Annotated in this window: 182 protein-coding genes, 3 tRNA genes and 10 pseudogenes (1 of these 195 only partly in view); 90 read left to right on the top strand and 105 right to left on the bottom strand. The window is 34.9% G+C overall.

Annotated features, from left to right (window positions below; genetic code table 11):
* Nucleotides 1-1,531: the 3' portion of a lytic transglycosylase domain-containing protein gene (locus BJB63x_RS01755; RefSeq protein ID WP_078718748.1), read on the top strand. Its footprint begins 584 nt before the window's first position; only the last 1,531 of its 2,115 coding nucleotides appear in the window; the start codon falls outside the window, past its left edge; the stop codon is at nt 1,529-1,531.
* Between the two features lie 832 nt (nt 1,532-2,363).
* The gene (alr, locus tag BJB63x_RS01750; RefSeq protein ID WP_078718747.1) at nt 2,364-3,485 is read left to right on the top strand and encodes an alanine racemase; all 1,122 of its coding nucleotides are present in this window, start codon (nt 2,364-2,366) and stop codon (nt 3,483-3,485) included.
* 198 nt (nt 3,486-3,683) lie between these two features.
* Here alr and gcvP read toward each other — a convergent pair whose 3' ends face one another.
* From gcvP to gcvT, 3 genes are read right to left on the bottom strand one after another with little or no spacing between them, the layout of a single operon-like run.
* Nucleotides 3,684-6,479 (bottom strand): aminomethyl-transferring glycine dehydrogenase, encoded by a 2,796-nt coding sequence (gcvP, locus tag BJB63x_RS01745; RefSeq protein WP_078718746.1) that lies wholly within the window; start codon nt 6,477-6,479, stop codon nt 3,684-3,686.
* A gap of 5 nt (nt 6,480-6,484) precedes the next feature.
* A complete protein-coding gene (gene gcvH / locus BJB63x_RS01740; protein ID WP_078718745.1) occupies nt 6,485-6,853 on the bottom strand; it encodes a glycine cleavage system protein GcvH in 369 nt (122 codons plus the stop codon).
* Between the two features lie 6 nt (nt 6,854-6,859).
* The gene (gene gcvT / locus BJB63x_RS01735) at nt 6,860-7,981 is read right to left on the bottom strand and encodes a glycine cleavage system aminomethyltransferase GcvT (protein WP_078718744.1); all 1,122 of its coding nucleotides are present in this window, start codon (nt 7,979-7,981) and stop codon (nt 6,860-6,862) included.
* Nucleotides 7,982-8,499: 518 nt separating this feature from the next.
* Between gcvT and BJB63x_RS01725 the strand changes: the two genes are divergently transcribed.
* The 3 genes from BJB63x_RS01725 to BJB63x_RS01715 all read left to right on the top strand — a co-directional run bounded on the left by BJB63x_RS01725 (nt 8,500) and on the right by BJB63x_RS01715 (nt 11,106).
* Entirely contained in the window at nt 8,500-9,162 is a 663-nt protein-coding gene (locus BJB63x_RS01725) for an LON peptidase substrate-binding domain-containing protein (protein WP_078718742.1), read from the top strand.
* Nucleotides 9,163-9,175: 13 nt separating this feature from the next.
* Nucleotides 9,176-9,370: a Trm112 family protein gene (locus tag BJB63x_RS01720; protein ID WP_078718741.1), complete on the top strand. Its 195-nt coding sequence runs from the start codon at nt 9,176-9,178 to the stop codon at nt 9,368-9,370.
* A 704-nt stretch (nt 9,371-10,074) separates the two neighbouring features.
* Nucleotides 10,075-11,106 carry an aspartate-semialdehyde dehydrogenase gene (locus BJB63x_RS01715; RefSeq protein WP_078718740.1) on the top strand — a complete coding sequence of 344 codons (1,032 nt, stop codon included), beginning with the start codon at nt 10,075-10,077 and terminating at the stop codon, nt 11,104-11,106.
* Nucleotides 11,107-11,192: 86 nt separating this feature from the next.
* Here BJB63x_RS01715 and BJB63x_RS01710 read toward each other — a convergent pair whose 3' ends face one another.
* Complete coding sequence (locus BJB63x_RS01710) at nt 11,193-11,846, bottom strand: SH3 domain-containing protein (RefSeq protein ID WP_078718739.1); 654 nt, start codon at nt 11,844-11,846, stop codon at nt 11,193-11,195.
* A gap of 517 nt (nt 11,847-12,363) precedes the next feature.
* Between BJB63x_RS01710 and BJB63x_RS01705 the strand changes: the two genes are divergently transcribed.
* The 3 genes from BJB63x_RS01705 to BJB63x_RS01695 are packed head-to-tail and all read left to right on the top strand — an operon-like array spanning nt 12,364 to nt 14,875.
* On the top strand, nt 12,364-13,182 hold the full coding sequence (locus BJB63x_RS01705; RefSeq protein ID WP_078718738.1) for a MetQ/NlpA family ABC transporter substrate-binding protein: 819 nt from the start codon (nt 12,364-12,366) through the stop codon (nt 13,180-13,182).
* Nucleotides 13,183-13,188: 6 nt separating this feature from the next.
* Nucleotides 13,189-14,223, top strand: a complete 1,035-nt coding sequence (locus BJB63x_RS01700; RefSeq protein WP_078718737.1) for a methionine ABC transporter ATP-binding protein — start codon at nt 13,189-13,191, stop codon at nt 14,221-14,223.
* Nucleotides 14,216-14,875: a methionine ABC transporter permease gene (locus BJB63x_RS01695; RefSeq protein ID WP_078718736.1), complete on the top strand. Its 660-nt coding sequence runs from the start codon at nt 14,216-14,218 to the stop codon at nt 14,873-14,875. Before BJB63x_RS01700 ends, BJB63x_RS01695 begins: the two co-directional genes overlap by 8 nt.
* Here the strand turns inward: BJB63x_RS01695 and BJB63x_RS01690 are convergent.
* Nucleotides 14,872-15,360, bottom strand: a complete 489-nt coding sequence (locus BJB63x_RS01690) for a MaoC family dehydratase (RefSeq protein ID WP_078718735.1) — start codon at nt 15,358-15,360, stop codon at nt 14,872-14,874. The genes BJB63x_RS01695 and BJB63x_RS01690 overlap by 4 nt on opposite strands.
* Nucleotides 15,361-15,528: 168 nt before the next feature.
* Here BJB63x_RS01690 and BJB63x_RS01685 point away from each other — a divergent pair, with 168 nt between their 5' ends.
* The 6 genes from BJB63x_RS01685 (at nt 15,529) to BJB63x_RS01660 (ending at nt 21,786) form a co-directional block, all read left to right on the top strand.
* Nucleotides 15,529-16,842, top strand: a complete 1,314-nt coding sequence (locus tag BJB63x_RS01685) for an NAD(P)H-dependent oxidoreductase (RefSeq protein ID WP_078718734.1) — start codon at nt 15,529-15,531, stop codon at nt 16,840-16,842.
* Nucleotides 16,843-17,336: 494 nt separating this feature from the next.
* The gene (locus BJB63x_RS01680) at nt 17,337-18,257 is read left to right on the top strand and encodes a siderophore ABC transporter substrate-binding protein (protein ID WP_194284793.1); all 921 of its coding nucleotides are present in this window, start codon (nt 17,337-17,339) and stop codon (nt 18,255-18,257) included.
* Between the two features lie 103 nt (nt 18,258-18,360).
* Nucleotides 18,361-19,317, top strand: a complete 957-nt coding sequence (locus BJB63x_RS01675) for an ABC transporter permease (RefSeq protein WP_078718733.1) — start codon at nt 18,361-18,363, stop codon at nt 19,315-19,317.
* Entirely contained in the window at nt 19,310-20,263 is a 954-nt protein-coding gene (locus BJB63x_RS01670) for an iron chelate uptake ABC transporter family permease subunit (RefSeq protein WP_078718732.1), read from the top strand. The genes BJB63x_RS01675 and BJB63x_RS01670 overlap by 8 nt, the downstream gene beginning before the upstream one ends.
* Nucleotides 20,260-21,018: an iron ABC transporter ATP-binding protein gene (locus BJB63x_RS01665; RefSeq protein ID WP_078718731.1), complete on the top strand. Its 759-nt coding sequence runs from the start codon at nt 20,260-20,262 to the stop codon at nt 21,016-21,018. The genes BJB63x_RS01670 and BJB63x_RS01665 overlap by 4 nt, the downstream gene beginning before the upstream one ends.
* Nucleotides 21,019-21,423: 405 nt before the next feature.
* On the top strand, nt 21,424-21,786 hold the full coding sequence (locus tag BJB63x_RS01660) for a hypothetical protein (protein WP_078718730.1): 363 nt from the start codon (nt 21,424-21,426) through the stop codon (nt 21,784-21,786).
* Nucleotides 21,787-22,046: 260 nt separating this feature from the next.
* Here the strand turns inward: BJB63x_RS01660 and fliQ are convergent, their stop codons facing one another.
* From fliQ to fliF, 15 genes are all read right to left on the bottom strand, one after another.
* Nucleotides 22,047-22,313, bottom strand: coding sequence for a flagellar biosynthesis protein FliQ (gene fliQ / locus BJB63x_RS01655; RefSeq protein WP_078718729.1), 267 nt, complete (start codon nt 22,311-22,313; stop codon nt 22,047-22,049).
* A gap of 3 nt (nt 22,314-22,316) precedes the next feature.
* Nucleotides 22,317-22,826 carry a flagellar hook assembly protein FlgD gene (gene flgD / locus BJB63x_RS01650; protein ID WP_078718728.1) on the bottom strand — a complete coding sequence of 170 codons (510 nt, stop codon included), beginning with the start codon at nt 22,824-22,826 and terminating at the stop codon, nt 22,317-22,319.
* A gap of 17 nt (nt 22,827-22,843) precedes the next feature.
* Nucleotides 22,844-23,287, bottom strand: coding sequence for a flagellar biosynthesis repressor FlbT (gene flbT, locus BJB63x_RS01645; RefSeq protein ID WP_194284792.1), 444 nt, complete (start codon nt 23,285-23,287; stop codon nt 22,844-22,846).
* A complete protein-coding gene (flaF, locus tag BJB63x_RS01640) occupies nt 23,284-23,652 on the bottom strand; it encodes a flagellar biosynthesis regulator FlaF (protein ID WP_078718727.1) in 369 nt (122 codons plus the stop codon). Before flaF ends, flbT begins: the two co-directional genes overlap by 4 nt.
* 17 nt (nt 23,653-23,669) lie before the next feature.
* Nucleotides 23,670-24,752 carry a flagellar hook-associated family protein gene (locus tag BJB63x_RS01635; protein ID WP_078718726.1) on the bottom strand — a complete coding sequence of 361 codons (1,083 nt, stop codon included), beginning with the start codon at nt 24,750-24,752 and terminating at the stop codon, nt 23,670-23,672.
* Between the two features lie 7 nt (nt 24,753-24,759).
* On the bottom strand, nt 24,760-26,130 hold the full coding sequence (gene flgK, locus BJB63x_RS01630) for a flagellar hook-associated protein FlgK (protein ID WP_078718725.1): 1,371 nt from the start codon (nt 26,128-26,130) through the stop codon (nt 24,760-24,762).
* Between the two features lie 29 nt (nt 26,131-26,159).
* Nucleotides 26,160-27,368 (bottom strand): flagellar hook protein FlgE, encoded by a 1,209-nt coding sequence (locus tag BJB63x_RS01625; protein ID WP_078719622.1) that lies wholly within the window; start codon nt 27,366-27,368, stop codon nt 26,160-26,162.
* A 204-nt stretch (nt 27,369-27,572) separates the two neighbouring features.
* A complete protein-coding gene (locus BJB63x_RS01620; protein WP_078719621.1) occupies nt 27,573-28,259 on the bottom strand; it encodes a response regulator transcription factor in 687 nt (228 codons plus the stop codon).
* A gap of 265 nt (nt 28,260-28,524) precedes the next feature.
* Nucleotides 28,525-29,001, bottom strand: a complete 477-nt coding sequence (locus tag BJB63x_RS01615; RefSeq protein WP_236823878.1) for a transglycosylase SLT domain-containing protein — start codon at nt 28,999-29,001, stop codon at nt 28,525-28,527.
* Nucleotides 29,002-29,050: 49 nt separating this feature from the next.
* Nucleotides 29,051-29,827 (bottom strand): flagellar hook-length control protein FliK, encoded by a 777-nt coding sequence (gene fliK / locus BJB63x_RS01610; RefSeq protein WP_153300772.1) that lies wholly within the window; start codon nt 29,825-29,827, stop codon nt 29,051-29,053.
* 149 nt (nt 29,828-29,976) lie between these two features.
* Nucleotides 29,977-30,303, bottom strand: coding sequence for a hypothetical protein (locus BJB63x_RS01605; protein WP_078719619.1), 327 nt, complete (start codon nt 30,301-30,303; stop codon nt 29,977-29,979).
* Entirely contained in the window at nt 30,287-31,627 is a 1,341-nt protein-coding gene (locus BJB63x_RS01600) for a chemotaxis protein (protein WP_236823867.1), read from the bottom strand. The genes BJB63x_RS01605 and BJB63x_RS01600 overlap by 17 nt, the downstream gene beginning before the upstream one ends.
* A gap of 2 nt (nt 31,628-31,629) precedes the next feature.
* Entirely contained in the window at nt 31,630-32,739 is a 1,110-nt protein-coding gene (locus BJB63x_RS01595) for a flagellar motor protein MotB (protein ID WP_078718723.1), read from the bottom strand.
* Nucleotides 32,736-33,497, bottom strand: a complete 762-nt coding sequence (locus BJB63x_RS01590; RefSeq protein WP_078718722.1) for a hypothetical protein — start codon at nt 33,495-33,497, stop codon at nt 32,736-32,738. The genes BJB63x_RS01595 and BJB63x_RS01590 overlap by 4 nt, the downstream gene beginning before the upstream one ends.
* Nucleotides 33,498-33,518: 21 nt before the next feature.
* Nucleotides 33,519-35,183, bottom strand: coding sequence for a flagellar basal-body MS-ring/collar protein FliF (gene fliF / locus BJB63x_RS01585; RefSeq protein ID WP_078718721.1), 1,665 nt, complete (start codon nt 35,181-35,183; stop codon nt 33,519-33,521).
* A gap of 386 nt (nt 35,184-35,569) precedes the next feature.
* Between fliF and BJB63x_RS01580 the strand changes: the two genes are divergently transcribed.
* The 3 genes from BJB63x_RS01580 to BJB63x_RS01570 all read left to right on the top strand — a co-directional run bounded on the left by BJB63x_RS01580 (nt 35,570) and on the right by BJB63x_RS01570 (nt 44,856).
* Nucleotides 35,570-38,566 carry an autotransporter outer membrane beta-barrel domain-containing protein gene (locus tag BJB63x_RS01580; protein WP_078718720.1) on the top strand — a complete coding sequence of 999 codons (2,997 nt, stop codon included), beginning with the start codon at nt 35,570-35,572 and terminating at the stop codon, nt 38,564-38,566.
* 525 nt (nt 38,567-39,091) lie between these two features.
* Nucleotides 39,092-42,082, top strand: a complete 2,991-nt coding sequence (locus BJB63x_RS01575) for an autotransporter family protein (RefSeq protein WP_078718719.1) — start codon at nt 39,092-39,094, stop codon at nt 42,080-42,082.
* Between the two features lie 632 nt (nt 42,083-42,714).
* The gene (locus BJB63x_RS01570) at nt 42,715-44,856 is read left to right on the top strand and encodes an autotransporter outer membrane beta-barrel domain-containing protein (protein ID WP_078718718.1); all 2,142 of its coding nucleotides are present in this window, start codon (nt 42,715-42,717) and stop codon (nt 44,854-44,856) included.
* Nucleotides 44,857-45,645: 789 nt separating this feature from the next.
* Here BJB63x_RS01570 and BJB63x_RS01565 read toward each other — a convergent pair.
* From BJB63x_RS01565 to BJB63x_RS01500, 14 genes are all read right to left on the bottom strand, one after another.
* Complete coding sequence (locus BJB63x_RS01565) at nt 45,646-47,802, bottom strand: autotransporter outer membrane beta-barrel domain-containing protein (protein WP_236823866.1); 2,157 nt, start codon at nt 47,800-47,802, stop codon at nt 45,646-45,648.
* 720 nt (nt 47,803-48,522) lie between these two features.
* Entirely contained in the window at nt 48,523-49,275 is a 753-nt protein-coding gene (fliP, locus tag BJB63x_RS01560; RefSeq protein ID WP_078718717.1) for a flagellar type III secretion system pore protein FliP, read from the bottom strand.
* Nucleotides 49,272-49,772, bottom strand: coding sequence for a flagellar basal body-associated FliL family protein (locus BJB63x_RS01555; protein WP_078718716.1), 501 nt, complete (start codon nt 49,770-49,772; stop codon nt 49,272-49,274). The genes fliP and BJB63x_RS01555 overlap by 4 nt, the downstream gene beginning before the upstream one ends.
* A gap of 118 nt (nt 49,773-49,890) precedes the next feature.
* Complete coding sequence (flgH, locus tag BJB63x_RS01550; protein ID WP_257787821.1) at nt 49,891-50,631, bottom strand: flagellar basal body L-ring protein FlgH; 741 nt, start codon at nt 50,629-50,631, stop codon at nt 49,891-49,893.
* Nucleotides 50,632-50,647: 16 nt separating this feature from the next.
* Nucleotides 50,648-51,316 (bottom strand): MotE family protein, encoded by a 669-nt coding sequence (locus BJB63x_RS01545; RefSeq protein WP_236823865.1) that lies wholly within the window; start codon nt 51,314-51,316, stop codon nt 50,648-50,650.
* A 44-nt stretch (nt 51,317-51,360) separates the two neighbouring features.
* Entirely contained in the window at nt 51,361-52,593 is a 1,233-nt protein-coding gene (locus tag BJB63x_RS01540) for a flagellar basal body P-ring protein FlgI (RefSeq protein ID WP_442855952.1), read from the bottom strand.
* A 5-nt stretch (nt 52,594-52,598) separates the two neighbouring features.
* Nucleotides 52,599-53,051 (bottom strand): flagellar basal body P-ring formation chaperone FlgA, encoded by a 453-nt coding sequence (flgA, locus tag BJB63x_RS01535; RefSeq protein WP_078718714.1) that lies wholly within the window; start codon nt 53,049-53,051, stop codon nt 52,599-52,601.
* Between the two features lie 5 nt (nt 53,052-53,056).
* Nucleotides 53,057-53,845: a flagellar basal-body rod protein FlgG gene (gene flgG / locus BJB63x_RS01530; protein ID WP_194284797.1), complete on the bottom strand. Its 789-nt coding sequence runs from the start codon at nt 53,843-53,845 to the stop codon at nt 53,057-53,059.
* A 42-nt stretch (nt 53,846-53,887) separates the two neighbouring features.
* Nucleotides 53,888-54,163 carry a flagellar hook-basal body complex protein FliE gene (locus BJB63x_RS01525; protein WP_442855951.1) on the bottom strand — a complete coding sequence of 92 codons (276 nt, stop codon included), beginning with the start codon at nt 54,161-54,163 and terminating at the stop codon, nt 53,888-53,890.
* 125 nt (nt 54,164-54,288) lie between these two features.
* Nucleotides 54,289-54,705, bottom strand: a complete 417-nt coding sequence (flgC, locus tag BJB63x_RS01520) for a flagellar basal body rod protein FlgC (RefSeq protein WP_078718711.1) — start codon at nt 54,703-54,705, stop codon at nt 54,289-54,291.
* Nucleotides 54,706-54,707: 2 nt separating this feature from the next.
* Entirely contained in the window at nt 54,708-55,094 is a 387-nt protein-coding gene (gene flgB, locus BJB63x_RS01515) for a flagellar basal body rod protein FlgB (protein ID WP_078718710.1), read from the bottom strand.
* 570 nt (nt 55,095-55,664) lie between these two features.
* On the bottom strand, nt 55,665-57,200 hold the full coding sequence (locus BJB63x_RS01510; protein WP_153300771.1) for a FliI/YscN family ATPase: 1,536 nt from the start codon (nt 57,198-57,200) through the stop codon (nt 55,665-55,667).
* Nucleotides 57,201-57,239: 39 nt separating this feature from the next.
* Nucleotides 57,240-57,977, bottom strand: a complete 738-nt coding sequence (gene flgF, locus BJB63x_RS01505; protein WP_078718709.1) for a flagellar basal-body rod protein FlgF — start codon at nt 57,975-57,977, stop codon at nt 57,240-57,242.
* Nucleotides 57,978-58,013: 36 nt separating this feature from the next.
* Complete coding sequence (locus BJB63x_RS01500) at nt 58,014-58,814, bottom strand: DUF1217 domain-containing protein (protein WP_078718708.1); 801 nt, start codon at nt 58,812-58,814, stop codon at nt 58,014-58,016.
* A gap of 289 nt (nt 58,815-59,103) precedes the next feature.
* On the opposite strand from BJB63x_RS01500, the gene motA reads away from it, so the two are divergent.
* From motA to BJB63x_RS01465, 7 genes are all read left to right on the top strand, one after another.
* The gene (motA, locus tag BJB63x_RS01495; RefSeq protein WP_078718707.1) at nt 59,104-59,979 is read left to right on the top strand and encodes a flagellar motor stator protein MotA; all 876 of its coding nucleotides are present in this window, start codon (nt 59,104-59,106) and stop codon (nt 59,977-59,979) included.
* Between the two features lie 2 nt (nt 59,980-59,981).
* Nucleotides 59,982-60,941: a FliM/FliN family flagellar motor switch protein gene (locus BJB63x_RS01490; RefSeq protein WP_078718706.1), complete on the top strand. Its 960-nt coding sequence runs from the start codon at nt 59,982-59,984 to the stop codon at nt 60,939-60,941.
* Complete coding sequence (locus BJB63x_RS01485) at nt 60,922-61,389, top strand: BAB2_0123 family type IV secretion system effector (RefSeq protein WP_236823864.1); 468 nt, start codon at nt 60,922-60,924, stop codon at nt 61,387-61,389. Before BJB63x_RS01490 ends, BJB63x_RS01485 begins: the two co-directional genes overlap by 20 nt.
* 158 nt (nt 61,390-61,547) lie before the next feature.
* The gene (fliN, locus tag BJB63x_RS01480; protein WP_335617795.1) at nt 61,548-61,958 is read left to right on the top strand and encodes a flagellar motor switch protein FliN; all 411 of its coding nucleotides are present in this window, start codon (nt 61,548-61,550) and stop codon (nt 61,956-61,958) included.
* Between the two features lie 28 nt (nt 61,959-61,986).
* Nucleotides 61,987-63,069, top strand: coding sequence for a flagellar motor switch protein FliG (locus BJB63x_RS01475; RefSeq protein ID WP_078718704.1), 1,083 nt, complete (start codon nt 61,987-61,989; stop codon nt 63,067-63,069).
* An 18-nt stretch (nt 63,070-63,087) separates the two neighbouring features.
* Nucleotides 63,088-64,161 (top strand): flagellar biosynthesis protein FlhB, encoded by a 1,074-nt coding sequence (gene flhB, locus BJB63x_RS01470; protein ID WP_078719618.1) that lies wholly within the window; start codon nt 63,088-63,090, stop codon nt 64,159-64,161.
* Between the two features lie 107 nt (nt 64,162-64,268).
* Complete coding sequence (locus tag BJB63x_RS01465; protein WP_078719617.1) at nt 64,269-64,694, top strand: hypothetical protein; 426 nt, start codon at nt 64,269-64,271, stop codon at nt 64,692-64,694.
* A gap of 731 nt (nt 64,695-65,425) precedes the next feature.
* On the opposite strand, the gene BJB63x_RS01460 is transcribed toward BJB63x_RS01465, so the two are convergent.
* The 8 genes from BJB63x_RS01460 to BJB63x_RS01425 form a co-directional block, all read right to left on the bottom strand.
* Nucleotides 65,426-65,893 carry a hypothetical protein gene (locus tag BJB63x_RS01460; protein WP_078718702.1) on the bottom strand — a complete coding sequence of 156 codons (468 nt, stop codon included), beginning with the start codon at nt 65,891-65,893 and terminating at the stop codon, nt 65,426-65,428.
* Entirely contained in the window at nt 65,890-66,333 is a 444-nt protein-coding gene (locus BJB63x_RS01455) for a flagellar protein FlgN (RefSeq protein ID WP_078718701.1), read from the bottom strand. The genes BJB63x_RS01460 and BJB63x_RS01455 overlap by 4 nt, the downstream gene beginning before the upstream one ends.
* A 79-nt stretch (nt 66,334-66,412) precedes the next feature.
* Nucleotides 66,413-66,982: a rod-binding protein gene (locus BJB63x_RS01450; protein ID WP_078718700.1), complete on the bottom strand. Its 570-nt coding sequence runs from the start codon at nt 66,980-66,982 to the stop codon at nt 66,413-66,415.
* Nucleotides 66,983-67,155: 173 nt separating this feature from the next.
* On the bottom strand, nt 67,156-67,500 hold the full coding sequence (locus BJB63x_RS01445; RefSeq protein ID WP_236823863.1) for a hypothetical protein: 345 nt from the start codon (nt 67,498-67,500) through the stop codon (nt 67,156-67,158).
* A complete protein-coding gene (locus BJB63x_RS01440) occupies nt 67,500-68,285 on the bottom strand; it encodes a flagellar biosynthetic protein FliR (RefSeq protein ID WP_078718699.1) in 786 nt (261 codons plus the stop codon). The genes BJB63x_RS01445 and BJB63x_RS01440 overlap by 1 nt, the downstream gene beginning before the upstream one ends.
* A 7-nt stretch (nt 68,286-68,292) precedes the next feature.
* Complete coding sequence (gene flhA / locus BJB63x_RS01435) at nt 68,293-70,374, bottom strand: flagellar biosynthesis protein FlhA (RefSeq protein ID WP_236823874.1); 2,082 nt, start codon at nt 70,372-70,374, stop codon at nt 68,293-68,295.
* 1,079 nt (nt 70,375-71,453) lie between these two features.
* The gene (locus BJB63x_RS01430) at nt 71,454-72,446 is read right to left on the bottom strand and encodes a bifunctional riboflavin kinase/FAD synthetase (RefSeq protein ID WP_078718697.1); all 993 of its coding nucleotides are present in this window, start codon (nt 72,444-72,446) and stop codon (nt 71,454-71,456) included.
* Nucleotides 72,446-73,291: a TIGR01459 family HAD-type hydrolase gene (locus tag BJB63x_RS01425; protein ID WP_078718696.1), complete on the bottom strand. Its 846-nt coding sequence runs from the start codon at nt 73,289-73,291 to the stop codon at nt 72,446-72,448. The genes BJB63x_RS01430 and BJB63x_RS01425 overlap by 1 nt, the downstream gene beginning before the upstream one ends.
* 980 nt (nt 73,292-74,271) lie before the next feature.
* Here BJB63x_RS01425 and murJ point away from each other — a divergent pair.
* The 4 genes and pseudogenes from murJ to BJB63x_RS01405 all read left to right on the top strand — a co-directional run bounded on the left by murJ (nt 74,272) and on the right by BJB63x_RS01405 (nt 78,152).
* Nucleotides 74,272-75,833, top strand: a pseudogene (gene murJ / locus BJB63x_RS01420) (murein biosynthesis integral membrane protein MurJ).
* A 74-nt stretch (nt 75,834-75,907) separates the two neighbouring features.
* Nucleotides 75,908-76,969, top strand: coding sequence for a tryptophan--tRNA ligase (gene trpS, locus BJB63x_RS01415; RefSeq protein WP_078718694.1), 1,062 nt, complete (start codon nt 75,908-75,910; stop codon nt 76,967-76,969).
* Nucleotides 76,970-77,016: 47 nt separating this feature from the next.
* Nucleotides 77,017-77,508 carry a universal stress protein gene (locus BJB63x_RS01410; protein ID WP_078718693.1) on the top strand — a complete coding sequence of 164 codons (492 nt, stop codon included), beginning with the start codon at nt 77,017-77,019 and terminating at the stop codon, nt 77,506-77,508.
* A gap of 53 nt (nt 77,509-77,561) precedes the next feature.
* On the top strand, nt 77,562-78,152 hold the full coding sequence (locus BJB63x_RS01405; protein WP_078718692.1) for a NifU family protein: 591 nt from the start codon (nt 77,562-77,564) through the stop codon (nt 78,150-78,152).
* Between the two features lie 879 nt (nt 78,153-79,031).
* On the opposite strand, the gene BJB63x_RS01400 is transcribed toward BJB63x_RS01405, so the two are convergent.
* Nucleotides 79,032-79,967: a heme o synthase gene (locus BJB63x_RS01400; protein ID WP_078718691.1), complete on the bottom strand. Its 936-nt coding sequence runs from the start codon at nt 79,965-79,967 to the stop codon at nt 79,032-79,034.
* 396 nt (nt 79,968-80,363) lie between these two features.
* Between BJB63x_RS01400 and BJB63x_RS01395 the strand changes: the two genes are divergently transcribed.
* Both BJB63x_RS01395 and tldD read left to right on the top strand, forming a co-directional pair.
* Nucleotides 80,364-80,894 carry an invasion associated locus B family protein gene (locus tag BJB63x_RS01395; protein WP_078718690.1) on the top strand — a complete coding sequence of 177 codons (531 nt, stop codon included), beginning with the start codon at nt 80,364-80,366 and terminating at the stop codon, nt 80,892-80,894.
* Nucleotides 80,895-81,002: 108 nt separating this feature from the next.
* The gene (gene tldD / locus BJB63x_RS01390) at nt 81,003-82,418 is read left to right on the top strand and encodes a metalloprotease TldD (protein ID WP_078718689.1); all 1,416 of its coding nucleotides are present in this window, start codon (nt 81,003-81,005) and stop codon (nt 82,416-82,418) included.
* A 76-nt stretch (nt 82,419-82,494) separates the two neighbouring features.
* On the opposite strand, the pseudogene BJB63x_RS01385 reads toward tldD, so the two are convergent.
* From BJB63x_RS01385 to BJB63x_RS01355, 8 genes and pseudogenes are all read right to left on the bottom strand, one after another.
* A pseudogene (locus tag BJB63x_RS01385) lies at nt 82,495-83,745 on the bottom strand (class I SAM-dependent RNA methyltransferase).
* Nucleotides 83,735-84,484: a TlyA family RNA methyltransferase gene (locus tag BJB63x_RS01380; RefSeq protein WP_078718688.1), complete on the bottom strand. Its 750-nt coding sequence runs from the start codon at nt 84,482-84,484 to the stop codon at nt 83,735-83,737. Before BJB63x_RS01380 ends, BJB63x_RS01385 begins: the two are co-directional and overlap by 11 nt.
* Nucleotides 84,485-84,486: 2 nt before the next feature.
* Nucleotides 84,487-86,409: a 1-deoxy-D-xylulose-5-phosphate synthase gene (gene dxs, locus BJB63x_RS01375; protein WP_078718687.1), complete on the bottom strand. Its 1,923-nt coding sequence runs from the start codon at nt 86,407-86,409 to the stop codon at nt 84,487-84,489.
* A gap of 474 nt (nt 86,410-86,883) precedes the next feature.
* On the bottom strand, nt 86,884-87,138 hold the full coding sequence (locus BJB63x_RS01370; protein ID WP_078718686.1) for an exodeoxyribonuclease VII small subunit: 255 nt from the start codon (nt 87,136-87,138) through the stop codon (nt 86,884-86,886).
* Between the two features lie 7 nt (nt 87,139-87,145).
* Complete coding sequence (gene ribB / locus BJB63x_RS01365) at nt 87,146-88,264, bottom strand: 3,4-dihydroxy-2-butanone-4-phosphate synthase (protein WP_078718685.1); 1,119 nt, start codon at nt 88,262-88,264, stop codon at nt 87,146-87,148.
* Nucleotides 88,254-88,882, bottom strand: a pseudogene (locus tag BJB63x_RS06490) (chorismate synthase); the annotation flags it as partial. The pseudogene BJB63x_RS06490 and the gene ribB, both read right to left, overlap by 11 nt.
* An 80-nt stretch (nt 88,883-88,962) precedes the next feature.
* On the bottom strand, nt 88,963-89,781 hold the full coding sequence (gene fabI / locus BJB63x_RS01360) for an enoyl-ACP reductase FabI (protein ID WP_078718684.1): 819 nt from the start codon (nt 89,779-89,781) through the stop codon (nt 88,963-88,965).
* Between the two features lie 131 nt (nt 89,782-89,912).
* Nucleotides 89,913-90,803: a DnaJ C-terminal domain-containing protein gene (locus BJB63x_RS01355; protein ID WP_078718683.1), complete on the bottom strand. Its 891-nt coding sequence runs from the start codon at nt 90,801-90,803 to the stop codon at nt 89,913-89,915.
* 317 nt (nt 90,804-91,120) lie between these two features.
* Here BJB63x_RS01355 and pdxH point away from each other — a divergent pair, with 317 nt between their 5' ends.
* Nucleotides 91,121-91,744 carry a pyridoxamine 5'-phosphate oxidase gene (pdxH, locus tag BJB63x_RS01350; protein WP_078718682.1) on the top strand — a complete coding sequence of 208 codons (624 nt, stop codon included), beginning with the start codon at nt 91,121-91,123 and terminating at the stop codon, nt 91,742-91,744.
* A gap of 92 nt (nt 91,745-91,836) precedes the next feature.
* Here the strand turns inward: pdxH and ubiA are convergent, their stop codons facing one another.
* Nucleotides 91,837-92,844 (bottom strand): 4-hydroxybenzoate octaprenyltransferase, encoded by a 1,008-nt coding sequence (gene ubiA / locus BJB63x_RS01345; RefSeq protein WP_078718681.1) that lies wholly within the window; start codon nt 92,842-92,844, stop codon nt 91,837-91,839.
* Nucleotides 92,845-92,936: 92 nt separating this feature from the next.
* On the opposite strand from ubiA, the gene purD reads away from it, so the two are divergent.
* Nucleotides 92,937-94,211, top strand: a complete 1,275-nt coding sequence (gene purD / locus BJB63x_RS01340; RefSeq protein ID WP_078718680.1) for a phosphoribosylamine--glycine ligase — start codon at nt 92,937-92,939, stop codon at nt 94,209-94,211.
* Here the strand turns inward: purD and BJB63x_RS01335 are convergent.
* The 6 genes from BJB63x_RS01335 to BJB63x_RS01310 form a co-directional block, all read right to left on the bottom strand.
* The gene (locus tag BJB63x_RS01335) at nt 94,208-94,612 is read right to left on the bottom strand and encodes a YcxB family protein (protein ID WP_078718679.1); all 405 of its coding nucleotides are present in this window, start codon (nt 94,610-94,612) and stop codon (nt 94,208-94,210) included. The two genes, purD and BJB63x_RS01335, sit on opposite strands and share 4 nt — an antisense overlap.
* A 293-nt stretch (nt 94,613-94,905) precedes the next feature.
* Nucleotides 94,906-95,436 carry a DUF6101 family protein gene (locus tag BJB63x_RS01330; RefSeq protein ID WP_078718678.1) on the bottom strand — a complete coding sequence of 177 codons (531 nt, stop codon included), beginning with the start codon at nt 95,434-95,436 and terminating at the stop codon, nt 94,906-94,908.
* Between the two features lie 156 nt (nt 95,437-95,592).
* Complete coding sequence (locus tag BJB63x_RS01325; protein ID WP_078718677.1) at nt 95,593-97,002, bottom strand: FAD-binding oxidoreductase; 1,410 nt, start codon at nt 97,000-97,002, stop codon at nt 95,593-95,595.
* 2 nt (nt 97,003-97,004) lie between these two features.
* Nucleotides 97,005-97,967, bottom strand: coding sequence for an L-threonylcarbamoyladenylate synthase (locus BJB63x_RS01320; RefSeq protein WP_078718676.1), 963 nt, complete (start codon nt 97,965-97,967; stop codon nt 97,005-97,007).
* Nucleotides 97,967-98,605: a ribonuclease HII gene (locus BJB63x_RS01315; RefSeq protein ID WP_078718675.1), complete on the bottom strand. Its 639-nt coding sequence runs from the start codon at nt 98,603-98,605 to the stop codon at nt 97,967-97,969. Before BJB63x_RS01315 ends, BJB63x_RS01320 begins: the two co-directional genes overlap by 1 nt.
* Before the next feature lie 683 nt (nt 98,606-99,288).
* Nucleotides 99,289-100,044: an energy transducer TonB family protein gene (locus tag BJB63x_RS01310; RefSeq protein WP_078718674.1), complete on the bottom strand. Its 756-nt coding sequence runs from the start codon at nt 100,042-100,044 to the stop codon at nt 99,289-99,291.
* A 251-nt stretch (nt 100,045-100,295) separates the two neighbouring features.
* Here BJB63x_RS01310 and BJB63x_RS01305 point away from each other — a divergent pair, with 251 nt between their 5' ends.
* The 5 genes from BJB63x_RS01305 (at nt 100,296) to BJB63x_RS01285 (ending at nt 106,595) form a co-directional block, all read left to right on the top strand.
* Complete coding sequence (locus BJB63x_RS01305; protein WP_078718673.1) at nt 100,296-102,494, top strand: TonB-dependent hemoglobin/transferrin/lactoferrin family receptor; 2,199 nt, start codon at nt 100,296-100,298, stop codon at nt 102,492-102,494.
* A gap of 254 nt (nt 102,495-102,748) precedes the next feature.
* Nucleotides 102,749-103,792: a hemin-degrading factor gene (locus tag BJB63x_RS01300; RefSeq protein WP_078718672.1), complete on the top strand. Its 1,044-nt coding sequence runs from the start codon at nt 102,749-102,751 to the stop codon at nt 103,790-103,792.
* Nucleotides 103,793-103,807: 15 nt separating this feature from the next.
* On the top strand, nt 103,808-104,692 hold the full coding sequence (locus BJB63x_RS01295) for a heme/hemin ABC transporter substrate-binding protein (protein WP_078718671.1): 885 nt from the start codon (nt 103,808-103,810) through the stop codon (nt 104,690-104,692).
* 77 nt (nt 104,693-104,769) lie between these two features.
* Complete coding sequence (locus tag BJB63x_RS01290; RefSeq protein WP_078718670.1) at nt 104,770-105,804, top strand: FecCD family ABC transporter permease; 1,035 nt, start codon at nt 104,770-104,772, stop codon at nt 105,802-105,804.
* Complete coding sequence (locus BJB63x_RS01285) at nt 105,801-106,595, top strand: heme ABC transporter ATP-binding protein (RefSeq protein ID WP_078718669.1); 795 nt, start codon at nt 105,801-105,803, stop codon at nt 106,593-106,595. Before BJB63x_RS01290 ends, BJB63x_RS01285 begins: the two co-directional genes overlap by 4 nt.
* A 260-nt stretch (nt 106,596-106,855) precedes the next feature.
* On the opposite strand, the gene BJB63x_RS01280 is transcribed toward BJB63x_RS01285, so the two are convergent.
* Nucleotides 106,856-106,946, bottom strand: a tRNA-Ser gene (locus tag BJB63x_RS01280).
* A 298-nt stretch (nt 106,947-107,244) separates the two neighbouring features.
* On the opposite strand from BJB63x_RS01280, the gene BJB63x_RS01275 reads away from it, so the two are divergent.
* The 10 genes from BJB63x_RS01275 to BJB63x_RS01230 all read left to right on the top strand — a co-directional run bounded on the left by BJB63x_RS01275 (nt 107,245) and on the right by BJB63x_RS01230 (nt 120,401).
* Nucleotides 107,245-108,477, top strand: coding sequence for a porin (locus BJB63x_RS01275; RefSeq protein WP_078718668.1), 1,233 nt, complete (start codon nt 107,245-107,247; stop codon nt 108,475-108,477).
* A 553-nt stretch (nt 108,478-109,030) separates the two neighbouring features.
* Nucleotides 109,031-110,857: a phosphomethylpyrimidine synthase ThiC gene (gene thiC, locus BJB63x_RS01270; protein ID WP_078718667.1), complete on the top strand. Its 1,827-nt coding sequence runs from the start codon at nt 109,031-109,033 to the stop codon at nt 110,855-110,857.
* On the top strand, nt 110,854-111,804 hold the full coding sequence (locus tag BJB63x_RS01265) for an FAD-dependent oxidoreductase (protein WP_078718666.1): 951 nt from the start codon (nt 110,854-110,856) through the stop codon (nt 111,802-111,804). Before thiC ends, BJB63x_RS01265 begins: the two co-directional genes overlap by 4 nt.
* Before the next feature lie 3 nt (nt 111,805-111,807).
* Nucleotides 111,808-112,005, top strand: a complete 198-nt coding sequence (gene thiS / locus BJB63x_RS01260) for a sulfur carrier protein ThiS (RefSeq protein WP_078718665.1) — start codon at nt 111,808-111,810, stop codon at nt 112,003-112,005.
* A gap of 5 nt (nt 112,006-112,010) precedes the next feature.
* Nucleotides 112,011-112,784, top strand: a complete 774-nt coding sequence (locus BJB63x_RS01255) for a thiazole synthase (protein WP_078718664.1) — start codon at nt 112,011-112,013, stop codon at nt 112,782-112,784.
* A complete protein-coding gene (locus BJB63x_RS01250) occupies nt 112,781-113,386 on the top strand; it encodes a thiamine phosphate synthase (RefSeq protein WP_078718663.1) in 606 nt (201 codons plus the stop codon). The genes BJB63x_RS01255 and BJB63x_RS01250 overlap by 4 nt, the downstream gene beginning before the upstream one ends.
* The gene (locus BJB63x_RS01245) at nt 113,377-114,135 is read left to right on the top strand and encodes a hydroxymethylpyrimidine/phosphomethylpyrimidine kinase (RefSeq protein WP_078718662.1); all 759 of its coding nucleotides are present in this window, start codon (nt 113,377-113,379) and stop codon (nt 114,133-114,135) included. Before BJB63x_RS01250 ends, BJB63x_RS01245 begins: the two co-directional genes overlap by 10 nt.
* A 127-nt stretch (nt 114,136-114,262) precedes the next feature.
* Nucleotides 114,263-115,084 carry a uracil-DNA glycosylase gene (locus BJB63x_RS01240; protein ID WP_078718661.1) on the top strand — a complete coding sequence of 274 codons (822 nt, stop codon included), beginning with the start codon at nt 114,263-114,265 and terminating at the stop codon, nt 115,082-115,084.
* 84 nt (nt 115,085-115,168) lie between these two features.
* Complete coding sequence (gene pepN, locus BJB63x_RS01235; protein ID WP_078718660.1) at nt 115,169-117,796, top strand: aminopeptidase N; 2,628 nt, start codon at nt 115,169-115,171, stop codon at nt 117,794-117,796.
* Nucleotides 117,797-118,091: 295 nt separating this feature from the next.
* Nucleotides 118,092-120,401 (top strand): sensor histidine kinase, encoded by a 2,310-nt coding sequence (locus tag BJB63x_RS01230; protein WP_078718659.1) that lies wholly within the window; start codon nt 118,092-118,094, stop codon nt 120,399-120,401.
* A 6-nt stretch (nt 120,402-120,407) separates the two neighbouring features.
* Here the strand turns inward: BJB63x_RS01230 and BJB63x_RS01225 are convergent, their stop codons facing one another.
* The 12 genes from BJB63x_RS01225 to BJB63x_RS01170 all read right to left on the bottom strand — a co-directional run bounded on the left by BJB63x_RS01225 (nt 120,408) and on the right by BJB63x_RS01170 (nt 134,844).
* Nucleotides 120,408-120,941 (bottom strand): methylated-DNA--[protein]-cysteine S-methyltransferase, encoded by a 534-nt coding sequence (locus BJB63x_RS01225; protein WP_078719506.1) that lies wholly within the window; start codon nt 120,939-120,941, stop codon nt 120,408-120,410.
* A 791-nt stretch (nt 120,942-121,732) separates the two neighbouring features.
* Nucleotides 121,733-124,666 (bottom strand): bifunctional [glutamine synthetase] adenylyltransferase/[glutamine synthetase]-adenylyl-L-tyrosine phosphorylase, encoded by a 2,934-nt coding sequence (locus BJB63x_RS01220; protein WP_078719505.1) that lies wholly within the window; start codon nt 124,664-124,666, stop codon nt 121,733-121,735.
* Between the two features lie 99 nt (nt 124,667-124,765).
* On the bottom strand, nt 124,766-126,157 hold the full coding sequence (locus BJB63x_RS01215; RefSeq protein ID WP_078718658.1) for a sensor histidine kinase: 1,392 nt from the start codon (nt 126,155-126,157) through the stop codon (nt 124,766-124,768).
* Nucleotides 126,154-126,840 (bottom strand): response regulator transcription factor, encoded by a 687-nt coding sequence (locus BJB63x_RS01210; RefSeq protein ID WP_078718657.1) that lies wholly within the window; start codon nt 126,838-126,840, stop codon nt 126,154-126,156. Before BJB63x_RS01210 ends, BJB63x_RS01215 begins: the two co-directional genes overlap by 4 nt.
* Nucleotides 126,841-126,919: 79 nt before the next feature.
* Complete coding sequence (locus tag BJB63x_RS01205) at nt 126,920-128,425, bottom strand: Do family serine endopeptidase (RefSeq protein WP_078718656.1); 1,506 nt, start codon at nt 128,423-128,425, stop codon at nt 126,920-126,922.
* 196 nt (nt 128,426-128,621) lie between these two features.
* A complete protein-coding gene (locus BJB63x_RS01200) occupies nt 128,622-129,050 on the bottom strand; it encodes a cytochrome c-type biogenesis protein (protein WP_078718655.1) in 429 nt (142 codons plus the stop codon).
* The gene (locus tag BJB63x_RS01195; protein WP_078718654.1) at nt 129,047-131,032 is read right to left on the bottom strand and encodes a heme lyase CcmF/NrfE family subunit; all 1,986 of its coding nucleotides are present in this window, start codon (nt 131,030-131,032) and stop codon (nt 129,047-129,049) included. Before BJB63x_RS01195 ends, BJB63x_RS01200 begins: the two co-directional genes overlap by 4 nt.
* On the bottom strand, nt 131,022-131,519 hold the full coding sequence (gene ccmE / locus BJB63x_RS01190; protein WP_078718653.1) for a cytochrome c maturation protein CcmE: 498 nt from the start codon (nt 131,517-131,519) through the stop codon (nt 131,022-131,024). Before ccmE ends, BJB63x_RS01195 begins: the two co-directional genes overlap by 11 nt.
* A 173-nt stretch (nt 131,520-131,692) precedes the next feature.
* Entirely contained in the window at nt 131,693-132,376 is a 684-nt protein-coding gene (locus BJB63x_RS01185) for a tetratricopeptide repeat protein (RefSeq protein WP_153300742.1), read from the bottom strand.
* A gap of 138 nt (nt 132,377-132,514) precedes the next feature.
* Nucleotides 132,515-133,924: a sensor histidine kinase gene (locus BJB63x_RS01180; protein WP_078718652.1), complete on the bottom strand. Its 1,410-nt coding sequence runs from the start codon at nt 133,922-133,924 to the stop codon at nt 132,515-132,517.
* Complete coding sequence (locus tag BJB63x_RS01175) at nt 133,921-134,589, bottom strand: response regulator transcription factor (RefSeq protein WP_078719503.1); 669 nt, start codon at nt 134,587-134,589, stop codon at nt 133,921-133,923. Before BJB63x_RS01175 ends, BJB63x_RS01180 begins: the two co-directional genes overlap by 4 nt.
* An 18-nt stretch (nt 134,590-134,607) precedes the next feature.
* A complete protein-coding gene (locus BJB63x_RS01170; protein WP_078718651.1) occupies nt 134,608-134,844 on the bottom strand; it encodes a hypothetical protein in 237 nt (78 codons plus the stop codon).
* Between the two features lie 327 nt (nt 134,845-135,171).
* Between BJB63x_RS01170 and BJB63x_RS01165 the strand changes: the two genes are divergently transcribed.
* The 3 genes from BJB63x_RS01165 to BJB63x_RS01155 are packed head-to-tail and all read left to right on the top strand — an operon-like array spanning nt 135,172 to nt 138,467.
* Complete coding sequence (locus BJB63x_RS01165; protein ID WP_078718650.1) at nt 135,172-137,331, top strand: transglycosylase domain-containing protein; 2,160 nt, start codon at nt 135,172-135,174, stop codon at nt 137,329-137,331.
* A 10-nt stretch (nt 137,332-137,341) separates the two neighbouring features.
* Nucleotides 137,342-137,935, top strand: a complete 594-nt coding sequence (locus tag BJB63x_RS01160; protein WP_078719502.1) for a DUF1214 domain-containing protein — start codon at nt 137,342-137,344, stop codon at nt 137,933-137,935.
* Nucleotides 137,928-138,467 (top strand): DUF1254 domain-containing protein, encoded by a 540-nt coding sequence (locus BJB63x_RS01155; protein ID WP_078718649.1) that lies wholly within the window; start codon nt 137,928-137,930, stop codon nt 138,465-138,467. Before BJB63x_RS01160 ends, BJB63x_RS01155 begins: the two co-directional genes overlap by 8 nt.
* Nucleotides 138,468-138,840: 373 nt before the next feature.
* Here the strand turns inward: BJB63x_RS01155 and BJB63x_RS01150 are convergent, their stop codons facing one another.
* Complete coding sequence (locus BJB63x_RS01150; protein ID WP_153300741.1) at nt 138,841-139,332, bottom strand: hypothetical protein; 492 nt, start codon at nt 139,330-139,332, stop codon at nt 138,841-138,843.
* An 818-nt stretch (nt 139,333-140,150) separates the two neighbouring features.
* Between BJB63x_RS01150 and BJB63x_RS01145 the strand changes: the two genes are divergently transcribed.
* Nucleotides 140,151-140,507 (top strand): DUF5330 domain-containing protein, encoded by a 357-nt coding sequence (locus BJB63x_RS01145; RefSeq protein ID WP_078718647.1) that lies wholly within the window; start codon nt 140,151-140,153, stop codon nt 140,505-140,507.
* A gap of 133 nt (nt 140,508-140,640) precedes the next feature.
* Complete coding sequence (locus tag BJB63x_RS01140; protein WP_078718646.1) at nt 140,641-141,051, top strand: SufE family protein; 411 nt, start codon at nt 140,641-140,643, stop codon at nt 141,049-141,051.
* A 108-nt stretch (nt 141,052-141,159) separates the two neighbouring features.
* Here BJB63x_RS01140 and BJB63x_RS01135 read toward each other — a convergent pair whose 3' ends face one another.
* Nucleotides 141,160-141,594: a MucR family transcriptional regulator gene (locus BJB63x_RS01135; RefSeq protein WP_078718645.1), complete on the bottom strand. Its 435-nt coding sequence runs from the start codon at nt 141,592-141,594 to the stop codon at nt 141,160-141,162.
* 525 nt (nt 141,595-142,119) lie between these two features.
* On the opposite strand from BJB63x_RS01135, the gene BJB63x_RS01130 reads away from it, so the two are divergent.
* The gene (locus BJB63x_RS01130) at nt 142,120-144,213 is read left to right on the top strand and encodes a S9 family peptidase (protein WP_078718644.1); all 2,094 of its coding nucleotides are present in this window, start codon (nt 142,120-142,122) and stop codon (nt 144,211-144,213) included.
* Nucleotides 144,214-144,298: 85 nt separating this feature from the next.
* Here the strand turns inward: BJB63x_RS01130 and BJB63x_RS01125 are convergent, their stop codons facing one another.
* From BJB63x_RS01125 to BJB63x_RS01115, 3 genes and pseudogenes are all read right to left on the bottom strand, one after another.
* Nucleotides 144,299-144,901 carry a superoxide dismutase gene (locus BJB63x_RS01125; protein ID WP_078718643.1) on the bottom strand — a complete coding sequence of 201 codons (603 nt, stop codon included), beginning with the start codon at nt 144,899-144,901 and terminating at the stop codon, nt 144,299-144,301.
* 256 nt (nt 144,902-145,157) lie between these two features.
* Nucleotides 145,158-146,634: pseudogene (locus BJB63x_RS01120) on the bottom strand (helicase HerA-like domain-containing protein).
* Nucleotides 146,635-147,195: 561 nt separating this feature from the next.
* Entirely contained in the window at nt 147,196-148,632 is a 1,437-nt protein-coding gene (locus BJB63x_RS01115) for an outer membrane beta-barrel protein (RefSeq protein ID WP_236823862.1), read from the bottom strand.
* A 397-nt stretch (nt 148,633-149,029) separates the two neighbouring features.
* On the opposite strand from BJB63x_RS01115, the gene BJB63x_RS01110 reads away from it, so the two are divergent.
* A complete protein-coding gene (locus BJB63x_RS01110) occupies nt 149,030-149,812 on the top strand; it encodes a DUF1499 domain-containing protein (protein ID WP_078718642.1) in 783 nt (260 codons plus the stop codon).
* Nucleotides 149,813-150,318: 506 nt separating this feature from the next.
* Nucleotides 150,319-150,393: transfer RNA gene (locus BJB63x_RS01105), tRNA-Gln, on the top strand.
* 519 nt (nt 150,394-150,912) lie between these two features.
* On the opposite strand, the gene ppdK is transcribed toward BJB63x_RS01105, so the two are convergent.
* The 3 genes from ppdK to BJB63x_RS01090 all read right to left on the bottom strand — a co-directional run bounded on the left by ppdK (nt 150,913) and on the right by BJB63x_RS01090 (nt 155,009).
* Entirely contained in the window at nt 150,913-153,585 is a 2,673-nt protein-coding gene (gene ppdK, locus BJB63x_RS01100) for a pyruvate, phosphate dikinase (protein ID WP_078718641.1), read from the bottom strand.
* A gap of 189 nt (nt 153,586-153,774) precedes the next feature.
* Nucleotides 153,775-154,425 (bottom strand): DsbA family protein, encoded by a 651-nt coding sequence (locus BJB63x_RS01095; protein ID WP_078718640.1) that lies wholly within the window; start codon nt 154,423-154,425, stop codon nt 153,775-153,777.
* 89 nt (nt 154,426-154,514) lie between these two features.
* Entirely contained in the window at nt 154,515-155,009 is a 495-nt protein-coding gene (locus tag BJB63x_RS01090; RefSeq protein ID WP_078719683.1) for a DUF721 domain-containing protein, read from the bottom strand.
* 207 nt (nt 155,010-155,216) lie between these two features.
* Here BJB63x_RS01090 and mutY point away from each other — a divergent pair, with 207 nt between their 5' ends.
* Nucleotides 155,217-156,275 carry an A/G-specific adenine glycosylase gene (gene mutY, locus BJB63x_RS01085; protein WP_078718639.1) on the top strand — a complete coding sequence of 353 codons (1,059 nt, stop codon included), beginning with the start codon at nt 155,217-155,219 and terminating at the stop codon, nt 156,273-156,275.
* A gap of 65 nt (nt 156,276-156,340) precedes the next feature.
* On the opposite strand, the gene BJB63x_RS01080 is transcribed toward mutY, so the two are convergent.
* Complete coding sequence (locus BJB63x_RS01080) at nt 156,341-157,477, bottom strand: site-specific DNA-methyltransferase (RefSeq protein WP_078719500.1); 1,137 nt, start codon at nt 157,475-157,477, stop codon at nt 156,341-156,343.
* A 303-nt stretch (nt 157,478-157,780) separates the two neighbouring features.
* On the opposite strand from BJB63x_RS01080, the gene BJB63x_RS01075 reads away from it, so the two are divergent.
* The 3 genes from BJB63x_RS01075 to BJB63x_RS01065 all read left to right on the top strand — a co-directional run bounded on the left by BJB63x_RS01075 (nt 157,781) and on the right by BJB63x_RS01065 (nt 163,879).
* Nucleotides 157,781-158,476, top strand: a complete 696-nt coding sequence (locus BJB63x_RS01075; RefSeq protein WP_078719499.1) for an HAD family hydrolase — start codon at nt 157,781-157,783, stop codon at nt 158,474-158,476.
* A gap of 802 nt (nt 158,477-159,278) precedes the next feature.
* The gene (locus BJB63x_RS01070) at nt 159,279-160,562 is read left to right on the top strand and encodes a M16 family metallopeptidase (RefSeq protein ID WP_078718638.1); all 1,284 of its coding nucleotides are present in this window, start codon (nt 159,279-159,281) and stop codon (nt 160,560-160,562) included.
* 431 nt (nt 160,563-160,993) lie between these two features.
* Nucleotides 160,994-163,879 (top strand): EAL domain-containing protein, encoded by a 2,886-nt coding sequence (locus BJB63x_RS01065; RefSeq protein WP_078718637.1) that lies wholly within the window; start codon nt 160,994-160,996, stop codon nt 163,877-163,879.
* Nucleotides 163,880-163,905: 26 nt separating this feature from the next.
* On the opposite strand, the gene BJB63x_RS01060 is transcribed toward BJB63x_RS01065, so the two are convergent.
* On the bottom strand, nt 163,906-164,490 hold the full coding sequence (locus tag BJB63x_RS01060) for a YqgE/AlgH family protein (RefSeq protein ID WP_078718636.1): 585 nt from the start codon (nt 164,488-164,490) through the stop codon (nt 163,906-163,908).
* 70 nt (nt 164,491-164,560) lie between these two features.
* Here BJB63x_RS01060 and BJB63x_RS01055 point away from each other — a divergent pair, with 70 nt between their 5' ends.
* The gene (locus tag BJB63x_RS01055) at nt 164,561-165,439 is read left to right on the top strand and encodes a protein-disulfide reductase DsbD domain-containing protein (protein ID WP_078718635.1); all 879 of its coding nucleotides are present in this window, start codon (nt 164,561-164,563) and stop codon (nt 165,437-165,439) included.
* A 9-nt stretch (nt 165,440-165,448) separates the two neighbouring features.
* Here the strand turns inward: BJB63x_RS01055 and rnhA are convergent, their stop codons facing one another.
* The 3 genes from rnhA to BJB63x_RS01040 form a co-directional block, all read right to left on the bottom strand.
* On the bottom strand, nt 165,449-165,916 hold the full coding sequence (rnhA, locus tag BJB63x_RS01050) for a ribonuclease HI (protein WP_078718634.1): 468 nt from the start codon (nt 165,914-165,916) through the stop codon (nt 165,449-165,451).
* Between the two features lie 456 nt (nt 165,917-166,372).
* Nucleotides 166,373-167,425, bottom strand: coding sequence for a 4-hydroxy-3-methylbut-2-enyl diphosphate reductase (gene ispH / locus BJB63x_RS01045; RefSeq protein ID WP_078718633.1), 1,053 nt, complete (start codon nt 167,423-167,425; stop codon nt 166,373-166,375).
* A 764-nt stretch (nt 167,426-168,189) separates the two neighbouring features.
* Nucleotides 168,190-168,263 (bottom strand) — tRNA-Ile (locus BJB63x_RS01040).
* Between the two features lie 150 nt (nt 168,264-168,413).
* Between BJB63x_RS01040 and BJB63x_RS01035 the strand changes: the two genes are divergently transcribed.
* On the top strand, nt 168,414-169,157 hold the full coding sequence (locus tag BJB63x_RS01035; RefSeq protein ID WP_078718632.1) for an SIMPL domain-containing protein: 744 nt from the start codon (nt 168,414-168,416) through the stop codon (nt 169,155-169,157).
* 27 nt (nt 169,158-169,184) lie between these two features.
* Here the strand turns inward: BJB63x_RS01035 and BJB63x_RS01030 are convergent, their stop codons facing one another.
* The 3 genes from BJB63x_RS01030 to dnaG form a co-directional block, all read right to left on the bottom strand.
* Nucleotides 169,185-169,646, bottom strand: a complete 462-nt coding sequence (locus BJB63x_RS01030) for a YcgN family cysteine cluster protein (protein ID WP_078718631.1) — start codon at nt 169,644-169,646, stop codon at nt 169,185-169,187.
* Between the two features lie 117 nt (nt 169,647-169,763).
* Complete coding sequence (rpoD, locus tag BJB63x_RS01025) at nt 169,764-171,770, bottom strand: RNA polymerase sigma factor RpoD (protein WP_078718630.1); 2,007 nt, start codon at nt 171,768-171,770, stop codon at nt 169,764-169,766.
* A gap of 356 nt (nt 171,771-172,126) precedes the next feature.
* Nucleotides 172,127-174,055 carry a DNA primase gene (dnaG, locus tag BJB63x_RS01020; RefSeq protein ID WP_078718629.1) on the bottom strand — a complete coding sequence of 643 codons (1,929 nt, stop codon included), beginning with the start codon at nt 174,053-174,055 and terminating at the stop codon, nt 172,127-172,129.
* Nucleotides 174,056-174,191: 136 nt separating this feature from the next.
* On the opposite strand from dnaG, the gene BJB63x_RS01015 reads away from it, so the two are divergent.
* From BJB63x_RS01015 to BJB63x_RS00985, 7 genes are all read left to right on the top strand, one after another.
* Nucleotides 174,192-175,424 carry a mechanosensitive ion channel family protein gene (locus tag BJB63x_RS01015; RefSeq protein ID WP_078718628.1) on the top strand — a complete coding sequence of 411 codons (1,233 nt, stop codon included), beginning with the start codon at nt 174,192-174,194 and terminating at the stop codon, nt 175,422-175,424.
* A gap of 294 nt (nt 175,425-175,718) precedes the next feature.
* Nucleotides 175,719-175,970, top strand: a complete 252-nt coding sequence (locus BJB63x_RS01010; protein WP_078718627.1) for a GlsB/YeaQ/YmgE family stress response membrane protein — start codon at nt 175,719-175,721, stop codon at nt 175,968-175,970.
* Between the two features lie 457 nt (nt 175,971-176,427).
* Entirely contained in the window at nt 176,428-176,625 is a 198-nt protein-coding gene (locus BJB63x_RS06645) for a hypothetical protein (RefSeq protein ID WP_236823861.1), read from the top strand.
* Nucleotides 176,626-177,516: 891 nt separating this feature from the next.
* On the top strand, nt 177,517-178,713 hold the full coding sequence (gene carA, locus BJB63x_RS01000; protein WP_078718626.1) for a glutamine-hydrolyzing carbamoyl-phosphate synthase small subunit: 1,197 nt from the start codon (nt 177,517-177,519) through the stop codon (nt 178,711-178,713).
* Between the two features lie 599 nt (nt 178,714-179,312).
* A complete protein-coding gene (gene carB / locus BJB63x_RS00995; protein WP_078718625.1) occupies nt 179,313-182,795 on the top strand; it encodes a carbamoyl-phosphate synthase large subunit in 3,483 nt (1,160 codons plus the stop codon).
* Between the two features lie 248 nt (nt 182,796-183,043).
* Nucleotides 183,044-183,253: a cold-shock protein gene (locus tag BJB63x_RS00990; protein ID WP_078718624.1), complete on the top strand. Its 210-nt coding sequence runs from the start codon at nt 183,044-183,046 to the stop codon at nt 183,251-183,253.
* Between the two features lie 612 nt (nt 183,254-183,865).
* Nucleotides 183,866-185,068 (top strand): pyridoxal phosphate-dependent aminotransferase, encoded by a 1,203-nt coding sequence (locus BJB63x_RS00985; protein WP_078718623.1) that lies wholly within the window; start codon nt 183,866-183,868, stop codon nt 185,066-185,068.
* An 852-nt stretch (nt 185,069-185,920) separates the two neighbouring features.
* Here the strand turns inward: BJB63x_RS00985 and BJB63x_RS00980 are convergent.
* On the bottom strand, nt 185,921-186,826 hold the full coding sequence (locus BJB63x_RS00980) for a LysR family transcriptional regulator (RefSeq protein WP_078718622.1): 906 nt from the start codon (nt 186,824-186,826) through the stop codon (nt 185,921-185,923).
* Nucleotides 186,827-186,883: 57 nt separating this feature from the next.
* Complete coding sequence (trxB, locus tag BJB63x_RS00975; protein WP_078718621.1) at nt 186,884-187,831, bottom strand: thioredoxin-disulfide reductase; 948 nt, start codon at nt 187,829-187,831, stop codon at nt 186,884-186,886.
* 308 nt (nt 187,832-188,139) lie between these two features.
* Here trxB and BJB63x_RS00970 point away from each other — a divergent pair, with 308 nt between their 5' ends.
* A complete protein-coding gene (locus tag BJB63x_RS00970) occupies nt 188,140-189,528 on the top strand; it encodes a TrkH family potassium uptake protein (RefSeq protein WP_078718620.1) in 1,389 nt (462 codons plus the stop codon).
* Nucleotides 189,529-189,795: 267 nt separating this feature from the next.
* On the opposite strand, the gene BJB63x_RS00965 is transcribed toward BJB63x_RS00970, so the two are convergent.
* Together BJB63x_RS00965 and greA are read right to left on the bottom strand one after the other, a co-directional pair.
* Nucleotides 189,796-190,854 carry a glycosyltransferase family 4 protein gene (locus BJB63x_RS00965; protein ID WP_078718619.1) on the bottom strand — a complete coding sequence of 353 codons (1,059 nt, stop codon included), beginning with the start codon at nt 190,852-190,854 and terminating at the stop codon, nt 189,796-189,798.
* A 5-nt stretch (nt 190,855-190,859) separates the two neighbouring features.
* Nucleotides 190,860-191,333 (bottom strand): transcription elongation factor GreA, encoded by a 474-nt coding sequence (greA, locus tag BJB63x_RS00960; RefSeq protein ID WP_078718618.1) that lies wholly within the window; start codon nt 191,331-191,333, stop codon nt 190,860-190,862.
* A gap of 334 nt (nt 191,334-191,667) precedes the next feature.
* Here greA and BJB63x_RS00955 point away from each other — a divergent pair, with 334 nt between their 5' ends.
* The 4 genes from BJB63x_RS00955 to BJB63x_RS00940 all read left to right on the top strand — a co-directional run bounded on the left by BJB63x_RS00955 (nt 191,668) and on the right by BJB63x_RS00940 (nt 196,119).
* On the top strand, nt 191,668-192,033 hold the full coding sequence (locus tag BJB63x_RS00955; RefSeq protein ID WP_078718617.1) for an SH3 domain-containing protein: 366 nt from the start codon (nt 191,668-191,670) through the stop codon (nt 192,031-192,033).
* Nucleotides 192,034-192,309: 276 nt separating this feature from the next.
* Complete coding sequence (gene uvrB / locus BJB63x_RS00950; RefSeq protein WP_442855950.1) at nt 192,310-194,577, top strand: excinuclease ABC subunit UvrB; 2,268 nt, start codon at nt 192,310-192,312, stop codon at nt 194,575-194,577.
* 556 nt (nt 194,578-195,133) lie between these two features.
* Nucleotides 195,134-195,349, top strand: coding sequence for a cold-shock protein (locus BJB63x_RS00945; RefSeq protein ID WP_078718615.1), 216 nt, complete (start codon nt 195,134-195,136; stop codon nt 195,347-195,349).
* Between the two features lie 185 nt (nt 195,350-195,534).
* A complete protein-coding gene (locus tag BJB63x_RS00940; protein WP_078718614.1) occupies nt 195,535-196,119 on the top strand; it encodes a BA14K family protein in 585 nt (194 codons plus the stop codon).
* Between the two features lie 56 nt (nt 196,120-196,175).
* Here BJB63x_RS00940 and BJB63x_RS00935 read toward each other — a convergent pair whose 3' ends face one another.
* The gene (locus BJB63x_RS00935) at nt 196,176-196,820 is read right to left on the bottom strand and encodes an MBL fold metallo-hydrolase (RefSeq protein WP_078718613.1); all 645 of its coding nucleotides are present in this window, start codon (nt 196,818-196,820) and stop codon (nt 196,176-196,178) included.
* 158 nt (nt 196,821-196,978) lie between these two features.
* On the opposite strand from BJB63x_RS00935, the gene BJB63x_RS00930 reads away from it, so the two are divergent.
* On the top strand, nt 196,979-197,680 hold the full coding sequence (locus BJB63x_RS00930; RefSeq protein ID WP_078718612.1) for a response regulator: 702 nt from the start codon (nt 196,979-196,981) through the stop codon (nt 197,678-197,680).
* Nucleotides 197,681-197,688: 8 nt separating this feature from the next.
* A pseudogene (locus BJB63x_RS00925) lies at nt 197,689-199,028 on the top strand (ATP-binding protein).
* Between the two features lie 47 nt (nt 199,029-199,075).
* Here BJB63x_RS00925 and BJB63x_RS00920 read toward each other — a convergent pair.
* Entirely contained in the window at nt 199,076-199,576 is a 501-nt protein-coding gene (locus BJB63x_RS00920) for a YbjN domain-containing protein (protein ID WP_078718611.1), read from the bottom strand.
* Nucleotides 199,577-199,953: 377 nt separating this feature from the next.
* Complete coding sequence (locus BJB63x_RS00915; protein WP_078718610.1) at nt 199,954-200,226, bottom strand: accessory factor UbiK family protein; 273 nt, start codon at nt 200,224-200,226, stop codon at nt 199,954-199,956.
* Nucleotides 200,227-200,420: 194 nt separating this feature from the next.
* Here BJB63x_RS00915 and lgt point away from each other — a divergent pair, with 194 nt between their 5' ends.
* The 3 genes from lgt to pgeF are packed head-to-tail and all read left to right on the top strand — an operon-like array spanning nt 200,421 to nt 203,201.
* Entirely contained in the window at nt 200,421-201,278 is an 858-nt protein-coding gene (lgt, locus tag BJB63x_RS00910) for a prolipoprotein diacylglyceryl transferase (protein ID WP_078719616.1), read from the top strand.
* Nucleotides 201,278-202,363 carry a class I SAM-dependent methyltransferase gene (locus BJB63x_RS00905; protein WP_078718609.1) on the top strand — a complete coding sequence of 362 codons (1,086 nt, stop codon included), beginning with the start codon at nt 201,278-201,280 and terminating at the stop codon, nt 202,361-202,363. Before lgt ends, BJB63x_RS00905 begins: the two co-directional genes overlap by 1 nt.
* 58 nt (nt 202,364-202,421) lie before the next feature.
* Nucleotides 202,422-203,201, top strand: coding sequence for a peptidoglycan editing factor PgeF (gene pgeF / locus BJB63x_RS00900; protein WP_078718608.1), 780 nt, complete (start codon nt 202,422-202,424; stop codon nt 203,199-203,201).
* Between the two features lie 193 nt (nt 203,202-203,394).
* On the opposite strand, the gene BJB63x_RS00895 is transcribed toward pgeF, so the two are convergent.
* Nucleotides 203,395-203,859: a hypothetical protein gene (locus BJB63x_RS00895; RefSeq protein WP_078718607.1), complete on the bottom strand. Its 465-nt coding sequence runs from the start codon at nt 203,857-203,859 to the stop codon at nt 203,395-203,397.
* Nucleotides 203,860-204,520: 661 nt separating this feature from the next.
* On the opposite strand from BJB63x_RS00895, the gene BJB63x_RS00890 reads away from it, so the two are divergent.
* A complete protein-coding gene (locus tag BJB63x_RS00890) occupies nt 204,521-205,453 on the top strand; it encodes a ribose-phosphate pyrophosphokinase (RefSeq protein ID WP_078718606.1) in 933 nt (310 codons plus the stop codon).
* A gap of 526 nt (nt 205,454-205,979) precedes the next feature.
* Here the strand turns inward: BJB63x_RS00890 and BJB63x_RS06775 are convergent.
* Nucleotides 205,980-206,611 (bottom strand): annotated as a pseudogene (locus tag BJB63x_RS06775) (hypothetical protein); the annotation flags it as partial.
* A gap of 274 nt (nt 206,612-206,885) precedes the next feature.
* On the opposite strand from BJB63x_RS06775, the gene BJB63x_RS00880 reads away from it, so the two are divergent.
* Together BJB63x_RS00880 and pth are read left to right on the top strand one after the other, a co-directional pair.
* Nucleotides 206,886-207,512 (top strand): 50S ribosomal protein L25/general stress protein Ctc, encoded by a 627-nt coding sequence (locus BJB63x_RS00880; protein WP_078718605.1) that lies wholly within the window; start codon nt 206,886-206,888, stop codon nt 207,510-207,512.
* 70 nt (nt 207,513-207,582) lie between these two features.
* Nucleotides 207,583-208,163 (top strand): annotated as a pseudogene (gene pth, locus BJB63x_RS00875) (aminoacyl-tRNA hydrolase).
* A gap of 118 nt (nt 208,164-208,281) precedes the next feature.
* Here pth and BJB63x_RS00870 read toward each other — a convergent pair.
* Nucleotides 208,282-208,965, bottom strand: coding sequence for a L,D-transpeptidase (locus tag BJB63x_RS00870; protein ID WP_078719497.1), 684 nt, complete (start codon nt 208,963-208,965; stop codon nt 208,282-208,284).
* A gap of 267 nt (nt 208,966-209,232) precedes the next feature.
* Between BJB63x_RS00870 and ychF the strand changes: the two genes are divergently transcribed.
* Entirely contained in the window at nt 209,233-210,336 is a 1,104-nt protein-coding gene (gene ychF, locus BJB63x_RS00865) for a redox-regulated ATPase YchF (protein WP_078718604.1), read from the top strand.
* A 140-nt stretch (nt 210,337-210,476) separates the two neighbouring features.
* On the opposite strand, the gene BJB63x_RS00860 is transcribed toward ychF, so the two are convergent.
* From BJB63x_RS00860 to petA, 4 genes and pseudogenes are all read right to left on the bottom strand, one after another.
* Nucleotides 210,477-210,923, bottom strand: coding sequence for a PRC-barrel domain-containing protein (locus BJB63x_RS00860; RefSeq protein WP_078718603.1), 447 nt, complete (start codon nt 210,921-210,923; stop codon nt 210,477-210,479).
* Between the two features lie 100 nt (nt 210,924-211,023).
* Nucleotides 211,024-211,872 carry a cytochrome c1 gene (locus BJB63x_RS00855; protein ID WP_236823860.1) on the bottom strand — a complete coding sequence of 283 codons (849 nt, stop codon included), beginning with the start codon at nt 211,870-211,872 and terminating at the stop codon, nt 211,024-211,026.
* A 14-nt stretch (nt 211,873-211,886) separates the two neighbouring features.
* A pseudogene (locus BJB63x_RS00850) lies at nt 211,887-212,957 on the bottom strand (cytochrome b).
* A pseudogene (petA, locus tag BJB63x_RS00840) lies at nt 212,929-213,508 on the bottom strand (ubiquinol-cytochrome c reductase iron-sulfur subunit). The pseudogenes BJB63x_RS00850 and petA overlap by 29 nt, the downstream one beginning before the upstream one ends.
* 244 nt (nt 213,509-213,752) lie before the next feature.
* Between petA and BJB63x_RS00835 the strand changes: the two are divergent.
* A complete protein-coding gene (locus BJB63x_RS00835) occupies nt 213,753-214,229 on the top strand; it encodes a tRNA (cytidine(34)-2'-O)-methyltransferase (RefSeq protein ID WP_078718601.1) in 477 nt (158 codons plus the stop codon).
* Nucleotides 214,230-214,968: 739 nt separating this feature from the next.
* Here the strand turns inward: BJB63x_RS00835 and BJB63x_RS00830 are convergent.
* Nucleotides 214,969-216,222: a CCA tRNA nucleotidyltransferase gene (locus BJB63x_RS00830; RefSeq protein ID WP_078718600.1), complete on the bottom strand. Its 1,254-nt coding sequence runs from the start codon at nt 216,220-216,222 to the stop codon at nt 214,969-214,971.
* 244 nt (nt 216,223-216,466) lie between these two features.
* Between BJB63x_RS00830 and BJB63x_RS00825 the strand changes: the two genes are divergently transcribed.
* From BJB63x_RS00825 to BJB63x_RS00800, 5 genes are all read left to right on the top strand, one after another.
* Nucleotides 216,467-217,498 carry an AAA family ATPase gene (locus BJB63x_RS00825; RefSeq protein WP_078718599.1) on the top strand — a complete coding sequence of 344 codons (1,032 nt, stop codon included), beginning with the start codon at nt 216,467-216,469 and terminating at the stop codon, nt 217,496-217,498.
* Nucleotides 217,498-218,409: a DUF58 domain-containing protein gene (locus BJB63x_RS00820; protein WP_078718598.1), complete on the top strand. Its 912-nt coding sequence runs from the start codon at nt 217,498-217,500 to the stop codon at nt 218,407-218,409. Before BJB63x_RS00825 ends, BJB63x_RS00820 begins: the two co-directional genes overlap by 1 nt.
* Nucleotides 218,406-221,204, top strand: a complete 2,799-nt coding sequence (locus BJB63x_RS00815) for a DUF4159 domain-containing protein (RefSeq protein ID WP_078718597.1) — start codon at nt 218,406-218,408, stop codon at nt 221,202-221,204. The genes BJB63x_RS00820 and BJB63x_RS00815 overlap by 4 nt, the downstream gene beginning before the upstream one ends.
* Nucleotides 221,201-223,297 (top strand): glutamine amidotransferase, encoded by a 2,097-nt coding sequence (locus BJB63x_RS00810; protein WP_078718596.1) that lies wholly within the window; start codon nt 221,201-221,203, stop codon nt 223,295-223,297. The genes BJB63x_RS00815 and BJB63x_RS00810 overlap by 4 nt, the downstream gene beginning before the upstream one ends.
* An 868-nt stretch (nt 223,298-224,165) precedes the next feature.
* On the top strand, nt 224,166-225,050 hold the full coding sequence (locus tag BJB63x_RS00800) for a metallophosphoesterase family protein (RefSeq protein ID WP_078718595.1): 885 nt from the start codon (nt 224,166-224,168) through the stop codon (nt 225,048-225,050).
* 651 nt (nt 225,051-225,701) lie between these two features.
* Here BJB63x_RS00800 and BJB63x_RS00795 read toward each other — a convergent pair.
* Entirely contained in the window at nt 225,702-226,610 is a 909-nt protein-coding gene (locus BJB63x_RS00795; protein ID WP_078718594.1) for a cation diffusion facilitator family transporter, read from the bottom strand.
* A 767-nt stretch (nt 226,611-227,377) separates the two neighbouring features.
* Between BJB63x_RS00795 and BJB63x_RS00790 the strand changes: the two genes are divergently transcribed.
* Nucleotides 227,378-228,193 carry a TrmH family RNA methyltransferase gene (locus BJB63x_RS00790; RefSeq protein ID WP_078718593.1) on the top strand — a complete coding sequence of 272 codons (816 nt, stop codon included), beginning with the start codon at nt 227,378-227,380 and terminating at the stop codon, nt 228,191-228,193.
* A 49-nt stretch (nt 228,194-228,242) separates the two neighbouring features.
* Here the strand turns inward: BJB63x_RS00790 and mnmA are convergent.
* Nucleotides 228,243-229,470 (bottom strand): annotated as a pseudogene (gene mnmA, locus BJB63x_RS00785) (tRNA 2-thiouridine(34) synthase MnmA).
* A gap of 325 nt (nt 229,471-229,795) precedes the next feature.
* On the opposite strand from mnmA, the gene sciP reads away from it, so the two are divergent.
* Nucleotides 229,796-230,071, top strand: coding sequence for a CtrA inhibitor SciP (gene sciP, locus BJB63x_RS00780; protein ID WP_078718591.1), 276 nt, complete (start codon nt 229,796-229,798; stop codon nt 230,069-230,071).
* 122 nt (nt 230,072-230,193) lie between these two features.
* On the opposite strand, the gene BJB63x_RS00775 is transcribed toward sciP, so the two are convergent.
* Complete coding sequence (locus BJB63x_RS00775; RefSeq protein ID WP_078718590.1) at nt 230,194-230,580, bottom strand: flagellar export protein FliJ; 387 nt, start codon at nt 230,578-230,580, stop codon at nt 230,194-230,196.
* Nucleotides 230,581-230,686 lie beyond the last annotated feature (106 nt).

The raw sequence follows: 230,686 nt of genomic DNA, 5'->3' as shown, positions 1-230,686 counted from the left end.
ACAAATAATCGCGCCATGGTGGCACACAGCAGAGCTCAACACTCAAGAAGAAGATCTCATTCTTAAAAATGCAAGTGCTGCATTAACGTCTACTGATCATCTGAAACGTATGAAAATTATGCTTTATGCAAATTGTATCGATTCGGCCCAGCGGGTTGCAAAATTAGCCCATGCTCAATCTCTTTTTAATGCTTTTGCTGCTGTTGAAAAAAATGAATCTCAAGCTGCACAAAAACTAAAAGCTGTTGATCAATCGTGGAGAAAAGATCCTCTCTTACAATTTGCTAAAATTCGTTACTTTAGACGAACTAGACAATACGATATTGCTGCAAAACTCATGATGCAAGCACCACGAGATGAAATAAATCTCATTAACCCTGATGCATGGTGGATAGAACGACGTATTCTTTCCCGGGAAATGCTTGATTTAAACAAACCTAAAATTGCTTATCAACTTGTTTCAGCTCATATTAGAGGAACACCTTCATTAGAAATTGATGCTGCATTTCATGCAGGATGGTATGCGCTTCGATTTCTTCATAACCCCAAAACAGCAATGCGCCATTTTACGCGTATTTCTCAACTCTCCTCTTCTCCTCTCTCAGCATCCCGAGGCTATTATTGGATGGGGCGAACAGCAGAAACCTTAGGTGAGCATAAAAATGCCACACATTATTTTCATCGTGCTGCTTATTTTGGTACGACTTATTATGGTCAATTAGCAGCCTCACGACTTAACAAAAAAAAACTTGAAATTCATTTTCCTAAACCAACAATAAATGAACGGCAAAATTTTAGTGCACGAAAAGGTGTTAAAATCATCCAAAAGCTTGAAGATGCTGGTTATGATAATCTCGCTAAACTTTTTTATAAAGAACTCAGCAAAACAATAGAAAACCCTGGTGAACTAGCTCTTTTAGCTGTTATGTCAGAAAAAAATGGTGATTATTATACCAGTCTTAAAATCGGTAAGAATGCTGTTTTTCGAGGTAAAGCCGTCAGTGCTCTTTCCCATCCTATCGGTGCTATTCCAACATCTGTCAATATTTCTGCAGCAAAAAAAGCACTCATCTATGCTATTGCACGTCAAGAAAGCGAATTTAATCCCATCGCTATATCAAAAGCAGGAGCTCAAGGTATGCTACAATTATTGCCTACCACAGCAAAAGCTTTGGCCAACAAGCATTCAATTGCGTGGTCTCACAAAAAATTCAGCAGTGATGTCAGTTATAACACTATATTAGGTGCTCATTTTCTAAACGAACAATTAAAGCGTTTTAATGGATCTTATATATTGGCTTTTATTAGCTATAATGCAGGCTTTCGTCGCGCAAATGAATGGATAAAACGTTATGGCGATCCTAGAGGACAATCTCTTGATAAAGTTGTCGACTGGATCGAACGTATACCCTATACAGAAACTCGTAACTATGTGATGCGTGTTATGGAAAATTACGAAGTGTACAAAGCCCGTCTCATTGGAACAACGGATATCAAATCTGATCTCGTTTTCGGCTACAAGAATCCATAAGCTCTCTTCTATTTTAAAAATAGTTCTCTTTACCTAATTCAGAGGACGCTTTAATCTTTATACCTTTAAATCAGTATCGATCTCTAGGTAGCCAGTATGTTAGACAGTTTAGAGGCTTGCCTTTCCAGCTTTTGTATATCAGATTAGAGTAAAATATTACATATAACGGTTTAGACTATCTTTAAAACAGAGAGACGGCCTAATTTTGAGAAAATATAATCAAAGTAACAACCAATGCCCAACTTCACTAACTTTTTGAATTCAGTTTTACAGCTTTCAGAATTAACCAAATCAATATCTCTAATAATGTTATTACATACTTAAGAAAATAACATTGTGAATGATTATCGCTTCAATAAAAATATTGAGATGGAAATTAATTGATAAAAAAGTGAGAAATAAAGAAGAAAACATAATAAAATTAATAACTATAAAATCCCTCACCTTTATAATAAAGTATTTATTTTATTTTTATTTATTTTTTCTCTTACATGTAGATGCTCCATAAGAGGCATTATAAAATTCTTTCTCAAATGATTTATCACCCATTAATCTTTCTTATAACATATAGAAGTAGAATTAAGTGGTTTTATTTGATGTAAAAAAGAAAACTTGAAATAAAAAACATTGCTCCATTAGATTCTCACATTCAAAAAAATAATTTCTATTCATTGTAGCAAAATTGTATCTCTCACTTCACTAACTGCTTGCACCACTTATTTATTTCAAAATCAAAGACAATATGCGCATTTTTGTGTATTATAGACAAAATTATAAGAATAATAGCTTAAAAGGAAATTCGTATCTTATTTAATAAAGATAGGATTGCAAAATGGACAAATCCATTGATTATGAAACAAATGCAGTATTACCCTACGCAGCCATAGCAACTATTGATATTGGTGCAATTGTCGCTAATTATAAAACCTTAGCCCAACGCGTTGCTCCTATAGAATGTTCAGCCGTAGTAAAAGCTGATGCTTATGGACTAGGAGTTGAAAAAATAGCCCCTGCACTTTATCAAGCTGGTTGTCGCACTTTTTTTATTGCCCATATTAAAGAAGCACTTCAATTAAAAGCTATTTTACCACAAAATGTCACCCTCGTCCTTCTAAATGGTATTCCTCCTACTGCAGAAGAATTCGTAGCTCAAGCTGGTATTGTTCCTGTTCTTAATTCTTGGCATGCAATTGAAAGTTGGCAAATACATTGTCAAAAAAATGATAAAAAATTTCCCGCAATTGTTCAAATTGATACGAATATGAATCGACTAGGGCTTGATCAAGAAGAGCTACAAAGACTAATCCAAACCCCTACTCTTTTCGAAATAGCAGACATAAAATATATTATCAGCCACCTTGCTAATGGAGATGATGTAACACGCGCATCCAATTACACCCAAAAAAACGCTATGAAAACAGCACTTGCACAACTTCCTGCCTGTAAAGCCTCGCTTGCTAATTCTGGAGGAATCTTCCTGGGCCCAGACTTTTATTTTGATCTTGTTCGCCCAGGTATTGCACTTTATGGAATTGATCCCCATAGAAAACATCGTACATCTCTTAAATCTGTTTTAAAACTTAAAGCTCAAGTTATTCAGAGTCGTTACACTGAAGCAGGAAGCCCCGTTGGTTATGGAGGAAGTTTTATTACCCAGCAACCAAGTATTCTTACAACTATTTCTATTGGCTATGCTGATGGTTGGTTACGTAACCTTTCTAACAAAGGTTCCGTTTATTTCAATGGACACAAACTACCCATCATTGGACAAATCTCTATGGACTCTATTATCGTTGATGCAACCAATCTTAAACATGAAAAACCGAAACGAGGAGATTGGGTAGAGCTTATTGGAATACATCAAACTATTGAAAATGTTGCTGCAGATGCAGCTACCATTCCTTATGAAATTCTTACCTCGCTTGGTTCTCGTTATAAGCGTATATACATTTAAATCTTCAAATTCTCATAAAAGAACAAATTACACTCATCGATTACCTAAACAATCAGTATTAAGCGTGATTTTCGAGATTTTTAATAAAGTTGATCATAAGGTAGCCATGATTAGTCTCAAAAATCGAAATAAATTATGCTCTCTCCCCCCTCATATACTTTATATAAGTTTACCTTATTGAATCATAAACGAATAAATTTAAAATTTGTTCACTAATGGTGGGCAAGAACAAATTAATATTCTATCACCAGAAACATTATCAATGCGTGAAACAGGTGGCCAATATTTATTTGCTGAATCAAGGCAAAGATTAGGAAAAGCAGCTTCTTTTCGCGAATAAACCCGTTTCCAATTATCATCTAAAATATCTGCTAATGTATGCGGTGCATTCACCAATGGATTATCGTCTTTTGGCCAAACACCTGCACCAATTTTTTTAGACTCTTCAGCAATAGATAACAAAGCATCACAAAAACGATCAATCTCTACCTTCGGTTCTGATTCAGTTGGCTCGATCATCAAAGTTCCAGGAACTGGAAATGACATTGTCGGTGCATGAAATCCGTAATCAATGAGACGTTTTGCAATATCATCAACACTGATTCCATATTGCTCTTTTAGCGACCGTGTATCCACAATACATTCATGTGCAACACGTCCACGTTTACCACGATAAAGAATAGAATAAGCCTTTGAAAGGCGCTCAGCAACATAATTAGCATTTAATATTGCTATCTGTGTTGCACATTTTAATCCATCAGCTCCCATCATCCGAATATACATCCATGTAACCACTAAAATAGAAGCACTTCCGTAGGGAGCTGCTGAAACGGCATGCGTTGTCTTATCTTGTTCATGGCCAGGCAAAAATGGCTTTAAATGCATTTTAACGCCAATCGGACCAACACCAGGACCCCCACCACCGTGGGGAATTGCAAATGTTTTGTGAAGATTCATATGACAAACATCTGCTCCCATATCCGCGGGACGCGCAAGACCTACAAGTGCATTTAAGTTAGCTCCATCGAAATAGACCTGCCCACCATTTTCATGAATAATGTCACAAATGTCCTTAATGTTCTCTTCATAAACACCATGTGTTGAAGGATAGGTAATCATTAAAGCTGACAAATGCGTCTTATGCAAGAGTGCTTTTACTTTAAGATCCTCAATATCAACATCACCATCGCTCAAACATTTCACTACCACAACTTCCATCCCTGCCATATGTGCTGAAGCTGGATTAGTTCCATGTGCTGATGCAGGAATAAGACAAATGTTACGTTGATGGTCACCACGAGATTGGTGATATCGGCGAATAGCTAAAAGTCCAGCATATTCACCCTGAGCACCAGAATTTGGCTGGAAAGAAATTTGAGCAAACCCTGTAATTTCACACAACCATGCATTTAACTGACTCATCATTTCCTGATATCCTAACGCATCATCTTTAGGTGCAAAAGGATGTATATTAGCTACTGTAGGCCAACTCACGGGTATTAACTCAGCAGCAGCATTTAGTTTCATTGTACAAGAACCAAGTGGAATCATCGCTCGATCCAGTGCTAAATCCTTATCTGATAAGCGACGTAAAAAACGCATCATATCCGTCTCTGAATGCACTATATGAAAAAATGACTGCGAAAGAAAACTAGCATCTCGCCCCTTACCAAAAAGGCGTGTAGTGGTTTCATCGGCTAATTGTGCGTTAAAAAGCTGTGCTAAAGCAATAGCATCTTCTTCTGTTGACAATTCATCAAAATTGATCGCAACCCAATCATCGTCAAGAACGCGCACAAGCCGGCCACCCATTTTCGCTTGATCCGCAATATTTTGAGCTCTTTTCCTAACAAAAATACTAATACAATCAAAAAAGTTTTCACCTTCACAACGCACACCTGCTGCTTTTAAGCCAGCAACGAAACGACATGTTAAACGATGAACACGTTTAGCAATTTCCTGTAAGCCTTGTGGTCCATGCCAAATAGCATAAGCTGCCGCTATATTAGCCAACAAAGCCTGTGCAGTACATATATTTGATGTTGCCTTATCACGTCGAATATGTTGTTCACGCGTTTGCAATGCTAATCGAAAACCAATACGTCCTTTCGTATCTGTTGATTGCCCAACGATACGCCCTGGAATTAAACGTATTAAAGCATCACCCACTGCAAGATAGCCTGCATGAGGACCACCAAAACCCATTGGAACTCCATAACGCTGCATAGAACCAACAACAATATCAGCACCCCATTTTGCTGGTGCTTCCATAAGAGTAAGTGCTAAAGGATCTGCAACAACAATAACCAAAGCTCCTTTCTTTTTTGCTTCTTTAATGACTTCACTATAATCATTAAAGCATCCCCTTGTATCTGGCCAAGGCAAAACAATGGCAGCCGTATCAGAACAAATTTCGCTCTTTTCACTCATGTGAATGCCTTGTGTTTCAGCACGTGTCTGCGCAACACTTAATACCTGAGGATGCAAAAAGCCCTGAATCGAAATTTTTGTTTTTTTCTCACGTGCAAAGCGGACAGCGATCGCATTGGCTTCAGCTAAAGCCGTTGCTTCATCAAGAAGTGAGGCAGCAGCAATAGGTAATCCCGTCAATTCACTTACCAATGTCTGAAAATAAAATAAAAGTTCTAAACGGCCTTGGCTAATCTCTGCCTGATAGGGGGTGTAAGCAGTATACCAAGCTGGATTTTCAAAAAGATTACGCAAAATAACAGGTGGTACAAATGTTCCATAATAGCCTTGCCCAATAAAACTCTTCCGCACATGATTGCGTTCCATAATCTTTGATAATTCTTCCAAAGCTTGTACTTCACTTGCCGCTTCTGGCAAATTAAGCAACCGTTTCAAATGAATGGACTGGGGAACAGCCTGAGAAACTAATGTTTCCATTGAATCAAGTGCTAACACACTAAGCATTTTTTGTATTTCATCAGGTCGAAGCCCAATATGTCGAGAAACAAAAAGATGTTCTTGCATAATCGTCACCCAATCAGCACATGATAAGCAGCCTCATCTAATAATTCATCAAGCTGTGTTTTATCCTGTATTCTCATTTTCCATAGCCAACCTTCTCTCTCGGCTTTCTCGTTTACCAATGCAGGATCATCCACCAAAGCTCCATTACTTTCAATCACTTCTCCATCAATAGGTGCATAAACATCTGACGCTGCTTTAACTGATTCAACAACAGCAGCTGCATCTCCTTTAGAAAAACGTGCTCCGCTCTGCGGTAAATCAACAAACACTAAATCACCTAACTGCTCTTGAGCATAATTGGTAATTCCAACTGTAGCGATCTGCCCCTCAACGCTTACCCATTCGTGATCTTGCGTAAAATAAATTTCAGACATAGAAAATTATCCCTTAAAATAACGTTGTTCAACAAAAGGAAGCGAATGAACAGACAACATGATTTTTTTGCCACGCACTTCAGTAAAAATTTCTGTTCCTTCGATTTTCCAATCAATAGGAACATAACCCATTGCTACAGGACCATTAAAAGAAGGGCCAAAACCACCAGATGTTACTACTCCAATCTTTTTCCCCTTATCATCCAGAAGAATCGCGCCTGCACGTACAGGCTGACGGCCCTGTGGTTTTAAACCAACACGACAGCAAGAAGGGCCTTTCTGATATGCTCTAAGAAAAGCCTCTGCCCCATAAAATTGAGCTTTTTCCCGAACACTCTTGGACACAGCCCATGTTAGCCCAGCTTCAATAGGAGTGATATCAGGTGTAATGTCATTGCCATGTAAACACAACCCTGCCTCCAATCGAAGACTATCACGCGCAGCAAGACCGATCCATTCAACACGACAGTCATTGAGTAATTTTTCAACTAATGAAAGAGCTTGACTTTTTGGAAGTGCAATTTCAAAACCGTCTTCTCCTGTATAGCCAGAACGTGTCACAAACCAATTTTGTTTCGGCTCAAACCCTTGCATAAATAAAAGTTCATTACCAGGCAAATCTGCATCAACCATAACAGCTGCAGCCTGCGGACCTTGAAGAGCAAGCAATACTCTCTCAAGCGCAATTATTTGACATTCAAAACCAACAGCACGTTTTTTAAGTTCAGCAAAATCAGTCTGTGCGTTCCCTGCATTGACAACCAGCATAAAACGGCACTCATCTAAACGAGTAAGAATAAGGTCATCAAGAATACCAGCTTGCTCATTCAGCAAATAATTATAGCGTGATTGACCTTTTTGTAAAAGTGATGCATCAACAGGAAGTGCATAAGATAAAAATTCAGCCGCTTTTTGCCCTTCGACAGCTATTAACTGCATATGAGAGATATCAAAAAGACCGGCATGAGCACGTGTATGCAAATGCTCTTTCAAAACTCCTAGAGGATAAATTAAAGGCATCATCCAACCAGAAAAACTACCAAATTTCGCTTGTGCTTTTTCATGCAAGTCATGTAAAGGAAGCTTTTTTAAAGGCAATGTCTCAAATGTATGTAAATCTGTGCTCATAATTTCTCCAAAGCCGCACACACCACTATATATTGTGGTTGCCTTTCTCACCCTTTGTCTCAAACCTAAGAGATTGGCGGTTATTTTTCTCTTTGGCGGCAGATGTGAAAGTTCGCATTTTGCACTCTCCCGCAAAGAATGAAAGAAGCAATAACATTCTTTCCAACATATTTTTGCTATAACTTATCTTCTCTACACTGTCATTAAAAAACTGATTATAGTTCTCTAAATTTTTAAGTTTTTTTATAATAATCTTGTTTTTGCAAACAATCATCATAAATTTTTATTTAAAGGGAATTTATATTTTTTAAATATCTTACTAAAGATAACCCAAGATATTGTCGTTTCTCTTCCTTTTCTCTATTAAGGAAAAATTATAGTTTTCCTCATTACGAACAATATAATAACTTATATTATGTGATTTGGTCTCGCTCACAATAATATAATTTTCCTTATAAATGAAAAACTATAATAATTTTACGCATTCAACTGCATCGTATAAAGGTTACAGAACACTCATGAAAGCTGGTAATATCCACTATAATTGTGAAAATGACTTACCAAAACAAATTGCCCTTTTTCCCTTAGAAGGTGCACTATTGCTTCCTGGAGGTTTTTTATCGCTTAACATTTTTGAACCAAGTGCCCTTGAAATGATTGAAGATGCTATGACATCTAATCGTCTATTAGGGATCATTCAGCCATTATCGTCAGGTACAAATTATCCTTCCTCAGAACTTTATGAAATGGGCTGTGTTGGTCGCATCACAAATTATAATGAAACAGGAAATGGACGGCTTCTTATCGTATTACAAGGTGTTTGTCGTTTTACTTTGAAAAAAGAATTAGTGAGCAAAAAGCCTTATCGAATTGCCATTATTCAATTTAATATAAAAGATTTACAAGAACATGAAAATTCAGAGAATGTTAATCGGGAAAATTTACTTAATACTATTGAACATTATCTTATACTCCATGAAATTGAACACAATTGGAATAATATTGTACAAACGCCTACACCTGTACTCGTTAATGCCCTCTCAACTCTTATTCCTTTTGCCCCAGAAGAAAAACAAGCTTTACTGGAAGCACCAGATATTGCAAGTCGCGCCCAAACTCTTCTTGCTTTAACTGAACGTTCACTTATGAAACAAACAGGAGCATATTATCGCTTACATTAACGGATTTTAAAAAATGAAAAAAATGATCACCGACCCTAAGATGCTTGAATTACTGGTCTGCCCAATCACAAAAGAGCCTCTCTCTTTAAATAAAAAAACACAAGAATTAATTTCATTAAAAGCAAAACTAGCCTACCCTATTCGTAGTGGTGTTCCCATTATGCTCGTTTCAGAAGCCCGTCCTTTAGAACATAATGAAAAAAAATAATTTTTATTTTCCTTTGCATAAAACCAATCATAAATTTTATATCAAAACATATTTTCCCTCAATTAGCTCTTTTCAATCCATCTTCTAAAGAGAATTTTTAAAAATTACTCCACTTATTGATAACATGAAATTTTTAATTTTCTCCAACAAGAAATTCATTCTCTAGTTCCATAAAAGTTCAATATTGATTTAAACAGTTGTAATGATGTAACCAATAGTTATTATTGTAAAATTTATCTCAAAAAATGATCTGTACTTTCATCAGAATCTCATACTATTTCTTTGAATATTCATTGACAAATACATAAAAATATCTGGCTTATCATCTGCTTAATTAAAACAGGTTTATTCCTTAAAAATCTGACCATTATAAAACCTAAAATCCTAAAAGAACAACAATTGACAGCAGATTAGGAGCTCCCTAAATCAAAGCCTTGTCAAAAATAATACTTATATGATTTTACATAAAATATTTAAACTTTTTCAGTTCTAAAAGAACCAAGGGACCAGTATATTGTCAAGTAAGGAGATCTATAGTACCCTCATCACAATAATTGTAATAATTGTGTACATACACAATTAGAACTAAGAAAATAATGAAAAAATATTCAAGTTTCTTTACTAATTTACCCTCTTTTTAGGTTTAGCCTAAGAAAAAACTGGTATCATATCTGTTTTTCTAAAATAGAGAAAGAATTGAAAAAATGAATTTTAAAGTCGCAGTTGTTGGTGCTACAGGAAATGTTGGTCGTGAAATGCTAACAATCTTAGAAGAACGTTGCTTCCCAGCTCGCGAAGTAGTTCCTTTAGCTTCACGACGTTCACTAGGACAGAGTGTTTCTTATGGCAACAAAACTTTAAAAATCAAAGCACTTGATACATATAACTTTTCTGATACTGATTTGTGTCTCATGTCTGCTGGAGGAAATATTTCCAAAGAATACACTCCTAAGATTAGTGCCGCCGGTTGTGTGGTCATCGATAACTCCTCCACATGGCGCTATGACATAAATGTTCCCTTGATTGTGCCAGAAGTGAACGCAGAAAGCATTAGAGCATTTTCTAAACGCAACATTATTGCCAACCCTAATTGTTCAACAATTCAACTTGTTGTCGCTTTAAAACCTCTCCACGATGCAGCAATTATCAAGCGTGTTGTTGTGTCTACTTATCAATCGGTTTCCGGAGCTGGTAAGGAAGGAATGGATGAATTATTTGAACAATCACGAGCTGTTTTCGTTGCTGATCCAATTTTATTAAAAAAATTTACTAAACGCATTGCCTTTAATATCATTCCTCATATTGATGTTTTTATGGAAGATGGTTACACTAAAGAAGAATGGAAAATAATGGCCGAAACAAAAAAAATTCTTGATCCCAAGATTAAATTAACGGCTACTGCTGTTCGAGTTCCCGTCTTTATCGGTCATGCTGAATCTGTTAATGTCGAATTTGAAAAACCATTAAGTGTTAATGAAGCGCGCACGCTCCTACGCAATACACCTGGTTGTCAAATTATAGATAAACAAGAAGATGGCGGCTACATCTCCCCCTATGAATGTACAGGAGAGGATGATATTTTTATTAGTCGTATTCGCGAAGATACCACAGTTAAAAATGGCTTAGCTTTTTGGGTTGTTGCTGATAATTTAAGAAAAGGAGCAGCATTGAATGCAGTTCAAATTGCCGAACTTCTCATCTCTCGTAATTTAATCACACCCAAATCAGCTATTTAAACGCAAGTGGCAGTATAAAAATTCTCTTTATGCTGCCATTGTTTCTTGTTTTTTCTTCAAAAAATAAAAGAAAGTCTTCTCTATCTTTACAGAGTAGGATATGTTATAATGCGATAGCGTGTTTCATTGCGTTCAGCATTTTCAAAATTGACATTATCTGGAAATAAAGGGTTATAAGCTGTCACTCGTTTTATAGATATTTCATGTGTATTTTCAGATGGTTTTAAAATTATCCGCTCATCAGTTTTTTTTACACCTGTAGGCACAATATCCTTAATGTCTTTAGGCTTCTTAACCATCACACTTGTTTCATCCTTTTCTTGTATCTTCTTTTCGATTACTCTAGGAATAAAAACATCTTTTGAATTGGAGACAATCTTCTTTTCTTGTATTATTTGTTTTTGAATCACAGACTTCGGTTTACCTTTCATCTGCATAAAAGAAATTACGGGAATATTGTCGATATTAAAATAATTTGCAGATGCCCAACCAACTTTTTCATTATGCTGAAGTAAGCACCATACTTTATTAGCAAGACAGCCATTAATTTGTACCTTCGCTCCAGTAGGAACTATCGCTAAAGTTTTATAATTTGTAACTGGCCCTGCGTGTAAAATTACTGTACCCTTTTCTATTTTAGCGACTGTCCCAGCAGCTGCATCAGAGTTAGCCATTATAAGCCCTGATCCCACCAAAGATGTCAACATCATTGTCGTTGATAAAAAACTCTTTTTAAACATTCTCTCTTTTTCCTATTCATAGTATTAGAGGCTCAAATTTTTTGCAAAAATTTGTCTCGTTTCAATAAAATGGTGGTAAATTTTCTAACTTCTCAAAAATCTGCTACACCTTGAGAAAACTGAAAAAGCTCTCTTACGTATCTCTCACCACCCTATAGACACAAGCTTTTCTCTTGCAAACAGAGCTGACTTTATTGATCATTGCGTGCAAGAACATAATTTGATCACCTGATCATCAGTTCTTAAAGAAGTGTTTAAAATACTATTGGTTCCATAAAAAAGATTACAACATTGAATATATTGATCTAAGTTGCAGTTAAATTCTTCCATCAATAGGATGTGTTTGCTCAAAAATAAAAACTTTGCAACAAAAGACAAAAATAATATTATTTTTTAAATAAAAATGATTGAATATTCTATTAAGCTTTTATATTTTCTAATTTTTTCAAAATAATCTGAGTATACAAAATTTTCTCGAAAAACCGTTTATGAAAAAGCAAAAGAAAGATAAACACATATGACATTGAATAAACTATTCCAGTGCACAATCATCGGATTATTCCTTTCTTTCTCTACCTTTATTTTTCATGCCTCTAGCTCTATAGAAAAAGACAAATCAAAAATTAAACTTGGTGTTATGGAAGGAAAAGAAGCAGTTATTTGGAAAGTGGCCGTTGAACAAGCTAAAAAGGATAATTTAGATATTGAACTCGTTTATTTTTCTGATTACGCTCTTCCTAATGATGCTGTTAATACCGGAGACATTGATGCGAATGCCTTCCAACATACGCCTTATTTGAATAATCAAATTGAACAGCGTAATTATAAACTTTCAATTGCTGGATATACGTTTATTACTCCAATTGGTATCTATTCACATAAAATCAAAAATATAAAAGAGCTTCCCGATAGAGCGACTGTTGGTATTCCTAACGATCCATCAAACGGGGGAAGAGCTTTGCTTCTTCTTGATTCCTTAGGTCTCATTAAATTAAAAAATCCTAAAAATATTCTTGCATCTCCACTTGATATTATTGAAAACCCTAAAAAATTGAAAATTCTTGAATTGGATGCTGGTATTTTAGGACGAGCAATCAATGATTTTGATATTGTAATTGTCAATACGAACTGGGCTTTGACCACTGGATTAGACTTAAACAAAAATGCTATCGCATGGGAAAAAGAAGACAATAATACTTATAACAATATCATTGTAGTACGCACTATCGATAAAGATGAGTTGTGGGTCAAAAAATTGGTTGATGCCTACAATAGCGAACCTGTTCGTGCAAAAATTAAAGAAATTTTTGGTACAACTGCTCAAATATCTTGGTAATCGCAAATGGAAAGTACCACTCTTATTTCCCTAAAAAATATTAGCCGCCGTTTCAAAAAAACAGCAGGTATCCCAGCTATTGATAATTTATCTCTCGATATTCACGCGGGTGAAATTCTTGGTATTATTGGACGCAGTGGCGCAGGAAAATCAACACTTATTCGCTGCTTAAATGGCCTAGAAAAAATTGATGAAGGGCATATTCTTTTTGATGGCATTAATGTTTCCAATCTATCAGATATAGAATGGGCCACTTATCGTAAACGTATTGGAATGATTTTTCAACATTTCAATCTTTTATCGTCGCAAAACATCATTGACAACATCGCTCTACCACTCCAATTAGCAGGCATAAACAAAAAAAAACGTCGTCAACGAGCTGCTGAACTTATTGAATTAGTAGGATTATGTGGAAAAGAATATTGTTATCCTGTAGAGCTTTCGGGAGGACAAAAACAGCGTGTTGGCATTGCTCGTTCTTTAGCAGCAAATCCAAAAATTTTGTTATCAGATGAAGCAACCTCTGCTCTTGATCCTGAAACAACACAATCTATTCTGGAGCTTCTTGCAGATATTAATAAACGTTTCAATCTTACTATTGTGCTCATTACTCATGAAATGGAAGTTGTGCGTACTATTGCGCAACGTGTTGTTGTCCTTAACCAAGGACGAATTGTAGAAAAAGGATATGTAAAAAACATTTTCACATCACCACAAGAAGATACAACCATTGCTATGCTCAAACTTGTAACGCCACAGCTTCCTATGGAATTTGCACAAAATCTGAAACCAACAGGTCAAGAAGCAGTTATCGAAATTAACATTGCTGGTGAAATTGCTCAGCAACCTTTTCTTAATATTCTTGAAGATGAAACAGGTTTAAGAGCGCGTATTCTCCATGGTGGCATTGATACAGTCCAAGGAGAAACTATCGGGCGTCTTTTTTTAGGACTTCCTGGACACAATAAAGTCACTCTAAAAAAAGCCGTCCAATGGTTGACTGAAAAAGGTCAATATTGTGAGGTTTTGGGCTATGTTTAACATTCTTTATCATGAGCTTCCCGTCGCTATTTTTGATACATTATTTATGACAATAAGTGCCTCTTTTATGGCTTTTATTTTAGGATTACCACTTGGCTTGTTACTTCATACAACTGCACGCGAAGGACTTTTTCCGTCATCTATCATTCATTGCTTTTTGACTATTATTGTCGATAGTGTTCGTGCTATTCCCTTTATTATTCTTGCTTTTTATCTTCTACCCATTACCCGTGTGGTGATAGGAAGCGGTGTAGGAATTTCCTCAGTGATTTTTGTGCTCACTATTTCAGCTATTCCTTTTTATGCGCGCATAGCAGAATTATCTTTTAAAACAGTCGAACATAACTTAGTTGAAGCAGTTCGTTCCATGGGTGCCAACCGCTTTCAGATCATCAGACATGTCCTTCTCCCTGAAGCACTCCCCAGCCTCATTACTGGTTTTACAGTTATGGTCATTTCTCTAATCAGTGCAACTTCTCTTGCTGGATATCTTGGTGGTGGTGGTTTAGGTGATATGGCAATTCGCTACGGCTATCAACGCTACAATACCGCTATCATGACGATAGTGATTATTTTTTTAATTATTCTCAATATAATTGTCCAATGGACTGGTGATCGAATTGGACATAAATTGAACAAAAAAAAATATTAAAAAGTCTCACAAACTGAATTTTTTTCCTCAATCATAGCAATAATAAGCCAGTTGGCAGTAAGAGCTGGATTTTTCAACTTTTCAATCTCCATCGTTACTTCATAATGAAAAACAACACGACCAGAGGGACGAACTTTAGCATCACTTAAAATAAAACGGGCACGCACTCGTGTTCCTGTTTTAACAGGACTTATAAAACGAACTTTATCAAAACCATAATTAATCCCCATCGTCGCGCCTTCCAATTCTGGTAATGCCTCATAAGCCAAAGTGGACAAAAGCGATAATGTTAAAAAACCATGAGCAATAGTACCACCAAAAGGTGTCTTTCTGGCTTTTCCTTCATCTACATGAATCCATTGATGATCATCTGTTGCATATGCAAATTGATTAATCATATCTTGTGTAACAAGACGCCACCGCGATAAACCAATTTCTTTCCCAACGAAATTGGCTATATCTTGCACTGCTATTTTTCGTTGCATAACACTATCCCTGTTTTCTTGAACACAAGACTCAATTTCTCCTCTCTTGCTTTTATAAAAGCCATTGTTTAGAGCATCAATAACATAAAGCTTAAATGTCTTATAGGTAAACGCACTTAATAAATAATAAAATGTTTTCTTAAAGAAAAATTTAAATAGGAAACAATAATGACCAGTAATATAAACTTAACAGGTTTAGCACGTGATTTGAAACAGTATGCAGAAACCCATAAACCCATTCGTATTGGATTGATTGGCTGTGGCGAAATGGGAACAGATTTATTATCTAGTATTACACATATAGATGGCATGACAATCGCAGCTGTTGCCACCCGCACACCGTCACGTATTTTTGATGCCGCTGCATTAGCCTATGGAGAAGAAGGACATGTATGTGAAGTTGAAAACACTACTGCCTTAACCGAAGCTATTGAAAAAGGCTTGATTGCTGCCACAAATGATTTAGACCTTGTTTTACGCCATGAACAAATTGACATTATTGTTGATGCAACAGGTCATCCTGAAGCAGGTGCAGAAATTGGTTTCAAAACACTTAGAAACAATAAACATCTTGTCATGATGAATGTGGAAGCTGATGTTACGATTGGTGCTTATCTCAAACATGAAGCAGATAAACAAGGTCTCATTTATACACTTGGAGCTGGTGATGAGCCTACATCTTGTATGGAACTCATTGAATTTGTTTCAGCACTCGGGCATAAGATCGTTGCAGTAGGTAAAGGAAAAAATAATCCACTTATTTTTGATGCTACGCCTGATTCTTACAAAGAAGAAGCCAGACAACGTAATATGAACGTTCGAATGCTGGTTGAATTTATTGATGGATCCAAAACAATGGTTGAAATGGCAGCGATTGCTAATGCAACAGGACTTCTTCCTGATTGCCCAGGAATGCATGGTCCCAAAGCTGCACTCAAAGACTTAAATAAAGTGCTTATTCCAAAACAAGACGGTGGCATTTTAAACAGATGTGGTGTCGTAGATTATTCAATAGGTGAAGGAGTCGCTCCTGGTGTTTTTGTCATTGCGGAAATAACACATCCGCGTTTACGTGAACGTATGGAAGATTTAAAAATTGGTAAAGGACCTTACTTTACCTTTCATCGCCCCTATCACTTAACTGCAATGGAAATTCCACTTACCTGCGCACGCATTATGTTGTATGGAAAAACAGATATGGCACCGCTTAAACAACCAGTAGCGGAAGTTTGTGCTATTGCTAAAAAAGATTTATACCCTGGTGAACAACTAGATTTTATTGGTCTTTATAGCTATCGTGCTTGGACAATGAGCGCTGAAGAAGCACGTATTCACCAAGCTATTCCTTGTGGACTTCTAGAAAAAGCAATAGTTAAGACTGAAATTAAAAAAAATGAGCTCATCACAAAACACAATACAACCATTCGCGAAGATCAGTGGATTGCACGCCTGCGCAATAAACAAGATCTCTTACTACGTTAAACATCTCCAGGTATATAAATCATACTTTAATCTTTCATCACTAAAGAGCACTAACTGAATAAAACAACTCAAGAGTCTATCTCTAAGTAGTATAGAGAAACACATCAGCTTCTCAAGCTTAGAAATAAAATTGCTCGTTCTTTTTTAAATCAAAGTATCTGATAATCAAAAATTTTGTCAATTTCTCATTATTTTAAATAACGGAAATATTAAAAACCCTTATTAATAAAAGGTCTAAAATTATAGATATTCCCTATAATCTCATTCAATCATTTTCCTCAAACTACCCACAAAAGTTTGCACAACACTAAAAATACAAAATAAATTTAATCCTTGATTGGCACTGAATTATACACTAAACACTATATGTCTTAAATCATTTTGACAACATAGTGTGTTCTTACTGTATATTTATTGCATATAAAGAAATTTAATATAAGGGTTTTAATTATAAATAAATTTTGAGAATGTTTTTTTAAGAAAAGGATAAAATAATGATTGTTAAACGTATAATACGGGCAGTTTCTATTTTAACTGTAATAATGAGCTTTATAGCCACTGCGTGGGCAAATCTAACTGTTGAGCATGCTTCAGGCAAAACTTCTGTTCCTAACAACCCAAAAAAGGTTGTGTTTTTTGATCTTGCATCACTCGATAATGTAAATCGTTTAGGCATTAATGCTGTTGTTGGTGTTCCTGAAGGAAAAAAACCCGTATATTTACAACATTTTGATGATGAAAAATATGAAAAAATAGGTACTTTCTTTGAACCTAATTATGAGAAAATTGCTGCTTTTCAGCCTGATCTTATTATTATCTCTTCAAGAACAAAATCTAAATATCAAGATTTATCTAAAATCGCTCCAACAATTGATCTAACAGTAGGGTATGAAAATGCTCTCCAAAATATTGAACGGAATATCAACATTCTCGGAAAAATTTTTGGTAAAGAGAAAGAAGCTGAACGAGAAATTGTAACGCTCAGAGAAAATTTAGCAATGGTTCGTAAAAGCACTGAAGGGAAAGGTAAAGGACTTGTTCTGATGACATCAGGGGGAAAAATAAATGCTTTGGGTCCAAAGTCACGCATAGATATCATTCATACTAACTTTGGGATTGTTGCTGCAACTGATAAAATAGTTGTGCACAAACATGGACAACCTATTTCTCCTGAGTTTATTCTTGAAACCAATCCTGATTGGTTACTAGTTATTGATCGTGATGCTGCAATTGGACGAGAAGGAAAATCTGCAGCAGAATTATTAGACAATGAGCTTGTTCGCCGCACAACTGCTGGAAGAAAAAATCAGATTATCTACTTAGATTCTTGGAGCTGGTATCGTGCAAGCGGCGGTTTAACTGGACTTAACGAAGCAACAAAACAAATCAGTGAAGCTTTTACAAAAAGTAAATAAGGGGAGCTATGTATAAAATAACTTGCTCGTCATAAAAATAAGACTTAATAACAGAGGTTGTTATATAAATAATCCCTGTTATTTTTTTGAAGAAGAATTTGACGTGAAAAATTATTGGATAGCCATAGCGATTATTGCTGTACTTTCTGTTTTTAGCATTTTTGTTGGTTATTCTGATATGACACTTGCTGATTTATTATCAGGTGATTCAAAAGCGTGGCTTCTTTTTTGGCAAACGCGTCTTCCCCGAACAATTGCAGTACTTTTGACCGGTATGTCACTTGCCCTCTCAGGGACGATTATGCAACTATTAACACGTAATCGCTTTGTCGAGCCTTCAACTGCTGGAACCGTTGAATCCGCATCACTTGGCATTCTTTTTGTTATGATTTTTATTCCTGATATACCTGTACTTGCAAAAATGGTTGTTTCTACAACTTTTGCCATGATTGGCACATTGATTTTTATTTTTTTATTATACAGAATTCCTTTAAAATCTGTTCTCATTGTACCGCTTATAGGAATTATGCTGGGATATGTTATTAATTCTCTAACAAATGCTATTGCTGACCATGAAATGCTTCTTCCTTCTCTTCAAGCTCATTTGTTTGGCAGTTTTTCAATGATTATTGACGGGAAATATGAACTTTTATGGCTGTCTTTTCCATTATGTATTCTTGCCTATTTTTCTGCTCACCACTTTACTGTAGCTGGCCTTGGTGAAGATTTAACCAATAATCTTGGCCTTAATTACCGTACTGTCATGTTTTTTGGACTCTTTATCGTCGCATCAATTACTGCCTTGATAACTTGTACTGTTGGTCGTATTCCTTTTGTCGGATTGATTATTCCAAATCTCATCTCAAATTTCATGGGTGACAATATGCGCCATAGCGCTCCTTGGGTGATGATTAGCGGTGCTGGACTGGTATTGATTTGTGACCTTTTAGGACGAGTTTCTCATCATGCTTTTGAAATCCCTATCAGTACTGTGATGGGTGTTATTGGTAGTTTTGTTTTTATTATACTGCTTTTGCATTGGAGACAGCGTCTTGGATAAGAGAAAAAAAGCAACTATACTAATATTGACAGTGCTTACCGTAATGGCGTGTGTCATAATTAGTCTTTATATGCTATGGAACATAACTACTTTTACTTGGAAATTCCGTTTCGCAAAACTTGTTTCTCTTCTTCTCATTGCTTATACAATTTCTGTCTCTACTGTTTTATTTCAAACAGTCGTTAATAATCGACTTTTAACGCCTTCAATCATGGGATTTGATCAACTTTATATTTTAATTAAAACCATTATTCTTTACTCTCTCGACTCTCTTTCTTTACCCTTCCTCAATGAAGAAGGTCAATTAATTCTTGAAACTTTTATTCTTATTATTTTTTCAATAAGTCTCTTTCGCTGGTTATTCTCAGGAAGCCTTCAAGGTCTTCATCTCACCTTATTGATTGGTGTCATCTTTGGTGGATTTTTTTTCAGCTTACGCATGTTTATGCAATTACAACTAAATCCAGATCAAATGATGAACTTAACAGACATTATGTTCGCAAATTTTAATAAATTCAATACGTCATTAATTGGCTTTGCTACAATCATTGTTCTTATCGTAAGCTTAATTGGACGGCGTTTAAGTCACCTACTAGATGTTCTTTCTCTTGGACGCGAAGCTGCTCTTAATCTTGGTATCGATTATCATAAAAGTGCTACATCTATTCTTATTTTCGTCTCTATTTTCGTATCGATTTCTACAGCACTTGTCGGACCAGTCACTTTTTTTGGACTGTTAGTTGCTAACCTTTCTTATGAGCTCTCACCTCAAGCAAAACACCATGTTGTTATACCTATTGCAATATTATTAGCCATAATTTCTTTAGTAAGCGGACAATTTATTTTAGAACAAATCTTAAATATGGGAGGACGACTAAGTTTTATTATCGAATTTTTTGGTGGTATCGTTTTCTTAACCCTATTGATGAAGGGAAAATTAAAATGATTGAAATTGATCATCTTTCCAAAACCTATGGAGCTAGGACGATTATTGATAATTTATCCCTTCATCTACCAGAAGGAGGCATTATTTCTCTTATTGGTCCCAATGGTTCTGGAAAATCAACTCTTTTAATGATGATAAGACGCCTTTTGCCGATTACTAAAGGCACAATTAACGTCGATGGATTTGATATTCAAACAATGTCGCACAATTTTTTAGCTAAAAAACTATCACTTTTACGTCAAGATAATCCTTTATCCGTTCGCCTAACAGTTCGTGATTTAGTAAGTTTCGGACGCTATCCCTATTCTAAAGGTCGATATAACAATGAAGATAAGCAATTTATCAATAGCGCCATTCAATATCTTAGTTTAAAAGATCTAGAAACACGCTTTTTAGATGAACTATCTGGAGGACAGCGTCAACGTGCTTTTATAGCAATGGTCATTTGTCAGGATACTAACTATTGTCTACTAGATGAACCATTGAATAATCTAGACATGAAACATTCGGTTTCCATGATGCAGCAACTACGTCGTACAGCCAATGAATTAAAAAAAACCATTCTTCTTACTATGCATGATATCAATTTTGCCTCATATTATTCAGATTTGATTGTCGCAATTAAAAAAGGTAAAGTTATTTATTATGGAAGTCCAAAAGAAATTATCCGGCCAGAAATTCTTAAAAAAATTTATGATATGGATATTCAAGTCACAACTATTAATGATGTTCCCATAGCTCTTTATTATCAATAATTATGAAGGACTTTTTTTAAACTTATATTTTCTTCAAAATTTGTTAGAAAAAATAAAATTTGAGTGACTTTCAAAGAAAAGAGATTCTTTTCAAAGTAATTTTGATAAGTCTTTAGAAACAATTTGAATAATCCTATTCTATAAATTATTCACAAAAAAATTGTATAAAATAAAAATTCATGTTTTTTCCTAATTATTTTAATTGATCTGATTATCTTATTTATGTAGCCTCTCCTTGTATATAAATACGGCACACTACAAATACTCACTTTTCTAAAAAACTATCAAAATCAGGCTTTTTAATTAAATATAAAGAATATTTATTAGGTGCTTGATTTTATGAAAAAAACCAATTACCCTTACGTGGCTTATATAAGTAATCAATGTAACGAGGGGATAACGATTATGCAGCCAGGGAGAATTGCTTCATCAATGCATTTTACACTGCTAATACCATCAGTGGTATTTTCTAAAAATGGAGTGCAGTCAGTTCAAAAGTTTGAAAAAATGGCTCCTATTGTTGAACCTATGCCCCATTACCCTCTGTCAGCGAATATCTCTGATATGCTTGCACATATTAATGAACTTATCTACCAGAAAATAATGAAATCCGTCACAGAAAATGACGACTCTTCGTTTTTAAATGCTGCAGAAGAGTATAAAAATCAACCAATGCAACAACATAGAATAGTAGAGAAAGCAGAGCTTCATATGACACAAAAAATCGAGGACGAACTAATTGTAATAGAGAAAGAAAGTGTCGCATAAAATAGACGTGATATTTGCAGAATGATAATTTAGCAAAGATAGTTATTGTTTATTAAAGACAAAAAGATCTTCTTTAAAATTTAACTTATAAGCATAAATTAAAGAGGGTACTTTTTTTAAAAATTTTTGCAATGATTGTGAAAATTCAACTTAATATTTCCGAATAGAAAAAATCCTATCAATTAATAGTTTTACACACAAACAAAATACAAAAAAAGAAATGTTTCTGAAATTTTATCTATTACGGTTAATAGAAATCTTTAAAACCCAGTTTCTATTCGATTGTAAACTAATTGCGTGAAAGCATAAATCTGTCCTCCAACAAATGGAGCTGTAAATGCTAATACCAGAAAAATAATAATAATTTTTGGAATAAATGTCAGAGTCATTTCCTGAATTTGTGTTAACGCTTGAAATAAAGCAATGATAATACCAGCAGACATCGCAGCAAGAACTGCTGGACCACTAGCGGTTAAAATGGTCCATATAGCTGCTGTTACCATATCAATAGCATCAGCTTCATTCATACTCTAGAACCCACCAACATAAGATTTATGACGATCAGTATCAGAATTGTCAGCATTTTCATCAGGTTTATAACCCTCTACATCAGGTTTTTCAACCATAACTTTAACACCTGGACCAATAACAACTTTTTCATCATTGTCTAATGTCGCAACTATACCATCACCATAAATATCAATAGATACCACATATCCTCCAATGACTTTGTCTTTTTCATCTGTAAACTGAATATATTTGCCAACATACCCCTCCGCCCCATTAATTGATCCATTAGAAAGCATCTGAGCAAGCGTTTCATTCATTTTTATAGATTGTTCAACAGATGAAAAACTTGCTAATTGCGCTACAAATTCTGTTGAGTCCATAGGTTTTGTTGGATCTTGATTTTTCATCTGTGCTACCAACAGTTTTATAAACGTATCATAATCTGCGTTCTTCTTTGCTCCAGCCGTTTCTGACTGTCCACCACTATTCTGAGAATAACTTCTAGGAGCACTAACCGCATCCAATACCATATTACACCTCGTTAATGTTATATTCCAACTTGTCTTATACTCATATTTGTTGAATGAGTTGAGGATATTTTACCCATAATTTGTTCTTCTCTCTGAAACAAACTACGGAGAACTTTTAGTACCTCAAAAATTTTATTTTGTTCAGTTAAATAGATACATTCCTTTAAGCCTTTTAAAAGGTCACAGTCAGTAAAAGTTTGAAGTAATTTTTTTAATAAATCAACAAACACGGTTAACGCTTTCTCTGCTTCGCTTGGATTAATCAACATAAGCTGAGCAGAAAAATAAAGCTGTTTAAGAGGAGTGTCAGTATCTTCAACTTGTAAAACATGCCCTTCTAAAAGAAAAGTAGCATCATTCAATAATTCAAAAGTTACTTTACGATCCACCCTTAACACAGCACCATTAAGAAAGATTCTTTCATTTGGTTTGAGTGTTAAATGAATTGTTTTTTTGCTCATTCACATATCTCCGCATTTTCTGCCAAACCATTGCGAATAGATTCAGAGATCTCAACAAGAACATCAAAATCAGTAATCTCTCCCTCATCTAATTTCTGAATTTCTTTTAAAATAAAAAAACCAATAGAAATAAGAGAGGCTTTCAATGCCTGCGGTAAAGCATTTGCGGCCTGCCCAAGATCTTCAATAAGAATAACCCAAAGCTTTCGAGCAAACTGAACTGCCTCCTTGGCTTCACACGTGCCAGGACCTTTTGCTTTTGCATCTAAAAGAAGCTTAATACACCGATCAAACAAAAACCGTTCGCGCTCACGTGCGCTCATTGCATCATCTTCCATGACATCTTCATATCGCATTTGATACATTAAACAGCTAAACCTCTTTATTTTAAGTAATTAATAAGACTTAATCGTCTCATCATATTTGTCAAAGTATAAGAAGCTTCTAACATAGCCTCCAAAGCTTTGACTTTTTGAGCAACCTCTGCTGCATCAACACCAATCATATTAATCTGTGCTTCTTTGAGAAGACCTACTTGAGTCTCAATTTGTTGCGTAGCTGCTTTCACCCTTGCTTCTGTATTTCCTACTCTAGAAGCTGTTGCAATAATTTCATCCACCGCACTGCTTGTAGATGTATTATCGGCAGACGCCTGTGCTCTTGAAAAGAGGCTTTCTTGTGCTTCTTTTGATAAACCAATATCACCAAATTCTGCTACCAAAATCAGATTTTTCATAGCATCGCGGAAACCTTTATCATTAGCACTTACCGCAGCATCTACTTCATCACCATTGGGTGCAATATGTTTCTCAATAGAGCCATCTTGAGCATTTGAAAAAAAATCCTTAAAATTCTCTTCATTAAATAAATCGCTAAAAGACCCATCAATAAATTCTTCCATCTCTTCACTAGTGAGATCTTCTGGTTTTTTGCCATTTAGAAAATTCTCAAACGTCTCTTTCACAATTTTACTGGGATCCGTTTCACCACCTACTTTATAAAACTTTAACGGTGGTTCGCTCGTATTTGTCCCACCAAATATGTATTCGCCATTAAAATTGGTATTTAAAGCCGAAATAAATGCACCCAAAGCATTTTGTGCAACAGCTTGTGCTGCAGATGGTGTTGCATTTCCTGCATCGCCTACAAGCATATTATTAAAAATAATCAATGATCCTAGCGTAGCTTCTTTATCACCTGATGCAATTAAACTTTGAATCGCAACCTGCACAGAAGATAATCTTAATGTAAGAAGTTTATTACTTGTACTATAACCTTCGAGATAACTCATTTGGTTCTCAACATCCACTAAGCGTCCTGTTTTACGCCCCAATGCAAGACCTGAATCATACACCTGCCCAGTAGCCATTTCATGGCTGGCTTTCATTAAATCATACTGTCCTTCAGAAATTATATTACGCCGTGCATTGTTTAAAACATACGTCGAAATTGAAGAAACTCTCACTTTACACCTACCTAACTGCTGCTAGAAGATCATCTAACATTTTACCAACCGTACTGATAATACGAGAGGTTGCTCCATATGTCTGCTCTAATTGTAGCATCAAAGCTAACTCATCATCTGCATTAACACCTGTTGCATTGGATAACACCTCAGCAGCATGCAAAAACATTGTACCCTGATATCTAGCTTCTTTACTTGCATTTGATCGTAAACCTTCAAGCCAACCTAATGAATTTTTACTAAAATCCATAATTGATTGATCTGGATCCAAGCCTGTACCCATTCCAAATTGCTGTTTTTCATTAAAAGCATCTACTAATGCTTGAAGATTGTCACCAAAATGTTCCGGACCACCACCTTCTGTTTTGCTATCAAATATAGGATTAAGCCGTATCCGTCCTGCTAAACCCTCAAGGGGGTCAACCTGACCATTTGGTTGATCACCATCTAAAAATAAAGAAGGAGGACCCAAAAACATCTGCATTAAAGCATTTGCCATTTCGTCTAACTGCTTTTGATATTGTGGCACAATATCATCACGTAGCTTCAATAAGCCGCCGAGATTACCTCCTCCATTAGGATCCAAAAAAGATGAATGACCTAAGGGGACACCATCAATAAAAACTTGTTTTCCAGAAATACCAGGTAGCAAAAAATCACTGAATTGAAACGATACTGTCCGTGGCATTTTATCATATAGAGTACTACCATCCATACCATAAATGGATATTGTTCCATCAGAATGGTTAACTGTATTGATACCAATTTCTTGAGATAACTCTTTTAAAACAGCATCTCTTTGATCCATATAAATACTATCATCTCGATTTACATTTCTTTCCCGCACTACCAGCTGATTAAATTCGTGAAATTTTTGCAATAAATCATTGATATAATCAACAGAATCTTGAATATCACTATTCACATCATTGTATAATTTTTCAATTTCACGACTTCCTGCGTTCAACCCTTTGGCCAAATCACGAGCACGATCAACTGCCGCATCTCCATTAGAACGCTGTTGTGGATTATTCGCGTAAAATTGAAGTGCCTTTTGAAATTCACCAAGCAATTTAGAAGGTGAATTTGAAAATTCATCCGCTCCATAAATACCAGATAAACGATTAAGCCCATTGGAAAGACTGCCAGCAGCGGCAGCCTCGCTTGCTTTGATCAAATAATTGTTCAACAAATGGATATCACCATCACGACGCACAATAACATGAACAGCTCCCCCTGGCCCTGATTCTAAATATGAAGTGCGTCTCGTATAATTCGGATCTCCTGCTCTCACGACATTACGCGAAACGGTATCAAGTCGACCTGTAGTCGCTTTTAGTGAGTTCCGGGCTGAGTTAAGTGCTAAGTTAAGCGACATAATCTTATCCCTTTTTGATTGTATTTACATTACCGTTTCAAATTAACAATAACATCCATCAACTCTGAACCCGTCTGAAATACTTTGGAATTCGCTGTATAATTCCGTTGCGCCTCAATCATATCTGTCAGTTCATCGCCCATATCAACGTTTGAATCCTCCAAATAACCAGAAGATAGAACACCAAAAACACCATCACCAGGACGTCCCATCATTTGCCCCCCTGTCTGACTATTTGTTTCAAAAACAGAACCACCTAAAAAAGTCAAACTTTCTGGTGAAGCCACAGTTGTAACGCCTACGTACCCAATAATTCGGGTTTTTTGATTGGAATACATAACCTCAATTTCACCATTTTTACCAAAAGTGAAACCATCAAAGGCACCTGATTCCATACCATCTGCTTCCGCTTCAAAAGCAAATAAATTGCCCTTTTGCGTTACCAAGGAATCTGCCCCCACCCCGCCAAAATTAACATCAACCTCAAAAGTTTTCCCCTCACTATCTGGCAATGTTAATTTAAATTCTTCTGCAGGCTCTATAAGATTCCCTTCTTTATCAAAGTTAAACTCTGTAGAACCAACTTTTTCTCCGTTAGAATAAGCATCGACAATCCATTTATTTTCAGCGGTTTTTCTCATATAGAAATCAACCTGAACCTTCTTACCTTGGCTGTCATAAGTCATCATAGATTTTTTTTGATTATAACTTTTAGGATCCTCAGGATCAATTTCATTACCCTCTGGTTCCAAAACCTTTGCGTTTGGATTAAAATTTGCTTTAAAATCAATCTTTGTCGTCACTTCAGGACCAAATAAATCGGTTGGACCACCTTTAATTTGGATTCTTTCTCCATCTTCATTTAAAAGATAATATCCTGCAGTATTGCGAAGATATCCATCCTTATCGCGCGCAAAAGACCCTGCACGCGTTAAAAATTCTTTCCCATTTTCATCTGCAACACGAAAAAAGCCATTTCCATTAATCATCGCATCACCAGAACGACCTGTTGCATGCGCCGGACCACTAATTGAAATATCATGACCAATATGACTCTTCACTCCACCAGGAACGTAAGCATATTGTCCTGAAGGCGTTACATAATTAGAAAACTGGACATTCGTACGTTTATATCCAACTGTACTAGCATTAGCGACATTATCAGCTACACCAGAAAGCCGCGTCCCCTGAGCGTTCATACCAGAAACACCAGTACGCATCATTCCATAAATACCCATATCATCTCCTATGATTTTTAGCCTATAACACTACCATAAATAAACTTCCTTGTGTGAAGCTTTTGCTTAAATGTTTTTATAAAAATAATTTGATCATAAAAAAAACATAATTTATTTTTAAATTTTATAGAAATATATTCCAATGTATATGTTTTAAGGTGCTAATTTAAATTTTTTAAAATTCAGAGGAGATGTTTATTTAATCTAATTTTTAATTTTTAAACTATAACCTAGAAATCTTTTTGAATCTATAATGTCGTAGCCGATTTTAGATTTTAATTTTTTTCTTAGTTTGCTAATATGGCTTTCTATAACGTTTTCTTCGATTGTATCATCGAAAATGCCGTAGACATTGTTGAATATTTGTGTTTTATTGACACGTTTTCCTGTATTAGTTGTTAGATATTCGAGGATGCGGCGTTCTCTGCGTGGAAGTGGTAAGTTTTTACCATTAATTTGTGGGTCTCGTCCATCATTGAAGACGCTAATAGGTCCGAATTCAATTGCAGCGTTTGCCCCACGTATATTGTTACCAATTCTTCTGCGAATGGCTGCGATTCGTGCTAGAATTTCTCGTACATGGATAGGTTTGCGGAGTACGTCATCCATTCCTGATTGTAAGAGTTCTATTGTATGGTTTAAAATATTCGTCTCTGTCATAGCGAGAATTGGAGCTGAGGTGTAATTTCGAATTTTTTTTGGTAATTCGATTTGGTTTTTGCATTTTCCTAAAAGAATTGCTTCAACTGAGGATATTTCATTATTTGGAGCTGTTGAAATCCACTCGCTAAAATCAGAAGGGGGTAAGCCTGTTGCAGCAACTCCTTCGCGAGAAAATAAGGTAGCATAGCCATCTGTTACCAATTTGCGGTCATCTACTACAACAATCATAAGCACTCATCCAAGCAATATTTAGAACTAAAATTTTAAACGCATACGCAGAAAAGCCTACATATTGTTAAATTTATACAACTTTAATTTTTTAAAATACAAGTTATTTTTACCATTTATTATCTATAAAAGCATAATTACTATTTTTGATAGTATTTTTTAACAAAAAAAACAACTTTTGGTTGTTTTCAACCTAGGATTTTCCCAAAATAGGACAAAATTTCATTATTTTATCAAAATGATTCACTGTTTTTGTCATAATGATTCATTTTGTTCCCTCACAAAATACTCGAGAATTAGAAGTCCATCGACCAAAACCGCTAGCAATCATATTACGCATAACACGGCACACATAACGTTTTTGAGCAGGATCATTATTAGGTCCTGCATGGTAACGTGCAACTGCCATAGTCCAGCTGCCTTCTTTTTGATGTAAATCTTTTAAAAAGTGTGCAGCATAATCAACATTAAGGTGAGGTTTTAACATCTCTGCAACAGAAGAGAAATTTTTTCCATGGTAATAATAATTAATTTGCATGCATCCCACATCAATGAGTTTTGCTCCATGACGTTTGGCATTTTTAAAGATATGTAAAGCTTCTGATTGATTTTTTGCAAAAACAGTTCTGCCATCAATATTCAATGCGTATGGCTGAAGTGATTCTTTATGACCTGTTTCTGTTAACCCAACCGCATACAATATGCCTAGCGGAACATTATAGCGTTTAGAAGCAGTAATCATTTCTGCTTCACAAATATTTTCAGCTATCGCATAATCCAATACTATAATGCTATACAACCAACCGATAAGAAGTATATGGAGAGATATCTTCAAAAGGAAGATCCAAAAGTGATGTATCTGACAACGAAAATTGTTTGAAAAATTGCTTTGTTTCATTTTTTCCATTCTGTTCATTATGATCAAATGATTGACGTTGACCATTAAAATGTTGTCCACTATTATTTTGCTCTAATCCTTGTTCCATTTGCAAAGATTGGTTTTGGTGAATAGTTTGAGTACTTTTATCAACAATACTAATCAATAAATGACTATCATCATGAATATGTGCCTTCTCTAAAACATATGATAACGTCTGTTGATTACTGATCAAAAGGCGAGCTGTTTCCCGATGCTGAGTACACAATTCAATATAAAGTCCTTGCGCAGTCATTTTCACTTTAGCATTAACTGTCCCAAGCTCTACAGGTGTAAGCTTTAAATGCAAAATCCTTACAACTCCAACCTTTTTATTAAACGTGATATCAACATCACTTAACTGTATCATAACATCAGACTTTTCCTCTTGAAAAGAAAGTCTATCACCTATCTCTAAATTCTTAAGAGATTGAGCTCTTTCTGTCTTCATACCCACATTTAGTGTCAAGAATTCACTTCCATGTATAAAATTTTGTGTACCATATTTTGGCATTTTTTGTTGTATGAGAGAATGTTTGTCTACTGCTTTAACTTGAACCTTTTTTTCAACAGCACATGCTTTTTGAATATCTACAATCCACTGATTTTGTATATCACTTTTTATAGGAGCTGTGATGCTTTCATTTTTCACACGCTCACCAACTTTTTCTCCAATTTTTTCTTGCTTTACAAACTGTTGCACTGAACAAAATGGATGTAAAAAATTTTGAAAAGAAATATTTTTTTTATTGCCAATATAACTATGTTTTGGTTTTTGTAGTTTTTCTTCAAAAGCTTTAATTATATTTTTTCTACTATTTCTTCTGATGTTTCCAACTCCATGATTTTATCTAAAGAATCCTGGTCTATAACTTCATTTAAATGCTCCATACTCTCATATAAAATTGTCTGTTCTGCAGACTCTTCTAAAACTTCCTTTACCATATACATAAGTGAAGAATCTTCATGAAGATTTTTATCTTGCACAAATTTATTTTGTTTAAGCAGTGTATCAAAAGCTTTAGATAATTGATTATCCGTGCAATCTTCCAGCTGAACTGAAGTTTTATTTATTGTAGTTTTTTGCATAGAAAGGAAACCACATAATCCATCAGTCCTTATTGTCATTTTTATATCCTAATAATTGGTCGATTTCGTTTATCTTTTCTTTTGTGTTCTGAATAAACTGATTCATCTCTGCTTCTATAGGAGATGTTATATTTTGTTGTTTAGCATCTTTTTCTAAGGTTAACTTCAACTCTTCCTGACTTTGCAATTGTAATGCAGCCTGTGCTTTTTTTTCTTTCTGATCACCTAATGGAGAAGAAATAACTCTTTGCGCAACAGCTTGTGCAGCAGTAAATAAAAAGCGATCTTTTTCTGATAAATCTTTGTAGATGATATTTTGTAATATTTGTATAGATTCTTGTGCAGTGATCGAACCAACCAAACTCATAGCGTAATATAGACGCGCAGATGTATCATCTGCACCGATCTCATGTGCTAATATCAGAGCTTTTTGAGCACTCAATCGTGCCTTTTCCATACGCGCATCAATTAATGCTGCACGACTCACTTCCATATATGTCATAAACTGCACTTTTGTAGGTGCATAAGAAACTAATGTTTCCAATTGCTCAACACTTAACTTTTTATCAACCCGTAATATAGCTGGAGTAAATTCATGCCAAAAATCATGAGCATAAGGTGATTTCCAAAAACGATGCGTATAATGACGAATTAATAAGGCCAAAAGATCAGTCTCACCAAGTATTGATGCAACTTTTAGTTCTCGACGAATAGCTCCCTCTTCAAATAAAGTGCCTGGAGCAAAAAGTCTTATTTGATCAAGCTGTTTCAGAGCCAAAATGGGATCTTTTTCTATGATATTAACAACTGTAGAAAGCACGATAGATGCGAACAAAGCAGGAGGGATAGACCGAACATTTTCTTCAGTCAATTGTGTATATGCTTTTAAAAAAGCTGCTCTTTTATGAGATGCATAAGCTAAAGCACTATCCATTACATTATGCGGTATCACTCCCTTCCCATAATTCTCTAAAATGATTTGCACCACTCGCGGATTTCCACCATTAAAAAGATAGATCAATAAAGCATAAAGATTATTTTCATCTTTCCAAATGTCAGAATCAAAAGTTAAAAATTTATTGCCAATTTCTCCCAAAAGCTGCAGTTGCTTTTGCAATGCGTCTTCTTGTCCTGATATAATTTTATCTTGCAAATTTTGCAAAGAACGCACAAACTGCATTGGCTCAGAGATAACAGCTTCTGATAACATAGAAGATTCTTTAATCTCATGATCTACCTCTGCAACCAAAACTTCCTGAGACTCTGTTTCTGTCTTTTGTAAAGAAGCCTCCCCTTCTTGCACAAGAACTCCTTGAATAAAGACCAAAAAAGACAGAAAACAGACATAATATATCTTTTTCATAATCATAGTGTCTTTTCCTTTTCAAGAAGTGATTTTTCTTGTGTTTCTTCACTCTTTGGATCTCGTATAAAAATAGATATACGACGATTTTCAACTGCATATGGATCCTTTTTATTCTTCAAATCCCGATCTGCATAACCTTCAACACGCAAAATTCGTTTTTCATCCAAACCACCACGTACCAACATATAATAAGCCATCTGCGCACGTGCTGTTGAAAGTTGCCAATTATCATAAACGTTACTGCGATAAGGCCGCGCGTCAGTATGTCCACTAATCACGACATATCCCTGATGCTTTGCAATAATTCCTGCCATGCTACTAATTAAATCAATTGTCTGTGCTGTTGGAACAGATAAGCCAACTTTAAACATTTCATACTTAGGCTGATCCATTAATTCAATCATAACGCCTTCTCTAATTGGCTTCACATGAGCCAATATGTTATTGTTCGTCTCCTTTATTAAATCTGTTAATTCTTTTGCAAGAATACGCGAGCTTTCAGAAGAATTACTTTCCTGTGCGGATTCTTGTGCCATTGTTTTTTGCTTTTGAGTTTTTGCTTTTTGAGAAGAAACAACATTTTTTCTCCAATAATATGGCGAAAAAGGATCATGATACTCTATTCCTAGTTGTAAATTTTCCTGAGAATCACCAGTTCCCTGTCCTACAAGTTTGCCCTTTTCAAACTGCTGCTCAGTAAGATTTTGTGCGTTGTGTTCTGACTGAACAATCTTTTCCAATCCAGAATAAGGATCATGCATTAACTCTGCTTCCTCCGTAGCATTTGACTTTTCTGATTCAGCATTATCTCTACGTTCTTGATCAAGAGAGCTTTTTTTATCTTGCTCAATATCATTGTGCTGAATACCACGATTACTTGTTTGGGGATCTACGAGTTTGATTGGATTAAAATAATTTGCAATCGCTTCTTTTGTCTCATCGTCTTGAACGTTAACAAGCCATAAAACGAGAAAAAGCGCCATCATTGCTGTCATAAAATCAGCATAAGCAATCTTCCAAACACCACCATGATGATCATCATGATCGCCATGTCCTCCACGACGAACAATAATAATTTCAGAAGAAGATTGTTGATCATCAGATTTCACTGTACCAACTCCTTCAATGTCGTCAGAAATGGAGTGAGCTGTGTAGCAATAACCATTTCACCACGATGTAAACGTATCTCTGAACTCTTGGTCGGTTGAAATTCAAACTGAGATGAATCAAAATCACGCTGTTTTTTCAGCTGCTCCAACAATTCTTCATTCCCTTCAAGAACTAAAGGCTGCCCTGCACCAAAAGCCTGATCTGAAATCTTTGTAGCAAATTGCTGAAGCGCTTCTTCTGTAATTTTCTCACCAATAAATATGGAAAGAACCTGTGCAATTTCTTGAGAAATTTCCTGACGTAAATCAGCTAGCCCCTTTGTTAATTGACTCTTTATATTGGCTCCTAGTGATTCAACCACACTTCGTTTAGCAGATTCAATAGCCTTTGCATGCTCTTCTTCCAAATGTTGCTTTTCAACTTCAAATTGTTTTTGCAATTTTTCTGTTGCCTCTTGCATAGCTTGGTCAAAGGCTGCCTTTCGAGCTGATTCAATATCAACAACACCTTCAGAAGAAAGATTGAAAGGTAATATTTCTTCCATATATTCTTTCGGAAACTCAATACTGGATGATGAAAAGTCTCCCTCCTTCTCGTCATTACACATAAGTTCACTTTCATTATCAGAAGGCAAAACCTCTATATCTTCAGAAGAAATATAGCGAGGTGAAAAATCACTCAAAAAAGAAGATAATGGCAAACTTATCTGTTTTTCAAATTTTTCACCTGTTTGTTCCATTCTATTCATCTCGTCCATTTAGCATTTCACCTTACAAATCTAAGCGGCCACAGCTGTACCAGTGTCATTGACCCATTCACGTAAAACTCCAGCAAAACGTTCTTCATCCATTACAATCATTTGCTCAAGACGATTTTGTGGCGGGACGCGCATACGATTACGTAGATCATTAATTGTATCATTACTTGTCCCTGTAATTCCACCAAATTCTGCATTAGTTTGATATTGGTGTTCCAAAGCAGGTATATCTTCAAAATCAGACACAGCATTTCCACTGTTTTCAAGTACCCTTTTTCCTTCCCGCATTTCACGCATCAAGGGACGTACACCTAAAAATAAAATCAAGAGAATAGCGATCACTAAAGCAACCCCATTGATCAAACCAGATGTATAACGTGATAATAATTTCCAAAGAGGCATTTGAACAGGTGTCATATCAGACTCAGTATGACCGACAAAATCAACAGCTGTAACATTAATGATATCCCCACGTTTTGGATCAAGCCCTGCTGCCGTCGCAACCATCTGCTGGATGCGGTTTATTTCATCATTAAGAGCATTTTCAGAAGTTGGCTTTGTAATATCTGGAAGGGTTAAACGCGCACGATCTACCACGATAGCAACAGCTAATTTCTTCACACTATAACCATCACTAACTGTAGAGATAGTCTTAGAGTTAATTTCATAATTAGTGGTCTCTTCACGGCGATCTTTTTTATCCGTTGATCTTTCTCCACCACTATTGGCAATTTCTTCTTGCGGAATATTTTGTTCTACACTTACAGAATCACTATTGCGATTATTTTGACTATCAGCTTGATCACGCACAGAGCGCACAGAACGCACAACTTGTGATTCTGGATCAAAAACAGTCTCATTCGTTTGACGACGATCTGTATCTAAAACAACTTGCACACTGGTTTGAAAGTGATTAAAACCAAGATAAGGAACCAATTGCTTACGAATATTCGCATCAATTTGCGAAGCAACCTGCTGCTCAAGAGATGCCATCATCATTGAAGTTCCATTCATTGCATCCATCCCAGAAGCAAGCAATTGTCCACGTGTGTCCATCACCGTCACTGAACTTGCTTCAAGTGAAGGAACTGCTGCTGCCACTAATTGACGGATAGACTGAGCAGATTCGACTGCAAAACCACCATTAGTACGAATCACAACAGAGGCAGTAGGCTTCTGATTAGCCTTACGGAATGATCCTTTGTCTGGTAAAACAATATGGACACGTGCTGCCTTTACACCTTGTACAACTTGAATCGTCCTTGCAATTTCACCCTCTAAAGCACGTTGGCGCGTAATTTCTTGCATAAAAGATGTGAGCCCTAAGGATCCCATATTATCAAACAATTCATATCCTGCATTGTTTGATGTCGGCAGCCCTTTTTCTGCAAGAAACATTCGCGCTTGTTCTGCTTGTCCCACTGGAACCTGAACAGTACTGCCATCAGCAGAAACATCAAAAGCAATCCCCGCCTCACCCAAAGCCATTCCCATTCGATTTACATCATCACGTGAAAGGCCAACATAAAGTGTTTCATAAACAGGACGCGTCAAATAAAAGCTGGAAAATAAAATTGTTCCAAATAAGGTTAATCCAATCATACCAAGCGCAATAAGGCGCTTCGCCCCTAGTTTATGGAGAGCATTCCCAGAAGAAGAAAGAAAAGCCAAAAATTTATCAAGCATAGATTTGCACCATATATATTGAGAAAAAAACTCACGTAAAATAAAGAAAAACAGCTGCTTAACAGCTGTTTTCCCACTCTTACTACTCAAATCATAAAAAACAAAACTTGCGTGAAAATGATGTCTACTTTTAAATAGAAAATCCCATAATACAATTATATTATTAAGTTTATTAAAGGTAACGTCGTCCTATCCTGCCATCTTTTTTTATTTTTTAAATACATATTAAAAAAATAATTTGTTTAACAAAATCAAAACACATTTTAATCTTAGAAATTCCATATTTACCTTTATCACTTTGGTACAAAGTCATTCGTTTATTATTTATTTTAGCTTATTCTTATAAGCAAAAAGTAAAAGAGTTTATAAATTATGGAAAATTCTTTATGAGTAAAAATTATCTTTTGTATTGCACAACCGTAGCAGCTGTCATCTTGTTTGGTACTAATTTTGCAAGGGCTGAAAATAGCAGCTTTATTGAAATGGAAACTTTACTAAATTTACTAATGATGAATCAAGCTCTTTTTGTTGATGAAGGCAAAACCATTGTAATGGAAAGTGGTGCCATCAAAACAGAAAAGAATGGCGTGCATGCTCAGGGTTCAGGAAGTAAAATTGAATTAGGTGATGTACGAATCGAGGCAAAAAACGGTCTTTTTGCTCAAGACAATAACACTATAATAATGAAAAAAGGCTCTATTAAAGCATCAGAGAACGGTGTGCAAACTTATAATTCAGGAAGTAAAATTGAATTAGGTGATGTATGGATCGAGGCAGAAGAAAAAGGTCTTATTGCTTCTGAAAACAGCACCATAACAATGGAAAAAGGTTCTATCAAAACAAAAAAGAATGGCGTGCATGCTCAGGGTTCAGGAAGTAAAATTAAATTAGGTGATGTACAAATCGAGGCAGAAGAAAAAGGTCTTATTGCTTTTAAAAACAGCACCATAACAATGGAAAAAGGTTCTATCAAAACAAAAAAGAATGGCGTGCATGCTCAGGGTTCAGGAAGTAAAATTGAATTAGGTGATGTACGAATCGAGGCAGAAGAAAAAGGTCTTATTGCTTCTGAAAACAGCACCATAACAATGGAAAAGGCTTCTATTAAAGCAAAAGAAACCGCTGTAGAAGCTCAGAAGTCTGGAGTTAGAATTGAATTAAGTGATGTACGAATCGAGGCAGAAGAAAAAGGTCTTATTGCTTTTGAAAACAGCACCATAACAATGGAAAAAGGTTCTATCAAAACAAAAAAGAATGGCGTGCATGCTCAGGGTTCAGGAAGTAAAATTAAATTAGGTGATGTACAAATCGAGGCAGAAGAAAAAGGTCTTATTGCTTTAAAAAACAGCACCATAATAATGGAAAAGGCTTCTATTAAAGCAAAAGAAACCGCTGTAGAAACTCAGGATTCTGGATCTAGAATTGAATTAACTGATGCAAAAATCGAAGCAGGAAAGACAGGTGTTTCCGTTTACGATGAAAGCACCATAATAATGGAAAGAGGTTCCATCAAAGCAAAAGAAAATGGTATAGAAACTCAGGGTTCAGGAAGCAGAATTAAACTAACTAATGTACAAATTGAAGCAAAAAAAACGGGTATTTTATTAGTAGAATCTGGACAGAGTAATATCCTTCTTAAAGATTCAAGAATCCACGCCGATGTTTTATTAAACACTGAAACAGCTTATGATGAAGCAACTCTCGAATTAAGCGCAAACCACTCACTCTTAGAAGGTGGTGTCAGAACTGGAGAAGAAACTGAAACAGTCTTTAACCTTAACAATGGCACAATTTGGACTCTAAAAATCAGCAAAGAAGAAAAAAATGACGAAAATAAATTACTCGATCTTGGTGATAGAGCTCGTTCTTTTGTATCTAAATTAGATCTTAATAATAGTACTATTGCCTTTGATAAGTCAACAGAAGGCCAGTATCAAACACTATATGTAGGACCTGTAATACCGGAGGTAATAGATAATCGAAGAGACGCAAACAACCCTTCAAAAGTCTACAATGCTCAAGGCAATGCAAAAATTTATTTCAACACTGAATGGATTAGTGGCCTTAAAATAAAAGATCAAAAAACTGATCGGCTTGTGATTAATGGCGATGCATCAGGGACAACTACAGTCTATGTCAACATTATCAAAGGAAATAATAAAACAGAAGAAAACACTTCAGTTCCTGAAAATGAAAATGGCATCTCACTCATCCAAGTTTCTGGAAAAGCAAATAAAGACTCCTTTAAATTGGCACATGGCTACACCACAATAAAGGGGGTACCGTACAAATATACACTAAATGCGTACGATCCTAAAGCTTCCAGTCATAAAGCAGATCAAAGTATGTTTGGCCCAGATACACCATACTGGGACTTCCGCTTACAGAATGCCTATCTTGACTCTCAATCGAAGGTGAAGGCTCTTGTACCACAAATGGCCAGTTATTTGGTGATGCCAAATGCTTTATTCTCTGTCGGTTTCTCTGATATTGGTGAGCAAAATAAAGCATTGACCAATATGCGAACAATTTCATTAGAAAATGACAATAATAAGAAAAATACTTTCTTCTTATCCTCTTACGGCAGTACAGTAACTTTATCATCCAATCACAGTGCTCTCGAGTACGGTTATGGTGCTAATATTCGCTATGGCGGTGTACAAGCAGGTGTTGCATTGGGTGCTCTTGAAAATCAAAATACCATCACACGATTTGGTCTATTAGGCACTTATGGTCAAGTGTCCTTTACTCCAAAAGATATGGAAGGTGCTGTTAAAAGTACACTTGATAAATGGTCAGTCTCAGCTTTCGGCAGTATGCAATACCGCAATGGTTTATATTTGGATACTCTTTTCTCCTATGGTCTCGTAAAAGGACATATTAAAGTTGCTGACATCGGAAATATCGCAAAGTTGGACAATGTAAACACATTGAGTGCTTCTGCTACCATTGGTCAACAATTTACAACCAGTATTCAAGGATTAACCTTTGAACCACAAGCACAACTTGCTTATCAGAGTTTGATTTTTGATAATATTTCAGATGGTAATGATCTTGAAATCAATATGAATAATCCTCATCAATGGTTAGTTCGTATTGGTGGACGTTTGACCAAAACTGTCACTGCAGTAGAAAATGGCCGTGCTATTTCACTTTATGGAAAATTGAATATGATCAACACTTTTGGTGATGATAATACAATACAGGTTAGCGATAGTTTCCATCTTGACCCTATGGGGGCGTCTGTTGAAGGTGGTGTAGGTATCAATGCACAATTAAATCAAAAAATCGGATTACACGGAGATGTTAGCCACCAACACAAGCTCCAAAAAGCAGGTGTATCAGCGACTTCTTTCTCAGGTGGAATACGTTATCGTTTCTAAAACAAACTGATATTAACTCTAATAACAAAGGCAGTACAATGTACTGCCTTTTTATTTTATCCCTCTTCCCTTCTAAAAAAGAATCCAAAATATTAGATTTTCCTTATATTTTTACTTCTTTGATGGACTATTCTTTACCATTCCATCATTTTCTAGAAAAACGAAAAATTTATCAACATTTTAGCAAATAATAATATAAATTAGCAATATGACAGCCTATTAAATATAATATTTTTCTATTATTTAAAATTTATTTTAAGTATAAATATGAAAAATTCGCTCTTTATAAAAAGAAAATTTAATACATTATGTATTAATAATAAATAACATTATGTTTAATATATTAAAAATATATATAAATACATTGTGTATATAAATAATAATTATTTTTATATTTATATAAAATGATTTTTATCTTTACATACAAGAAAAAATAATCTAATCCAATCAATGAAAATTATCTATTCCATATCCTTCTTATAAGCGGGGGGATTAATGTGGGTTTTATAAGTTAGGGAAGTCCTTATGTGTAAAAATTATCTTTTATCGTATACAGCTGCGGCTGCTATAGTTTTGTTTAGTGCTCATTTTAATGCTGCTGTTGCTGAGAACATGGATCAATATAAAGGAGAGGAAGTAGACGCCGGTGAAAACAAAACTTATCAGGCTCCTAGCGACGGAAAGAGTGCTCTTCATGTAGGAGAGAAGTCAGAAGATGGCGAAGAAAGTAATGATAAAAAAGGTGGTAAAATCACTGGTAAAGATTTAACGCTGATTGGCACTGAGGAAAAAAAAGGAAAAGGTACAACAGTTGATGGGTCAGATAGTGAAATCATTCTAAAAGGTAAAACAACTATTAAAGACCTTGATATCGGCGTTAGTGCAACTAAAGGTGGTAAAATCACCATGGAAAGTGGTACAATTGATGTCAGTGATACAGCTATAAAAGCTGAGGATGAAAACACAATTATTACATTAGGCAATGTGGATATTACTTCACAAAAGACAGGTATTGATATAAAAAATGGCGCCGAAATCACCATGGAAAGTGGTACTATTAACGCCAAAGAAGCTGCTATAAAAGCTGAGAATGAAAACACAATTATTACATTAGGTAATGTGGACATTACTTCACAAGGGATAGGTATTGATATAAAAAACGGTGCCAAAATTTTAGCAAATGGTGCTTCTGTTACATTCAAAAATGATAAAGAAGATAATGCTGATAAAGTAGCAATTTCTGCTCACGGGAATGGAAGTAGCATTACATCAAATGATGTAGTAATTTCTTCAGATGCAAGTGGTATTAAAATAAGTGAAAAAGCAATATTAAATATGACCGGTGGCTCCATTGTAGCTAAAAAAGACGGTATTGTTTTTGATGGAAATGAGAATGATGAAAGCAAGATAAAAAATGTGAAAATCACTGTTGAAGAAGGAAGTGGATTATTAGCCAAAAACAGTAAGGTTTCTTTAGAAAATATTTCCATTAAATCTAAAAAAGGTTTTGGGCTTTACGCATCTGGTAATAAAACAGATGTCACAATAGAAGGTGGTATAATTGACGCAAACAATGCTGCATTTTTTGTAGAAAATAGTTCAAAAATCAATATTTCTAATGTTTCTGCAAAAGCTTCTGCAAATGGTCTAGAGTTTAGAAATAATGATGAACAAGGAGCTGTTGTTAATTTTATTAATACAAAGCTTGCTGTTGAAAAAGGCGTAGGTATTTTTGGAAACGAATCTGGAAAAGACATTGTAAACCTTAAAAATTCAGAAATACGTGCTGATCTTTTATTAAAATCTACTGCTAAAGAAGAAAAGAAGTCAGTTCTTACACTTAATGCAGACCACTCACTCTTAGAAGGTGGTGTCAGAACTGGAGAAGAAACTGAAACAGTCTTTAACCTTAACAATGGCACAATTTGGACTCTAAAAATCAGCAAAGAAGAAAAAAATGACGAAAATAAATTACTCGATCTTGGTGATAGAGCTCGTTCTTTTGTATCTAAATTAGATCTTAATAATAGTACTATTGCCTTTGATAAGTCAACAGAAGGCCAGTATCAAACACTATATGTAGGACCTGTAATACCGGAGGTAATAGATAATCGAAGAGACGCAAACAACCCTTCAAAAGTCTACAATGCTCAAGGCAATGCAAAAATTTATTTCAACACTGAATGGATTAGTGGCCTTAAAATAAAAGATCAAAAAACTGATCGGCTTGTGATTAATGGCGATGCATCAGGGACAACTACAGTCTATGTCAACATTATCAAAGGAAATAATAAAACAGAAGAAAACACTTCAGTTCCTGAAAATGAAAATGGCATCTCACTCATCCAAGTTTCTGGAAAAGCAAATAAAGACTCCTTTAAATTGGCACATGGCTACACCACAATAAAGGGGGTACCGTACAAATATACACTAAATGCGTACGATCCTAAAGCTTCCAGTCATAAAGCAGATCAAAGTATGTTTGGCCCAGATACACCATACTGGGACTTCCGCTTACAGAATGCCTATCTTGACTCTCAATCGAAGGTGAAGGCTCTTGTACCACAAATGGCCAGTTATTTGGTGATGCCAAATGCTTTATTCTCTGTCGGTTTCTCTGATATTGGTGAGCAAAATAAAGCATTGACCAATATGCGAACAATTTCATTAGAAAATGACAATAATAAGAAAAATACTTTCTTCTTATCCTCTTACGGCAGTACAGTAACTTTATCATCCAATCACAGTGCTCTCGAGTACGGTTATGGTGCTAATATTCGCTATGGCGGTGTACAAGCAGGTGTTGCATTGGGTGCTCTTGAAAATCAAAATACCATCACACGATTTGGTCTATTAGGCACTTATGGTCAAGTGTCCTTTACTCCAAAAGATATGGAAGGTGCTGTTAAAAGTACACTTGATAAATGGTCAGTCTCAGCTTTCGGCAGTATGCAATACCGCAATGGTTTATATTTGGATACTCTTTTCTCCTATGGTCTCGTAAAAGGACATATTAAAGTTGCTGACATCGGAAATATCGCAAAGTTGGACAATGTAAACACATTGAGTGCTTCTGCTACCATTGGTCAACAATTTACAACCAGTATTCAAGGATTAACCTTTGAACCACAAGCACAACTTGCTTATCAGAGTTTGATTTTTGATAATATTTCAGATGGTAATGATCTTGAAATCAATATGAATAATCCTCATCAATGGTTAGTTCGTATTGGTGGACGTTTGACCAAAACTGTCACTGCAGTAGAAAATGGCCGTGCTATTTCACTTTATGGAAAATTGAATATGATCAACACTTTTGGTGATGATAATACAATACAGGTTAGCGATAGTTTCCATCTTGACCCTATGGGGGCGTCTGTTGAAGGTGGTGTAGGTATCAATGCACAATTAAATCAAAAAATCGGATTACACGGAGATGTTAGCCACCAACACAAGCTCCAAAAAGCAGGTGTATCAGCGACTTCTTTCTCAGGTGGAATACGTTATCGTTTCTAAAACAAACTGATATTAACTCTAATAACAAAGGCAGTACAATGTACTGCCTTTTTATAATAATTCTATTAATGAAAATCTATATTCTTTATATCACTAAAAACTCTCCCTCCTATTTTTTTCATCGACAGAAAAAACACTATAAGTATAACTTAATACTCTGGTACTCATAATTTTCTTATGAAGTACTTTCTTTAGCTGTTTATTGTAAATAATACTCCGTCTTCATGCGGCTATAATATTATATAAATTTGAAATGAGGATATTAATATAATATTGATTTGGTTTATTCTCGATAATAGGAATGTAGATAATCTGAAAAGAATATGAATATCAAAGATTAAAAACCTATGCCCAGTTTTATTATCTCTTTCAAATTCGACTTTACAGCCTTCAGAAGTACCCAAAGCAGTATTTTTAATAACGATGATTGCTCATCATTTCATGCTTTTGCTTTTTGCACTTACTTAATAGAACCCTACTTTCACAAAGAACAGAACATTATTATGCTATTTACTTATTATAATATTAAAATTCGCATAATTATTGTATCATAATGAACTTAAACTTGCATTTCTTTGTGTTGTTAATTAAATAGCATGTTGTGAAGATTATTAACTTGAGGTTTAATTTGTATGAGAGCGACATTTATTATCAAATTAAGTTTGAAAGGTATTTTTCTTTTATTTAGTATAACCAATGCACATAGCATAGAGCAATTTTTTAATAATGAAAACTTTGCATTTCATAGCAGAGATATCCCTATAGAATCAATTATAGATTCTTCTGCATTAAATAGAGAGAAATCTGAATCAAAATATGTTGGAATTCTTGCTAACAAAATTGGAAAAGCTGATTTTACAGGAGTCAATATAACAGCTGATTCGTTTGGTGTAGTACCCTATGCAGGATCTAGAGTTTATATTAAAAATTCAACTATAAGAGTTACTAATCCTTTAGGTTATGGTATTTATTTCAGACATAAACTGACTCCTAACGATCTTGATCCCCCAAGTCAGGTACACCTTAACAATACAACAATTTCATCTCCATATATAGGTATTTCGTCAAAAGGTCCAGGTATTGTAATTCTTAAAAATTCGCAAATTTATTCTGATATTTTAACGAGCCAACCTACAACAAATACAGCGTATCAACAGTATAATTACGCTGAGATGTTGCGTATTGATGCAGACGGTTCTACTTTACAAGGTCAATCAAAGGTTGAGAACTCCCAATATATGTTTTTAACTTTAAAAAATGGTTCAAAATGGATTATACCTGCTAGTTCCAATTCTGAAGAAAGGCGACAAGAGTCTACTATACATATGCTTCATCTTTATGATAGTGCTATTGTATTTGATAAAAATGTCAGTGGTGGTTACCAAACTTTATCCATACAAATTCCACAAGGAAAGTCTATTTCACAATATTTCACAGCTGGTGATGCGAGGGTTTATTTCAATGTGAGCAGTGTAGATTCTGACAAACTTATAATTAAAACGGATGTACAAGGTGTTACCAAAATTTATATTAATCACGTTAAAGATCCAAGAGACAATACAGACGTAAAACATATTGGCATTAGAGAGTATGTTTCTCCTTCAAAGGAAGGAATCTCCCTCATTGAAGTATATGGAAAAGCAACTGAAAACTCTTTTAAATTAGCCCATGGCTACACTACAGTTGGTGGTTTTCCTTATAAGAATGTCCTTAAAAGAATACCTGTTTATGATGTTGTTAGTGAACCGCTTACTAACAGGCGTTTCAATTGGCATTTCAGATTGCAAAATGAATATATAGATTCTCAATCACAAGTGAGATCTCTTGTCCCACGAATGGCAAGCTATTTAGTCATGCCTAATGCTTTATTCTCTTCGGGTATCTCTGATATTAATAATCAGAATAAAGTGTTGGCTGATATGCGAGAAAGATTAGTCTCGAGTAAAAAGAAGGGATCCCTCTTTTTGTCCTCTTATGGTAACGTAGCAAACTTTTCATCTATCCGCAATCCGTTACAATATGGTTATGGTGCTGATACAGTGTATGCTGCTTTACAAACTGGTGCTGTTTTAGGTTCTTTTGAAAATGAAAATATCATTACAAACTTCGGTCTGTTGGGAACCTATGGTAAAGTATCTTTTACTCCAAAAGATATGGAGGGCTCTGCGAAAAGTTCCCTTGATAAGTGGTCAGTTTCAGCTTTTGGTAGTGTTCAACATGATAACAATTTGTATATGAATGCACTTTTATCTTATGGTATCGTGAAAGGACACATTAAGACTGCTGTTATCGATAACGTTGCAGAAATTGATGATACAAAAATGTTCAGTGTATCTGGAACTGTCGGTCAAAAATTAGCAACTGGTGTTGAGAATGTATCTTTTGAACCCCAAGCACAACTTATTTATCAAAGTGTTATGTTTAATAACATTTTAGATATTGATAAACTTCAAGTTAATATGAAGGACCCTAATCAATGGTTAGCACGCGTAGGTGGTCGTTTAACTAAAACTACTGTTGTTGAAAAAGATAGTGTCGTTTCTTTTTATGGAAAACTGAATGTTATGAAGACTCTTAGTGCGAGTGATACGATAGAAGTTGGTGATACTTTTCATCTTGATTCTATGGGATCTGCCATTGAGGGTGGTTTAGGTATTAATGTACAATTAACTAAGAAGATTCTATTCCACGGTGATGCCAGTTACCAAAAAAGGCTATCAAAAACTGGTGTATCTGGAGCATCTTTTTCAGGAAGGTTACATTATCGTTTTTAATAGGTTAATGCTGCTTTAATAAAGAAGGCAATATAATTTATTGCCTTCTTTTTTAAATTTTTAATATTGTTCTGGAAGATTATTCTACTTATTTATACATAAAATCTAAAGTATTTCAGTAACATATCCCAATTCAGACTAACGAAGTGTTTCAGCTTTTATATTATTGTTAATAAAACTCTAATTTCTGTATTGAAGTTTACAATTCTAAGCTTCATTATTAAGAATATTGTTCTAAATAATTTTCAAGGCTGTAAAGTGAATTTAAAAGAGATGATAAAATTAAAAAACATTGTTTTTTAATTTTTGGAATCCATTTCTTATAATTATACTGTATTTCTGTTATTCAAAATCAATCAAAGGCAGATATACATCTGCATTCCAAAACCTATGAGAGAATAGAGAGATCTCAAACCTTCTCAATATATATTAAAACATATGGCTGCATTGAATCGAGATATTTATTCTATAATACAGCTAAAGCACATACTCTTATTAGATAATTATAAATATAAAAAAGCTATTACAATAATGTTTTTTTTTCATCGTAAAAAAGGAAGAAGAGGCCTTTAATAAAAAGAATATAGATTTTTTGAATAGAAAAATTACTGTAAGTAAAAAAAGGCACTATATCATGCTGCTTTTTTGATACAACTAAAAACCATCATTATTAAAATACTTTAGATTTTATGTATAAATAAGTAGAATAATCTTCCAGAACAATATTAAAAATTTAAAAAAGAAGGCAATAAATTATATTGCCTTCTTTATTAAAGCAGCATTAACCTATTAAAAACGATAATGTAACCTTCCTGAAAAAGATGCTCCAGATACACCAGTTTTTGATAGCCTTTTTTGGTAACTGGCATCACCGTGGAATAGAATCTTCTTAGTTAATTGTACATTAATACCTAAACCACCCTCAATGGCAGATCCCATAGAATCAAGATGAAAAGTATCACCAACTTCTATCGTATCACTCGCACTAAGAGTCTTCATAACATTCAGTTTTCCATAAAAAGAAACGACACTATCTTTTTCAACAACAGTAGTTTTAGTTAAACGACCACCTACGCGTGCTAACCATTGATTAGGGTCCTTCATATTAACTTGAAGTTTATCAATATCTAAAATGTTATTAAACATAACACTTTGATAAATAAGTTGTGCTTGGGGTTCAAAAGATACATTCTCAACACCAGTTGCTAATTTTTGACCGACAGTTCCAGATACACTGAACATTTTTGTATCATCAATTTCTGCAACGTTATCGATAACAGCAGTCTTAATGTGTCCTTTCACGATACCATAAGATAAAAGTGCATTCATATACAAATTGTTATCATGTTGAACACTACCAAAAGCTGAAACTGACCACTTATCAAGGGAACTTTTCGCAGAGCCCTCCATATCTTTTGGAGTAAAAGATACTTTACCATAGGTTCCCAACAGACCGAAGTTTGTAATGATATTTTCATTTTCAAAAGAACCTAAAACAGCACCAGTTTGTAAAGCAGCATACACTGTATCAGCACCATAACCATATTGTAACGGATTGCGGATAGATGAAAAGTTTGCTACGTTACCATAAGAGGACAAAAAGAGGGATCCCTTCTTTTTACTCGAGACTAATCTTTCTCGCATATCAGCCAACACTTTATTCTGATTATTAATATCAGAGATACCCGAAGAGAATAAAGCATTAGGCATGACTAAATAGCTTGCCATTTGCGGGACAAGAGATCTCACTTGTGATTGAGAATCTATATATTCATTTTTCAACCTGAAATGCCAATTGAAATGCCACTTAGTAAGCGGTTCATTCGTCCTAACTTCTTTAACAGGTACAGATACTGCTTTAAGGATATACCTATAAGGCAAACCGTCCAGTGCAATATAACCATGAGCTAATTTGAAGGCATTTTCATTTACAAACCCAGGAGCTTTAATAAGCGTAATTCCTGTCTGTAAATTCTGTAAATTTGTAGTTTTTTCCGAACTTTTAATTTGTTCCGGATCTTTAACGTGATTAATATAAACTGTGGTAACACCTTGTACATTCGTCTCAATTATAAGTTTGTCAGAATCTACACTGCCCACATTGAAATAAACCCTCGCATCACCAACTGCGGTATATTGCGAAGGTCTAGCCAATGGAGGAGTTGCTTTATTTTCTTCTGCAGGTTTTATATATAAAGTCTGATAAACACCATCGACCTTTTTATCAAATATAACAGAACTATTGATAAGTTTAAGCATATTAACAGTGGATTCTGGTCGTACTTGCTTCCCCCACATCAAATCAGTTGGTAGAATCCATTGTGAGTTTTGAAGACCTATAAAAGTAGATATTATTCCCTTAATCCTTACACGTCCCTCTAAAACGGAGTTTTTTGCAAGCAAAATCGTAGGTAAAGCTTTATAAGAGGAATCCACCCCAGATTGATCGTCTAATAAAATATTAGAACGAATCTCTGAATTATAAAGAGTAACAGCACCTGGTCCATTTGAATTAATACCTATTTCCGGAGATAAAAATTTTGAATTAAAAATATTTACATAATTTACATAATTTTGTTGTCCAGCACTTTTTTGTTGAGTGTTCATCTTTAAAAGATTAGTATTTTTAAGGATGATACCATAAGTGTTCATTCCAGAAACATTTACAGTCGAATCTTTAATATTGACCACACAACCATTATCGCACACTATGCCAGCCAGTGCTTTTCCGCCTATATTATATCCCACAGCATCAAAAGCCTTACCATCTGCATAAATCCCAATCAAATCTGATGTGATATTATGTTTTGCACTTCTTATAGTCTCAAGAGGTCTAGTCACTACCCCGTTATTTACACTTTCAACAGCATTTGCAGCTTGAATGCAATTAAAATTTAAAGGGAAACCAAAAAATCCTACAGTAGCATATAATATTTTCCATTTCATATACAAAAATCCTTTGTTTAAAACTCAAAGAGGATTTTTACAAATAAAAATATATTATGTAAAGTTATTAATTACTATAATGATTATGTATCATAACATAGCAAAAATTGCAATAAACCCTAATAAACTAAGAAATTCAAATATATTAACTTAAAAATTTTCGTTGATTGTTAGTTTCAAAACGAATTAAATTTTAAAAAAATGTTACTTATTTACATCAATTGCTCCTCTGAAAAGATCAGAGCAAATAATATAGTTAATTTTTTACTAAAATAACATTAGACTTGTAAATTTAAGCCTATACCAACCATTTTATTTGAGCACAATCACAAATAAAATTTTTATGAAACAAATGCGATCTCTTTTTATACTTGTTAGGATAAAAAGTTATATCAAGATTTATGAAGTATCAACGATATAGTATGTATGCATTAAATAATAATGAATACAGCTAATTTGATAGCCGACAGCATTTCTCTGATTAGTCCTAGAGATTTAATGGTAAATGTTCAATAAGAATCTATAAATTACGATATTATTATTGGATATACGTTATTAACATATAACAGCTATCATAGCCATAATGTCTCTAAAGAATAAAACAAGCTACATGAGACAATCGCATGCAATAAAATCATACTTGTAATAATAAATTATATTATGAATTCTGATTTTTATTAAAAATATAACAAAATTTAAGTTATAATCTTAAATATAGCTTCAAAAAGATCTTATCAAGCTTCCAACTAATAAATTCCACCCATCGATTAATACGAAAAAAAGAATTTTAAACGGTAGAGAAATAACTGTTGGTGGCAGCATCATCATTCCCATTGACATTGTCAACGTAGCTACAACAAGATCTATCACCAAAAAAGGAAGAACAATGAGAAAGCCTATTTCAAATCCACGACGCAATTCAGAAATCATAAAAGCAGGAATTAAAACTCGAAAATCAACATCAGCACCTGTTTTGACTTGAAGAGAAGAATCAGAAAGATCAACAAATAAATCAAGATCTTTCTCACGGACCTGCGATATCATAAATTCTCGAAAAGGTTGACTAATTTTTTCTATCGCTTGTTGTTCACTGATTTTGTTATTTACTAAAGGCTGTACCCCCTGCTCCCATGCTGTATTAAATGTCGGCGCCATTACATAAAAAGACATAAACAAAGCTAATGAGATCATCACAAGATTGGAAGGTGTTGTTTGTAATCCTAAACCTGTACGCAACAGCGAAAAAGCAATGGCAAAACGGGTAAAACTGGTCACCATAATCAATAAACCAGGTGCCACTGATAAAACAGTCAATAAACCGAAAAGCTGAACAATTCGTCCACTAATCGACCCTTCAGGAGAAGAAAATAATCCAGCAAGACTATTAGCATTTTCAGTCCCCACTCGTTGCGCAAAAGCAGCAGTTGTCGCTAACAACAATATCATTAATACAAGACCGCTAAGCCGCTTCATTGTTCTACTACCAAACTTGAAATCAAAATATTACTTACTTTATTACCAGAACGAACTCTAGCACGATCTAAAAGATCAGCGCGTAAATTCATTAACCCCGAAGGTCCCCTCACTTGATCGATTGTGACTTGACGCAAAAACGCCAAAAAATCATTTGATATGTCAGCAGTTAAAGTAGCTTCAATATTCTCATTAGGTTTAATAATTAAAGAAACCTCCATTCGAATCCAAGCATTTTCCGGCATTGCAATATTGGTCAAAATAGGAGGTAAAATGACAACATGGGAATCTGCAGCAACAAGATACTCTGAAGTTTTGACTACTGATGGTTCTTTAGAACTATTGGAAGTTGTTACCATTTCCCGATTCACCCATGCTCCTAAAAACCATCCAGAAACCGCAGCAACTAACGTCAAAACAAGCCCAACAATCAGGAAGATTCTTACGCTATTTTCTTTTTTCACAATGCTTTCTTCTTTTTTCGGCTCTTCTGCCATAAAAATTCCTTGTTACATAAATCTCGTCACATAAACAATGTAATAAAAGTTATTTTTGATGATCTTCTATTTCTTGATAATGAACAATAAAATCAAAAAGAACCTATATACTCATTCCTTAAAAAGGTGCAATCTGATTTAGTAATTGTTGACCATAAGGAGGTTGTTGTATTTCACTCATACGTCCATGTCCTCCATATGAAATGCGTGCTTCAGCAATTTTGTCATAGTCAATCATATTATTGCCTGAAATATCACGTGGACGAACCAATCCTGCAATATTGAGAACACGCAATTCATTATTAACCCGAACTTCCTGTGAACCATTAATGACTAAATTACCATTCGGCAAAACATCTGTTACAATAGCTGCAATGGACAAACGAATATTTTCTTGTCGTTCTATCTTAGCATCCCCTTTAGACTGACTCGATGACTCACCCTCAATACTACCAGCAAGTTTATTCATAAATGAATATCCCGCTCCAATTGTATATTTGGAACCAGAATCACGCTTTAAATCGCTTTTATTATTAAAACTAGCACGATCATTAATGAAAATTTGCACAGTCAATACATCGCCCGGCTTCATTGCTCGGGGATCACGATAAAAGCTATTAGCGCTTGAACGATAAAGCGAATATTGACTTTCACTTGGTGCTGGTGGATAAATACTCGCTGCATTCCCAGAAGCATATCCTAAATTAGCACGAACCGGTGAAAAATTTGGTGCCGAATTAAAATCTTTCACATTATAAGAACAACCGGCTAATGTTATAAATATGAGAACGAATCCAATTGTTAAACACAAGAAAGAAGAATGTCTATTCTTATTTTTAATCTGCTTTATTTTCATCATTATTTTATCTTTACTTCTATTGCGCTTGTGTCTTTTTTGTCGACACTTGTTGCGCGCTTACTAATATCTGAGTCAATTCAGCTGATTTTTCAGGTGGTAGTTCATTCATAATAGCACTCGATACTTTAGGACTTAGCTTAAGTACAAGCGAAGCTGCAACGAGGTCATTCATCAAAGCCAATTGAGCAGCAGCAGCAGCAGGACGCATTTTCTTAATAATTTCAACTAAAGAATTCTCTGCCATTGATAAAAACTCATTGCGTTTATCAAGCCAAACTTTATATTCATTCTGTTTTTCTTCTAAAATCTTTATACGTTCACCAATTTGATCACGCAATTCTTGTAATTGTCGATGCTGTAACTGAAAACGAGCATCCGCAGCTTGACTCCCAATATTGCTACAAAAGCGTTCTACTTCTTCAGTATTTGTCCCAGATATCCCCTCAGATTTTCCTCCGGATTTCTCTTTTATTAATGAAACAATAGGAGCTCTTGTTTCTATACCAGCCTCCGTTGTCCCATTCGGTTGATTTGACGGATGAGATACAGTTTCAATTTTTGATTTAGGATCTTCAACAGGTGCTAATTTCTGTTCTGCACTCTCTACAGATGAAGAAATCTTCTCTGGCGCAGGACTTGGTACAGGTAAATTTTTTACATATCCTCTCCCTACTGGAAAAACCATGAATATTACTATAAACAGAGAAAAAATATAAAAGTGTAATCTTATCATTGGACAACGAGCTCCGCATGAAGAGCACCCGAGGTTTTAATTGCCTGTAGGACTGCTATAATTGCTGTTGGTTTAACGCCAATTTGATTTAATCCTTTAACGAGATTATCTAAATCGACGCCATTCAAAATACCAATATTGGATGGCGATTGATCAACATCAATTGATGTTCTCGGAACCACAATTGTATCGCCTGTTTCACTAAAAGGATTAGGCTGTGAAACACTTGGTTCCTCTGTAACTCGCACTGTTAAACTACCGTGTGAAATAGCAACACGTGAAACACGTACTTTTTCACCAATGACAACAGTTCCTGTACGTTCATCAACAACCACACGTGCCACTTCATCAGTAGGAATAGGTAATCCTTCAATTTCAGCAATAAAACGTGTAATTGAAATATTGCGTGGTTTGTTTAAAACAATGGTTTTTGCATCACGTTCTCTAGCAACCCGTTGTTTATAACGCTTATTAGCAAAAATATTAATTAGATCGGACACACGAACTGCTGTTGAAAAATCAGAATTTCGTAATTCCATAATGATCTGGTTACTATGGTTAAAATTGCCATCAACCTTGCGTTCTATAAGAGCACCATTTGGAATACGGCCTGATGTAGGAACACCTTGTGTTACACTTTCTGCCACCCCTTTGGCACCAAAACCGGAAATAACCATATTGCCTTGTGCCACTGCATAGGTTTTACCATCCGCTCCAAGGAGTGGCGTCATCACTAACGTTCCTCCTTGCAAAGATGTTGCATCTCCTAATGAAGAAACCGTTACATCAATCCGTGATCCTGGAGTTGCAAAGGGCATCATTTCAGCAGTAACAATAACAGCAGCTATATTATTAGCACGCGATGCACCTGCAGGAGGGCTAATTCCCAAATTATCTAGCATAGCTCGCATAGATTGCTCTGTAAAAGGTGCATTTCGTAAAGAGTCACCTGTACCATTCAAACCAATCACCAAACCATAACCCACCAATTGATTAGAACGAACACCCTGAACAACTGCAATATCTTTTAAACGTGCTACTGCACTTGAACGTGATAAATCTGAATAATGCATTTGTGTAGGATTACCACCCGACCCTAACCATGCAGCATCAGCTTCCGCTGTAGAGTTATATTGTTCAGTATTTTGTCCGCTTTCATCTGCAAATGCTGAAGCAAAGAAAATCAATCCTACCCCCAAGAAAGACAAGAGACGAATAAGAAAACGCATAACCATTAAAAACCTACCCTCACATCACCATTTTGCAAAACAGTTCCCGTAACCACACGTCCTGAATCGGAATTTCGAACACGAATGACATCACCAGAAGATCCTGATTGTAAAACAACACCTAGAGCTGTAATTTGCAGATTATGTGTTTGGAAAATTAACTTTGTTGTCTGACCACGCTCAACCAAAACTGGGTCTCCCAAAGAAGAAAGAGAAATAGGCCGGCCTGCTGTTAAAGTACGTTTTGCCACCTTGTGAAGAATTTGTTTCATATCTGTAACATACAAAGAAACTGCATCAGATTTAATAAAAAAATGCCTTTCGCTTAAACCTATATCGCTTATACGCTGACCAGCATAAATCGACTTATCAGGAACAAGAAAACCAATCCGATCAGCATAAGCTGCTTTTAATAAAAAAAATGAGAGCAAAAAACTTATAAGCGAAAGATTTTTCATACCATTTACCTCAGATTTTTAGAAACAACCGCTGCCATTTCATCTGATGCCTGAATAACTTTAGAATTCATTTCATAAGAACGCTGTGCTGCAATAAGCTCTGTCATTTCTTTGACTGGATCAACATTAGAAGATTCAAGCATTGCCTGCATAATGCTGCCATATCCATCATCCTTTGGATCTCCTGGAACCGGTGCACCAGAAGCTTGTGTCTCACGGAAAAGATTATCCCCTATTGGTTCTAGACCTACCTCATTGACAAAATTCACTAAACGAAGTCGACCCGCTTCCACAGCGTTAGGATCTGCATCCGTTTGATAATAAACTGTCCCATCAGGACTAACCGTGACATTTTTGCTTCCTATAGGAATGGTAATAACAGGCTGCACTAAATTACCATCTAACGTTATTATCTGCCCTGTTTCACTCAAATTAAAAGAACCTGAACGCGTATAAAAAACATTGCCATTAGGATCTTGTATTTCAAACCAACCATTTCCATTAATAGCGAGATCCAAGGCGTTACCAGTTTGCACAAAGGCCCCCTGCGTATTAACTGTACGAACAGCGGCAGTACGCACACCCATCCCAATCATTGCACCCTCAGGTATAATAGCTTGATTAAGCATATTAGGAATACCAACTGCACGATCTGCAACATACATTAAATCTGCAAACTCTGCACGCCCACGCTTGAAACCCGTTGTGTTAATATTAGCCATATTATTAGCGATAACGTCAAGATTAGTTTGCTGAGCAGCCATACCTGTTGCTGCAATTGACAGTGACTTCATGACCATAATTTTCCTATACCTTTCCGAACTCTGTTGTGCTTGTTAGATTTGCATCCGACTTACTTCAAGATAAGCTTGTACAAGCTTATCACGAAGAGCAATGGCCGTACTTAAAGACCTTTCAGCCTCCATCACGGAATTCACAACTTCACGTACACCAACATCACTTCCAGAGATTCTGCCTATGGAAAGACTTTCTGCAGTTTGTAATTTCGTGCCAACAACCTCTACAACTTCAGATAAAACCTGATCAAAACTGATTTTGTTTCCTCTTTCAAGCATATCAGGTAATATTTGTTGTCCATTAAGGCTATCCATTTGCATACTGTCTTTACCTAATGAATCAAGAACATTGTGCGATGCAACAGAAGTGAGTGTTTCAATCATTTTATACGCTCCTACAAAATTCAAACTAAAAAGCATTAATAAGGTAATAAACCACCTTATCCTTTTAATAAATCAATCGTTTGTGAAACCAAATCGCGTGCTTGGCGAATTACTTGCAAATTCGCTTCATATGAGCGATTTGCTTCACGCATATCAGCCATTTCTATAATCGAATTCACATTGGGATATTTCACATAACCGTTGCTATCAGCAGCTAAATGGCCCGGTTCATAACGCATAATAAAAGGAGCTTTATCAGTGCTAATGCGTTTAACATACACACCTTGTGCATCAATATAAGGATTAAGCGTTGCTTCAAAACTGACTGTTTTACGCTGATAAGGTCGAGCACCCGGTGACTTTCCTGTTGAATTGGCATTAGCTAAATTTTCAGCAATAATACGCAAACGCGTTGACTGTGCACTCAAACCAGTTGTAGCAATCTGTTCTGCTGCAATAAGACGGTCAGACATCTTTAAGCTCCTCCTTTAACTGTTGCTATTGTCATTCGATGAAAAGCTTTTACAATAGCAGTGTTTAGAGATATTTCGCGACTAACATCGCTACCTTTACGCATTTCTTCTTCTAAATTAACATCATTACCCGAATGAGTAACTTCCGTAATATTTTCAGTGCTTATAATGTGCGCTTCCATACCATTTTCAGTCATATCCATATGATGAACATTTGTTACAGCCATAGAAATCGTTTTATTTTGTAAAACAGCTTTAAAATCATCTACATCGCGGGCTTTATACCCAGGTGTATTGGCATTTGCGACATTACTTGCAATCGCCTTTTGACGAACAGATAACCAATCTGCTTGTTTATTTGCCATCTCAAAAAGACTAACCGAATCCATAATTCTTACCCCTTTTACTTAAAATCATCATAAGAAAGAAATCTTGTGCGAGACTTGCCTTCACATTTTTAAATTTTAAAAGAAAATGAAATTATACCCCGCACTATAGGTGTCTCTACCAAACTCTGTTTTTACTAGTCATAACATCAAGACATTAACTGACATAAACCAATTCATTCCCTGATTTAAAAAACTAATATATGCGTAATACTCAACTATCACTACGCCATTAATAAGAGGACTTTCTATACCTCAATCAAGCAATAAATCCTTCATCTTATCTGTTAAGGCTTAACTCAAGATCAATCTAAAGCTCATCATCAATAAGAGAAAAAGACTTTTTTAATAGCATTCCTTTTTCTATCAGCAGATTCAAACAGAATTCTTCAAACATACTCTTATTTACTGAGTTTATAGAAAACTGATCAAACTCTCTAGAGGACTCTACTTTCTTCAAACTTCTCTAAACAAATCATAAGCTACAAAAAGGAAAAATGCTAACCATACACAAATCTGTACACAACAAAATATAATCTCTTGAAAAAATTTGCCTCTTTCCCTGATTAGCTATTATTGGCTTTTCAATAATTTAGCCAATTCTTCATACGGGTCAGTGATAAGTGGCATATCGGGACTTTGCTTCATCGTGGCATAAACAGATGGAACTAAAAAAACTGCTTGATCAAGAATATGATCTGTTCCTGGACGGTAAGCACCCATAGCGCGTAAATCACGTGTTTCTTCGTAGCGAAAAATCATTTCTTTCAAATTTTTAACTAGTGTACATTGTTCAGGTGTCCAACTATGAGATGCCAAACGTGAAATAGAAGAAAGGATATCAACAGCAGGAAATCTTCCTTGAGCAGCGATGGCACGATCAAGAACAATATGACCATCCAAAATTCCACGAATGGCATCAGAAATAGGATCATTATGATCATCACCATCAACTAGCACTGCATAAACACCTGTAATAGATCCTTTGCCTTCTCTACCCGGACCTGCACGCTCCAATAAGCGGGGCAATTCACTAAAAACTCTTGGAGGAAATCCACGTGAAACAGGTGGTTCATGAGCAGAAATAGCAATTTCACGGGCTGCCAACGCATAGCGCGTAACAGAATCGACAACAAGCAAAACATTATCCCCTAAAGAAGAAAAATATTCAGCAATTGTTGTGGCCATAATTGGAGCTAAACGACGCATCATCGGACTTTCATCACCTGTTGCAATCACCCCAACCAATTTATGTAATTTATCTTGCAATGTATCATCAAGCATATCACGTACTTCACGACCACGCTCCCCTGTAAGTGCTAAAACCACCGTGTCAAAATGATCAGCCTGCATCATCATAGATAAAAGAGTCGACTTCCCTACTCCAGAGCCAGAAAAAATTCCAACACGCTGTCCAAAACAAAGGGGTGTAAAAATATCAATGACCTTAATACCCGTGCGTAATCCTGCACCCACACGCGCACGTTGTAATGCTGGAGGTGCATAAGTCTCAATTGCCATATTTCGTGAACCAGAAGATAAGATCCCCTTGCCATCAATCGCCTCACCAAAAGCATTAACGATTCGTCCACGCCAAGAGCGATCTGGAGCTACAAAAAGAGGACCTTTCGGAAAAACAGAAGCAGAAAGAACGGGAACAACAGTTTCATCATAAGGTTTAATTAAAACGCTTTCTTCATTAACACGAATAATTTCACCCCTTAGAAGCTGTGTTTCACACTCAACACATACTGTATCCCCCAGCAAAACAGATTGCGATAAACCACGTGCAACCAATGTTCCCCTTGATACATCACTAATAACACCACCTTGACTCACAAGATGAGAATAATAGTCGTCTTTACGTTTTGCAAAATCAAATAATCGGCTTAAAGCGGTAGGAGAAGGACTTGTCTCAATTATCTCGGTATCTGAAGCAGAATCTGCTATCTCTTTAATAATAGCGACATCTGCCTTATCAGCTAATCTTTCAGAATTTGTATCAGTATCCTTTGAAACAGCAAAATGAGAATCTATATCTGAATCAATTGTTGGTGTAACATTAACTAAAACAACTTCTGGCATAGAATCATCTTGGCTCTCTAACACTACACACACTCTTTATAGAAAAATAGAAAACTTCCATTATTAAATATTTTTTCCGCTCAGAACTTGAATAGATTTAGAACGCATTTCTTCTTGCTGACGAAGCATTGACTCAACACGTTCAAAAGCACGACTCACCTCAATAAGACGGGTCATCTCTACCACACCATTCACATTTGAACTTTCAATATATCCCTGTACAACACCATCACCACTTCCTCCTTCTGATTGAAAGACAGCTCTATCAGGAATCACCGAAGAATTCGGCCCATAGCGCAATTGAGTGCCTGATTGAAACTGAAATAAACCAATTTTCCCAACAAAGGCATTGTTTTGATAAATACTTCCATCAGCTACAATACGCGGTGTTCCCCCTGCTGGATTAAGTTGAATTGGAGCCCCTCCCTCATCTAAAAAAGGCAATCCTGTTACCGAAACCAATCCCCCTTCCGCAGTCATGATCATTCGACCATCCCGGGTATAAACTTGTCCAAAAGATGCTTGCATAGAAAAATAGGACTCACCTGTTATGGCAATATCAAGAGCATTACCTGTTTGTACCAAAGAACCTCGATTGGTCGAAATATACCCCTTACCAGCACTTGTGAAAAAAACACGATCACCTTGCTCATGTGCAACGGGAGAGATTAATGTATCAAACTTCATACCACCAGCACGAAAACCTGGTGTATTCACATTTGCCATATTTTGCGCAATAGTCTCCATCCGTCGTTCCAAACTAATTTGGCCTGAAACACCTACATAAATCGGATTTTGCATAGACCTAGTCCTTTCTTGAATCCTATCAATGGTCTCTTACAAACCAACCCGTTTAAGAGATTGTAAAGCCATTATTGTTTCATTTGAAAAAGCCAATCCTCCGCCTACTTTCGACCCTTGCAAAATCATTAAAGTAGGATTAACAACTGTTTGGTTTTTAACATCATACATAGTAGAAAACTTCGCAATAAGATGTTCTAATTTCTTTGGATCTTGTAAATCCTTAAGTGACATGCGCGATTCTAACAAAGATTTTTGCGATTCAATTGGCGATGTAAGCACATTCTCAGAAATGTTGAAGGCCTTAAAAACAACAGCGGACAAAGCTTTATCGCTAAGAATCTGATAAGCCCAATTTTTTTCTGTAAGAATACTGTCCTTCACCATTCCTCCAACAGTACGAGTGAAATACAAAGCAAGACGCGTCCCCTCATTGACTTCACCTGCTTCAACTTCCAATGTTTGTTGCATGTATTTATTCACGGTAACTGTTTTTGCACTCTCTCTTTGTGTAGCTTCTTCACCATATTTGCTGAAATTAAATGCCTCCGCAAATTGCCGATAACGCTTATCTACTAATTGAGAAGCATACTGAGAATCTGAAAGTACCTTACGAATCATGCCTTTAGCAAAAATCATATCTTCCAGACCATAAGCTTTCATAGCATAATTATAAATTTTATCATTTGCCAAAAAATCATCAACTGACTTCACACCGATAATATGCTTAACATAATAATCTGTCTCACGTTTAACCTGAGGCTTTTGAAAAAGCCGATCAAATGTTTGTTTCATATTATCAATTGTACTTCTGTAATTCGTATATGTGCTAATCATAGCAAACCCCTCTCTATACCAACCTCCATTTAAAGTATAAAACTTATCCGAAACTGACGGTAAAATTACTTTGATTATTAAATAGTGCTACTCTAACGAGCCTTTATTAATAGATTAAATATTTTTTATTTTATAAATTATTATATCTTTTAACACTTTTTTATAACACTAAGCAAATATTCTTAATAATATTAAGCCAAAATAAAACTTATAACTTTAAAATGGTAAGTTTTACACAAGCATAAACATTTACATTTTCACAAAAATTGAAAATAAGGAGCTCACAACCTTGGGTGTTATTATAGGATTAGTGATTATTTTTGGATGCATACTAGGCGGTTATGTTGCTATGGGAGGTCATCTTGGTGTTTTGATACAACCATGGGAATTCGTTATCATTTTAGGTTCAGCTATTGGAACATTTATTGTTTCCAATCCTTTTCCCGCCATTAAAGATACACTAAAAGCAACAATAGAAGCAATGAAAGATGCTGTTCCAAAGCAAAAGGATTTTTTAGCGCTGTTAGGTTTACTCTATGTTCTTATGCGTGAAATGCGTTCAAAATCACGCTCTGAAATGGAAGGTCATATCGACAATCCGAAAGAATCGACATTGTTTCAGCAATATCCTCTAATCTTAAAAGATGAATCTTTAACTAATTTTATTTGCGACTATTGCCGTCTTATCGTCATGGGAAATACACACCATTTTGAAATTGAAGCTTTAATGGATGAAGAAATTCATACAATTTCACATGACTCTCAAAAACCCTATCAAGCAATGCAAAATATGGCTGATGCCCTTCCAGCTCTTGGAATTGTAGCAGCTGTTTTGGGTGTGGTTAAAGCCATGGGTGCCATTAGTGAACCTCCAGAAGTGTTGGGACATTTGATTGGAGCCGCCCTCGTAGGAACTTTCGCTGGTATTTTTTTTGCCTATGGGATCTTTGGTCCTATAGCCTCCAAAATCAAAACAGTACGCAACAAAAAAGTACGTATTTACATTGTTGTTAAACAAACATTGTTGGCTTATATGAACGGTGCAATGCCACAAATAGCACTTGAATACGGGCGAAAAACTATCTCAGCAAAAGATCGTCCAACAATTGATGTTGTAGAACAACATGCAATCACTGGTCAAGGTACTGAAAAAGAGGTTGCCTAAATATGACTGAACAAAAAGCAAATGAAGACAAAGCGCAAGAAGGTAAAAAACAAGATGTGCTAACTCAACATATTTTGCGTGCAGCTGGCTTATCAAGTGATGATCTTATGTCATTTCAATATGTCTTTCGTGATGCAGCAAGTAATCTTTGTATGCGTTTAGGCAATTATACATCTTTAAAATTTACGACAGATGTACAATCACTTGATACACTCAAAAACGATCAGATTACTCAAGCAATTGGAACAGAAGCACTTCTGATTTATTTTAATTCCGATCGCTGGGGAGATGATGTTATTTTTGTTCTTGATGCAACACTCGTAGAGCTTGCAACAGAAGTTTTTTTCGGTGCCTCAGAACCCATGGTAACAAATCGTAATGGACGTCCTTTTAGCCCAACAGAATACAAAGTCGGTGAAACTTTTGGAAAATTATTGGCGTATGCAATAGATGGTGTTTTTGGTGTTGGCGATGGATCGCTTTTAATTTTCAAGCAAACATGTAAAGCACAAGAATTTAATGCGGAAACATTTAATCAATCACAAATGTTTTCATGCACTCTTGGAGTTAAATGTGGTGAAGTGGAGACACGCGTAAATATTTTAATGCCACGCAGCTGCCATCGCCCTATCCAAGAAGCTGTTACACAAGCACTTCGTTCTCCTGAAAAACGGACTGATCCTCTTTGGGCCAAACGTTTAAAACAAGAAGTCAGTCGATCACGTGTGCGTATTGAAGCTTTTATTCAACAGGGATCAATGACCTTAAATGAATTATCTACTCTCAAAGTAGGTCAGATTTTACCCCTTCCTGCCAATGCTGCAAAACAAATCAGATTACGCAGTGGCAATAAATCACTTTATAAATGTTCCCTTGGTAAAATTGGGACAAGTTTTTCTATCCGGGTTACAAATCCCATTGATGAAGAAGAGGAAATGATTGATGAGTTGGTTCATGTTTAATTTCGTAAGTGCACTCTTGGCTCTGGCCTCATTGAGTGTTTTGATTATCACAACACGCAAACTCGCTGCTACCATCCAAATGGGACGCGAGCTCGCAAAGCAAGTTCAAATTGGGACAGCCTGTCTTGACCAAGCCCTTTCAACTTTGCGTGAAGAACATCAAGAGTTTCGAGATGAAAACCGGAAAATGGATGCACGTATGATTGAGTCAACACGCATTCGGCGTGATATTGATCGTTCAATTTCCCATATGGAAAATGTTCGTGATCAATTGAAAAGCGATTTCAATCAACTCCGTGGTATCTTAACTGCGCAAGCTCATGGACCTTCAGTAGCATCTGGTACAACACATACTCTTCGTCGGCAATCAATTGTTCCTAAAGGCTTGCCTGTTTTTGTGCAACGTAAAGTTCATAAGGCACCTCTTAACAATAAAATACAACTTTAAAAAATAAAATTTTAATACCTTTTAAGGTAGAAAAAACACATGGTGATAGAATGACGAATGACATAAACAAATCCAGCACTCCTAAAGGAATCAATCCTACAACAGCACCCCACTCTACAACTCCAAAAGTTGGAGAAGGTATAGCACCAAAACCTGGAATGCCAGGAGGTTTAGGAAGTGGAGCACCACGACCAAGAACAACAGCTCCTAATCTTGGAGCAAAACCTGGAATGCTAGGAGGTTTGGGAACTGGAGCAGTAGGAAAAACAAATATTGGAGGTTTGGGTGCTCAAAATAATGGATCCAAAAGTGCAGATGACACATACAGTAACACAGAACTCATTATGAGTATTCCTGTTGAAGTTCAAGTGGTTCTTGGTTCAACAACTATGCCAGTCGCAACCTTAATGGATTTAGGACGGGGTGCAGTTATTACACTTGACAAACAAATTGGAGATCCTATTGATATCGTCGTGAATGGTCGTATTATCGCCCGTGGCGAGGTCATTGTTCTAGAGGATGATCCTTCTCGTTTTGGGGTTAGTCTTACCGAAATTATTGATAAATAACTGATTTCAAATATTATGAAAGACAAATATGACGCAGGTAAAGCAAACAAAAACTACAGAAGAGATCAATGCTATATCAGATAATATATCCTCTGATACAGAGAATTCTTCTACAATCATAGATACACTTTCTGGACAACAAAAGGTTGCTGCACTGCTTGTTGCTTTAGGAAAACCTGCCGCTGCGCGTCTTTTAAAACATTTTACACCAGATGATTTGCGCCGTCTTAGTGGACAAGCACATACCTTACCCAATATTTCTCTTGCTGATTTTGAAATTTTAGTTCGTCAGTTCGAAGATGCCTTTGCAGAAGGCGTCTCTTTTTCAGAGGCCGGTGCAAAATTCGATAATTTGGTACAAGAAACATTACCAGAAGATGAAGCTGCGTTAGTTTTTGATCCTTCAAAAGCACCAGCACTGCCTCAAGAAAGTATTTGGGATATCATCAAAAAATTAAACATCGATATTTTACAAAAGCATCTTGTACAAGAACATCCACAAGTAATCAGCTATATTATTTCTCGTCTTCCTTCTGAAATAGCAGCAAAAATTTTGATAGCGCAAACAATGTCTGTCCGTGGTGATCTTACACGCAGAAGATTACACTTGCGCACAGTTTCACCGGAAATAGAAACACTTCTTGATCAAGTGTTACGACCTATACTTCTAAAGAATAATGATGAAGGAGACGAAGCGCATCACAGCCAAATAGCTATCATTTTTAATGAGCTTGATAAAGAAGATATTGACGAAATGTTAGCAAGTCTCGACAATCTAAATCCAGAAGATATAGAAAAAATTAAAGCCAAACTCTTTGTTTTCGAAGATATTCCACGTTTGACAGAACGAGCGCGATTGCTCCTTTTTGATGGAATTGCAGCTGATACTATCATTACAGCTTTACGTGGCGCAGAAGATCTCATGAAAGAACTTATTTTAAATTCTCTTTCACAACGGACACGCCGCATGGTAGAAACAGAGCTTTCTACAGAAAATGAAGCCATTAAACAAGAAGCCGTTATTAATGCGCGCCGTAGTATTGCCCAAACAGCTATTAAACTATCAGAACAAGGAACAATCAATCTTTTAGGAGAAGAGGGAACGTCCTAAAGGGCGCACTGAATCAACATGTCAGATGAAAAACCCGATAAAGAAAGCCAAACAGAAGAACCTACTGAATATAAAATTCGGAAAGAAGAAGAAAAAGGAAACCTTCCTTTTTCTCGTGAATTGCCTATCTTTGCTTCACTTGTAAGCTTTAGTTTCATTTGCGTTTTTATTTCATTTCCAGCTATTTCAAAACTTACATTTTTTTTGGTCCAATGGCTTGAGCATCCAGAATCCTGGCGTATTAATACTGCAGAAGATGTCAAACATTTAATTTATTTGGTAGGCGGAAGTATAGGCTTAGCCTTAGCCCCTATCTTAATTCTTATTCCCCTGCTCAGTATTATTGCATCAGCGGTACAGAATGTACCAAGATTTGTCATAGAACGTATTCGCCCGCAATGGTCGCGTGTCTCTCCTGCCAATGGATTTAAACGAATTTATAGCAAAGCGGGATTGGTTGAATTTTTAAAATCACTCACCAAGCTCATTGGTGTTAGTTTAGTTGTTTACATGATATTTTTCAAAAGTAATACAATTTTTATCAATGCAATTTTAACAGATGCATCAGCTTTACCAGAATATATTCGTAAAGAATTGATTAGCCTATCGCTCTCTTTTACTGTAACTGTTGTCGCTCTTGTAGGTTTAGATATTGCATGGTCACGTTTTCACTGGCGACAACAATTACGCATGACTAAACAAGAAATTAAAGAAGAACATAAAAATCTTGAAGGGAATCCTATGGTCAAAGCACGAATGCGTTCCTTAGCACGAGACCGTACCCGCCGACGAATGATCGCTAATGTCCCTAAAGCAACCCTTATTGTAACAAACCCTACCCATTTTTCTGTTGCTTTGCGCTATAAGCCACCACTCGATTACGCACCAGTTGTGATTGCAAAAGGACAAGATATTCTAGCATTACACATTCGCGAAATTGCTATCGAGCATGACATTCCCATTTTTGAAAATGTTACTTTGGCACGAACACTGTACAAACAAGTTGAAATCGACCAAACAATCCCAACCGAATTATATGAAAGTGTCGCAGCTCTAATTCGTTTTATAAACAATCAAAAAAGTAATAAATAATAATTTATCAAATTTCTTTCTTAAAATTTAACAAAAAAGAAGCATAAGTTTTGCAAAAGACACAATTAATAAATAATATCTAAGCAATAATATATTAAAGTCAAAAGATGAAAAAAAATTATATAATTGAAATTCGTGAAATGGCTCTGGCAAAACAGGTTGCACAATTTATTCCAGAACTACGATTAATTGATGTGGGTGATTTTATTGCTTGCATTCACGCGGAGCGTTTCAATTATCTTTCTGATCTTATTGAGAGCGCAACGGAATTGCGTTTTTATCCTCATACAATGCGCTTTGCTCGAAATGCTAGTTATGAGCTCGATTGGAATACCACACCAAGTATACTACTCCACATGGAATTTTCTAATGAAGGGGTCAACGCTTTTTTCCGCATCTTCATGTCTGCTGAAGAATTTGGAGTTGAACTGGATAATTGTATTTTTGATAATCCTTCCGATGAAGAAACCAATACCAGCGCTTTTATGAATGCGCTCAATAATGCACGAATACAAAAACCACTTCCTCATTAAAACAAAGCTATGCTCACATAAAAATTATGTGTAAAAAATTCTCTCTTCTTTATTTACAAATGAATAAAAACTTAAAACCTCTGTATTTTAGAAATATAACTGAAACCTGAAAGCAAGCGATAAGGTAAGATTGTGAAATTTTGATTCTATTCTGTTTTCTCTGATCCAATCATGCATGTTTTTGGAAAAGAAAGCTTTAAATTATACTTTAATTGTCAATGAGAAAGATATACCTGTTATTCTTCTCTTAGATCTAATTAATGTAGAAGAATGCTAATGCAGAAAAATTCAAGTCTTTTACAAAAGAAAAAATCGAAAATTCTTTCTACAATATTTATGTGATCGGTCTTTTATATTTACTAAACCTTATTCAAATGATCATTTCAGATAGTAATAATCAATTTTTACATTATTTATTATAATACTTAATAATAACTCATTCATAAAAAATCAGTAAATTAAATATACTCGCTATAATTTCAAACTTCATTAAAGATTCTGAAGTGATACCAAGCTTTTTTCATGAGTCTTATGAATTTTAGTATTAAAATATAAAATTTTATACTTGTGAAGAGCATCAAAAGTGATATGAAAACTGATAAAAATTAAAAAAATCATAAAAAAACTAACTAATATAAGAGATTTCTTAAGAAAAATTATTCCCAAAATATAATCCTTTGGGAATTTACTTTTTTATATTCTATCATCTTTAAAAAAGCTAATAAAAATCTTTACTGTGTATTTTTCATGCCACGTATTTTATCAACTGAAAGATAATTAAACTGTTTAACAAGCAAATCTTTCAGGACGACTTTTGAAAAACGCTGATTGACATCATCAATAATCCGTTTTTTGATCATTTGAAATTTTACTTTTTCGATTGCACGTACATCAGAATAACTCCCCCAAAAATACTGAAAAATGGTATCATTAATCAAGACTCCTATTGGAATAGATATTTCTTTTTCAACTGTTTTGTCTACCACATAGGTGAGTTGCACAATGACATACCCTTGAACATCACCATCAACCAAAACTGGAACACTCATGATTTCTGTATTATTAGAACCAATTTCTACAGCAATGGGAGAAGTCTCTTCCAAACTATTAGGGTCAACTGCACTCATTCTAATGCCAAGAACTAAAGCACCTAACGCTACCAAACAAACCCACAGACCCATTGCAATCATTCTAATCATTTAAAATGCCCAGCATTAACCAAAACTGGATCATAAGTTCCATCTGTTTCTTCAGCGCGAGCGGCAACTTGCATAATTCGAGATAAATCCCTTACTGCTTCTAAATGAATACGAAGGAGTTCACTATTACGGTTCAATTTGTCTTGTAGAGACGTTAACAAGGTTTGTACCTCAGTTTCAATATCCTGATCCATATAACGTTTTATATCGTTCATTGATTTATTAAGATCACGTAAACCACGTGTTTTACGTAAATTAATTTCTTCATAATCTGGAACACCATGATTTTCCAGCATATTGCTTTCATAGTCAACAACTTCTGATAGCCCCTTAATGGCAGTAGTAAGTTTAGTCATTGCCCAATCACGACCAATAAGATCATTATTGAGAATTTTTGTTTTCAATGTAATATTTTCGTCATTATATTGTGTTACAGACATTTTTATTCCCCTCTGACAGTATTATATTATCCAATTCTCATCCTCTTAAATAAGATGATCGATTTATTTTTATTTGACGCTAACGCGTCAAATCTAGTTCATTTTTGTAAATAACTGCATCGGCCAGTAAACGATGATCTTTGGTATCCAATGCCTGATTTGTTTCTAATTCAGACATTGATGAGTCCGTTTCTTTCCTCATTTGATCAGAAACCAACATCTGTGCAATGCCAATTCCACCAGATATTGCAAATTCTTTGGCTAATTGTTCAGCCATCATTGACTTCCAAATTTGTCCTGCTTGTCCCTTCCCAAAAATCGATTGTATATCGGTTCCAAACATACTCTCAACAAAAGTTTGCAACACAAAAGCTTCAAAATCTCTAAAAACTGCGGCCTCTTTATTTTCTATAGACTGTGGTTTTAAGTGGGTCTGTTGCACAATTCTATCAGAAGTTAAACTGTCTCTTACCGCTGAAGCCGAGTCGATATTTGCTAAGTTAGCAAAACTATTTCCTTCGCCTTCAATCGCCTGAGTACGTTGAACTTTTTGTAAAGAATACAATTTATTAATAGAAGCTCGATATTCAAATGGATCTGCCGCACGGGCAACATCAAGCACAATATCAGAAGGAGGCTGAATAGCCATAGATTTCCCCTTTTTATAGCTCTTGCTTTTCTTTGCAGTCAAATTCTGTCCTATAAGATTTCTCTCTTTTTTCAAAGAAAGGAAGAAATCCTTATAATTAAGTCAATGATATAAAGACCCAAACTTACGTCAAGCTGATATCCCACGCGTTTTATTCGCAATATATTCTTCTATCATATCACTAAATTGTTTTCTTTTTCTATTGATTGCACTTTTTTACACTTATCCCCTAATTTTTTTGAACGACTAGAAGCTTCACGCACAACTTGTTTTTGCTTCATAATTTGTCTTTGGAGTTTCTCTTCAGATTTAGCAGTATGATGTAAACGCTTTACTAAAAAAGAAGCATTCCAAAAACTGAAAGCCGAATCTTTTTCCATCAATGAAAAGAGCATACGCGTCTCTTCCTGACAAGAAAAAAGCTGGCCCTTCATATATTCCAATTCAGCTTTATGATATCCTTCCATAAGACTTTGCACTTTTAGAAGTCTTCTATAACGTTTGCTTTTTTGTATCATTAAGGCCCTTTCTTAAGCCAATCATGCAATTCAGAATTAAACAAGTGTAAAAGTTCTGGCATCAAAATATAAAGTAAAAATAAACCTCCGCACATAACAAAAGGTAATGAAATAAAATAAACTGGAATAGTAGGCGTTAATTTATTTAGTAATCCGATTGTAATATTAATCAAAATTGCATAAATAATAAAAGGTGCTGCTATTGATAATGTAGTTAAAAATGTGTGTGATAAAGCCTCACGATAATCTGTTAAAGCAGCTTCTGGATTTGGAATAAAAGCCAGAGGCACAATATCATAAGATGCCAAAAGACCTTGGATAGTTACGATATGTAAATCGCTTGTAAAAAAAAGCATGGTAGCCGTAAAAACGAGTATATTCGCGACATGAGATTCTGGTGTTGAATCAACGATACTATGACCAGGTTGACCGGAGAATCCTAGCGACATCCCAATAATTGAGGACATAAATTGCAAAGCCCATAAATAAGCATGAGCAATTACTCCAAAAGTAGCACCAATTAACATCTCAGCAAACAAAGCACTTATAAGCAGTACAAGATCGGGTTTATCACCGAGAGTTTTAAAGGAATCCGAGATCATAGGAAGAATAGCAAGTGAAAAAGAAATGCTAATAAATAAACGTAAGCCCATGGGAATGCGTACACTGGACATTCCTGGCATCAACATTAAACAAGCTCCTACCCGTGAAAAAATTAATACAGCAATGGTCACCAATTGCTCAATTGAAAAAGACGTTAGGGGAAGAAAAGACGTTAATGACATAAACCTCTTACCCTTTAGAGATGGTTCCTAATGTCTTAACTTCAACCCCACGAGCAATCTCTGCATGCGACAACACAGGCAAAGTTGGAAAAAGACGTTCTATAATCATACGAACATACGGTCGTGCTTCAGGAGATGTAATCAGCACAAAACGCGTTGCTTTTTCCATATATTGTCGAATAAGTTTTGTCGCATCCGTACCAAATTTTTCAAGTTCAACTGGATTAATATCAAATTCAATGATGTCGCCTTTTGTATCACGCTTTAACGCCTTATGAAAAACGAGATCCCAATAGTTTCCCATCCGCAACACATTCAAAATGCCATTTTCAGATAAATCACCACAAATTTGTTGTGACATACGCAACCGCACGTGCTCAGCAATCAGTTCACAACGCCGTACATGGGGCGCTATTTCAGCAACCGCCTCAAGAATCAGATTAAGATTACGGATAGAAACACGTTCTGATAATAAAAGTTTTAAAATTGATTGTAAGCCCGAATAGGAGAGATGTGCAGGACAAATCTCTTCCAATAATTTACGATATTCGTTCCCTAAGCGTTCAAGAAGAATGCGCATATCTTTATAAGAAAATAATTGTGCTAAATTATTACGTAAAACCTCACTTAAGTGGGTTAACAGCACAGAAAGATTATCGACTGCCATATAGCCTTCACGCATTAGTTCAGAACGAAATGTTTCTGAAGTTGAAAAAGCACGCATTCCAAAAGCCGGTTCAGACACATATTCACCTGGAATATTCGGAATAGGTTTATTGCCTGGCATAATAAGAACATCGCCAATACGCATTTCGTAAGAAGCGATAACAGTACCATACAATTTAATCCAATAGCTTTTTCCCGGAACGGTATAATCATCGGATATTTGAATTTCAGGAATAACAAAACCGTATTCCTGTGCAAATTTACGGCGCATTTTTGCAACACGATTAGCTAACTCAACTTTTTGCGGTAGCAAATGTTGAGATAATTGCTTACCCATAGCAATTTCAATCTGCACTATTTCAAGAGATGCTTTTACTGATTGGCTTTCTTCCCGTTGAGCTATTTGGTTCTCTTTTTCATGCAAAGCTTCTTTTGCAAGTGCTTCTCTTTTTAAACGACGTGGAATAGAATAACCAATCAAAGCCATCAGAGCAGATAAAAGCAAAAAAGGAAAAGAAGGTAAACCTGGCATCAATCCCAACATCAATAACAGTAATGATGATACAAAAAGAGCTTTAGGATACCCTCCAAGCTGCCCTAAAACAGCTTTTTCAGCAGAACCGCGGGTCCCACCTTTTGAAACTAAAAGACCGGCCGCCAAAGAAACGATCAATGCTGGTATTTGTGTAACAAGACCATCCCCCACAGATAGCTTAGTAAAAACATCCGCTGCACCAGACAATGACATCCCATGCCGCGTTACACCAATAACAATACCACCAAAAATATTAACAGCCGTAATAATAAGACCGGCAATAGCATCACCACGCACAAACTTCGATGCCCCATCCATTGCCCCGAAAAATGAGCTTTCTTCCTCAAGTTCCTGACGGCGATGCTGTGCCTCTTTTTCATCAATAAGACCCGATGAAAGATCAGCATCAATAGCCATTTGCTTTCCTGGAATAGCATCCAGTGTAAAACGTGCTCCTACTTCAGCAATACGCGTTGCACCCTTGGTGATCACCAAAAAGTTGACGATAATTAAAATAGCAAAAACAACAAGACCAATAACAAAATCCCCACCCATAACAAATTGCGAAAAACCTTGAATCACGTTCCCTGCAGCTTTATAACCTTCATTACCATGGGTCAAAATCACGCGAGTGGTTGCAATATTAAGTGATAAACGCAATAAGGTTGCAATCAACAAAACTGTTGGAAAGGCTGAAAAATCAAGAGGCCGTTGGATCCATAACGAAACCATCAAAATCAAAACAGAAAATGCAATAGAAAAAGAAAGCCCTAAATCTAAAACAAAAGCAGGAACTGGTAAAAAGAGAACAGTAAGAATAATGATAATTCCTGCTGCAAATGCAACATCTCGGCCAGAAAACTTATCCTGATTAGCTATATTGATAATTGGGCTATGCTGCTGCACACTTGTCTCCTTATACAATCACACTGAATACCTTCATCAAAAGCGCTTTTAGCCCATTTTCAAAGCACATCCAGTTCATTTTCTTCGGCTTATCTTTGCTCTTAGCTCATTACTTCATTGTGAAAATAAATAACAAAGCTTGTGTGAAAATGGTGTTTTACTACACAACTCTTCTAAATCAAAATGAAGATATAAACGCAAAAGCTTCTTCATCTTTCTACTAAATAAAATACAAAATATATCAAATTATAAATAGATAAAGGATTATTTTAAGCTTGCCGAGTAGCTTATATCAGCATATATTACATCCTGTAACATTATGTGAATCTTAAATTAATTTGAAGAGGAGAGTTTGGTGATTGATATTATCAAAACTACTATGCTTTATTCAACGCTGATTGTTGGTATTAATGCTGCTATTGTAATCGCCCTAGTTTTGGGAGCGCAATAAATAGCTGTAGACTTTTTGATATTTTTCTTGTTTTTGTATTCAGTTTTAAATGACCCCAATAAGAATGTGTAATAATATTGGAAAAGCTGATAGCAAAGTAAGGATTATTTTTTGTCTAATGTGCAGATAAAGATTGAAATTAAGATACGAACAAAAATCATCTTTAAAATGGCGATCTGCAATTAAGCTCATTAAAAAGTTTTTATTAACTCAATTTTGTTTTCTTTTTATACTTATGAAATTAAAGGCTATATTATAGCTCTTCACCTCCAATCATAGAAAAAAGAAATACTAAAACTATCAATTATTTTCAAAATCGTCTTTTTTCCTCTTCAAACTTGTCACTGCTAAAATAGACTTGATGCATTGTGCTTATTAAGCACATCCTTAATTTTTTTATCAATTAGAAAGAAATAAGTATTAAATATTAGGAAACATACCTTCAGACAGCAAAGAAATAAGCAATGATTAACTCAGATCTTAAAATATTTATTTCGCCCACTTATAAACGAAAACTTCATATTGTCCAAGATATTTTAGAATATAATCTCGTGCTTATAGTGAGTTTAAGCGCTATTTTTTCTGCTCTTTTTTCCTTCTCAAATCATTTCTAAGGTGTATTTTTAAAAGTTAATATTCTATCCAATAATGAAAGTGGCTGTTTTGTCTTTAAAACTATTTGTGCTTCTCTTGCGTCGTGTTGCATTTGGGTTATTAAAGATTCTAACCTATCAAATTTTTTTTGTTCTCGTAAAAACTGCAAAAAAGAAACTGTACAATTTTCACCATAAAGATCATCATTAAAATTAAATAAATAAGTTTCTAGCACTGATGCTCCATTAACAACAACGGTTGGTCGACGTCCAAAACTGGCAATACCATCATGTAAAGCACCGTTAGCACGACGAAATCGTACTGCATAAACACCATCTGCCAAACTCGTCTGAGGAGGCAAAAACTGATTGGCTGTAGGAAAACCCAAACGCCGCCCTAACTTTTCACCTTGTACAACGTTCGAACTCACTCGATAGTGATAACCTAGCAAATGAGCTACTTGTGACACTAGCCCTTTCAATAAGAGTTTCCTAATAAAGCTTGAAGAAATCGTTTGTTCTTGTCCAATACATAGACAAGGAATTTGCACTACTTCAAAACCATATTCTTTACCTCTTTGACGAAGAAAGCTCAAATTTCCACTTTTTTGACAGCCAAAACGAAAATTGTCCCCCGTCACCACAACAGAAACATCAAAAGCTTGTTTTAAAACGACAGTGATGAATTCATCAGCCGAAAGAGCAGAAAATTGTGCATCAAAAGGTTGTTCTATTACTCCATGAAAACCAAGAGTTTTAAAAATTTCAGCTTTTTCAGCAGCTTGTGTTAAACGATCAACAGAAGCTGAACCTTGAAAAAAACTTTTTGGATGTGGTTCAAACGTTAAAACAAGAGCTGGCCTCTTTTTTTGATGTGACAAATCAAGAGCTTTTTGTAAAACCGCTTGATGACCAAGATGAACACCATCAAAATTACCAATCGCGAGTACCGAGCCACGCCAAGCTAAAGGAAGAAGATTATATTCCTGAAGACGCAAAAAATCAAACATTACTGAAGCATCCACATCACTGCATATGGCTGATAACCATAAAGGTCAAAAAAAGTATGCAAAGCTTCTTTATCCACTACACCATTGTGCCCATAATCTTTATGATGAATTCCCCCCATAATATAAAGGGAATCAAGACCAAAATGAATCGCCCCTTTAACATCGGTCAAAAGACCATCACCAATAGCCAGAACCCGATTTTTGTTTACTAACCCGCAGATTTTCTGTAGTTTTTTAAAGGCACACTCATAAATTGGAGCATGAGGCTTTCCAGCAATACGCACTTCTCCTCCTAATTTTTGGTACAAGTGCGCCAAAGAACCAGCACACCAAATTTCTTGACTTCCAAAATGAACGATAATATCAGGGTTGGCACAAATGAAAGGTAAATTCCTCTCCCGCAAACGATGAAACATCTCTTCATAAGCATTTGGTGTCGCCTCTAAGTCTTCAAGAAAACCACTACAAACAATTGCAGAAGCTTCCCATTCTTTAACCAATTCACAGGATAACCCCTCTAATAAAACCAAATCACGTTTTGGACCAATGAAAAAAACTTTACGGGGCGCAGAACAAATAAGGTCACGTGTCACATCACCTGAAGTTACAATTGCATCATAACACTCTGTATCCACCTGCATCCTTTGTAATTGAATGGCGACCTCTTCTTGTGGTCGAGGAGAATTCGTCAATAGAATAATACTTTTTCCCATTTGTCGAATTTTTTTCAATGCTTGCACTGCTGTTTCAAAGATCTGTACACCATTATGTACAACACCCCAAACATCACAAAAAACAGCATCATATTGTCCTATCAGAGGATCGATATGCGTGAGTTCTTTCATAATACACCTGCTGATGTGTTCGCTATTTCTTAAGCTATTCTAACTCTTATATTTACATATCATATCAATATATTCCAATTCTTTTATTTTTAATACATTGATCTACTGACTCATAGGACCAAAAGAGGATTTTCAAACTTCCCCCATGCATCGCGTTCATCAATTGTTTCTATTCATTTTTTGAATTCTTTTATGTCTTTTATGCAACACAACAAGATAATTAGAAATTATTAAAATATAAAAAATCAGTAGTTAATATGGATACAACAAGTAAATTAAATAAATTACAGAGTATTAAATTATTTCTATGAGACAAATTCATAACATAATACGAAATAATATTGATTTAATATATATATAACAATATTTTTTAGATAAATTATGATATTTAATTCTGTTGTTTTTAATAAAGATAATAATTTACTTCTCTCAAATCATATATAAAAATCGATGGAATTATACCCTATATGGATGATAAAAAGAATTGCTAGGGTTGTTTCTATCAAAAAGTAAGTTTTTAGTAACAAAACACACACATTATAAGAAAATTTAATAGTCGCTTTAAACAGCAGTTCCCTAAGTCTTGCAAAGAAAATTATGAACCTTTTAAAATAAGCTTTGTAGAAGGAAATGGGAGAAATGTGATCTCATACAGAATTTCATTTCATTTTCCCAATCTCTTCTCTCTTTAAAATTAATCGGTCATAAAAGAAATTTTCTTTATGAAAGAACATTAGATTAATAGAAAATAGAGCATTTACATAACTCTTTCATTGTAAAATGATACTGCTCTTTATTAAAAAAATAATTAATCCCTTTATACACGTGAAAGAAAAACAGCATCAATAAATACAGGTGCGTTCTTATTGACAAAAAAACAAATATCATCATAGAATGCTCCTTTAATATCAAATACGTATTATAATTTATTATCGAGAATAGCTTTTATATTCTCCTTCATTTACACCTAATATATCCTTATGACCCTAATTAAAAAATTTGCAACAGTCGCTTCCGGAACTCTCATGAGCCGTCTTTTCGGCTTTATCCGTGAAATGCTCATGGCAGCGGCCCTTGGAACAGGTCCTGTATCCGATGCGTTTAACGCTGCTTTTCGTTTTCCCAACACTTTCCGTCGTTTTTTTGCTGAAGGAGCTTTTCAAGCAGCTTTTGTTCCTCTTTTTTCTAAAAAAATCACAAACAATGGAACAGAAAATGCATGCAAATTCGCAGAAGAAGTCTTCAGTGTTTTGTTTTCACTACTCTTACTTTTAACAATTGCTATAGAATTGAGTATGCCTTTTTTGGTCCGTACGCTGATTGCACCAGGTTTTACGGAAGATGCTACAAAATTTGACGCAACAATTCGTTTTACCGCTATTATGTTCCCCTATTTAGCCTGCATGTCCTTAGTAGCGATGATGGGGGAATGCTTAATGCACTCCAACACTATTTCGTTGCAGCCATTGCCCCTGTTTTTTTAAATATTATCTTGATATGTGTACTCGCCTACGCTTGGATTTATCAACTTGATGCTTGGCATATTGGATTAAATCTTTCCTGGGGTGTAACAGCAGCAGGCCTCCTCCAATTGACTCTACTAGCAATAGCTTTACGTAAAAGCGGAATGAAAATTTCCCTCTGCTTACCCCATTTTAGTCCCAATGTACGCCAATTATTAATTTTAGCCTTCCCCGCTGCCATAACAGGGGGGATTACACAAATAAATCTATTGATTAATACCAACATTGCTTCTAGCCAATCAGGTGCTGTCTCCTCTCTTGTTTACGCTGATCGTCTCTACCAATTACCACTTGGAGTAGTTGGAATTGCAGTTGCAACAGTTCTTCTCCCCGAACTAACAAAAGCCCTACGCAACAAAAAACATATAGACTCCAATGAATTGCAAAATCGCGCAATTGAGCTCTCTTTATTTTTAACCCTTCCCGCATCGGTTTCTTTTCTACTGATCTCTAATCCCATTATCAGTCTCCTCTTTGAACGAGGTCAATTTACCAGTGGATCAACAAGCAGTGTTGCTCAGTTGGTGCAGCTTTATGGAATCGGTCTCCCAGCTTTTGTGCTCATAAAGGTTTTTATTCCTAATTTTTTTGCCCGTGAAGATACAAAAACACCTATGATTTTCGCAGGTATTTGCGTTTTTATCAATATCAGCTTAGCCTTAATATTATTCTCACTCTTATCGGCACAAGGTATTGTTATCGCAGAAATCACAGCCGGCTGGGTTAATATTCTATTGCTTTGTAGCGTTCTTTTTAAACGAGGCTATTGGAAATATGATGCACAACTTATAAAGCGGATAATATCTCTTATGGTCGCTTCTATATTCATGGCTCTAACCTTGTATTATTCCCTTAACTTTTTCTCTGTGGCTTTATCATCACAAACCTCATTTTTCCTGCGTGCAAGCACCTTAGCAGGATTACTTTTTGTCGCAACATCTGTTTATTTTATTATTTGTCTTTTACTTGGAACCAATTATTTATCACTCTTACGTAAAAATTTGAAACAGCGCCTCTAATATTTCTCTTGTTTTCAGAAATATCCTTCGCCAAAACATATTAAGCACATGATATGATAAGAAAGGCCTTTTCTATGGACACCCTCACACCTCTTGTTTTTTCCGGTGTACAACCGAGTGGTCACCTGCACCTTGGCAATTATCTTGGAGCCATCAAACAGTGGGTCGATCTGCAAAAATCCTATAAGTGTCTCTATTGTGTTGTCGATATGCATGCTCTGACTACTAATCCAGATTCACTCAGTTTAGCAGAATCTACCCGTACGGTAACAGCAGCTTTTTTAGCAGCCGGTATTGACCCTCAAAAACAGATTATTTTTAATCAATCACGTGTTTTTCAACATACGGAATTAGCGTGGATCTTTAATTGCATTGCTCGCATTGGCTGGCTTCAACGGATGACTCAATTTAAAGATAAAGCAGGAAAAAACCGTGAACAAACATCACTTGGACTTTTTGCCTATCCAAGCTTGATGGCTGCTGATATTTTAGTCTATCGTGCGACACATGTTCCTGTAGGAGAAGATCAAACACAACATATTGAATTAACACGTGATATCGCACAAAAATTCAACAAAATTTATGCTGATCGTATTGCAAATTTAAATTTTGGTGTCTCGATGCAAAATGGTGAACAAGTTTTTTTTCCGATGCCAGAAGCACTTATCAGAAATACAGCTATGCGCATTATGTCTTTACGTGATGGCACAAAAAAAATGTCAAAATCAGATCCTTCTGATTTTTCGCGGATTAATTTGATCGATGATGCCGATCTTATTGTACAAAAAATACGCAAAGCAAAAACAGACTCTATTCCTCTTCCTGATACGTTAACCAATTTACAAAAACGTCCAGAGGTTAATAATTTATTGGGTATTTATGCTGCTTTTGCGGAAATCAGCAAAGAAAAAGCACTATTAGAGTTTTCAGGTAAACAATTTTCAATTTTTAAATCAGCTTTAGCTGATCTCATCGTTCATAAACTCACACCAATAACACAAGAGTTACGTCGTCTTTGTCAAGAAAAAACCTATATTGATTCTGTTCTATTTGATGGTGCACAACGTTCAAGTCTTTTAGCAGAAAAAAATATGAAAAAAATTCGTGAAATTGTCGGTTTTGTACACAATATATAAAATCGAAATGGTCAAACTTTAACCGTAAATATTAGAAATAAGATGACATGCTCTCTAAGCGAAAAAGTCAAGAAATAGATCACAAACGAAAAATTCTGGTTATCATTGATGAAACACCAGAATGTCGGCGTGCTGTTATTTTTGCTGCGCAACATGCTAAAAACACGAATGGTACCTTAATTTTGCTCTCTGTTATTGACAGCTCAGGATTTCAGCATTTTTTGGGTGTTGATAAAATTATGCGGACGGAATCAACAGCACATGCCTGTGTAATACTGGAAAAAATCGCTGATGACGTGCGTACTAATCAAGCTCTTGAAGCAGAAACAATTATGCGTGAAGGGAAAAAAATTGATGAAATTTTCAAACTGATTAATGAAGATCAGGATATCGCCCTCATTGTTTTAGCTGCAAGTTGTCATACAGAACGACCAGGACCGCTTATTCAATCCATCGCTCATCGGGGAAGTACTTTTCCTATCCCCGTTACCATTATCCCAAGTGACCTCCCTGAGGAAGAAATTGAAGTAGTTGCCTAAAACAATACTTTTTATGAATTTTTTCTAAAGTCTTAATAATGAAAGAATGATGTATGTTTATTCAAACTGAAAGCACACCAAACCCTACAACTCTCAAATTTTTACCAGGCTGTATTGTTCTTCCTCAAGGTGTCTTAGAGTTTCATAATCGCGAAGAAGCTGTTAAAAGTTCTCCCCTTGCTGCCAAATTATTTAATATTCCAAATGTAAAGAGTGTTTTTTTGGGGCGTGATTTTATTACTATAACAAAAAATGAAGGAGAGTGGCAGCATCTTAAACCAGCTATTTTAGGCACAATTATGGAACATTTTCTTTCCAATGATCCTGTTGTTACTACAAATGCGATCACACAAATGGAAGTCAATATGTCTGATAAAGAATTTTTTGATGAAAAAGATGCTGATATTGTCTTTGTCATCAAAGAGTTGCTTGAAACACGGGTACGACCAGCTGTAGCGAAGGATGGAGGTGATATTACCTTCTGCGGTTTTGAAAACGGGATTGTTTATCTCGACATGCGGGGTGCTTGTGCTGGATGTCCCTCTTCAACAGCAACACTTAAACATGGTATTGAAAATCTTTTACGGCATTTTATTCCAGAAGTGTTAGGTGTTGAAGCTATGCCACAAAAAGCCGCACTGTGAAAGGACATTTGATAAAAAAATACCCACTACGAATTGTGTAATTGGATAGAAAATGTCTTTAAAAATCAATATATTTTATTTTTCTCACATTTCAGAACAAGCATTTTTATGATATAATTTAATAAACTTTGTCTAAAAAACTTTGTCTTTTATTAATGAAGACTGTAAAAAATAAATAGTATGCAAGTATTTTATAAATAAAAAAATTCTAAGCTTAAAGACATTTCTTTCATACCTTATGAGCATACTGTGAATGGTAAATCTTCCTTTGGTTAGATAACGAAATCGTAAGTTATAAAATTAATAAGGAAACTGGAATTATTAGCAATAATAATTGTTATACATTTGATAACTCGGTTTATTTATTAGAATTTTTCAAATGAGTTATTACTCGTTAATTTAGAAACAACAAAAATCATCTATAATTTTTGCAAAAATTGGAAATTAAATAAAGAGGAATAACTCATGAAAAATATATTTCATAAAGTAAAATTTAAACTTTCTATATAACTTATCTTGTTTAGTTTATTGTGTATGATTTTAGCCCTATAAAGGGAGATTTTATCATGTAATTTTATATTATTTAGTTTTGATGCATCCTTTTACAATAGAAAAACATCTTTCATAGCTTAACAAATGAAACACCAAAAAGACCATCTGAAATCTATTCAGACTGATTTCAAACGCTCTCCTTCTAAAGATTTAAGTATGAGAATAAAAGTTGTTATTGTTTTGGTACTGTCGAAAATATGATAATAAATACCTGTATATCGTAAGACCTATATTTGAAGAACTTTATAGCTTCCTGCAATAGAAGCGTTATACCTCTAGCATACAATCACAGAACTCTATTAAGAACTTTTTCACCTATTTACAACACTATAGGATAATAAAGCGCCCAATGATGGATTCAACCAAAAGAGTGCCAAATATAGCAGATAAATAAAATAGTGAAAAGAAAAACACTTTCTTCGCCATAACAATGGTTTCATCATTTTTCTCAGCTTTCCATAAACAATAAGAAAAATAAACGAAAATAGTGCTTAAGATTGTTGAAAAGATACCATAGATAATACCTGCAAAATCTATAATATAAGGGCCAATAGCGCATATTGCCGTAATAATAGCGTAAATTAAAATCTGGTTTTTTGTGGATTGCTCTCCTCGTACATTAGGCATCATAGGAATACCTGCTGCATCATAATCAAAAGATGAGAACAAAGAAAGAGACCAAAAATGCGGTGGGGTCCACATAAAAATGATTAAAAATAAGAAGAAGCTTTCAAGACTCACTGTACCTGTTGCAGCTGCCCATCCAATCATTGGTGGAAAAGCCCCTGCTGCACCACCAATCACAATATTCTGAGATGTTATACGCTTTAACCAAATTGTATAAATAACAACATAAAAGAAAATTGTAAAAGAAAGAAAAAACGCTGTAAACCAATTAATGAAAATCCCCATAATCAAAACTGAAAATATAGAAAGGGCTAAACCAAAAATAAACGCTTTTCTACGGCTGATTTTACCAGTTGGAATAGGACGCTTTTGGGTACGTTTCATCACCGCATCAATATCAGCCTCATACCACATATTAAGGGTTCCCGCACCACCACCACCTAGAGCTACACACAAAATAGCTAAAAAACCATGTAATGGGCTCATAACAGTAGGTGATAACATTAATCCAACCAAAGCAGTAAACACAACAAGTAACATGACCCTTGGTTTCATTAATGTAACATAATTATAAACATCAGCTACTATTGAGATTAATTTACCATTTTTAGCCGGTAATTCTCTTGAAACAGACATTCCGTCACAGAACCTTTTATCTATGTTATCCAAAAACAAACATTGTCTAAAATATAGGAATAACCAATTAATATTACGGTGTTTTTAAGAACGTATAATACACTTAATCTTCCCCGCACCCAATACAGATTAGGAATGTTTGTAACAAAAACACATTTTTCCATATTGGATTCAAGAAATGTACTACAAAAAAATCTACTAAATATCACATAGCAACGCTAAGAAATTATACTTTCATCGAATACTATCCTTTTTAAATTTTTATTTCCACTCTGTGCATATAAATTCATATCTTCGAAAAAATTAACTTTGTATTATATTTAAAAAAATTCAAAATTTTACTTTTCATGAAAACCTATACACAATAATATAGTGGTGATTCGGATAGGGCTTTCTATGACACTTAATCAATTTTTCAAAAAAAACTTTTTTAGCATTCTTGTTTGCATATTCTGTAATGTTACTACCAATTACGTTATTGCACAAACATCCAATACGCAGAGTGTTCCTACCCCACAAACTTATGGCGCATGGACGAAAATTTGTTCTTTTCCACCAGGTACGCCGAATGTACAATGTGAAATTGTACAAGATGTTCGTGCGCAAAAGCGTCGTGATATTACTTTCCGTATAGTATTTTACAAATTACCTCAAAATAAAGAGGTCTTAATGCGCGTTTTTGTTCCTATTCGCGTTGAATTACAACCTGGAATTGTAATTAAAATTGACGATAAAGATTTGGGAAGAATGGAGTATCGTCGCTGCTTAGGGAATAATTGTGTTGCTGAAACGCTTCTTAAAGAGAATGTAGTAAAGCTCTTTTTAGAAGGTAAATTAGCGACTTACATTATCTTTACAACTCCCGAGCAAGGAATCGGAGGTGTGGTTGATCTCAATGGTCTTAATGACGCCTATGCAACTTTATAACAAATAACTTACCACTTTTGACCTAATAATATGTCGTTGTTTTTTATTTCCTAAATAATAAAGAAAAAATTCTAAGCTTTCAAAACTAATAAAATAGGAATAACTGCTATGCAATCGTTGATTGACCGTTTTGATATTTCCTCATCAAAAGTGCAATCATTTGTACAAGAAGCGCTTCACAAAGCTGATGATGGTGAGCTTTACCTTGAATATACAGAAAGCGAAGTTCTTTTATTTGATAATGGACAGCTTAAAAATGGCTCATTTCATCAGGATATAGGATTCGGTTTACGTGTTGTTTCCGGAGAAACCACTGGATATGCTCACTCTGGTGAACTATCTGCTACTGCACTTAAACGTGCTAGTGAAACAGCTAAAACTGCGACCTATAATAATCATGGAGGCCCTTATAGGGCAGCTCCTAAACCGACAAATAAAAAACTTTATAAATCAGAAAGTCCTCTTGTTTCTCCCTCATTTGAAAAAAAAAGTGCGCTTTTGCAAAAAATTGATTCATATTTACGCGAAAAAAATGACAAATTACATCAAGTGACTGTTGCTCTTTCCGGTTCATTACAGCATATTGAAATTTTACGAGCTGATGGACATTTTGTTCGTGATATTCGTCCCCTTGTACGCCTTTCTATATCAGTGGTTGTTGCCAATGGCAATCGGCGGGAAAATAGCTCCTATGGCTGTGGTGGACGACAAATGTTTAATCAATTCATTTGTGAAAAAAATTGGAAAAAAGCTGCTGATGAAGCTTTACGAATAGCCTTAATTAATCTAGAAGCAGAAGAAGCGCCAGCAGGAACATTTGATGTTGTATTAGCCAATGGATGGCCTGGTGTTATGCTTCATGAAGCTGTTGGCCATGGTTTGGAAGGAGACTTCAACCGTAAAAAAACATCTGCTTTTTCTGGACTTTTAGGCCAACAAGTTGCAGCAGAGGGTGTTACCATTGTCGATGATGGTACAATACCTGAATGCCGTGGTTCACTTACAGTGGATGATGAAGGAACTCCATCAAATCGTAATGTTTTGATTGAAGATGGAAAACTCGTTAATTATATGCAAGATAGATTAAATGCTCGGCTTATGGGAATGAATCCAACCGGGAATGGACGTCGTGCATCCTATGCACACGCACCAATACCGCGAATGACTAATACAATAATGCTGGGTGGAGATAAAACACCTGAAGAAATTTTATCCTCATTAAAAAACGGTATTTATGCTGTTTCGTTTGGTGGAGGACAAGTAGATATTACTTCTGGAAAATTTGTATTTGAGTGTACCGAAGCTTATCGAGTAGAAAATGGCAAAATCATAGCTCCAATCAGGGGTGCAACCCTTATTGGTAATGGACCAGATGCTATGAAACGTATTACAATGATTGGTAATGATAGCAAACTTGATAATGGTGTAGGAATGTGCGGAAAAGCAGGACAAAATGTTCCTGTTGGGGTTGGACAACCTCATTTGCGAATTAATAATATGACAATTGGTGGGACAGCAGTTTAGTTTGATAGAATCAATTGGATAAACCTAATCTGGAAATTTCTCAGTCTTATTCATAAAGAGCGTTTCTATTTTTTAACTAAAACTTCCAACTTCTTTTCGTTTTTCGTTTGCTTAAAGTTGTAACAATTTCAATGTGAGGTGACCATAAAAATTGATCAATCGGTACAACTTTTTCTATTGTATAACCGCCAGCAACGAGAATAGACAAATCACGAGCTAATGTAACAGGATTGCACGAAACAGCTACAACACGTGCTACCGTTGTCTTTGCCAACTCATTTACCTGTTCTTCTGCACCAAAACGTGGCGGATCAAAAACAATGCTATCAAAGCGTTCGAGCTCTTTTGCAGAAAGTGGACGAAGGAATAAGTCACGTTTTTCACAAATCACTGTTTTTAAACCGTTAGCAATACGTGCTGCTTGATCTAGATTAGTTAATGCTTTTCCATCATTTTCTATTGCATGAACATTCATCTTTTTAGCCATACGTAAAGTAAAAGTTCCTACTCCTGCAAATAAATCAGCAGCATTTTTTGCTTTTTTAAATGAGTTAAAATAATATCACCCATAATAGTTTCCGCTTCAAAAGTTGCTTGAAGAAAACAACCAATAGGAAATTTAACACAAACATCTCCAAAATAAATCACTGGTTTTTCTTGTTCAACTAAAACTTCACCTTCAACGGATAAACGCGTAATTTCACATGAAAGAGCTGCATTTATCATTTTCTGACAGTCAAATTCGTCTAGTACAACACAGCCGATTAACGCAACATCAAAACCGTTTTCAACTGCTATCACTGTCACATGAAAGCGTTTAGCGTTATTTCTTAAAAGAGCGCATATCATTCTGATATCATCTAGTTTAGATAAAATGTCTGAACGAGTAACCGTACATTCTTTAATATCTATAATATCATGAGATCGATAACGATTAAAACCAACAATATGACCTTTTTGAAACACAGATGCTGTTAAAGTAACTCGTCGACGGGTATAATTTCCACATTCAATTAATGGAGAAATAACAACATCAAGGCCATATCTTTTAAATACATTAACAACTAATTGTCGCTTCCAAAAGTGATAAGCATCAAAACGCTAATGCTGAAGCATGCATCCTCCACATGCCCCAAAATATTGACAAACAGCATCAATACGTTCTAGTGATTTTTTTTAAAGTAATAAGTGTACCATATTTTCCATTAAGAGTAACATTAATAATCTCTCTAGGCAAAGTAAAAGGTACAGAAATTGAACCATATGCTGTTTTGGCAATACCATGACCGTTCATGCCAATATGGTCAATTATAACATCATTTTTCACTTTTTTCTCCGAATAACAAATATTCTAAATTACCGTCACCACCTGTAATAGGTGAAAGAAGCAAACCTTTTGCTGTCCATCCTATTTGAGTATTCAGCCAATCAAAAAGTTCTTCAGCAGTTTTTTTTGCTATTAACGGATCTTTCAATATTCCCCCTTTACCAACACCCGCTCGACCAACTTCAAATTGAGGTTTTACCAATAAAACCGCTTGAGCGCTCTTTTTAGTTAAAGATAAAACAGATGGTAATGCAAGTTTAAGAGAAATAAAACTGACATCTGATACAATAAGATCAATCTCATGACTACCTAAATGTTCCTGTTTCAAATCCCTAACATTCAAACCCTCTAATAAGGTTACAGCACTATTGTCAGATAAACGAGCATCAAATTGATTGTAACCAACATCAAGAGCAATAACATGAGCAGCTCCTCGTTCTAAAAGAACTTGTGTAAACCCACCTGTCGATGCACCAACATCAATTGCAGTAATTTTATTTGTTATCACTGGAAACATATCAAGTGCATAAATAAGTTTCAATGCTGCACGAGATACATAATTTTGCGCAGAGTCAGAAACAGTAATTATTGCATCATCAGCAATCATTTTTCCAGCTTTAAAAATGATTTTTCCATCAACTTTAACTGTTTTCCGCGCAACTGCATCACGTGCCCGTGAACGAGTTGCAAAAAAATTTTTTTCAACTAAGAGGATATCGAGTCTTTTCGTGACTGTCATATTTACACTTGAGTTCCCGATATAGGCCGAAGTTTACGCCTTAAAGCACTAAAAACAACATTAATAATACCTGTCGCATCGAGTCCAATCTGTGAGAGAACCTTATTTGGCGAACCATGATTTAAATATTCATCAGGAAACTTTAGGGTACGAACTTTTAAACCATGCTCTAAGAGCCCCTCTTGTGCCAAAAACTGTAGTAAGTGCGCTCCAAATCCACCTACTGCTCCTTCTTCAATTGTCACTAAAACTTCATGCTCCCGTGCTAACCGACGCATCAAATCCTTATCCAAAGGCTTGGCAAACCGGACATCTGCAACAGTAGTAGACAATCCTTCTACCACTAATTCATCAGCTGCGACTAATACTTCAGATAATCGTGTTCCAAAACAAACCAGAGCAACCTTACTTCCTTCGCATAAAACTCGCCCTTTCCCAATTTCAAGCAATTCACCCCGCTGTGGCAAATCCATACCAATACCCTCACCCCGTGGATAACGAAAAGAAATAGGTCCCTGATCATAAGCTGCCGCTGTACGCACCATATGCATAAGTTCAATCTCATCAGAAGGTGCCATAACAACAAAATCAGGAAGAGTTGCCAAAAAAACAATATCAAAACTCCCTGCGTGCGTTGCACCATCTGCTCCAACAAAGCCTGCTCTATCAATGGCAAAACGTACCGGTAATTTTTGGAGAGATACATCATGGATAATCTGATCATAAGCACGCTGTAAAAAAGTAGAATAGATCGCAACAAAAGGTTTATATCCCTCACTGGCAATACCTGCAGCAAAAGTCACAGCATGCTGCTCAGCAATACCAACATCAAACATCCTTTTTGGAAATTTTTCGGCAAACAAGTCAAGTCCTGTTCCATTTGGCATTGCTGCCGTGATGGCAACAATTTTATTATCATGTGTAGCCTCCTCTATCAAAGCTTTAGAGAACACTTTAGTATAAGAAAGAGAGTTACTTTGTGCTTTAACTTGTTTACCTGTAATGACATCAAAACGATTAACACCATGATATTTATCAGATGACGCTTCTGCAGGTGCGTATCCTTTGCCTTTATGCGTTACTACATGTACTAAAACAGGACCATCAGGACATTCACGAACATTTTTTAAAACAGGTAACAAATGCCCAAAATTATGACCATCTATCGGTCCAACATAGTAAAATCCAAGTTCATCAAACAAGGTCCCTCCAACAAAAAAACTACGTGCAAATTCTTCTGAATAACGTGCTTTCTCCAAAAAGAATTTTGGTAATTTTTTGCTTAAAATCTTTACCCGTTCACGCAAACTGCGGTAAGATGGACGAGAAACTAATCGTGCAAGATGAGCACTCATAGCACCAGTAGGAGGTGCAATAGACATATCATTATCATTAAGGATAACAATCAAGCGTGCATCTAAAGCACCAGCATTATTCATTGCTTCATAAGCCATGCCTGCAGATATAGCACCATCACCAATAACAGAAATAATGTTGCGTCTTTCTTCAGCTTTCAATGCACTAACCATCGCCATACCAAGACCAGCTGAAATTGAAGTGGAAGAATGACCAGCACCAAATGGATCATACACACTTTCTGAACGCTTTGTAAAACCTGATAGACCACCCTCTTGACGCAATGTGCGAATTTTATCTCTGCGACCAGTCAAAATTTTATGGGGATAGGTTTGATGACCAACATCCCAAATAATCCTATCATCGGGTGTATTAAAAACATAATGTAGTGCAATAGTGAGTTCAACAACACCGAGCCCCGCCCCAAGATGACCACCCGTTACAGAAACCGCATCAATTGTTTCGACGCGCAATTCATGAGCTAACTGTATCAAATTAGACTCAGGTAACGCCCGCAAATCCTGAGGCAAATGAATTAGATCAAGCAATGGCGTTAATGGGCGAGACAAAAAAAACTCCTTATATTATTAGAGCAATAAATTATGTTATCTTGTTCTTCCAATACATTTTTAGAATCCATACCTTAATAGGTTTTTTAATTGCTGGTTTTTTATAAAAATTGCTCTGTATGAACAGAATACAAAAAATAAATAATGATGTAGATATCATGATGTATGCTAATATTCAATAAAGTGTAAATAGCTCTCATCATTATAATAGTCTATACACTGCACAATCATAATAATGTTTTTATCAATTACTTAGTTATAAAGAAAAAAGAATAATATTAATAAAAAAACGGGTGATAATTATACTGATATGATAATTATACTGATATAATGACAATTAATAAGTATATGCTTTGAAGATTTATATAAATCCTTTTGACTTATTTTATATTAAGAAATGAGATTAATGAAATTTGTTTCACATATGTTTTTTTGTACTTCCTACGCTCAATAAAACAAAAAAAATCACTTATATCATTCAGGATCCAATGGTTCTACACCTGATGGCTTGCCATCATCTGAAAATTGAATTTTTTCAACCTTAGCTTCAGCTACTTTTAGTAATCTATCGCAATGATTTTTAAGAGCTTCACCACGTGAATAAATATCAATCGATTGTTCTAAAGGAACATCTCCACGTTCTAGATTTTCGACAATTGCTTCAAGCTGCTTAAGTGCTTCCTCAAAACTCAACGTAGCAATATCTCCTTTGTTTTCTTCTTGTTTCATGTAATCCTCATAATATGTCTATATCTGTTCTAGATATGCGAATTCCAAAACCTTCTAAACCAACATAATGACGTTCTTTAGAAGCATAGACAATAACAGAACTAATCCCTAAATGTCTCAAAATTTGTGCTCCTAAACCAATTTGGCGCCACTCTTTTTCACGCTCAATTGCCTGCATATGATTTTCTAAATCTCTGGTTGTTACTTCCTGATCATTAACAGCTGATTGACAACCAATACCAACAGGACCCCCTCGCAGATAAACAAATACACCGCGTTTTTCTTCTTCTACCATACGACGCATAATAGCTTCAATATTTGATGCTTGACCAAAAACATCATTCAAAATGTTTTCACGGTGCAAACGTACCGGAATATCCTCACCATCACGAATATCACCAAAAACAATCGCAACATGCTGAACCGTTTCCCAAGGAAGTTGATAACTCTGAACCATAGCCGACCCTACAGATGTTTCAATTTGTATTTCCCCGACATGTTTTATTAGCGTCTCTTTACGCCGACGATAAGTAATAAGATCAGCAACTGTTATGGTATGCAACTGATAATCCTGTGCAAATTTTATAACTTCGTCTCCATGTTTGACACTCCCATCATCATTGACTAATTCACCAATAACACCAACCGGTGGCAAACCAGCTAATTTACATAAATCAACTGCAGCCTCAGTATGTCCTGACCGCATCAAAACACCACCTTCATGTGCAATTAAAGGAAAAATATGTCCCGGACGCACAAAATCATTAGCATTAGCATTTGGATTAGCAAGATTACGCACTGCTAATGTACGGTCATGCGCTGAAATCCCTGTTGTTATTCCATATTTAAAATCAACAGTAACAGTAAAATTGGTACAGTGCATTGAATCATTATCTGATACCATAGGAGTTAAATTTAATCGTTGCGCTTCCTCCTTTGTTAAGGGTGCACAAACAATACCCGATGTATAGCGCATGATAAATGCCATTTTTTCTTCTGTACAATGGATAGCAGCAACAATTAAATCACCTTCATTTTCACGATCATTGTCATCCATAACCACAACAATTTCACCGCGTTCAAAAGCCTGAATAGCAGAAACAACCTTTTTTTGATTATAAACCATCGCTTTTCCTTCCTATACAACTGACTTGACCGCAATGCCTCAGATAATGATCAACAATAACACAAGCAACCATTGCTTCACCAACAGGAACAACAAATCTAATACATAGACCATGACGCTCCTTTGTTATAACATCCATATTGTTGTCATCAACATCAATTGAACGACAGGAGGCTACAATCGACGATGTGGGTTAACTGCAAAAAGAACAAAAATTAGCTGCCCATTTGATATTCGGCCTATAATGCCTCCAGCATAATTGGATAAAAACAGTGTTTTTCCATCACTTCCAACTTGTATTTCATCTACATTTTCTTCACCTTTCAAACGGGCAGCGACAAAACCATCACTAATTTTCCACCCTTAACAGCATCAATTGACATTAAAAATGATGCAATATCTTGATTAAGTTTTTCATAAATAAGTGCTCCTAAACTTGCTGGACATTTTCTACAATAATCTCAACAACAGCACCGGTGGACGATCCATCTATAAGTAATTTACCGATATCTCAGGGAAAACATACACTGCCTCAGCACCAGGTGTAAAAAAAGGATTATTATCAACCTCTAAATAATCCCATCGACTATGATTCATATGATAAGAGCCAAACTTGATATCATCTCACAAAGGCTATTATTGATCGTTTCAAATTTAGCCAAATTGTTGCTGACAAAATAAAATTTATTAAGAAAATCTTACTCTTTAACAACAGAAATATCTGGTGCATCAACAGCCTTCATGCCTATAATATGATATCCTGAATCCACATGGTGCACCTCTCCCGTAACAGAACGAGATAAATCCGAAAGAAAGTATAGTGCGGAATCACCAACTTCTTCTATTGTCACCGTACGACGTAAAGGAGCATTATACTCATTCCATTTAAGAATATAACGAAATTCACCAATACCAGAAGCAGCCAATGTTTTTATAGGCCCTGCTGACAAGGCATTAACACGAATATTCTTCGGTCCTAAATCTGTAGCTAAATACCTCACACTAGCCTCAAGAGCAGCCTTAGCAACCCCCATCACATTATAGTTAGGAACAACCTTCTCAGCACCATAATAACTCAGCGTTAAAATCGAACCACCATCTGGCATCAATTTTTCTGCACGCTGTGTAAGAGCTGTCAAAGAATAAACAGAAATATTCATTGTCATCATAAAATTTGATTCGCTGACATCAATATAACGACCACTTAATTCATCTTTGTCAGAAAAACCAATAGCATGAACTAAAAAATCAAGCTTACCCCATCTTCTCTCTATTTCACTAAAGACTGAATCAATAGATGCACTATCAGATACATCGCAATGACCATAAACAAGCCCTCTCACTTCTTTGGCCAAAGGCTCAACACGCTTCTTCAGTGCCTCACCCTGATAGGTAAAAGCAAGCTCTGCACCTGCAGAACTAGCCGCCTTAGCTATCCCCCAAGCAATAGATCGATTATTGGCCAACCCTAAAATTAGACCACGCTTACCGCATAATAAATTATTACTATCAGCCATTAGCATTGCCTCATCGCAACTAGAAATTAATATTATTTACTCGCCTATGGCACAGGTGAAATTTTTCTTCAAGCAGTTGGTTAAAAATCAAATTAAAACTATAACCCTTTACCATAAGAAATTTAATTTTTCTACATTTGAAAAAACTTTTCTAATGCAGGATCTTTTTCTGGTAACATGATACGAACATGCACATAAAGATCATCTCTCTCTCCGTTTTTTAAATGAAGTCCTTTTCCTTTTAACCGTAAAACACGATCAGAGCTTGACCATGCGGGAATTGTTACAACGATACGCCCTTCCAATGTCTGAATTTCTTCTTTTGCTCCCAAAACAGCATGTTTAAGAGGAACTGGCAAATCAAGATGAAGTGCCCTTCCTTCAACTCGTAAACGAGGATGTTTCTGAATGTGAACAGTTACTAACGCATCTCCTGATTGCCCATATGGTACTTTTTCTCCCTGCCCTTTTAAACGAATAGTTTGCCCGTCCTCAATATAAATTGGTAGTTTAATTTTTAATTTTTTTCCATTAGGAAAAATTGTTTCCACCTTTTCTGCACCCACCACCTGCTCTAAGGTTACTGAAAGACTGGCACAAATATGTGCTCCCTGTTGAGGTTGATTATATTGTGCAGAATTCGAAAAATTTCTCCCTCTTCCAAATAAATCACGAAAAATATCGCTTGCATCAAAATCTACACCACTTGAAGAACTAAAATCAAACCCTCTCGCGCCTCTCGAAAAAGGATTATGTGCATCTCTAAAATGTCCTCCAGCACCATAAGCTTGATGAATCGGCTTCCCTTCTGCATCAATTTCACCGCGATCAAATTGTATCTTTTTATCTTTATCTCCTATAATTTCATAGGCTTGATTCACTTCAGCAAATTTTTCTTTAGCCTTCGCATCACCCATATTATGATCTGGATGATATTTCTTCGCTAATTTTCTGAATGCAGATTTAATCTCTTGCGGTCTTGCAGTGCGCTCCACACCTAGAACCGTATATGGATCACGCATATTGTCCTCTTTCCAGCTTTGTCATTTTTTAATATCAACCGGTATATTTTACTATCTTTATTCCTGACTTAATCTATCTAAAGTAATTTTACTTTATCTATATGTTTATAAAGAAATGAAAATACCATATGAAATAAATATTTTTATATCCAAGGATATGTATTAAAGCCCATACTAAAATTAGCATCAGCGAAAAATCATGATAAAAACATTTAATATTATTAATTTATTCAAAATAAAAAAGAACAACCTTTTGCCATCTGATAGAAAAACGAATCAGAAAATCTTTCATTCACGCTAATTGATACAAACCCATTATGAACAACACAACACAAACAAATGATAATTTTGTTCCAATACAAGAACCCTTCGTACTTTTTACACGCTGGCTTGAAGAAGCAACAATAAGCGAAATCAACGACCCCAATGCTATGGCGTTAGCAACAGTAGATTTAACAGGCTTACCTAATGTTCGTATAGTTCTTCTGAAAGATTTTAGTCCCAAAGGATTTATTTTCTATACAAACTACGAAAGTTGCAAAGGACAAGAAATTTTAGCATCAATGAAAGCATCATTAGGCTTTCACTGGAAATCACTTCGTCGTCAGGTTAGAATCAGAGGAAACGTTGAAAAAATCAGTCCTAAAGAAGCAGATGCATATTTTCAATCACGTCCACGTGGAAGTCAAATTGGAGCATGGGCATCTAAACAATCTCAAATATTAGAAAACCGTTTTGTTCTTGAAAAAGCAGTCACTGAATATACTGCGCGCTATGCTGTAGGAAACATTCCACGCCCACCTTACTGGTCTGGATTTTGTATCAACCCTTTTTCTATTGAATTCTGGTGCGATCGCCCATTTCGTTTACATGATCGCCTACTCTTTACACGAGATTCTATTCAGCAAAACAATTGGAAAAAGCAAAAACTCTATCCCTGATTTTCAAGTCATTAAAGTAATATATTTTCGTTCATTATAATGAATTTTCGTTTCAATAACATTAACATTATATAATACATATTGCCATAATGTTAGGAAATCAAAGAGTATAATGTCATCGAAATTCCTCCACATATCAAACCGGCAAAGATCAAAAAACCAACAAACGAATTAGACTTGAAAAGCTGTAAACATTGTGAACTGTTGTCGATATCAATAACTTTAATTTGTATAAACATATGGATAGCTGCAATAAAAATCCCTAAAAAACTAAGAATAGGGACTTGTGCTAAATAAAATGCCAAGCTGGTTAATATCACAAAACCACTATATAAAAGTATCAATGCATATTTAGTTCTTTTGCCAAAGAGAAGTGCTGTAGAACGAACACCAACAATCACATCATCCTCTTTATCTTGATGAGCATAAATTGTATCATATCCTATCGTCCATAGAACTGAACCTACATAAAGCGTTATTGGCGCCCAACTTAAACTCTCATGCACAGCAGCCCATCCCATTAATGCTCCCCAATTAAATGCAATCCCTAAAAAGAATTGCGGCCAATTTGTGATACGTTTCATAAAAGGATAAATTGCAACCGCTACTAATGATGAAAGACCTAAAAAAAAGGCAAATATATTAAATTGCAATAAAACACCTAAACCTATAACACATTGTATTAATATAAAAACTTTTGCTTGAAACCGACTTACTTGACCCGTAGGTAATGGACGAGAACGTGTTCGTTCTATTTGAGAATCAATTTCTTGATCAACAAGGTCATTCCATGTACAGCCAGCACCCCGCATAGCTATAGAGCCTAGAAAAAATAAAAAAAGATACCAAATCCAATTAATGAAAATCGATGAAAGAGATAATTGTGACATTTCACAAGAAAAAATAGCCATCGTTGTTGACCAAAAACAAGGCCACATCAATAATTTCCATCCAATAGGCCTATCCCACCGTGCTAATTGGGCATATAACCATAAAGAACAAGGAAGTAAATCATAAACCCACTGTTTTGGAGTTGCATCCATAACTCGTCCCGGCCTCTTACAGGATTGAATATGCAAAATATCTTTACTTTTTTTCATTAAATGATTTTACTCTTATTACTTATGATAGAAAAATTATCGTTTTTATGACAGATAATCAATTTAACCATCTTTTATGATAGGAGCAAGTAATGAACGTTCTTCTTATAGGCTCAGGCGGACGAGAACATGCTTTAGCGTGGAAAATAGCAACATCACCACTGCTAACGAAATTATATTGTACTCCTGGGAATCCTGCAACAATGGAATTTGGTGAAAATATTGATTTGGATATTGATAACCATTGTAATGTCATTAATTTTTGTAAAAAATACGCTATTGATCTTGTAGTTGTTGGTCCAGAAGCTCCATTAGTGGCGGGAATAACAGATGCTCTTAATGCTGCTCATATCTGTGTATTCGGACCGAATCAAAAAGCTACTCAGCTAGAAAGTTCAAAAGGTTTTACAAAAGACTTGTGTTATAGAAATAATATTCCTACAGCTCCCTATAAACGATTTGATAATGCTCTGAAAGCTAAATCTTATGTTCAGCAACAAGGTATTCCTATTGTTATTAAAGCTGATGGCTTAGCCGCGGGGAAAGGTGTTATGGTTGCTATGACAATGGAAGAAGCATTTGATGCAATTGATGCCTGTTTTGAAGGTATATTTGGCGATGCAGGCAAAGAAGTTGTTGTCGAAGCGTTTCTAGAAGGAGAAGAAGCAAGTTTTTTTTGCCTTTGTGATGGTAAAATAGCTATCCCCTTTGGATCTGCACAAGATCATAAACGTATTGGTGATGGTGACACGGGTGTCAACACAGGTGGCATGGGTGCCTATTCACCGGCTCCTATAATGACAGAAGAAATGGTTAACCGTACCCTTAACGAAATTGTTACACCAGCTCTACGAGGTATGGCTAAAATGAATATATTCTTTAAAGGTATTCTCTTCGTTGGATTGATGATAACACAAAAAGGTCCCCAATTAATTGAATTTAATGTGCGATTTGGTGATCCTGAATGTCAAGTTTTAATGATGCGTTTAAAAGACGATATTCTCCCGCTTTTTCTTTCAGCTGCTCAAGGAAATCTTGAAAAGAAGAAGCTTGAATGGTCTGAAGAAACTGCTTTAACAGTTGTTATGGCTGCTAATGGCTATCCTATTTCTCCTCAAAAAGGTAGTGTGATTCGCAATATTGATAAAGTAAATTCTCTCCCTAATATAAAAGTTTTTCAAGCTGGTACAGCCTTACGCAATGAAGAATTAATTGCTAATAGCGGACGTGTTTTAAATATAACAGCGACAGGAGAAACCGTAAAACTCGCTCAAAAACGTGCTTATGAAGCAGTCGACTATATTGATTGGCCACAAGGTTTTGTGCGCCGTGATATTGGATGGCGTGCTATCATGCGGGAAAATTAGATTTTTTGAGTCTTTGTTTTAGGACTCGTAACTTCACGTGATAGAATAGTGCGTAAGTCAGCTAACTGTTCCTTAGTCATAATAGCTTTAGGAAGAATATTGAATTTTTCCTCTGAAATGTAAAGTGCTATAAAATTTGGGTACTCACACCAATCATAAAACAGACGGAAAGAATAAGTACCCTGTATATAAGAATTTCGAATCGCAATCGCATGATCATCCCATTGCCATATTTGTTTAAGGCCTATTTGTTGATTATTTTTCACCAATCGATGGGCTTTATGCGTCACTAAAACATAATAATTCAATGCCCAAATAACACAAATAATTGCAGCATAAATGCAAGCCGTTTTAATAAAAGATTTTCCCCAATAATGCGGCCAATTTTGGCCTTCAATCATGATAAGAAAAATACAATAAATAAAAATACAAATCAGCTATAATATTAATAAATGTAAAAATGTCTTCAATCTTCTGATATAACGACGGCAATGCATTTTTTGCGCTTCTATTACCTTCTCTTTATCAAGCTCGAAGACAAGCACACGCATTTTCATTTTTTCTGAATGCTTCAAATACGTAAAATTCTTTTCTATTTCTATTAGATAGGCATTTAATTATTATTGATAAAAAGAAAAAACACAAATTAAATCAATACAAATGATCGCAAAACATACAAAAATTAACATATAACTCACTGTAGCACGATCTGATTGTTAATCACCAAATGTAAACCTAATGAATTATTACAACGAAGTAAAAAACGTTTCTGTACAGAATCAGGTGATACCTTGTGAAAAAATTGATGTAGAACAGAACGGTCTTGAACCTTGATAATGTTATTATATTCATCAATCATAAGCATAGGAAGATTGTAAATCCGTGCCCATAATCGCCAATCCAGAAAAACATTATTTAATTTTCTAGAAACTAAAAGTGGAACACAAATCTCCTCATCTATGTGGAATAGCTCTAATGTTATGGCTTTCTTACCTGACAGAATGTCTACTATACGAGCTGCAATCCCTCTAAAATGGTGAGCTAAAATAAAACGTGATAAACTTGAAGAATCACTAAATTTAAAAAAAACACCACGCTCATTTAGCGAACAAACTATCTGATTACCGGTTTTTGATGTGAAATATGCCGTCACTTGTGGCAAATGGCACGGATCTAATCGAAATTCAAGCACCGATTTTGCCTGATTAAAGCATTGATTAGCCATATACACTGTTCCCAATTTTTTTCAATAACACATATAATTTAGTAATCTATCAGATTTTCTTCATTGAATTATTAATTAAAGTTATATAAAAAATTTAGTTTCTTTTTGGTTATTAAATTCTAAATAAGAATGTAAAAAATATTTATTCTTCTGGAATCATAACATCTTTCCAGGATTCATAATCCCTAAAGGATCAAACATTTTTTTAATCTTTTGCATAATTTCTAATGAAACAGGTGATTTAAAAATACGTAATTCTTCTCGTTTAAGTTGACCAATTCCATGTTCGGCAGAAAATGTACCTTGATATTGCATTGCTAAACAATGAATACGATGGGTTATTTTCGGCCGTAATTTTAAAAATGTTGCAGTATCCGCTCCAATTGGCTGCGTAATATTATAATGAAGATTTCCATCACCCACATGTCCAAAACAAACTATTCGTGCACCTTGAATCATTTCTTTAACAATAAGAGCAGACTCAGCAATAAAATCAGGAATGGAAGCAATAGGTAGAGCAATATCATGTTTAATAGATCCCCCTGCTAATTTCTGTGCAGATGATATACTTTCACGCAATTGCCAAAAAAAATTTTGCTGTTTTAATGATTGTGCAATAATTGCATCATTAATAATAAAATTCTTTAAAGCTATTTCTAAAATAACATGCAGTGCTGATAATGCATCATTGTCACTCTGTAATGATGACATATTAATCAACACATACCATTCATGCTCATGATCAAAAGGAGATCGGATACACATCTTATAATTTAAAGCCATTTGAAAACTAAGTTTTCCCATAAGCTCAAAGCCAGTCAACAATGTTCCCCCGTAGCATTGAGCAAGAGACAAAAGCTCTACAACTTTCGCTGGACTATCTAAACCTACAAGAGCAACTTCTTGCCCTTTTGGTTTTGGAAAAAGCTTCAAAACTGCTGCGGTAATAACCCCTAAAGTCCCTTCTGCACCAATAAAAAGGTCTTTCAGATTATAACCACTATTATCTTTCTTAACAAATCGCAAATCATCCAAAATACGTCCATCAGGTAAAACAACTTCTAAACCAAGACAAAGGTCACGCATATTACCATAAGCTAAAACCCCTGTTCCTCCTGCATTAGAAGATAAGTTTCCCCCTATCTGACAAGATTCTTCAGAAGCCAAAGAAAGAGGAAAAAAACGATTCATTTCATCAGCTTTTTTCTGTAATGTTTGTAAAACAACTCCAGCCTCTACTACAGCAACATTACCCTTAAGATCCAATGATCGAATCTTGTTCAAACGTTCCATAGATAAAATAACACTTTGACCACTATCATCCGGCTGCTGAGCACCTACAAGACCAGTATTTCCTCCTTGAGGAACAATCGGCGTACACGTTTGACTAGCCAAACGCATAATCAATGACACCTCTTTTGTAGAAGATGGCCGTAAAAGTAATGGTGTTTTTCCATTAAAAAGTCGACGATTTTCAAATAAATATGGTGTAATCAATACCTGATCTGTTATAGCATGCTCGGAACCGACAATTCTTCTAAAAGACTCAATCAAATCTTGCTCCATTTTTATTTCCCTTTTGGAGCTGCAGCACGTATTAAACGATCATTAATAGCTTCCCCTAATCCATAAAACGGGATAGGTTCCACTGCAATGCAGTTTACTTTAAGTGAATCCAATTGCTGAATATATTGAAATAAATGGAATGCAGCTTCTTCTAGTCGACCACTTTTACTAAGATTTAAAACAGCAATAGCATTTTCAACACCTTCAATACGTTTAGGTCCAAATGCTAAAAGAGCTTCACCGCTTTCCACCTTTTTTACATTTAAACGCATAGAAGTATCAGGTGCATAATGTGATCTTAACATCCCTGGAGCTTCAATTACAGCTTGTTGATCTAAACGTTTTACAGACTTCTCTGCTACTTTTTCAATTTCTTCAATAATTAATCCTCCTGGACGCAATATATAGACATTTTCATCACAAATCTTAATAATCGTTGATTCAAGTCCTATTTTTGAATCCCCACCATCAATAATTAAGGGAACTGATGTTCCTAAAGATGTAAATACAGATGTAGCTGAAGTAGGACTCAATTTTCCTGATTGATTAGCACTAGGCGCAGCTAAAGGACGGCCAAAATGTCTAATAATTTCTGCAAAACCGCCTTTTGGAAAGCGAATAGCCAATGTATTAAGACCAGCAGTTGTTAAAGGATGAATATTATGGTGAGCCTTTAATGGCAAAACCATTGTTAAGGGCCCTGGCCAAAATGCTTCCATTAATCGACGTGAAAGCAAATCAATTTCCACGTAACGTTCTGCCATAACTATGTCACTTACATGAACAATAAGAGGATTAAATGGTGGACGTCCTTTTGTAGAAAAAATAGAAGCTACTGCCTTTCCATTTGTCGCATCACCAGCTAATCCATAAACAGTTTCTGTCGGCAGAGCTACTAATTTCCCCTGTTGAAGAATCGCAACTGCTTGATTTATTGCCTCACTATTAAGTGGTAGAATGACCATCAAATACTATCCTTATAGCGTTCTTTAAGAGGAGAAAAACTATAACGATGTAATCTTACAATAGGTCCATACTTATTGATAGCTGCACGATGTGCTACCGTCCCATAACCTACATGTTTCTCTAAACCATAATTTTGATAAACTTGTCCAGCGTATTGCATCATCCTGTCACGTATCACCTTAGCAATAATAGACGCCGCTGCAATTGAAACCGAAGACTGATCACCTTTAGTCAAAGCAATTGCAGGACAAGGCAAATTAGGAGGAACATCATGCCCATCAATCAACGCACAATGTGCTGAAATGGCAAGCCCTGTAACACAACGCTTCATTGCTTCCAAAGTCGCTTTTCTAATATTAGACTTATCAATCGTTCTAGCACAAAGACTAGCAACCGAAATTGCCAATGCATTTTGCAAAATTTCATAATAAAGCCTATTACGCTGTTGACTAGAGAGTTTCTTTGAATCATTCAGACCTTCAGGGATATGGTCTTTATCTAAAATAACTGCTGTCGCTACTACGGGGCCAGCTAAAGGTCCACGCCCAACTTCATCAACACCTGCTATATAAAAGAACCCTTTTTTTTGCAAATCCAATTCATATGAAAAATTTGGCTTACATGACACATTAAACATATCTGACAATCACGAATATGAAAAAAGCTTCATTTTCGCATCACTAGCCATTTTCTGCAAGTCCTATATTAAAATTCTATCATATTACATAACAGTTAAATAGTTTAACTTAATTTTTTATATAAACGCATTACTTATTTTCTCTGCACAGCAAAATAGTTTTACTTTCAAAAATAATTACTTCCATTTTCTTCACTCACCTTCTCTATATCTTCCCTATTGACTCTCCGAAAGAGTATACAAATAGATTTAAGTTTATCCTTAAATCTCAACAAAAATTACAAGCTAATTAATTTTTGATCGGATAATTTACACTTTGTTAAAAGCAATTATAGTTTCATAAATTTTGGTCGTTGCTATAGTTACTATAAATTCGATTTTCGTCAACTCGATCTTTCCCGAAAACCTCATTTATCATAAGTCCTCTAGTATTTTAAACAACCTTATCTTTTCCATAAAACCTTATGTAGATATAATTACGGCTTCATTATAAATGTAAATATTATTAGTAAGTAGTATAGTCAAAAGTACTGGCAGTTCTGTAAGCTTTGTTATCTCTATAAATCTAACAGGAGCGATTATGAAATCAGTTACCCTCATTCTCGAACACAGCTACAAACAAGTATCAACCTTGATATTAACCCACGAAGACTCCGGATACAGAACAAGATGCAACCTACTCTTTAGCTAAAGATCAAGGATACTCTGATAGTTTTATTCACCATTTCACGTGGTGGTGGAGGAAAAATTTCAACACGTTTAAGTGCCATCATAGCCAACCAATCGAGCTCCTGATTACCAGAAGAAATCATAATACGGCTCGCAAAAATGTCACCTTGTTCGCGTACTTTAAATTCTAACTGCACAACTCCCTGTACACTACTAATACGCTGTCCCACAATATAATTTTTTTGTTTTTCTAGTCGGGCTTGTACCTTTGCTAACCACTGTTTTGATAATGCACCATCAAACGCTGCTGTATTATTATCCTTACTCGCAGTAAATGAGTGTGTCTTTTTTATAATTTTCTTTGCTGCAACATTTAATGTTGATAATCGTTTCTGCATAAAAACTTCACGATTCATTTTTGATGGAGAAGATTTCTCTAAAGGTTTCAGCACTTTAAAATTACTTTTTTCTACGATAGATTGAGGCTTTTCGGCAATCTGATATTCTGCTGGATGAACTTTACTAAGCTCCGACTTTGATGTTTCTTCTTGCTTCAAAACACCAAACTCTAATATTTCAGAATTTGTATTGACATCAGGATGTATAATTTCTGGTGCAACAATCAGCATAACCATCGGTGTAAATACAATATCATTCATATGAGTACTTTTAAAATAAAGTTGCGCTCCTATTCCAATATGCAAAGCAAGAGCACCCCAAAAAGCACCTATCCAAAGAGCTGATATCCGCCAAATATTTGCACTCTTCATAATCTCATTGACCACCATTCTAAGCTAAACAACTGATGCCCAGATCTATTAAAACAGGCTGTCCTAAAAGCGTAACTTTTTTCTTGACGATTTTTATCATGTTTAATATGATTGCATCAATTATAAACATAATATTGTTTGACTTGTTTATTATGAGATTAGATTGTGTAATTAGTAAGGCAAATGTTTTTTATTTGAGAGTTTAAGTATTAGTTACAGAAGAGGTGTTTTAAGAAGAATTATGGTGATCTATGCGAATAAAACGAAATGTCTATAAAGGATATGTAATTTTATCTATCCTATCAGTTTGTATGCCTTCATTTGTTTTTGCAAAAAACAAGGATGAGGATTCTATAGCTAAGCTTAAACCAATTGTAATTGAAAAAAAAATAGAAAATCCTTTGAATAAAGCGACAGTTTTGACTGATCGTGAAACTATTCAAAATATTGATAAAAAACAAATAAATGATATTCGGGATATTAGTCATCTTAATCCATCTATAAACTATAGTACAGATAATAATAGCTTTGTAATTCGCGGTCTAAATGCTAATCGTGTTTTAACAACGATGGATGGTATTCCTCTTCCATGGCTTAATGATGGGGTACGTGGTATTAAAGGTGGAAGTTCCGCATTTGCTTTTAATGTGCTTTCTACAATTGATATTGTTCGTGGTTCAGATTCTAGTCTTCATGGTTCTGGTGCACTAGGCGGGGTTATTGCTTTACGTACTCTTAATCCTGAAGAACTCCTTACAAAAGAAAAAAATTGGGGTGCTCTTACAAAAGGGAGCTACAATTCTGTTGATAAAAGTTGGCACATAGATCAAGCTTTTGCTGTGCGTACGAGTCAGACCTTGTTGCTTTTTCAGGGTTCTCGTGCAGAAGGTCATCAACGTAAAAATATGGGTACAGTAGAGGGTTATGGAGATAAGCGCACACGAGAAAATCCTGCTGACTTTGATAAAAATAATTTGCTTTTTAAAGTTCATCAATATCTTAATGATAATCACCGGTTTGGCTTTACAGCAGAGCGTTTTGCCCACAACAAAGATACTCATTCATTAAATACTTCAACCAAAATATTTTTGCCAAAATCTGTTTACACTGAGAAACACACATATCGTAAACGTTTTTCCATTTTCTATGATTATAATGGCAATGGAGACGCTATTTTTGACGCATTTCATGGGCAATTGTATTGGCAAAAGCAATTAAATAATCACATCTTAAATGGATATCGTATACAAGCACCAAAAGGAGACTATTTAAGAGATAACTTTATAAGCAATACTGGTTATGGCTTTAACGCTCATAGTTTTAAAAAATTGGATATTGGTTCTGTAAGTCATAAGTTAAAGTTTGCTACAAGTGTTTTTGCTTCTAAATTTCATCAATATGCATCGGGTAAAGATAATTGTCATTTAAGAGGAAATGAACGTGCGTGTGTATTTCTAGGCACGAACAAATCGGACGCACCTGATACAAATAGCCATGGTTTTGGTTTGGCTTTCGAAAACGAATTTGGTTTTTCTAACAATAGTATTCGTATTATTCCTGGAATACGTTATGATTGGTATAAACATATCCCTCAAAAAACACCTGCTTTTGAAAAAGCATTAGGTTCCAGAATAATGCCTAAAGAAAATAGGAGCTCACATTTTTCTCCTAAAATGCGGATAGAATGGGATGCTAATAATCAAGTATTATTTTATACTCAATGGGCTCAAGCTTTTCGTGCGCCGAGTTTTTCAGAGCTTTATTTAACCTTTGTCAGACCTTCTTTTTATTATATGATTGGAGATCCTAATCTTAAACCAGAAACGAGTAATGGATATGATATTGGTGTGCAATACAAAAATATGCATTTTAGTAGTTTTTTCAGTGTTTTCACCAATGAATACAAGAACTTTATTGATGTCATAGATAAGGGGCCTTCACAAGAATTTATGTATGCGCGTAAACATTATATAAACCGTGCACATGTGCGTATTTCTGGTGTCGAAACAAAAACATATTTTACCTTGATGAATGGTTTTTACAGTAATGTTGCCCTTTCTTATGTACAAGGAAAAGATCTCGATAAAGATGAATATCTAGACTCAATTCCAGCTTTTAAAACAGTATTTGGATTAGGATATGAGAAAGAACTTTGGGGAACAAATGTTGTACTTACTTTAGCTGCTAAGCGTGATAAAGTGAAAGGAGATTATGATTACGTTAAAGTTCCAGGTTATGGTGTAGTTGATATATTGGGTTGGTGGAAACCTTTCGGTGAAAAAGGTCCAGTTATAAGAGCTGGTATTTATAACCTTTTAGATCAAAAGTACTGGAATGCAACTGATCTGCCTTCCCCTTCTCCTATACCTAAACGGCAACCACTACCACCAAAGGATTATTTCAGTCAGCCTGGTCGTAATTTTAAGATATCGTATGTGCAAAAATTTTAACTATTGCTGTCAAGTATTTAAACTATTGAGGAAATCTAATTGATAAGAGGATATGTTATTTCATTTTAATCCTTACTTGATTTTAATTCAAAAATTGGGAAAAGAATTGTAAATATTTTTAATTTATCAGTTTCAATTTTTTTTATTATTGATAGTGGCAATTTACTGGCAGGCTGAGTCATTGTTTACAATGGTTCAGCATAGTTTTTTTTAGGATAAAGTAAAATTGACTCTAAATAAAGTAAGGAAAATTTATGTCTTATACAGCTGAAATGATTATTAAACTGCGTGAAGAAAAAAAAGATATGCGTAATCGTGATTTTGCTAATTCAATTGGTATATCTGAAGCAGAATTCATCGCAGCTTATTGTACAATCGGTAAAGCAAAAAGACTAAAGGTTGATATTCCTACTCTTCTTGAAAATGCTTCTAAAGTTGAAACTGTTATGGCATTAACACGTAATGAATATGCCGTTCATGAAAAAACAGGATGTTTTGAAAAAATTGTTTTGAATAAACAGATACCTATGACATTTGGGGAAATTGATTTACGTATTTTCCCCAAAAAATGGGAATTTGGTTTTGAATATGAAATGATAGTTTTTGGAAAACCTACAAAAAGTCTACAATTTTTCGATCAATACGGTACTGCTATTTTTAAAGTCTATTCTAAAGACATGACAAATATGAAACAATGGGATGCACTTGTTGAAAAATTACTCCATGAAGATCAATCGTCTGCTCTCAACATTCTTTCTACTCCTGCACCTATACAATACGATACAACAAATTTGGATATTGAGAAATTTCGTAATCGTTGGAGAAAAATGACTGATGTTCATCAGCTCCATGAAATTACTTCGGAATTTAACATTGGTCGACATGATGCTGTAAAATACGCTGGAAACGAGTTTACTGATGAATTAAGTGCAGAAGCTATTGAAATTATGCTGAATAAAGCTGTTCAACAAGAAATACCAATTATGTGTTTTGTTGGTAATAAAGGCTGCATCCAAATTTTCAGTGGGCAAATTAAAAATATTAAACAAATGGGGCCCTGGCTCAATATTCTCGATGAAAAATTTCATTTACATATGCTTGTTTCTGGTGTTAACAAAGTATGGCATGTTCGCAAGCCTATAAACGAGGGTTACATTAGTTCTCTTGAAGTTTTTAGTCAAAATGGAGAAATGATTGTTCAATTCTTTGGCATGCGAAAAGAAGGTGAAAAAGAATGCGAAAATTGGCGTTCTCTATTAAATGATTTGCCTTTATGCCAAGAAATAAAAGTTACTTAAAAATAAGACTTAGATATGTTACCTGTTTTACATAAACTATCAAGCCTTTTTCTTTTGTGTTTTTTGTTCTTCTTAACTTGTTTTTTTAGACAAGTAATTGCTGAACCTATAACAAGTTTCCGTAAAAATGCGCGAATTGTTTCCATTGGTGGAGCTCTTACAGAAACTGTTTATGCATTAGGGGCTCAAGATCAACTTATAGCCCGTGACAGTACAAGTATCTATCCACAAGATGCACTTAAACTTCCTGAACTTGGATATATGCGTAACCTTTCACCTGAAGGTATTTTATCTCTTGCTCCAGAAGGTATATTACTTATTGAAGGAAGCGGTCCTCCTTCAACAATTGATGTTCTCAAAAAAACATCAATACCTATTATAATTATACCAGAAAACTTTTCTCGTGAAAGTGTCATAGAAAAAATTCGCCTCGTAGGTAAAGCTTTGCATCGAGAAGTTCAAGCAACTGAACTGATTGAAAAATTGAATCGAAACTTTATAAATAATGATACGCTTTTAAAAAAAATAACTAACCAAAAACGCGTTCTTTTTATTTTTTCAGTACAAAATGGAGGCGTTATGGTATCTGGAACAGATACTGCAGCTGACGCTATGATAAAACTTTCGGGAGGTATAAATGCCATTTCTGATTATAAAGGATACAAACTTTTAAATAATGAAGCATTATTAAAATCGAATCCTGATTTCATCTTGTTTGTAAATCAAAGTAGACATTCAACTAAAATTGATACAATTTTAGCTATACCAGCAATTCAAGCAACACCTGCAGCTAAAAATCATGCCATTAAACAAATAGATGCAATGTATTTTTTAGGTTTTGGTCCACGCACCGCAGATGCATCAAAAGAGCTTATTAATATGCTTTATGGCATAGAATAAAATGATTAAGAATTTATAGAAATGATTGAAAATATTTCTATAGCGCACATATTTGAAATAATAGAAAAGAAAAATCCATGAATCGAAGAAAAATTGCATTATTAAGTTTAATAGTAATCCTTATCTTCAGTATTTTTAGCGGTCTATTCAGTGGTGCATCAAATGCTTCTCTCATTAATCTCATTAATGTAATTCTTACACAAGATTTTTCAGTAAGTAGTAAGACATATGACTATCTTATACTTATTGATATAAGATTACCCCGTATTATCTTAAGTTCATTGGTTGGTGCAGCTCTTGCTGTTTCTGGCGTTCTTATGCAGGGCCTCTTTCGCAATCCTCTTGCAGATCCTGGAATCGTTGGTGTATCAGCAGGTGCGAGTCTCGGAGCTGTATTAATCATTGTTATTGGTATTTCCTTCCCACCTTTTTTTATTCCTTTTCTGGAATCTTACAAAATTGTTATAGGTGCGTTTCTTGGTGGTCTTTTATCAACAATGGTTCTCTATGTAATAGCGACACGAAACAGTTTTACCTCTATTGCAACGATGCTTCTTGCAGGTATTGCTCTCAGTGCTTTCAGTAGCGCTATTGTTGGAAGTCTAATTTTTACTGCTAATGATCAACAATTACGTGATATCACCTTTTGGAATCTTGGTTCTCTTTCGGGTGCTACATGGTTAAAAGTTGGTCTTATCTTACCTGTTGTTTGGATTGGTTTGCTTTTTTCTCCCTTTTTATCACGTGCGCTTAATGCACTGGCACTCGGAGAAGCTGTCGCTCAACATATTGGATTTCATATTCAACGAATTAAAAATATTGCTGTCTTACTTGTTGCTCTCATGTGTGGAGGAGCAGTTGCTGTCAGTGGTGGTATTGGTTTTATTGGTATTGTTGTTCCACATATTTTACGTCTGCTTATTGGTCCTGACCACCGCTATCTCATTCCCTGTTCTGCTCTCTTAGGAGCAGCATTACTGACTTTTTCTGACACCTTTGCGCGTTGTATTATTACCCCAGCAGAATTGCCCATTGGAATTGTCACAGCACTTTTTGGTGCGCCTTTTTTTCTTTGGATCCTTATATACCAACGAGGGATAAATTTTTCATGATTGAAGCAATTAATATCTGTATTCAACTTGGGAAAACGCATATTCTTAATCACGTTCATCTTCAAGCTAAAAGTGGTAACCTCACTATTATTATTGGCCCGAATGGATCTGGAAAAAGCACCTTTATAAAAGCACTTAGCGGAGAAATTCCTTATAATGGCACAATGACCCTGAATGGTTATGATATTAACCAAACACAAGCTGATAAAATGGCAATGATACGTGCAGTTCTACCACAATCAACGACACTAGCATTTCCATTTTTGGTTCATGAAGTGGTAAGACTTGGTCTTTCTATTAACCAAATTAACATCACAGAAGCTCAATTAAAAAGCCTCCCTCAAAAAGCTTTAAAACGTGTTGGTCTAGCAGACTATGGAAACCGATATTATCACCAATTATCCGGTGGTGAACAAGCTAGAGTTCAACTTGCTCGTGTACTTTGTCAAATATGGGATCCAGTTTATAACGGAGTCGCTCGTTGGCTAATATTAGATGAACCCATTGCCAACCTTGATTTACAACATCAGCTTATTGTCATGAATATTATAAAAAATTTTGCTCGTCGTGGTGGTGGTGTTCTTGCTGTTCTACACGACCTCAATCTTGCTGCTCATTATGCAGATAAAATAATATTATTAAAACAAGGAAAAATTTATTGTGAAGGAGATGCTTCCAATGTTTTAACAACAGAAAATCTGCGTGAAGCTTATCATTGCTCACTCAGGGTTTCTGAAGTACCTAAAAAAAACATCCCTTTCATACTACCACAAACAACACCTCATTTATAACACATATAATAAAAAAAACTTTTTTCTAAACTATTGATTTCAATATAGCTAATTCTTGTAGAGTCAATTTAGCATTTTACACTCAAACTTATTAGCTTATCATTTAGCTATGAAATTAACGGCACTTTCTTTAGTTCTTTTCTATACTAGAGCTTAAAAAAAATTAATAAGGGAAGTTGAGAACAAAATCCTATGTTCAGATCTTAATTACTTGTTTCTAATCTTAAGACAATAAAAATATACTATGTTTATAAAATAATTGGCGGAGAGGAAGAGATTCGAACTCTCGAGAGCCTTTTGAGCCCTACTCCCTTAGCAGGGGAGCGCCTTCGACCACTCGGCCACCTCTCCAACTAAGGTTCCATAAACAGTATCAATAAAAAATTCAAGATATTTTCGATTTTGTTCAAAAATATCTTAAATTTCAGTTCTAATTGACTAAATTAAAAAAAATAATAGGAAAATGTTGCTTTTTTAACACATAAACTTAAATAGTGTATAAATCACTTTTAACAAGATTATTTCATATTTGTATCTCCAAATAAAGATTTGTATAGTTAACATTATGTAATGTTGTGTTTAATTTCTTCGTATTTTTTAGTAAGCAGGCATATTATACACTATAGAATAACCCAACTGGAGATCATTTATGAATATTAAAACCTTCCTTTTAAGCTCTACATTAGCTCTTTCCGGAGTTTTTGGAGCTCAAGCAGCTTCAGCTATTACAGCAAAACCAGAACCTATAGAATACGTACGTGCTTGTGATGCATACGGCTCAGGATACTTCTATATTCCTGGAACAGAAACATGCATTCGCGTCTCTGGTAATGTCCGCGCTGATATTGCAGGTGGTGATAATATTAATGCAAAAACCGATGCTGATTTAGCAAATGGTCAAAAAACTTATCGCACAACTTCACGCTTAACCCTTATTTTCCAAGCTGCTTCTGAAACTGAATTAGGAACACTTCGTTCATACGCAGAAATTCGCTCACAATGGAGTAAAGGAAAGGATAGTTCTGGTGGGCAACTTCGTGCTGCTTATATTGAACTGGGTGGTTTTCGTGTAGGTCTTGATGACACAATCTTCAAGAGTTGGACCGGTGGTTATGGCAAAGTTATTAATGATGACAACATAGCACCAGCAGGTGATACACGTACTAATGTTATTTCTTATACTTTTAATGCTGATTCCGGTTTTTCTGCTATTATCGGAGTTGAATTGGGTAATGCTTCAGGCCCTTCTCTTAAAACAAGTGCTTCTGAGAAGATCGACTACTATTATATCGATAAAGATAGCAAAATTGTTCGTGTTGATGATACCGATCTTCCTAGTAAACAAACTAAAGACTACAACCCTAATATCTTGTTTGGTATGAAATTTATGCAAAAATGGGGTGGTGTTTCAACTGTTGTCGCTTATGATGCTTATTATAAAAAATGGGCTGGTAAAGCACGTGTAGATTTTAATGTTAATAATAATTTGAATCTTTGGGCAATGGGAGGTTATAAAAATAACTTAGATTACTATATAGTGGATACAGTAGGTATTAATAATGTATTGTCACGCCAGAATACAACTATCTATGCAAATTGGGGTGGTAAGTGGGCAGCTTGGATTGGTGGAACTTACAAAATCCATCCAAAAGCAAATTTAAATGCTCAAGTGTCTTATAGTGCTATAAAAACTTTCTCAACATCACTTAATGTTGCATACAAATTGGTTCCAGGATTTGTTATTACACCTGAAATAACTTATCTTTCTTGGAAAGATGACCGTACTTTCAAAAGTAAAGAAAATAATACAACAATCTATAGCAATGCATTGAATGGAAGAAGTGCTTTGCAAGGTATGATTCGTTTCCAACGTTCATTTTAATCTCTTTAAAATTGTGCTTGTAGAAACTGGTAGCCTGAAGCTACTAGTTTCTTTTGTATTGACAATATCTATCATGAACACAAAATATCTTATAATTCTAAATTCATTGATGTCTTCTATAAAAGAACGACTTCACTGCATATAATATTAAGTGTTCTACCAATAATTAGAGTTATATTTTTTGTATCAATAGATAGCTTATGAAATAAGAATATATTTTTTAATTATGTTATTTTTAATATTGTAGGTTAGTTATTTACAATATTTTCTTGATCTTATTCAAAATATATCTTTGCAATTGACAATATGAATATTTCAGCTGATCATAATTGCACAAATAAATGCTCTGACTGGAAGTGGAGTACATATACAGACATTACCAAAGATATTTTTTCTAAAAACAAAATTCTTGAACTTTGTCAGATGTGTACTGATACAAAAAATGATACTGTGCGTAATCTCTTATTAAAGAATCCCTGATTTATTGAGTTGAGCGCACCTCTGATAACCTTGCAAAGTGTTTTTTCACTATGAATCTATAAGGAGAAAATTTGTGCAAAAAAATACTCCATTAATTAATTTTTATCCCTTTCCTGCTTCACGTAAAATTTATCAACAGAGCCTTCTCTTTCCTAACGTGCGCGTACCATTACGTGAAATTTCGCTGACAGACAGTAGTCATGAAGAAACTTTAAAGGTTTATGATACTTCAGGTTCTTACACCGATGAAGATGCAACTATTGATATTACAAAAGGATTGCCTGCTATCAGTACACCTTGGCTATCTGAGCGTTCTGATATCGAATCTTATCCTGCTAGATTAATTAAACCCGCAGATAATGGTTTTGCTCATGATAAAAACCTTGCACCAACTTTTGAACAAATGCGCCCTGTTTTTCGCGCAAAAAATGGTAAAGCAGTCACACAAATAGCTTATGCACGTGCGGGTATTATTACAGCAGAAATGGAATATGTTGCTATACGTGAAAATGAAGGTTTAGTAGCAAAAGATCAACAAAAAATATCGGGTGAAACATTTGGCGCATCAATACCAGAAATCTATACTGCAGAATTTGTTCGTAATGAAATTGCCTGCGGACGTGCTATTATTCCTCAAAATATCAATCATCCAGAATGTGAACCAATGATTATTGGACGTAATTTTCGTGTTAAAATTAATGCTAATATTGGTAATTCAGCAGTTACTTCATCGATGGCAGAAGAAGTTGAAAAGATGGTTTGGGCTATTCGTTGGGGTGCAGATACAGTTATGGATCTTTCCACAGGTCGTAATATTCATAATATTCGTGAATGGATTATTCGAAACTCTCCTGTTCCCATTGGAACTGTCCCGATTTATCAGGCACTCGAAAAAGTGCATGGTATCGCCGAAAATTTAACATGGGATATTTTTCGTGACACCTTGATTGAACAAGCAGAACAGGGTGTTGATTACTTTACCATTCATGCAGGATTAAGATTACCATTTATCCCTCTAACTATTAACCGCATAACAGGTATTGTTTCACGAGGTGGTTCTATTATTGCTAAGTGGTGCCTTCATCACCATAAAGAAAATTTTCTGTATGAACATTTTGATGAAATTTGTGATATTGCACGCATGTATGATGTCTCTCTTTCATTAGGAGACGGATTGCGTCCAGGTTCTCTTGCGGACGCAAACGATGAAGCCCAATTTGCCGAACTTAAAACTTTGGGAGAACTAACAAAAATTGCATGGGCAAAAGATGTACAGATTATGATTGAAGGACCTGGTCATGTACCAATGCATAAAATTAAAGAAAATATGGAAAAACAACTAACCCTCTGCCATGAAGCACCCTTTTATACTTTGGGGCCTCTTACAACTGATATTGCTCCCGGATATGATCATATCACATCGGCGATTGGTGCTGCTATGATTGGTTGGTTTGGTACTGCCATGCTTTGCTATGTAACACCTAAAGAACACCTAGGATTACCAGATAAAAATGATGTAAAAACTGGTGTGATCACTTATAAAATTGCAGCTCATGCTGCTGATCTTGCGAAAGGCTTGCCTGGAGCACAATTACGCGATAATGCCCTTTCACGTGCACGATTTGATTTTCGATGGCGTGATCAATTTAATCTTTCTCTTGATCCGGATACAGCATGTGCTTTCCATGATCAAACAATGCCTAAAGATGCCCATAAATTGGTGCATTTTTGTTCTATGTGTGGACCAAAATTCTGCTCAATGCGTATTTCCCATGATATTCGTGATGCAGCAACAACAAGAAAAAATGAAGGCATGATTGCTATGGCTGAAAAATATCAAAAAAATGGTGATCTCTATATAGAAAATATTCCTTCTAGAAAAGAGGTAGCAAACAGTTGAAAAATATTCTTATCAAAGGTGCAGGCGTAGGTGGTTTAACAGTCGCCTTTATGCTACAACAAAAAGGTGTATCTGTTACTATATCTGCCCCTTTCCACTCTCCTATAGGAACTGCAAGCTGGTATGCAGGAGGCATGTTAGCACCTTACTGTGAAAAAGAAAGTTCCGAGCAAATCGTCGAGGATCTTGGTGTACAAGCTATGCAATGGTGGAGTGAAATACTTCCTGAAATTGTGACACAAAAAGGTACTTTGGTCGTTGCTCCCAACCGAGATATAGCAGAGCTCGAACGATTTTCAAAACGTACAAATAATTATAAAACCATAGACAATACAGAAATAGCATATCTTGAACCTGATCTTGCAGGACGTTTTAACCGTGCACTTTTTTACGAAGCTGAAGCACACCTTGATCCACGCAAAGCACTAGTCACTTTAAAAGAGATTCTTATAAAAAATGGCACTTGTTTTGTTGATATAGGAATATCCGAAGAGAATTTTAATATTATCATTGATGCAACAGGAACAGCATATTTAGGCAAAGATAAAAATATACGAGGAGTTCGCGGTGAAATGCTTTTAGTACGCAGCACAGATATTAAAATTTCTCGTCCGATTCGCCTCCTCCATCCACGTATTCCAATCTATGTGGTACCCAGACAAAATAATATCTTTATGATTGGAGCAACAATGATTGAAAGTGACTTTAGTGGTGCTATTTCGGCAAGATCAATGATGGAATTTCTTAATGCAGCTTATACTCTGCACCCTGCTTTTGCTGAAGCAGAGATTATTGAATCTGGCGTTGGTGTTCGTCCGTGCTATCCTAATAATTTGCCTTATGTTCACAAACATGACAATTATATCTCTATTAACGGCTTTTATAGACATGGTTTCCTTTTATCTCCAGCAATGGCAAAACAAGCAGTAAAATTAGCGTTGGAGTAAAACATGAAAATATCTGTCAATGGTGAAATAATTGAAACAAAAGTAATCTACCTCAATTTACTTCTTGATGAATTAGGTTATGAAAGCAATTGGCTAGCAACAGCTGTTAATGCTAAAGTTGTTTCTATTGATGAACGCAACCAATTTGTCTTGCATGAAGGAGATAGAATTGAAATTCTAAGCCCAATGCAAGGAGGTTAAAAACGATGTTGAATTTTTATGGACGCGAATTCTCTTCCCGCCTTTTATTAGGTACGGCTCAATATCCTTCACCAGAAGTCCTTCGTAAAGCTATTCATAAATCTGGTACGGAAATTATAACAGTTTCATTACGCCGAGAAACTGCAGGTGGAAAACAAAGCGGACAATTTTGGCAGTTTCTTAAAGAACTTGACATAACAGTGCTTCCCAATACTGCTGGTTGTTATACTGTTAAGGAAGCTGTAACAACAGCCCAATTAGCACGAGATCTTTTTAAAACGCCTTGGATTAAGCTTGAAGTTATTGGTAATCCGGATACATTACAGCCAAATATTTTTTCTTTAGTTGAAGCAGCGGAAGTTTTAAATAATGAAGGGTTTCAAATTTTTGCCTATACGACCGACGATCTTATTGTTGCTGAAAAACTCTTTGAAGTTGGTTGCCGTGTCATTATGCCTTGGTGTGCTCCTATTGGATCTGCCAAAGGTCCCCGTGATACTGATGGGTTGCGTTCTATTCGTGCTTATCTCCCTGATCTTACTCTTGTTATTGATGCTGGTATTGGACGTCCATCCCATGCTACCATTGCTATGGAACTTGGCTATGATGCAGTACTACTCAATACAGCTGTTGCTAAAGCAGGTGATCCTGTATTAATGGCTGAAGCATTTTCCAAAGCTATTACAGCAGGATATATGGGTTACAAAGCAGGATTACTCGAAGCACGCAATGTAGCAGTTCCTTCAACACCGGTTATTGGCAAAGCAATATTTTCATGAAAATTGACCCATTTTATCTTATTGTTGATAGTGCTGACTGGGTTGAACGTTTAGTTCCCTTTGGGGTGAAGTTAATACAATTACGCATGAAAGATAAAGATACGGAAACAATCATTCAACATATAAAACGAGCAAAAAATATATGTAATAAATTTAAAGCGCAATTAATTATTAATGATTATTGGAAAATAGCCATTGATGAAAAATGTGATTTTATTCACCTTGGACAAGAAGATTTAAAAAATACCGATATTTCAGCACTCCGTAAAAGTGGTATAAAATTTGGTCTTAGCACTCATAATGAACATGAACTCGATATCAGTCTATCTATTTCTCCTGAATATATTGCACTTGGTCCTATTTATCCGACAATCTTAAAAAAAATGAAATGGTCCCCACAAGGACTAGAAAAAATAAAACAATGGAGAAATCAAATTGGTTCTTTGCCTTTAGTAGGCATTGGTGGTTTAACACCGGAACGCGCAATTGATGTTTTAAAAGTTGGAGCAAATAGCGCTGCTGTTGTAACTGATATTATTTTAAATAAAAAACCCGAAGAACGTGTTCAACAGTGGATAAAGGTGACTCAAGCATGGCGTTAATGCCTTCTATACTTATCGTTGCAGGTACCGACCCAACAGGAGGAGCTGGTATTGTTCGGGATATAGAAACAGCAACACATCTTCAAACAAAAGCAAATTTAGCAATCACAGCTGTTAACGTGCAAGATAACAACCATGTTGCTGAAATTGTACCCATGAGTAGAGAAATTATTGCTGCACAAATGCGTGTTGCGCTCAAAAATAATTCAATACATGCAATCAAAATCGGTATGACAGGAACCCAAGAAATTATAGAAGGGATCTGCGATATCTTAAAAGACTATTATAATATTCCAACCGTTCTTGATCCTGTGCTTATTGCCTCATCAGGAGGTCAACTTACCACAGAAAAAATCATAGACATTATGCTCAATAAACTGCTTCCTCATATTGATCTTTTAACACCTAATATGGAAGAGCTCGCTCTTCTCAGCCAAAGCGATTTGGCTTCTAATCATGAAGAAGCAATCCAACAAGCACAAAAACTTCTTTCATTTGGTCCACGCCATATATTAATAAAAGGTGGACATACCGAAGGTAATTTTGCAACTGACAGCTTAATTGATAAAACTGAAGTTATAAATATTTCCTCTCCGCGTTTAAAAGGAACAATGCGTGGAACAGGCTGCATCCTTTCAAGTGCTATTGCTTCACATCTAGCATTAAAACAATCGATGATTGAAGCCATAAAAAATGCGAAAGCGTACACTTACACATTACTTATGAAGCATTGCCAAAAGGATTGTTAAAAATCTAATATCATTCGATTTTCTGAGAAAACACTGAACTTCTATTAGCAACAAACATATTATAAATCTTGAAGAATAATTCTTCTTGGTTTATTGATTTATGGATTAGCTAAAAGCAAAAAGTGAAATGTCAAAAAAAATAAAAGACTTAATCTCAAATGAAGATCTGCTCAACTTTTATAAAGAAAGTGGCGTTGATGCTGCGCTTACTGAGGTTCCTATTAATCGCTTCAATCAAGCTACTCCTTTAGAACTGAAATTAAACCAAGCATGCAATACCCTCTATCATAAACAAATATCACCAACCATAAAATCGCATACCTTTCCAACCTATAATCCTGATAAAATACAACCTGCGCTCCCAGCTGTAGAGATAGCAAAAAATGCCCAAACACTTGATGAGTTGAAATCTGCCCTTCTCTCTTTTAACGGCTGCTCATTAAAAATAACAGCTAAAAATACCTGTTTTTCAGATGGAACAGCAGGAAGTCCACTGATGCTTATAGGTGAAGCTCCAGGAAGAGAAGAAGATATACAAGGAATTCCATTTGTAGGAAAAGCAGGCATATTACTTAACAAAATACTAGCATCAATTGGTTTCACAAGACAAAATGTTTACATAGCAAATACTATTCCTTGGCGCCCACCAGGAAATCGCACGCCAACGCCACGTGAAGTTGCATTATGTCGTCCCTTTATTGAACGCCAAATTTTTCTAGCCAAGCCTCGTATTCTTATAGCACTAGGAGGCACTGCTGCACAATTTTTTACAGGGGTTCAGAGTGGAATTATTCGAATAAGAGGTAAATGGCTTACTTATGAAAATGAAGATCTTAAAATACCCGTTATGCCAACCTTTCATCCTGCTTATCTTTTACGAACGCCTAGTCAAAAAAAGCTTACATGGATAGACTTTTTAGAAGTGAAAAACCATTTAAATAATCTTTAGTCATTTTTTAGATTCCGCCTTTTCTTAAAAAATAAGCGGCATTTCAATAAATTTATACTTCCAAATACAGCAAGGAAAATAATTATGAAACAAGAAACAATTCCTGTTTATCGTTTAGAAGATTATCAACCAACACCCTATGCTATACCTAAAACACAACTTGATTTCTGTCTGAAACCAACAAAAACTGTTGTTAAAGCAATATTGTCTATTGAACCTCGTAAAAATACAAAAGAATTAACACCTCTCGTACTTTCTGGAGATGAGCTAACATTAATTTCTGTTACTATCAATGGCAAAGAATTAGCTAAAAATGCTTATAAAAGCACTTCTTCAAAATTAGAAATTACTGCTCCTCCCATAACTCCTTTCACATTACAAATAGTTACAGAATTGAATCCCGAAAATAATCGTCAACTTATGGGACTTTATCTTTCAAATGGTGTATATTGCACACAATGCGAAGCAGAAGGTTTTCGCCGCATTACTTATTTTTATGATCGCCCAGATATTCTTTCTACCTACTCAGTAAAAATTGAAGCAGACTCTCAAACGATCCCAATCTTGCTTTCTAATGGTAATCTCATTGAAATAGGAACCCTTGAAAATAAGCGGCATTTTGCTATTTGGGAGGACCCTTATCCAAAACCATCTTATCTCTTTGCTTTAGTCGGTGGAAATCTTGACCAACTTGAGGATCATTTTATCACTGCTTCTGGACGGCATATCAAACTTGGTATCTATGTGGAAAAAGGTAAAACCAAACAAGCAACTTATGCGATGAATGCCCTCAAACGTTCCATGCGTTGGGATGAACAATGTTTCGGACGTGAATATGATTTGGATGTTTTCAACATTGTTGCCGTCTCTGACTTCAATATGGGTGCGATGGAAAACAAAGGTCTCAACATCTTTAATGATAAATATATCCTTGCAGATCCTGAAACAGCAACTGATAAAGATTATAGAAACATTGAACGCATCATTGCGCATGAATATTTCCATAATTGGACTGGTAATCGTATTACCTGTCGCGATTGGTTTCAACTTTGTTTAAAAGAAGGATTAACTGTCTATCGTGATCAGGAATTTTCTGCGGATCAAAATATACACAGCCTGCAAAGGATTGAAAACATAAAAATGTTGAAAGCTACTCAATTTCCTGAAGATTCTGGTCCTCTATCTCATCCTGTGCGTCCTCGTCAATATAGTCAAATCAATAATTTTTATACTACAACTATCTATGAAAAAGGAGCAGAAATAGTGCGCATGGTGCATACTATCTTGGGCTCTAAACTCTTTCGTAAAGGTATGGATCTCTATTTTCGACGCCATGATGGACAAGCTTGTACTATTGAAGATTTTATCGCTTGTTTTGCTGAAGTATCAGATCAAGATTTCTCACAATTTATGTTATGGTACGAACAGGCAGGTACTCCCCATGTAGAAATTGATAGCCATTATAATGATGGTATTTTAACAATTTATGCAAAGCAACATATTCCACCAACACCACAACAAAGTAACAAGAAACCGATGTTTATCCCAATTGCCTTTGGTCTATTAGGACATGAGGGAAAATCACTTACCTATGAGGCTGATACAACTATTCAATCAGATGTTATGTTACTATCTAAGGAAACTCAAACCTTTCAATTAAAAGGACTGAGTGAAAAGCCTATTTTGTCACTCTTGCGAGATTTTTCTGCTCCTATTATTTTACAAACTCCACTTAATGAAAACGAGCTGATTTTTCTTGCTCAAAATGATAGCAATCAAATCAATCGTTGGCAGTCATTGAATACCCTTATAACACAAGCCCTTATTCGAGCAATTCAAGACAAAACACTCGAAAAAGCAACTATGCCCTCTAATTTATTAAAGCTGATTGAGACCATTATCAAAGATGAAAACTTAGAACCCGAATTTCGGGCATTTTGTTTAAATTTACCAAGCGAAAGTGAACTTGCACACGCAATCGGTAAAAATATAGATCCAGATCGAATCTACTATGTGCGTAATCAATTTTTAGCCTCTATTGCACATACCCATCAAGAACTTTTAACAGAATTCTATGTAAAAATGCAGGTAAAAGAACCCTATTCACCAAATGTTGAACAAACTGGGAAAAGAGCATTACGCAACATTATATTAGACTATCTCTCTATTGCCGAAGCTAATCCAAAGCGTGCTGCCACACAATATGCAGTGTCTAATAATATGACTGATCGCATTGCCAGCATGACAATCTTAGTACAACGCTTTAACAAAAGCGAACAAGCAAATGAGGTTTTAAATGATTTTGAAAACCGATATCGTCATGATCCTTTGATTATGGATAAATGGTTTTCAATTCAAGCAATGGTTGCAGGATCATCAACACTTGATTGTGTTCAAAAACTCACAAAACATCCGCTTTTTTCACAAGATAATCCTAATAGAGTACGTGCTTTAATTGGTGCCTTTGCCTCTGGTAATCAAACAGGTTTTAACAGAACTGATGGTGCATCCTATCATTTTCTTTGCCAAACCATTTTAGAAATTGACCCAAAAAATTCACAACTTGCTTCACGACTATTAACAATTATGCGCTCTTGGAGACAATTGGAACCTATTCGACAAAAAAAACTCGAATCTGCATTAAAAACAATTGCAGCAGCACCAAAATTATCAAGTGATGTGACAGATATCATCAATCGTACACTTGCTTAGAATAACAATACTTATAATCAAAACAATTATAATATCATTTAAAAATTAATTGACTGTCATTCTTCTAAAACTCTCATAACAATAACCCATAAATAGGTTATGTTAGCCTCCTTATGGGTCATATTAAAATTCTCTTAATTTTCACAATTTATATTCATAAGAATAAAATTATTCTTTTTTTTTAAAAAAAAGACTAGACAGAAGATTCTTGTTTTGATTCATTAGATTTATTGAATTATTATGAGTACCAAAACAGTTTTCTAGTTACATTATTCATGATTAAAGGATCCCAGAAATGGCTAAATTGGACGCGTATAACGCGGCCACAAGAATGCATTCTGATGCAAAACCAAGCGTTTCAAATCGCAAGATAGGGGTAGCAAGTATTTCTAGTTCAACTTATCAGAAACTCCTATTTATCGAACCTTGGTTGCGACGTTCTATTCCATTCGCTATTATTATAGCTCTAATTGTGATAGCAACAATACGCTTTGCATCACTTTATGATTGGCGCCATACAATCGACAAAAATGCGCGCTTCACACTTTCTCTTTTATCCTCCTATATTGTCAATAAAATCGACCGTGATTTACTGGTTTCTACTCAACAAAAAAAAGTAGCTGCTCTTTCTCCTAATCATTTACAAAATATTCTGATAAATTTTCATCATCACAACTCCATTAATATCAACCCTACTATAGCTATCATTGATCAAAACAGAAACGTCCTAGCTTCATCTAGTTCAGAAATAATTTTAGGAAAGCCTTTACAAAATTTTATTGCTGAAAATACCGATTTATGGTCTCCCTCCAAAAATACTGGAATTATACAAATTACAATAGGGAAAGAACCTGCTCTTGCTTCATTCGGCCAAATAGACAATGGTCAATACGGAGTATTTATTAGTGCAACAAAAAAACACATCTATATGGAATGGGAAAAAAAATTCTCATTAAATATAACTTTATTTATAGGAACAGCCAGTATTATTCTAGTTCTTCTCTATGCTTATTATAATCAAATCATACGAGCACGTAATACAGATCTGATTTCAGAAAAAATCCAAAATCGTACTGATATGGCAATGATGCGTGGACGTTGTGGGCTATGGGATTGGAATATGGCAAGTGGACGTGTTTATTGGTCACGAGCAATGTATGAAATGCTTGGCTATGCACCTCAAAATGCACTCTTATCAATTTCTCAAATTACTGCTATCATTGACCCAAAAGATGCTAATTTTTTTGAGCTTGCTCAAGAATTAATGAGTGGTGAAAAAAAACATATCGATATTAATGTGCCTATGCGTCACGCCGAAGGCTATTATGTATGGATGCGCATTCGTGGCGAAGTGACTGATGAAAAAGAGCCTCATTTGGTTGGTATTTCATTTGATATTAGTGAACAACGTCAATTTGCTGAACAAACTGCACAAGCCGATCTTCGTATCCGTGATGCGATTGAAAATATTTCTGAATCTTTTGTTTTGTGGGATTCAGAAGGGCGTCTGGTTATGTCTAACAGCAAATTTTGTGAGTATGTTTCTATCCCTAAACAGATGCTACAACCAGGAATCGAACGTGCAACTGTCGAAGCCATGTCACGTCCTGCTATCAGTGAATATCCACTCAAAGTAGATGAAGCTGGTAACTTAACTAGTATTCGCCAAACTGCAGATGGTTACTGGCTTAAAATTAATGAGCGACGCACACAAGATGGAGGACTTGTTTGTATTGGTACTGATATCTCTGAGCTTAAACAACAACAAGAAAAATTTGAAGACAGCGAAAGGCGTCTTTTTTCATTCATTCAAGAACTGAAACGTGCCCGAGGCAATGCTCAACAACGTGCTACAGAAGTCGAAAAACTTAATAAAAGCTTGCAAGAAGAAAAAGAGAGAGCCGAAAGTGCTAACAAAGCTAAATCAGAATTTTTAGCCAATATGTCCCATGAATTGCGCACCCCTCTTAATGCTATTCTTGGTTTTTCAGAAATCATGTTGCAATCTACTTTTGGCCCTCTCGGTTCACAACGCTACAAGGAATATATGCATGATATTCATAATTCAGGAACTCATCTTCTAACTCTTATCAATGATATCCTTGATATGTCAAAAATTGAAGCTGGAAGATTTACTCTTGACTGTAAAAATATCAACCTTGAGCCAATTATCAGTGAAACAATTCGTACACTAACACCACAAGCACAATTAAAAAAGATCTCTCTTACAACAAATATCGAACCTAAACTTCATGCTGATGTTGATTGTCGCGCTATAAAACAGATTTTTCTTAATCTCATCTCTAACGCTGTTAAATTTACACCTTCCGGTGGTAGTATTGATATCCGCGCTTTCCAGAAAAATAATAACTTTATTTTTAGTATTAAAGACACAGGTGTTGGTATTCCCAAAGAAGCAATTAAAAAACTTGGACAGCCTTTTGAACAAGTTGAAAATCAATTTACCAAAACCCATCCCGGCTCAGGTCTTGGATTAGCTATATCTCGTTCTTTATTAGAATTACATAAAGGAAAACTTGAAATCACTTCTAAAGAAGCAAAAGGCACAATCGTAACGATTACAATGCCAATTCAACAAAATTAAAAATTTTTAAATATTGTTCTCACGTTGTAGCAAAATTTGTTTGCGTTGAGTGCCCCAACGATAGCCAGAAATAGTACCATTTTTGCGTACTACACGGTGGCAAGGAATCATTAACGCTAATTGATTACTTGCGCATGCTTTAGCGACCGCACGGTAAGCTTTTGGCATACCGATCTTTTTCGCTAACTCTTCATAAGAAATTGTTTCTCCACATTGTACTTCACATAATACGGCCCAAATCTTTTTTTGAAAAGCTGTGCCATTTATATCTAATGACAAATTGTGATGTTTCACCAACTTAGGAGTTTCAACCATTGCTACGATACATGCTATTTCCTGATTTAACAAGCTGTCATCAAAATTGTGTTTTATATTGGTAAAGAACATCCTTAATTGCTGTAATAATTGTGCAGTCGTATCACCTAAAGCAATATAAAAAATACCCTTATAAGATTTCGCTACCAAAAGACTCCCTATAGATGTCTCTCTTGCCGTCACAACAACCGCGCCCTGCCTGCTTTTATTTTCACGCTCCTTCATTATATCTCGTAACATCGTTCAATCCAAAGAAATTCCCTAAAACTAAATCTGCGCTCATAAAAATAATCTTTATTTTAATGAACCGATCTTTTTCACATAAAAATCAGACATAGTCTAAAATATTCTAATCCTATAAATGAACCTTATAATAACCTATAATGAAAAATAAGCTGCTCTCCTTAGTAAGATGCTTCAAACCTCATCTCAGTTTATTGAATACAGATAGAATATAATAAACATTTTATGTAAAATACTAAACATACTTAGTATACTGAACATAAATCATCAAATATGTAAATGCTGTGATGGCATATAATATGGTAATATTAGCTTTTTCTATCTTGCCCTCTATAATAGATCGATTTTCTTTTGATGCAATTTGAACGCACATAACGCACACATTTAAAGCCTAAATTCAGCTTTTTTCGTGCCATGATAGAGATGAAGAGTTATTTAGAAATTTGCTTCAGCATTTAAAAACCAATCTCTATAATTTATGAAATACATAACATATCCATTGTAAAATATATAACTTATATTACATAGCTTACTTATCTTTTATATTGTATAAATTTTTATCACACGCGAAGTATTATTTTTCTTTTTTATAACTAAAATACACAATGCGCATATTGAAATTGAATATAGAGATAAATTGTAAGAATTGTTATTAACTTCTACCGTTAGTCAGTAAAGCAGAAAGAATAAATAGTATTATAATAATTCACGTTTTACTTTAAAATACATTAATTTTTTATAATTAAGAATTAATTTATAATTACTAAGAAATATTACATATAAATTTCCATTACTTTTGTAAAAATTGTGCGTACTAATTGTCCTATTTCTTCAATTAATTTTTCGACACGTGGCAAATCAGGCTCACCAATACTGCGCAACAAAAGATCACTTAGCCCAGGTGGCATATCATCAGGATTAAGGGAATCATTTAAGCAAAGACGTATAATTTGACTCAAATTCGTATAAAGATAATAAGCGTAATGTAAATCAGAAATAAATGATTTTTCTAGAAAATTTGACGGTAGACGAGAAAGAATATCAGCTGTAGTCATTCCAATTTGAAAATCAATAACATGAGTTATAAGAGCAAATTGAGCAATAAATTCAAGATCCATAATACCACCAGGTACAGTTTTCAAATCCCATCGATTCGCTGGTGGCTTTTCTTTTTCAATTAAAGCACGCATTTCACGTACTTCTTTTGCAACCCTCTTTTTATCACAAGGAAGTGCAATAATTGCGCGCACTTCATTTTCTATCTTTTGCAAAAAATCAGCATCTCCGGTTACACCCCTCGCACGGGTTAAAGCAAGATGTTCCCATATCCAAGCTTCCTGACGTTGATATTTTCTAAAAACCTGGAAGGGAACGGCAATAGGCCCCTTATTGCCCAATGGACGTAATCTCAAGTCAACAGTATAAAGAATTCCTTGATTTGTAGAAGCAGATAAAGCAGAAACAAAGCGCTGTGTTAAACGCGTATAATATTGAGAGACATGAAGTGGCTTTTTTCCATCAGATATTTCTATATCTTCGTCGTGCTCATAAAGTAAAATAAGGTCGACATCGGATCCTGCAGTTAACTCAAAGCTTCCAAGCTTACCCATACCCAATATGCCAATACGTCCCCCTTTAATATGGCCATAGTGGCGAAAAAACTCTTCTTGAACAGCAGTAAGTGTTTTTGCAATCATGAGATCAGCAAGTGCAGTAAAAGCAAAACCCGCTCTATCTCCTTTAATTGTACCATTCAAAAGCCGAATACCAATCAAAAAACGCTGTTCACCAGCAAAAATCCTCAGATGATCAAGAATTTCTTCATAAGTAGTTACACCTTCAAGAAAATATTTCAAACGATTTTCTAAGTAATTTTTCGTTGGCAATTCTGAAAAAATTGCTGGATCCAGCATCCCATCAAAAACGTGCGGTGTACGTGTAATAATCTCCGCAAGACGTGGTGCAGCACCCATAATACAAACCAACATATCTAAAAGTGGTGGATTAGATTGCAATAAACTAAAAAGCTGTATCCCCGAAGGCAAACCTTGCAAAAAACTATCAAAACGCAACATTGCCTCGTCTGCTCTTTTGGTAGCACCAAAAGCTTTTAAAAGTGCTGGTGTAAGCTCTGTTAATCTTTCACGGGCTTCAGCAGATTGAGTAGCCCTATAACGTCCACAATGCAACGTCCGCATAATACGACAAATATCACTTGCCCTTTCAAATCCTAAACGACTTAATGTAATAAGTGTTTCTGGATCATCTTCTTCGCCTGTAAAAACTAAGTTGCCAATTTCCAAGCCAAGTTCTCGCTCATGTTCAAACAGTGCAGCATAATGTTCTTCAACTGTTAGAAGTGTTTCCAATAAATCGCGAATAAAACAACTACTTTCCTGATATCCCATCAAATATGCAACGCTTGTAAATCGAGAAATTTCCTTTGGCAAAATATGCGTTTGTTCATCTGCAAGCATTTGAATACGGTGTTCAACATTACGTAGAAAAGCATAGCTTTTTACAAGACTATCTTTAATTTCCTCTCCGATCCAACCAAGATTGCAAAGCTCTGTTAACATTTTAACTGTTTCACGCCCACGTAATTGAGGTAAGCGTCCTCCAGCAATTAACTGTTGTGTCTGTACAAAAAACTCAATCTCACGAATACCACCTCGTCCTAACTTGATATTATGACCATAAGCAGCGATTTTCCCATAATTTTTATAAGCATGGATTTGGCGTTTAATAGAATGAATATCAGAAATAGCTGCATAGTCTAAATATTTTCGCCATACATAAGGAGAAAGTTCTTTAAGAAAACTAAAGCCTGCATCAATATCACCTGCCACTGGACGTGCTTTAATCATAGCTGCACGTTCCCAATTTTGACCCCGCCCTTCATAATAACGCAGAGCAGTCCTAACAGGTAATGCTAAAGGTGTTGAGCCTGGATCCGGTCGGAGTCGCAAATCGAGCCGAAAAACATATCCTTCAGCAGTACGTTCTTGAATGATACGGATTAATCGACGCATCATTTTTGAAAATATATCAATACTTTTTTCATAAAGATTACCAACATGAGGTGACATTTCATCAATTAAAATAATAAGATCAATATCAGAAGAATAATTAAGTTCTTCAGCGCCAAACTTCCCCATGCCTAGAACAATTAAACCACAATCTTTCTCTGGTGTATCACGACTAGATAAAGTTATTTTTCCGCAATCATGTGCTTCTCTCAAAAGAAAACGTAAAGCCGCACCCAATGCCGCTTCACCAAGACGTGTTAGCCATGCGCAAGAAATGTTATAAGTAAAAACATGACCTAAATCGGCTAAAGCAATAAGAGCATGTGCTTCTCTTTTTTTGCACCTTAAAGCTGCCATTAATGAAGTTTCATGAATCATTTCAGTTCTATCAGTGGCAGCAATATCTTCTATAATTTCGCTCAATCTTGTTTCTATATCAACAGTCAATAAAGGACTAAGATAAGAGGGATTTGTGATCAAAACTCCACGCAGAAAAGGAGACAAGGTCATGACCGCACCGATGAAATCAACTTGCTCTCCTCCATCTACAATATATGAAACCAATTGCTCTAAATTTTCTCTTCTTGCTTGCTCCTCAATATCTTTTAGCCATTGTGAACTACTCCCATCAAGAGGACGTAAAGGAAAAAGCTGTGTTTTTAAAAAAGCTGTTTTCATATGCATTACATCAAGAAAGCATTTTAATTTTCATTTTATTGCATTACAAAATTAGAAAAAACAATACTCATTTCAAAAATGATAATGTAACAATACTATTTAAGAAAACAATAAAACAGCTCTTAATCCTGGATTTGCGTTTTCAAACAATAATTCACCTCCGTGAAGTTTCATAACAGCTTTTGTTATACTCAAACCAATACCAAAACCAGGTTGTGTGCGGCTTTCTTCAAGACGAATAAACCGTTCTGTTACTTTTTCAAATTTATCTTCTGCAATTCCTGGGCCATTATCACTAACCACAACTAACAAATACCCACCATCACATTCCATTGACAAAGAAACTTCTGCCTTCTTTTCACCTATAGATGCATATTTGATCGCATTATCAATAAGATTAAAAATTGCTTGTGTAATAAGCTCACGATTCAGCTTGAGTTCTTTATCAAAAAGATGTCCCAATCGAAGCAAAACGCCAGCTTCTTCAGCAAAAGGTTCATAAAATTCAACAGCATCTTCAAGAATCAATTTTATATTCATAATCTCAAGATTTTCAATTAAACTACCTGCTTCAATACGTGAAATCATTAAAATAGCATTAAAAGTACGAATGAGATAATCCGATTCAGCAATAACATCATCGAGAACCTGTCGATATTCAAACTCTGTTTTTCTTCCCAATAGTGCTTCTTCAGCACGATTTCTGAGGCGTGTTAGTGGCGTCTTAAGATCATGAGCAATATTATCTGATACTTGGCGCAAACCAGTGTTTAATTCTTCAATGCGATCTAACATAACATTAAGATTAGCTGACAATCGATCGAATTCATCACCCGCTTCAGAAACAGGTAAACGCCCACTAAAATCACCATTCATCAAACGCCGTGATGCAGCTGTTACATGATCAATTCTTTGCAAAGCACGCCTACCAATAAAAAACCATATTAATAAAGCACCTCCAACCATTGCTGCAAGAGCGATCATAACAGCTTTACGAATGACTTTCACAAAACGTTCTGGCTCATCTAAATCTCGTCCAACAAGAAGCTTCATAGCATTAGGCAAATTAATAATAACCGCTAAGGCACGATGTTTATTCAGTTCATTTATTTGGCCATTTTCTCCAAAACGTGAATACAAAAAAGAATGAGAAAGAAAGCCATCATTTTGAAGAAGACCAGGTTCAATATGAGCAACATTACCTGTTAAAACACGGCCTGTTGGATCAGTGACAAGATAAAGAAAGGCTCCTGGTTGTCGTGAACGATAATCAATAGTACGTATTAATAAAGGTAGCCCACCATAATTATAAGCACTCTCAATGTTCCTTAATTCTTCGCGTAAAGCTTGTTCCGTTTGGTCTGTCAGTAATGAAATAGCGAATGCTGTCATATAAAGAGAAAGCCCCGCTGCAACCAATCCAAAAAGCAAAATATAGAGCGCAGAAAGCCTCAGCGTAGTGGTGCGCATCATGTTGATTAAACGGCTCATATTTTTTTGTCTGGTGCCTTCAGCATATATCCTGACCCACGAACTGTATGCAAAAGTGGAACATCAAAATCTTTTTCAATTTTTGCTCTTAAACGAGATATATGAACATCAATAACATTTGTTTGTGGATCAAAATGGTAATCCCAAACATTTTCCAAAAGCATTGTACGAGTGACAACCTGACCAGAATATCGCATTAAATATTCAAGCAAACGAAATTCACGTGGTTGCAATACAATATTCTTTTCACCGCGCTTTACTATATGTGCTAACCGGTCAAGCTCAAGATCCCCAACACAATAAACAGTTTCTGCTTCTTTAGGATTTTTTCGTCGTTGCAAAACTTCAACACGCGCAAGAAGCTCAGAAAAAGCATAAGGTTTTGTTAGATAATCATCTCCACCTGCACGCAAACCCGTTATACGATCGTCAACCTGACTTAAAGCAGAAAGAATAAGAACCGGTGTTTCGTTGCCTTTTGCACGCAGCTCAGCAACAATAGAAAGACCATCACGATGCGGAAGCATGCGATCAACAACCATCACATCATAATTTATTGTTTCAGCCAAAGTATAACCAGTATCTCCATCATAGGCAATATCAGCTGTATGTCCTGTCTCCAAAAATGCTTTTTCGAGATAACGCCCTGTCTCACGATCATCTTCGATAATGAGTATCTTCATAAAACGCACCTCCATTATTTTATTAAATGATTGATGGAACAGAAACTTTAACAAGTTTCTGTTCTACCTCTCATAAATGTTATTTTTTTAAAATTGGAAGGGCAATAAAACGATTCTGATCATTCGTACGCACTTGCAATAATATCGCATTTCGTCCTAGTTTTTTTGCATCCTTGATTGCATCAATAATATCAGACGCCTTTTTGACAGATCTATTATTAACTGTTACGATAACATCGCCAGGGCGTATACCTCTATCAGCTGCATCTGCATCCGAGTCGACGTCAGTTACAACCAATCCTACACCATCATCAGAAGGAGCTACAATCAAACCGTAATCTTCTAATGTTTCATCCAAATTACCGTGTTCGTTTGAATATTTTGATGTCTCTCCTTTCCCTTCATTTGCTGGCATTGTATCAAGCTTAACCTTGATATTTTCTTCTTTACCAGATCTCCAGATTCCTAAAGTAACAGTTTCTCCAGGTGTAGTATTTGCAATACGCTTTGCTAGATCACGTGCATCATTAATTTTTTCGCCATTGACCGCAATAATTACATCACCTGCTTTAATACCCGCCTTTGCTGCTGGCCCTTTGAGCGGATCAGTAATTAAAGCACCTTTAGCTTCTTTTAGACCAATTGAATCAGAAATTTCTTTTGTTACAGGCTGAATTTGAACACCTATCCAACCCCGCCGAACAGAACCTTTTTCCATAAGTTGTTTCACAACCTGTTTCGCTGTTGCTGAAGGAATAGCAAAAGCAATCCCAACATTCCCACCAGAGGGAGAAAAAATTGCTGTATTAATTCCAACAACCTGTCCATTAAGATTAAAAGTCGGACCACCAGAATTACCACGATTAACAGCAGCATCAATCTGAATAAAATCATCATAAACACCAGCGCCAATATCACGCCCACGCGCAGAAACAATACCTGCTGTTACAGTCCCACCAAGGCCAAATGGATTTCCAACAGCAACAACCCAATCACCAACATGAATTGTCGAATCATCTGCAAAATCAACATATGGAAACTTTCGTTTATCGCTTACTTTTAATACCGCAAGATCAGTTCGGGGATCCGCTCCAATAAGTTTTGCCTCAAGTTCTGTACCGTCATCAAGAATGATAGAATAGCTCGTTCCGTCAGCAATTACATGATGATTGGTAACAATATAACCATCAGAGGAGATAAAAAAACCAGATCCAAAGGCTATAGGACGAAATTTACGTGGACGATTTAAAGACTTATTATTAGGGAAAGCATGATCATAAAAATCTTTAAAAAATCTTTTCAAAGGATGTTGATCTGGCAACTGATCAATCCCTGGACCACTAAAAAAATTACTAAAGAACTTTTCTTCTTTCTTAGCATTACTCTTCACTTGCACTGAAACAACAGCTGGTTTTACTTTAGATACAACATCTGCAAACCCTTGCTGTTGTACTGAAGGAACAAATACAGGACTTGCATAGGTAGTTGTTACCCAAAAGCTTGATCTATTAAAAAATATCGTACTTGCTAAAAATACAAAACAACTTACTGCTGTTAACATCGTACGAAAATTTGATTTGACCATTTTTATGCTCCTACTCAGTAATATTTTTACCCACATTGAAATTAACAATAAAACAGTAAATATTACCGTTTTCTGTCTAAATTATTAAAGTTTTGTAAAGTCAATGATAAATCTAAACTATCAGTTTAAATTCCTTTCTCTTCTTTTCTCCATACAATATTTATTTTAATTTCAACAATATTATGAACAACTTCTATTAATTAGAATCAAAAGTGATGAATCCCTTTCTGCTTAACCACCTTAGTCGAAATAAAATGAAACTTACACCAATAATAATTACTATCAGAGGTGATAACCATAAAAGCCAAGTTGTTTTATTAAATGGCGGCGTTAGTAAAATAAATTCACCATACCGCTCAACAAGAAAATTAATAACCTGCTGATCGTTATCCCCTGCTTTCAAGCGTTCACGAACCAAAAGGCGTAAATCACCCGCTGATGAGGCATTTGAATCATCAATTGATTGATTTTGACAAACTAAACAACGCAAATATGATGAAATATAACGAGCACGCGCTTCGAGTGCTGGATTCGTTAAAATCTCATCTGGCTCTACTGCTCTCACCAATTGCATAGAAAAAATGAAAACAAAAAATGTAAAAGTCCAAAAAAAAAGCTTCCTCATCTTGATCCTTTTACAATATGTTTAACACCAAAAGTTATCCACCGCAACCAACTTACACGGACCCAACGACTTAAAAGAGAAAAGCCACCCCCTACTGCCATCATGAACGCACCAAACCAAATACATATCACATAAGGCTTCCACCATATATGCACAAAAAGTCCTTGATCATTTATACGACCAGGAGCAATATAGAATTGGGAAAAACCGTGACTTTGAATACCAACTTCCGTTGTTGATATATTTTGACTTGAATAAAAACGCTTCGATGCTATCATATTACTTATCAAATTTTTTTTCTCATATATTTTAAAATTAAATTGCATTGCAGAGTAATTCGAGCCCGCAATATTACGAACTTCATCAAAACAAATAGTCTTACCAGCTATCGTAACCGTATCCCCTATTTGCATAATTAAAATACGTTCTTGCCCAAAGGTTGCAACACAGATAATACCAAATAACGTAACTCCTAATCCCATATGTGCCAACGCAGCACCAAAAACAGACAATGGTAACCTAAAAAATTTCTTAGCCCGCACCAAAAAAGGAACCTTGTGATAGCCACTCTTGCACCAAAGATCAGCTAAACCACCCAAAAAAACAAAAACTGCGAGTCCAACGCCTAAAGCTGCAAAAATATCACGTAAAGAATCTACATAAAATGTTATAAAACACGCCACACAAGCTAATGCAAATACACAGCACAATCGCTCGAAAACTGCAAAAAAATCGCCATGTTTCCAAGCTATCATTGGTCCAAATGGAACAAATAACAAGAGTATAATCATTAAAGGTCCAAATGTAAGATTAAAAAACACAGCACCTACAGAGATTTTTTGTCCTATTAATACCTCAAAAAAATAAGGGTAGAGTGTACCAATTAAAACTGTTGCTGTTGCTGTTGTGAGAAACAAATTATTTAAAATAATAAAACCTTCACGCGAAATTGGATGAAAAAATATCCCTGTTTTCAAAATAGGCATACGTATAGCAAAAAGAAGAAGAGCTCCTCCCGTAAAAAAAAACAAAATAGCAAGAATTGCTTTCCCACGTGCTGGATCAACAACAAAACTATGAACAGACATTAAAATACCCGAACGAACGAGAAAAGTTCCCATAAGAGAAAGAGAAAAGGTGAGAATAGCTAAAAATAAGGTCCAACTTTTCAATAAATTTCTTTTTTCAAAAACAATTACTGAATGTAAAAGGGCAGTTCCTGAAAGCCAAGGTATTAATGAAACATTTTCAACTGGATCCCAAAACCAATAACCACCCCAACCTAATTCATAATAAGCCCAATAAGACCCAACCATGATGCCAACTGTCAAAAAAATCCATGCAAGCAAAATCCATGGTCGTACCCAATATGCCCAAACCTTATCGACATATCCTATAATCAATGTAGCTATTGCAAAAGAAAAACAGACTGAAAAACCAACATAGCCCAAATAAAGAAGTGGAGGATGAATTACTAAAGAAATATCCTGTAAAACAGGATTAAGATCATTTCCCTGTAATACCGGTGAATTAACACGTCTAAATGGATTAGACATAAAAAGAATAAACAAAAGAAAAGCACTTATGATCCAACTTTGGCAACTTAAAACTAATGCTTTAAACTGTTCTGGTAATTGTCGAGAAAATAATGAAATCAATATACTAAAAAAAGCTAAAAACAAAACCCATAACAACATTGATCCTTCATGGTTACCCCACACACCAACGATCTTATAAAGCATTGGTTTTTCTGAATGAGAATTCTCAACAACATTAAGAACAGAAAAATCAGATACAATATAAGCATAAACAATAACCAAAAAAGATAAGAGTAGTAATATAAAAGTGATATATGCTAATGGCACCGCTAATTGCATGAATAAACGCTTTTCCCGTAAAACACCAAAAGTTGGTAAGAACGCCTGCAACAAACTAACTGCAAATGCTGCAGCTAAAAAAAGATGACCTAATTCAACTAGCACAATCGAATTGCCTTTTCATATTCTGACACTTGTTCATGCGATCAGCCATTTCTTTAGACATATAAGTTTCATCATGTTTTGCCAAAATACGCGTGCCTATAAAAAGTCTTTGTTTATTGAAATATCCTTCTACAATAACACCTTGTCCTTCACGAAAAAGATCAGGTAATATGCCAGTAAAAACAACTTTTTTATGTTTTATACTATCAGTCACAAAAAAGCTAACTTGCATATTCCCACTGTATTCAACAGTTCCTTTTTCAACAAAACCACCTAAACGTAAAGGACGACCTGTTAAAATATCTTCCCTTGTAATTTCAGATGGCATTCGAAAAAAATTTACTGTATCACGAATCGCATACAGTACCAAACCAGTCGCAACTGCAATAACAAAAAGACATAATAAAATCATGAGCAGTCGGTTTTTTTTTCGCTTCTTCAAAACAAGCTCAAGTGAAGAAAAATCGTTTAAAGGTGGACTGTTCATAGCCTACTCATGAAAAATTTTTTCATCAATCCGTGTTGTATAGTTGTATATATGCCTTATTTTTTATTGAAATAGCTTTGCATATTCTTTTATTTAAGTAAAACTTATTATACGTATTTTTATCATGTCTGAATAAACTCATCTGATTATGCAACTATAAATCAGTCGAAATCTTACTCTTTAAAGACATCAAGTAACTGAATAATCATTTCTTCAACACGCGATCTTCCTTTAATATCCTTAGGCCTTTTACTAAGGAAATTTTGTAAAAGCTGAACTGCTTGAGAAGATTGACCTGCTTGATGAAAAGCATTCGCTAAAAGTAAATGAGGATAAAAATCATTTGGTGCTAAATTGACTGCTTTTTGAAAAACATCCTGCGCTTCTTGCGTAATCATTCCTCCTTCGTAACCAACTAATGCTAGACCATACCCTACCAACCTCGGAGCTGTTTCTCCATTCAATTGAAGTGCATCTAAATAGGTATTCACAGCCTCCTGAAAACGACCTTCTTCAAGATAACCTACTGCCAATGCATCTGCTATCTTCCCATCATGAGGCATACGAAAAAAAAGCGCTTGTAAACGGACAAGTCTTTCATGACCATTTAACGTCTTGGGGTCCCGTCCCATCAATTCACTAAAAAAATAACTCTTGACTCCTGGATTACCAGTCAGACTATAAACACTGCATGTTACAAAGAAAATAAATAAAAGACAAAAAACTGTAAGTGCAAAAAAACTTTTAAAATGTTTACAAAGCCCTCGTATACTTTTTTTGTCAAAAGTATTATGCTTAAAATCAGCTTCATTTTCACAGTTTTGGATTTGATCAATACTCAAAGAAAAAATTTTCATTTATATCCTCACATACAAATGCGACTCTTTAGCTACAAAATTCTTTGCTCTTATACCCTAAGTTTTACGTAAGATATCACTTTATTGATCACAGATATCATCTTTGATATATGCACTAAAAAAGAGAAAATATATTTATCAGCTTGGTAATACAACTTTTGTATATAATCCACCTAACTTGGAACGCGACAAAGAAAGTTTTCCATCATATTCACTAACCATATCTGAAACAATTGCTAATCCTAATCCTGTCCCTGGCTTACTTTCATCAAACCGTCGACCTCTTTTTAAAGCTTCATCAATTTTCTCTTCTGTCAAACCAGGACCATCATCTTCAATAACGATATTAAAGAACCCTGTTTTTTCAAAACTTTTTTCTAAAGAACAACAGATTAAAATTTTAGTACGTGACCATTGAACAGCATTCTCAATCAAATTACCTACAATTTCCTCTAAATCTTCCCTTTCACCGGAAAAAATAATATCATCAACATCTATGGTAAATTGAATATCCTTATCAGGATTGAGCTTTCTCATAACTCGAACCAAACGATCAAGTGTTTTCCTAACAGGGGTGTGATAAACAACGCTATCGCGTTGTGCTGCTATCCGAGCACGCCGTAAATAATGATTTATTTGGGAGCGCATTATTCCAGCTTGCTCACGCAATAAAATGGCTTGTTCTCCTGTCATATTATCGACTTCATTAATAATAACTGATAAAGGTGTCTTCAATGAATGGGCAAGATTACCAACCTGAGTTCGAAATCGTTCAATAATACGTTGATTATTATCAATAAGAGCATTCATCTCTTGTGCCAATGGCATCACTTCACTCAATAAATCGGTACTCACATAATCAGTTCTTCCCGCACGAATATCATTCAATGTTTGTCGAATTCGTTTTAATGGTTGGAAACTAAAAAAAATAATAGTTAAATTGATGAAAACACTGCCAATACCGAGACTCCACAAAAAAATTTGTAAAGTTTGTTCGAATTCTTTTACCTGTACGTATACTTCATCAATATTTCCAATAAGGCGAAAACGAGCAATACGATTCTGATTATCAAGAACAACATCACTTTCAATAACTTTTAGGTTTTGTCCATCTACCCCTTTTATTCGATAAGAACGAAAAAATTCGCTATTGAAAGGAACCTCAGCATCACTCGGTGAAAAAATTTTCTTAGTCCCCAATGACTGTGATGCCAATCTTCCATGTAGGTCTGGAGATACAGAGAATACCTCCCAATACCATCCAGATGTTGGATCTGAATAACGAATATCACCAAATTCAGGCTTTCCTTTCAAATATCCCTCAGATGTAACAGTTACAGCTGAAATGAGACTATAAAGCTGAGAAGAAAGAATACGTTCTAAGCTTTGTTCACTTGAACGCTGATAGAATAAAATACTGACTGCTGAAATAGATGAAAGTGAAATAATAGCCCACAATGTTGATAAAATCATAACACGTAGACTGAGTGATTTTCCAATGAAAAAAAATAACCGTTTCAACCGGTTACTATTCTTCAAAGCTCTCATTTATCACCTGACATTTTTATTCTATATCCTAGCCCACGAATAGTCTCAATTGAATCAACACTAAGTTTTTTACGCAACCGCCTTATAAAAACTTCAATCGTATTCGAATCTTTATCAAAATCCTGATCATAAAGGTGCTCAATAAGCTCTGTTCTTGAAACTACTTTATCACAATGATGCATGAGATAAGCAAGAAGCCGAAACTCATATGATGTTAGTTTAATTAACTGCCTATCAACAAAAACACGAGAAGTTTTAGTATCTAATAAAATCTCCCCACAAGATAACATATTTGTTGCATGCCCTGCCGACCGGCGAATTAAAGCACGCAATCGAGCCATCACCTCTTCCAAATGAAATGGCTTAACGACATAATCATCAGCACCTGCATCAATACCACGTACCTTATCAGACCAACGATCACGTGCTGTTAACATTAAAACAGGCATAGAATATCCCTCTTTACGCCATTTTTCAACAACTTGAATCCCATCCATGCATGATAAACCAATATCAAGAATCACAGCATCATAAGACTCTGTACTTCCTAAAAAATAGCCATCTTCACCATTAAAAGCACTATCAGAAACATACCCCGCATCTTTTACTGCCTTTGCTAATTGGTGATTAAGATCGCGATCATCTTCAACAATCAAAATACGCATCACTATACCTGAAAAAAGTTAGTCGGCAGCAGCAACAACCTCAACACGACGCAATTTATTTCCGTTATGCGCAGGAATAACAATCACAACTACACACATATTTTTGTCATTTTGAACACTTGGCGTTGAACGTGTCAGCGTTCCTCCCTGTTGGACAGCGACTTTTTTTCCTACTTCAACACAATCAACCGCTAAAATAGAGTCCAAACTTATGAGATTTATAAACATCGCAAAAAAGAAAATTTTTTTCATCATAAATTTCTTATAAGCTATTTTAGCTGAATAGAAAATGAATAAAGGAATTAATTTACTTCTCAAGTCAAAGTTATACAAAAAAATATAATTGTAATATATGCATTATAATATTAAAATTTTAGTAATTATAAGTTCATTTTTTAAGACCTGTGAAATTTAAATAAACAATCTTAAAAAAATATATAAAACTGAACACAAATTTCAGATGAATGAATTATCGCAATTTAAAATAAATTCTTTTTCTGCCATGCCTATAGCAAAAAAGTTCTTATACTCCATATAATTATATCAGATTGTTTAATTGCGTTACTTTATCATAGGCTTCTTATGTTTGATTTTTTGAAAAAAAAGAAAATCCAACAAAATAAACCGTTCCTTAGCCCTGAACTTATTGAATTAGATGCATGGTTAAACACGACATTTTACAATATCCGTGTTTCTCACAATTGTTTCTGGAATAGAGCAGCTCTTATTTCGCAACACTTTCGTGTACGAGGATGGAAACGATGCATTGTTGAAATCCTCGATGAAACATTAACATTGGGATTGATTGGTTTCACTTTATTCACCATTGTTGGTATTTCTGTTTTTGAATTAACAAAAAAAGATTGGTATTCATCCAAGAACTTTTCAATTCTTTTTCTAGATCGCTACGGAAATTCTATTGGACATCGTGGAGCTTTACCAGCTCTATCTGTTCCTGTTGAGGAAATGCCCGATTATCTTATCAAAACAGTTCTTGCTACAGAAGACCGCCGTTTTTTTCACCATTGGGGCATTGATTTTTATGGTCTCATACGAGCAATTACACAAAATATACAAGCTAAAATTATCGTTCAAGGCGGTTCAACTCTCACACAACAACTCGCTAAAAATTTATTTTTAACACATGAAAGAACCATAACACGTAAAATTAAAGAAGCTTATCTTGCTCTATGGCTGGAAGCAAATCTTAAAAAAAAACAAATTTTGCAACTTTATCTTGAACGCGTATACATGGGAGGAAATAATTTCGGTATTGCAGCAGCATCAAAATTTTATTTTGACAAAAATATACGCAATATATCCTTGGCAGAATCTGCCATATTGGCTGGTCTTTTCAAAGCACCAACAAAATATGCTCCTCATAGCAATTTAACTGCTGCACGAGCACGCGCAAATGTGGTTCTTTCTAATCTTGTTAACAGTGGTTTTATGACGGATAGCCAAATTATCAAAGCATACCGCTACCCTGCTAAAATCATTACAAAAGTTAAAAACAATCAGCCTAATTATTTTCTTGATTGGGCATTTGATGAAATACGTCAAATCAGCAGTCAACTACCAAGCCATACCTTGATTGTCCAAACCACTCTTGATCCAAATATTCAACAAGTAGCAGAAGAAGCAATTGAATATTATCTACACCAATATGGCCCACAATACCATGTAACACAAGCAGCTACTGTTATTCTTGATAATAACGGAGCTGTACGCGCAATCGTTGGAGGACTTGATTATGAAAAAAGTCAGTTTAATAGAGCAACACAAGGTGGTCGACAACCTGGTTCTTCATTCAAACCATACGTTTATGCAACTGCAATAGAACGCGGTTTATCTCCCAAAACTATAGTATCTGATAAACCAATCAATTGGGGTGGCTGGTCACCCAGAAATAATTCTGGCCGTTATATTGGCAATGTTGATTTAGCAACTGCTTTAGCCTTTTCTATCAACACAGTACCTGTCCATATTACTTACCAGTATCTTAATCGTGATACCCAACCAATCAGAAATTTGATTAAAAATATGGGTATTAATTCTCATATATTATCACATAAAACCATGATTTTAGGCACATCCAATATGACACCAATGGATCAAGCAATTGGTTTCAATGTCTTCGCTAATGGAGGCGTAGCTGGAAACCACCATGGCTTTACGCGAATTACCACAATAGATGATCGTGTAATATGGGATTGGACACGCAATGGTAACAAACCATATCAAGTTATCAGTAAACAATCAGCTGCTTATATGAATCAAATGCTGGTTGGAGTTACAACACGAGGATCTGGTAAACGCGCAGCCCTGCCTATGTCGCTTGTTGCTGGGAAAACTGGAACATCACAAGCTTACCGCGATGCTTGGTTTGTCGGCTTCACTGGTAATTACACCGGCGCTGTATGGATGGGGAATGATGATTTCTCATCCATGAATCGCACTTTCGGCGGTTTTATTCCCGCCATGATATGGCATCATATTATGCTCTACGCACATCAAAATACAATCCTTCAACCACTCTATGGTGTCAAAAACTCGATTTTACCTTATCAATCACCAATTAATCCTTCCAATAATAATTCGTATATTATTCCTAAATTGCCCCAAATACTTTCACCTGCAACACTAAATGCTATACGTTCTATCAACAAAGACTTACAAAAGCTAAAAAATATAACCTTATCAAATATGAAAACTAATTTTCCTTCAACAGTTGCAACTTGAATCTTTTACAATGCTTTTTAATATCGTTTTTTCTTTTCTAATCTTTGTTTTCTCAATTTTATTTGGAATATTCAGTGTTGATTATATGCTCAATACCGGCATAAATTTTGAATGTTTAAAAATTAGAGAATGGATGACCTATCCACACATAGGAACAACTAAGGCTGATCCTTACACTCGGGCACGCACTGCAAAACGTGGTGATATTTCCCTTGGACATCCAGAAAATCTCATTTTCCAACTTTGGACAGATAATCAGAAACGTCCACTATATCCCAACTGCCATTATTCACTTAAAGGACACATTCCTGAAACACGTCTCTTTACTCTGTATGCAGCTGACAAATTTCTTAAACCCTACACTTCAAAGAATAATATTCCTTTTGCACTCCATACCTACAATGTAATTTATGAAAATGATGGCTCATTACGGATAAATATCTCACCAACACCGCAAACAGGTAATTGGCTTGCATCAACAAGTCAAAAAGAATTCGGACTTATCCTGACCTTATATGATACGTCAATTATCTCTACAACAGCACTACGGAAGCCTATGATGCCATCTATAGAACGAATTCCATCAGGAGAAAAGTGTGTTTAAATTCATCTATGCGTTTCTTCTTATAGGCATCGGTACAGTCATTGTACATATTTGTATTTTATTTTTACTTCCTCATTACACACGAAATAATATATGGACACGTCTTGAAAAAATAGGACCACACTATCAATTCGTTGATCTCGATTCGTATGATCCTATTCGCCAATCTATGGATCCTTTATTTCTTCTTAAAGTATGCAAATTTGATCTAGATAATGGTCCTGTTCACTTAACTACTCCACAAACAACACAATTTTGGTCACTGTCAGCCTATACACGCGACGGAATTATTTTCTACAACCTCAATGACAAAACAACTCCCAATGCTAAACTCAATCTTATTATCGGAAACCCTCTACAAATAACAGAACTCAAACAATCAAAAATTGAACGTACTCTTAATTCAGTTTTAGTCGCTCAAAAATTAAATGAGGTTTTTACTATTTTACGCGTATTCGCTCCATCTCCACTTGAGAAAAAAGAAAGCGAAACCTTTCTCGAAAAAGCAACTTGTCGTATATTTAATAAATAAAAATTATCTTGATTTTTAATTTAACAAATCAATTTTAGGTATTTAAATCAAAATTGTATGATCAATTTTTCTGTTATAGATAAAATTTAAGTATTTTTGACTATTTTAAATTATTTTCAGTTTTTTGATTTTCTATATCAATAACCACTTCCCGACAAAAAAAGATACATAAAGCCCTCTATCGCTAAATAATATCCGCAATACAGAGTTTAAAAAGTTTATTTTAAATAAATCATATCAATGTCATTATTTCAGTATTTGCGCATCTTTAATACCTATACTTAATGGACAGAGAAAAATAAATTTTCCTAATTACTTATAATAAGTTATCCTTTTATCTTAATAAATGTTCATTAATAATTTTCTGTTCCCACTATACTCTGGTATAACGTATATTGGTATCACTTACCTCATCTAGAAGATCACTATGCAATCTAATTTTTGCTAATTTCTCTTGTGTTTCCAATAAATTTCCCGGTATAGTGTTTTGCAGAAAACACAAAGATAAATCTTGATGTAAGCTACTTGAAATAAAAACAGAAAAAATATTAGAATCCGCTTGGATTCTTGCTTGTTTTTCAGATAAAATGGAAACTTCTACTACAGCTGAAACCGATGTTAAATTTATATTAATCAATGTCTCTTGATGTGTTTTCATTTGTGAAAACAATGCATTAACAACAAAAAATCCAAAACTTATAATAAAAATAAATAATCCTATGACCAAACAAGCATTTGCACATGTATGGCGATAAATCTGTTTTATTAACCAAATAATAAAGCGGCAAATTACTGCCAAAAATGCTATAGTAACGCTCCATTGTTTTACAGATTTATTTTTTTGTTTCTTTCGTTTACTTGCCATAATAGAAACTAACATACATTATTTTCAGTTAGTGGAAAACATACTCATACCACCGTTCTATGTGCTTTGGTCTTACATTCAACAGAGCTTTCAAATACATTAAAATTTTGCTATACAGTGTTTTATTTCATACTAAGCCATCACCTCATACAATCATTTTTCTATCTCTATCTTAACATCATTTTACAATGAATTTAATTATACTCTCTTATCATACATATAATTGACAGCGTTTACAATCAAATCAACGCTTTATCATAAAACACATTAGAAACCTTATAACATAGGATTTTTCGAAATATTGTAATAATAAACTTATATCTTTATATAACGGTCAGTTAGTGCAATTAACTCAGCTATAATATCACATGCAAATGACAATCTATGCTATTATTTAATTAATTTCATAAAATGAATTTATAGCCGTATTTGAAATTTACAAGATAATAAAAAATCAGAAAAATATATAAAAAGGTTGCACAATACTTTGCACATTAGCATATTAAACTAAATATCATTATGGCCTACTGTTCATACCCCTTATAATTTGGCTTCCTATTTATATTTAAGTAGAATAGAAACGTATGCATTCTCAACAACTTTCATCCAAGGACAAATTTAATGTTAATTTTTTAATGAAACAATGATAAAATACCCATTAATGCAATATCAGAATATATATTGTTACAATATTATTCACGAGATAAATCATTCAAAATGAATGTTTAATTTCATAAAATATTAAGCATTATAAATATCGCATTAAAAAATATTATAAATTACTCTTCTATTCTTTTATAATAGTAATATGGTTTACTATGATACGTTTTTTAATAAAATCAGCATTTCTTTTATTTTTTATTTTTGTAATCGTTTCGTTTTTTACAACGAAGCAAAACAATAATAATCTATTCCCTCCTAAAGAAACAGATGCAACAACAAGAGATGCAATTATTGCTCTTAAGGAAACTATAAATGATTTAGGAATGTTCTGCGAACGAAACACAGAAACTTGTAAAATCGGAAAATCCTTTTTAGGTTCAATGGGTGAACGCGCACGTAATGGTTCAAAAATTATCTATGAATATCTTGACCATACATTTAGCAATAAAAACATAAATGCCTCTGCAGAAGATAACTCCAATACAGGTGCGGAAAATCCGAAAGCAAAATAAATAAAACAAAATAATATAAAATTAACTCGCAAAAATAATCTTAGTGCTTCTCATTTAACTTCATAAAATGAGATAATTATCTATCAACATAGACGCATCATACATTACCCCAGAAGACAAGGACAAAATTACCATGACAGAGACGATCGATGATATTATAGAAAACTTTTCCCAACTTGATGACTGGGAAGATCGTTATCGCTATGTAATTGAACTCAGCCATGCGTTACCACCTTTCCCAGAAAGTGCGCGAAACGATGCTAATAAAGTTCGTGGTTGCGTTAGTCAAGTATGGCTTTTATCTTCACGCGATAACTCAGAAAATCCGATATTAACATTCCAAGGTGACTCTGATGCTCACATTGTGCGTGGTCTGATCTATATTCTTCTTGCCTTCTATTCAGGTAAAAAAGCCTCTGAAATCCTTACAGCTGATGCTGAAGGACTTCTTGCAAAACTTGGCCTCAATGAAAATTTAACACCACAACGCTCCAATGGTCTTAGAGCAATGATTAAACGAATTCGTGCAGAAAGTTCCTTATAGAAAGTAAAACCCCTTTTCAAAGAATCAAACTCGCCCCTCATAACTAACAATACCTTCTAAAAAATACCTTTATACACCTGATCAAAACAACGTTTTGAAATAATGTGATCACTTAATCTTTTTTTCGCTTTTACGTCCAAGCCCCATTTCTTTAGCCAAAGCTGAACGTGCTTTTGCATAATTAGGTGCTACCATAGGATAGGAGCTGTCTAATTGCCATTTTTCACGATATTCTTCCGGCAACATACCGTAATGAGTCATGAGATGACGCTTTAAAGACTTAAACTTCTTTCCATCTTCAAGGCAGATAAGATAATCAGGAAAGATTGAACGTTTTGGATTAACAGCAGGTCTTTGTTTTTCGACTTCAACTTCTGTTAATGTCATATTCCCCGCTTTTAGAAAAGCAGCATGAACATCAGCAATCAAATTTGGCACTTCCACCGGTCGGATCGAATTATTACTCACATAAGCAGCAACAATATCGGCAACCAACGTAATAACTAAATTGCTTTCAGTCTCCAGGACTGGACGATGTTCCATTCTTATTTCCTTTAATTTTAACCGAGGCATCATTATTGTATTTATACTCGTGATAACGAAATTATATACATATAAGCCTCATATTGTACAAAAATCTTTTTTGTCAATTCAATTATTTTATAATAATCACGTTAACACAAAAAAATCAAATAAACTTCTCTTTATTGTCATATTACATAAAAAACAGCATAAAATTAGTATTGAAAATATCGAATGTAAATTTACAATATAAAAGAAGTTTTTATTTTAAATAATAACATCATAGTCTTATATTGGTTCCATAAACTTCAATTTTGATATCAAAAATTAGTCTTTTTTCAATAAATAAAGTAATTTAAGGAATTATTTTAAATTTCAATAATAAAGAGTATCATGAATAAAAATGTAGCACATAAATTGTAAAATCTATCTAATTCATATTTTGCAAATAAGCTAAAGGTTAGTCGCTATCAGGTTTAAATTAATCTATTAATAATGTTAATTTAAAACATAATAAATACTTACATCTTTTATAGAGGATTATACATGGCTTTTTCGTCTGTACTCCCCCCAAAAGTATCTAAAATTATTCATAAAGAAATTCATCATGGTATTCATCGCGAAGATCCCTATTATTGGTTGCGCGCTTCAAACTGGCAAGATGTTTTAAAAAACCCCAGTTGTCTTGATAAAAATATTCGGCACCATCTCGAAATAGAAAATGCCTATCAAGCTAATCAAATGGCTGATACACAATCATTACAAGACTTACTTTTTTCAGAAATGAAAAGTCGTATTCAAGAAAATGACAGTTCCGTTCCTATAAAATATGGTCCTTTTGCCTATGGATTTTCTTATGTGATTGGAGGCCAACAACCACATTATTTTCGTACACCAAGAAATGGTGGGGATAAAGAAGTTTACCTTAATGGTGATGTTTTGGCTAATGGTAAAGATTATTTCAAACTTGGTTCAGTCCAAATATCTCCTAATCATACATATGCTGCATGGACTTACGATGATAAAGGCTCTGAATATTATACAGCTAAAATTCATAATTTTGAAATATTGCCTCACTATACTGACACAATCACTGATATATCCGGACAAATCGTATGGGATGCCAATTCTGAAGGCTTTTTTTATACTAAAATGGATGAGAATCACCGACCTTCTGAGCTTTACTATCACCAATTAAACACTGATCAAGCCAAAGATAAACTTATTTTTTGTGAAAATGATCCAGGATTTTTTTTACATGTAAGTGGTTCTAAACTGAATGACTTTATTTATATCAATATTCATGATCATGAAACATCAGAAATCTGGCTTATCCCTGCTGATTCTCCCCTCACTTCTCCCCAATGTGTACGAAAAAGAGAAAAAGGCATTGAATACTCACTCACAGAAGGAAGTGACATCTTTTATATTCTCACCAATCGAGATAATGCAAAAGACTTTAAAATTATGGTAGCACCATGTACATCACCGCAATCAGAATACTGGTCTGAGATTGTGCCACATCAACTTGGGCGTCTCATCCTATTTCATGATGCCTATCAAGAATTTCTTATTTGGCTTGAACAATTTGAAGGACTTCCTCGTATACAAATCATGGAGCGCAACACTAAACAAACTCACTCCATTACCTTTACAGAAGAAGCTTACTCCTTAGATTTGCAAGGCGCAGCAGAATACAACAGCCAAACTATTCGATTCTCTTATTCATCCATGACAACCCCTAATCAGATTTTTGACTATGAAATAAAAAGTCGCAAAAAAATTCTTTTAAAAACGCAAAAAATCCCCTCTGGGCATAATAAAGATGATTATATAACAAAACGTATTATGGCAACTGCAAATGATGGAGAGAAAATCCCTATCTCCCTTTTTTATCACAAAACTACCGATCTTAATGGTAATGCGCCCTGCCTCCTTTACGGCTATGGTGCATACGGAAGTTCTATTCCTGCAAATTTCAATAGTAATATACTTTCGCTAGTCAACAGAGGTTTTATTTATGCAATCGCCCATATTCGCGGAGGAAAAGAAAAGGGGATGGAATGGTATGAAAAAGGAAAACACCTCTTTAAAAAAAATACGTTTACAGACTTTATTGCCTGTGGACGTCATCTCGTCAATAATAAATTTACTGCTCATGATCGATTAATTGCCTATGGTGGCTCTGCAGGAGGAATGTTAATGGGTACTATAGCAAATATAGCCCCACAGGATTTTGCTGGTATTATAGCAAATGTTCCTTTTGTAGATGTCCTAACAACCATGCTCGATGCTTCATTGCCTCTAACACCTTTAGAATGGCCAGAATGGGGGAACCCTCTCGAATCTAAGGAAGATTACAACCTTATTTCCTCCTATTCGCCCTATGATAATATCAAAGCTCAGCATTATCCTCCTATTCTTGCTATTGCAGGATTAACAGACCCTCGTGTAACTTACTGGGAACCTGCAAAATGGGTAGCAAAATTACGTGATTTAAAAACAGATGATAATGCAGTTTTATTACGTATCAATATGGACTCAGGCCACGCAGGCGCATCTGGACGTTTTTCAAAATTAGAAGAAATCGCATATATATACGCATACATTCTAAAAATAGTAGGCAAAAACAACAGCTAACTTAAATATCTTACCTTTTACAAGGCTTCATAAACTATAAATTATGAAGCCTTTAATGTCAGTTATGATAAACTATATAAACCTTTTATAATCCATAGCTTTCATAAAGCTCTAAAACATAATCCCAATTAATTAAATGGTCTACAAATACCTCTAAATATTTTGGACGTGCATTGCGATAATCAATATAATAGGAATGCTCCCACACATCAACACCTAGAACAGGTTGCGCACCATGAATTAAAGGATTCTCGCCATTCGGTGTCTTCATAATTTCTAATTTGCCATCTCTAAGAGCAACCCATGCCCAACCAGAACCGAACTGAGCAACACCAGCTGCCATAAAATCTGCGCGAAACTTATCATAACCACCAAGATCAGCTTCAATAGCTTTGGCTAATTTTTCAGGAAGTTTTTGACCACCACCACCTTTTTTCATCCAATTCCAAAAATGATTATGATTATAATACTGAGCTGCATTATTAAACAAACTAGGATTCTTTCCAAAGCTTTCTTTAACAATATCTATAAGACTCTTATTTTCTAAGCCTAAATCCTTTACAAAATTATTAGTATTTGTAAGGTAAGCAAGGTGGTGCTTATCATGATGATATTCAAGTGTTTCGCGTGACATATAAGGCGAAAGCGCATCATAATCATAAGGCAACTCGACTAATTCAAAAGTCATTTAAAAATCTCCTCGATTCTAATTATTAATCTTACTCCCAAATCTAATTTGACACTTATAATATTTAAGAGCAAATATCGAATAATATTCGGTATTAATTAAGTAATGTCCATTATAACAGCTTTTTTGAAGCTATCCGATCATTAATCAATGATACTATTTTAATACAATCACATTCTAAAAAATATTCCTAATTCGATTACCTATCAAAATATTAAATTACTTTTTAAATAATGAAAGGAAGAATAGTTAACGGCTATCGGTCTTTGTGTTTTCCACCTAAAACATTTCCTAAGATACCACTTAAAATATTCTTACCTTCCCTTACCAAAGCTCTTCCTAGCGTATTCGTCATTGAACGTTTTACTGCTTTTATTAGAGCATCCAAAATAGACTGCTGACGATTATTTTTTGTAAGAGTTGAAGTTTTTTCTCTTATAGATTATGATAACATCTCATAAGCTGAAACACGATTAATATCTTGTTCATACTACCCCAAAATAGGACTTGAAGCAATCAATCTTTCACGTTCATTTTGCATTATTGGCCCAATTTGTGAATGTGGAGGACGAATTAATATACGTTGCACAATCGATGTAACTGCTTTTCTTTCTAAAGTTGAAACAAGTGCTTCTCCTATAGCAAGCTGACCTATTGCTTCCATTGTATCGAATTGCGGATTAGCGCGAAAAGTTGAAGCAGCACTCTTAACTGCCTTAACTTCACGTGGAGTGTAAGCACATAACGCATGCTGAATATGATTCCCAAGCTGAGCTAAAACAGTTTCTGGAATATCAAGTGGATTCTGTGAAATAAAATAAATCTCTACACCTTTTGAACGAATTAAACGAACAACTTGTTCAATCTTCTCAATTAAAGCCTTAGAAGCATTATTGAAAAGTAAGTGTGCTTCATCAAAGAAAAAAATCAAACGCAATTTTTCTGGATCACCAATTTCAGGAAGTTGCTCAAAAAGTTTTGACATCAACCATAAAAGAAATGTTGAATAAAATCTGGAATGAGACATCAATTTGTCTGCAGCCAAAATATTTATAAATCCCCATCCATCAATTTGTGTACGTATAATATCAGGAAGTTCTAAAATAGGTTCACCCCAAAAATGATTTCCGCCCTGCGCTTCTAAAACTAAAAGCTGTCGTTGAATGGCTCCAACAGATGATTTAGATATATTTCCATAGCGAGATGAAAACTCAGAAGAACGATCTACACTATAAACAAGCATAGCTTGCAGATCTTTCAGATCAATAAGCAAAAAACCCTTATCATCAGCAATACGAAAGACAATATTCAGTACACCCTCCTGCACTGTCGTTAAATCAAGCATCCGTGATAGAAAAGAGGTCGCATATCTGCTACGTCGTATGAATTGGATGCCTTTGTTCCCCAAATAAATCTCAAAAAATAACAGGATTGTCGCACATTTCTATTGTTTCTAACCCAGTTTCAACAGCTCTATCTTTTATCTTGTCATTCATCATTCCAGCTTTTGCTATGCCAGATAAATCACCTTTGATATCAGCACAAAAAACTGGAATACCTTTCGCCGAAAAAGACTCCGCCAAAACCTGTAAGGTTATCGTTTTTCCCGTACCTGTTGCCCCCGTAATTAAACCATGACGATTTGCATACTGAAGCCAAATATATGCAGACTGAAATTCATTGCTCTCTTTTTGATAGTGGGCACCAAGAAAAATGGCTCGATTGTTTTCCATATCAATATATTCTTATCCCTTACCTCTTGATAATACTTTAAATAATTACTGCAGGAATAGACCAAATTAAGAAAAATATAGGAAACAAAAAACAAAATTCTCAAATTTTCTATCTTCTTTCCTTATTCAAGAAACTCATATTTCTATACATCAAAATATAGATACACTTTTCATAATATGTTGGAATTTAAATAAAAAATTATATTTTTAAAATCATTCTTGTATCTTTCTACAATAACTGGGATACAAAAATTTCATTTCTTAAATTTACGAAAATTATAAGATCATCATTAACCTAAAATACTCATATCAGTGCTCAATTTAAAATAGCAAATTTTATATAATTGCACATAGTTAATTTAAAAATATAATATAGTATCAAACAATAATCTTATAACAGAATTATCTGATTTCGCTCTGCAAAAGTCATCCTTATATTCATCCAAAACTGCTCTCTCCCCCCTCCCCAATTACTTTAAAAAGTTTTTTTTCAGAAAGAAATTGATAAAAAATTAAAATCCAAAAAAGTACAACTACTAAGCAATTTTATATTGCAACAAATTAAAACTTATATGCTAAACCGATACGAACATCATTAGTCTTATAGTATTTTGAGTTTATTTTTTTGAATTTCTTTCCACCAAAATCCGAGTAACGATACTCTGAGCGTATTAGAACACGATCAGTCATTGCAAAATCAAAACCACCACCAAGAGTATAACCAATCATTGTCTCTACACTATCGAATAAATCCGAAGAAATATTTTTCTTACCTATTTCCTTAATTAACTTCGAAAAAGTACCCTGAACCTTTGTATAAGAAATACCACCAGCAATATAAGGCATAAAACGACCAGCTGCCAAACCCAAACGTATCCGCGTAGCACCACTCCATTGCTGTTGTAAAGTATGAGTATATGTTTCAACAAGATCATGCTTTCTTGACATTGGTCTTGCTGAACCTTCACCTTTCGCAGCATTCATCGGAACATTCTGAGGCATACTAGGCCCTCTCACTGCAGGAGACGATAAGGATAAAGAGTGGGTACTGCTTCTTTGGGGTAATGGAGGAATTACTTTTTCGCTTTTCGTAACAGTTACACTTTTGCTGTTCGGGACCATAGTGGGGGTCTCAATTACTAGCTGCTTATTTGTTACATCTGTAGACCTTTTCGTTCTAGCAGAAGATTGTACGACAGGCATTGTTTGTGTTGTTACTGTAACCATTGCAACTGGGACAGAAGGTTGCTGCACCTCTATTACCAGCTCGTTATTTCCATCGTTAGATTTTGACACAATTAATTCTTTATTTTCCTCTTCTGGTTTCTGTCTTGTAGACTGAGAGGGGACCGATACTGAATTCCTATAGGAGGCTAGTTCTCTGTACGGTGAGGGAGAGATCGAAAATACCATTTCACTAATGTAAACACTTTTTTCTTTTTTTTGAGATGCTTGCATTTTGGTTGAAGGTGAAGAATCAGTAGATTTCTGAAGATTTTTATCTTGCCCACTTCTACTTATTATTTCTTCACCCGATGGTGTAACAACTAACATCTCTTTATATGGAGGTGGAGATGAAGGTTTTGTACCGCGCAAATCTTTTGGTCCTGTTGGCTGTACTAAATCTTTAAATTTTTTCTTAATAAAAACTTTTGTATCCTTTTTATTAGAAAAAACAATATCTGTATCAACACCTACAATAAAACCATTACCGAAATCAAAATTAGATCCCGCGTAAAAACCACCCGTGAATCCAGAAAGCTCAGATAATAAATCTTCATCAATTGAATTCCATTTCTCAGTATTATCTTTATGATAATTGAAAGTAGTTAGACCAGAAAAGCCTCCAATCTGTCCACCAAGATAAAAACCTTTCCAAGAATAAATAGGTGCAACAATTGATCTCGAATCTTGATGAGTTATAATATTTTCTCCTTGAACTTTAGAAACTAAAATGAACGAAAAAATAGATACTGTAACCAAACATTTTTTAATCATTAACAATGCCTCTAATTTAAATAAAACACAGAGTGTTATTATTATTATTATTATTATAAATCCATAATAAAAATAACATCACCACAATAAATAATATTTTTTCTTTAAATAGTTCTATCGAAAATCAACATCCTATTAAGCTCAAAGTACTGTCGTTGATCTTTTTTATAGAATTTTATTATTCATTTATCTGATAATTCACGAATCAAGAAGATGACTGTATTCGGAAAAAGAAAAAACTAATAATTATCCATTTAGATATTGAGAGTTTATATCACTTAAAGTGCTCTTGATTTCAAAAATAAGTGATTTATTTCTTATATTATTGAGAAAATATTATTAGACATAAAATCTGAAGAAGTTTTGTTTAGAGTCTTTGTGGGGGAAAAAACGTTTTATGAAAAAGGAATATGTTTGCTTTACCTCAAGGACAGCAGTATGGTCTCCCCGTTTTAGTGGATTGGCATTTCTTATTTTATTATTCTCAACACTTTTACAACGCTATTCTATGATTCATGTAAGCGACTTTATTGTTTTGGTAATTCTTTCTACTTGCTGTATTTTTCTATCCCTTTTTCTTGCTATCAAAGCGTTTTACAATTTATGGACATACAATACTCGAGGTGGAATGAAAGCACTTAAAGGTACTATTTATTCGTTAATAACTGCCACACCACTGATACTATCCATTAGATGGTGGTTTGCCTTACCGGCTATTTATGACGTTTCTACTGATACGCAGAAACCACCAGTTTTTTTTCGTACTCTACGTCCTAGCGATTCTTTACCTCTTAAAAATGATTTGATCAAACAAGCAGCAGTGCAAATATCAAAATGGCCGGAAATGTCAGGACGTCGTTATGATGGCTCATTTGATCATATCCGTAAATCAATTTTTAATGTTTTAGCAGCTTATGGTTGGCCTGTACTTGCTCAACAAAGTATTAAAAGTGAAGATAATGAATTTTATATTGAAACAATAGCAAAAACAGTTTGCCTGGGTTTTGTTTCCGATATTGTCATTCGCTTAACAGATGAGGGGGATACAACTTTTGTTGATATGCGCGCTACTTCACGTTATTTGCCAAGAGATTTTGGTACAAATGCTGCTTTTATTATCGCTTTTATGAATGCACTTGATACAGAATTAGCTTCGATTCCTTTTTCTTCAAGCGAGTGAGTAGAAAATAAGATATGGTTTTATTTGAACAGTAAATAATTAGTTTTATTATTCTACTTCAATATAAAAAAAGATAGATCATTTGGCTATTTTCTGCAATTTTAAATTATTGAATAATTCCTGTAATCATATGTGCTAAAATATTTGTTTTATAGATTTTGGTGATATTTCAACTTCTGAATAAAATATAATTAAAGAAATAACAATTATTTTGGTTTATATACGCTTATTAGGTGTAAATATTTATGAATCTTACACTACTAAATGATAGATATTTAAATGCTAGAGTAATTGCAATACTGTAGAGAGAACGAGATATTTGATAAACACGTTGAATATATAACAGATTAATTTTAGTATAATTTTTTAAGTTAGTGATGTATTCCTATGATGAAATATAGAGATAAGCTTTTATAAGAAGAAAAAATGAACACTTCTGTTTTCACGTATTGCGTACAGTTGTAAAAATCGGTATAAGGCGCCGATATTAGAACTATATTGTCTTTTGGGGTATAGCCAAGCGGTAAGGCACCGGTTTTTGGTACCGGCATTCCCTGGTTCGAATCCAGGTACCCCAGCCAGGCTTTTCTAATAGTTTTATATTCAAAAGGTCGGATTTTGATTCTTTTAAGTCTATTTCTAATTTTCGTTAAATTTTTTTGATAACTTTTACTTGATTGTATAATCGCATACTACTCAAATATGATTGCAACAATTAATCGAAAAGCTTTTTTATGTTTTTCATTTTAAATGAATATGTACCTAATAACAATAAAACTAATAATTTGAACAATTTTGTATCTATCTTAAGAGAAAAAAGTTTATTAATTCAATAAAAACTAGAATAAAATTTTTCTGGTCAATTTTTTAATTTTTGTATAATAAATAGCCTCAAGTAGATTTTTAATAGTGCAGTTTATAATTCTTTATTAATCATTTATAAAAAAATCTGTTAACTCTTAGAATTAACTCACTACTTTAAATTCAGAAAGATAATACCGAAAACATCGATAAAGCATGCAAAATCAAAAAAGACTCAATAAAAACAACTTTATACAACAGAGATATCAACTTCACTCTATATGATAGATTGTGTTACCTCAATCAAAAGCTTTTTGTGCAATTGCTGATTGTGCTGCTGCTAAACGTGCAATCGGTATCTGGAAAGGCGAACACGAAATATAATCTAGATCATTTTCTTCACATAAAGCGATAGAATAAGGATCACCTCCATGTTCACCACAAATGCCCAGCTTAATTTTTGCACGCTGAGAACGTCCACGTTGTGCAGCAATAGTGATAAGTTCTCCTACCCCATTGCGATCAATCGATATAAAAGGATCTTTCTCCAAGAGCCCTTTTTGCAAATAGGTTGTCAAAAATGGCGCTGCATCATCACGTGAAATACCAAAAGTAGTTTGGGTCAAATCATTTGTTCCAAAAGAAAAAAATTCCGCGGTTTCGGCAATTTCATCTGCCCGAAGAGCAGCTCTTGGCAACTCAATCATTGTTCCAACTATGTATTGAATATTGACCTTCTTTTCCTTCATCACTTCATCAGCAACATAATCAATACGAGCTTTAACAAAATCCAATTCAGATTTAAGAGCAACAAGTGGTACCATAATCTCAGGTATAACGGGAGATCCCGTTTTTTTAGCGGATTCTACCACCGCTTCAAAAATTGCTCGCGCTTGCATTTCAGCAATTTCAGGATAAGTAATGATTAAACGGCATCCCCGTAATCCAAGCATAGGATTAAATTCATGCAATTGCTGCACACGTTCTACAAGTAATTCAGAAGAAATTCCCATAGCCATTGCAACATCAAGAATTTCTGAATCTGTTTTTGGCAAAAACTCATGTAAAGGGGGATCTAAAAAACGGATAGTCACAGGTAAACCGGACATAATTTCAAATAATTCAGTAAAATCTGACCGCTGCATTGGCAAAAGCTTATTTAGTGCCTTGCGACGTCCCTCTTCATCATTACTTAAAATCATTTCACGCATAGCAACAATACGTTCGCCAGTAAAGAACATATGCTCAGTACGACAAAGACCAATACCTTCAGCCCCAAAGGAACGTCCCATTTGGGCATCAATCACCGTTTCAGCATTAGCACGAATTTTCATGCGCCGCATTCCATCTGCCCATTCCATCAATTGAGCAAAATCTCCACAAAGTTCAGGTTGCAACATTGCAACTTTTCCCTTAAAAACTTCCCCTACTCCACCATCTAGTGTAATTATATCGCCTTTTCGAAAGATCTGACCCGAAGCAATCATTTTGTTTGTCTTATAATCAATCCGCAAACTGCTTGCACCAGAAACACAAGGCTTCCCCATACCACGAGCTACAACAGCAGCATGACTTGTCATCCCACCACGTGTCGTTAAAATTCCTTCTGCAGCATGCATACCGTGAAGGTCTTCTGGACTTGTTTCTACACGCACTAAAATAACTTTCCGTCCTTCTATTGAAGCTCTTTCTGCTTCTTCAGAGGTAAAAACAATCTCACCAGTTGCAGCTCCTGGAGAAGCAGGTAAACCACGCGCTATAACACATCGCTTTGCTTTGGGATCAAGCATGGGATGCAAAAGTTGATCAAGCGATTTTGGTTCAATCCGCATTACCGCTTCTTCACGACTTATTAATCCCTCCTCAACCATCTCGACCGCCATCTTTAAAGCTGCACGAGCTGTTCGCTTTCCTGAACGAGTCTGCAACATCCACAATTTACCCTTTTCAATTGTAAACTCTAGATCCTGCATATCTCGATAATGTTGTTCAAGCTTACGCGCAATCTGACACAATTTTGAAAAAGCTTCTGGCATAATTTTTTCTAATGATGGCTTATTTGAACCAGCAGCGATGCGCGCAACTTCTGTGATATTCTGAGGTGTACGAATACCCGCTACAACATCTTCACCCTGTGCATTAACTAAAAATTCGCCGTAGAGCTCTTTTTTTCCTGTCGATGGATTACGTGTAAAAGCAACACCTGTTGCTGAATCTTCACCCATATTACCGAACACCATAGCTTGCACATTAACCGCTGTTCCCCAACTTTCAGGAATATTATGTAAACGACGATAAGTAATTGCACGCGCTGTCATCCAACTTGAAAAAACTGCTCCAATTGCCCCCCATAATTGCTTTTCAGGATCTTGTGGAAAAGATTCTCCCAATTTTTCTTCAATACATGCCTTATAAAGAACAATAACATTTTTCCAATCAGCTGCTGTCATTTCTGTATCAACATCGTAACCATTGCATGCTTTTACTTCATCAAGGATTTCCTCAAAATACGAATGTTCCATTCCCAAAACAACATTGGAATACATTTGGATAAAACGACGATAACTGTCATAAGCAAAGCACTCATTATTGGCTTGTATAGCAATTGCTTTTACGGTCTCATCATTCATACCAAGATTAAGAACTGTGTCCATCATTCCTGGCATAGAAGACCGAGCTCCTGAACGAACGGAGAGCAAAAGCGGCCTTTGTTTATGAGTAAATTCCTGTTGTGTCTGTTCTCCAACACGTTGGAGTGCCTGTCTAACAGCTTCCTGCAAATCTTCTGGATATGTACCATCATGAGCATAATAAAAGTTACAAACTTCTGTTGTAAGAGTAAATCCAGGAGGGACAGGTAGGCCAAGATTGCTCATTTCTGCCAAATTAGCTCCCTTACCACCAAGAAGATTACGTTCACTCGCACTTCCCTCTGCCTGACCATTACCAAAACTATAAACCCATTTTGTCATCGCACAAATCCGCTCAATTAGTAAGCATAAAAACATTATTCAACCAAGCTAATCATGAAAAAATATCTCGTTTCAAAAATTAGTAAAACCAAATAAAATACTGCCTTATTTAAGGTATGGAAGCATGTCTCTCCAACAAGAAGATCAACATAACTACTAGTTCTCACTTTCGAAGGAAAATTTATCTTGTTAAAGAAAACTATCAATTGCTGAAAATAAAGCTTCCATCGACATTGCACCTTCATACTTTTTACCATTAATAAAAAAGGTTGGTGTTGCTGTAACTCCAAGTTCTTTTCCACGTTCAAAAGATGCATTTACTTCGTCCAAAACGGATTGATTTTTCAGGCAAGCACTAAAACTTTCATCCGTAAAGCCTGCCATAAAGGCAATTTTTTTCAATGGTTCTAAAGCATCTTGTGCCCTAGCCCACTCGTATTGTTTTTGAAACAAAACTTCTATCAAAGGAAAATAACGATCTTCTGGAGCACATCTTGCTAACATAAAACCAGCTGTTGCTCGAGGATCGTAAGCAAAATCGCGAAAAATAAGTTTCACTTTACCTGTTTTTATATACTTTTTACGGAGTTGAGGAAGTATAACATTGTAAAAATCAGCACAAAAAGTGCATGTAAGTGAAGCATATTCAATAATGGTTACTGGTGCATTTTCTTGACCTTCAACTCTATCCTTAACTTTACCTGATTTAAGGAGTTCAGACATATCAACGGTTGCTACTGGCTCAGCTTTACTTACTAAAGTTGTCGTTGCATGAGCGTGCGCAGTTATACCCCAAATAAAAATTACTACAAAAGATACGATGAAATGATAATTAATCATAAATAACACTTTTCTGTTCTACTTTAAAAAATAAAAATTTAATACCTCTTCATCAAGCGCAAGAAATATAAAATATCTTCTTCCACTTATTATTTTTTTTCCACAAAAATGCAATATCCAAGTTTGTAAAGCGATTGGTATAAGTTTTCATCTTCAATTCCTTCAAGCATTTTTTCCAAATGCTGTCTCTTTTTTTCATCTGGAAACAGTTTGATTTCTGGACGATCAGTGAAAACCGATATCTGTTTTTGCTCAATTTTGATTCGGTCAATAGCGATATACCCAAAAAAACCATTAATTCTCTGAATCAATTCATCTGTTTCATGCATTAATTTTAACGCAGCAAACCCTTTACACGCAACCACAAGTGTCGCAGGATGAAATATTTCACTTTGATCTACTCGACACTTCCAAATAATTTTAATTGGCATTGTATGTTCGCCAATATCTTGTCCTACAATCTGTGACCAATGTTTTATAAGTGCTATATTAAGTCCTGTTTTTTTGCGTAAAATTGGATCAAGTACTTCGAATACCATTTCAGAAATAGAATAAAAATGGCACTTTTGTAATTTTTTGCTCATTCCATCCCAAACCATCATCAAATCATTGACTAAATCATAACTGTTTTCTTTTCGATATTAAAAACTACTATTTTAAAAACTTAATAATAAATACAAATAAAGAAACCGCATTTACTTAACTAAAGTTTCTATAATCAATTAACGAATTATGAATGTAAAATATACGCTCTGTTTGTATTTTAGATTTTTTTATGATTAAAAACAACGATGTACGAAATTTCTTCGCTTCTTCTTTCTTGGTATGATAAAAATTATCGTCATTTACCGTGGCGTATGTCCCCTCAAAAACAAATAACAGGCATTTATCCTGATCCTTACCAAATTTGGTTATCAGAAGTCATGCTTCAACAAACAACAGTTAAAACTGTTAAACCTTACTTTAAAAAATTTTTAAAGCTTTGGCCTGATCTTTTCTCTTTATCGCGAGCATCACAAGAGGATATCATGAAAGCATGGGCTGGTCTTGGTTACTATTCACGTGCACGTAATCTTAAAAATTGCGCTACTCAGCTTGTTAAAAACCATGGAGGGAAATTTCCACAGTCAGTAAAAATATTACGGACTTTACCCGGTATTGGAGACTATACCGCAGCAGCTATTGCTGCTATTGCCTTTGGTTATCCCGTAGCTGTTGTTGATGGTAATGTCGAACGTGTTATAACGCGCTTATTTGCTATTACCTCAGTATTGCCTAAAGCAAAACCTGAAATCAAAGAAAAAACACAAGAAATCACTGATGTGAAACGTCCTGGTGACTTTGCTCAAGCTATGATGGATTTAGGATCAACAATTTGTACACCTCGTAAACCATCTTGTTTACTCTGCCCTCTTCAAAGTGTGTGTAAAGCAACAAAAATGCAGGCAGTAGAAGTTTTTCCAATCAAAGCTCCTAAAAAAGAACGTCCTTTAAGAACTGGTGCTGCTTTTGTAGCCATTAATGAAAATAAACAAATTTACTTAGAAAAACGACAACATACAAAACTACTCAATGGCATGACTCAAATTCCCAATAATATTGGGATAAATGAAGAAAATGGTCTGCAAAATGCTCCCTTTTCTGCCAATTGGGAACTCAAGGGACAAATTACACATATTTTTACCCACTTTTCTTTAAAACTTAACGTCTATTGTGCTGATAATATTCATGGAATAAAGCTTGAAAATGGTTGGTGGTGTGACATTCATCATCTTACCCAAGAAGCACTCCCTACTGTTATGAAAAAAGCCATTGCTGTAGCTATTGCTTTCCCTTTTAAATCTAAATAACTTCATCCCTGTATAAATAAAGAATTCACTAAAGTAATTTTATCCGCAATTGACATCAATGCAAACTATATAACATTGGCTTTCAACATCTGTAAACGTATCATCATTCTTAAATCATCTATTGATTTCAATAGACCATTTTCTTCATAATACCAAAATGTCCAACCATTACAACTTTGTGAAGCTTGAGCCTTTCTTCCTATCATATGAATAGAACCCGCTTCACCACCATACATAATAGTCCCATCAGCTCTCACAATAGCAGATATTTCCTTCTTCTTATCATAAAGAACATTTCCAGGATAAAGCAATCCTGCATCAAGCAAATTAGAAAATGCCACACGTGGTTCTGTTTTTTTTGTTTTTAAAATTTCTAATTCTGATTCAGCTAAGGGTTTAATCGCAGCAATTCTCTCACAGGCTGCATCAATGTAATGTTGCTCTCGTTCAATCCCTACAAAATCACGGCCCAAAAGTTTTGCAACAGCACCTGTTGTTCCAGAACCTAAAAATGGATCAAGAATAACATCGCCAGGTTTGCTAGAAGCCATAATAATACGTGCGAGTAAAGATTGAGGCTTTTGCGTTGGATGTAATTTACGTCCTATTTTATCTTTTAAACGTTCAGCACCTGTGCAAAGAGGAAAAAGCCAATCTGAACGCATTTGTTTATCTTCATTGCTAGCTTTTAAAGCATCATAATTAAATGTATATTTTTTGTCTTTTTGATCTCGGACAGCCCAAATAAGCGTTTCATGAGCATTTTGAAAGCGCCGTCCTCGAAAATTCGGCATAGGATTATTTTTGCGCCAAATGATATCATTAAGCATCCAAAAACCTAAATCCTGTAATGCTGTGCCAACTCGAAAAATATTATGGTAAGATCCAATAACCCAAATTGTTCCATTAGGTTTTAAAACACGACGACACGCAAGCAACCACGCACGCGTAAAAGCATCATAAGCAGAAAAACTTTCAAACTGATCCCAAGCATCATCAACTGCATTAACGCGCGAGTGATCTGGACGATACAATACACCCTCTAACTGTAAGTTATAAGGAGGATCTGCAAAAATCATATCAACAGAATGTTTAGGAAGTTTTTCTAGTACTGCAACACAATCTCCTTTGAAAATTTTATTACGCCACTGCGTCTGTAAAGAAGTACAAACCTGATTTTTTTGTAGCTGAACAATTGTCATAAAACACTCAACAACACGAACCAAAATTACTGTATAATCAAAATGATTTATCGATCTAATTGTTCATTATCTTCACAAAATAGAGTAAATGTATCGTTAAGGTACTTAAATTTATTTTATTCAATGCATGAAAAATAATTTCATATTGATAAATTTTTCTTTTACTCCTTTATAGCATATTGTTCACATATCTATCTTATCAAATTAACTAAGAAAAAGCTTTCGAAATGTATTTTGGAAACGAAAATCTTCCAATATCATTTTATGAAAACTCTTGAACTGCCTTATAATAAGGAATGTCTTATGCCACAAATTGATCTCATTATTTTTGATTGTGATGGAGTTTTGGTAGACTCCGAATATCTTGTAGCAAAAATTGGATCACAACTGCTTAAAGAAATAGGATATAAAATATCCCCCAAAGAATTAAGTAAGCGCTATTCAGGACTTGTTTTTCAAGATACTCTTCAAAAAATTGAACAAGAAATTAAAAAACCAATTTCTGCTAATTTTATAGATCAAATGGAACGTCTGTTTCGTGCACAAATGAAAACTGAATTACGTGTTATTAATGGCATAAAAGAAGCAATAGAAATTATTAAATCCTATTATCCCTATTGTATTTGCTCTAATACAATGAATGCAGATATAAAAGATATGCTTAAAACTGTTAATCTTTATCATCTTTTTGAAAATAAAATATTCTCCGCACCTGAAGTTGGAACTAAAAAACAAAAACCTGCACCTGATGTTTTTCTTTTTGCAGCGCAAGAATTACGCGTAAAACCGGAAAATACTATTGTCGTAGAAGATTCTATTCATGGTGTATACGCTGCTGCAACAGCAGGAATGCGTGTCATCGGCTTTACTGGAGGATCCCATAGTTATCTTGGTCATTCTAACGCTCTTATAGAAGCTGGTGCAGAAACAGTTATTACAAAACACGCCCATTTGCTCGAAACCCTAGAAGCAATGAAAATATGGAGAGATTCGCAATAAAAATACCTTCAGCATATACCAACTTACATATTTTCTCAGTAATTTTTGACTGAAAGATTCAAGTATTATTCATAAATAATTAGGACATATTCATAAAGTTTAATGGTATACTACTATCATCAAAAAGTAAAAGATAAACTTATAAAGTCTTCATAATAGAATTAATCACTGCAACAAATGATAATAAATATCCTTGTATTAATGATTATCAGTAGCGCTTACGCAATACACTTATAATCAATATAACATTACTTTTCTAAAGAAATTTAACCTTTTTCTAATTTGAATACCTGTTAGTTTAAGAACAATAATTATAATCAATTCGGATTTATAATGCTATCGAAAACTTAAAACAAGTTATTTAAAAACTGATATAAAATGACTCAAAAATATTTTTACCCCATTCTCCAACGAAACAAATCATATCTATAAAATATCCTAACAATTGATAGCATCACTTATCAAGAAAGCAACTACCTCGCCAATCTAAATAAAGAAATTGCAACAAAAGCTATTCGCAAAATAAAATCATATATTGTCCATGATTATTCTTTTTACTGATTACCTTACCCAATTTTCTAATCCTAGCACTATTAATTTGCCATTACCATTATGTCTAGAAAATCTTATAGATTTATGGAAAGCACTTTACAAATCTTGCTAATGATGAAAAAAGTAGTAAAAGACTATATTTATTAAAATCGTGTGCACCTTATTATAGTTAGCTGCATTTATTTAAATTAGAAATATTCCAATGTTTTTATAATCGCGCATTTGGTTGACTAAACGGAGTAATAAATACATGTGTGTAGATATCAGCCACCTCAGTAATGGTTTGACTATCGCCACACATAAAATGCCACAAATTGAAAGTGTAGCGCTTGGAATATGGATTAAAGTTGGCTCGCGTAACGAAACCTTTAAACAACATGGTATTGCCCACCTACTTGAACATATGGCTTTCAAAGGAACAGAAAACCGTACAGCATTTAAAATTGCAACTGATATTGAAGATGTCGGTGGAGAAATCAATGCTACCACAAGTATTGAAACAACCGCTTATTTTGCGCGCGTTCTTAAAGAAGATATTCCTCTTGCTATTGATATTCTAGCCGATATTATGACATGTTCAAAATTTGACGAAGATGAATTAGAACGTGAAAAACAAGTTATTTTTCAAGAAATTGGCGCTAATTGTGATGTTCCTGATGATATTGTTTTTGACCATTTTACTGAAACAGCCTTTCGTCATCAATCTCTTGGTCGTTCTATTCTGGGAACACAACAAACAATTCAATCGTTCACATCCGCTGATCTCCACAATTTTATGAATCAGCAATATAGTGCAGATCGTATGGTTGTAGTTGCTACAGGAGCTGTAGAACACGAAAATTTTCTACGGCAAGTCGAAAGTTGCCTTGGCACCTTTCGTTCTCATTCAACAGCTCCTTTAATCAATCTAGCTAATTATATCGGTGGTGATTTTCGCGAATATCGTGATCTAATGGATACACAAGTTGTACTTGGTTTTGAAGGACGTCCATATCATGCACATGATTTTTATGCTGCCCAAATTCTTTCAATCATTCTAGGAGGAGGCATGTCATCACGCTTATTCCAAGAAGTAAGAGAAAAGCGTGGCTTATGCTATTCTATTTACTCTTTTCATTGGGGATTTTCAGATACTGGGCTCTTCGGCCTTCATGCCGCTACAGGACAAGAAGGACTAGAAAAACTTTTGCCTGTTATTCTTGATGAGCTCTGTAAAATAAGCAAAAATATTGATACAAATGAACTTCAACGAGCACAAGCTCAGTATCGTGCCAATCTAATAATGGCACAAGAAAATCCATCTAGTCAAGCACATCTCATTGCTCGCCAAATACTCCTTTATGGTAGGCCAATTCCAATCTCTGAAATGACTAAATGTTTAGAACTTATTACCTTAGAACAGTTAACTGATCTAGCTAAACGTCTTTTTATCAATTCTAACCCAACGTTAGCAGCTGTTGGTCCCATTGGGTCACTCATGAATTTTAACGATTTATTATCAGCTCTTTCACCTAATATGCACTGTCTTCTCTAAAAGAGATGAAGATTTTTAAAAACTTCAATTAGAAAAAATTATAATTTGATACTCATAAATTATTCTAAACCCCAAAATACGCACATAATATTATAAAATTATTTTTATTAAATAAGTTTGGGAAACTTTTATCAAGAAAGCAAGAAAAACTGCCTACTCAATACTTCATATGATAAATAATTTAAATAAACAAGAGTATATTGCGTGAAATCTAACAATGAATAGTTGAATTTTTCCTTTTAAAAAGAACAAAATTCCGTTAATTTTAAGACTCATTGGTGCGAGCAGATATCTGATTTATTTTTGTATAAAATCATGTAATTTTTTCAAAAGAAAACAACTACTACTTTTTATAAAAATAAAAAGTAGTAGTATTTTCTTGAAAATCTCGTTTAAAATTAAATAGCTTCAAATACTGAGAGTGAGGCAGCGTGAAGAGTTTGAGTAAAATAATCAATATCATTCTTGTTATAATAATTAGCCTTTTTGTACACCTTGCATCAGCACAAGCAATCGAACCGATAAAAATTTCTCCTCAAGATATAGCACTTGATCTGTCCAAAGCTATCGAAATTCATCACACCAATAACTCTATCTTCCAAACAAGTACAGCACCAGGACCAGATGGCATTATATGGCGCATCGAAGTACAGGCAAAAAGTGAAAATTTTTCTGGAAACTGGGCAGTATTTGCCCTTGCGAATCCAACAGATGAACAAATTGACCGTCTTATTGTTGTTCCTCATTATCGGATGGCTCATTCAGGTCTTCTGTGGCCAAATCTTGGGTCAGTACGTATCCAATCTATCACGCCAAGTGCAGGTTTTTCTCTTGATCGTCAAACTAATGCAAATTCAGATATTTTTCGTATCACTCTCAACCCTGGCACTGTGATTACATTTGTTGCAGAACTAAGTTCTAAAAATCTACCACAAATTTATCTATGGCAACCTGAAGCTTATAAAGATACAATTAATTCCTATACACTTTATCATGGTATACTTCTTGGTATATCAGGACTTTTGTCACTCCTATTAACTATTTTATTTGTCGTTCGTGGAACAAGTCTTTTCCCTGCAACAGCTGCTGTTGCTTGGGCTGTTCTCTTCTACATTGGTATTGATTTCAATTTTTTGAATAAACTCTTTGCAATTACACCAATAACAGAGCCAATTTGGCGTGCTGGTACAGAAGTTGCACTCGCTGCAACACTCTTTATTTTTCTGTTTACTTATCTTTGTCTCAACCGTTGGCATTATCACTTTAGCTATGGTGCAATTATATGGATTATATCTCTCTGCGGATTAGGAGCATTTGCCATTTATGATCCTACTAGAGCAGCTGGAATCGCTCGCCTATTATTTGGTCTCACAACTATACTTGGTATTATCTTGATCGGCTATTTTTCAATCCGTAGATATGACCGTGCAATCATGCTTATTCCAACATGGTTATTAATTAGCTTTTGGTCTCTTGAAGCGTATGCCTGCATAATAGGATATTTAGATAATGATATTGTTCAACCAGCTTTAGCAGGAGGATTAGTCCTTATTGTCCTTCTTATCAGCTTTCTTGTTATGCAACAAACGTTTTCTAATGATGCTTTTCATGAGGGAATTTTTTCCGATCTCGAACGACAAGTTCTAGCCGCAAGAGGAGCTGGAAGTATCATTTGGGACTGGAATGTCGAGCGTGACCGCATTACTGTTCACCCAGATATGACAACACTTTTTGGTGCTGAAGCCTGTAAACTTAACGGTACTATGAATGACTGGGTTTCAGCCTTACATTATGATGACCGTGAACGTTTTCAGGCTGTTTTAAATATCATTCTTGAACATAAAAAGGGACGCATTGATCAAATTTTTCGCCTTTCCTCTGGTGGTGGCCATTATCATTGGTTTTCTCTTCGTGCACGCCCAGCTATCCAAAAAGATGGAAAGATTACCCGTGTTATTGGGAGTATTGTCAATATTACTAATCATAAAAAAGCCGAAGAACGTTTACTATACGATGCAATTCACGACAGCTTAACCGGTCTTCCTAACCAACAAATTTTCCTCGACAGATTACAGAATTATGCCTCTTTAGCTAAAGCAAATATAAAAATTAGACCAACCATTTTTATGATTGATTTCGATAATTTTCGTCAAATTAATCGCAAATTAGGTATAGCTTTTGGGGACACTGTGCTCTTAATAATTGCACGTCGTTTAAGCCGTCTTGTTAACTCACAAGACACCTTATCACGCCTCTCTGCAGATCGTTTTGCAATTATTTTATTAAGCGAAACAGAACCCCAAAAAATTGCAATGTTTGCGAATCATCTGCATAAAACAATTTCAGCGCCTATTACTCTTGAAGAGAAAACTATAATGCTTTCCGTATCCATTGGGTTGGTTACATGGAGCGATAATAGATCAACTGCTCAAAATATTTTCAACGATAGTGAATTAGCAATGATCCATGCGAAACAAATGGGTGGTAATCACATTGAACCCTTTCGTCCCAATTTTCGTACTTTAGATCTCGAGCATAACAGTATAAACAAAGATATTCACCATGCTATCAAGCGTAATGAAATAAAAATCCTCTACCATCCTATTCTTAATTTATCAGATGGACAAATTATTGGTTTTGAAACAATCGTTGAATGGCACCATCCAAATCATGGACATTTAAATGCCCATGATTTTATCAAAATCGTAGAAAGCGAACAGCTCGTTATGGATTTGGTACAATTCATTATTGATCAAGCTATTGTAGATCTTATAAATATACAAGAAAAATGTGCTAAACATCCTTTCTTTATTTCTATCAATTTACCAAGCGCGGAAATGATTCATCCTGACTTTATAAATCAATTACGCTCTACTCTTCTTCGTAATCCGGTCAATAAAGGACGATTAATGATAGAAATATCTGAGCTTGTTTTAAGAAAAAATCCTGAACAATCAGCTCATTTTTTTGAACAGATTAAAGCATTAGGAATGAATCTAGCATTGGATAATTTTGGAACAGGTTATTCATCACTTACATATCTTGTCCGTTATCCATTCGACATGGTTAAATTAGATCGTTCACTTATCTCAATCGATTCACCTAAGAAAAAACTTGTGCTTAAATCAATTATTAGAATGGCTACTGATCTTAATTTACAGATCATAGCAGAAGGTGTAGAAAATGAAAAAGAAGCTATTTTTTTACGACAAGAAGGCTGTAAATATGTTCAAAGTACAATCGTTACTAAACCAATTGCCGTCGAAGAATTAATCACTCTCGTTCAAAACCACTTCTCTTATATCTATAATAATTAATGTTATAAAAAGCTTCAAGAAATAATCTATGCATGACCTATTTCAGAAATAAGAGAGGTTGGACTAATCCCCATGCGAATGAAGCTTTCATCATACTTACTACTGATATTACTTTCAAAAAGAAAACTAGGAGATGTAGGACTAATCAACCAGCCATTTGCATAAATCTCCGTTTCAAGCTGTCCTGCTTTCCATCCAGCATAGCCCAAAGCTATAAGGGCATGTTGTGGCCCCTGCCCACAACTCATGGCTTTTAACACATCAAGGGTTGTAGTAAGACAGATTTTGTCTGTAATAGATATGGTTGCTTCACAAGCGTAATCATCTGAATGCAGTACAAAACCACGAGATGTATCAATGGGCCCACCACAACGTATTGGAAACTTTTTTATTGGCTCAGAAAGATAATTTTTTTGATTTTGGTTAATCACTCCAAGCTGAAGCAAAAGCTCAGGAAAATTAATATTGTGCAACTGATTGAGAATAATTCCCATAGCACCAGCATCAGAATGGGCACAAATATAGATAACAGAACGAACAAAGCGCTTGTCATTCATTCCGGGCATTGCTATGAGCAACTGCCCATTCAAAAATCCTTCACGCTGTTTCATAATTTGATAGTCTCCATAATCCAATTTTTCAACTTTAACTAAGTCAATACTAGCAAAGAATAAAGCTCAAATGAAAAAATTGCAAATATTTCCAAATTTACAAAGAATTTCAAATACTTTTCAGAAAAATCTCTTAGTAATTTTGAAAATAATGTCTGTATTTTTAGGATTTTTCTACTTCCTTATTAATTCTCAAGCAGAACAAAATCCACATCTTATTGCAACACCTTGGCATGAATCAGAAGGTGGTCGTGCCAGATTAGCTATAACTTCATCTTCCCTTTCTGGAGTAAAAAATGGCATTATTGAAATTACTTTAAAACCAAAATGGAAAACTTATTGGCGAAACCCTGGAAATTCGGGCATGGCGCCATTTTTTAATTTTAACCAAAAAGTGTCTTATGAAATTTTCTATCCTACACCACAACTCTACAAAACAGAAAATGACTGGTCATTAGGCTATAAAAATAAAGTCGTATTGCCCTTTAATGTTTCTGGTTCAAACGAAAATCTAAGTGGTTCTTTAACCCTTGGAATGTGTGATGAAATTTGTATCCCTTTTAATATTGATTTTAATTTTTACTCATCTAACCAAAATAATACTTTTCTTTCCCCATCCTTATTAAAAAAAGCCCAAGATGCTTTACCTCATACAGCACATAATGTATTAAAAATACATGCCGAAAAAAATGGGAATACCCTTTTAATAAAAATAAAAAATAATCAAATAATCAAAACTTCTGCTCTCTTTTTAGATGGAGGAACAATGCAAATTGGACCAGCAAAAAAGATAAGTGATCATGAAGGATATGCAGTTTTTAGTGCACCTATATATTTCGCTTCAGGTGAATTAAAGAAAACAGTCTTTTATACAGCTTCTTATAAAGATCATGCTTTAAGTGGAACATTCACAATAAACACACAATCAAGCCATACTGTCATTCCATAAAATAAAAAATTATTCTGAAAAACGTTCATTTTCACGATATTCAGTAATTGCTTTACGTGCAAGTGCATCTGCACGCTCATTATCTGGATGGCCAGTATGACCTTTTATCCAGTGCCATCTGATATCATGGTGAGAACAGACATCATCAAGGGCTTGCCATAATTCCATATTTTTAACAGGATTTTTTGATGCAGTGCACCAATTATTTTTTTTCCACCTCTCAAGCCACGTAGAAATCCCATTACGCACATAAGTTGAATCGGTATAAAGATCAACTGAACATGATTCCTTTAGAATATTTAACGCGCGAATTGCCGCCATAAGTTCCATTTGATTGTTGGTCGCATACACTTCCCCACCATAAAGTTCACGCTCATGACCATTCCAGCGTAAAATTGCTCCCCATCCTCCTAAACCAGGATTTCCTGAACAAGCACCATCTGTATAAATTTCAATGACTTTTTTTCGATCTAACATAACATGAAAAACTCCACCTCAGCTAAAAAGTTCACATTACTTCCAAAAATAAGGTTCATACTAATATTTCAACGATTTTTTTGAACAACAAAATTATCTGAAAGCTCATTAAATTAATTCTAAGAATATATTGTAAAGCCACATTAAACTAGAACCTATCTTGCAATAATAATGCACATTAAAATTGCCGACCTATATACCTTTTTTCAATATAACTAAGTATCGTGTTATAATTTTTTTTAAAAACTAATCATAACAAGAAAATTAGATATAAATGCTGCAGAAAAATACATAAAAATAAATTATCTTTTGAAAACTTTTTATAAGTATTAAAATGAGCATTCTTTCTATTGTATAAAATTCAAGATTTTCAGTATCCTCTCTTTTCGTTGATAAGAGAGACAACTTATTAAATAACACGTTAAAAATTCTGAGAATCATTTTATATAATTGCTATTATTTCATTTTTTCACGCGTGCTTTTATCACCATTTTTGTTTTTTAATATCTCTGCTTGTCCTTTAATAAAAGCTATATCTTGAGAGGATAAATTAATATCACGCAATTCACGATTTACTAAAAATGTTTCCTTTTCCACTATAGTTTCAGCTAATTCTATTTTGACATCATAACGCGTATGAAAAGCTGTAATAATTTCATCAACAATAATTTCAGGAGCTGATGCACCAGCTGAAAGGCTAATAACTGAAAGAATACCTAGATTATCAAAATCAATTTCATTAGCACGTTGAATTAAAATAGACTGACGCGCACCAAATCTTTCAGCAACCTCTACCAAACGTTTAGAATTAGATGAGTTTGGTGAGCCAACAATTAAAAATAAATCACTCCCCAATGCCGCTGCCTTAACAGCATCTTGTCGATTAGTAGTAGCGTAACAAATTGATTCAGCTGCTGGAGCTGTTAACCTAGGAAAACGTCGTTGTAATACATTGAGAATCTCTGCTGTATCTTCAACAGAGAGTGTTGTTTGTGTTACAAATCCTAATTCATTCGGATTATCCGGCTGATAATGTAAGGCATCTTCTACCGTTTCAATCAATGTTACAGCTCCTTCTTTAAGCTGCCCCATGGTTCCAATTACTTCAGGATGACCAGCATGACCAATCAATATAACATGACGACCATAACGTTGATGACGAACTGCTTGTTTATGAACTTTAGAAACCAATGGACATGTCGCATCAAGATAAAACAGATTATAACGAACAGCTTCTTCTGGTACAGATTTTGGCACACCATGAGCAGAAAATATAACAGGCCGACTACGATTTGCCTCAGGTATTTCATGAAGTTCTTCAATAAAAATAGCTCCCCTCTTCTGCAATCCCTCAACAACATAACGATTATGTACAATTTCATGACGAACATATACTGGAGAACCATATTTTTTTAATGTCAGAATAACAATCTGGATGGCACGATCAACACCAGCGCAAAACCCGCGCGGGCTACACAAGCGAATTGTTAAAGGAGGAAGTACAGACATAATTCATCCTTAATATCTATAAACTTTTACCCAAACTTATTATTGTTAATGTTATATACAGACAGTGTAAAAAGAAAAACTAAACATATTCCCCTTACGACTATTAATCATCGCTTATCCAATGGTATAAATGTATCAAATCATTCGATACAACTTTTCTTTTCACATCAAAAAGTAACAATACATCACCACTTTTGCTAACAGCACGAAAATAATTGTACAAATCACTATAGATCACGCAAGCAAGTTATCGGTCAATAATATCTAATTATAGCATTTTTACATAATTATCTTCTCATATCAGAATTTGTTCTAATCTTCCAACAATAGCTATCTTCCATTATTATACTTTTTTCTCACTAGTCAAATCGATATTTTTCTCAGCATTTGTTACTTCCTTCATCCATACATTCATATTTCTTGGATATGAAAGAAATTCTCTCATTTAGTATCTAATAATTTTTGATGAAATATTTTAAAATTTAGCATTACAAGTATAAGCTCTTATCTTTTGACAAAACATTTGCCTTCAAATATGCATAAACTTCCATCTCAGAATTGCAGTTTATATTAGTTAATAAAACATCGCCCCCTATAAGTCTGCTTTTCGTAAACATAGCATTTTACGAAAAATTTCTATCATAAAAAATTAGTTTTCAAACTTAGAAAAAAAATCAAAGTACAGATTTTAAAGAGATTAATAGAATTAATAACTATAAAATCCCCCATATTTGAATGAAAATATTGATTTTTCTAGGGAAACGTGGGCCCGGAGGGACTCGAACCCCCAACCAAGCGGTTATGAGCCGCTGGCTCTAACCAATTGAGCTACAGGCCCCACAAATGTGCTTTTTCTAAACTAAAATATCCTCTTATACAAGAGCTTGCTTTAATTATACTTCGTTTTTTTTCTCTCAGCGCCCTAATTCCTTTACAATGAGTACCAAAAATGGGAAAGTAATAGAATATATAATTATAAGGAATGAACATGACTAAAATAATTTTTCAACTGTTGAACATCTACCGAATGAAGTTGTTGATATTGACTGTATTATCTCTACTATCTACTTCACTCTTCGTACATGCTGAAGAAAAGATCAAAGATGCACCAACAATTACGGTTACAGCAACTGGTGAAAACCAAGCAACGCCAGATATGGCAATTATTAATTTAGCCGTTGTTACTCATGACACAACTGCCCAAAAAGCATTAGCTGCGAATAATAAATTTATGAACAACATTTTGAATACTTTTAAAAATAATGGTATTCAAGCAAATGACTTGCAAACATCAGGCTTATCTATTTACCAAACTAATTCAGATAAAAAACGAGAAAAAAAGAATGATGAAATAATTTACCATGTTTCAAATTCTTTAAAAGTAAATATCCGTGATCTTGCCAATGCTGGTAAAATATTTGATCAAGCAATGGCGCTTGGTGTTAATTCTGTTAATGGCATTACATTTACCAATGCCGATACGAAACCATTGTACAAAGAAGCACGTAAAAAAGCTATTGCTGAAGCTATTGAAAAAGCAGAAACTTTAGCTCAAGCAGCAAATGTAAAATTGGGAAAAATTATTACAATTAATGAAAGTAACAATGGATATTACCCAACACCCCGGCTCATGAGTAGATCGCAGCCTGCAAGTTACACAGATACAAATTTTTCAGGAGGTGAATTGAATTATAATGTTAATGTCACCATAACATTTGCTATCGACGAATAACATCAACTATTTAATAAAATAATTATATCATCGGTTTTTATAGAGAATTCCGGTGATATATTGGCAATAAGATTCTACTGACGATAGTTTATCATCATAAATTTTAATCTGCTTAGATGCAGAAAATTCAGTTTGATGTACTGTTTGAAAATTTTTTGAGACTAATGGGTGCCACCATGGAAGATCTTTACCTTCATTAACCAACCTATAAGCACAACTTTCTGGTAACCAATTAGCAGCTTTAACAGTAGCAATATCCAATAATACACAATCTGGAATAATTGACTTACGGTGAGCATAGTTTTTACACTGACATGTATCTTTATCCAAAAGACGACACGCAATACTAGTTGCATAGATATCACCAGTATCGTCATCTTCTAATTTATGCAAACAACAACACCCACAACCATCACAAAGACTTTCCCATTCAGTAGTAGACATTTCCCCCAATTTTTTACTTTTCCAAAATGGAATTTCTTCACTCATAAACAGAACATATCCCTTTCCTAAGAAAATTCACTTAAAGAATAAAATAAATAAAATTTGATCTATTATTCATATTATATTTTTTTATCTATCTTTAAAATGTGCCATTGTTTTCAATTAAGAATCAAGAAAACTGCGTAATTTGCGTGAACGGCTGGGATGCTTCAACTTACGAAGTGCCTTTGCTTCGATTTGACGAATACGCTCGCGGGTAACTGAAAATTGTTGACCAACTTCTTCTAATGTATGATCAGTGTTCATTCCAATACCAAAACGCATTCGTAAAACACGTTCTTCACGCGGCGTTAATGAAGCAAGAACACGCGTTGTTGTATCTCGCAAATTAGCTTGAATAGCCGCATCAATTGGTAATAACGCGTTTCTATCCTCAATAAAATCACCTAAATGAGAAGCATCTTCATCACCAACAGGAGTTTCAAGTGAAATAGGTTCTTTCGCAATCTTAAGCACTTTTCGCACTTTTTCTAATGGCATAGAAAGTTTGTTAGAGAGTTCCTCTGGCGTAGGTTCACGTCCAATTTCATGTAAAATTTGGCGCGATGTACGAACTATTTTATTAATTGTCTCAATCATATGAACAGGAATGCGAATGGTACGTGCCTGATCAGCAATAGAACGTGTAATTGCTTGACGAATCCACCATGTCGCATAAGTTGAAAATTTATATCCACGGCGATATTCAAATTTATCAACAGCCTTCATAAGACCGATATTGCCCTCTTGAATAAGATCAAGAAATTGTAAACCACGATTAGTGTATTTTTTGGCAATTGAAATCACAAGACGCAAATTAGCTTCCACCATTTCTTTTTTAGCGATAGCAGCTTCACGCTCCCCTTTCTGTACTTGTGTAACAATTCGACGAAATTCACCAATTGAAATAGCAGTTTCTTGCGCAAGATTTTGTATTTCACTACGCAAACTCTGAATAACTTTGGCTTCACAAGTTGAAAACTCTTTCCAACCACGCCCTGATAAAGCTGCAATATAATTAACCCAATCTGCGTCTAACTCACGACCTTGATATTCTCTTAAGAAATCTTCGTGCCCAATCCCATAGTTACTAGCAAGCCGCTTCAGCTTACCTTCGCTATGTATCAAACGCTTATTGATATCATAAAGTTGTTCAACCAATGCCTCAATACGGTTTTGATTCAAAGAAAGAGATTTTACTGCTTGGATTAAATCATCTTTCAATTGAGTATATTGTTTTCTTTGAGCAGATGAAAGAGGCTTTTCTTTGCGATATGATAAACTGCTTTCAACTTGTTGATCTTGCAGTTTGCGTAATTTTACATAAGTCTCAGCAATAAAGTCTAAAGTTTCTACAACCTGAGGGCATAATTCATTTTCCATTGCCGCAAGCGATAAGTTAACTTCATCATCTTCGTCATCATCTTCCTCCTCTATATCTTCTTCCACATCATCCATATCACGCATACTAGAAGATGGTGTTTCCTCTTTTATCTTTTTTACTTCACTCTGCTCGATAATGGGGGCTTGCTTTGCTTCTGGACCAGCGTAAGTCATCTCAAGATCAATAATTTCACGAAGAAGAATACGCTGTTCTTTCAACTCTTCACGCCAAATGATTAAAGCCTGAAATGTTAAAGGACTCTCACAAAGCCCAGAAATCATTGTTTCACGTCCAGCCTCAATACGTTTAGCAATAGCAATCTCACCTTCACGTGAGAGTAGCTCAACAGCCCCCATTTCACGTAAATACATACGGACCGGATCATCAGTTCGATCAGCTACCTCACGCTTAGATGTTGTTGCAACTGCATAGCTCGTTGCTTCTACTAAATCGCCACCTTCTATTGCGATTTCTTCCTCATATTGCTCAGCATCAATCTCATCTTCATCATCTATAACATTAATGCCCATCTCAGAAAACATCGCCAATGTATCTTCAATTTGCTCAGAGGTGAATTCGTCAGCAGAAAGAGCTGCATTCAATTCATCCATTATCACGTAGCCATTTTTTTTGGCGAGCTTAATCATTTTTTTGATAGCATCATCGGAAAAATCAAGAAGAGGACCATCAGAGCTCACTTTGCTCATTTCTTCTATACTATCTTTTTGTTTAACCTTTGTTGCCATCTGTTAACTCCACTTGATCACCACGTAAGTTTCATGTGATCAGCTTATTGTATTCTTACTTAGCGCAAAAAATTTCTTATATGCACTGCTGATGAGATTAATCTTCTATTCAAAAAGACACACTTTTATATACACCTTTTCATACAAAAATACGGGAACACTATAGAAGCCTTCCCGATATTTCTCAGTCTTTCTGAGAAAATATCTGCACCACATAGTAAGAACCAATTTCCCGCTTTTCCTAAAATTTAGTCATCATTCTTCATAAAAAATTCTTCACAAAAACGCCACTTCTATAATAGACTTCTATATCGACTTGGTGACTGATTCGCTTTTAAAAAGCGAATCATTTTATTCTATTTTTGTTTACTCTCATATATTTTTTCGCAAAACCAAGATCCGAATCCCTCAATTAAAGCCTCTGTTGCTTGCGCTAGCTCCAATTCGGCTTTCGTCTCACAAAGTAGATCAAAAACCTCATCCCTAGGATTTTTTATGAGTTGTTCTTCGATATCTTGTAGTCTCTTATGTAGGTGGTGTTCTTTAAGATGCAAGTAAACAGCTTGTTTTAACACAGCACGTGCATCTTCTATAGAAGCTCCCCCAAAAGTAATCCGCATACCAACTTTTCGCACAAGGCTATCTATATGCTCTAAAATAGATTTTAGCCCTTTTTTTTCCAAAAATACAGCCATTATCTCTTTATCACACAACTGTTGATTTCCAAGAATTTCCAACATAGACTGATGTAAACTTATTAATTGATCATTTTTTAATTCTAATTCTGAAAAAACTTCGAAATTCTCGTACCACAATTCAGGGTAGTGCGCTAAAATCAGCAAAATAACTGCTTCGCGTAAAGGAATAAAATGTTTTGAACTGCGAACTATATTAGAATTTGCCAATGCAGAAAAAGATTGACCTTTAAATATTCCATCTTTTTGATTTTGAATATATCTCTCTTCATTCTTTTGTTTCAAAAAAGATGAACGAAAAAAATCAAAAAGCCGTCTTTTTATATCTTGAAAATAATAGCGGCGTATATCTTGATCCTTAATTGTCGATATTTGCTGTTTTAGTTCTCTCTCCAATGCAGCACGGACTTCTGGGGTTGTAAAATGTTTTCCAAAAGTAGCACGCCACCATAAAAGCTCAATCAACGGAATTGACTTTTGAACAAAAGAAGAAAAAAGATGCACACCCCCTGCACGAATAATTTCATCTGGATCTTTGCCATCTGGCAATAAAACAAAACGCACAGACATTCCTGCTTTTAAAAGAGGAAGCACACGATCAGCAACACGGAAAGCAGCTTTTAAACCGGCATCATCTCCATCAAAACACAAAATCGGATTAGGTTCTATTTGCCATAAAAGTTTAATTTGCGTTTCCGTCAATGCTGTCCCTAAAGGAGCTACTACTTTTTCAAAACCAACCTTAGTTAAGGTAATTACATCCATATAGCCTTCAACAACAAGAATAGAATGTGTTTCTCCCCTTCCTGAGAAACGACTATTTTTGCGAGCAGACGCTGCATTATAAAGCGTATTACCTTTATGGAAAAGAACTGTTTCAGGACTGTTTAGGTATTTTGTTCGTGCATTTTTATCTAACGAACGACCTCCAAAAGCAACCACACGGCCACGTAAATCTTCAATAGGAAATATAATACGATTTCTAAACCGATCATAGGGAGTAGTAATATCTTCACCGGATATAAGAAGACCACAATCCTCCATCTGCTTTAGCGAAATACCACGTGCGCTCAATGCATCTTTCAAAGCCGTACGCCCTACTGGAGCAAACCCAATCTGAAAACGCTTTGCTAGTTCTAATGTCACCCCACGTTCACCAAGATAATGACGTGCTTGGGCCCCGATTTGATGGTGTAAGTTATTTTGAAAAAAATCGGCTGCTATTTTCATGATATCATAAAGATCACTTTTTTTTATTTCACCTTTATGATTTTGTGAATCAAAAACAGGTAATTTCATACCTGCAAAATCGGCCAAACGCTCTACAGCTTCCGAAAAGCGCAATCCATCAAGTTCGCAAAGAAAGGTGAAAATGTCACCATTTGTATTACAACCAAAACAATAATAACGACCTTGACGATCATCACAATGGAAACTTGGAGTTTTTTCACCATGAAATGGGCAGCAGCACCAAAAATCACCACGTGAAGGCTTGCTTTTTTTTGGATCAAATTTCACCCTTTGGCCAATAACCGTTGAAATCGGTAATCTGGCGCGAATCTCATCAAGAAAATCAGGTGGAATACGCATTATCTCTCACAGAGTTTGAAAATTCTTTATTTGTTATTTTAATTACTTTAAAGCATAATTCCAACACTTCATCTTAAGTAATAAACGAATTTCTAAATGAATAATTGCATATAGCTCAGAAATGGAGACAGAAAAAGTGCCCAAATTTTTTGTTCAATATCCACCGCTAGAAATGATCTCTTGGTTAATTTTTCTCGTTCTTATTGCACTTTTAGTTAATTTTTTAGCACGCATCTTACTTATTAATGGAAAAAAACAACTTGCTGCTTTTCTACACAAAAATACAACAACCGACATTGAAAATATTACTAAGTATATAGCTCATATTGCGTCAGCTTTTATTCTTTCAACCGGTATCAATTTTATACCGGCATTGCCTAATGTACTCAGTATGATTATCAAGAATGTTTCTAATGCGTTTATCATTTTTATCGTTGCTTTAACAATTTCTGCTCTTTTTAATATTATTAATACCTTTTACGAACAAAGACCTACATCAAGGTTAAAACCAATAAAAGGGTACATTCAAATAGCCAAAATTGCGCTTTTTACTCTTACTGCTATTTTTATATTGGCCACATTAATAGACCGCTCACCACTTATCCTTTTCTCTGGTCTTGGTGCAATGGCAGCTGTTTTGATTTTGATCTTTCAAGACACGTTGCTTTCTCTTGTTGCAGGAATTCAAATTTCATCTACCGATATGGTACGCGTTGGAGATTGGATTGAAATTCCTAATCTCGGTGCAGATGGTGATGTTATTGAGATTGCGCTTCATACTGTAAAAGTTCAAAATTTTGATAAAACAATTACTACAGTCCCTATTCGTAAACTTGTAACTGATCCTTTCAAAAATTGGCGTGGTATGCAAGAATCAGGTGGAAGACGTATTAAAAGATCCTTACTTATTGATCAAGCAAGTATACGCTTTCACACGAAAGAAGAAGAGGAATATTTGGCACGATTTAATCTACTAGAAAAATACTTTGCACAAAAAATACCCGAAATTAATGAATGGAATGCTCGCTTAGAAAAAAATCACGATGTACTCGCCAATACTCGCCGTTTAACTAATATCGGTACCTTTCGTGCTTATGTTTTATCTTATTTAAAAGAGCATCTAAATATTAAAAAAAATGCGACTTTAATAACACGACAATTACCTCCTACTCCAAATGGTTTACCCCTAGAGATTTATTGCTTTACGAATACCACCATTTGGGAAGAATATGAACAAATTCAAGCTGATATTTTTGATCATCTTTATTCTATTCTCCCTGATTTTGGTCTCAAACTTTTTCAAAATCCATGTGGCTATGACTTGACACGTGCAGGTTATAATCTAAAATATACATTGGAAACAAAATAAAATAATAATCTATTCTATTTTAGAAAAACAAATAATACTCTCAAATTCTTACCTAAAAGATCCTTTTCATAAACAAACAGCTAATAATTACCTCGTTGAAACAACAATTATCTTTGCTGTATGGATTGTATTCAATCATTGATTAAGAAAAACAACAAAAAACTATAATAAACTTCTAAACAACAAGCTCTCTTTAAATAACTCAACAGATAAATCTTGACCTTGAAACAACTTACTCTAGTTTTTACTTTAAGTTCAAAGATAACAGTTTAAGTTTAGACATAGGAGAGTAGAATGGAAAATACATATATTGGCTGGATTTTAGCTATTATTATTGGTGGACTCTCAGGTTGGGTTGCACAACATTTTATGAATAGCCGAACAGGAATATTTTTAAATATTATCCTGGGTATTGTTGGTTCTGCATCAGCAAGCTTCCTTCTAAGTTTTTTAAAAATCAATTTTGCTGGTTGGTTTGGTTATTTGATTTCAGGTTTTATTGGAGCCTGCATTCTTATATGGATTGGCCGAAAAATTCGATCATAAAACATTTATTCATTTTTTAAACGGTGTTTTTATTACTTTCTTAAAGAAAATAAGCCTTTATTATGTAATTGTAGCTATCACAACCCGGTAAGATAATCACTCTGTTTACAACTCTTATACAACACTACCTATTACAAAATATGAGCTAAAAAAATGGAAAATAAAAAAATGAAAAACTTACTACTTTTAAAATCTTATGTCTAACTTCTTTCTTGTGCATCTCTGTGCTATACTCATATTGACGGTGTGTATTCTCCAATAATCAGTTTGAGATGTGGAATAGAACGATTAGAGACATAAGAGTTTCTGCTTTTCAAAAATTAATTAGCTACCTGATCAAGACCATTTAGTACATACTGAACCGCAATGTGAATGTTTTATAAAGGATAATGAATTAGAAGAGGAGGCTGATCACCCTCTAAACAGTTCACACTACTGGTTACACTAAATTGTGCTAATGGGAGATAATCGACCTTGGCTACTGGGACGTACAGTCATAACAAAAGAAATGCTCGATCATAATCAAGCTCTAATGCATTTAGAAAACGTACCATTGGAACGTCATTTGCTTAGCAATAATGAATTAACCCGTGATTATATTCACCTTTGGCCAACAAGGGGCATTTGTGGATATGCTGTTCTCGTCTTCGTCTAATAGGTAAACCGCTGATTATAATTGAAATTTTTTTAAAAGATTTAAAGTTATATACATCACAAGCTTTCTATAATAAAATAGGAATGTTTTGTCTTCATACCAGCAAATAATCATAGCTTTTCCATTTAAAAATCTTTCCACGACATAACTTGTTGCCGAGTTGAATTATTTTATCAATATCACACAGCTACCAATTATCTGAGAAAAATATAACAATTTTAAAACGCTCTGGTATATTTTTTGACTTTAGTGTTTCACAAAGATTATTATTAACTTTAGAAAATGATATCTTACATACCGTTTCTTTATTGTATCGCGATTTTTTCATTTATGTATTTCGTTTTCTTTAAAGCCTAACGAAATCGCATTCAATTTCTTTTCCATAACGCTGATGAAACAAAATTCACAACTAACAGTCCTCTTATTAATTTTTTTATTTCATTTCAAGTAACTGATTTTTCGATAAATACTGCTTTCTTACGTTGTCGAATTATTTTAACTAAAATAATTGTGTCCAACTATCATTCATTTCCAACTTTACTCATTTTTTAGCTGTAGCATATACAAAAATATCTTTCACTCTATTTCTTCTAATCGATTTTGTCCGTCATATTAACTGCAGTTATGATACATAAATTCATCCAATTTATTTAAATGAAAGCAAAAACCCTCATCAATTTTTAAATACCCTGTAATGCAGAATAAAAAAAATAATTCATAATACAGTTTTAGAAAACTTAAAAACTGATCTTTACCTCCTCACAGAATATACTTATACTTTAATGCCAATCAGAAAATTACAATAACAATATACAGCATTTATTATAGTTGCGCGGTTTTTGCTCGACTTTGATTATTATGCCTTCAGATAGTAAATTGTGAGCACAAACGATGATACAAACCACCTCGTTTCCCAGTCCTTGGAGCATAAATAAACCTACAGCTCTTCTGGTTTTAGCCGATGGAACAGTGATTGAAGGTAAAGGTGCAGGATCTACAGGAATTGTTGAAGCGGAAGTATGCTTTAATACCGCCATAACAGGCTATGAAGAAATTCTCACAGACCCATCATATACAGGGCAAATTGTTAATTTCACTTTTCCTCACATTGGTAATGTAGGAACTAATCGAGAAGATATTGAAGACCTTACCCCCCTCAATTACCATGGCGCAGTTGGTGCCATTTTCAAAGCGGATATTACTGGTCCTTCTAACTACCGCGCACGTGAGAATCTAAATCAATGGCTTAAAGAACGCAAAATTATTGCACTTTACGATATTGATACACGAGCACTAACCACTCTTATCCGTGAAAAGGGTGTACCAAATGCTATAATTGCTCACGATCCAAACGGAAATTTTGATGTAAATGCTTTAAAAAAGCGTATACAAAAATGGTCTGGTCTTATCAACCTTGATCTTGCAAAAGAAGTAACATCCAAACAATTGATAGAATGGAATGAAAAACCGTGGATATGGAATAAAGGTTATAGTTTAAATAGCAAACGTAATTTTCATATTGTCGCAATTGACTATGGCATTAAACGCAATATTCTTCGTCTTATATCGGCTTTAGGCGCACGTGTAACTATTGTGCCAGCATCTACAAATGCAGATGAAATCCTATCTATGAATCCTGATGGTATTTTTCTTTCCAATGGTCCAGGAGATCCAAATGCTACGGCTAAATATGCTGTTCCAACCATCAAAACATTCATTGATTGCAACATACCACTTTTTGGCATATGCCTTGGTCACCAGCTTCTTTCTCTTGCTGTAGGAGCGAAAACTATAAAAATGCATCAAGGGCATCATGGTGCTAATCATCCTGTTAAAGATTTTACTACTGGCAAAGTAGAAATTGTATCAATGAATCATGGTTTTACTGTAGATAAAACATCACTACCACAACATGTTGAGGAAACACATATTTCCCTCTTTGATGGTTCAAATTGTGGCATTCGAATTCTTGAAAAGCCGATTTTCTCTGTTCAATATCATCCCGAAGCTTCGCCTGGGCCTCAAGACAGCCATTATCTCTTTCAACGTTTTCGCAACTTGATTGTAGATTATAAAAAAACAACCTAATCATATAATTTTTATGTCCAGATTTTTCTTAAAATTCGCATAAAAGCCTGTATCTTTTGTAAACTAGTATAAGCAGTTCCTGAACATTTACCAAAAATACCCTTCTGATCATATTGGGAATCATAAGCATAGAGAGATAATTTATCTATAAACTGCCATAACTCAAAAAAATAATACTATGATCACTCTCAAGCCCGTCTAACATAAAACTTGACTCAACAGCATTACAGCCAAAATTAGCTCAAGCTATATTTAAACATAAATTAAACTTGAAATATAATGTTAATTATCATCATAACTACACACAAAAAAATATTTTATAACATTTTTATCTTAGCATAAGAATAATGCTTTAAATGCCTCCTCTTTTAGCTAACATTACTGGGCTCAATTAACTACTTTCATCATTTGATTTTGACAGCATTTAATCACTATTTATAAAAACACATTATTTGAAAGCATTATCCCCAAAGAAAAAGTATAAAAAAGGCATTTTAGGGATTACTTTCTTGGTCTATTAACCTATAAAGCAAGTTTAGCCAAAATTTAATACTCTGCCTACCGCAATTGCGCACGGGTGTTTGTCATAGGAAAAAGCCATGCCAAAACGCACAGATATAAAATCTATTCTTATCATTGGAGCAGGTCCTATTATTATTGGTCAAGCATGTGAATTTGACTATTCAGGTACACAAGCCTGTAAGGCTTTAAAAGAAGAAGGTTACCGAATTATTTTGGTGAACTCTAACCCTGCCACCATTATGACTGATCCGGATTTAGCAGATGCAACCTATATTGAGCCTATTACTCCAGAAATAGTTGCAAAAATTATCGCTCATGAACGTCCAGATGCGCTTTTACCAACCATGGGAGGACAAACAGCACTTAATACCGCTTTATCTTTAAAGCGAATGGGAATTTTAAACCGTTATAATGTTGAAATGATTGGTGCCAATGCTGATGCTATTGATAAGGCAGAGGATCGTGCTTTATTTCGCAAAGCAATGGCAAAAATTGGTTTAGAAACACCTCGTTCTATGTTAGCTAATGCAACTGAGCTCAAAGAAGAAAATCGCCGGTTATATGAAAAAGCATATAATAAACTTAAAAACGAACTTTCTGGTGATGAATTTGATCAAGCGTTAGAAAAGCTTGAACAGGATTGGTGCAGTGCAGAAGCTAATCGCAAACAACATTATATAGCACATGCCACCGCAAAAGCGGTTCAAGCTCTTGATATTATCGGACTTCCAGCCATTATCCGTCCCTCATTTACACTTGGTGGCACAGGCGGTGGCATTGCTTACAACCGCTCTGAATTTTACGAAATTATCGAACGTGGACTTGAAGCTTCACCAACAACGGAAGTTTTGATTGAAGAAAGTATTTTGGGATGGAAAGAGTATGAAATGGAAGTTGTTCGTGATCAAAAGGATAACTGTATCATTATCTGCTCCATTGAAAACATTGATCCTATGGGTGTTCATACCGGTGATTCTATTACTGTTGCTCCTGCTCTCACCTTAACCGATAAAGAATACCAAATTATGCGCAACGCCTCAATTGCGGTGCTTCGTGAAATTGGTGTTGAAACCGGTGGATCTAACGTGCAGTTTGCCGTCAATCCTGAAAATGGTCGCTTAATTGTTATTGAAATGAACCCACGTGTTTCTCGTTCTTCAGCACTTGCTTCAAAAGCAACCGGTTTTCCAATTGCAAAGATAGCAGCTAAGTTAGCAGTTGGTTATACACTTGACGAATTAAAAAATGATATTACAGGCGGTGCAATACCAGCATCATTTGAACCTTCTATTGACTATATTGTCATCAAGATCCCTCGTTTTGCCTTTGAAAAATTTCCTGGTTCATCGTCTGTCTTAACTACCGCGATGAAATCTGTGGGAGAAGTTATGGCAATCGGTCGTACTTTCCAAGAATCTTTACAAAAAGCACTCCGTGGACTTGAAACAGGTCTTACGGGTCTTGATGAAATCATACTCCCTGAACATGCTGAAGGTGATGAAAAAAATTCTATCCGTTCGGCTATTGCCATCCCAAGCCCCGATCGTTTACGTTATGTAGCACAAGCAATGCGTATAGGCTTACCCTTGAGCGAAATTCACCAAATAAGCAAAATTGACCCATGGTTTTTAGAACAAATACAATCCATCATCGAAATAGAACAGCGTATCCGTATCCATGGGCTTCCCCATGATGCAGATAATTTACGCATGTTAAAAGCTATGGGGTTTTCAGATGCGCGCTTAGCAAAGCTCACTGAAAAAACACCAGATTATATTTTTGCCTTACGCCAATCACTTAATATTAAACATGTTTTCAAACGAATTGATACCTGTGCAGCTGAATTTTCTTCACCTACAGCTTATATGTATTCAACATATGAAAAACCTTTTGCAGGTATGGAATGCTCAGAAGCAAACATTTCTGAACGCAAAAAAGTTGCTATCTTAGGTGGTGGTCCAAACCGAATTGGTCAAGGCATTGAATTTGACTATTGTTGTTGTCATGCAGCCTCAGCCTTGCGTGATGCAGGCTTAGAGGCTATCATGATTAACTGCAATCCTGAAACTGTCTCAACTGATTATGATACCTCTGATCGTCTTTATTTTGAACCTTTAACAACTGAAGATGTTCTAGCAATTTTAAAAACAGAGCAGGAAAAAGGTGAATTAGTCGGAGTTATTGTTCAATTTGGCGGACAAACACCGTTGAAATTAGCAAGCGCACTCGAAAAAAATAACATCCCTATTTTAGGTACCTCACCTGACGCTATTGATCTTGCAGAGGACAGAGATCGTTTTCAAAAATTTCTGTTCAAACTTAATTTAACACAACCCAAAAATGGTATTGCTTATTCAATTGAACAAGCACAACTCATAGCTCATGAACTGGATTTTCCATTAGTTGTACGCCCCTCTTATGTTTTAGGTGGACGTGCTATGCAAATTATTCGAGATAAGCGTGATTTGCAGAATTACTTGTTCGAAATAGTTCCTGAATTAGTACCAGAAGATATCAAAGCTTATTATCCTCACAACAAAATTGATCAGCTTAATACATTGCTTTGTAAAAATCCACTTCTATTTGATACCTATATAACAGAAGCCATAGAAATTGATGTTGATTGTTTGTGTGATGGAGAAGAAACACTCGTTGTTGGTATTATGGAACACATTGAAGAAGCAGGTATCCATTCTGGTGATTCAGCGTGTTCTTTACCAATCCGCACACTTTCACATGAACTGGTTAATGAATTAGAAAATCAAACCAAAGCTTTAGCAAAAGCACTACACGTTTGTGGTTTGATGAATGTACAATATGCTATTAAAAATGAAACAATTTACGTCTTAGAAGTCAATCCTCGTGCTTCGCGTACTGTTCCATTTGTTGCAAAAACCATTGGTCGACCAATTGCTAAAATCGCCACACGTATTATGGTCGGAGAAAGCCTCCATAATGCACTTAAAGTTTATGGTGGATTACCTTCCAAGCTACAAAAACATATTGCTGTTAAAGAAGCAGTTTTTCCCTTTTCGCGTTTTTCAGGTGTAGATACACTCCTTGGTCCTGAAATGCGTTCAACTGGTGAAGTAATGGGGCTTGATCATGATTTTGCTCTTGCTTTTGCTAAAGCGCAAATTGGAGCTGGTATCGATCTTCCCAAAGAGGGTACTTTATTTGTTTCTGTTAGAGATGAAGATAAAGAACGTATCTTAAAACCTGTCAAATGCTTAATTGATCTTGGTTTTTCTGTTTTAGCAACAAGTGGAACACAAAAATTTCTTGCTGAAAATGGTGTTAAAGCAGAAAAAATTAATAAAGTTCTAGAAGGTCACCCTCACATTGAAGATGCTATTCGTAATCTAAAAGTTCAATTAATTTTCAATACAACTAATACTGCCAGTGCCATCTCAGATTCCAAATCATTGCGCCACGCAGCACTTATGCAAAAAGTTCCTTACTACACAACAGTAGCTGGAGCTGAAGCCGTAGCAAAAGCTATTCAAGCGCTTAAAACCAACAATCTTGAAGTTTGCTCTTTGCAAAACTACTTTACTTAAAATTTTTTCTATGCACCACAAAAGTGTGATATCTTTATTAATCTTTGATAATTACAAAGAGGGGTTAATGCAGCTTGCTTTATATCAAAAAATCTTTTATAGTATTTTCTATCGTATTTTTGGTTACGTGACTTTCTTTTCTGTGCAATTGCACTTCTGACGAAATTTCTCCTGTCCAATTTCGATTTAAACTTGTAGTGAGAATTTTAAATCTCAGTGCATAATATATATTACTTAAGGAGTTTCCTATGTCTACAGGAACAGTTAAATGGTTCAATACAACCAAAGGTTTTGGTTTTATTCAACCTAATGATGGAAGTGCAGATGTGTTTGTACACATTTCTGCTGTTGAGCGCTCTGGTTTACATTACCTTAATGAAGGACAAAAGATCTCTTATGATATTCTTCAAGATCGTCGTTCAGGAAAATTTTCTGCTGGAAATCTTTCTGCTCTTTAAAGTCTGCTTCTTTCATAAAACATCTCGCCTTCATAGGCGAGTTTTTTATTTGTTATAAAATATTGATTATTCTCTCTTCACAATTATTAAATTGTTCTCGTATTTTATTTAAATCAGTCATAACTAATTATAACAAGTCTAAAAAAATAAAAAACATCAACCAATAACTGTGAAAAATTTTATTATTGAAAATAACAAAAAACTCAAAAATAAGAAACTTAATAAAATCACAATGATCTACAAATCAAAAAAATTACTAATATTAGGGGATATAAAATAATAAATATTAGTGTGTACATTGTGTAGACATATAAAAATTTTCTATTCAATCAACTTGATCTATTTAGGTTTATCTACCAATTATAACCCTTCAATCAGGGTATCTGTATAATTTGATATGCCTCGTAAAAAACAAAGTAGATTCTTCATCATCAATATAAAACAAGATTTATTTTTCCAAATTTCCTCAGTGTAAAAAATTAAAATCATTAAATCTGAGTCTAAAATAAAATTTTCTAACAGTTTTCTTGCAGTTTTGTGTTTTTTACGACATAATCTTTTCTTTTTATAACGAAGAGTTACCTGCCTATATTATATAAAGGAATTGAAACGATGGGTTTTATTGCTGATCAGCTTTTTTACATCAAACCATCTGCAACAATTGCTGTAGCTCAAAAGGCCCGTGCTCTAAAAGCTTTAGGTCGTAATATCATCTCTTTAAGCGCTGGAGAACCAGATTTCGATACACCAGATAATATCAAAAATGCTGCTATTGAAGCTATTCGGCGTGGGGAAACAAAATATACACCAATATCCGGTATTCCAGAATTGCGTCAAGCTATTTCTGGAAAGTTTAAAAGAGAAAATAATCTTACTTATACACCAGAACAAATCATTGTGGGGACTGGTGGCAAACAAATTCTTTTTAATGCATTAATGGCAACTTTAAATAAAGATGATGAAGTTATCATTCCGTCTCCTTATTGGGTCAGTTATCCTGAAATGGTTGCTCTTAACGGTGGTAAATCTATTTTCGTAGAAACGAAAGCTGAATTTTTTTATAAACTTCAACCACAAGATCTAGAAACTGCTATCACCCCAAAAACTAAATGGTTTATTTTTAATTCTCCCTCAAATCCATCAGGTGCTGCTTACACGCATGATGAATTAAAAAAATTAACCGATGTTTTAATAAAATATCCTCATATTCATATTCTCACTGATGATATATATGAGCATCTAACATATGGAGATTTTACCTTTGTAACTCCAGCTCAAGTGGAACCGCAACTATATGGCCGTACACTGACTATGAATGGTCTTTCAAAAGCTTATTCTATGACGGGGTGGAGAATTGGCTATGCAGGTGGTCCGTATGAATTAATTAAAGCTATGGACATCATTCAAGGCCAACAAACATCTGGTACAAGTTCCATTTCACAATGGGCAGGTGTAGAGGCACTTAATGGCCCTCAAGATTTTATAGCGAAAAATAAAAATATTTTTCAAAAACGTCGGGATCTTGTTGTTTCCATGCTCAATCAAGTTCCTGATATTAACTGCCGAACACCTGAAGGTGCATTTTATGTCTATCCTTCTTGTGCAAAGCTTATTGGTAAAAAAACTCCTCAAGGTCAAATTATTGCTAATGATGAAGATTTCGTAACAGCCCTTTTGGAAACAGAATTTGTTGCTGTCGTTCATGGATCTGCTTTTGGACTCGGACCAGCATTTCGTATTTCCTATGCAACGTCAGATGAAATACTCGAAGAAGCTTGTTTTCGTATCCAGCGTTTTTGTAATAGTTTACACTAATTTTCTAACAATTATCATCTGTTCAAGCAGTTATATAATCGGTATGGAGGATATTATTAACCTTATTCAGCACATCTTTTAATATCGCAATCAAAGATACTCAGAATTACTATTATAGTAAGGTATTTTTTATTCCCTCAGTTAAGTCTAATATCTAGACATTAAATATCTTCGTGGTATTAATGAATCAAAAAATAAATGACAGTTCTTGTTTATCGAAATTTTTTAAAAGAGATAAAAAATTATTTTATTATTCAATATGAACGATAAATTAGCTCAATAAAAAATATAGAAGTTAAGTAACATAAGTTCATGATTGGCAATACTTTTTGAGACTTTCGAAATTTCTCAAACCTCTGAAATTTTAAAGAGCGTTTATAAGATGCATTAAAATAAAAGATAGTCGCAAAGAAATAACAGAAATTTCCAATAAGGTAGGATTTCGTGTGTCTTTTGATTACTTCTCTAAGCAAAAAGGTGATTTGTAAATTTTGTATTCTCTTTAGTGTTATAAATTTTTTAGATTTGTAAAAATAAGTGACAATTAATTCTTCATAATTTTAAAAATAAAATTAACTATAGAAAAAATTTAAAGAGATATTTTTCAGAAATAAAAAAGCCGGACGAATGTCCGGCAAATCGACGAGATCCTGAGAAATAAAATTAATCTCATAGATATTTACAGGGAAAACTCAACAAAACGCACTCAGATGAAACATAATCAAGAGGTAATATTTTGTCCCATTTTACAAAAATAAATATAATAAATATTTAAGCAAATCTGCTATGTAATAACCACATAACTTACTAGATTTTTTCACCTCTACTATTCAATAGTCTATAAAACATTATTTAAAATGACCATTTACGCGCTTTTAAAAAGATATAATCTCTAAAAGCATTTAACTTTGCTGAATTCCTCAAAGCAACAGAATAACAAAAAAAAGTATCAAAAGAAGGAATATCACTCATATCAGGAAAAATACGTATAAGTTTCTCATCGTTATTCACAATATAATCAGGAAGTACAGCAATACCAAGGTCAAGCATAAGTGCATTTTTGATTGAAATAATATTATTAATTTGCAATATTGAAACGCGCACAGAGTCATCGCTTTTTCCGGCTTTTTCTAACCAATTCAAACCAACCAAATAAGGCGGTACAGGCTCTCCAAATGAAATAATACGATGTTCATCTAGTTCAGATAATTTTTCCGGCTTACCGTAATTTGCAATATAATTTTCTGAAGCATAAACATGCATATGAACTGTAAATAATTTTCTTTGTATAAGATCAGGCTGTTGGGGTTGACGTAAACGAATAGCACAATCTGCATAACGCATTGTCAAATCAAGCTCTTCATCATCAAACAAGAGCTGAATCTGCATATCAGGATAGAGACTCAAAAATTCAGGCATACGCTCTGCAAGCCACCCTGCTCCCATTCCAAAAGTTGATGTTACGCGTAAACGTCCTGTTGGTTTTTCACAGCTTTCACTTAATTGTAAACGTGCATTTTCAAGCTTCATCAAAATATCATAAGCTGTGCGATAAAGTATTTCTCCCTGCTCTGTTAAAATTAAACCACGCGCATGACGCTGAAATAAAGCTACTCCAACATCTTGTTCTAAAGATGAAACCTGCCTCGAGATTGCTGATTGAGATAAATGAAGCTTTTGAGCTGCATGCGTAAAAGAACCTGCCTCTGCCGCAGCATGAAAAATTCTTAATTTATCCCAATCTAATGGCGCTGACACAATTTCCCTCTTACATTTTCTGATTTTGTTTATAAAAACTACTTTTTAGACATATATCTATGAATCTAAAAACCGCTCCACCTCTAATGCTGCCATACATCCTCTTCCTGCAGCAGTTATAGCTTGACGGAATACATCATCAGCGACATCCCCTGCAGCAAAAACGCCAGCAATACTCGTTGCAGTCGAATCAGGTGCCGTCCATAAGTATCCTCCCGATTTTTGTCTTAATTGCCCTTCAAACAAAGAAACAGAGGGATCATGGCCAATAGCAATAAATATTCCATCCGCATCCACCTGTATTTCTTGACCTGTTTTTGTATTTCTTAGACGCGCACCTGTCACAACAGCTCCCGTTGGAGACTGAGCAGGCAAACCAACAATTTCTTCCACTGTGTGATCCCAAATAACGCGAACATTATCACGAGAAAATAATCTGTCTTGTAAGATTTTTTCTGCCCGAAAATGATCTCGCCGATGAACCACAGTTACACTTTTAGCTAAATGAGATAAATAAAGAGCTTCTTCAACAGCTGTGTTTCCGCCACCTACCACAATTACATCTTTACAGCGATAAAAAAAACCATCACATGTAGCACAAGCGGAAACACCACCACCCATAAAAATTTTTTCACTTTCCAAACCAAGCCAGCGCGCTTGCGCTCCTGTTGCAATAATTAACGCATCACAACAATATTGTGTTCCTGAATCCCCAAATAAAATAAAAGGACGTTCTGATAAATCAGCCCTTACAATATTATCATAAATAATTTTTGTACCCATATTTTCTGCTTGTTTTGCCATTTGTTCCATCAACCATGGCCCCTGAATTGGATCGGCAAAACCTGGATAATTTTCAACATCAGTTGTAATTGTAAGCTGCCCTCCTTGCTGCATTCCAGTAATCAATACTGGTTTAAGCATTGCTCTAGCAGCATAGACTGCCGCTGTATAACCAGCAGGCCCAGAACCAATAATAAGAACACGAACATGCAATTGCACCATAAAACTCCTTTTTTCTCAGCTTTTCATTACACTCTACAAATTTATGACAAAATGCTGTCTTTAAAAACACATTTTTTAAGAACTCGAATTATGGTAAAGTCATATTTTTCAAAGTTTATTAAAAAGTTTGTTAAAAGGTGCATTGCCAATTTATAATAGTTTGCTTAGTATAAGCATTAAGTTTATATTACATAAGCGTATAAATTCTAATTAGGTAAAAATCACAAAAAAATAAAAAACAAGGAGCTACTATTTCTCAATTTATTATTAATATTTGCGCACGGTTTGCGTTAATCATGGGAGGGACTATGCTTTTGCCGGCTCTTGCAGATTTGCGTGATGGTAACCATAATTGGACAATTTTTCTCTATCCTTGTGCTACTACCACTGTATTAGCGACACTTATTCTTTTAGCAACTAGAGGTGCCACCTGCCGTTTTTCAGCACGGCTTAGTTTTACACTGACCCTTTGTCTTTGGCTAACAGGAAGTATAGTAGGTGCTCTTCCTTTTTATATTTCCTCACTCCCAATTTCCTTAGCAGGAGCAATTTTCGAATCTATCTCTGGGATTACAACGACAGGATCTACAGTTATTACTGGCCTTGATTATTTATCACGAAGCATTTTATTATGGCGTTCCATCATATGCTGGATTGGAGGTATTGGCTTTATTGGCTTAGCTTTATTACTTTTGCCCTCATTACGAGTTGGAGGTATACAACTTTTCCACATGGAATCATCTGACAAATCGGAAAAAATATTACCCCGTATTCACCAAATCGCTAATGGGATTATTATTGCCTATATTGGATTAACACTAGCTTGCATGCTCTCCTATTTTGCCGCTGGCATGACCTTGTTTGATGCTATCAACCATGCAATGACAACAATAGCAACAGCTGGTTTCTCAACCCATGATGCCTCGTTTGGCTATTTTTCTGACAAGCCAGCTATTCTAATTGTTGCCACAATCTTCATGTTGCTCTCTGCGTTACCTTTTGTTCTTTATATTAAATTATTACTTCCTGGATACTCTAAACGTTCCATAGATCCACAAGTTATCGTTTTCCTCAGTATTGTTTTTCTGTTTAGTTTTGCTCTAGCAACATGGTTGCGATTTCATAATCATCTGCCTTTCCAAAAAATTTTTCTTGATGTCATTTTTCATCTTACATCTGTTATTAGTACCACTGGTTATAGCGCTGAAGACTATCAACTTTGGGGACCTTTTGCGCTTGGTATTTTCTTTATTGTTTCTTTTACGGGTGGCTGCGCTGGTTCTACCTCCGGAGGAATAAAAATTAATCGTTTAATTATCTTATGGCGTATTGCACAAACAAATATGACACAACTTCTTTCCCCTAATGCAATTGTAAAAGTGCGCTATGACCGCTCAAATATCTCTAATGATATTACTAAAGCAGTATTGCTTTTTTTGTGCCTTTATATGTTCTGTCTTCTTATTGGTACTGCACTTTTGCTCGCTACTGGACTTGATTTTACTTCTGCCTATACAGGTGCCTTAACAGCACTTTCTAATATTGGTCCCGGTCTTGGAAGCATTATCGGTCCTGTTGGAAATTTCTCAACCATCAATGATCATGCCTTATGGATTTTAAGTGCTCTAATGCTTGCTGGCCGTCTTGAAATTATAACTATTTTTGTACTTTTTACCCGTTCTTTTTGGAACGAATAATTCTAATGTGCAGTTTTTATATTCATAATTTAAAATTATAAATACAGAATTATGAATGATATCCTTCTTAAAACTAATTTTAATTTAAGTTGATATAAAATGTTAAAATAGCTCTTAATAAATCAGCACATCAAAAATATTGAATAAGCATCAAAATTGGAATCTTAGAGTCATGCTTATGAATAGAATAAAATATTACTTTTAAAGTATTATTTTATTTCCACGACCCCCCAAAAATAGATTTATGAAAATTTATAGCATATTTATTTAAAATGTTCCCTCTGCAAACATTTCCTTATAAACACGCCCAATTGCTAATGCTTCTTTTTCTAAAGGAAAATGAGTACGAACATGGGTTAACGCTTTTTTCCCTGCCATTATTGTTTTTTCTAAATTAGAAAAATACAATTCTATCGCTTCTGTTAAAGCTACCCGATCTCCTGCAGAAACAACTGTTCCTGTTCCTTCTGTTACTAATTCTTCATACATTCCTGCACTACTAGCTACTACAGCAGTCTGAGATGCCATTGCCTCCAATGGTGTTAAACCAAAGCCTTCTACACGAGAGGGAGCAACATAAAGTGAAAGACGACGATACCACAAAGGTGTGTTCTGTATCTCACCAAGAAAAATAATACGATCACTTAAACCAGCAGTAGCAATTTTTTGACGTAATTGTTTTTCAAATTTATAATATTTTACTGTAGTACGACCAGCAATAATTGCTGTCCAATCTGGATATTTTGGCAATAATTCTAACATTGCATCCACAAACAAATCAGTGCCCTTCAAATAGCGTAAACGCCCAAAGCACCCTACAGCATATTTCCCAGGCAATCCAGAAGCTGAAAAACAATCATCAAAGGCTTTCGGTGGTGAAAAACGCTCAAGATCGATACCATGCATAATAACTTGATAAGGAACCTCGAGATATTCTCCAGTGCGTTTACTTGTAGCAATCACTTTATCCATGCGGCGAATTAGCCATTTTGTAAAAGGTTTATGATGGCGTTGAGATGCCGATGTAAAAATGAGTTTAAGCTTCATTTTTAAAACATCACGCAGAAAAACCCCACAAAACATCTCAATATTGCGTCGTGCATGCCAAATTCGAAATGATTTTTCTATTGGACTTTTCCATAGACCAAAAATATCTTTAAAAGAAAGAGCAGGCAAATTTTTCGGCAATCCTATCCCTAAAGTGGATATATAAATACCCTGTTTTCGTTGCAATGGAATAAGGTGAATGATCGTCGTTGTTACCCCTGATAAACGTTTTTTAAAGTGTGGAATAATAATATCAGTTTTTTTCAAAGACATGTGCATAATAACTAGATATATTGAATTTTAATAATTTCATAATTATGCGCACCACCTGGTGCATTGACTTCAATTACATCACCTTCTTGTTTACCAATCAGTGCTCGTGCAATAGGGGAAGAAATAGAAATCTTACCAGTTTTCACGTCAGCTTCTTGATCACCAACGATCTGGTAAACTTTTCTCTCTTCAGTATCTTCATCCAAAAGATTAATAGTGGCTCCAAATTTAATTCTGTCACCTGAAAGACGTGAAACATTAATGACTTCTGCTCGTGCAATATAATCTTCAAGCTCATTTATACGCCCTTCATTATGGCTTTGTGCCTCTTTAGCAGCATGATACTCTGCATTTTCTGATAGATCACCATGTGCGCGTGCCTCAGAAATTGCTTCAATAATCCGTGGACGTTCTTTTTGTTGGCGCCACCGTAACTCTTCTTTGAGACTCTCAAAACCAGCTGTAGTCATCGGAACTTTTTCCATAATTCGTCCCTTTCTTGTACATAAAAGAACTTATAAATATATAAAAATCGGCCTCCAAGATGAATTTTGGAATCCGAAAATTACAGTTGCTTTTATTATATAGTACAGAAACCCTGTTTTCCATATAAAAAATTATAAAGAGCACCGAGCAATCTTTGATTAATTTTAAACTGAAATTATATTTAGACTTAAAATACTTAGCTGTATCTTTGTTATTATCAATGGTTCAAAGGATGCAATTGCTTTTTTTTCTATTTTATCATATTCAATAAAATGGCATTGTGCAAAAACAGAAATACAAAAATCTATTATAGAAAAGCTATTTAGAAGAAAAATGAAAAATTTGATTAATTTCTTTTTAGCTGGATCTCTTATTTTATTGGCAACAAAAGCCTACACTACAAATGCCATCATAATAAAAAATTTGAATTTCAGAACAGGACCAAGCACACAATACGCACTTCTCGGCTGGATTCCTATAAACCAATCAGTATCAATTCGAACATGCAAAGGCAACTGGTGCCAAATTGATTATAATTCACGAACAGGTTGGGTATCATCCCGTTACCTTTCATTTAAAAATGGAAATGACCTTTACCAAATATATATACAATCATCAATTACAGTACACACTTTTAATACCCAAAATAACCATCGAAAACATTACGAAGATTGTTCTCCTAAAGTTTATCAGCACTAATCCCAATCTAGCTATTGTCAAAAAAATAATTTTGACCTCATTTACCTACTACTTTTTATTAAGGAATAATAACTATCTAGGATCAGTATCACCACATAACCATTGTAACATTTACCATAATGCAATCAAAAGTTTTTTATTTTTCTTAATTATATCAGGATAACGATATAAAATATTTTTATCATGTCACATAAAAAGTCAAAAATAACTCAAAAACAATTCAATCAAGAATCAATAGATCAATCTGCAATTTCGAAGCAATGCTCTAATACAAAGATTCATACAGTTAAAAAACATGATGTTTCATTTGAAACTACAAATACTATATCCCCTAAAAAAATAACAACAAATGGCGTTACAGCGACAGTTGAAGCTCTTTCTGCACTCATCGCTTCAGGTAATCCCCTTTTTAAAAACGGTGCATTATGGACACCTCATCGCCCTATTCGTCCTGAAAAATCTGAAGGTGGAATTCCATTTCAAATTAAAACATCCTTTCAGCCTGCTGGTGACCAACCGATTGCAATTAAATCTTTAGTTGAAGGCATTGAGAAAAATGATCGCACTCAAGTGCTTCTTGGTGTTACCGGTTCAGGTAAAACATATACGATGGCCAAAATCATTGAAAAAACCCAACGCCCTGCTCTCATTTTAGCACCAAACAAAACTCTAGCTGCGCAGCTCTATGGGGAATTCAAAAACTTTTTTCCTAATAATGCTGTCGAATATTTTGTTTCTTATTATGACTATTATCAGCCAGAAGCTTATGTAGCACGATATGACACTTATATTGAAAAAGAATCCTCTATTAATGAACAAATTGATCGTATGCGCCACGCTGCAACACGCGCTGTACTAGAACGTGATGATGTTATTATTATCGCATCTGTATCTTGCATCTATGGAATTGGTTCAATAGAAACTTATACAGCAATGACTTTCCAAATGAAAAAAGGTGATAAACTCAATCAGCAAAAATTATTGACTGATTTAGTTGCTCAACAATATCAACGACAAGATACTAACTTTGTCCGCGGCTCTTTTCGTGTTCGAGGTGATATAATCGAAATTTTCCCTGCTCATCTTGAAGATCGTGCTTGGCGTATTTCACTGTTTGGTGATGAAATTGAAACAATTACTGAGTTTGATCCTTTAACAGGACAAAAAACAGGAGACCTTCGATCCATTAAAATTTATGCTAATTCGCATTATGTAACACCACGGCCAACATTAAATCAGGCGATAAAATCGATTAAAATGGAATTAGTTAAACGCCTCGATGAATTAAATGCAGCTGGTCGTCTTTTAGAAGCACAACGCTTAGAACAACGTACAATATTCGATTTGGAAATGCTAGAAACTACTGGATCCTGTCCTGGAATTGAAAACTACTCGCGCTATCTAACCGGCAGAAAACCAGGTGAACCACCTCCAACTATGTTTGAATATATTCCTAACCATGCTCTTGTTTTCATTGATGAGAGTCATGTAACAATTCCTCAAATTGGTGCTATGTATCGAGGTGACTTTCGACGGAAAGCTACTCTAGCGGAATATGGGTTTCGCTTGCCCTCTTGTATGGATAATCGCCCCTTACGCTTTGAAGAATGGGATGCAATACGTCCACAAACTATCGCTGTTTCAGCTACACCCGGACGCTGGGAAATAGAGCAATCACGCGGTATTTTTGTAGAACAAGTCATCCGTCCTACAGGGCTGATTGACCCACCAACAGAAATACGCCCAGTGAAAACACAGGTTGATGACGTTGTCAACGAAATCCGCCAGACAATCAAAAAAGGTTATCGTACATTAATAACTGTTCTCACCAAACGCATGGCCGAAGATTTAACCGAATATCTCCATGAAAAAAATATTCGTGTACGTTACATGCACTCTGATATTAATACACTAGAGCGTATTGAAATTCTTCGTGACTTACGCCTGGGCACATTTGATGTTCTAATCGGTATCAATTTACTTCGAGAAGGTTTGGATATTCCAGAATGTGGTCTTGTTGCTATCTTCGATGCTGATAAAGAAGGTTTTTTACGTTCAGAAACTTCACTTATTCAAACAATTGGACGAGCCGCACGTAATGTAGATAGTCGAGTTATCCTTTATGCTGATACAATCACTGGTTCTATAGAGCGAGCTTTGCAAGAAACAAAACGACGTCGACAAAAACAAATAACCTATAATGAAGAGCATCAAATTACACCGACTAGTATTAAAAAGAATATCGATGATTCTCTTGGTTCAGTTTACGAAAACAACTATAATGTCAATATTTCTCATTTTATTACGCAAAATAATAAAGTTGGTGACAATCTAGCTAATCATATCCAACACCTCGAAAAATTAATGCGTAAAGCAGCTGATGACCTCAACTTTGAAGAAGCTGCTCGACTTCGTGATGAAATCAAACTACTACAAGAAATAGAATTCGCCATCGCTAGTGATTCTTCAGTGTGTAATAATCAATATTCCGTTGATGAATCCACAAAATACTCAAGTTTTTTCACTAAATTAAATTTTGATTAAATGGGCTTTAATGCCATAGATATTGGTTTATTAGCAAAAGGCAAAAAAGAAAGAAAATAATCAAAAAATACTTTAAATGAGATTTAAAAAAGAAATTCTTGCAACGAATAGTTCAAAATCAATAAACTGCTACAAAATAAGACTTAGCTCTTATAAAATCTTGCTAATACAACAAAAAAATAGTAGTTTTTTTATAAAAAAGTGATGCTCAAAATATCAATAAAATATTTTTCTTTTTTTCTATTATTCACACAGCTTAATAAGCTGCTATATTCATGTCAGCTAAAAAACAACATAAGAAAATAGATTATTAAAAGAAAATGCTTGTCAAATATTCCATTTTCAAGCAATCTCTCTTTTTTAGATAAATTGCGAGCATTGGAAGATCGTATGAAAAGTCTTCTAGAAACAATTATAGGTTCCAAGTTGACAAAAAACAACAAAAAGAATGTTTTCCAAATATCGTAAATTACCTAAATATATCGTTTACGTAAGGTGCGTGATACGATTTTTGACTATCTGCCTTAACAAAGGCAATCAAATAAGGAAATATTCTATGGCTCAGACGGGCGAAGTAAAATTTTTTAACAATAACAAAGGCTTTGGTTTCATTAAACCTGATAATGGGAGTACTGATATCTTTGTTCATATTTCTGATGTCCAGGCTTCAGGTCTCACTGGATTAAACGATGCACAAAAAGTATCATTTGATATAAAGTCTGATCATCGCGGTAAAGGACCAAAAGCTATAAATATTAATGTTATGGGTTAATTTGAGCAGAGTCCGTTTTGTGAAATCGGGTCTCTACCCCGATTTCATTTTACAATGTTAAACTTATTTAAACAAAATTCTTCTTTGTTCGTTCTATCAGAATAAAATTAAGCACTGTTCAGGTTACATTCAGCTTAGAACATTTAGAGTGCGAATTAATGTAAATTTGTATAAGGAGTATTGCTATGACAAAATTGACTAAATTAGCAGTATTATCGGCAATGTCAGCGGCGACTATTTCAACACCATTAGCGACAGCGTTTGCCCAACGCACACTATATGAGGAAACAATTACTAAGAGACAAATAGAGACTAATCCTTCTCTGCATCACAGCCGAATTCATTCATCAATAAGTCATCATAAACATCACCACTCGCCACACACACACGTTCATCATGAACACCGGACATATCATCATCATCACGTCGAACATAAAAAACATCACTACCATGTTCATGAACACCATGTAAATCGTATTGACAATAATAAAGGTGATACTCTTGCTGCAGGTGTTCTAGGCCTTGCAGTAGGTACAATTCTTGGTAATGTTTTAAAACAACCTGAACAACCACAAGTTATTTATCAAATCTCACCACCAAATCAAGTAATCTATCAAGTGCAACCAACAGTAACATATCAGCCTCCCAAACCATCAAACATAAATTGGTATCAATATTGTAAACAAACATATCGTTCCTTTAATCCAAAAACAGGAACTTTTCGAGGCCATGACGGTTTAGATCACGTTTGTTATGCCCCATTACAATAACTTTCAATAACATTGAAAAACCCGCTTTAAAGCGGGTTTTTAGTACAGTAAGTCAGTTAAATTTCTTGAAGAAAAAGATTATGCTGACGTTCATAACCTATTTGACTTCCAGGCCCATGTCCACAAATAAAGCTGACATCATCGCCTAATGGTAAGACTTTTTCTTTAATCGATTTCATTAATTCTTCAGGAGAACATAATGGAAAATCAGTACGTCCAATAGAACCAAGAAAAAGCACATCACCCAATAAAGCAAAACGTTTTTTTTCATTGAAATAAATAACATGACCGGGAGAATGACCAGGCGTATGAAAGACATTGAATACATGTCCAGCAAAATCAACACTATCACCGTCTTCTAACCATTGATCAGGAATACAAACACGCGCATCAGGCATGCGATAGATTTTTGCTTTTTCACTCACATCGTCCATTACTGATTTGTCATTACGGTGTGAACCAATAATTTGAATACCCAATGCCTCTTTAACCTGCATAGCTGCGCCAACATGATCAATATGACCATGTGTTATCCAAATAGCTTCAACAATAACCCCTTTTTCTTGAATTGTTTCTTGTATCTTAAGCCAATCACCACCCGGATCAACTAAAACACCTCTTTTATTTTCATTATCAAAAAGTAAAGTGCAATTTTGTTGAAAAGGTGTAACTGGAATAATACATACACTAAAATTGCTCATTAGAACCCTTTTCAAAAATCCAATATTTTTAAATCTTTTAGTTTATAGATAACATTTCTTATGTCTTTATAAAGTAAAAAATTGTCTGCTCGACAGCTTTGTGTAACTTATGTAAAGTGCAATTTATTTAAACTGAATTTTTGTTAAGGGTTTGAATCATGACTGATCACATTCAGACTTTATGTGACAATGCACACCACCTTCTCGTAATTGATGATGATACCCGCATTCGCAATCTTTTATCTCAATTTCTTATTAAAAATGGATTTCGTGTTTCAGTCTCTGCTAATTCTGATCAAGCTAAACGTCAGCTTAAAAGTTTAGATTTTGACCTTCTTATTGTTGATGTCATGATACCTGGTGAAAACGGCATTGATCTAACCTATTCGCTCCGTCAAACAAAAAATGTTCCTATTTTAATGTTAACAGCTTTATCAGAAATAGATAATCGTATTCATGGATTAGAAGCAGGAGCAGATGATTACCTTGCCAAACCTTTTGATCCGCGTGAGCTTTTACTACGCATTAATGCCATTTTACGGCGTGGTTCATCTTCTACCCAACCAAAAATTGAACAGATTATTTTTGGACCTTATATCTTTTCAATTTCACGACGTGAACTCAAAAAAGAAGGAGAACTCATCAAACTGACAGATAAAGAACAGGAGATGATGGTTATTTTTTCTGAATATGCAGGAGATACTATTCCACGTCATAAATTTGCAATGGGTGATAATAATAGCGAGCGTTCTATTGATGTACAAATCAATCGCCTCCGTCGTAAAATCGAAAACAACCCAACAACTCCTATATGGATCCAAACCGTGAGAGGGATTGGTTATAAACTTTCAATTGAATAAGGCTTGAGATGATCGAACCTGCAAAAAAAATTGCGCGATGGTTATCTAAGAAAATGCCTAAACGACTCTATGCTCGTTCTTTGATCATCATTATCGCTCCTATGGTACTCTTGCAAACAGTAATTGGTTATGTTTTTATGGAACGTCATTGGCAAATGGTAACAGAACGTCTTTCAACCACTGTTGTTCATGATATTGCAGCGATCATCGATATAATTGAAACATATCCGCAACAACACAATTATGAAGATATTAAACGTATTGCACAAAAACGCATGGGATTAAACATCTCTATCCTCCCACCTGATTCTCTTCCCCCCCAGGACCTAAACCATTTTTTGCCATTCTTGATTACTTTTTAAGCGAAGAAATCACTCGTCAAATTAACCGCCCCTTTTGGATTGATACAGTCGGCGATTCTAATCTTGTCGAAATTCGCATCCACCTTGACCATAATATCTTGCGCGTTTTTGCCATGCGCAGTCAAGCCTATGCCTCTAATACCAGTATTTTCTTAAGCTGGATGGTAGGAACAGCCCTTGTTTTACTGTTGATAGCTATTTACTTTTTACGCAATCAAATCAAACCAATTCAACAATTAGCCAAAGCCGCAGAAAGTTTTGGACGCGGACATCCTTTACCAGAGGGATTCCAACCACAAGGAGCGGATGAAATACGTCGTGCTGGTATTGCTTTTTTACGTATGCGTGAACGTATTGAACGCCAAATTGAACAGCGTACCATGATGCTCTCAGGTGTAAGCCATGATCTAAGAACCATCCTCACACGTTTTAAGCTCCAACTCGCTTTAGTAAGTAATGATTTTGATATTAATCCGCTTGAACAAGATGTTAGTGACATGCAAAATATGTTAGAAGGCTACCTTGCCTTTGCACGCGGTGAAGGTAGCGAAAATATTAGCACCATCGATTTAAATGTTTTGATGCAAAAGTTTTCTAATAACGCTCATCTTCATCAACGTAAATTTTCCTATACGATTGAAGGCTCAGGACAAATACAAGTACGCCCACATGCGTTCACCCGCTTGATCGGCAATCTTTTATCAAATGCGTTTCATTATGCAAATACTATCCAACTCACAGCTATATCCCAGAAAGAATCTTTTATCATTACCATTGACGATGATGGACCAGGCATTCAAAAAGACATGCATAAAGAAGTTTTTAAGCCGTTCTTTCGGCTTGATAAATCACGAAATCAAGATGCAAGCGGAACAGGCCTTGGTCTTTCTATTGCTCAAGATATAGCACGTAGTCACGGAGGTAATATTCAATTAGATGATAGCCCATTAGGAGGTTTGCGCGCTATTATAGATATCCCTCTATAATACAGACTAAAAAACTTTAAAAGTAACAATCAGATATATTGAAGAGTTTAAGCATTTCCTACGGTCTCGAATAAAGCATATTGCAGTGCTCTATGAGCATTTTCACCAGCCCAAGCAACCATTTGAAAAGCAGCATAATGGCTTTCGCAAATTTTAAGAGCATAAATCAATAACGTCTCTACTTGTATATGGGATGGATGTACACCACCTGCTAGAAGAAGACCCTGTCGATAAATAACCGAATTGTCTCCTTGCCAATAATCAAAATGCCCCAGCAACAATTTTTCATTAATTGCTAATAACAAGCGCTGTATTTCCACTGTTCGAGTATTCTCAATAAAAAGATCAAAGGCGCAAGCTAAATGAAGAGCCTCTTGCTCTTCCATCCATGAAAAAGAAAGACGATAATAAGCCCGTTTTCCTTCTACGCAAACGCTAATTTCATCTTGTGCATTTCGCTCAAAAGACCAGTCATACTTACAAGCAATTTGTTCGATAAAATCAACCGGATGCTCTTCTCTTTCTGTGGCGCCAATGGCAAACCTCATCATGAACCCTCAATAATAAGAATGTTATCAATACAATGCAAAAACCTCTTATCGTAACAAAACTTGCTACAATCAAAGACTTCACACCAAACAAACACACACTAAAACGTAGACAATACACAATACCGGGAAATAAAATAATAATATTTCCTATGGTAGTATGACTTGATAAAGAAAAAACGAATCATCAAGCAACCTTAGTGTATTGATACAATTTCATGACGCTAGTCCTTTAATGCAAAAAAAATAATTTTTTGTAAAAAATGAACTAAAAATAAATCGCTAATCTGTTCTAACAGACTCAGGATTAAGCATTTTTTAATTTCGCATACAATGTAGAAAAATTGGGGATTATTTTTTCTAAGACTATTTGTTGCTTAGACTGAATCCGTTTTGACTTTTCTGCTTTTTTGTTTTTCTAAATCATCAAGACGTTTTTTCAAATCAGCACTTTCTGCATATAGTTTAAGAACCATTTCCTTAACTACTTCAAATTCTTCGCGTGAAACAAAGTCAAGTTTATTGATCATCTTTTCAGCCTGGGAACGAAAAGCAGTTTCAGCTTCACAGCGTACACCTTGTGCAATACCTACTGCATCTGTTGCTAATTTTGCCAGCTCATCAAGAATACGGTTTGATCCATTATACATGGGCTTTCCTTATTTATATAATATTGGAGAGATTGTATTTGCTTTTTATCCAATAGATATATCACTTTAAATCTATCAGTATTCCTTCACCTTCATTAACAACGGCAATTAACCTCTAACCTAACTTGACCATTTTGAATCCATCTGTCATGGTTTGATAATCATATAACTTCGTAAATGTAAAGCACTCTATCATGAATGATCTCCTTTTTTGTCCTGCTATTGCTTTTCCTCTCTTTCTTGATCCCGTTATCATCCATTTAGGACCGATAGCATTTCATTGGTACGGATTTGGTTATGTTGTAGGCATTCTGTTTGCCTGGTGGTATGCACAAGAATTACTGAAAAAAAGGTCTTTATGGTATAAAAATAAAGCGCCTATGTCTACCCAACAAATGAGTGATTTTGTTACCTTAGGTACTATTGGGATTGTGGTTGGTGGGCGCTTAGGACAAGTCCTTGTATGGGATCCCGTTTATTACTTCAATCATCCAAGTGATATCATCGCGATATGGAATGGCGGTATGTCATTTCATGGAGGGTTTATAGGTATAATCATCGCCATAATTTGGTTTTCTTATAAAAACAATATAAACGTATGGGGAATGTTTGATATAATTGCCGCAGGTGCTCCCATCGGCATCGGTATTGTACGGATATGCAATTTTATTAATCAAGAATTATGGGGAAATGTAACCACTGTCCCTTGGGCAGTTTGTTTTTACAATGATCCTCAATATCTCCCACGTCATCCTAGTCAAATTTATGAAGCCTTGATGGAAGGATTTTTTCTTTTTATCATTTTAGCTATTGTCATTTTTTCTTTCAAAGCATTAAAACGCCCTGGAACAATAACCGGAATATTTAATATAAGCTATGGAATAGCACGCAGCATTTCTGAAATTTTCCGTGTTCCTCAAGAAGACCCAGAATGGTTTGCAGCTCTCCTCCACCCTACTGGATTTACCTATGGCATGGCTTTATCATTGCCAATGATTCTTTTTGGTTGCTATGCGCTTCTCAAGAACTCCAAATATAAGTTTATAAAATAATGTCTAATCTAAAAGAAAGAATTAAAGAAATTATTATTCTCGATGGCTCAATCTCTGTTAGTCAATATATGACATTAGCGCTTACTGATCCTCAATCTGGCTATTATCAAAAACAAAAACCCTTTGGACATACTGGTGATTTCATCACAGCACCTGAAATAAGCCAATTATTCGGAGAGATGATTGGCATTTGGGCCATTATGAACTGGCAGGCCCAAGGCTGCCCAAATCCTTTCATCCTAGCTGAAATAGGTCCAGGACGCGGAACTCTTATGGATGATGTTTTACGCACCATCCGTAAAATTTGTATGTCAGCATACAACGCTGCAGATATTTTTCTTATTGAAATAAGCCAATACCTTGCAACAGAACAAAAAAAACGCCTCTCCTCTCACCAAAAACAAATTCACAGTATTGAAAATTTTGAACAAATTCCTTTTAAACCTCTTATTTTAATTGCAAATGAGCTCTTCGACGCACTCCCCATCGATCAATATATAAAAGTCAATGGAGAATGGAGAGAACGTCGTATTGCACTTAATCAAGAAGGTAATTTTACGTTTATCGTTAATGCGCATAAATTTCCTTTTACTAACTTACCAAACCACTGTGCTCAAATGCCTAATGGAACGATTTTAGAATACGCCCCATCACGAAACCAATTGATACAAAAAATTAGTAGCCACTTGATGCATACAAAAGGATCTGCCTTAGTTATTGATTATGGTGCATCCGATTTTGCATTTGGAGATACATTACAAGCCGTATCAAAACATAGATTCTGCGATATTTTTTCTGCTCCTGGTAAACATGATTTAACATCACATGTTAATTTTTTTTCTTTAAAAACAATCGCTATTCAACAAGGCTGTTTTGCTGAAATTCTAGAACAGAGAGATTTTCTTTTCAAAATGGGCCTACTTGAACGTGCAAAACAGCTTAGTGTCAATAAAAGCACTGTCATCAAAGAAAAAATTTACCAAGATATCGAACGGTTAACCGGTCCAAAGCAAATGGGTAAGCTTTTTAAAGTTCTTCACGTTAGTAATAAAAATATACAAATACCTCATTTTGATCACAAATAATGACAGACACAATTACCTCACATACCATTATTTTTTCAAATAATCATAGGAAGCTTTTATGGAACCCATTCTTGCAAAAGATCTTTGCAGTTTAAACTCACACCAAATTAAACATGGCTTTTTTACACGTCAAGAAGGTGTATCAAAAAGCTTTTATCAAAGCCTCAATGTAGGACAAAACTCAAACGATTACTCCGAATATATTACACAAAATCATACCTTAATCGCTCATTATTTTGATATTGAAATAAAAAATTTAATTACTGTTCACCAAATACACTCTTGTGAAGTTGTCATCGTTGATAAAGCTTTTATCGGTGAACGTCCAAAAGCTGATGCTCTGGTTACAACCAAAAAAGGATTAGCAATTGGTGTTCTTACAGCAGATTGTGGACCAGTTCTTTTTGCTGACCCGCAAGCTGGTGTCATTGGCGCTGCACATGCTGGTTGGCGAGGAAGTTTGAATGGAGTTTTGGAAAAAACAATCTCAGTAATGGAAGAACAAGGAGCCAAACGGCAATCAATCATAGCGGTACTTGGACCATGCATTGGCCCATGCCACTATGAAGTAAAAAGCGAATTTTATAACCACTTTATCGAACGTGATAATCAATTCGAAAAATATTTTTTAAAAACAGATAAAGCAGACCACTTTAGTTTTAATCTATGGACATTCATTATAAATCAACTTAAAAAAGAAGGAGTTCACGCCTCTTGTTTAGAACTTTGTACTTACCAAAATGAGAAGCGTTTCTTTTCTTACCGCCGCACAATTCACCGTAATGAACTCGATCATGGACGACAAATTTCAGCTATTATGTTAGGAATAAGTAAGTAAAGCTTTTTTACCTCTTTAGCTCCGAAAAAACTCTTAAAAATGTAAAAAATTCTCATTCAAATAGCTGATAGAGAGCTTATTATGTTGTTTCTCTTATAAAGCAAACTATTAGCTCACAAACTATATCTATTTTGCATATAACTTTTTAAATATTCCATAAAAACTCTTCAATTTATGATAATTATAATAAACATTAACGTACATTACAAATCTTGGTTCTACTATAAACATTGACATTGCCCCAAACTGCCGTATTATCAGAAACAGTACTTTCACCACAAACTTTGACATTACTGAAAACTCTGGCTTTATCATAAATTGTAGCATTTTTATAAACTAGAGCATCATTAAAAACCTTGGCATTACCGAAAATTTTAGAGTTATCGATAACTTTAGCATTGTCAAAAACTCTAGCTTTGTCATAAATTGTAGCATTTCCAGCAATCATAGCATTACCATAAACCAGAGCATCACAGAAAACCTTAGCATTATTATAAACCCAACAATCGTTTTCATGTGACAAATTCTTTTCATTTTCAATAAAGCCACCAAGATCACCCACTTTAACATTCCTAAAGTCTTTAAGAGCTCTAATGCGATAAAGCGTATGAGCACCAATTGTTATTTCTTCGCTTGTCAATTCATATTTCTTAAGCATAGCAATCTCTTACTATTTGATATTTGAAAATTTTTCAAAATATCTTAAAAAACATCTCCTTAACACCTATAACTTAATCCCTCTGAGAATAATTTTAATTGCATATGTTTGATATTAACAAATTTAATATCTCAAATGTAGGATTATAATCTCTCGTAATAATAAACAATTATATCCACATAATCTTCTGAACAAATAATTATATAAATATAATCATTTATATAAGTTTTATCAATTAACTAAAATACTTATTTATATTTAAAAAATGAACAATTAAAATTCTTCAAAATAGCGTTTTGAAATTTTTAAAACGCGTACTGATAATACTTTACTGATGCATTTGATGATTATCTTTTTAAACAAAACAGTGTAAAAGTGAAGAGAAATCTCATTTTTTTACTCTTTATAAAACAGTTTTTACTGCTCTATTTTTGCTTATAATACTGATTACTTTTAAACAATTTGTTTTTTTAGATGTTTTTTCTCACAATTTTAAAAATATTCTAGCAACAATAAGTATTTGACATAGATAAAAAAGCGCATTCATTATTTAAACAACGATGTGTAATTTATCATTCTTTTATAATTGTTGACTTGCAATCTGATAGTAAAAAGTTAAAAACTATCTCATGTTTAATCGTGATTACTCAGGGGTTCTATTATGAAACTTTTTTGCGGCAATTCTAATCCACGCCTCGCTGAAGATGTTGCAAACTATTTAAGCATTCCTCTAGGCAAAGCAACTGTAAAACGCTTTGCTGATCAAGAAATTTTTGTAGAATTGCATGAAAATGTACGTGGACAAGATGTATTTGTTTTGCAATCTTCATCCTATCCAGCAAATGATCATTTGATGGAATTACTTATTATGATTGATGCACTTCGTCGTTCTTCAACACGTCGCATTACAGCTGTCCTACCTTATTTTGGTTACGCTCGCCAAGATCGTAAACCTGGGCCACGTACTCCTATTTCTGCAAAGCTCGTTGCTAATCTCATTACTCAAGCGGGAGCTCATCGCGTTTTGACATTAGATCTTCATGCAGGACAAATCCAAGGTTTCTTTGATATTCCAACAGATAATCTTTACGCTGTTCCTGTTATTGCTCGTGATATTAAAATGCATTATTCTCTTGAAAATATAATCGTTGTTTCACCTGATGTTGGTGGTGTGGTGCGTGCACGCTCCTTAGCTAAGCGCTTAAATAGTTTGCTTGCCATTGTCGATAAACGTCGTGAACACCCAGGTGTATCAGAAGTAATGAACATCATCGGTCATATTGCTGGAAAAGATTGTATCTTGCTGGATGATATTGTCGATTCAGGTGGTACCCTGTGCAATGCAGCGAGCGCTCTTTTGCAACATGGTGCAAAAAGCGTCACAGCTTATATTACACATGGTGTCCTTTCTGGAAAGGCTATAGAGCGCATTACCAATTCAGAAATGAAAGAATTAGTTATTACTGATTCAATTATGCCAACAAAAGCAATTGAAGAAGCTCATAATATGCGTATTTTGCCAATTGCTGACTTAATCGGAGAAGCTATTGCAAGAACAGCGGCAGAACAATCTGTTTCAAGTTTATTTGGCTAAATTGATGCCTTTGGGATCTCCTTGTATTGTTTCTAAATTGAAACCAGGAAAAGCTACTATGCACTTACCACTAAAATCAATATGAATAATAAACTCACGTTTTTCAAAATAAATTAAAAAGCAAAGTGCACGACTTAAAGAATAAGTTCCTTAAGACGTACCAAAACTGCATCTGATGGGAAGAGCTTCCCCGTTACAGCTGCTTGCGCAACAATGTAAACACACCTTGAATATCATATTCCAAACTTTTTGATAGATGTAAAGCACATTTCCACTCTTCACTTACAGAAACTTCTTCATCAATAGAATCCTGAGTGATAGACAATTCACGCCGAAATTGCAAAATATTAGGAAAAAACTCATGATACACTATGAATAAAAAAATGTATCAAAAATTTTGCAATTGCCGAGATATTTGAACAAGAGCTTTTGTCTTTCTTTATTAATTCTTTTTTTGTGCATAACCTCTTCTAAATATTTTATGAATTTGTTGCTCTTTTACAGACTCTAGTAAATAATAGCATGGCATTATTTTTTTCGGATAAGGTAGTAAAAATGAGTTTTTTGCGTCATTTATTTCCATTGGAAGCGGCATTAGTTTCAGACTAGAAGAGCGTGCTAATTGTTTCAACAGAACCAATAGTAATTCGATAAAGAATGCTATGATAAAGCAGATCATAAAGCAATAAAGTGGCCACGCTCAAGATCTCAAAACATTTTTGCCTGATGACAGCCCATTCCTAAAAGATCATTAGCGCGTATTCATGTCAATATCTAAAAAGTGCTCCAAGAAAAACACTGAAAGCATGCGTCTGTTTTTGTATCTAGGTCTTCAAGACTAAAAACAACCGAAACTCGATTTTGGCGAATACGATGAGTAATTTTTATCAAATCTTTTTCGTTCCGTTGGGCTTCAACAAAAATATGGCTAAATTTATCAGCCAAAGTCACAAAATCATCTTCTAAATCAATAATACACTTTTGTACCCATGAAGAACTCTGTTTAAGAAAACATCGAAAAATGCGATTTCCTTGAATCAGAATTACCCTGTACAAGAAGACGTGTGCCAATAATTCCTTAAGATCAACAAATGCTGAAGATGATTTACGCAATGCACCATATTCTGACATTTCACCTAAGACAACCTCAACCTTAATAAGCCTCCTTATTTGATTTTTGAAAATCAATATCGATTCTGTTCTTTTCAGCATGCTCCTAACATTTCCTCTTCCATAAGGTTAGAAACTAAGGATTTTTCCAACAACTCTTGCATCTCTAAATGGTTTGAATTATAGAACAAACTTCTGTGTAGACACCCTTGGAGGCAACACAGAATGGGGTAGTCGCCGTTTCACAGCGTATATCTTCATATTCATGCAAAAACCACTACTAGTGGGCATGATTCTCCAATTATATAAAAAGGACTTAGTTATGAGCAAAAGCTATACTTTTAAAGCCGAAATACGCGAGCGGGTTGGTAAGGGGTCCTCCCGCAAACTTCGTCGTAACGGTCTCATTCCAGCTGTTATTTATGGTGATAAACAGCCTCCTTTGGCAATTTCAGTTCCCTATAAAGAGATTTTCTATAAAATTCATGCAGGTGGATTTCGTACCACTGTTGCAACTATTGAAATCGATAAACAGAAAATTCAAGTTTTACCAAAAGATTATCAACTTGATCCTGTTCGTGATTTTCCTATACATGTAGATTTCTTACGCATTTCAGCAAAATCTGTCGTGCATGTGCACATTCCTGTTCACTTCCTTAATGAAGATATAGCACCAGGAATTAAACGAGGCGGTGTCTTAAACATCGTGCGCCATGAAATTGAGTGTACTGCACTAGCACATGCCATCCCTGAAGCAATTGAGATTGATCTTTCCAGTTATTCCATTGGTGATTCTATACATATTTCTGCAGTGCAATTGCCAAAAGGTGTCACGCCCGTTATTCAAGAACGAGACTTTACCATCGCTACCATAGCTGCCCCTGCTAGCATAAGTGAGAGCGATAATTCTTCAGAAAAAGAGAACAATGAAAACAATACAAAAGCCTGAAAAACTTAATTAGGTGGAATCTTACCTTTTTAAAACTTTTCTTCTTTCTTTTACTTTACCGGAGATGCTCATGTTGCTCATTGGTGGTCTTGGCAATCCCGGTTCCCACTATAAAAATAACCGCCATAATATTGGTTTCATGGCCGTTAATACAATTCATCAGATCTTTTCTTTTTCTCCATGGTCAAAAAAATTCCAGGCTGAAATTTCTAGCGGTCTTATAAATGGTGAAAAAATTATCCTTATAAAACCACAAACTTTTATGAATTTATCTGGTCAATCAATTGGTGAAGCCTTGAGGTTTTATAAATTAGATTTAAACAATCTTATTGTCATTTACGATGAATTAGATTTACCACCTGGTAAAATAAGGATAAAAATTGGGGGGGAAGCAATGGACATAATGGTATCAAGTCTATTGACAGTCATTGTGGCACTAACTATTGTCGTGTACGATTAGGCATTGGACATCCTGGTGCTAAAGAATTGGTTAATCAGCATGTTTTAGGAAATTTTACAAAATCTGATCAAGAATGGTTAGCTCCTTTATTAGATGCAATTGCAAATAATATGGCACTCTTAATAAAAAGAAATAATAACTGTTTTATGAATAAAATTACATTGGCAATGGAAAGCAAAAACCTACAATAAAGCACTCTCTCGTGGAGATTAATATACATTCAAGACCTTTGATATTTTTCCCTTAAAAGAGATACTAAAGTTAATGAGATACCAAACTCAGTTAATAAACCCTAAAAATTTATTACACTTAAATAAACTCACCTGATGTATTTTCATCATTCTGTAACACTACTACACGTGAACCACTAGGAACACGATTATAAAGGTCAATAATGTCTTGATTGAGTAGACGGATACATCCACTAGAAATAGCGCGACCAATTGACCAAGCTTCATGTGAACCGTGAATACGGAAAAGTGTATCTTTCCCATCTTTGAAAAGATAAAATGCTCGTGCTCCTAATGGATTCTCAGGACCAGGTGGCATACCTTGGGCTAAATGACCATAACGTTCTGGTTCACGCTCCATCATTTTCTTAGTAGGAGCCCAACTAGGCCATCGGCGTTTATATTGTATAATCCCAACGCCTGTAAACGCTAAACCTTCTTTTCCAACACCAATACCATAACGTAAAGCTTTTCCATTTTCACCAACAAGATAAAGCAAACATGCTTGGGTATCTACAACTAATGTACCAGGAGGATAATCTGTATGATAATTGACCTGTTTACGCCAAAATTTTGGATTAATTGTTGAAAGATTAACTGCAGGTAAAAAATAAGGTTCATTTGTTACAGGCCCATATAAAGCCTGTATTTCCGGTGGAACATACTGAACCTTTTGAGAAAAAATAGACACTTTTGATTGACGTGTAAGACATCCAACCAAAGCCAAAGGCGCTGTAATTAAAAAAGTTCGACGAGATAACAACCCCATATTTTCTCCGATTATTTATTTTCGAAAACTTTGCATACTACGCGCACTGTTAATATTTATTAGTAAAACCATTATTAAAATTAAAGAATATTTAAAATGTAATAATAAAAAAATTATAGCAATTATTTCAGTATATTTTTTCACACTATCACCCGAACATAACAACTGCAGACTAGAACTCTTTTCAAAACATGCTATAGAAATACCAACAAAGCTTTATCTTAACCAGAATAAATTACAATCAATAAAGAAAGAGAATATATGGGATTTAAATGCGGTATTGTCGGATTACCCAATGTTGGCAAATCAACTCTCTTTAATGCATTAACAAAAACAGCTGCAGCACAAGCTGCCAATTATCCTTTCTGTACAATCGAACCTAATACCGGTGAAGTTGCTGTCCCAGATCTACGGATGAAAAAAATCGCCTCTATTGCTGGATCAAAAGAAATAATTCCTACACGTATTAGTTTTGTTGATATTGCAGGGCTTGTACGTGGTGCTTCAAAAGGGGAAGGTTTAGGAAATAAATTTTTAGCGAATATTCGTGAAGTTGATGCCATTATCCACGTCTTACGATGTTTTCAAGATGAAAATATTACACATGTAGAAGGACGAATTGATCCTATTTCTGATGCTATAACCGTTGAAACGGAACTCATGCTTTCAGATCTTGAAAGCCTTGAACGGCGAATCACACAAATTCGCAAACGTGCAACTGGAAAAGAGAAAGAAGCTCTTGCTATTCTCCCTATCATAGAATCTGCATTAAAATTACTGCAAAAAGGATACCCTGTACGATTAATGCTCAAAGATATTTCTGCCGATGAACGATGCATTCTTAATGGTTTGAATCTTTTAACATCAAAACCTGTTCTCTATGTTTGCAATGTCGGTGAAAATGAAGCTGCTCACGGTAATGATTTTACCCAAGCAGTTGAAAAAATGGCAACAGAACAGAATGCACAAACTATTGTCATTGCAGCTTCCATCGAAGCTGAAATTGCTCAACTTACTGACGAAGAGTCTTTAGAATATCTTAAAACTTTAGGGCTCTCTGAACCTGGCCTCAATCGACTCATTCGTACTGGCTATGATTTACTTGACCTAATTACTTACTTTACTTGTGGTCCTAAAGAAACACGAGCATGGACAATTGTGCGCGGAATAAAAGCACCTCAAGCTGCTGGTGTCATTCATTCAGATTTTGAACGTGGCTTTATTCGTGCCCAAACTATTAGCTATGAAGATTATATTGCTTTTGGTGGAGAAAACGGAGCAAAAGAAGCAGGAAAAGCTCGCGATGAAGGTAAAGAATATATTGTGCAAGACGGTGATATTATATTGTTTAAGCATAATACCTAATGCATCTCTTTTGAAGTCTTAGATCTCTTAACTCTTTAAAATTTTTCTTTATATCAATTGTTTCTGCTCCCTTAAGAAAATTTTCAGAAAAAATAGCCGCATTATATTATAAGCGGCTATTTTATTTCTAAAATAAAAAATTAACGAGTCCAACGACCTTCATATTTAAATTCTGGAGCACCTTTTAAGGAATCCTTTGTTGCATTGATAATAAACTTCCATTTACCATAATCGTTTGTCTTTTGAATTGTATCAGGAGAAACAACTACATAGCGTTCTCCTATACCAAGAAAGCCACCAATACCAATAACAATTCCTTCGACACTGTTCTCACGCAAAATAATATCTTTCACTTCACCAATATTTTCATCTTCCATATTGTATACATTAGCACCAATAAGACTTGAAGCAACGAAATCAGATGCTGAAGGTGTAATGTAACGCGCGACCATATCTGAACCAATTCGTACAATACCTGTTGATGAAATTACCTCAGTTTCAAAAGGCGTTGTAGGTGTAAAAGACTGAGCATACGCACCAGAAACCATAAAAATTGACACGAAAGCAGTGCAAACAATTTTCTTCATTTTATAATTCTCCGTTTTTACTTTATGAACTCTCAATGCATCATTATAAAATTTGTTCCCTACACGTTTTTGAGATAGCTTATTTTGTGTGCTTATTTTTTCATTTTTTGTTTCTCTTCAAATTCTTATCTAAATCATGCCAAATTCTTCTTTTCATACTATAAAGCACTCCAAAAATAATTAAAAATAAAATAACATGAAAACCTGTTTTCTTACGAATTTCCATATAAGGATCAGCTGCCCACATTAAAAAAGAAGACACATCACGCGCATAATGTTCAACCGTTTCTTGTGTTCCATCCTCATAAGAAACAAGACCATCCTTCAAAGGAGGTACCATAGCTAAAACATCACCTGCAATAAAATAAGGATTATACCAGTAACCTTTAGCGATTTTTTTATTCTTTGGAGCCTCTTGATACCCTGTTAAAAGAGCTGTAATATAATCAGGACCAACAGTATTATAATTGGTCAAAACATCAGTAATTAAAGCAGGAAATGGTAAAGAAACAAAACGTGTACGCGTCATCAATGATAAATCAGCAGGCTCAACGCCATTATGCATAAATTTCGCTTCTTCAATATTAGAAAAAGGGGAAAGAAAATAATCTGACGCAATACCAGATCTCTTAAAAAATTTTCCTTCTTTATTAGGACCATCGCTTACTTCATATTGCGAAGCAAAAGCTTTAATCTGTTCCTGATCATAACTCAGTGCTTTTAAATCACGAAAAGATACATATTTTAGCCCATCGCAACTAGCACATACTTTTTTATAAACCTTAAACCCACATCGTAATTGCGCTTTATCATAAATACCAAATGGCCCCGAAAAATTCCAATCTTGTTTTTGAGGTACATAAAAGGGAAAGGAAGCATGTTCTCTCTTATCAAAGAGATTACCGGCAACGCTTTGAAAAGAAAAGACGATAACTCCTATTAAGATCAATTCAATAAAAGCCTTTACCTGGTTGATTTGTTCTCTGTTTTAGATCTTCGTTTTAGATCTTCCATAATCGAAGTAGGCATACGACTTCTCTTTTCAAAATAGAGTATGATTGGTAAAATAATTAAAAAGAATATAAAATAATACGCTGTTGCTAATTGTGCCCACAAAAAATACTAGAATTAGTCTCTTTTGAACCAATATAACCAAGCAAAACAACATCAATGATTAATATCCAGAAGAAAATTTTATAAAGAGGTCTATATCTTGCTAAATGTATTTTTGAACGGTCAAACCATGGAACCAAAATAAAAATAAAAACCAAGAAAAAAATCATAAAAACAGTAATAGAAAAAATATCTTTAATAAGCGCATAAGGAGAAAAAGGAATTATTTCCTCATCTGATTGTATTTCAATTCATGTTGGATTGCTCTGTCCAACTTGGTGAATTCCCCAAATATGAAGACCTATAAGAAAAGGTAAAAAACGACAATAAATAATGGAAAACATAAAAACGATTAAGTGTCGGCTGCCCTACACTATAACCAACAACAAGCGTCTCATATAACCATGTTCCGAAGAAATAACCTTTTAAAAACCAGTAATTATCAAAGCCGTAGAAGTAGACATCATCCTCCAAACCAATACATAATCCAAAAATGAAACTACCATCATAATGATATAGATGAAGATACCCGTCACCCAAACCATTTCACGCATATTTTTATAAGAACCATAATAAAGTCCTCGTGCCAAATGGATGTAGACAGCAATAAAAAAGAACGAAGATCCCACAGAATACCAGGGACGAAAAAGCCAACCAAACTGTCATTCACGCCTAAATAGTCCACCTGTTTCAAAAGCTAAATGAACATCTGGCACAGATGTGCATAGCTAATACAATACCTGTTAAAAGCTAAGATAAAAGCATAATAGTTAAAATACCACCAAATGTATAAAAATAACTAAGGTTACGCGAAACAGGAAAAGCTATAAAAGTATTGTATAAAAAACGAAGAAGAGGCAAATGCTTATCAAGCCAACGAGCAAGATCTCTTTTAGGAAGATAAGGGAAAAATTTCCTCATTACACCATCCTATTCTTAGTAAATTATCAGAAAGAAATTGATAAAGTGGAATAGCTAAATTATAGTTCGCTGGACCTGTTCTTACTATTCCAGCAGTATCGTAAATAGATCCATGACAAGGACATAACCATTCACCAAATTGACCTAATCAATCAAGTATTACACAGCCTAGATGAGTACATAGATTAATCAATTAGCCAATTTTCACGTCTCTTTCCTGCTGAATGCGCAAAATCTGTCGCTTCTGCTTCATTTTTAAGATTAGGATTGCGTGCTTGACGATCTTTAAGATCACTCAATTTAACATCTTGAGCTTCAGCTATTTCTTTTGCAGTACGATTACGAATGACGACAGGCTGTCCACATCATTTTACTGTCACCGACATATCTTCCTCAATATCAGAGAGATCAACCTCAATAGAAGCAGCAGATAAAACAGCTTGATCAGGATGTAATTGACTAATAAAAGGCCATGTAACGGTACCAACCCCCACTACACCAACAACACCTGTTGCTAAAAACAGAAAATCCCGCCGTGTTTTCTTATCTATTACCTTGTAAAAAATCTGTTATTTATTTTACTTCTGTATCATATACATCTTACTAATTTCAATCCTCTATTTTCTAACTTTTTGCATCATAAAAGCTATCCTAAAAGAAAAATTCTTTTCATACAGGCTAGTATGCATATTGTATTATATTTAATAAATTAATAAAAGCTATCTCTTTGAAATCATTATCGCTATAAATAGCTTCTTTGTAAATCAGTCTAAAAATACTAAAATTTTGTAATACATGACACTTCACATCGCTCTTTTTCAACCAGATATCGCTGGTAACACAGGAACAATCTTACGTCTTAGTGCTTGTTTTGGTCTGCATATACACATTATTGAGCCCGCGGGCTTTGATTTATCCGACCGCAATCTTAAACGGGCAGGTATGGATTATCTTGAACGAGCTTCATTAGAGCGTCACCTTAATTGGCAAAATTTTATTGATACCATGCAACGCTTTAACCATCGTCTTTTGCTCTTAAGTACAAAAGCAAAGACGTGTTACACAGAAATGCGTTATCAAAAAAACGATGTTTTACTTTTTGGCCGTGAATCAGCAGGTGTTCCCGATTATGTTTATAAAGCAGCTGATTATGCATTAACAATTCCTATGCTATCACACGCACGCTCTTTAAATCTCGCAATGAGTGTTGCCATGACAACAGGAGAAGCACTTCGTCAAATTGGTTATAATGAAATAAGAAAAATCTTATGATAAAAGACTAAACTTTATAACCATATTAATCTTCATAATAGAAAGCTATTTTATTAGACGATAAAATTTTTAATGGTGATAGAAATTACATTGAAAAAATAAAAGTTGTTAAGTTTGATCGTCACATTTTAAAGAAACAATTTTACAAAATGGTCTTAATAAAAGATAGCGTGGGGAAAAAGATTATAGTTCTTTTATATTTTAAATACGAATACATTTTCGCATTATACTTAAGTTTTTACTCAATTATTGATTCAGAGTAGCCATTAAATCAAACTATGAGCATATGCTAAATAAAAAGTGCTCTATAGAAAAGATTACCAAAGAGTTATATAATGCAACTAAGCTGAACATGAAAAACTACTAGCAGCAGTTTTGATCAAAATGGTATTTGCTTTTCTGAAACAAAATTTTACAATAATAAACTACGATCGGTATTATCTAAAATAACTTTCATAGAAACAAAAATTTAAAAGTATTGAAAAACCAATTTTTAATGCAACATTATTGTAAGATGACTTACTCTCATCATTCATGCTTCTATGAAACATAAATAAATTGAACATAATTACTTTTTGGCCCTATTTATATAAGGACATTATTTTCTGTGAACTAAAAAAGATGATATTAGCAGGAACATATTTTTTATGCATCAAAATAATTACATAACGATAAAATCCTACAAACACAAACCAAATAACAAAGAAAAGTTCAAAGTATTCCTAACAAAAATATAATATTACTGCTCAATTTTTTCTAATAGTTTATTACGGTCAATCAAAAAGCCACTTTTGATCCATATTGTTTCCAGTTCTTTGAGTTTTTTTCCTAAAAATATCCCTTGTACTAACCCTCTTTCTAATAAATCCTTGCCACTAATAGGGAAAGTTGGAATTTGCCATTTTCGAGCAAGTTGATAAAGCCTAATATAACATTTTTCTTTTTGAGCAGCTTTAATGTCCTTTAAAGTGTGGTCGTGTGCAATTGCCAAAGACAAAGCTAATTGATCTAAAATTGGTTGCCGACCATAAAGATAAATCATTCTTTGTACAAAAATATCTGAACAATCATGATTAATCAGTTCCAACCCTGACCATTTCTTTAGCCGTATTTTCTCTTTATTAGACAAACGTAAACGACGAGTCATATCATGAATACGCATGATATCAGGAGGAATAAGACTTTCTAATCGCAAAAATGGATCTACCTTCCAACCCAAAGCCTGCTCTGTTTTGATAAGTGAGTGGATTACATCAATACCCCATCTTTCTGTCTCAGGTAGAATGAGCGTTAAAATTCCACTTTGACGCATCCATAAAAGAGCACGCGTTGGATCTGAAGCAGTCAAAAGTTTTTTCATTTCTTCCCAAATACGCTCTGGTGAAAGCTTTTTTAAACTTTGTTTTAAACGAACACATGCTTTTAATCCTTCTGAATCAGGACGTCCTTTTCCATACCAAGCAAAAAAACGAAAAAAACGCAAAATACGTAAATAATCTTCACAAATACGCTGCTCCGAAGCACCGATAAAACGAATCGTTCGAGTTGCAATATCATGCAGACCTCCCACCTCATCATAAATTTCGCCAGCTGCATTACAATAGAGTGCATTGATAGTAAAATCTCGCCGTTCAGCATCTTTTTTCCAATCGCGACTAAAAATAACTTTAGCGTGACGGCCATCGGTTTCAATATCAGAGCGAAGTGTTGTAACCTCGTAAGAGCATGACTTGCCAACTACTGTCACTGTACCAAAATTAATCCCCGTAGGAATAGCTTTAAATCCTACTTCTTCTACACGCTTTACAACCTGTCGTGGCAAACAGGTTGTTGCAATATCAATATCGCTAATAGGCTGTTGCAAAAGCTGATTACGTACAGCACCACCAACAACACGTGCTTCTTCACCATCAAGTGATAAAACACGAAGAAGTGTTTGAATATCGCTACACTTCAACCATGCAGCCTGTTTGAAATTTTGTGTTATATTCACCCTTTAACCTTTCAAACAAACCTTCATTATTTCTCTCAAAACTTGTAAATTTCAATGCACACAACGCATAATATATTTCTTATAAACTACAATCTTTCTCTATAAAAATATTTTTATCTGTACGAAGAATACAAAAAACAGCTTATCACACTTCTTTTCTTTTTATTTTCTGTTACAAATTGTAAAAAGATTTATAATCATAGAATAAATATTATTTTACGACACAGGGCTTTAAGGAAAAAATATGAGTCAATATGATACATTATCTCATTCTACTGAAAAAGCGAGTATCAAAGATAATACCTCATTAATTGTTAAAGATATTGATGAAGCACACAAAGAGCTAGATATTCTACAAAAAGCAATTGACAAAGTTATTTTTGGACAAAGTCATGTGATTGAATACACCTTAACAGCTATCTTTGCGGGAGGACATGCCCTCCTTGTTGGTGTTCCAGGACTTGCTAAAACGTGCCTTGTTGAAACACTTGGAATCGTCTTAGGACTTGATTCAAAACGCATCCAATTTACACCAGATTTAATGCCATCAGATATTATTGGTTCTGAAATTATGGATTCAGATAAAAATGGTCAACGCTCTTTCCGTTATATTCAGGGTCCTATCTTTACTCAACTTCTCATGGCCGATGAAATTAACCGTGCTTCTCCTCGTACTCAATCAGCTCTTCTCCAAGCCATGCAAGAATATCATGTCACTATTTCTGGAACGCGTTATGATCTACCACAACCCTTTCATGTACTTGCAACTCAAAATCCTGTTGAACAAGAAGGAACTTACTCTCTTCCTGAAGCGCAACTAGATCGCTTTTTAATGCAAATTGACATTGACTATCCGGATCTAGCTACAGAACGGCGTATCATCTTAGAAACAACAGGTAAAAAAAATCAAGTTGCAAAACCTGTTTTATCAATCAAAAAATTACAAAAAATTCAAAATATTGTCCGCCAAATGCCAATTTCTGAAAGTGTTGTTGAAGCTATTTTGAAACTAGTGCGTTCAGCTCGTCCTCATAAAGATAATTCTCTTGCAAATACTTATATTTCTTGGGGTCCTGGTCCCCGGGCATCACAAGCACTTTCACTTTGTGTTCGTGCTCGTGCCTTTTACTATGGACGTTTAGCCCCTTCGCTTGATGATATTCAAGCACTCGCCCAACCCGTATTACAACATCGCATGGCACTTAATTTTTCTGCACATGCTGAAAATATAACTATAAAAGATATTATTGCTAATCTTGTGAAAGACTCCCTCTAATGGCTATTGGCAAAAAAATTTTTAAGGAAAGTCCAAAATCACTTGCTGGGAAACTGCAGAAAGATGCAGCTAATATGCCCTGTTTTCTTTTACAAGCAAACCGTATTGCCAATACACTAATAACCGGAAGGCATAGTCAACGCAAACGTGGCAATGGAGAAAATTTCTGGCAATTTCGTCCTTATGTGGAAGGAGAATCGACTACACATATTGACTGGCGTCGTTCAGCACGTGATGAACATATCTACCTACGTGAACGTGAATGGGAAACAATGCAAACAGTTTGGATTTGGCCCGATCAAAGTGCTTCTATGCAATATTGTTCATGCTTTTCAAAAATCTCTAAAGGCAATCATGCTATCATTCTTTCCCTTGCTTTGGCAAAACTTCTTGCAAAAAATGGTGAATATATTGCCATTCCCGGTTTAATGGCTCCAACGAGCACTTCCAATGCAATGGAGCGTATGGCTTTAGCTTTAACGAATTATCAAGGTGAAAATTCATTTCCAAATTTCTCAACTGTTACTCGTTTTTCACAAGTCATAATAATAAGTGACTTCCTTGACGATAGTGAAAAAATTATCGATCACCTAACAGTTTTAGCTACAAAACAAGTCAATGCACATCTCATTGAAGTTACCGATCCAGCAGAAGAACGTTTCCCTTACACAGGCCATACAGAATTTTTTGATCCTGAAACAAAAGAAAAACTTCTTATAAGAAAAGCAGAAAACTTGCGTAAGAACTATCACAAGCTCTACCAAGAAAGACGAAAAAAACTAGCAGAATTTTGTTCGCATCAAGGATGGACTTACCAGGTTAGCTTAACTGATACCCCTGTAACTGAGGTCATTGTACGCCTTGCAAACAAAACGCAACCCTCTAAATCTTATCTAAGGAGATCACTTTGAGTTTTGATGCTCCTTTACTTTTGCTTGGACTTTTGGCTTTACCGGTTATTTGGTGGCTGTTGAGAACAACACCTCCAAACCCTCGTAAAGAACTTTTTCCCCCTTTACACCTTTTGCTTAAAAAAACTAATCAACAGGAAACTGTTAATTATACACCTTGGTGGTTATTATTGTTACGATTAATTATAGCAACACTTATAATTATCGCATTAGCACGTCCTACTTCGATTCAAAAATCAATTGTATTTTCTGGTTCTCACCCTCTTGCACTCATCATTGATAATGGATGGGCATCCGCTGAAGAATGGAAAAAACGCATTGCTGTTGCCAAATCCTTACTCGCACAAGCAGAAAAACACCAAAAAAATATTTATTTGCTTGCAACAGCTGAAAACAATACTCAAGATATTGGTCCTTTTTCTGCAGAAGTTATCAAACAGTATTTACTACATTTATGTCCTCGTCCTTGGCCTGTCAACCGCGTTCAAGCCTTTCAAAAACTCACAGAACAGATTAATGAAAAACCTCTTGATATTGCTTATTTAAGTGATGGTTTGCAAACAAATGAAGATGAGCAGGCTTTTGCTCTTATGAAGCAGTTAAAGCTAAAAAAATTCTTATGGTATGCAGATGATATTTCTACTCTTGCGGGCATAACAAACATACAAAATAATAATGGAAATATGTCAGCACGTGTTATCCGTGCAACCACTTATGGTGAAACTCCAATAACACTCAACCTTTATGATTTTAAAAATCAACTCCTTACTCGTTTTACGACAAATTTTAATGAAGGAGAAACGACTGCTCTTATTCCTTTTAATCTACCACTTGAGCTACATAATCATATCGCGTGGATTAAAATTGATAAACAGGACCACGCTGCTGCAACTTTTTTAGTCGACAGCCGTAGCCGAATAAACCGCGTTGCTCTTTTATCACCAAATATCAATAAAATGGTGCAGCCCTTACTTTCTCCAATGTACTACGTTATCAAAGCATTACAAGATCATACACAGCTTATAACAATGGAAGGAGGAGAACTTTCAATTGATATTGATCGTTTACTTAAACAAAATCCATCTGTTTTCATTATGGGTGATATAATTAATATTGCAAAAGAAGCAGAAAAAAAGCTTTCTGATTTTGTCAATCAAGGAGGAATACTTATCCGTTTTGCTGGAGAAAATCTGAGTACTGCAAAACATTATGATAGTTTATTACCTGTGTCATTACGTTCTGGTAAACGCTCACTTGGTAGTGTTATGTCCTGGGCAAAACCACAAAAATTAGCGCCTTTTGCAAAAAATAGTTTCTTTTTTGACCTTTCCTTTCCAGAAGATATCACTGTTTCACGTCAAATTCTTGCAGAACCAAACTCAGATCTTTTTGAAAAAACATGGCTTAGTCTTGCAGATGGTACTCCCCTTATTACAGCAGCCAATCATGGTAAAGGTATGCTCATTCTTATTCATGTAGCACCTGATCCTACATGGTCGAATCTCCCTCTGTCCGGTTTTTTTGCACAAATGTTACAAAAACTTATTACGCTTAGTACACTTAGTACACATGCAAAAGAAACTACAACGCAAATAAAAACAATACACAATCCTTGGCAAACACTCAATGCTAATGGTCAATTACAAACAGCTCCTTCTCATGTTATCCCACTTATTACAGATGCACAGAATCCTCCCCTTCCATCCTACTATACCCCACCTGGACTTTATGGCGTTGAAAACAATCTCTATGCCTTCAATCTACTCAATCATACATCACACTTAATAAAACAATCATTATTACCTACCTCCTTAAGTGAGAAACCTTTATCCTACGATATACAAGAAAAACATTTTACTGGAATCCTTTTAGGACTAACCAGCTTATTATTAGCTCTTGATAGTTTTTTAGCTCTATGGATAAACAGATCTTTTCTTTTTAATCGACGATACAATATGTCACTTCTTCTGCCTTTTATAGTAGTTTTCATCGTCTTATTTCCATATTCACCGACTGTACAGGCACAAATTATAGAAGACTATGATGAAACTATTGTACAAGCAGCAGGTTCTACCCATCTCGCTTATGTTATAACCAATAGTCATGAAATTGATACAACGAGTAAAAGTGGGTTAGAAGCGCTCAGTCAATTTATAGCAGAGCGTACAATGCTTTCACCTGGTCCTGTAGTAGCACTCGATCTTGATAAAGATGAACTCTCTTTCTATCCTCTTATTTACTGGCCAATTGATGCTAATAGTCCCATGCCGACACAAAAAAGCCTTGAAAAAATCAATGCCTTTATGAAACACGGTGGTACAATTTTATTTGACACTCGTGATCAAATAAATACAAATTTTAACCTCGAAGAAGTAGCTACACCAGCCACACAAAGATTACGTGATATATTAAGTGGATTAAATATTTCAACGCTTGAACCAGCATCAATTGAGCATGTTATTGCTCGTTCTTTTTATATTATGCCTGATTTTCCTGGGCTTTATCGTGGTTCCCCCTTATGGGTTGAATCATCCTCAATAAACAAAAACTCTATCACTACTGGTGATAATGTTAGTTCTCTTCTTATCACTGCGAATAACTTTGCTGCTGCTTGGGCACTAAACGAAAAAGGCATTTGGAAATATCCACTTATTCCTAATGACCCTATGCAACGACTGTGGGCATTTCGTGCAGGATTGAATATTGTCATTTATATACTTACAGGAAATTATAAAGCCGACCAGATTCATGTTCCTGCATTATTAGAACGTTTTAATAAAGAAAGAAGGCAATGATAGAATCTCTCATTTTTCAACCTTCTCTGTCTATTGCTTGGCTTCTTTTTTTAGGAGGGCTCCCTGCTTTTTTTATAATCATTGGCCTTATTACACGATGTCGCGGAGCCTTTTTACGCCTTACAGCACTAATCTCACTCATCCTTGTGCTACTTAATCCAATGATCACAAAAGAACAGCGTGAACCCGTTAAAAGTACTGTAGGTATTGTTATTGATCATAGCGAAAGCCAAACGTTTGGCACACGTGAAGAAGATAGCAATAAAGCACGTATACAACTAAAAAATGTACTGGCGAGTTATCCACAATTCGAACCGCGCTTCATTGAAGTTGGAAAATTTTCTGATGATCATTATGCACCATCAACAAATTTGTTTCACGCTCTAACACAAGCTATATCTGATATACAACCTTCTCGCTATGCAGGAACGATTTTGATCACGGATGGACAAGTACATGATATTCCTCAGCTATCAGAATTTAATCATGATGCACCAATTAATGCTTTGATAACAGGTAAAACGGATGAATTTGACCGCCAAATTAAATTTATCGCACCTCCCCGCTTTGCTCTTGTTAATAAACCAATCATACTCTCCATTTTGGTAGAAGACAAAGGGCAGTTTAAAGATCCTATGCCAGCACAAGCAAATATTATTGTAAGAATCAATGATCAAGAGGTTGGTCATCATTCTGTGACCCCCGGTGTCATCTTTCAAACTGAAATCATCCTACCCCACGCCGAAAAAAATATCATTCAAGTTACAACTGACACACATGAAGGTGAATTAAGCCTTGATAACAATCGCGCTATAACTGTTATTGAAGGGATTAGAGAAAATTTGCGAGTTCTTTTGATTTCAGGAGCACCCTATAATGGTGAACGTACATGGCGTGATCTTTTAAAAAGTGATTCTAATATTGATCTTGTTCATTTCACTATTTTGCGTCCACCTGAAAAAGCCGATAATACACCTGTAAATCAATTATCACTTGTAATCTTTCCTACCACAAAATTATTTGTTGAAGACATCAATAATTTTGATCTTGTTATTCTTGATGGCTACCAACATTCCACTGCCCTTCCATTGATTTACTATGATTATATTGCCCAATATGTACAAAAAGGTGGCGCATTACTGATAGTAACAGGACCTGAATTTACTAAAGAATTTTCACTAGCTAAAACGCCTTTAATACGTGTTCTACCAGCACTGCCAAATGGTGCTATTATTCAAAAGCCTTTTCGCCCTACCTTAACCAAAGTAGGTGAACGTCACCCTGTTACGCGAGGACTTGCAACACCTACCCATCCAGCTCATCAATGGGGACGATGGTTGCGACAAATTGCAATTCAAAATACAGGAAAAAACATTGCCATCATGAAAGGAGCCGATGAACAACCGCTTTTGCTTCTTTCTCACGTTGATAAAGGTCGTGTAGGAATGTTACTTTCCGATGAAAGTTGGCTTTGGGCACGAGGTTTTGAAGGAGGAGGTCCTTATGCAGCTCTTTATCGTCGAATTGCTCACTGGCTGATGAAAGAACCAGAACTTGAAGAAGAAAAATTAAGCGCTTTGAGTCACCATTATCATTTAACAATTCGTCGGCAAACGCTTCAAAATCATCCAAAACCAGTTGAAATAATCTTTCCCTCTGGCAAAAAAAAGAATATCACTCTTACAAAAGAACAAGAAGGTGTATTTACAGGAAGTATTCAGACCAATGAAACAGGAATCTTTACCATCCATAATGGCGATCAAACAGTATTTTCTACTGTAGGGTCAATCAATAGCCCTGAATTATCTGATTTAATTTCGACAGAAGAAAAACTTGCTCCCATCAGTAAACACACTGGTGGTAATGTTGTGCGTTTATGGAATGAAGAAAAAAATAGTATTCATCTTCCTCCAATCAAACTTATCCAATCAAAAACAGGAAAAATCTCATCTCTTTCTCATTCAATTGTTCTAAAAGAAGCAACAGAAACCCGTTTGGTTAATATCTCTCATTTTCCTATTTTTTCTGGATTTTTAGCGTTGCTTACCTGCCTTTTATTATTGAGCAGCGTATGGTACCGTGAAAATCATTAAAAAATTCTGAGTAACTTTATAGCTACTTGAAAGCGGTTTATGCTTTAACACGAACAATAATTTACCCTCCAACATTTCTAATACACCTTCTTGTAATTCCAAAGCTAATTAATCGCTGTGGTTTTACGGGTGCAAATATCTGTATTTATTCATGTTTTATATTTTAAATCCCAAAACGACTATAATATTTTTCATCTCCAATCAAAATCACCAAAGCAACCTTGTAATTTTCTGCTGCTTTTAACGTTAAACGCATTAAGCTACTTCCCATGCTAATATCTGTATAATAAGAGTGTACAACAAGAAATCGCAACAAATAAGCAGTTTGTAGACGTGTTTTTCAGGAGTCATCCTCACTGAACCAATAACTAATCTTCAATGCAAGCTATAAAAGAAAGTCAGTGATCATGTTTTCCACTTTCTCTTAGCAAATAACTTGCGCGCGTAAAATGAACAGGTCCTAAAAATTATTTAATTAATTTTTTCAATCTGAACCTCATGTTAAGCTGTTTCAGGCTAACAACTGATTGTATTACCAGTTGTAAAAAAGAAGAAAAAGATTGAGAAATAAATGATGTATCTGTCATGAATAATAGTGAGAAAGATTCACACGTAATCAAAAATACCAAACATTTTCATTTTAAACGCTTTGATTCGCTATCACTTATTTTCTCATAGAACATCTTCCTACCCTTGCAATAATTTATTTCGAGTATTTTATTCTATCAAAATCAATATCCCAAAACTTATCTAATATCTTTAGCAAACTGTTTTTCATTTTACAATTTTCATTTCCTGTAAAATAGAAAACTGGCTTTTCTTTCCTATTTTTTATTGCTTAAATTATTTTCAACGCTATGCTAGATCTATGTTTTATCTTGCTCATATATCAGATGTACATCTTTCACCTTTACCACAACCTTCCTTATTCGAACTTTGTGGGAAGCGTTTAACTGGATATCTTAATTGGAAGAAAAAACGTCACAACCAAATGAAAACAGATACTTTAGAAACGTTAATGCACGCATTGAAACAGAAAAAGCCTGATCATATTGTGATTTCTGGTGACCTCATTAATCTTGCCTTGGATAAAGAATTTACACAAGCTCGCAGCTGGTTATTTGCTCAAAACAATCCTCAAAATATTTCCCTAACATTTGGAAATCACGATGCTTATGTTCGCGGAGCATTCCAAAAAGCCTGTACTTGCTTCCAACCTTGGATCAAAAGTGATTTCCCACAAAAAAAACCTTTTCCCTATATTCGTATTCGCAATAACATAGCGATTATAGGTACTTCTTCAGCTATTGCTACACCACCTTTTCAAGCTGCAGGCTATTTTGATAAGCAACAAGCAAAAATTTTGTCCAAATTCTTAAATGAAGCTGCAAAACGTGGTCTCTTTCGTATTATAACGATTCATCATCCTCCTTTTTACCATGCTACTTCTTGGCATAAAAAATTATGGGGTATAGAGCGTTTTCTAAAAGTTATTAAACACCATGGTTGTGAACTTATTCTCCATGGTCATACTCATTTACCTACATTGAATATCATTGAAGGAAAAATGGGCAAGATTCCTATTGTTGGTGTTGCTTCGGCATCACAATCTTTTGGAGGCAAAAGGCCCCCTGCAAATTTCAACTTATTCACTATTGAATATGCGCACCATCAATGGCAATGCCAATTACAACGTTATGGTATCATTAATCACAATAATGAAATAGCATGCATTGAAAAAATTGATTTTTAATATTTCAAGAAAGCATAATTTTTCTTATTAAGATGTGCTATCGTAAATAATAGCTAACTATTGTATCAAAATTCCTATTGAGTAAATTATGAAGAAGAGAATTTCAAAAAATATCACTAAATATTAAGTAATAGAAACATATAAACATATTTAGTTTAATTTTATTAATTTATATAAGATTGTGATGCAGTTTGTCCATATGAGCAGAAAGACATTAAAGATAATTCATCAATATAAAAACAAAAAGCCCATTTAAAAATGGATACTTTTCTTCCTATCTTGTCTGAAATTAGCAGTAACACTTGCATTAGTTTCTTTTAGAGAAGAAAAAATTCATTTGTAATAAAAATGATCAGAAAATCGTAAAAGAAAGATTTATAATCTCTTTAGTGAAGGCTGTTATTGACACCGAACATAATAAATCTAAAGTTCATCTTATTCTAAAATAATGTCAATAGTTTTCTCTGTTTTGATTGATATATTCATCATTGCAGAAGCATCAGTAATAATTTTCTTTTACGCCTTTTAAAAAGATTACGTGTTTTTACAACTTATTTTTAACTCTTAAAATTATAAAAAATAATAGTAATAAACTTAGCATACACCCCTGCCTTTAAAAGTTTCCATGTTTATAAAAAATAAAATCTTTCTTTACACAAAAGAAACAACTGCTGTTCTGAGAGGCAATTTAGCTTCATTTTCAGGTTCTATATGAATAATAACACGTACGTTCTTAAATTCCTTTTCAAGCACACTCTCAATATTATTGCAAATCTGGTGTGCCTCTCCAACTTGCATTACAGCTGGTACAACTAAATGAAACTCTATAAAAGTAATCCTACCAGCAACACGTGTTCTTAAATCATGCACTTCAATTGCACCACGTGCACTAACTGAAATAAGATCACGGATCCACAAAGTTTCATTTAATTCAACTCCAACATCCATAAGACCCTGAATCGCATTATAAATTACCTTCCCTCCCTGTAAAAGAATATTCATAGCAACAATTATTGCCAAAATCGGATCCAAAATAGCCCACTCAGTTATAAAAGCAGAAACTAGACCAATTAAAATGCCAAATGAAGTTAAAACATCTGTCATTAAATGCACTCCATCAGCTTTAAGAGCAGGAGAACGGTAAATTTTTCCCTGCCGAATAAGAAACCATCCCCAAAAAAAATTTATAATACATGCTACAAAATAAGGAACAAGCCATATCCCAGGTTTTTTTGGTAATTCAACCATCATGAATGCTAACCATGCCTCTCTTAAAATCATAATTGCTGCAATAATGATCAACACACCTTCAAGAAGAGCAGAAAAATACTCTGCCTTATGATGTCCAAAAGGATGGTCTTTATCAGCTGGCTTCATACTTATTTTAACCGCCCACCACGCTGCTAAAGCTGCAAGAATATTGACAATCGATTCCAATGTATCAGAATAAAGAGCAACTGAATTAGTGATGTAGTAAGCCCAGCACTTCAAAGAAAAAACAATACAAGCCACCAAAATAGACAATATAGTCAATCTTTGTATCTGTATTTCTGTATCCATAACTTAATGATCTTTTTGATTACAATGAGCGATAATATTTTCAGTGATACATCTTATAATATTTCCAATATACCTTCCAACACTCTCTTAAAATAATAAGAAATACAAGACAAAAAAAATAATTGTTACAATTAAGCATCAACTTTTATCGCTATCTTATTATAAGTTTTCTTATAATAAGCGACTCAGATATTACTTATAAAAAGGCAATTTTCGACGGTTGCCAACTACAATCAGTCGAGCTGTTAATGGCTTTATCTCTATTATCTTTGATTGAAACTAAAATTTTTTATACTCAAATATGCTGTCTTAGCATATTGTACAACACTCTTATAGCATGAATAGATATAATTGCCAAAGTATAAAAAAGCCGCTAAAAGCTATGATGTGACGTTTCCCTTATATTTTCAAAGTGTAATAATTACTATAGAAAACTTCACAAAAAAATAATCGCAAAAATCATCTTACAATTAGAGAAAAATAAATTCTACAAATATCTCTATAAAAATACAAAAAAGAATCTGGGCATTGGGAACCCAGATTCTTTTCCCTTTTAAATAAGGATTTACAGGCTTAGGAAATAGCGGGGACCTAAGACCCGTAACCGATATGAAAACAATATATTTGCTGCACTCGGTGTGCATTATATATACCTATGATTGTATATTGTCAATAAATTTTCTACTTTAAATTTTAAAAATAATGTTTTCTTTAATCTTTCCATTCAATATCTAGTGATTTTAAAAAAATAATGTTAAAGATTCTACATGACTTTAAATATCACCACAATCCATGAAGCCAATGATCCGCGTTTGGAAGCTTATCATAATATCCGTGAAAAAGATCTCGTTGGACGACAACATCAATTTATTGCTGAAGGAAAAGTGATATTATCAGCATTGCTACATTCAAAAGAATTTTCTACCTTATCATTACTTGTTGTTGCAGCTCGCCTTTTAGGAATTATGCCCATTTTAAAAGAAACAAAACCAACATGCCCTATTTATTGTGTTCCACAAAAAATTATGGATGATATTGCTGGTTTTCATGTCCATCGTGGTATGCTTGGCATTGGAAAACGTAAAAAACTACCATCATTAAAAGAGTTTCTACAAAATCTTCCCGAAAAAGCTTTAATTCCAGTTTTATGTGGCATCTCTAATCATGATAATATGGGAGCTATTTTCCGTAATGCAGCTGCTTTTGCTAGCACTGGAATTATCGTTGATAAAACTTCATGTGATCCTCTTTACCGAAAATCAATCAGAGTTTCTGCGGGTGCGGCTTTAAATGTGCCTTATACACAAGGTGACGATATTGATAGCATTATCACAGCTTTAAGCGATGCCGATTTTCACCTTTACGCGCTTTCCCCTTCTGCTCCGCGCTATCTTAAAGATGCAAAAACAATAAAACACACTGCACTTATTTTTGGAACAGAAGGTAATGGCTTACCAGCACACGTGCTAAAAAAATCAGAGACTTTGCGGATTCCTGTGGCTTATAGCTTTGATAGTATCAATGTTGCTACAGCATCAAGTCTTGCCCTAGCACATTTTGCTGATTTTGATAAACTGAATTAAAGGCGTTAACGCTTAAAAATTACCAGATGATATTTTTTATCTTATATATTTATTTACGTGCAACAGTTGTTTTACCTTTGAAAAAAGTAGAAGATTTCGTTTCCAAATTGCACAAAACTTGCTTTAACATTTTTTCAGTATCGGCTGCACGCTCTGAATGTGTAATAAATCCACCTCCAAGAATACGTGCTTCATGACTATTTTCATTATAAAGAACGCAAGCTTGACCAGGTGCTATACCACTTTCACTTTCCAACAAATCAACAGAAAATAATCCTTGTTTATAATATAAACGTGCTGGACGTGGAGGACGCGTTGAACGAACCTTTACTGCCACATCAATACCATCAAAAGGAAAACTATCTAATTGTTCATCACCAAGCCAATTCACATCACGTAAAAAAGCTTACGTGTTTCCAACATTTCACGCGGTCCAACAATAACGCGCGCATTTTCTACATCAAGATAAATTACATAAAGGGCTTCACCCGTCGCAACACCAATCCCACGCCGTTGACCAACAGTATAATTAAAAATTCCTGAGTGTTCTCCCAAAATCTGCCCATCAATATGCACAATAACTCCCGGATTGACTACTTCTGGCCGTAATTTTGTAATAACATCAGAGTATTTTCCCTGTGAAACGAAGCAAATATCCTGGCTATCGTGTTTATTAGCAACAACTAAACCCATTTCGGCTGCTATTTCACGCACACGCTCTTTTGAAAGATCACCTAATGGAAAACGTAAATAGTCAATTTGCTCTTGCGTCGTAGCAAACAAAAAATAACTCTGATCACGATCAGCATCCAGAGGACGAAATAATGCACGATGTGCACCACGAATACGACTACGAATATAATGACCTGTTGCCAAAGCATCTGCACCTAATTCATATGCAGTTTCTAACAAATCAGCAAATTTAACAGTCTGATTGCAAGAAACACATGGAATTGGTGTTTCTCCATGAGCATAACTTTCTGCAAAAGGATTAATAACAGCTTCACGAAACCGTTCCTCATAATCAAGAATATAATGAGGCACACCCAAAGTTTCTGCTACACGGCGAGCATCTTCGATATCTTGTCCTGCACAACATGCACCTACACGATGTGTTGCAGCTCCGTGATCATACAACTGCAACGTAATCCCCACCACATCATAACCTTCTTTTTTAAGAGGCCTGCAACAACTGATGAATCAACTCCTCCAGACATTGCAACAACAATACGAGAATTTTCAGGATGCCCTGGCAAATCAAGACTATTTAAAAACATACATTCACTCTCTACTTTTTAAATCCCCGCTTAATGTAATATTCTTATACGCATTATGTGCTATCTATATTATTTTTTTGTCTTTCCTACAACTAACGAGTGATATCAGATTGTCAAAGAAAAAGCTTAAAATGATAAAGAAATAAATTAAAATGAAAATTCTTTCATAAAAAAATTTATTATAAATATCATAGAATATTGTTTTATTTTTTATAATATCTGCAATTGGTTTTATTAATTTTTTCTTTAAACGAACTTAGTTCTTTTTTAAAACTCACGCCTTATAAACGCATCTGATTATTGAATATTACAAGTAGAAAATATAATGACTGATTTGATAAAACTACAAATGAAATACGTTATTGGCCCGGATGGAAGTCCACTTACAATCACCGACTTACCTCCTACAACGACAAAGCGTTGGGTTATCCGCCGCAAAGCTGAAGTCGTTGCAGCTGTGAGAGGTGGATTATTAAGTCTCGATGAAGCCTGTCAACGTTACACTTTAACCTTAGAAGAATTTCTTTCATGGCAAAGTTCGATTGATGAATACGGTTTAGCTGGACTAAGGACGACCAAGACCCAACAATATAGGCATTAATTGCTATAAAAATGATACCGGTTCAAAATTTTATTTCAAAATAAACCAAGCTTGAAAAAGCCTGGTTTACTTTTATTTTAGCACATAAAATTTAAAGATCTACATATAATCTTCAGCTTTAACTATCCAGCCATCGAGCGAAGTTGAGTAAAAATATGATGATCATCATTTACTGTCCCAGTCCCCTCCTTTTCAAGGATTTTCGCACGTTGAAGCTCTGTATTAATTTCCTTTAAAGCAATTTCAGCATTTGTTCTCTGTAACTTTAGACCGCGAATCGAAACCTTAAGATTATCACGCCTCTGTCGTACTGCACGAGCAAAAGCTGAATAAGCAAAATGATGAATATCACTGTTTCCAGATTTACGCTCTTCATTAACAATTTGTTCTTCCAGTTCTAATACCATTCGTTCAAATTCTGTAATCATCATCTCAAGTTGTGTAATTTCACGGCGTTTCTCTCGCACTTGAAACATCTTTAATCGCACCATACTCTGCCGTGGTTTCATACCTAACTACTCCTTAACTATACCAAAACTCACATTAGCGCTCATATACACCCTCAATTCTTAGTGAAAAAAGTATTTTTTAATTTAAACTTCTGTAGCATTTTAA

It is taken from the genome of Bartonella sp. JB63 (assembly GCF_002022665.1).
Classification (GTDB): domain Bacteria; phylum Pseudomonadota; class Alphaproteobacteria; order Rhizobiales; family Rhizobiaceae; genus Bartonella.
This window is presented reverse-complemented; position numbering and strand designations above follow the sequence as displayed.

Bases quoted from the DNA above. Each gene is read 5' to 3' on its own strand.
- BJB63x_RS01030 (WP_078718631.1), bottom strand. From the start codon at position 169,646: ATGAGTGAAGAAATTCCATTTTGGAAAAGTAAAAAATTGGGGGAAATG.
- BJB63x_RS01060 (WP_078718636.1), bottom strand. From the start codon at position 164,490: ATGAAACAGCGTGAAGGATTTTTGAATGGGCAGTTGCTCATAGCAATG.
- BJB63x_RS01275 (WP_078718668.1), top strand. From the start codon at position 107,245: ATGAATATTAAAACCTTCCTTTTAAGCTCTACATTAGCTCTTTCCGGA.
- BJB63x_RS01580 (WP_078718720.1), top strand. From the start codon at position 35,570: ATGAGTAAAAATTATCTTTTGTATTGCACAACCGTAGCAGCTGTCATC.
- BJB63x_RS00920 (WP_078718611.1), bottom strand. From the start codon at position 199,576: ATGAGGTTTGCCATTGGCGCCACAGAAAGAGAAGAGCATCCGGTTGAT.
- BJB63x_RS01220 (WP_078719505.1), bottom strand. From the start codon at position 124,666: ATGAAAACAGCTTTTTTAAAAACACAGCTTTTTCCTTTACGTCCTCTT.
- BJB63x_RS01485 (WP_236823864.1), top strand. From the start codon at position 60,922: ATGAGTTGGTTCATGTTTAATTTCGTAAGTGCACTCTTGGCTCTGGCC.
- BJB63x_RS01620 (WP_078719621.1), bottom strand. From the start codon at position 28,259: ATGATTGTTGTAGTAGATGACCGCAAATTGGTAACAGATGGCTATGCT.
- BJB63x_RS01185 (WP_153300742.1), bottom strand. From the start codon at position 132,376: ATGAAAATTTTTTCTTTGAGTATTGATCAAATCCAAAACTGTGAAAAT.
- lgt (WP_078719616.1), top strand. From the start codon at position 200,421: ATGAATGATCTCCTTTTTTGTCCTGCTATTGCTTTTCCTCTCTTTCTT.
- BJB63x_RS01555 (WP_078718716.1), bottom strand. From the start codon at position 49,772: ATGGCAGAAGAGCCGAAAAAAGAAGAAAGCATTGTGAAAAAAGAAAAT.
- carB (WP_078718625.1), top strand. From the start codon at position 179,313: ATGCCAAAACGCACAGATATAAAATCTATTCTTATCATTGGAGCAGGT.
- BJB63x_RS01255 (WP_078718664.1), top strand. From the start codon at position 112,011: ATGTTGAATTTTTATGGACGCGAATTCTCTTCCCGCCTTTTATTAGGT.
- ubiA (WP_078718681.1), bottom strand. From the start codon at position 92,844: ATGAAAAAAAGTAAAGATATTTTGCATATTCAATCCTGTAAGAGGCCG.
- BJB63x_RS01665 (WP_078718731.1), top strand. From the start codon at position 20,260: ATGATTGAAATTGATCATCTTTCCAAAACCTATGGAGCTAGGACGATT.
- dnaG (WP_078718629.1), bottom strand. From the start codon at position 174,055: ATGCGTATTCCACCTGATTTTCTTGATGAGATTCGCGCCAGATTACCG.
- gcvT (WP_078718744.1), bottom strand. From the start codon at position 7,981: ATGAGCACAGATTTACATACATTTGAGACATTGCCTTTAAAAAAGCTT.
- BJB63x_RS01320 (WP_078718676.1), bottom strand. From the start codon at position 97,967: ATGGTCATTCTACCACTTAATAGTGAGGCAATAAATCAAGCAGTTGCG.
- BJB63x_RS01605 (WP_078719619.1), bottom strand. From the start codon at position 30,303: ATGACAATAAGGACTGATGGATTATGTGGTTTCCTTTCTATGCAAAAA.
- flgA (WP_078718714.1), bottom strand. From the start codon at position 53,051: ATGAAAAATCTTTCGCTTATAAGTTTTTTGCTCTCATTTTTTTTATTA.
- BJB63x_RS00965 (WP_078718619.1), bottom strand. From the start codon at position 190,854: ATGCACATGTCTTTGAAAAAAACTGATATTATTATTCCACACTTTAAA.
- rpoD (WP_078718630.1), bottom strand. From the start codon at position 171,770: ATGGCAACAAAGGTTAAACAAAAAGATAGTATAGAAGAAATGAGCAAA.
- flgH (WP_257787821.1), bottom strand. From the start codon at position 50,631: ATGATGAAAATAAAGCAGATTAAAAATAAGAATAGACATTCTTCTTTC.
- BJB63x_RS01115 (WP_236823862.1), bottom strand. From the start codon at position 148,632: ATGATTAAAAAATGTTTGGTTACAGTATCTATTTTTTCGTTCATTTTA.
- BJB63x_RS00985 (WP_078718623.1), top strand. From the start codon at position 183,866: ATGGGTTTTATTGCTGATCAGCTTTTTTACATCAAACCATCTGCAACA.
- pgeF (WP_078718608.1), top strand. From the start codon at position 202,422: ATGGAACCCATTCTTGCAAAAGATCTTTGCAGTTTAAACTCACACCAA.
- BJB63x_RS01700 (WP_078718737.1), top strand. From the start codon at position 13,189: ATGGAAAGTACCACTCTTATTTCCCTAAAAAATATTAGCCGCCGTTTC.
- BJB63x_RS01240 (WP_078718661.1), top strand. From the start codon at position 114,263: ATGTCAAAAAAAATAAAAGACTTAATCTCAAATGAAGATCTGCTCAAC.
- BJB63x_RS01180 (WP_078718652.1), bottom strand. From the start codon at position 133,924: ATGAGAGCTTTGAAGAATAGTAACCGGTTGAAACGGTTATTTTTTTTC.
- BJB63x_RS01245 (WP_078718662.1), top strand. From the start codon at position 113,377: ATGGCGTTAATGCCTTCTATACTTATCGTTGCAGGTACCGACCCAACA.
- greA (WP_078718618.1), bottom strand. From the start codon at position 191,333: ATGGAAAAAGTTCCGATGACTACAGCTGGTTTTGAGAGTCTCAAAGAA.
- flgD (WP_078718728.1), bottom strand. From the start codon at position 22,826: ATGGTATTGGATGCGGTTAGTGCTCCTAGAAGTTATTCTCAGAATAGT.
- BJB63x_RS01725 (WP_078718742.1), top strand. From the start codon at position 8,500: ATGAAAGCTGGTAATATCCACTATAATTGTGAAAATGACTTACCAAAA.
- gcvP (WP_078718746.1), bottom strand. From the start codon at position 6,479: ATGCAAGAACATCTTTTTGTTTCTCGACATATTGGGCTTCGACCTGAT.
- BJB63x_RS01140 (WP_078718646.1), top strand. From the start codon at position 140,641: ATGACAGAGACGATCGATGATATTATAGAAAACTTTTCCCAACTTGAT.
- BJB63x_RS01165 (WP_078718650.1), top strand. From the start codon at position 135,172: ATGTTTGATTTTTTGAAAAAAAAGAAAATCCAACAAAATAAACCGTTC.
- thiS (WP_078718665.1), top strand. From the start codon at position 111,808: ATGAAAATATCTGTCAATGGTGAAATAATTGAAACAAAAGTAATCTAC.
- BJB63x_RS01145 (WP_078718647.1), top strand. From the start codon at position 140,151: ATGATACGTTTTTTAATAAAATCAGCATTTCTTTTATTTTTTATTTTT.
- BJB63x_RS00970 (WP_078718620.1), top strand. From the start codon at position 188,140: ATGCTTTTGCCGGCTCTTGCAGATTTGCGTGATGGTAACCATAATTGG.
- BJB63x_RS01300 (WP_078718672.1), top strand. From the start codon at position 102,749: ATGTCTTATACAGCTGAAATGATTATTAAACTGCGTGAAGAAAAAAAA.
- alr (WP_078718747.1), top strand. From the start codon at position 2,364: ATGGACAAATCCATTGATTATGAAACAAATGCAGTATTACCCTACGCA.
- BJB63x_RS01695 (WP_078718736.1), top strand. From the start codon at position 14,216: ATGTTTAACATTCTTTATCATGAGCTTCCCGTCGCTATTTTTGATACA.
- rnhA (WP_078718634.1), bottom strand. From the start codon at position 165,916: ATGTTAGATCGAAAAAAAGTCATTGAAATTTATACAGATGGTGCTTGT.
- BJB63x_RS01095 (WP_078718640.1), bottom strand. From the start codon at position 154,425: ATGATTAATTATCATTTCATCGTATCTTTTGTAGTAATTTTTATTTGG.
- BJB63x_RS01200 (WP_078718655.1), bottom strand. From the start codon at position 129,050: ATGAGGAAGCTTTTTTTTTGGACTTTTACATTTTTTGTTTTCATTTTT.
- BJB63x_RS01395 (WP_078718690.1), top strand. From the start codon at position 80,364: ATGACACTTAATCAATTTTTCAAAAAAAACTTTTTTAGCATTCTTGTT.
- BJB63x_RS01250 (WP_078718663.1), top strand. From the start codon at position 112,781: ATGAAAATTGACCCATTTTATCTTATTGTTGATAGTGCTGACTGGGTT.
- BJB63x_RS01315 (WP_078718675.1), bottom strand. From the start codon at position 98,605: ATGTTTAATGTGTCATGTAAGCCAAATTTTTCATATGAATTGGATTTG.
- pdxH (WP_078718682.1), top strand. From the start codon at position 91,121: ATGAACAACACAACACAAACAAATGATAATTTTGTTCCAATACAAGAA.
- BJB63x_RS01685 (WP_078718734.1), top strand. From the start codon at position 15,529: ATGACCAGTAATATAAACTTAACAGGTTTAGCACGTGATTTGAAACAG.
- BJB63x_RS01070 (WP_078718638.1), top strand. From the start codon at position 159,279: ATGTGTGTAGATATCAGCCACCTCAGTAATGGTTTGACTATCGCCACA.
- BJB63x_RS01305 (WP_078718673.1), top strand. From the start codon at position 100,296: ATGCGAATAAAACGAAATGTCTATAAAGGATATGTAATTTTATCTATC.
- BJB63x_RS01475 (WP_078718704.1), top strand. From the start codon at position 61,987: ATGACGCAGGTAAAGCAAACAAAAACTACAGAAGAGATCAATGCTATA.
- BJB63x_RS00990 (WP_078718624.1), top strand. From the start codon at position 183,044: ATGTCTACAGGAACAGTTAAATGGTTCAATACAACCAAAGGTTTTGGT.
- BJB63x_RS01175 (WP_078719503.1), bottom strand. From the start codon at position 134,589: ATGCGTATTTTGATTGTTGAAGATGATCGCGATCTTAATCACCAATTA.
- BJB63x_RS00800 (WP_078718595.1), top strand. From the start codon at position 224,166: ATGTTTTATCTTGCTCATATATCAGATGTACATCTTTCACCTTTACCA.
- BJB63x_RS01450 (WP_078718700.1), bottom strand. From the start codon at position 66,982: ATGGCTATTCAGCCTCCTTCTGATATTGTGCTTGATGTTGCCCGTGCG.
- flgG (WP_194284797.1), bottom strand. From the start codon at position 53,845: ATGAAGTCACTGTCAATTGCAGCAACAGGTATGGCTGCTCAGCAAACT.
- BJB63x_RS00880 (WP_078718605.1), top strand. From the start codon at position 206,886: ATGAGCAAAAGCTATACTTTTAAAGCCGAAATACGCGAGCGGGTTGGT.
- purD (WP_078718680.1), top strand. From the start codon at position 92,937: ATGAACGTTCTTCTTATAGGCTCAGGCGGACGAGAACATGCTTTAGCG.
- BJB63x_RS01705 (WP_078718738.1), top strand. From the start codon at position 12,364: ATGACATTGAATAAACTATTCCAGTGCACAATCATCGGATTATTCCTT.
- BJB63x_RS01225 (WP_078719506.1), bottom strand. From the start codon at position 120,941: ATGAAGGAGCGTGAAAATAAAAGCAGGCAGGGCGCGGTTGTTGTGACG.
- BJB63x_RS01680 (WP_194284793.1), top strand. From the start codon at position 17,337: ATGATTGTTAAACGTATAATACGGGCAGTTTCTATTTTAACTGTAATA.
- BJB63x_RS01570 (WP_078718718.1), top strand. From the start codon at position 42,715: ATGAGAGCGACATTTATTATCAAATTAAGTTTGAAAGGTATTTTTCTT.
- BJB63x_RS01500 (WP_078718708.1), bottom strand. From the start codon at position 58,814: ATGATTAGCACATATACGAATTACAGAAGTACAATTGATAATATGAAA.
- ispH (WP_078718633.1), bottom strand. From the start codon at position 167,425: ATGTCTGTACTTCCTCCTTTAACAATTCGCTTGTGTAGCCCGCGCGGG.
- BJB63x_RS01565 (WP_236823866.1), bottom strand. From the start codon at position 47,802: ATGAAATGGAAAATATTATATGCTACTGTAGGATTTTTTGGTTTCCCT.
- BJB63x_RS01035 (WP_078718632.1), top strand. From the start codon at position 168,414: ATGACTAAAATAATTTTTCAACTGTTGAACATCTACCGAATGAAGTTG.
- BJB63x_RS01465 (WP_078719617.1), top strand. From the start codon at position 64,269: ATGAAAAAAAATTATATAATTGAAATTCGTGAAATGGCTCTGGCAAAA.
- BJB63x_RS01540 (WP_442855952.1), bottom strand. From the start codon at position 52,593: ATGCGTTTTCTTATTCGTCTCTTGTCTTTCTTGGGGGTAGGATTGATT.
- BJB63x_RS01135 (WP_078718645.1), bottom strand. From the start codon at position 141,594: ATGGAACATCGTCCAGTCCTGGAGACTGAAAGCAATTTAGTTATTACG.
- BJB63x_RS01150 (WP_153300741.1), bottom strand. From the start codon at position 139,332: ATGGCAAGTAAACGAAAGAAACAAAAAAATAAATCTGTAAAACAATGG.
- tldD (WP_078718689.1), top strand. From the start codon at position 81,003: ATGCAATCGTTGATTGACCGTTTTGATATTTCCTCATCAAAAGTGCAA.
- flgK (WP_078718725.1), bottom strand. From the start codon at position 26,130: ATGTCGCTTAACTTAGCACTTAACTCAGCCCGGAACTCACTAAAAGCG.
- BJB63x_RS01445 (WP_236823863.1), bottom strand. From the start codon at position 67,500: ATGATACAAAAAAGCAAACGTTATAGAAGACTTCTAAAAGTGCAAAGT.
- flbT (WP_194284792.1), bottom strand. From the start codon at position 23,287: ATGAGCAAAAAAACAATTCATTTAACACTCAAACCAAATGAAAGAATC.
- BJB63x_RS01125 (WP_078718643.1), bottom strand. From the start codon at position 144,901: ATGACTTTTGAATTAGTCGAGTTGCCTTATGATTATGATGCGCTTTCG.
- BJB63x_RS01380 (WP_078718688.1), bottom strand. From the start codon at position 84,484: ATGACAGTCACGAAAAGACTCGATATCCTCTTAGTTGAAAAAAATTTT.
- BJB63x_RS01325 (WP_078718677.1), bottom strand. From the start codon at position 97,002: ATGGAGCAAGATTTGATTGAGTCTTTTAGAAGAATTGTCGGTTCCGAG.
- BJB63x_RS01400 (WP_078718691.1), bottom strand. From the start codon at position 79,967: ATGTCTGTTTCAAGAGAATTACCGGCTAAAAATGGTAAATTAATCTCA.
- BJB63x_RS00835 (WP_078718601.1), top strand. From the start codon at position 213,753: ATGACACTTCACATCGCTCTTTTTCAACCAGATATCGCTGGTAACACA.
- BJB63x_RS01715 (WP_078718740.1), top strand. From the start codon at position 10,075: ATGAATTTTAAAGTCGCAGTTGTTGGTGCTACAGGAAATGTTGGTCGT.
- BJB63x_RS01330 (WP_078718678.1), bottom strand. From the start codon at position 95,436: ATGGCTAATCAATGCTTTAATCAGGCAAAATCGGTGCTTGAATTTCGA.
- BJB63x_RS01525 (WP_442855951.1), bottom strand. From the start codon at position 54,163: ATGGATAGCCTTAATGGACAACAAATATTACCTGATATGCTTGAAAGA.
- BJB63x_RS01170 (WP_078718651.1), bottom strand. From the start codon at position 134,844: ATGATGAAAAAAATTTTCTTTTTTGCGATGTTTATAAATCTCATAAGT.
- BJB63x_RS00825 (WP_078718599.1), top strand. From the start codon at position 216,467: ATGAGTCAATATGATACATTATCTCATTCTACTGAAAAAGCGAGTATC.
- BJB63x_RS01285 (WP_078718669.1), top strand. From the start codon at position 105,801: ATGATTGAAGCAATTAATATCTGTATTCAACTTGGGAAAACGCATATT.
- fliF (WP_078718721.1), bottom strand. From the start codon at position 35,183: ATGCTTGATAAATTTTTGGCTTTTCTTTCTTCTTCTGGGAATGCTCTC.
- BJB63x_RS01310 (WP_078718674.1), bottom strand. From the start codon at position 100,044: ATGAAGAGTGCAAATATTTGGCGGATATCAGCTCTTTGGATAGGTGCT.
- BJB63x_RS00810 (WP_078718596.1), top strand. From the start codon at position 221,201: ATGATAGAATCTCTCATTTTTCAACCTTCTCTGTCTATTGCTTGGCTT.
- flhB (WP_078719618.1), top strand. From the start codon at position 63,088: ATGTCAGATGAAAAACCCGATAAAGAAAGCCAAACAGAAGAACCTACT.
- BJB63x_RS00945 (WP_078718615.1), top strand. From the start codon at position 195,134: ATGGCTCAGACGGGCGAAGTAAAATTTTTTAACAATAACAAAGGCTTT.
- BJB63x_RS01010 (WP_078718627.1), top strand. From the start codon at position 175,719: ATGGAAAATACATATATTGGCTGGATTTTAGCTATTATTATTGGTGGA.
- BJB63x_RS01355 (WP_078718683.1), bottom strand. From the start codon at position 90,803: ATGCGTGATCCATATACGGTTCTAGGTGTGGAGCGCACTGCAAGACCG.
- BJB63x_RS00860 (WP_078718603.1), bottom strand. From the start codon at position 210,923: ATGAAGAAAATTGTTTGCACTGCTTTCGTGTCAATTTTTATGGTTTCT.
- BJB63x_RS01110 (WP_078718642.1), top strand. From the start codon at position 149,030: ATGAAAAAGGAATATGTTTGCTTTACCTCAAGGACAGCAGTATGGTCT.
- BJB63x_RS06645 (WP_236823861.1), top strand. From the start codon at position 176,428: ATGGGAGATAATCGACCTTGGCTACTGGGACGTACAGTCATAACAAAA.
- BJB63x_RS01600 (WP_236823867.1), bottom strand. From the start codon at position 31,627: ATGAAAAAGATATATTATGTCTGTTTTCTGTCTTTTTTGGTCTTTATT.
- fliP (WP_078718717.1), bottom strand. From the start codon at position 49,275: ATGAAGCGGCTTAGCGGTCTTGTATTAATGATATTGTTGTTAGCGACA.
- pepN (WP_078718660.1), top strand. From the start codon at position 115,169: ATGAAACAAGAAACAATTCCTGTTTATCGTTTAGAAGATTATCAACCA.
- BJB63x_RS01215 (WP_078718658.1), bottom strand. From the start codon at position 126,157: ATGAGCCGTTTAATCAACATGATGCGCACCACTACGCTGAGGCTTTCT.
- BJB63x_RS01370 (WP_078718686.1), bottom strand. From the start codon at position 87,138: ATGAAACAAGAAGAAAACAAAGGAGATATTGCTACGTTGAGTTTTGAG.
- BJB63x_RS01430 (WP_078718697.1), bottom strand. From the start codon at position 72,446: ATGTTTGATTTTTTGCGTCTTCAGGAATATAATCTTCTTCCTTTAGCT.
- BJB63x_RS01440 (WP_078718699.1), bottom strand. From the start codon at position 68,285: ATGTCATTAACGTCTTTTCTTCCCCTAACGTCTTTTTCAATTGAGCAA.
- BJB63x_RS01625 (WP_078719622.1), bottom strand. From the start codon at position 27,368: ATGGGTATTTATGGAATGATGCGTACTGGTGTTTCTGGTATGAACGCT.
- trpS (WP_078718694.1), top strand. From the start codon at position 75,908: ATGGACACCCTCACACCTCTTGTTTTTTCCGGTGTACAACCGAGTGGT.
- BJB63x_RS00955 (WP_078718617.1), top strand. From the start codon at position 191,668: ATGAAAAATTTGATTAATTTCTTTTTAGCTGGATCTCTTATTTTATTG.
- fliN (WP_335617795.1), top strand. From the start codon at position 61,548: ATGCCAGGAGGTTTAGGAAGTGGAGCACCACGACCAAGAACAACAGCT.
- BJB63x_RS01460 (WP_078718702.1), bottom strand. From the start codon at position 65,893: ATGATTAGAATGATTGCAATGGGTCTGTGGGTTTGTTTGGTAGCGTTA.
- BJB63x_RS01455 (WP_078718701.1), bottom strand. From the start codon at position 66,333: ATGTCTGTAACACAATATAATGACGAAAATATTACATTGAAAACAAAA.
- BJB63x_RS01080 (WP_078719500.1), bottom strand. From the start codon at position 157,477: ATGACAATTGTTCAGCTACAAAAAAATCAGGTTTGTACTTCTTTACAG.
- BJB63x_RS01210 (WP_078718657.1), bottom strand. From the start codon at position 126,840: ATGAAGATACTCATTATCGAAGATGATCGTGAGACAGGGCGTTATCTC.
- BJB63x_RS01335 (WP_078718679.1), bottom strand. From the start codon at position 94,612: ATGATTGAAGGCCAAAATTGGCCGCATTATTGGGGAAAATCTTTTATT.
- BJB63x_RS00795 (WP_078718594.1), bottom strand. From the start codon at position 226,610: ATGGATACAGAAATACAGATACAAAGATTGACTATATTGTCTATTTTG.
- BJB63x_RS01545 (WP_236823865.1), bottom strand. From the start codon at position 51,316: ATGGTTTTTCCAGTAGGGAGAGGATATGTAAAAAATTTACCTGTACCA.
- BJB63x_RS00790 (WP_078718593.1), top strand. From the start codon at position 227,378: ATGACTTTAAATATCACCACAATCCATGAAGCCAATGATCCGCGTTTG.
- mutY (WP_078718639.1), top strand. From the start codon at position 155,217: ATGTACGAAATTTCTTCGCTTCTTCTTTCTTGGTATGATAAAAATTAT.
- BJB63x_RS00935 (WP_078718613.1), bottom strand. From the start codon at position 196,820: ATGAGCAATTTTAGTGTATGTATTATTCCAGTTACACCTTTTCAACAA.
- fabI (WP_078718684.1), bottom strand. From the start codon at position 89,781: ATGGCTGATAGTAATAATTTATTATGCGGTAAGCGTGGTCTAATTTTA.
- ppdK (WP_078718641.1), bottom strand. From the start codon at position 153,585: ATGACAAAATGGGTTTATAGTTTTGGTAATGGTCAGGCAGAGGGAAGT.
- BJB63x_RS01295 (WP_078718671.1), top strand. From the start codon at position 103,808: ATGTTACCTGTTTTACATAAACTATCAAGCCTTTTTCTTTTGTGTTTT.
- ychF (WP_078718604.1), top strand. From the start codon at position 209,233: ATGGGATTTAAATGCGGTATTGTCGGATTACCCAATGTTGGCAAATCA.
- sciP (WP_078718591.1), top strand. From the start codon at position 229,796: ATGACTGATTTGATAAAACTACAAATGAAATACGTTATTGGCCCGGAT.
- BJB63x_RS01055 (WP_078718635.1), top strand. From the start codon at position 164,561: ATGAAAAAATTGCAAATATTTCCAAATTTACAAAGAATTTCAAATACT.
- BJB63x_RS00895 (WP_078718607.1), bottom strand. From the start codon at position 203,859: ATGCTTAAGAAATATGAATTGACAAGCGAAGAAATAACAATTGGTGCT.
- BJB63x_RS01615 (WP_236823878.1), bottom strand. From the start codon at position 29,001: ATGATTACTGCTTCTAAACGCTATAATGTTCCGCTAGGCATATTGTAT.
- BJB63x_RS01690 (WP_078718735.1), bottom strand. From the start codon at position 15,360: ATGCAACGAAAAATAGCAGTGCAAGATATAGCCAATTTCGTTGGGAAA.
- BJB63x_RS00820 (WP_078718598.1), top strand. From the start codon at position 217,498: ATGGCTATTGGCAAAAAAATTTTTAAGGAAAGTCCAAAATCACTTGCT.
- BJB63x_RS01230 (WP_078718659.1), top strand. From the start codon at position 118,092: ATGGCTAAATTGGACGCGTATAACGCGGCCACAAGAATGCATTCTGAT.
- BJB63x_RS01090 (WP_078719683.1), bottom strand. From the start codon at position 155,009: ATGAGCAAAAAATTACAAAAGTGCCATTTTTATTCTATTTCTGAAATG.
- BJB63x_RS01720 (WP_078718741.1), top strand. From the start codon at position 9,176: ATGAAAAAAATGATCACCGACCCTAAGATGCTTGAATTACTGGTCTGC.
- gcvH (WP_078718745.1), bottom strand. From the start codon at position 6,853: ATGTCTGAAATTTATTTTACGCAAGATCACGAATGGGTAAGCGTTGAG.
- BJB63x_RS01205 (WP_078718656.1), bottom strand. From the start codon at position 128,425: ATGGTCAAATCAAATTTTCGTACGATGTTAACAGCAGTAAGTTGTTTT.
- BJB63x_RS00905 (WP_078718609.1), top strand. From the start codon at position 201,278: ATGTCTAATCTAAAAGAAAGAATTAAAGAAATTATTATTCTCGATGGC.
- ccmE (WP_078718653.1), bottom strand. From the start codon at position 131,519: ATGAACAGTCCACCTTTAAACGATTTTTCTTCACTTGAGCTTGTTTTG.
- BJB63x_RS01575 (WP_078718719.1), top strand. From the start codon at position 39,092: ATGTGTAAAAATTATCTTTTATCGTATACAGCTGCGGCTGCTATAGTT.
- BJB63x_RS01425 (WP_078718696.1), bottom strand. From the start codon at position 73,291: ATGAAAGAACTCACGCATATCGATCCTCTGATAGGACAATATGATGCT.
- BJB63x_RS01710 (WP_078718739.1), bottom strand. From the start codon at position 11,846: ATGTTTAAAAAGAGTTTTTTATCAACGACAATGATGTTGACATCTTTG.
- BJB63x_RS01590 (WP_078718722.1), bottom strand. From the start codon at position 33,497: ATGGACGAGATGAATAGAATGGAACAAACAGGTGAAAAATTTGAAAAA.
- BJB63x_RS00930 (WP_078718612.1), top strand. From the start codon at position 196,979: ATGACTGATCACATTCAGACTTTATGTGACAATGCACACCACCTTCTC.
- BJB63x_RS01490 (WP_078718706.1), top strand. From the start codon at position 59,982: ATGACTGAACAAAAAGCAAATGAAGACAAAGCGCAAGAAGGTAAAAAA.
- BJB63x_RS00940 (WP_078718614.1), top strand. From the start codon at position 195,535: ATGACAAAATTGACTAAATTAGCAGTATTATCGGCAATGTCAGCGGCG.
- BJB63x_RS01410 (WP_078718693.1), top strand. From the start codon at position 77,017: ATGCTCTCTAAGCGAAAAAGTCAAGAAATAGATCACAAACGAAAAATT.
- BJB63x_RS00890 (WP_078718606.1), top strand. From the start codon at position 204,521: ATGAAACTTTTTTGCGGCAATTCTAATCCACGCCTCGCTGAAGATGTT.
- BJB63x_RS00915 (WP_078718610.1), bottom strand. From the start codon at position 200,226: ATGTATAATGGATCAAACCGTATTCTTGATGAGCTGGCAAAATTAGCA.
- flgB (WP_078718710.1), bottom strand. From the start codon at position 55,094: ATGGATTCGGTTAGTCTTTTTGAGATGGCAAATAAACAAGCAGATTGG.
- BJB63x_RS01405 (WP_078718692.1), top strand. From the start codon at position 77,562: ATGTTTATTCAAACTGAAAGCACACCAAACCCTACAACTCTCAAATTT.
- flgC (WP_078718711.1), bottom strand. From the start codon at position 54,705: ATGTCTGACCGTCTTATTGCAGCAGAACAGATTGCTACAACTGGTTTG.
- BJB63x_RS00775 (WP_078718590.1), bottom strand. From the start codon at position 230,580: ATGAAACCACGGCAGAGTATGGTGCGATTAAAGATGTTTCAAGTGCGA.
- BJB63x_RS01160 (WP_078719502.1), top strand. From the start codon at position 137,342: ATGCTTTTTAATATCGTTTTTTCTTTTCTAATCTTTGTTTTCTCAATT.
- flgF (WP_078718709.1), bottom strand. From the start codon at position 57,977: ATGCAAAATCCGATTTATGTAGGTGTTTCAGGCCAAATTAGTTTGGAA.
- BJB63x_RS01075 (WP_078719499.1), top strand. From the start codon at position 157,781: ATGCCACAAATTGATCTCATTATTTTTGATTGTGATGGAGTTTTGGTA.
- fliQ (WP_078718729.1), bottom strand. From the start codon at position 22,313: ATGAATGAAGCTGATGCTATTGATATGGTAACAGCAGCTATATGGACC.
- carA (WP_078718626.1), top strand. From the start codon at position 177,517: ATGATACAAACCACCTCGTTTCCCAGTCCTTGGAGCATAAATAAACCT.
- ribB (WP_078718685.1), bottom strand. From the start codon at position 88,264: ATGGTTTATAATCAAAAAAAGGTTGTTTCTGCTATTCAGGCTTTTGAA.
- BJB63x_RS01130 (WP_078718644.1), top strand. From the start codon at position 142,120: ATGGCTTTTTCGTCTGTACTCCCCCCAAAAGTATCTAAAATTATTCAT.
- trxB (WP_078718621.1), bottom strand. From the start codon at position 187,831: ATGGTGCAATTGCATGTTCGTGTTCTTATTATTGGTTCTGGGCCTGCT.
- BJB63x_RS01290 (WP_078718670.1), top strand. From the start codon at position 104,770: ATGAATCGAAGAAAAATTGCATTATTAAGTTTAATAGTAATCCTTATC.
- BJB63x_RS01660 (WP_078718730.1), top strand. From the start codon at position 21,424: ATGCAGCCAGGGAGAATTGCTTCATCAATGCATTTTACACTGCTAATA.
- flaF (WP_078718727.1), bottom strand. From the start codon at position 23,652: ATGTATCAAATGCGATATGAAGATGTCATGGAAGATGATGCAATGAGC.